Source organism: Providencia manganoxydans (assembly GCF_016618195.1).
Classification (GTDB): Bacteria; Pseudomonadota; Gammaproteobacteria; order Enterobacterales; family Enterobacteriaceae; genus Providencia; species Providencia manganoxydans.
In genome coordinates this window covers 576,713-807,398 of sequence record NZ_CP067099.1, presented here as the reverse complement: position 1 = coordinate 807,398, position 230,686 = coordinate 576,713, and the positions used below count along the sequence as shown (strand labels likewise).

Below are 230,686 nucleotides of genomic sequence, written 5' to 3'. Positions count from 1 at the left end.
GGTTATAGTAATCAGGGTTTAATGGGTTATGCGTGGTGACATTTTTTTGCTCAAGTTCATATGCGGCAAGACTTAGCATTAAATCGCCTGATTGGTTTTGGTATTTCAGCCCTAATTCTGTTTGTTTTGATTCAGTGGGAATAAAGGAGTGACCTTCAGCATCGGTTCCTAAAACAGGATCAAAACTGTCAGAAATGCTGATCCACGGTGAAAAACCACTTTCGAAAGCATAGGTGAGCCCAATACGTTGACTCCATGCTGATGTATCATTTTTTTGTGTTGTTTTTGTGAGGTTATTATCGGTATCTAAATACGACCAATCGTAACGACCGCTGAGGATCAAATCCCATTGCTGCCAACTGAGTTGATCTTGTAAATAAATACCATAACGATCAAAACGTTGAGTTGTTGATGTGCGAGAGACTGGATAAGGTTGAAACTCAGGATGATGTGGTTTTATCCATGGATCAAAACTTACCGTTTGTGACCCCCACCAATCTTTATCAAGTTTTCCTGTTTGATAATCAAAACCAGAAAGTAATTCATGATTTACTGAGCCTAACGTTAATTTATAAACCAATTGGTTATCAGCCACTAACGTTTTAGATTTACTTGGTGAATCTTGATACACCGCTGTTAGTAAGCGGTCTCCCGCTAGAAATCCACGAGTAAAATCGCGTTTAATATGCGTATCAACATCCGAATAGCGCATATTCTGTTTGAACGTAAAGGAAGGTGTGATCTGGTAGTCAACGAGTGAAGTGATAGACCATTGGGTTCGCTCTGATTTCTCATGCTGAGGATCACTGTAGTTTTGAGTCAAATCTAACTTGCCGTTCGAGTTAGGCAGTAAACCTATCCCTTGAGCAGGCAATGTATTGTAGTGTCCCATATGAGGGTCACGTTGATATTGACTTAAAACGGTCCAACTGAACTCGTCACTAGGCTGCCAAGTGATGGAAGGTGCCAGTAAGTAACGGGATTGCTTAGATGAATTAACTTGTGAATCGCTAGAGAGTGCCAATCCATTTATTCTATACAATAATGTTTCGTCATCATTCAATGCATCGGTTGAATCAAACCTAACCGCATTATTATCAAAATTGCCTTTTTGAAATTGAATTTGATGGGAGCCTTGAGCGATTGGTCGACGAGACTGCATGTTGATCACACCACCTGCACCTCCTTGACCATAAAGAGCAGATGATGGGCCATGAACCGCTTCAATACTATTTAACGTCCACGAGTCAATTTGCGGCCCCCAAATTCCACTATTACCAATGACCCGTAAACCATCTAAATAATAATCGGCGTCAAACCCACGCATTTTTGAAAAATCGATACCGCTACCAAATGCCCCATATTTTTCACTGGTCACCCCTGCGCTATAACGTAAAGCCTGACTCAGAGATTCTGATGGTAATGTATCCATTTGCTCACGTTTGATCACCGAAACAAATTGAGGTGTCTCTAATAATGAAGCTGAGCTTTTGGTTGCCGTGGATTGTGTCTTAGTGGCATACCCTCTTGGTTCGGTATCGCTATTTTCTGTCGCAGTGACTACTAATACATCAGCTGTTGAACTGGCATTAACCGTACTTGAACAAATTAACGCAGAAGAAATCATTAAACCAATGGTTGTCTGTATGTAGCGTTGGGAAGTGAAATTATCCATACAATATAAGCCAATGAAGTAAAGATGAAATTTTAATGGCGCTAGCATAGATCGTCGACCGACCACCGGTCAACTTAATTAATAATCATTTGCATTTAAAAAGACAAATTTATCATCAATATAGCAATGAAGGATATAGTTAACTATTTGATATTTAGCAAAATATGTCTTCATAAAAAGAAGACATAAAAATTAGCTAAATAATATTCTCGAAGAGATATCTGACAAATTTAACTAAGAAGTAGACGGAAACGCTGATAAAGGATCTCACCTAAATTATGCTGATTGTATTCCGTAGTATTTGATAAGTTATCAACAGCAGCATGCATAGCATGATAGAGCATTGTGGCCATTAGCTCTGGAGGCAAAGCCGGCCATTGTTGTGTTTTTTCACCGAAAGCCAGAATAGCTTTAATTTGCTCAACAGCTCTGGTTTCATGATCATTGCCACGCCCGTGATATTCATCGTGAAAAAGCATGTCATGAATATTTTGCTTTTCAACATAGTATGTAACGCTGTTTTCACACCACGATTTCAATTTCGCGTAGGCACTGTCTTGTTTGTCCAGTTCAGCTTGAATATGCCCTAAATACCAATCCATATAACGGGTACGTAACGCTTCCATAATGTCGTTTTTAGATTGAAAATAGTGATAAAAAGTCCCTTTTGCAACATCAGCAGACAAGACAATCTCACTGACTGTGGTACTCACAAATCCTTTAGAAAGAAACAGTTTCTCCGCTGCATTCATCAGGTCATCTAACCGTTCTTCTGCGGGTTTTGTTCTTGGCTTTTTAGGTTGTATTGTCATGATATTTCTCTTAATGCTATGTAGCGAACAGCGGAGGTAAAAAGCCATCATAGCATTTAATGTAAACATACTTAAATCTATACTCTGAATAGATGAAATCGCAAACTATTTTTCCCTCTAAAAGTTAGATTTTAAAAGGTATTTTACCCCTTGCTACATGCACCCTAAATTTATTAAATAGCGATACAATTCTGCTTGATCAAATTTTGGTTGCTCAATACCACTTCCCTGCAAAAATTGCTCTGTATTATCGCTCATAAAATGGTATGTATATTGATATAATTCAATCAAGCTCTTATCGTTATATATAGGTTTTTCAAACACTGCCAACATGCTGTAAAGTAATGAGTTAGAGTCATTTATGCACATTTCGCACCACTGACTTAATGGTAATCGTTCGAATTGATAATTAAAGTAATTTTCTAAAAGGATAAAAAAATCATAATTAAAATAGATATAAATTAAATGTAACTAGCGCTAACCATTACTGTGTGAGGATTATTGATATACCGACTAAATTGTGTTGATAATGATGAGTCTTTAACATTAGGCTTTGACCATTGAATATTAGTCAATCCTGATTTTTTAAACGCATTATTAAGAACTTCATAAGACCAATACCAACCATTAATAATATGTGGCGTATTATACAGAAGATGCAATTGAAACGTTGAGCCATCTTGATAAGGGGAATCGCTTACTATTTTAAACCCATATGGCACATAATAATCAGAGATGATCGAATATTTCGGATTTAATGGTAATGTTAATAACCGTCCACCTGGGCGAATTAGCTTAACCATATTATTAACCATACTTTGCAATTTTTCACGGCTGCCCGCATAAGGAAGAACATAGACACCTAACACTAAATCAAATTGCTGTTCTAAGTTATCTAATGTTGATACATATTCAATACCGAGAGGATTGATTAATTCTTTGTTTCTCGCATATTCCAACATCCCATTCGCTATATCATAACCTACAACACGTTTGGCTCCCCGTTTTTTCAATAAACATGCGTAATATCCAGAGCCACAACCGAAATCTAAAACACTCATTCCAGATATATCACCAAGCATTTTTAATACAGAAGGAATCTCTATTTCTTTCCTGAATGGTAAAATATCCATATTGTCATAAATAGGAGCTAAAAGATCAAATTGTGACATATCGTTGTTTATCACTCATATCATGTTTATTATATTAATGATAATTTAATCTTTAAAAAAACAAATAGAAATAATAAAAAAAATCAATTATAAATATAATTTAAACATAAGCTATATCTCAATAAATATATTAATGATACTCATAAAATTTTAAATATATACTCTAAATAATTCGAGATGCAGTTAGCCGACAAGTGAAGATAGGCGGGGAGCATAGATAAACTCTGTGACTCAACTCACTGAGTGTAGTCAACAATCCTGCAACTTGAAGTATAACGAGTATATAGCATCTAAACTTTATTGAAATAACATAAGAGAGGAAATATAAAGGTGCCAACTATCTTCAGGCACCTTTATAATTTATTCATCCAACATTAATAGTTGTTGAACTAATGAAATGCAGGTTAAAAAACGGCTATCGTAATCAGGCGACTCAACACGAACAAATTCAACATTGTTCTTATGTAACATTTCAATTAACAATGATTGAAACTCTTGGCGATCCTTATTGCTACCTAAGCTGCGTAGGCCATCTGCAACCCATGGCGTGTTATTTTCCAAAACGATCACTAAATCGAAACGGTATTCGTCGATCAGTGCCTGTACAAATGGATGCTCTTTCCCTTCATAACGCTTACAAAAGGCTTGAGTGGTAATAAAATCCGTATCAATAAAAGCCACTTTATTGGCGTATTTAACCGCAAAATCAATATATTGGGCATGGCCTAATGCAATTTTGTCATAGTCCGAATATTGCAATGCCATCTCATTTCCGCCTAAATGGGAAAAAACGTAATCGCGCCCAAACTCCCATGCACTGGTAGTATTAAAAATGTTGGCTAGCTTATTGACTAAGGTTGATTTGCCGCTTGACTCTCCCCCCAGTATTGCAACTTTACGAACAAAGAACGGCTTCACTTCAGTAGGAATATAGTCCCAATAACGGAATGGTGCTTGGCGAATTTGATTACCACTAATATTCATAAAGGTACGTTCAGGATCAATTAGAATAGTTTCTATTCCCAAATGCTCTTTATAACGAGGGGCATCATTGGTTTCGCTAGAATAGATATAGCTTGGATGAATATTGTTCTTGTTTAAGAACGCTTTCATACCATCACTCCATACTTGCCAACCATGTGGATATGGCTCTATACCTTGCTCATCAAAGGAATGAATATGAATATTTTTTTGGTATTTAAATGTCTGTAATAACCAACGCAGACGATCACTCACCGTAGGCTGTTGTGACATTGAACTGTTCATAAACAGATCTTTATCGCGTGGCTCGTCATGACAGAGAATAACGTGTAGTTCATCCACTTGGCTACAGGCGCGCTGGATCAAATAGATATGCCCTGTATGCAAGGGATAAAATTTACCAAATACGACACCGATAGTTTTCTGTTTATTTGGGTACTCTAATCCAAGAAAACGGTGCAAAGCGGCAATTTTTTGCGCACTAGGACTTTTAATTTTATCGTTAATTAGCTGGCTCAGATAACCTTTGGTCATGTCAGAGGCATCAGCAACTTGTTGGAGCGTATAGCCAGCCTGCTTAATTGCATTCTTCAGATAATCAAATTCAGCCATCTATTTTCCTTTACTCATAGAGTTCATCCATTACACTTAGCGCATCTGCAAGTTTTTTTACTCCGTATACTTTCATATCAGGTGGAGATTTTTTAGGCATATTAGCATGCGGTACAATTGCACGTTTAAAACCATGCTTTGCCGCTTCAGAAATACGTTCTTGCCCACTAGGTACGGGACGGATTTCACCAGCTAAGCCAACTTCACCAAAAACCACCAAATCTCTTGGTAATGGACGATCACGAAAACTGGAAACTAACGAGAGGAGTAACGCAAGATCCGCGCTGGTTTCAGTCACTTTAACCCCTCCGACGACGTTAACAAACACATCTTGATCCGACATTTGCAAGCCACCGTGACGATGTAAAACAGCCAATAAAATTGCTAGTCTGTTTTGCTCTAAGCCAACGGCAACACGACGTGGATTAGACATCATCGAGTGATCAACCAAGGCTTGGATCTCCACCAGCAATGGTCGAGTCCCTTCCCATACCACCATGACTGAACTACCAGATGTAATTTCATCACCACGGCTTAAAAAAATTGCCGATGGGTTATTCACCTCTTTCAGGCCTTGTTCCGTCATGGCAAATACCCCTAATTCATTAACTGCGCCAAAACGGTTTTTGTGGCTGCGCAATGTCCGAAAACGGTTATCGGCATCACCATCTAACATGATTGAGCAGTCAATACAGTGTTCGAGTACTTTAGGGCCTGCCAAAGAGCCATCTTTGGTCACATGACCCACCATAATAATAGCTACCCCACGGGTTTTTGCGAAACGAGTCAAATAAGCGGCAGTTTCTCGAACCTGAGCAACACTACCCGGTGAAGATTGAATATCTGCCATGTGCATGACTTGTATTGAGTCGATCACCATCAATTTTGGCTGCTCTTGCTCCGCAGTAAGGCATATTTGCTCAATACTGGTCTCTGACAGCATATTCAATGAATCAGTCGGTAGACCAAGACGATGCGCACGCATTGCAACTTGCTGTAGGGATTCTTCCCCTGTCACATAGAGGGTTTTCATTTCACGAGACAACAAACACATCGTTTGCAGCAATAGTGTACTTTTCCCCGCGCCGGGGTTACCACCGATAAGAATGGCACTTCCTGGTACCACCCCGCCCCCTAGTACGCGGTCAAATTCTTTAAAACCCGTTGAAAAACGTGGTAGCTCTTCAAGACTGATGTCTGATAATTTTTGGACGCGACTCACGCCAGCCGCATTGCCTGCATACCCAGTTAATCGATCATTACGTGAAGAGGAGCTACTTGAGGCAAGGCGCACTTCTGTAATGGTGTTCCATGCATGGCAGGCACTACATTGCCCTTGCCAACGCGGGTAATCTGCCCCACATTCATTACATACAAATGCCCTTTTTGCACCTTTTGCCACAATATCGCTCCTTATTGCTCTGTTACCAACATATTCACTAAATTAACTCAGACTAACCAACAAACATCAATGTTTTAATTATCATTGCGCAAAAAAACTCCACCATGTGTAATATTCTAAATAGTTCGTGTTGTGGCTAGGCGGCAAACGAGCTAGTCCCTAGAAGCATACACAAGTATGTGACTAGTGCGAGTGAACGCAGTCAACAACACCACGGCGCGAAATATGACGAATATTAGCGTTCTTCGTGTTTTAGGCTGCCATGTGTAATATTCTAAATAGTTCGTGTTGTGGCTAGGCGGCAAACGCGCTAGTCCCTAGGAGCATACACAAGTATGTGACTAGGGCTAGTGAGTGCAGCCAACAACGCCACGGCACGAAATATGACGAATATTAGCGTTCTTCGTGTTTTAGGCCACCACTAAGCACACACATCACTCCCATGAGATCGGCGTGACGGATAGCCACCTTCGCTCTAGCATACACCTTCGGTTTTGCATGATAGGCAATACCCAGCCCAGCCTTACGCAGCATTTTTAAATCGTTAGCCCCATCGCCAATCGCTACGGTTTGTTCTAGTGGGATTTCCAGCTTTTCTGCCAATTTCACTAAAGTTTGTGCTTTATATTTGGCATCCACTATCGGTCCTTTAACTTTACCGGTAAGTTTGCCGTCTTTGATTTCAAGTTGGTTGGCAACAGCAGCCGCTAATTTCAATTGTTGACGTAAATTATCAGCAAAGAAGGTAAAGCCGCCCGATGCTATAGCGACATGCCAATCCATCGCTTGCAGTTTTCTGACTAGGCTAGTTAAACCAGGCATCAATGGTAGTGTGTCCATGACTTGTTGGAGGATCATCACATCAGCGCCTTTTAGCAGCGCCACTCGTGCTTTCAGGCTTTCAGTAAAATCGAGTTCACCTTGCATCGCACGCTCGGTAACCTCAGAAACCTGCTCGCCAACGCCATACAAACGTGCTATTTCATCAATACATTCGATCTGGATTGCGGTGGAGTCCATATCCATTAACAAGATCCCCGGTGAACGCAAGCGCGGGATCTGACCTAATGGCACAACATCCAATAAACTTTCATCTGCCAATTTTTTAATTCGAGGTGTGATGCTACCTGCGATGCGAACCACTTGATAATCATCAATTCGCCATGATGAAACGATGACTATTGCTATGCCTAAGCGTTGTTGAAAATCACTGATACGTGCTTTATCTAAACCGCGACCATACAATAACCAACCGCTATCTCCTGCGCGGTAATCTAAAGGCATCACTTCTTCCCCGCTCAGCGATAATGGCAACCCCGGCCATTTGTGAATTTCATCGGGTAAATAGCAATAGGTCAAACTCGTTGACATGAAAATTTGCTCCTGTAATCGACTCAATGTTTTATAATAAAATTATGCCTAAAACTATCCTATCTTCATAAGCTCTGGCACCATGATGCCAGAGAATAGTCAAAGAGCACTTAATGATTTCTATGAAACTAACCTTCAAGCTTCACAAAACAGTCATAATTGTTATCTGTGTGGCATTAATTGCCTTATTAATGCATGGTATTTCCTATTTAGGAAACAGCCAAAACCAAAACCGCGTTGAGCAATACAAACAGCTAACCCGTGTTTTAGCCGAGCAAGTGGCTTTCAGCTTATCCGATTATATCGTTTCAGGCAGCAAAGATTTTAATCGCGAACGCATTATCGCTAATTTGAATAACATTACGAAAGACCAATATATTTTGGATGCAAGTATTTACTCCGCTAGTGGCACATTGATTGCTAGTGCAGGGGAAGCAGTCCCTGTGCGTGAGAGACTGGCCATTGATAACAATCAATCAATTCACCCCTTCCAATACCAGTTAGTGGTGCCTGTTCCGGGAAAAGAAGAACCTAAAGGTTACCTACGTCTAACCATTGATACAGAGCTATTAACCACTGAAATTCAGCAGGCTGATAATAGCACCAACGTTTTACGTTTCTTTATTTTGTTGGCGACCTGCATTGGTATCGTATTAGCAAACACCTTATTCCGCGCCAAGAAAAAGAAAGGAAAAAACATGCCTCCGCAATTGGTGGTCAATGAAGACAATACCAACGAAGAAGAAAGTACGGCGAGTAGCCAACTAAGAAAACCGAACTCAGAGAAGAAAAAAGCGGAGCAGCGTCCTCATCGCCCTAAAAAACGTAGAGCGAAAAATCAGACTAATAAACCAAAAGTACCAGAACAAAAGGGCTGAGCAATGTCTCAGCCACCTTATTAAATCGATGTGGTATCAAATACAATTGGCGCGATCAACTCGACTCGCCCATCAATTAACATCGTTTCAGGGGGAGCGGGAAATGGCGCTGCACGGTTGATCGTCGCAATCGCTTCCTTATCTAAGATTTTAGTGCCAGATGAATTAATTAAACTGGCACTTACCACTTCACCTTGACTATCGACAGTAATTTTAACCTGAGAAACCCCAGTTGAGCGGAAACGTAAGGCTGCTCTTGGATAGCGCTTCGCTTTAGCTAAACGCTGATGAACCTCACTTTGCCAGCCATGGTGACCACTGATTGCCGCAGAAGCATGGCTCGAAAAATTAGCACTATTATGAGACTCACGACCTGCCGCTGGCACTGAAGTCACCGCCGATTCTTGTGTATTTACGGGAGCTTCTTCTACGACTTTTTTAATCTGTGCCGGTTTCTTTTTGGGTGGGCGTTTTTTTTCACTTACCTTAGTTAAGCTACCGTTATCAACTAATGGTGTTTCCGGTAGTTTTTCCGTTTTTTCAATCACATCTGGCAAAATCTCTTCACGAGTTGCCATTTGCTGTTTAGGGGCATGGTTAACTTCAGGCTCTGAGTGCTGCTCAAGTTGATAAACCCCCAGTTGTAGAGATATTGCAGGCGGTAAAACCCCTGTTTTTGGCAGGTTTGTCGTAAACCAACCAATAAGCATGACTGCAATTGTTCCATGGAAAAGAAGACTTAAAAACAAACCGCCCAACGGACGTAAAACCGGGCGCTCAATCTTGCCCGCAATACTGCTCATATTTTGCCTCACGACTTTATTTTTTGCAGATTATAGGCATAATACGAACGAAAATGATATTCATTATTATTAACCCTTTGTCAAATTTTCAATCAAACGATTGATTTTTAAAAGTATTATTACAATAAGCAATTTAAATTCATCATTGAATGTGTGATGCACATTCGTAACTTTTTTGGCACCAGCGAAAATGACGATCGATAAATCCCTTGCCCGCAAAATCAGTGGGGCATATCAGTCAACTTATAGCCAGCTTGTCCGCTTTTTCCGCAATCGGCTAGGTAATAGCAATGATGCTGATGATTTATCACAGGATGTGTTTACACTATGGCTTAACAGAAAAGAACAATCTCCGATCAAAGAGAGTCGTGCTTATTTGTTCAAAATCGCCAATCATGTCTTAATTGACCATTGGCGTCGTAACCAACGTCAGGCAAAATCAACCGTCGAGGTTGATGAAACCTTGATGGACCAAAATCTAACCGATACACAAGCAGATCCTAGTGAGATACTAGAGCAGCAACAACGTATTCAATGGTTAAGTGATGCGATAGAAAGCTTACCCCCTAGGCGACGAGAGGCTTTTTTGTTATATCGGTTCGATGGCTTATCACAAAGCGAGATCGCAGAGCGCATGGAAATTTCTATTAGTATGGTAGAAAAACACATTGCAGCTGCTTTAGTCCACTGTAAAAAGCATCTTGATAATCAGAGCAATAAAAATTAATGACTCACACATCGATACACGAGCCAGATGATCTAGACACAATTGATGAACAAGCTGCACTGTGGTTTACGCGCAATCACAGTCAACAGCTGACCTCAGAGCAAGTGGAGCAGTTTCAACTGTGGCTAGCCACATCACCAGAGCACGCTAAATCCTATGAGGCAATTGCGGGTGTTTGGCGTGAATTCGATGCGATGCCTAGGCCGGCAACTAATATAAACAAACCGAAAAAAGGCCTGTTTTTTCGGCTTTGGCGACCATTGGGAAATACCCTTGCCGCCTTGTTTATTGCCGCGGTGCTATTTCTACCCTATAGCCATCTTCCATCCATGCTATTGAATAATATGACTCTTGTCGCTAATGAAGCACCAAAAGAAGTCATATTATCCGATGGTTCCTCGCTATTTCTCAATCGCCAAACACGCATCCGTGTCGCTTATGAAACCGAAGTTCGTCAAATCTATTTAGACAGCGGCAGCGCCTATTTCAAAGTTAAATCTAATCCCTATCGCCCATTTGTGATCCTAGCGGATGAAAGACGTATTCAGGTGATTGGTACGGAGTTTGAAGTTGATAAAGCGCACCAACAAATTGCCGTTAGTGTTAACAAAGGCATTGTTAGCCTACAAACAGGAAAACAGCAGCCAACCATTTATTTATTTGCTGGTGATAATGCCGTCAGCTTAGCCGCCAATAGCCCAGCTAAGGTGAGTAAAGTAACACCGTTCGATATTGCCAGATGGCGCTTTGGTGAGCTGAGTTTCACTGATAAGCCCTTATTTGAAGTACTTGCACAACTGAAAACCTATTCCCCTATCAACGTTGAGCTTTCCCCTCCAACACTCGCACAAAGTAAGATTTCAGGGCGCATCAATTTACACCAACCCGATCAATTCTTCCAAGCGCTCCCGATGCTATTACCTGTCCAAGTCGTTTATCAAGACAAAAATAACGTATTGATTATTCAAAATAAAAAAAATAAATGAAAATTATTTCGATTTGTAGGTGAGGATAATTCTCATTTAACCCTCTTCCTAAGCAGTTGTTATTGATTTAGCAATTTTTCAGCACACGATTTGTGCCGCTTAGGAATAAGGGATACTCATGTCAATTCGATTCACACACCAACGGCTTAAGCCTCTTGCATTATTGGTTGCAGCCAGTACTGCAATAGTTTGCCAATCAGCAATAGCGCAAGAGGTTACATTTACACTACCAGAACAACCACTTGCGACTTCTGTCGCGCAAATCAGTCAGCAAGGACAAATTCAATTACTCTATAATAAAAACCAACTTAATGGATTACGTGCACCAGCACTATCAGGTAACTACACCGCACAAACCGCATTACAAAGAGTACTTATCGGTAGTGGATTAGAACTGATCAATGAAAATGGTGTATTAGTCATTCGTCCACAAAACCTCAATCAAGGCACATTAGTGCTACCCGAGACCCAAGTTTCAGGTGTGGTACAAAACCATCCTGCTACTGATGTGATGTCTGCACCTCAATATGTAACTTCTGAAGAGATCAGCCAACGCAATACGGGTGATGGCAATATCACTGATTTAATGAAAACCAACCCAGCCGTTCAGTTTGCTAATAACGACAGCAACTCCATGAACCAAGGAGAAATAAAACCTTCTCGTATCTCAATTCATGGTTCTAGCAGTTACCAAAATGCTTACCGTCTTGATGGCGTGAGTTTTAATAATGACTTTGATCCCGCAGACAATGGCCTTGGTGAAACTGCCACACGGTTAAGCAGTAGCGATCAGGGGATTTATATCGACAGTCGTCTAATCGACAGCATGGCAGTGTATGACAATAACATACCTGTTGAGTTTGGTGGCTTTACTGGAGGGACTGTTGAGGTCAATAGCCGTCGCTGGCAAGGTGAAAATAGCGCCCATGCCTATTATCGATTAACGCGTTCGGGTTGGAATAATTTGTTCCACGATCCCTCTCTCGGTATCAACACCTCTAAAAATGACACAGCGAACCCTGCTCGTTTCCAAAATCGCTATGATAAAGATGATTTCGGCGGCTGGTTTGAATTAGGTGTCAGTGAAAAATCAGGTATTGTCTTCTCCGCATCTCGCCGTAGCTCTACGATCCCAATGACAGTGACTGGAGGTGACTCTGTCATCTTTGATGAAAACAACCAAGTACAAATGGTTGATTTTGCATCAGGTGAAAAAAAACAGCACCGTACATCTGATAATTACTTCCTGAAATACTCGCTCGATCTTACCGACAAAAGCACGTTAGATCTTTCTGCTAATTATGCATCTTATGATAGCCGTCTATTTTCTGCTTCTGTGATGAATTCAGGCTATGGCTCAACCCATGATGGGCTAGGGTTTACCGCGGTCTTTAAACATCAATTTGATATTGGTCAATTAGAGTTAACCGCCAATACTCAAGAGCTAAAAGATGAGCGTACAGATGACCAAAAATATTCACTCACTGTGCGTGCGATTGATTATCAAACTTGGCAAACCGCAGAGAGTAGTAGTGGTGGTTTAGGGGATTTAACCTCAAAACAAAAAAGCCATGGTTTAAAGAGTGTGATGCGTTTCAATACCATTGAAGATGGTTTAGGGCTCACTCATAAACCGACATTAGGCGCTGAGCTTAATTTCACCAAAGGAACTTACAAGCGCGATAAAGATTACTTCCGTTATACCTATACAGGTAGCGTAGATAATAACGCCACCTACAGTGGTTACCTCAGTAATGTCACCCGCTTCCAAGCGGGAGAACACTCCGCTGACTATACCAATTACGCGTTCTTCCTTGATGACAACATTCAATTTGGCAAACTAACGTTGCGTCCGGGGGTTCGGGTTGATCGAGATGACTTTGTAAACCGTACTAACATAGCACCTCGTTTATCGGGTAACTATGACGTCTTTGGTGATGGAAAAACCCAAATTATTGCGGGGGCTAACCGTTACTACGGCCGCTCTATGCTGACCTATGCGTTATATGGCGCACAAAATGATGGCATGCAAATATGTAATAGCTATGGTGAGTTTGATCCCTGCTCTCTTGATCCTAACAAAAACGATTGGGATAACAAAAAAGATTACGAAGGTATTGATTCACTAAAAACCCCATATAACGATGAGCTGACTGTTGCACTGCAACAAGAGGTGCTGTCGACAACATGGCGCTTGCAATATGTACATCGTGAAGGCTATGACGAGGTCAGAACCCGCACCAAATATGACACTCGTGATGCTGATAAACGCAGCATTCGCTCATTTGATAACGGTGGACGCAGCTCACATGATACCGTGACGCTTTCTGTCAACAATAGCCAACCGTGGGAATGGGCAGAAGCTTCTCATGTGATGACCGCATCACTCACATGGCAACAAAGCGAAAGTAATACCCCCAAAGATTCAGGCTATAACGCATTCGATCCAGCGAATAAGGTTAATCTCAATAAAGTGTGGTATGACGGTAAAGTTATCGACGCATCCAAATTACCTTCAACCAGTTTTAATTCCCCCTTTAAATTCAATTTAGAGTTGACCAGTGTTTGGGATGATTACGATCTGACTTGGTACAACCGCCTGCAATGGTGGGGAGCGCGTAACCAAGCCGTCCGCTATGACAATGCTTATGCCTTTGATCCTGAATATGGGCAAGTTCGCAAATACACCAAGCAACATTTCACCAGTAAATACACATGGGATACGCGCCTCGGCTGGAAACCAGACTTTGCCTATGGTTTTGGTTTCTCCGTTGAAGTGAACAACATCCTAAATAATAAAAATATTGCTGACCGTTTTGTGTTTGAAGACAGAGTGTTGAAATCTTATGACCCCGGTCGCCAGTTCTGGCTACAGGTTAACTATGACCTTTAAACACCCTCTATAAATTTTAGTTAGCAATGTGAGCTATTAAAACGTCATGAAGACATTAAAACAATTTTTCTACTTAGTTAAACCATTTTGGGGGCAGCGTTCTGCCCTTCTCTGCTGGCTATTACTTGCCGCTTCACTGGGGCTGACACTCTCTTCAGTGTGGTTCAACGTGAAAATGAACATGTGGAATGGCGACTTCTATAACGCCCTGCAAAAACTGGATGGACAGGCACTCTATGGCCTACTGCAATATTTTGTCGTGTTAGTGAGTGGTTTGATCTTAGTGGTCGTTATGGGGAACTACCTCAAACAAATGTTAATCATCCGTTGGCGTAAAGGTATGACTGAACAGGTACTTAGCCGCTGGTTATCGCCCAATAGCAAACACTATATGTTACGCCTAACCTCACAAGAGCCTGATAACCCAGACCAACGTATTGCAGAAGATATTCGCTTACTGATTGAATCAACACTGAATTTGTTAGTCACCTTCTTACATTCCATGCTGACACTGGTGTCATTTGCCACCATTCTATGGACCCTTTCAGGTAGCTTGTCCTTTCAATTTGCGGATAGCGACTGGACAATTCCCGGTTATATGTTTTGGGCTTGTATCATTTACACCATTATTGGTATTGCGCTCACTCAATGGATTGGTTTCCCACTACGCCGTTTAAATATGGATAAGCAGCGTCGCGAGGCCGATTACCGTAGCACGCTGATCAATTGCCGCCAGCACGGTGATGCCATCGCAGGTCAGCGAGGCGAAAGCCAAGACAAAAAAGAGTTGATGCATCGATTTGGTGAAATTGTTGGCAACTGGAATCGATTGATCCGTTGTGAACGAAACTTGTCCTTCTATACCGTTGGCTACCAACAAGTGACCGCGCTGGCCCCTGTCTTACTTGCGCTGCCTAAATTCCTTGCTGGTGAAATTATGTTAGGTGGATTAATGCAACTTCGCCAAGCCTTTAGCAGCGTTGCCACCTCACTAGGTTGGTTTATCTTTGCTTACAAGGAGATAGCGGCTTGGCAAGCTACAATTTCGCGACTGTATAATTTTGTGATCTTATTGGAAAACGATAAAGCTGCACAAGTTAGCATTACTGAGCAGCAGCCAGCTCTTAATGCAACGCTTTCCGTTTCAACGGCAGATAATCGCACCTTATTTGAACCGCTAACACTAACCGCTGCACAAGGGCAGTTGACTATTATTTCAGGCCGCTCAGGCATTGGTAAATCAACATTGCTGCGTACCTTAAGCGGCCACTGGCCATTCTTTACTGGCAACATTGAGCGGACAAACCATCTTATGTGGATCCCGCAACGGCTTTATTTACCCGTTAGCCGCCTAGAAAGTTTGCTCGCTTACCCAAAAGATAGCTCCCAATTTACAGAAGCCGACTTTAAACATGTGTTAAGCCAAGTTGGACTAGAAAAGCTACATCACCAGCTTAGCTTAGAAACGGATTGGCACAATCGACTCTCTGGCGGTGAACAGCAACGCATCATGTTTGCGCGTTTATTACTAAATCGCCCACCGCTGATGTTATTGGACGAAACCACTTCAGCGCTCGATGAAAATAGTGCCCTTGAAATGTTGCAACTGCTCAAAGCTCAACTCCCTGACAGCGCAATTGTATTGGTTAGCCATCAACGTTTTTTATGGCCATTAGCCGATCAGCAATTCCCATTAATTGAACCTCATAGGAACATCTGATTATGTTTCGTCAAATCACATTGACCGCCTTGATTGGCTTACTACTTAGTGGTTGTGCCAACCATGCCACTCACCGAGAAAATAAGCAGGCTCAGTTACCTGTTCGTAGCGATCTACAACATTATCAACTGGATAATGGGTTACAGGTTTATTTACTACAACGTAATCAACCGGGTGTAGAACTGCGTTTATTAGTCAAAAGTGGCTCACTACAAGAAAATGAACAACAGCTTGGATTAGCGCATTTTACTGAACATATGGCATTTAAAGGCACTAAGCACTTCCCCGGCACCACGGGTTTTAAACAACTGGAACAGCAAGGGCTAAAATTAGGCAGCCATGTCAATGCCATCACGAGTCTCAATTCAACACTGTATAAACTTTCACTGCCGAAAGCGACACCCGCACAAGTTTCAACAGGTTTACAAGTGATTGCTGATTGGGCAGCGAATATGACATTCGATCAGGAAGCATTTGAAACCGAACGCCCAGTGATTATTGAAGAGTGGCGCTTACGCCAAGGAATGGGCTATCGTATTAACGATAGCCTTGAACAGTTACGTTATCATGGCAGCCGCTATGCACAACGTAACCCGATTGGCTCATTAGATATTGTTCGTCAAGCACCGATCGAACAAGCTAAAAACTATTATCAAACATGGTATCAACCACAGCGCATGGCTTTATTAGTCATTGGTGATTTCAATAACAGTAAAGTACGTAACGACATCAATACATTGTTTGCGTTACCTCAACCTACTGTACCTTCTCAAGATAGCCCTGAGTGGAAGCAATTTGCCCATTCTACTCAGATGTTAATTCAACCTGTATTTGATAAAGAGCAGGGGGCGCGTTTTATTCAATTCGCACTACAAAAAGATGTGACTGCACCACTAAACACGCACCAAGGGCAATATGAAGACCTAATGGATAGCTTATGGCTAGCTATTTTGAATCAACGTTTTTCAGTGTTAGTTGATAATGGTGTTTTGCCTGCGATTAGCATCAATGAACAAGGATCAATGCTAGATAACCAGCGCCTCCAGCAGTTAATGATTATTCATCCTAAAGGTAGTGACTATACAGCTGCCACTGAAGTGCTATTTACTGAGTTACAACGTTTAGCAACAGAGCCCGTCACCCAAGAAGAACTGAATAGCGCACGTCAAGCAATGTTGAAAAAATTGAGTCAACAAGCCGCTTCAGAGCAGCGCTATACGAATGAATATTTAGCGGGACAACTCACTACGGCGCTTGAATACGATATGCCAATGTGGAATAAACGCCAACAGCTTGATAAAAGCTATCAAATGATAAACTCGGCCAAGCCACAAGATCTACAACAGCATGTTGCCAATTTACTTACTATCGCATCCCCTCGCTTGGCATTGATTGGCCCTGATACTGACGCAGCCACCTTTAATCGTTCAGCCTTCGAGCAGCAATGGCAAAGTATTCGTCACAGTTCTCCGGGACCATTCACATTGCGCTCGCAAGCAATCACCTTGCAATTACCCAATGTCATCAAAGGATCAATTAGCCAACAAACACCACTCCCTATTGCAAAAACAGAACGCTGGCAGTTAAGCAATGGCATCCAAGTGATTGTCAAAGCAGATAAAAATCTTAAAGATGATATTCAATTCAATTTACAACTTGCAGGTGGCCGTTCACTTGAAACAGTTCAAACAGCAGGATTAACCGATTGGGCGCTGAAACTGCCTGAAAGCAGTGGTTATGGTAAATACAGTGCTCGCGATCTCGCTTTGCTGGCGAAACAAAATCAAATCTCGATCCGCCCCTATAGTGAATTGCTGACACATGGTTTTCGCGGTAAAGCCCCCGTTGATAATTTAGAAATTGCATTGCAATTATTGCATCTGAAACTCACTTCACCACAATTTAGCGGTGAAAAACTTGAGCAGCAAAAACAATCATTTGCATTGAACTTAGCCAAAACGCCAGTTGAACGAACATTCCTAGATAATATTAATAAGGAAAGCTATCAGCATGGTGAATTATTAACTATTGACCCACAGGGTGGCTGGAAACACTTTACGGCAGGGCAACTCCAACAAGCAAACCGTCAGCTACTCACCTCAACGGCAGATATGACCTTAGTGATCACCGGTGCTGTCAATAGCAAACAGCTTAAGGCACAGCTAGAGCAGTGGGTTGCCTCGATCCCAGCCGATAATCGCCAGCTCGCATGGCATGATCAAGGGATCATGCCGAAGATGTCGAGTTTCAATAAACGTTATCCAATAAGTAGCAGTGATAAAAGCATGGTAAGCATTCAGTTTGCCGCTCCTGCACAGTGGACACAACAAGATCAATTGGCGATGCAATTGCTAGATACCGTAGTGAGTCAGCGCTTACGCAGTGAATTACGCGAAAAAGCCAGCGGCATCTATGCGCTTGGTTTTTCTCAAATGTTAGCCAAAAAACCACAGCCTTACTATTTTGCGCGACTCAATTTTACCACGTCTCCGGAACGTGCTGATGAGATGGCGCTAATTGCGCAAAAAACCCTTCAACAGCTACAAGCGTCGGGTATTAGTCATAAAGAACTTACTGAGGCCAAAAATATTTGGTTGACTGAAAATAAACAAGTGACGGATAGCTCAGGTTATTGGACAGAGGCTCTGGCACAGATTGCGTCTGATGATCAGCAGTATCAACGTTTAAACCAAGAAACTACGATAATTCATCAGTTGCAGATAGAAGATATTAACCGTATTGCTCATCAATATTTAGGGCAAAACACAAAAGTGTTTATGATGACACCTTAGTTAACTCAAGAAATCAACCAACGGAAGATTAATATTCAATCTGTTGGTTGATTTTAAACACGCTTTTCTAGGCTCTTGAGTAAAAAAACTATTATTGACTAATTTATCGTTAATTTTTTATTTATCCAAATTATAAATCTCTTGTATAAATGAGAAAATATTTCTTTAATACTAGTTTGTTCTATGGGTTTTACTTCCTGAAATTTCGGAAATAAATTTTTCGGCTCTGAAGTATCATACTGATAGCTCTCTTTCAATTCTCTACGTCTATCGTTAGCACATTGTTCAATAACTTCAATAAATTTTTCCTCAATATTTCCATCAATATATTTTGAAACTTTTCTTTTTAATTCACATTGATGAGATTCTATGAATTCAATTGATTGAAATTTGAAACTATCTATAATTGCTGCTTTAAACTCATATAGCTTACGTGGGGTAATTTCTTGTAAGCCAGAAACTGACCTTACCGCACTCCAAATCCTGCTTATTGGAGAATAGTTTTCCTTTATAACCACATAATATCTATCTAAATATTTATTAATAATTTCATCTATCTTTTTACAAACCACCTCATTATCATATTTTTTCAGTATTGATTTAGCCTCAACCATTTCCTTTTCAAACATTTCAGGAGTTTTACTTGACATCACCTCATTAAATCTCGCCTGAATTTTAGCCTCAATTTTACTTAATGATTTCAATGAGATAGTATTAAAAGCTATTTTACATAAAATCGCTTCCTCTATCGAGTGATAAAAGCGAATGCGTTTGAATGTAGGTTCAGGTTCTATTTCATGTAAAGTTGATTGATTTAATTGGCTTTCTGTAAGTAAACACTCACTGATAACTTTATTTATTTTCTCACGCACGGTTTGACTTTTCATTTCAGAAACCTGAAATTTAAGATCATCCATGCTTTTTTTGAAAACTTCATAATCGACACTGTTTTTTACCCGTCTAATTTTCTCTTCAATTTTACCCAATGATTTTTCTGAAATATTATCATTATTATTTTTTCTTTTAATTGATTCAAACAATGTATCATTGGTCTTTATATGATTAAACATAATTACCTTCCCTTTAAATAATCGTAATAGAAGTAATTTCAAAAGAGATAACTTATCTATCATTAACAATATATAAAAGGAAAGATAATACTAGCAAATATCGCTACAACATTATTTACACATAAACCTAATATTAGTTAAAACTATGATTTATTAATAGGAAAGAAAAAAATAAGAATAACTACAGTAGAAACAAAACGAAGTTTATGTTAAGATAATTAGTTAGGCTCATAGTAGACGATAAATAACGTCTGACATGAGCCTAAAATAAGTTTTTAAATCATTGGCTTACCATCTCGATACAGTAAGCACATATTATCGGTATGCTTCTGTGCCACCACCGTTGCAGTAATAATGCTGTGAGTGACATCATCAATAATATTATCGACAATACAATCAAAACTAATGGTTGTATCATCTAATATTGGTGCACCAGTGTGTAATGTATTCCATTCACCTAAGCTAAAACGTTGCTCGCCTTTATGCGTTTTGCTGGCAAATTGCATTGCTTGTTCATGCTGTGTTTCTGACAACACATTAACTGCAATCCCTTCACCAATGCTAATTTGCGGATGTGCACTCGCCGTTTTTCCTACACAAATCAAGAAACGAGGGGGATCAACACTCACTGAACAAAATGACGATGCGGTTAGCCCATTACGCTGCTCATCAGATTTCACTGAAATCACCGCAACAGGTAGCGCTAGCTTACGCATACCGAGTTTGAAATCATCAGCAGTTAACATACATCTTTCTCCCCGTTAAATGGCAATCTCAAACCTTTTGCCTCTAATCGTGGTAATACTTCTTGGCAGAAATATGGCAGCTCTTTTGCATAGTTCACAAATGCTAATGTTGAACCTGCAAATCCTGCTTTAGACAAACGTTCAATACCATCAGCGACATCATCAGGCGTTCCGACCAAAGGATATCCCCCATGTCCCGCAGAAAAACGATTACGAATAAAATTGAGTTTATCTTTCGGGAAGGACTCGGCATTTTCAAACATTAAACGAATAACATTATCAACGGCTCCCCAATCAGCATGTTCTTGTGAATACCATTCATGAAACTCCTCTGCTTCCTTACGGTTTTCACGGCATACCACATAAGAAAAAGTTAAAATATTCAACGCAGTCTCTCTTTTGATTTGCTCCGCTTGCTGTTTCAGCTCTGCAATTTCTTTTTCCGAACTTTCTAGGGTAATTGTGGAAGTGAAAAGGAAATCAGCATTACGGATCGCAAATTTACGCCCTTGAGCGGAGCCTGCCGCATTTAAAATCGGCACGTTTTTATTTAGAGGATGTGGGTAGCCGTAGGTATTTTTCAAATTAAAGAATTCACGATGCCAATCAAACGGTTTTTCTTCTTTCCATAGCGCTTTGATCACATCAACCCATTCTTGGCCATAGGCATAGCGGCTTTCATGATCATAAGGCAGTTCCCCGCCTAATGCTTCATACTCAGGACGGTTCCAACCACAAACCACATTGAGGCCCGCTCGGCCATGACCAATGTTATCCATAGTTGCGATCTGTTTTGCCACAACGACAGGGTGATTAAACGAAGTATGAACTGTACTAAAAACACTAATATGTTGTGTTCTAGCAAGTAGTGCTGAAGCCCAAGTAATAGTTTCTAAAACATTACCATGAAAGTTGGTTTCACCGCCGTAACCTATCCATCTTGCTATTGGCAGAAGAAATTCGATGCCAGCAGCATCGGCGATCTCCGCCATTTGTAAATTATTTTCCCATGAATTATCCCATCGTTCGGGGATTTTTGTGACCGCCATCCCCCCTGAACAGTTTGCTGCAAATAGACCAAGCTTAAATTTATTATCGTTAAACATCTGATTTGATATTGTTTTTTTCATTATTTCATCTCACAGTTATAGTTTGCTTACCACATTACAACAGCAAAATACTTCAAACTTAAATAGTTTAATGTTAAAGTATTTAATATTAAAGTATTTGACTATTGGTTATAAATCAATCAAAAAATAAGATTCAGGACACAAAAGTCGCTTTAAAATTTAATTCAATTAAAATTCAATTAGTTAAATATTGAAAAAAGATTTATGACCAATAAGGAGTTTTAAAGGAATGAGCAATCAAGAAAACGAATCGAGAAATGATACTTCTGATGTGAAACTTTGGTTACGTATGTTGTCTTGCGTCAAGTTAATCGAAACAGATCTACGTAAAAAGTTAAGGGAAAATTTTGAATTTACCCTGCCACGATTCGATTTATTGTCGCAATTACAGCGCTATCCGGAAGGGATCAAAATGAAAGAGCTTTCTCGTTTGATGTTAGTTACCGATGGCAATATCACCAGCCTCGTTGATGGCTTAGAGAAAATGGGATTAGCAGAAAGGATCCTTAATGATCAGGATCGTCGTTCAAACTATATAAAAATAACACCACAAGGCAATGAATTATTTGAATTAATTTCAATTGAACATAAAAAATGGCTAGATGGATTATTAAAAAATATCAATCCACAGGATAAGACATTGCTTTATGATTTGTTAAGCACATTGAAAAATAGCCTAACAAAAGAGTGAAATATATTCTTGAAAAATAAAGAGGATATTATGAGTATGACAACATTTGGTGAATTAAAACTATATTATTTACGCTATGGAGATACTGTTCAAATTCAACATAAAGAACAAGCCAATTGTTTTATACTGCATATACCTCTTCGCAGTGATGCGGCATTGTTTGATGGAACTGCCTATTTTGACCAAAACAATGAACATATTGTATTGATTAATCAAAATAATTCTAGTCAACTCATATGGGATCATCGAGAAGAAACACTGCTAATTTTTATTCCTTATTCACTTTTAGAACGAACACTTGTGAGCCAACTTGGCCATCTGATTGATACCCCCATAGTATTTGAAACGGCGCTTTCTAGCTATAATGCCAGTACTTGGCGCCATCTCGCGAAATATTTACTCAGCTGTATTTCTGATCACGAAGTATTACGACAGCAAAAGTACGTTGTGAGCCAATTGGAAAAGCTCATTGTCAGTTCTATCCTGTCAACATTTCCTCATAATCACAGCGCAGGCAACAACCAAAGGATCAGCAATGTTTGTCCTAGACATGTAAAAAAAGCACAAGATTTTCTGCATATTCATGCTCATGAAAATATTACGATGGAGCAGCTTGCTCTGGTCGCAGGTGTCAGCTCACGCAGCTTATACAGTGGCTTTCGCCATTTTTTAAATGTCAGCCCAATGCAATACCTTAAAACATTAAGATTAGATAAAGTTCGTTCAGAGCTTTTATCTGGAGATGTTAATAATATCACTGGAATTGCTTTACGTTGGGGATTTGCTCATATGGGGCGCTTTAGTGCTGAATATAAAGCTCGATTTGGTGAAACTCCAAGCCAAAGCTTGAAAGGCACCCTGTTTAATCATCCACGATAAGTGGTTAAAACTATTCAATTTAATGTTTCATATTTTAAGATTATCAATTGACAATCAACATACTTAGTGTGATTAATGATATTGATATCTAAAAGAGTTGAAGAGACATTACATTATGAGTGATATAATTATCCGCAGAGCAACCATTGACGATGTTCCTGCCCTGACACAAATGCACACCGACTATGCTGCTTATGCGAATACGCTACAGCTTCCTTACCCATCAACAAAAATTTGGGAAACTCGACTAAGCTCTAATGATCCTCTGGTCACTCATTTTATTGCAACTCTTGATGATGAAGTGGTTGGCATTCTAAGCGTTTATCAACCAAGTCAGATCCGCCGTCGCCATACAGCTACCTTTGGCGTGACGGTGAGTCATCACCATCAGGGTAAAGGTATTGGCTCTAAATTAATGGCAGTGATGGTCGATTACTGTGACAACTGGCTCAATGTGCGCCGTATCGAGCTCGAAGTCTATGCCCTCAATGACAATGGCCTTGGACTATATAAGAAATTTGGATTTGAACAAGAAGGCATTATGCGTGATTATGCTTTCCGTGATGGCGAATACGTTGACGCTATTGTGATGAGCCGAATCAATAAAAAACGCGGCTAGTACTGTAAAAATGCCGTACATAATTTGTACGGCACCTAAGAATCAACAAAATTATTGCTCTAACAATAATTATTTATCGCCTAACAAAACTGAGTCCAGAGCGATTTCGATCATTTCGTTAAAAGTGGTTTGGCGTTCATCTGAAGTGGTTTGCTCACCAGTCTTGATATGATCAGACACCGTACAGATAGTCAGTGCGCGTGCACCAAACTCCGCAGCGACACCATAAATACCCGCAGCTTCCATCTCAACACCAAGGATGCCGTATTTTTCCATCACTTTGAACATATCAGGATCCGGTGAATAGAACAGATCGGCAGAGAACAAGTTACCTACACGTACATTCACATTTTTCGCTTTTGCAGCCTCAACCGCATTGTGAACCAATTCATAATCAGCAATTGCTGCAAAATCATGATCTTTAAAACGTTGACGGTTAACTTTCGAGTCAGTACATGCCCCCATCCCAATCACGACATCACGTAACTTAACATCATCCATTACCGCGCCACATGAACCAACACGGATAATCACTTTCACGCCAAAGTCAGTGATCAGCTCTTTTGCATAAATAGAGCAAGATGGGATCCCCATACCATGTCCCATAACAGAGATTTTACGGCCTTTATAAGTCCCAGTGAAACCTAGCATGCCACGTACATTGTTCACCTGACGAACGTCATCAAGAAAAGTTTCTGCAATATATTTTGCACGTAATGGATCACCTGGCATCAAAACGACGTCAGCAAAATCACCCATTTCTGCATTAATATGAGGAGTAGCCATTATCATTATTCCTTATAAATCATTTAATTAAATGGTTTAGCGTAACTGTCCGATATAGTAGCCAGTCACTCTACTGGCTGTCTACGGCAAATGCCCAATTTTTATTAAGGGGTTAAATAAATAAGGCAGTTTCCTGCCTTATTTCAGTCATATTTGATGATGAGTATCATCACTTACAGCATTGATTTACCGTACTCCATTGGCGATAGATCGAAGTATTTCGCTACCGTTTGTCCAATATCAGCAAAGGTTTCACGATGGCCTAAAGAGCCAGGTTTGACTTTTGGTCCATAAATTAAAACAGGAATGTGCTCACGAGTATGGTCAGTACCTTCCCATGTTGGGTCACAACCATGGTCTGCCGTTAAGATCAAAATGTCATCATCTTCAACTAATTCCATTAGTTCAGGTAGACGGCGATCAAATAGCTCTAACGCACCTGCATAGCCAGCAACATCACGGCGGTGGCCATAAGCAGAGTCAAAGTCAACAAAGTTAGTGAAGACAATGGTTTTGTCGCCCGCTAATTTCATTTCTTTTACTGTTGCATCAAATAGCGCATCAATGCCAGTCGCTTTCACTTTTTTAGTAATGCCAACATGCGCGTAGATATCCGCAATTTTACCAATAGAAACGACTTCACCTTGTTTTTCTTCCACTAATTTTTGCAGCATGGTTGGTGCTGGTGGTTCAACAGCAAGGTCATGTCGGTTACCGGTACGTTCAAAATTACCCGCTTTATCGCCAATAAATGGACGAGCAATAACACGACCAATGTTATAGCCCCCATTGGTGAGTTCTTCACGAGCGATCTCGCATAACTCATACAATTTATCTAAGCCATAGGTTTCTTCATGGCAAGCAATCTGGAATACCGAGTCAGCCGAGGTATAGAAAATTGGCTTACCCGTTTTCATGTGTTCTTCACCCAGTTGATCGAGGATTACTGTACCTGAAGAATGGCAGTTACCTAAATAGCCAGGGAGATTTGCACGTTTCACAATAATATCGAGCAGCTCTTGTGGGAAGCTGTTTTCATGATCAGCGAAATAACCCCAATCAAATAAAACAGGAACACCCGCGATTTCCCAGTGACCAGACGGCGTATCTTTACCAGAGGAAAGCTCACTTGCATAAGCATAAGCGCCGATGATCTCTGAATTAGGGTCAAGGCCCGCAGGAAATTTACCACAAGACTCTTCAGCCGCTTTACCCAGCCCTAGCTTGGTTAAGTTAGGTAAATGCAAAGGACCTTTACGGCCTTTATCTGCTTCACCGCGCGCACAAGCATCTGCAATGTGGCCTAATGTGTTTGAGCCTTCATCATTAAATTTGTGCGCATCACCCGCAGCACCAATCCCGAAAGAGTCCAACACCATAATAAATGTACGTTTCATAACTTCTCTCCTGCGTCATCATTCCCAATCGTTGGGAAGAGCCACTGATAAAACTAATTTGTTAATTATTCGCTAATTTGGCGATAAACCATTGGCGTCGTTTCTGGTGCTTTATCACTAATCACCATAGCAGCTCGTACTTCTTTCGCCGCCTCTTCCCACGCTTTTTCACTATTAGCATGAATAATAGCAAGTGGTGTTTGGCTATCAACTGTTGCACCCAGTGCCGCGATATCGCTTAAACCAACGCTATAATCAATCGGATCTGTTGCTTTGCGACGCCCACCGCCCAATGTCACCACGGACATACCCAGTGCTCTGGTATCCATAGCGCTAACAATGCCTGATTTCTCTGCATATACCGCTTTGTTCAATACGGCGGTAGGTAGATATTTGCTATAATTCTCAACGAAATCACTTGGGCCTTTTTGTGCAGCAACCATGCGTCCAAAGACTTCCGCGGCTTTACCATTATCCAACACCGCTTGTAGTTTCTGACGTGCTTCATCTCTACTGGCAGCCAAAGTACCGGATACGAGCATTTCAACACATAATGCCATAGTCACTTCATACAAACGTGGATTACGATATTCACCCGTTAAAAATTGTACCGCTTCACGTACCTCAACCGCATTACCTGCACTAGAAGCCAGTACTTCATTCATATCCGTCAGTAAAGCCGTAGTTTTACAACCCGCACCATTCGCTACTTTAACGATTGACTCGGCAAGTTGCTCTGATTTTTCATAAGTTGGCATAAATGCACCTGAGCCAACTTTGACATCCATAACTAATGCATCAAGGCCTTCAGCCAATTTTTTACCTAAAATAGATGCCGTAATTAATGGAATTGAATCTACAGTCGCTGTGATATCACGTGTCGCATAAAAACGTTTATCAGCCGGTGCGAGTGAGTTAGTTTGACCAATAATTGCCACACCAACATCACTAATGATGTCACGGAAACGTTCATCATTAGGAAAAATATCAAAATTAGGGATTGCTTCGAGCTTATCTAGCGTTCCCCCTGTATGACCTAGCCCACGCCCTGAAATCATGGGCACGTAACCACCACATGCTGCTACCATTGGGCCTAACATCAGTGAAGTCACATCACCAACACCACCCGTAGAATGCTTATCAACTAACGGGCCATTGAGGTTTAGTGATTTCCAATTTAATACAGTGCCTGAATCACGCATTGCTAACGTTAGTGCAACACGTTCATCCATTGTCATATCGTTGAAATAAATGGTCATTGCCAAAGCAGCTATCTGACCTTCTGAAACGGAATTGTCACGAACGCCATTAATAAAGAAACGAATTTCTTCTTCACTCAGTACTTTACCATCACGTTTTTTACGGATAATTTCTTGTGCCAGAAACACGGTATGCTCCTTAACTCAAACAGGATTTAGGTAATTGCTTAAATTAATAGCTACTACTTGATTTTTTTGTTTCGAAACCAAGTGTATTCAGCAAGTTAGCTAGCAAACTAGATGCACCAAAACGAAAATGGCGCGAGTCTGCCCAGCCTTTACCTAAAATACGATCTGCTAATGCTAAGTATTGAGCGGCTTCTTCTGCCGTACGAACACCACCAGCAGGTTTAAAGCCCACTGTTTTTGCAACGCCCATATCATGGATAACTTGCATCATGATCTCAGCACTTTCGAGAGTCGCATTAACCGGTACTTTACCTGTTGATGTTTTGATAAAATCCGCACCCGCTTTAATAGAAATTTCAGACGCTTTACGGATAAGAGCAGGATCTTTAAGTTCACCTGTTTCAATGATCACTTTCAATAATACATTCGCTTGTGCGCATGCATCTTTACAGGCTTTCACTAAATCAAAACCAATTTTTTCATTCCCTGCCATCAAAGCTCTATAAGGGAAAACCACATCGACTTCATCTGCACCATAAGCAATAGCAGCACGAGTTTCAGCCAATGCAATATCAATATCATCATTACCATGTGGGAAATTGGTAACTGTAGCAATGCGTACTTCTGGAGTACCTTGCTCACGTAAAGTCTTACGTGCAATCGGGATAAAACGAGGGTAAATACAGATGGCAGCAGTTTGGCCCGCAGGGCTTTTTGCTTGATGACACAACGCGATCACTTTTTCATCCGTATCGTCGTCATTTAGGGTAGTTAAATCCATCAGGTTCAGTGCGCGTTGCGCAGCTGCGGTTAAATCAGTCATAAAAACTCTCCAACGTTGTGAATTCTGTCAGAACAACACGTTCTTTGTTGGCGAGCGGGCTTGGTTCCTTAAAGATGCTACTCGAAAACCCGAATGTAGCAGCTGAATTCCTTCTCACCGCACAATGCCCTAGAGTGCATCCACTCTGAGAACTAGCAGTCCATAGCAGCTTACTTATACCTATTTGACCATAGAACTAGGCTATTTTGTGTGCTACAAATCACATTAATTGCCTGAACGTTACATTGTTAAATAAAAATTTGTGAACATTATCGCAATTATACGCTATTTCATTTCATTTTTATTCTCTCTAATGGCTTTTCTTTTTCATTTTATGCCATTAAGAGTAGTTCAAAAATGCTGATGTGGGCGTAAAAGTAGAAAGAATATAACTGAATATATGAACTGAAAAGGGCAAATGCCCTTTTCAGATTATAGACTTATTAGATTTCACGTTGCAGTGCTGTTGACTATGTCTGCTCGACCTTAGTCACATACTGAATGTGACTAAGGTCTTATTCGCTGGTCGCCTACCTGCATCTCGAATTATTTAGAGTATAGATAGACTAGATAATTGCTAGGGTTAAGAAGAAACCAGCAATAGTTGCACTCATTAAGTTAGAGAGAGTACCTGCCAAAACAGCTTTCATGCCAAGACGAGCAACATCACTACGACGATTAGGCGCCATGCCACCTAAACCACCGAGCAAAATCGCCACAGAAGACAAGTTAGCAAAGCCACACAGTGCAAATGAAATAATCGCTTTAGTGTGATCAGACAGGACTTGTTTACCTGCTGCCAACACATCAGCATCTGGTTTCATATATTCGCCAAAGTTCATAAAGGCAACAAATTCGTTAACAACGACTTTTTGCCCAATAAATGAACCCGCAATATTGGCTTCACTCCATGGCACACCAATCAAGTAAGCAATTGGGGCAAACACCCAACCAAGAATTAACTCAAGAGAAAGCTGTGGATAATCAAACCAGTTACCGATCCCACCAAGAATGCCGTTGATCAGGGCAATTAACGCAATAAATGCTAATAACATCGCCCCTACGTTTAGCGCCAACTGCATACCAGAAGCTGCACCTGATGCCGCGGCATCAATAATATTCGCGGGACGTTCATCTTCTGCAACCAAATCAGTTGCATTAACATTATCACGAGCTTCTTCAGTTTCAGGAACTAATAGCTTAGCAAACAACAATCCACCCGGAGCCGCCATAAACGACGCCGCAATCAGGTATTCCATTGGTACGCCCATTTGTGCGTAACCTGCCAATACCGAGCCCGCAACGGAGGCTAAACCACCACACATCACCGCAAACAATTCCGAGTTTGTCATCGTTGAAATGTATGGACGCACCACTAATGGCGCTTCTGTTTGACCAACAAAGATATTGGCTGTGGCAGATAGTGATTCAGTTCTTGATGTACCCAGTATTTTTTGTAAGCCACCGCCCAATACTTTAATAACCAATTGCATAATGCCTAGGTAGTAAAGTACCGCGATTAAAGAAGAGAAGAAAACAATGATTGGCAGTACACGTAATGCGAAAATAAATCCACCGCCGCCAAACAATTCAAACATTTTGTCAGAAACAAGGCCGCCAAAAATAAAGCTCATACCATCTTGACCATAGCTGATTACCTTAGAAACGCCATCAGACATCCCCTGTAATACGCTACGACCCGCTGGAACATAAAGAACAAAAGCGCCGATCACGACTTGAATGATAAAAGCTCCGCCAACAGTGCGGAGTTTAATCGCTCGACGATTGCTGGAAAATAGCACGGCGATAGCTATCAGCACCGCCATCCCGACCAGACTCATAATGAGTTGCATGGAAGTATCCCTGTTCACTTAATTATAGATTGATGTAGATAAAGAAACGTACCCGTTTCCTTGACTCTTTGTGCGATGATTATACCTAGTCCACCCCAATAACCCGCAACCTTCGTCACAAATACGCAGTGCAAAAAGTAACAAAAATTCAGTTCTTGTGATTAAGGTCACATTCTATTATCAGTTTAATCTGGAAAGCACAAAAGGACGTAACAAATAGGTGAAAAACTGGATGGATTAAGGAAAGGAAACCACATCAATTAATAGCCATTGGCAATAAATTTAAAGTGGCTTTAACGATGTATACTCTCAATCATTCGAGTTGCAGGTAGGCGACCAGCAAAAATAGATGGGGAGCATAGATAAACTCAGTGACTCAATGAACATCGCCTAGCCCTCCCCCTGCAACTTGGAATATGATGAGTCTAGCTTAAATAATGATAGACTATTTATATACAGTTGCTCGGCAATTTCATCTGGGCTTTCGTGCCGCAGTTCACATAACGATTTAAAAATTATTTGAATACGTTCAGGGCGATTCGGTTCACCTTGAAACCCTGATACTGGCATATCAGGCGCGTCAGTTTCAAAAACTAAAGACGTTAAAGGCAATTGAGCTATCGCTTGACGGGTTTTATTCGCTCGCTCATAAGTAATGGTTCCGCCTACACCAATAAAATAGCCTAATTTAATAAAGGCTTGAGCTTGCGATAAACTCCCTGCGAAGCCATGAACGACACCACATGCAGGCACTAAATAGCGGCGTAAAATCGCCACTAGCTGGTCATGGCTTTTACGCGAATGTAAAATCACAGGTAAATCAAAACGCTTTGCTAACTTGAGTTGTTCAATCAATATTTTCTGTTGCAGCTCAAATAAGGGATCCTGCATATACAGATCAAGACCAATCTCACCGATAGCAACGCATTTAGTACTATGCTGGGTGAGATAAAACAATAGTGATTCAAAATGCTGTTCTTGAAACCGATTTAAGTACAGTGGATGAAACCCCATCGCAGCATGTAGTTGAGAATAGCTATGTGCTAATTGCCAAACTCGCTCAAAATTATCCACACCAACCGTCGGAATAATAATATCAGAGATCCCTGCCGAGCTGGCTGATGCAAGGCTTTCATCCATCGCATCAATAAAAGGTGGAAAGTCAAAATGACAATGTGTATCAACGAATAGTCTAGTCATTTTTTTCGTTGGCCTGTTTAGCTTCCTCTTCATTGGCTGCCAGTATCGCACCTGTCATAAGTGCTTGCGCTGTATCCGTCATTTTCTTCGCGTGGCTTTGAGCCAGCAATTCCCCTGAGTGCTTCGCCTCAAACAAGGCTTCTGCATAGTCCTCTTGGATTTGCATCTCTTCATGCGCTGCATTTTCAAAACTAAAGCGATTTAATGAGTCATTATCCATGGCGAAATTATGCCCCAAAGCAGCGATAAAATAACGACCGCAACGGCGCCCTGTATGATAATCCTGATTAAGCGATGATAAGCGACTTCCCAATGCACTGCTCTTTAACGGTGTTGGTGGGTAGATTTCAAAAATCTGCAAATTATCTGGCGGATTTTCAATAAACTCTTGGGTGCGACGATAACTTTTCAAATGCACTTTTAGCATAGCCGCCATACGTTGCAAACCATACTTTTCCCCTTCTAACCAACGGGTCATTCTTTTAACCCATTCAGGAGTGAAATACATTTGAGAAGGTACAGTGCGGATCACTACAATAGTTTCAGCGCCACGACGGTATGCCTCTTCCACAGGAATTGCAGCACTGATCCCGCCATCATGGTATAACGTTCCATTAAACTCAACACCTGTACGATAAAAGCCAGGAATTGCGCTGGAAGCTCTTATAATATCTAACCATGTATCTTCTGTTGGTTGCAAAAACTCAGCTTCAAAATCATCACTACGACTCGCTCCCATATAAAATTCACGGCCCGCATTGATTAATTCAAGACCTGAATGCATCTGTAAAGGGAACTCTTTTGATGTGCTCTCGACTAACCAATCTAGATCAATAAGATGACCGCCACGGATAAAACGTAGTGGATTAAAGAAAAGAGGGCTGGTCGTATAGCGAGTGATTACGCGTCGTGCATAACCATGTTGCCCGCAGATATACGCTGAAAGATTCTGCGCACCAGCAGAAGTACCGATCATGATATCGAATGGATTAAAGCCTGACTTTAAAAACTCATCCAGTACCCCCGCAGTAAAAATACCACGTTGGCCACCACCTTCGCAGATAAGCGCAGTTTTACCTTTATTGAGTTCATCAAAAAAAGCTAGAGGTTCAATACTACCGAGTGTGACCGCTATATGTTTACCCATACAATTCCCCTGACAATGATTTCTGTCTAGTGGGCCTCACTTAGCGATATAGCCATCAATAGACACGATTGCCATAAATCAATCAGCAAAAACTGAACCTCTTTGAGATAGAGGCTCAGTTTTATTGCTTACAACTAATATAATCTGGTCAATAACTTAATTTAACCGCATTTAAATTATTATATTAATTCGCAACAACTAAACCGTTTTGTACTGATTTCACACCATTAACCATTGAGACAACCTGAACGACCTTGTCTACTTGGCTGTCTGATTTAACAAAACCAGAGAGATAAACCACACCTTTAACGGTTTTTACTGAAATCGAGTTACTGTCAATACCACTGGTTGTCAGTAGCTTACTTTTTACTTGAGCTGTAATAGAGGAATCATCGATATAATTATCGGTACTTTTCACACCGCTCGATACCGCTTCACTCGTATCTTTACCGGCAATGTCTGCGGTCTTCACGGCGCTGTCCCAAGTATCAGAAGCTTGCTCTTTCAAAGGAGCACTGCAAGCAAATAAAGAACCACTTAACCCAATAACCAATAAAGAACGTAAAAGTACTGAATTTTTCATCTTAACCTTCCTTTTTACTGCTGTTTTAAAGATTAGAGTATGACGAATACAGATAACCCATGCTAATAGATAACTCTATTCGTCATACTTCAAGCCGCAGCACCTTGCATTAAGGTAGGATGACAAGATCCTCTCACGACAATCACAGATTTTCTATGTGCCTAATGAGTTGTTCGTTTGTCTTCTCGCTGCATTTCGAATTATTTATAGTATATAGACTATGAGAAAAGCCTCATGAAATAAAGCGTTCTCACGTAAAAGCCAGAGCAATCTGCAAACTTTAGACAAAAAAACAGGAGAGTATTCGAAAATCGATGACAATTAGGAGAAAACCCACTATTAAAATAGATTTTTCAATAGTGGGTGACTTAAAGAAATTAGTGTTCTCTAGTTTTACGGAATTTTACATCAGGGTAGCGTTCACTCGTTAAATTCAAGTTAACCATGGTTGGCGCAATATAAGACAAGTTATCACCACCATCCAATGCAAGGTTTTGTTCATTCTTACGTTTGAACTCTTCGAATTTCTTCACGTCATCACATTCTACCCAACGCGCCGTTGAAACGTTAACCGCTTCATAAATAGCTTCAACGTTGTATTCACTCTTCAAGCGAGCGACCACCACGTCAAACTGAAGCACACCAACTGCGCCAACAATCAAATCATTATTGGTTAACGGGCGGAAAACCTGTACAGCACCTTCTTCTGATAACTGTACTAACCCTTTCAGTAATTGTTTTTGCTTCAGTGGATCGCGTAAACGAATACGACGGAATAGCTCAGGCGCAAAGTTAGGAATACCCGTAAATTTCAGATCTTCGCCTTGCGTAAAAGTATCACCAATTTGAATAGTACCGTGATTATGTAATCCAATAATATCGCCCGCAAAAGCATTTTCAACATGTGAACGATCACCCGCCATAAAGGTCAGAGCATCAGAAATCACCACATCTTTTTTGGTGCGAACTTGGCGCAATTTCATGCCTTTTTCATAAGTGCCTGAAACAATACGCATGAAGGCCACACGGTCACGGTGTTTAGGATCCATATTGGCCTGAATTTTGAAGACGAAACCTGTAAATTTCTCTTCTGTTGCTTCAACTTCACGTATATCCGTTTTACGTGGTTGTGGTGCTGGAGCCCATTGCACTAACCCATCAAGCATATGGTCAACGCCAAAGTTACCTAATGCGGTACCGAAAAAGACTGGCGTCAATTCACCTTCTAAAAAGGCATCATGATCAAACTCATGAGAAGCCCCTTTGACCAGTTCTAATTCATCACGTAATTGAGCTGCAAGGTCACCACCAACCGTTTTATCCAATTCAGGATTATCTAAACCTTTAATGATACGTACTTCTTGGATGGTATGGCCTTGGCCTGTTTGATAAAGGATTGTCTCATCACGCAATAAGTGATAAACCCCTTTAAATAGCTTACCACAACCAATTGGCCATGTGATTGGACAACAAGCAATATTAAGCTCATTTTCCACTTCATCCATCAACTCCATTGGGTCACGAATATCACGGTCAAGTTTATTCATAAAGGTTAGAATAGGTGTATCACGTAAGCGGGTGACTTCCATCAATTTACGTGTACGATCCTCAACCCCTTTACCTGAGTCAATCACCATCAAGCAGCAGTCAACTGCGGTTAATGTCCGGTAAGTATCTTCCGAGAAGTCTTCGTGCCCTGGGGTATCGAGCAAGTTAACTAAGCAATCATGATAAGGGAATTGCATCACTGACGTTGTAATCGAAATACCACGTTGCTTCTCCATTTCCATCCAGTCTGATTTTGCATGTTGGTTAGAGCCACGACCTTTTACTGTTCCCGCACGCTGAATCGCTTGTCCGAACAATAATACTTTTTCAGTGATGGTGGTTTTACCTGCGTCAGGGTGAGAGATGATTGCAAACGTCCTGCGCGCGTTAACTTCATGTAGAAAATTCTGATCTGCCATTTAACCGTTCTTTTTTGTCTGAATACAGATTTGTACATGCATTAGGAGAGGCAATAGGTGGCTCTTAGCTCAGCAAATCCGTTTTGTTAATCGAAATTGGCGGCCATTTTCTCAGATCTTGGGGTTATAAACAATCAAAGCATCACATTATCAACCTAGAGCCAAGAAAATTATCTAGGTTGATAAGATGTTTTTTTAACCTTGGAGCAAAAGAGATATTTTTAATGCGGTTCAAAAGATTATTTTGCAGTAATCAAATCGGCTATCGCTTGACCTAACTGCTGAGTACTTGCATTACCGCCCATATCACGAGTTAAATGGTCACGTTGTTTAATCACCGTTTCAACTGCGTTCATAATGGTATCGTGCATCTCAGTATGGCCAAGATGCTGCATCATCATTGCGGCAGCCCAGATAGTACCAATTGGGTTAGCAATATTTTTTCCCGCTATATCAGGGGCTGACCCATGAACAGGTTCGAACATAGATGGAAATTGCTTTTCTGGATTGATATTTGCCGAAGGTGCAATCGCTATTGTGCCAGTGCAAGCAGGCCCTAAATCAGACAAAATATCCCCAAATAAATTAGATCCTACAATGACATCATAAAATTCAGGCATTCGAACTAAATTAGCCGCAAAAATATCAATGTGGAATTGATCAACTTTAACATCTGGATATTGCTTTGCCATAGCAGCGAAACGACTATCCCAATAAGGCATTGAATGGAAAAGACCGTTTGATTTCGTCGCTGAACTTAAATGCTTTTTCTCTCTGGATTGTGCTAACTCAAATGCATATTTTAAAATACGATCCGTACCTTTGCGTGTAAAAATACTTTGCTGGGAAACGACTTCATCATCAGTCCCTTCATACTGAATACCACCAATTGCAGAGTATTCGCCTTCAACGTTCTCACGTACAACATAAAAATCAATATCACCGGGTTTCTTGTCCGCTAAAGGTGATTTGATCCCTTCAAATAAACGCACAGGACGCAAATTGACATATTGATTAAATGCACGGCGGATGGGTAATAATAACCCCCATAGCGAGATATGATCAGGTACACCAGGAAAGCCAACAGCACCTAAAAAGATCGCATCAAATTTTTTTAACTGCTCTAAACCATCTTCAGGCATCATTCGGCCGGTGCGATGGTAAGTTTCACAAGACCAATCAAAGTGCGTAAAGTTAAATTTTACTTGATATTTAGATGCCGCAGCCTCTAATACTTTTAATCCTTCAGGGATAACTTCTGTTCCAATCCCATCACCCGGTATAACAGCAATATTAAATTGTGACATGTTACGGCTCTCCCACAACAGTGATTTTTATCAGTAAGATCTCCAGTTTATGAGTTGCTGTGATAAAGTATAGCGACAAAGTGTAATCTTTAGGTTTACAAACTATGAACAAGCTACCCGCATTAGAAGACATTAAGGTTTTTATTACTGTCGCGCGCTTAATGAGTTTTTCGCGTGCTGCGGAGTTGCTGCTTGTTTCCCCCGCTTATGTTTCAAAGCGAATTAAACTTCTCGAAGAAAATCTCGGACAAACCCTATTATTACGTAGCGCTCGTACCATAAGTTTGACCCATGAAGGCAGAATAGTGCTGAAAAGTGGTGAGCAGCTATTGTTAGAACTCGATAACATGCACAATGCTTTGAAAGCATGCCGTGAAGAAATTCGAGGTGAATTAAGGGTCAGTTGTAGTACAGGTTTTGGTAGCGCTTATTTAAATCCTTTTATTTTGGCATTACGCGCCAATTATCCGCAATTAGGTATTGATCTGACATTAACCGATAGATCTGTCGATATTATTAGTGAAAATATCGATCTTGATATCTATATTGGTGGCACTATTCCTGATCACTATATCGCTAAGCGGATCGCTAAAAATAGACGTATTCTCTGTGCAGCCCCTGTTTATTTAGCACAAAATGGCTACCCTACTCACCCACAAGAGCTTGAGAAAAAACACTTTTGCATCACAATTAAAGAACGCAATCAAGCACCTGCGCAATGGAAATTACAGCACCAAACTGAAAGCATGATGATTGCGCCAAATAGCAAATTAATGGTCAATAACGGTGATGTGGCTAAGCAATGGTGCCTTGGTGGTGAAGGCATTTTACTTCGTTCGTTATGGAGTGTTTTACCCGAGCTGGAAACAGGAAAATTGACGCGAGTACTCACTAAATGGCATCAACCCGCAGATGTATATGCTGTTTATTCAAGAACAACCCGTAATAATGCAAATTTACGCGTGTTTATTGAAAATCTAGAGCAATACTTATCAAAACATTTACCGCATCAATTTCAGGATGAATAAACAATAGGTGGATATGAGTCGATGACAGAAACGCAAACATTTGGACAACGTTTGCTGGCCTTATTGAAACAAAAAAAAATGAGCCAGTTAAAAGCTGCTGAAGCACTTGGAATATCTCGAACAGCAGTCAACAAATGGACAAAAGGAGGCATGATTGATGAAAGCAACCTTGAAAGTTTAGCCCAATTGCTAAATGTTGATAAGATTTGGCTCAAATATGGCGAATATGCCAATCATTCATCAGCAGCATTCCCTTCTTCGGTTATCCGCAATATTAATGAAGTTCATTTACAAGAATCTACTGAAATTGTCACTTGGGAATGGGATTTGCTCACCGGTGAACTTAATTACTCAGATAACGTAGAAGATGTCTACGGGATCAAAATTACCACTAACGATGATTTTTGGGCATTAATGAACCAAGAATCCAAAGAAAAATTGATTAATGGCTACTCAAAAATCATTCGTGAAGGTGGCGCTCATGAAATGGATTTTAAAATCGCATGGGATGATGGGTATCGCTGGATCACATCACGAGCAACTGGTGTAAAAGGGCCTAATGGTAAGGTCACCAAGCTCGTTGGGATCAGTTTGGACAATACTGAGCGTAAAAATACAGAGCTTCGACTCAGTAAAATCAAATGCTATTTTAATGTACTTCTCGCCCATTTTAATCACCTTGTGGTATTTACCGATAAGGCGTGCGAAATTTTAACTAGTAATCTAGAAAGTCAATCTATTGATATTGATTATTTAGAACTACAACGACTTCTTTATCAGCTCGCAATTAACCATAAAGAATGGTTAGAAAAGGTATATCAGACAGGTCATGGCCATATACATTTTCAAGATCAAGAGATCAGTGCGTCATACCATCTAAACGATGAAAACCAACCATTTTTAATGTTTCAACTTAAATAAACTCAAACAGCCCCATAGGGGCTGTCAGATCCGCAATACCCAATAATGGTTAAAGATCTAATACTAACCGTTTCGTTTTAGCACGTGAAACACATAACATCATGGTTTTTTGCTCTGCGCGTTCATCATCATCTAAATAGTGATCACGATGATCTGCTTCACCTTCTAAAATAGCTGTTTCACAGGTACCACAGACACCATTACGGCATAAGCACTCTACCTGAATACGTTTATCTGCTTCGATTGCCTGTAAAATTGACATATCTTCGCCAATATTCAAGCTAAAACCTGAGCGTTGGAAATGAACCTCAAATGCATTTCCCTCATTTGCCACTTCACCGAAGTTTTCAAAATGTACCCGTTCTTTTCCTAAGTGAGTATTACCATGCTCAATGACAGCATTGATCAGCAATTCAGGCCCACAGACATACACATGACTATTTTCAGGTTGCTCTTTAATCAATTGTTCAACGGATAAACGCTGCCCTTTCGCATTATCATACAGATATAAGTGCTCCCCAATTTGCTGCTGAAGTTGTTCAACAAATGCTGCGCTGTTTTGATCACGGAAACAATAATGAAGTTCAAAATTCATCCCTGTTTGTTCCAATTCATACAGATATGACATAAATGGGGTAATACCAATTCCACCGGCAATAAGAATATGCTTACAGGAATCGTCATGCTCCAATGAAAAATAGTTTTCTGCTGGAGACAAATAAACGACATCCCCTTCTGCGAGCTGCTCATGCATATAAGCAGAACCACCTTTAGAGTTTTCATCTCGCAATACAGAGATACGATAATGATCACTGTTACTTGGATCACTAATTAGCGAGTAAGCACGTTGTAGCCCCATTTCTTCATTCATATGCACCGTCACATGACTCCCTGCACTAAATGGATCCAGCACCGTATCTTTCGCAATGAATTCAAACATTTTAATAGTAGGGCTAACTTGCTCTATGCGGCTCACATGAACAGCTATTTTTTGTTGGTTCATAACAATTCCTTCTTTGAATCCGTTATTACTTAAGCAACATCAATGCACAGATATTTCACACTGAGGTAATCTTCAATTCCATATCGCGAACCTTCTTTACCTAAGCCAGATTGCTTAACCCCACCAAATGGTGCAACCTCATTTGAAATCATGCCTGTATTGACCCCAACCATGCCGCTTTGTAATTTCTCCGCGACACGATATACACGTCTAATGTCTTTAGAAAAAAAGTAAGCGGCTAAACCATAAATGGTGTTATTTGCACGCTTAATGACTTCTTCCTCATCATAAAAACGGATCAACGTTGCAATTGGCCCAAAAATTTCTTCATGAACGATATCCATAGAATCATCAACATCCACCAACACTTTTGGGTTGATAAAATTGCCTTGTTCAACAATTTCATGACCAAGTACCAACTGGCGAGCCCCTTTTGCTAACGCATCTTTAACTAATTCCGCCATTCCACTGATAGCACGCGCTGTAATCATCGGGCCAATATCTGTTTCTTCATCAAGACCGTTACCTACACGTAGCTTTGCCACTTTATCAGCGAATTTCTCTAAAAATTGCTCATAAATATCATTATGAATATAAAAACGATTCACACAAACACAGGTTTGCCCACCGTTACGAAATTTAGCTTGAATTGCACTATCCACCGCTTTATCGATATCGGCATCTTCAAACACAATAAATGGGGCATTGCCACCAAGCTCCAAGGAGGTTTTTTTGATCGTCGATGCACACTGCGCATACAACTGTCGACCCACTTGCGTAGATCCCGTAAACGAAAACTTACTGATTAATTCATGTTTGGTCAGCAGTTCGCCTAACACTCTAGACTCACCAGTTACTATGTTAAATACCCCAGCAGGGATCCCCGCCTGTTCGGCTAGTGCAGCCAGTCCTAAGGCAGTAAAAGGCGTTTCGGACGCTGGCTTTATGATCATGCTACAGCCCGCAGCCAGTGCTGGAGCGGCTTTACGTGTGATCATCGCAGCAGGAAAATTCCATGGGGTAATCGCACTACAAACACCAATAGGCTGTTTAATTGTTGAAATACGATTGCTAGTTACCGTCTGAGGGATCGTTTCCCCATAAACACGTTTACCTTCTTCCGCAAACCACTCAATAAAGGATGCAGCATAGCGGATTTCACCTTTGGCCTCTTGTAATGGCTTGCCTTGCTCTAATGTCATCAGTAGGCCAAGATCATCAATGTTGTCTTCAATTAAGGTAAACCAACGACGTAAGATAATAGAACGAGCTTTTGCAGTTAATTTTCCCCATCCCTCCATGGCTTGATGTGCTTTGATAATTGCATCATTCACTTGCTCAATCGAGAGACAGGGAACCGTTCCCAACACAGATTGATCGACAGGATTAGTGACTGAAATGGTTTTTGCATTATCAACCCATTGACCATTGATATAGCAGGACTGGCGAAATAATGACGAATTAATCAGTTGTTTCATAAGTGGTTTCTCCATAGTGCTGGGGCTGTCGACCTTTTAAAAATCATTCATAAAGGTCACCAGCCCTTAACGGTTACGCAGTATGAGCGCCCGCCAGTAATTTATGAAAGTGCGCCACACCGTGCTCACTGATCCCACTTCGTTGCCTGTCAGCCATGATCCGCCCTTGCCCACGATAACCTCGTGAACGTAGTCCTTTTTGTACACTTTCAACTAAGCGCAGATCTTCAGGGCGAAAAACAGTCCGATACCATTCCACTAAGTTTTTCTGATACTCAGTCAATTCTTCATTGAGGAAATAGATATCATAATGCTGCAAAGTTTCACCTGCACTGGTAGGAAACTCGTAGATGACAGTCATAAAATCACCACCTGGAGGCATGTTAAACATGGTGCTAGGCCAGATCCAAAATCCGAAGAAACGCGGATCAAGCACCGACTCATCAAATTGATATGATGATTCCGATGGCTTAGCCTTACCAATCTGTACAGTCCAGTTCTCATTCAATTGGTGTTCATACACATTCACATCGACCGAGCTGGCAAAACTGACGTGGTTAGTTGGGCAGTGATAACATTCGATATAGTTATCAACGATCGTTTTCCAGTTAGCGGGAGTCTGACTAACAAAGCGAGCAGCTAATTTCAAATCACGGATCACAGAACAAGCTTCTTCCATTTTGGCCGCTAAACCAGGTAATTGCTCTTCAATCGGTTGAGGCTCACCTTGCGTCAAGTTAATGTAGATAAATCCTGCATGTTCAATAACATGGAAACTGCTCAGCGACATTGCTTCTGCGTCAAAATTATTGACGTTCTCACAGTTAGTTGCATGAGCTAACTGACCATCGAGTTTGAATGCCCACGCATGATAAGGGCAAGTAATTACATTCTTCATTTTGCCGCTTTCACCACTAATTAGCTGGTGCCCACGATGTGGGCATACGTTATAAAAGCCCCGCAAAACGTCATCTCTGCCTCGGACAATGACCAGACTCTCTCCAATCAATTGGCGAGTGATATAAGCATTTTTCTCTTTAACTTCACTACAATGGGCAACACATACCCAAGAGTTAGCAAAGATATTTTCTTTTTCAAATTCAAATACATCATCAGATGTGTAATAGCGTGCAGGGATCGTCCATGCGTTATCAATATCAAGGTGATCATTAATTGAAATGACTTTGTTTGCATTGCTCATCATTGCCCTCACTTATGTAAACTTATAGTTAACATTGTTTTTAAGAATGTTAATCCAGATCTCAATAATGATCAAATGAAAAGTTAACAAAAATAGCACATAACAAATTTAATCAATAAAAATCAAACGTATAAATACATAACCAAACCAATTAATGTTAATTGATGGTTAATTAATTGTTGACTGCGTAATGTTTGCATGGATATTCTCTGTAAACCAAAAGTAGCATTTCCTGCAAACCAACTCTCATTAAAAGACATAAAAATAAGTGAGCAACTGGAGAAGAGGTATGATGAATAATAAGAAATCAGTATTTTACGTATCGCTCGCCTTTAGTTTGGCATTAATTAGCTTAGGCGCTTTTATACCTGACAAACTCGAAGCATTTTCAAATTACTCTCTGGGTTTTATCTATAACAATTTAGGCTGGTTTATACTCGGAGCCGTTTTTATCTTTTTTAGCTTTTGTATGTACCTCGGTTTCTCCAAGTTTGGTCATATTCGACTTGGTAATGATGCCGATCGCCCTGAGTACAACACCGCCACATGGGTCGGTATGCTATTTAGCGCCTCTATTGGGATCAGTTTAGTCTTTTGGGGAGTCGCTGAACCCGTGTCTTACTACATTAGCCCTCCCGTCGGTACTGGTTACACTGAACAAGCAGCCAAAACTGCCATGCAATATGTCTATTTGCACTGGGGTGTATCTGCTTGGGCATGCTATGCGCTAGTCGGTGTATCATTAGCTTTTTTCCAATTCAGAAAAAAACTACCTTCATCACTGAGCTCAGTGTTCTACCCCCTGATTGGCGATCGCATCAAAGGATCCATTGGTAAATGGATTGATGTGCTCGTTGTTCTATCGATTGTTATAGGCATCGCCACATCACTTGGCTTTGGTACTCTACAAGTTAATACGGGTATGAATTATCTCTGGGGAATGCCGATTAGTATTTGGATCCAAGCCGCCATTATTGCCATCGTGACAGTCATTTATATCGCTTCAACCATTTCGGGACTACAAGGTGCAATCAAGCATCTATCAAACCTGAATATGCTATTAGCCTTTGCATTGATGGGCTTTATTCTGTTTGCTGGACCAACACAAACTATCTTAAAGGTCCTTTTTCAGGGTATCGGTGATTATGTACAAAACTTTGTCAGCATGTCATTCCGTACAGAACCATATAATGATGGCGCGTGGATTGCCAACTGGACACTATTTTATTTCGGATGGTGGATCGCATGGGCGCCATTAGTGGGAAGTTTTGTTGCTAGGATCTCTAAAGGCCGTACGATCAAAGAATTTATGATTGGTGCTGTATTCATCCCTGTACTCGGCTCATTTACTTGGTTTGCCGTAATGGGAGGCTCTGCCATCCATTTGATTCAAAATATGGGACAAAAGGCACTCGCTGAAGCCGTTAAAACCGATGTGACATCCGCATTTTTTAAATTTTTAGATTACTTCCCTGCCAGTACTTTTATGTGCATATTGGCGATGGTACTGGTCATGGTATTTTTCATTACTTCAGCCAATTCCGCAGTATTTGTGCTGGGAATGGTCAGTGAAAATGGTAACCCAAACCCAACTCATACGACGAAAACCATTTGGGGTGTGGTCATTGCCGCCATCGCTATCGTATTAATCATCACGGGCGGCTTATCCGGTTTACAATCTGCGCTTGTCGCCACTGCAATCCCTCTTTCTATTTTGATGCTAATAATGTGTTACTCAACCTATAAAGGATTAAATGAAGAAATTAGTCTTGAAAAAGCAGAAAAAAAATACCGAAAGAAGCTTAAAATAACCGCTGGGAAACCGATTTTGCCCGCGACAGAAAAACTACCTGAGTAATTAATAATCATATTAAAATAATTAAGCCACTGTATAATACGGTGGCTTTTTATTAAAAATAACTAAAACTAATAATAAAAAATAAGCATTATTAAAATAATTTTAAATCCACCTATAGAAATAAAATCAAAAACATTATTTCAATCATCAAAAACAACTCACGACGTGGTTAATAGCAAGTAAGTTATTAGTCTATAATACATTCTATAATTTAATTGTTTTTATATTTTATTATTATCTAATTAATGAACTGGAAATATAAAACTCAAGTTTATTATTTAATATAATTCATCAGGTTAATTATAGGTATAATAAAATCATGCCAACAAACAAATCAACGCCTTATATTTTCTTAAGTGAAGAAATTGCCGCTATTTTACAAGAAAAATCCTATCAATTAGCATTAAAAGGGGGACCGCAAGAAACTGGTAATCAAAAATTAGCAGAGGATATCGCCACAGAGCTCTTCGAGTTATTTAATGATAATGATAAGAAGTTAATTAATGATTATATTTCAGGAAAAATTACTCACTTAGTTTTTGATGGTTTCCTTAATACGGATATTGATGGCAATCCCATAAAACTACCTCAGGAAAATCAATTTCCTACGCTTGAAGAGCTTGAAGCTGATATTGAAGTTTTAAAATTAGCCTCCCAAGAACAAATCATATTAGCCTTACTCAATGAAACAACTTTTGCCTTTGACTCTGAAAATGAAGGTAAAATTGTGCGCGTTGTTGCAAACTTTCGTGGAGGTGGCACCCAAAAACTTGCCAATGAAGCACCCGATGGTAGCTCTCACTCAGGTAAAGCCGTCGTTCCCCATACTGAAGATCCTTATTACTCATCAACAAAAGTCGAGCAAGGGCATTCACCATCACCTTCATCATTGATCCTTACAGCAAGGTGGAATCCATTATCAGAAACAACAAAGCTAGCACCAATTGAACGAGTGTTAAGCCAGTTATCCAAAGAAGAAATCGTTGCTTTAGCGGGTAAAAACTTTAATTTTCGTGCCGCAAAAACGGCAAGTGAAGGTAAAAGTGTCGGTGGAACCCATGTTTCAATACTAGATTTAAATGACAAAGGAAGGCTTGCAGCAAACTATAATTTAGAACGTTTTTCCGTTGATCCCGCTGCGTCAGAATTTATAAAAGACACCTATGCTAAATTTAGTCAACTTGCTGCTGAGATTAAATTTGACGAAATAAACCTACAACCAAATAGAACACTTGTGATTAATAACCCTCTCAACTTCCATTGCAGGGATACAGTTAAAGATAATCGACGAGTGCTTGTACGTGTATTTGGTTATCGGAAAAATGTGGATTATCTTCCTATTAATCAAGATCCCTTAATTGTTAAAGGATAAATAAACTCAGCCACAGCATATTACTGGCTGTGGCTACTTATAATAAAATCATTCATCTTTAAACAAGGTTAATGCCAAAATCAAGGCATCCTCACGCCCTTCCTTTGCAGGATAATAATCTTTGCGTACCGTCACTTGATGAAACCCTAACTTATCATACAGATGTAATGCAGCTGCATTAGACTCACGCACTTCAAGCCACAACGTTAAAACATTTTTACTAGAGAGATCATCGATTAAATGCTCCATAAGAACACGTCCATAACCCTTCCCTTGGTAATCAGGATGTATCGCAATATTAAATAACGTTGCTTCATCAAGGATACATTGTGTTATAGCAAACCCAACAATCTGATTATCAACAGAAATTTTAATATTATGATATTTTTCCCCCTGATTTCCATAGAAAACACGTTCAGACCAAGGAAAATCATGGCTTAATTTCTCAATTAAGAATGCGGTGGCAAGATCAGACTGCTTTAGTGCTGAAATTTTCGTCATATTGATAAATCTGCTTCCATAGTGCCTGTTTAGCGTTATTGCTGGCTATCAGCTCATCTAATACAGGAGATATAAAGGTTGTTTTTATACTTTCAAGATGAGATTGGCTGCCTAAGACCCAACAATTGATCGTTATTGGTGTTGGGAGCATCGACAATTGTTCCGAATTAATACAAACCACATCCGTAGGATCCACTTTCATGGCCAAAAAAATATCTTTCAGCAGACGATGGTTTAAATCTAGGCTCTCATCAGTAATAATAATCAACTTAGCCGAATCTGGAATTCTTACACCACGTTCACCGCGCAATACAGCAGGGTTTCTCACTACCCATTGAGTGATACCCATTTGATTTAAAAGCCTGTCACGTCGTGCCATTCATTTATTTCCAGTCGCTATGTTAAGTAAGGTATCTTATCAAAGGGGACTAATAGCGCCAACATAGCAATGCTATTTCCCTGTTTTCTGATAAAGTGTGCGCAAAATAATTGGGTTTGCATACCTATTGCAAGTAATTTGTTGCTGCTGGATATGTCAAAACGCTGCAACCTGAAGTATCAAAAGTATGACAAGTAAGGAGATTTTTAATTATGTCACTACTAACCCCCGCTAGTGAAGTTATCCAGCGCCATCTTGAGCACTTTACAGAACGTCATGTAGTCTTGGCAGGTGATATTCAAGATGAACTCGCCGCGACTTTAGAAGCTGCAAGTGTTCGTGTTATCACTAACCAATACCATCGCTGGAAAAGCCTAAGTAGCTTAATGGGAACAAATGCGCAATTTGCTGCAATTGCTGACGCTGATTTTATCCGCCCTTGCAATACGCTGATCTATTTCTGGCCAAAAAACAAACAAGAAGCCTGCTTTCAGCTCGACGATCTGTGCACTCACCTCACAGCGGGTAGCCAAATTTTCGTGGTCGGTGAAAACCGTAGTGGTGTCAAAAGCGCAGAATCCATCATGGAAGGCATTGCAACACTGCAAAAAATTGATTCAGCTAGACGTTGTGGTCTGTATTATGGTGAACTAGAACAGCCAACTCAGTTCGATATTACGCACTGGTGGCGCCGCTATGAAGCTGAGAATGTACAAATTCATGCTCTTCCTGGCGTATTCAGCCATAATGAATTGGACATTGGCAGCGATTTACTTCTTTCTACTCTTAATGAACCTGTAATGGGTAATGTTCTTGATATTGCCTGTGGCAATGGCGTATTAGCGGCAGTGATTGGAAAAAATAACCCTGATGCCACCTTAACGCTCAGTGATGTGAGTGCTGCTGCGCTGATGTCTTCTACCGCAACATTGCAAGCTAACCAATTAACAGGAAAGGTCATTGCTAGCGATGTCTACTCTAACATCAATGACCAATTTGACTGGATCATCTCCAATCCCCCATTCCATGATGGTCTTAATACCAGTTACAGCGCAGTAGAAAATATGATTTATCAGGCGCCTAAGTACCTAAAAAGAGGAGGTAAATTCCGTATCGTCGCAAATGCGTTCTTACCTTACCCTGACATGCTTGATAAGGCCTTTGGTAGCCATGAGTTGTTAGCTAAAACAGGTAAATTTAAAGTTTATCAAGCGACCAAACGTTAATTACCAATAAATATAATATTACAGTCGGGCAAACGTCTTATATTTGGCGGCAGTGACGGAGCTTTTAAAATAAATTAGGCAAATCAACCCGTTGATTTTCAGCTAATAACACGAAGCAGGGAAACTCTACGTTATACTGCTTCGTCGTCAATCTCAGGCCAACCAGAAGTGTTGGCCTTTTTTACTTGAAATATCTCGCGAACAGTAAAAAAATTATTGACGTCTGAATAAATTAGCCTAAAATCCGCAGCGTGCTATCAACATAAGATAGAGTCTGATATTGCGAGGGTGGCGGAATTGGTAGACGCGCTAGCTTCAGGTGTTAGTGTCCTTCGGACGTGGGGGTTCAAGTCCCCCCTTTCGCACCATGCAGGCCTTGTTTTTAAATAGACCGATAGTTCTTTTAATAATTAACAGTATTTGCGAGGGTGGCGGAATTGGTAGACGCGCTAGCTTCAGGTGTTAGTGCCCTTCGGGCGTGGGGGTTCAAGTCCCCCCTTTCGCACCACTGTTAACTTATCTCATTCCCTTCACTTTTAAGCATTATGTTGCAACACCAATGCGACCAAACTACAGAGAAGAGCAATAACAGCAGGAACAATCAGCAAACGCCGAGAGCCGCGACTGAATAACATAGCGGCAGTCATCAGCATGGTAATAATGGTGATAATTTTTAGGCTGTTCATCCCTATATTGCTGAGTAGATAAATCACGCTCAACAAAATAACGGCGAAAACACCCCATAATCCCGCAGTAAAGCGGCGCAGATCAGTGCTTTTGGTTACGCTATTTGGCATCGCTACCTCAACAATTTAAATGATAATGATTATCAATCATATCTTGTTTTTAGCAAAAAACAATGTTTTTTGTTAAGAAAGCGACGCTATTTGTCATCAAAATGGATAAATAAAATGGATATCCTCTGGCTCTAACGCAAATAGCTCAGGATCAGGCTTATCAATCAATTTACATCCCATATATTGATAGAAATGTACTGTGTTTTCAGAGGGCGTTGCAGAAATATAAAGCCCTTCAGCTTTCTTCTCTTTTGCCAGCTGACAACATCGCTTAAAAAGCATCCCACCTAACCCTTCGCCACGATAGTGCTTGCTAACATGTAAAAATGATAATTGCAGTAAGTTATGAGCTTCCCCACGCCAAATATTATCAAGACTGGCCGCAGCAATTAATGTGTTCTCATCAAATACTCCAATAAATACCGCACCATTGTCATAACTCTCAAGCAGATGTGGGGTATAAGCCTCAGGCTCACCTTCTGGCCAGCCTTTCATGTCAAAACGCTGTGCTGATAGAACTAGCTGCCCTTTTTCATGTAGATATAAATGTTCAATTAATTCAGTTCTATCTATCGACCAAACAGATGGGATTTCATCCCTTTGTAACTCACGTATTTTTCTCATTTTCCAAACTCATTTGCTCTTTACGACTCTCAGCGACACCTTCTAGGGCATGATATGCAACAGCACAAAATAATGAATTTAGTCGCTTCATATCACCCAATAAACTGACATGTAAGTTACTAGTATCTAAACTTTGCATGTTTTGTTCATGTAGTCTTTCCACATGTGCATAGGCAAAACGCTGATTGATCAAACGAAAACGATGCTTAGCACGACGTAAACGTTTTGCATTATCAATATCAGCTGAGACAAACACTGACATCCCTAAATTTAAATTAGCCTGTAATCGTTCAAGTAATGACAGCAATTCTTTAAAGCCCTCATTCGAAAATGAACGACGATTATCAATTGATTTTTTCACCAATTCAGAAGTCATGCGATGAATAATCGTTGAAGATTGCTGAAGGTTAAAAGCCGTATCAATAATTTCAGCCCAACGCCTTGAATCTTCTTCGCTTAGCTCACTTTGCTGCAATTGAGCCAAATAAAGCTTAATACTACTATGCAGCATATCGACTTCTTCTTCTAAGCGGCTAATTTCTCTTTTTTGTTCTTTATTACCATTAAGCACATCTCTAAAACGCTGCAACATTAGCTCCAGCACATCTCCCATCCTCAGCGTTTCTCGCACTGCATTCGCAATCGCCAACGATGGAGTTTCTAAAGCACTTTTATCTAGATAACGAGGGGCTATTTGCTGTTCAGCAGAAGGTGAAATGGGGATCAATCGATTACAGAATTTAGCCATTGGCCCGACAAAAGGCAACATCACTAGGCAACGAATGAGATTATAAAAAACATGGAAATAGATAACCACTTCAGCCGCATTAAAACCATACTCACCAATCCATTGTGCGATCGGTTTTACCCATGGTAATACCACCACACAACCAATCAGTTTAAATAACAAGCTCCCCAACACGACTTGGCGAGAAATTTCATTCTGCCCGCGGCTGCTCATCATAGCGAGTAAGCCACTACCAATATTAGAACCAATCACAATACTTAAACTAATATAAAGTGGTACTAAGCCTGTCGCACTTAGCGTTGCGGTTAACAATACCGCAGCTAAACTTGAATAGCTGATCATGGCAAATAGTGCACCTACCAACAATGCTAATACTACATCGCCACTTAATGACGTAAAAATGGCTTTTACAGCATCCGCATGAGTAATCGGTTCTGCCGATGCCACAATCAGTTGTAAGGCTAATAAAATTAGGCCTAGACCGATTCCTACGCGACCAATTTGCCCTGTACGATTCTTTTTTTGGCTTAAAAATGTTGCCACCCCAATCAGGATCAGCAATGGAGATAGCCATGAAAGATCGAATGTCAAAATTCGGGCCATTAATGCAGTACCGACATCAGCGCCAAGCATAATGACCATGGCTGGCGTTAATGAAATTAACCCTTGAGAGACAAAAGAAATGACCAGCAATGCTGTTGCATTACTACTTTGAACGAGTGCGGTGACCCCGACGCCGGAGAGAAATGCGCTTGATTTACGACTTACACTTTTTCCTAAAATACGCCTTAAGTCAGCACCAAAAACTCGCATGATGCCAGTACGGACAATATGTGTTCCCCAAACCAGCAATGCGACCGATGATAAAAGATGTAAAAGGGGCAACATTGAAATTTGAATCCTATATATTTATATTTTTAAATAAAACAATCAGTTATTGAAATTTAGAGATTTTTTATGACCAGCTAAAAACGGTCATAATACGGTTCAATAGATGAAATCATTAGATGTTTAAGAATGAGGCGACTAATACAAAAACACTTCATTATACATTATTTTCTTTATTTTTCAAAAAGTTAAAGTTCAAAGTGTTATTAGAAGCGATAATCTGATTAATGATAAGGCAACACGAACAAATAAAACTTCAACGCCAAATAATTTTTATACATGAATCGACTAATTAACGCAAAGTTCATAATGTAATTTAGCATTAATATGAAGGATGATAGTTGGAAGGGAAAATAAAAAATCCTCTACAACATCCTGTCGCAGAGGATTTAACTTACAAGGTTGGTTTATTGTTTCAATCCCATGGCATCACGCATGGTAAAGAACAAATCAGTTTGGTCAGTCAGACCCATAACGTTGGCTGCATGTGGACCATAAGCCGCAACGCGCAGTTGTGCACCTGTATGCTCCTGTGAATCATCTTCTTCAGAGTTACCGTAGTTCACAACCATCACAGAACCATCTTTCGTGATCAGCGCTTGTGTCAAACCCGTTGATTTAGTGCCTTCTGGAATAATTTGGCTAGAGTGCGCATGGTCAGCGGTCACGATAACTAAAGTGTCACCATGTTTTTTTGCAAACTCTAAGCCAACTTGCACCGCTTCATCCAATGCGACGGTTTCACCAATTTGACCACATGGGTTCGCTTTATGATCTTGTTTATCGATAGAAGCACTTTCAACTTGTAAGAAGAAGCCATTTGGATTGGTTTTTAATAAATCAATGGCCTTCTCTGTCATTTGAGCCAATGTCGGTGCATTAGGATCTAATTTAGAATTCGGCTTACATTCAAGTGGTGGGTTATTAATATTACCGTAATGTGTTGCTTTAGGTCCTTCCCAAGCCACCGCCATATTCCCCTCATGGAATAAACCTAACACTGGCTTGTCTTGGTTAGCTACAGTGACGGCTTCCAGTGATTTTGCATCACGAACAATGTTAAAACCACGTTCTTTCGCTTGCTCTTCTAACGTTTTACCTTGGTAATCGCCAGCCTTCGCCACTTGCTTGAAGCTCTTCGCGCCACCACCTAATGTAACATCGGCGCGCGTCACGAGTAGCTGCTCAGAGATAGAGCCACGCCCACCATTTTCTAAGGCATTCGTCGCACACTTTTCTGACGTTTCTTCAGGACCATAACATTTACGGGCTGTAACATGGGAAAATTGAGCAGCAGGTGTCGCATCTTGAATTTCTGACGTGGTTACGTTCCCCGTCGCTTTACCATTACGTTTAGCCAGCTCAATTAAGGTATCGTGATCTTTATCGAAAACATCAACACCAAGCGCGCCATTATAGGTTTTCACACCTGATGACCACGCCGTTGCTGACGCAGCAGAATCCGTTACATAGTCTGGTTTCTTGGTTTTTTTGTTTAATGCGTAATGGGTATACTGACCCGTAATCGGTAGTGCATCAATGCCTTTAAAGAAGCCACCAGCACCTTCAGCATAATTGCGTGCAACCGTAATTTCAGAGTCTCCCATCCCATCACCGATAAACAGGATCACGTTCTTAGCTTGTCCATTGTGCAAAGCGGCTTTCATGATATCAGTTTGTTCTTGTGCTAAACGACGAGCACCACCAAATTGGGTTATATCACCTTGTGCCGCGCGATTTTCTGAAACTGCATCGTTTGGTGTTGCTGCATTTGCTGGCAGAGTACCACTTAAAAGCATTGTACTCACAGCAACAGCTAAAATCGATTTCATGCAATGACCTGTCATAATCATTTCCTTGCCAATAAAAGAAGTTTAAATATTAAGTTGCTTCGAATAATGATTGGCATGCTAAGCTAGCTAGATGACAGTTGGATGAAGGTTTTATGTCGAAAAAAAGATGATTGTCATTAATATGCAAAAAGGCAGTCACCAATGAACTGCCTTTTAGTGTTTTGAAGCATGAAAAATAGCGAATTACTTAGCGATATTACCGCTTAAATAGCGAGTTCCTTCATACAGTGTTTCACACCAAGAAACATAATCATGTCCACTCGGTAATTCAGTTGCTTCAACTTGATAGCCTTTATGTTTTAATACATCCAATAACCGATAATGATTCTGGATGATCCCTCCCCAGCTACCCCGTTGCTCAAACAACCCCGCCTCTAAATAGAAACGTAACGGTCTCTTTGACATCTGTTCTATTTCGCGGATCAACCATTCTGGATCTTTCCCTTTAGGCGCCCACCAATATGAACCAGACATACTAATCACATTACCAAATAGCTCAGGGTGAGTTAATGCATTCCATGTTGCCCCTAGACCACCATAGCTCGATCCTGCAATGATCGTTGATTCAGCTGGCGCATTGATCCCTTTTGCCCGCAATAATGGCATGAGCTCCTTGGCAAGCATTTCAGGAAAGTCACTGTTTGGAGGCAGTTCATTATTTCTATGCTCAGAACTAATACTGTCTAGAAACACCACATACATAGGCGGTATTTTGCCTTCTAGCATCCACTTATCAAAAAAGTCTGCCATTTTGTAAGTATTAAGATAAGTTTGTCCATCCAGTAGTACCAGTACTGAAGGTTGTTTCATCACGACAGCAGGGCGGTATATTGAAATTTTTCTATTATTATTCAATATATTGCTTTGAAATGAAAATGACTCTAATTGACCATTAAGCTGATGACGCTCAATTTTGGCAAAATCACACTGACGTTTTTCTGGCGCTAAAGACAATAAAGAAAACCGATTATAACGATCATTAAAAAATGAAGGAACAGCATAAGTATTAAAGGGATCTGCTTGCGCCGTGACTAAAATCGCTTTACGTTGCGCCAGCCCACCTTCAGCAATCTTTGGAACATCAGGTGCTATTTTATATTGCGACAACGTATCATTTGGCACAATGAAACTACGATACCAGATATCCTTATTCGGCACTCTCGCCATCGTTTCATGATTACCCGAGGGCGCCCCCAATATATAGGCATTCGACTGCGCACCTCGCCATAAAAAAGTCACTCTCTTTTGCCCTTTCTTGTAATCTTCAATCAAGGGAGTGCCCTGCAATTTGATCTCCTGCCAAAAAGCATCAGTGGTTTTATCTTGCTGATGTGCATCAAGTAAGGCTTGTAACTTAGGGCTATCAATCTTGTGTTCAGCTTCAATCGCTAAAGGCTGATAATCCGCTAAATTAAATTTGAGATGCCATGGCTGCTCTGGTACACCTTGTAATTTGAGGTAATATTGACCTTTTTTTGGGGCAATATAAGAAATAGCGTGCGTTTCAGACTGCGGCCAACCCTGTAAAAGAACACGAATTGGTACCTTACTGCTTTTCAGTAAAATCGCTTCAGCGATCCCATCACCTTCTTGGCGAACAACCTGTTTATCCGAAATTTCAACTAACAAACAGCTATGACCTTCACTATCATGCACGCCCTCAATAGAAGAGGACAGCTCATCTAAACGAATACACTCTGCAACAGCTGACATAGCAACCGATGAAAGCAAAATACAGCCGATTAACGGTAAAGATTTCACATCATTTTCCATTGAAAATTTATTTAATGGAAAATATTACTATCAAATTAATATTTCAAACTCAATGATTAACAAAATGTTTTTCCATAAATTGGTGAATCAACTGTAAAGCGCTCAATAAACGATGTCTTTGCTCGGAAGTTAACCGTAAATAACGCCTTGTGGCAGGGATCCTGCTAACCATTTCAGATGCAGTAAAAGGCTCAATTTCACAATGCCATACACCATGTTTAATGTTTAAATGGCAATAATTAAAATCTAACTCTTCGAGCGTACTGGTAATGATTGGGTATTGCTTTAGTAAGCTCACTAACGATTGTCCTTGCTCATCCTTCGATACAAAATCAATATGTTTTTTACGTAAATTACCACTTGTTTTCACGGTGACTTGTGCATTGATAGCTTGGCGACAATTTCCCGTTACCGAAAATCGACTAAACACAATAAATGCCATAAACAGTGTTTTAACTCTTTCCGTGACACAGATCGTTAATTCATCTTGTGGGCGGATAAGGAGCTCCCCAGGAGCTCCCCATTCACACTGATAAGGCAAAATATCACGCTCCACTTTATTTAGCGTTAAGCCTTGCTGGTACCCTGTTGGCAGACGCTTTTGCGTTAAGCGTCGCCAGAAAGAATATTTAGGCGAGGTTGCGTAATGGCTCAATTTTACCTCCATTTAACTCTTCCTCTGTAAATGTGTTTGATAACACCTGCTCAACCGGAACGGGTTTGAATGGATTAACCTTTTGCACAAAGAGCGTCCAAATTAATGCATAGCTGGCAGTTAGTCCTAACATAATAATAAATGGAATATAAACATCCGATTTATTCATTCCTGGAGGGGTGATATACACAATGGCTAAAATAATCCCTACACTCGAAATAATTTGTGGGATAGGAAAAAATGGCGAACGATACGCACGATGTAAGTCAGGACGACGTATACGTAATAATATGACTGAAACAGTGACTAACAGATAAGCCGTGCCCCAAGAACATACAGCAGCCAATACCAATGGCATGATGCGATCTAAATCACCTTGGATAGCAAACGTGTGCAGACAAGGGATCATTACTGCAACAAGGATCCCAAAGACTGGCGTTTTAAAACGTGGGTGCAAGTAAGCAAATATACGAGGTAACGCACCATCCAGCGCCATCCCATAAAGGATCCGCGGAACCGCTGCCATTAATGTATTAATCGTTGCTCCACCAGCAAGCAATAGCGCAATACCAATCCAATATTTACCAATATCACCAAAAACTTGGCTAGCAAAAGCAGGGATAGCCATCGGTGTTTCTAGCAGGCTAACATTATTTGTCGGATCAACAATGACGTTTTCGACTTGATTTGTCATCGCTGCGCCAAATAAAAACATACAAAATGCGACACCGCACAGCCCTGTTGCCATCGCACGCGGAATAACTTTAGCTGAGTTTTTAATTTCAGGCGCCATTGGCGTGACCAACTCACAGCCAACAAACATGAACATCGCCATACCAACAAAACTCAAAACAAGAGTCGGATCAGAAATATTCAAACCTTGACCAAACCATCCATCAACAGAAGTGTGGAAAGGGATCAATAATCCACCAATACTGAAAATAACTAAGGTGCTCCACATCGCAAAGGTAAGCACGACTTCAACTTTACTGAAAGCTTCAATCCCTAAAGCATTGAGTAGACCAAATGTGATCACCAAGCCTACCCCAACCATCCAAGAGGTATTACTGGTTTCCATTACGGTATTTAAGCTTTCAAAATTAACTAATGCCATGATCCCCGACAAAATCGTTTCTGCCGTTCCCGCAAATACATGCACAATTAAATAAGCTGACAACGCTCCGGTTATCGCCCAGAAGCGCCCCATACCACATGAAATATAATCATAAACCGAGCCTGATGTTGGTAAAATAGCCGCCGCTTCGGAGAACGTCGTCAATTGAGCCTGCATCATGATAAAGCTCAGTAATACGGCTAAAGCAAACGTATCGCCACCAATGCCAAAACCACTCGTCACCGTCAAAATAACAGGACTTGCCATAATCACGCCCACAGAACTCGCTAAAGTTGTTGGAAAACCAACTTTCCCCTTCTCAATGTGAGACGTTAATTTTGAGGACATATTCATTTTGCTTCCCTCTCTTTCTGGAACACAGTCGTGATTGTGAATTTTTTGTAAAAATAAAATGACTGCATTGCCACTATAAAAATAAGCACAAACATGTCGCTATCGTCCTAAAGGACGATACCTATCGGGGGAGGAAAAGAGAAAGGAGTTGGCGAAAAGTACCGAATTAATTAATCAAAAAAAAGATAAAGCATGGAATATCAATAGATAACACTTTATCACTTCATTAATATATTAATAAAAACACAACGAAATATACCGATAGATGCATTTAGCCTATTGGCTCCTTGCCAGTGAAGTTCAAATATTGCAACCAAGCTCACGTTATTAACATGTTTATTTTATGTTAACGAAAAATAATTGCATGATAATAATTAGGCTCTCTATGGAAGGGAATATGATGAAAACACCACCTTTGTGCTACCACCAGCGAACATTAATTAACTGTTGTTTAAACACAATCGCCCATATTATTCCTGTTTCAGCATCCGTTTACTACTTAGTGGATGATTTTTGGCAACCTGATAATCATGTTTTATATGGGATCAGCTCTAGCATGCATCAAGATTACTTACAGCACTTTTATCAATTAGATCCGCTGCATCCTGATAAATTCCGAGGCGATGACTTACGTCTAGTTAGAATGGCGCCTGATATGAAACAGCAGAGCCAAGAGTTTTATAATGATTTTATGCGTCCCAATAATATTACTGATATGGCTGAGATTTTTATTCGCCGTAAAAATAAAATCATTGCAGGTATCTCCGTACTGCGTGATAAGCCGTTTCAGCAACAAGAAGTGATGCGATTGAATGCTATTTTACCTATTGCAGAGCTAATGACCTTTGACATACTGCCTGATTCACTGGTCTCTTACACACCTAAAGAGCAAGAAATCATTCACTTAGTACGTGAGGGAGCAAGTAATAAACGTATCGCACTGCTACTTGGCGTTTCATTGTCTACCGTGAAAACGCACTTACGCAATATATTCACTAAAGCGAATGTCAGTAACCGAACCGAGCTTGTTTCATCCGGTTTTATTATTCGCCAAGAAAAGATGATGTGAGTACTCAGCGACTCACATCATTAAAATACTATAGACCGCCACCCGCATCGATAATAGCGCCAGTCACATAAGATGACGTATCACTCAGTAACCATGTGATCACATCAGCGATCTCTTCGGGCTTTCCCCCTCTTTTCATTGGCACAACCTGTGCAACGCGGTCGACACGCTCAGGCTCACCACCATCTGCATGGATCTCTGTGTAAATCACACCGGGTCGCACAGCATTGACACGAATGCCTAATTCAGCCAATTCAATTGAAAGGCCCTTTGTGATTGTATCTACTGCACCTTTGGAAGCCGCATAGTCAACATACTCCCCAGCCGATCCTGTACGCGAAGCGATAGAAGATACATTAACAATTGCCTTTCCTTGGAAGCTATCAAAGTGGCGCGCACTTTTAATAAACTCTCGACTACAAATCAGTAGCCCTGTCACATTCGTTGCTAATACCTGATTAATACGTTCTGCTGTAAGGTGTTCCGTCGTACTATGCTGAAATAAAATACCTGCATTATTCACTAAGTAATCTAAATCGCCATACTGTTCGCGAATGGTAGCAAACATCTGCGTAATTTCGCTTTCATCCGCAATATTCGCTTGGATAGCAACAGCTTTACCACCAGTCGCAGTTATCTGATTAACCACCTCATCAGCAGCAACTTTATTATTTTTATAGTTAATAATCACCTGCATTCCTAAGCCAGCAAGCTGTATTGCCGTCGCTCTGCCAATCCCTCTGCTTCCACCTGTAATTAATACATTCTTCATTAAAAACTCCTTATAAGCGATGAGCTTCCACAGTAGGCAGTTATTTATTGTTATTCAATTGTTAATTTTATTTTGAGATTAAATGTGAATAAAAAAAGCCCAGCATTTGCTGGGCAACCACTATAAAATCAATACGTTAATACTAATAACGGATCATGACTGACTTCAACTCTGTGTAATGCTCAATAAAAGCACTACCAAACTCACGCCCGATCCCAGAAGATTTGATGCCGCCAAATGGAACTGCGGGGTCAAGGAACGTATGCATATTTACCCATACTGTTCCTGCTTCAATACGAGAAATCATACGCATCGCTTTACTTAAATCATTAGTCCAAAGGCTTGCTGCAAGACCAAAAGGTGTACTGTTCATTTGCTTAATGAGCTCTTCTTCATCATCGTAACTTAAGAAGGTTCCGACGGGCCCAAATGTTTCTTCTGTCATTAATGCATCATTTGGACTGTTAGCTCGAATGATTGTAGGCGGAACGAAGTAACCAGCACCGGCGATAGGCTGACCACCATAAATAATTTCATTGCCTTCTTTACGTGCTTTATCAAATAGCCCTAAAATTTTGTCGTAATGAGCCTTATTAGCTAAAGGCCCCATCTCAGTGGTTTCATCCAATGGAGAACCAATTTTAAATGTAGAAAGACGCTGTTTCAGCTGAGCTAAAACCTCATCAATCAGCGATGATGGAATATAAAAACGCTCTGCTGCTGCACAAATTTGCCCTTGATTCAAATAGCCTGCTTCAATAATACCATCAACAATTTTTTCAACTGGCAGATCAGCTAAGAAAGCAGCACCATTTTTACCTCCCAGCTCAAGGGTTACGCGTGTTAATTTACCTTCCATCGCCGCACGGCCTACCGCAAGGCCCGTCGGTACAGAGCCTGTAAAAGTCACTTTTGAGCAAAGAGGATGACTAATTAATGCAGGGCCAACTTCACGCCCACCACCATTAATAATATTAATAACGCCATCAGGGATACCCGCTTCCTTCGCTAATTCGACAACTCTTAGCATCGTCAGCGGTGTAAATTCACTTGGTTTGAGAACAATAGTACAACCACAAGTCAGTGCTGCCGCCAACTTCCATATGGAAATCATAATCGAAAAGTTCCAAGGAATAATCCCTGCAACTACGCCAACGGGTTCACGCTGAGTGAAGGCTGAATACTGTTCACCTTTAAAAGAAGGTAGAGAAACATTCAGTGTCTCACCACTGATTTTTGTTGCCCAGCCAGCAAAATAGCGTAAAAACTGCGCAGCGGAGCCAACTTCAAGGAAACGCGATAGTTGAATAGTTTTACCTGAACACAAAGTTTCTAACTGCGCCAGTTCCTCTAAATGCTTTTCAAGCAAATCAGCTAAACGATTGAGGCAATTCCCTCTTTCCATAGGTGTAGTTTGCGTCCACGCCCCATGAAAAGCACCGTAGGCGGCTTCCATCGCTGCATCGACTTCAGCCTTCGTACCTTCTTTCACTTTAGCAATAACTTGTTCAGTGGCCGGGTTAACGACTTCAAAATAAGCCTCTCCCTTACCGGAAACAGGCTGACCGTTAATAAAATGTGCATGTTGGCGCTGTAAGAAGGCGCTGACTTCCGGCAATAAGGCTAATTGACTCATCGTTATCACTCCACTTTTAAAAGTTAATTACGCGTTTACACAAGCAAGATAATGCTTAACAAAACGCTCAGCGGTGATCTCCCACAGGACTTCAGTGCCTTTCGCAGCAAACCAAGTGTCACCTTTATGATATTCAACAGTTTGACCTGTTTTGACATCCGTTAATTTCACTGAACCTTCATGAACAGTCGCCATTTCATCGAATGGGTAAACCATTTTAAATTTGCCTTTAGTACAAGCAAAGATACCACATGTTAGGTTATCAGTTGGCTCACCGTGGATCATCGCAACACTTGCTTGCGGGTCACCCTCAACAACCACAGAACCTAAATTAGTTACACTACCAATATTGAGTAGTTCAGGAAGTGGTTTGTTTAACAGTAATGGACTAATCATGATTTTACCCTTCTATATATTATATAAATGATACAAAACTGTTGCTCTAGCGGCGCCCTTGCCAATAGCCCGAGGTTTGATGCCAAATTTTAGCCAGTGATACAATCACATTACGCATGCTATCTTTACCTGCGATATTGGCATGAGGAATCGAACTCATTAAATCATAACGGTGTGAGCCTTCTGCCATTCCTTCTGCCAATACCTTACACACAATATGGCTTGGCGTTACACCGAAACCTGAATAACCTTGTACAAAGAAGATATTGTTATGTCCCGGCAATGAACCTATTTGAGGGAACAGGTTGGCACTACATGCCATCGGACCTCCCCAAGCCAATTCAATTTTCACATCCTTCAAATAAGGGAAAATTTTCAGCATTAGGTTACGGTTCCACGCTTTTAAATCAGATGGAATGTATTCAAGAAAATGGGTTGAGCTACCGAACAATAAACGGTTTTCTTTGGTCACTCGGTAATAGTCAATAACTGGACGAATATCACTGTATGCGCCACGGATCGGACTAATACGCTCAATCATTTCGTCAGATAACTCTTCCGTCATCAGCTGATAAGCATAGGTATTAATCGTTTTTGGGTAGATGGTTGGCTCTAAGCCGTTCAAAAATGAGTCACATGCCCAGAGCATTTTTTTCGCACGAACAGAACCCATAGCTGTGCGTACCGTTACGGTATCGCCATATTCCACATTAAGAACTTGGCTATTTTCAAAAATTTTAACACCATAATCAGTGACCGCTTTTGCTTCACCTAATAACAAGTTCAGAGAATGAACATGCCCCCCTCCCATGTGTTTTATGCCACAGGTATAAGCATCTGAACCAATGATCTGTTTTAGATCAGAACCCGTATAAAACTCAATTTCTTCGTCTGGTGACACTGATTTAAAATCCGTCAACCAACCCCGCAAGGTTTTTTCTTGACGTTTATTACTCCCTAAATAGGCATAGCCATGACAAAAATCAGCATCAATATTATATTTCGCAATACGTTCACGAATAATCCCTGCGCCCATATTACTAATTTTAAATATTGTCTCTAACCCTTCTGAGCCAACGTGCTTTTTGATCACATCAAGGTCATGACCGATCCCTGCCATCACCTGCCCACCATTTCGGCCTGAACCACCATAGCCAATATGACGGCCTTCAATGATCGCAATATTTGTGATCCCTTTTTCACATAGTTCAAGCGCGGTATTCACACCGGAAAAGCCACCACCGATGATCACAACATCAACATCAAGATCTTCTTTCAGTGTAGGGAAACGAAGATCATACTTCTTGGTCGCTGCGTAATAGGTTAATGATTCAACTTGGTTATTCATATTGGATACCCTGTTAGTATCTTGTCATAACCACGATTATCTTAACCCAACATTAACATTTACATAGCCCTTTAGGGACATTTGAAACATTGATTTAACATTTGTGATGTGAGTAGAATATTTTGATATAAACAATAAATATTCAAAATACAAATAAACTCAATTTTATCAATCAATTAAAAAAATAAATAATGTTAATGATATGAATAAAAATCCATTCTTAACATAAATGATTACGGCTTGAAGTGTGACGAGCGTGACCCATTAATAAGTTAAATAATTCACCTTGAGAATTGATATCTAATTTCTGATAGATATTTTTCCGATGATTTTTCACTGTACCTAAACTAATAAATAATGATTGAGCAATCTGTGGTGAGCCTTTCCCTTCAAGGATCAATTCCACCACCTCACACTCTCTTGGCGTCAGACCAAATCGTGTTTGCATGTCTGCCAACCGGTAATGGCTAGAGACTTCACTCGGGGAAATTTCTTTGTGCAGTTTCGCCATACTGCGAATAATTTCAAAAGCTTCTTTTAATGGAGCCTGCGTTCTTTTCTCTGATAGAAATGGCTCGTCTTCATTACCAAAAAAGATCCCTAACTGCCTATCACTGGTAATTTCTAGCAAGAGTGCTGCCTCATCACACCAACCTGTTTTGCGATAAAAATTGAGATAATAATCAGTATGATAAAAACCTTTAGGCGCAAGCTCTCTTAATGTTAATACCTGCGAACCCGTTCCCTTTTGCAATGCCTGATAAAACGGATCCATTAAATAAGCGCCACGCTGATAAATACGATTTACACTATCACTATTGCGTTTTTCAACTTTAGATAAGAAGCGTGGGGGGGCATTTTTTTCAAAGGAATAAACAATCGCGTTATCAAACACAATAAAAGAAGATAACCACGTCAACAAATTAGGATAAAACTGGTTAGTCGCAACAGAATCAATCACATCAGGTAGTTTATCCAGATAGTTTTCCATTCTGCCTCCAATATTATCAACTTATTAATAAACCCAATTTTGCTGTACCAGAGAATCACCTGCCAAATACTTATAAAGACCACATTATCTCATGCAACTCAAATCAATTGTTATTAATATGTTAATTAAATCACATTATCGTCCGAAAGTATTAATAATATGTTAATAGAGACTAAATAAAAGCACATTAAAAAAGGGAGCTTATTAACACATAAACTCCCTTAAATGACTTACTTAGCAGCCGCTTTTAGCTTTGTATAGCGGCGGATCAAACGCCATTTTAATTTGATGGTTGTTGCGTGAGACCAAACAACATCCCAATAGCCACTTTCAATAAATTTCTGAGCCATCTCACGCTGAATTTCAGGCGACTTAATTGCAAGTATGGCTTGAATGACCCCCAACCCTTCTTTACCCACTTGCCACAAACAAGCAGGCGCTTGCTTAACTTGCTCCGGGTAACGTTTGTAAATCGCCAATAACATATCAATAATCTTCAAATACGTATTGATCTTACGTACTGAACGCTCATCACCTTGTAATGAGTGAGAAACCGACTGGTTATGGATCAAATAATCGTAATACTGTTCATTGATAAACTGTACTTTCTTTGCCACCAGTAATAGCTCTGTTGTCCAAGGGATATCCTGATGATGCAGCTTTGGTTCAAATGAAAAATTATGCTGACGGATCAATTCTAAACGATAGAGATTTAACCAAGTGACATGCAAAAATTTGCGTGAACTTAACCCCATTTCTAACCACTCAGGACCACTAATCACACCAGTTGAAGGCACTTTATTCGGTGGAAAAATAGCTTTTGGGGCATCACCATTGGTATAAATATAAGTTCCATTACAGGTAGCCACATCTAAGTCACCTGCTAGTGCAATTTCCAATAAGCGGCCATACATTTTAGGGCTGATTTCATCATCAATATCAGGAAAAGTAATATATTGACCTGTGGCTTGCGCCATCCCTGTATTACGAGCCACTGAAACGCCCTGATTTTCCTGTGTTAGTAATTTAAAATGGCTAAATTTGTCTTGGTATTGACGGATGACCTCTTCACTATTGTCTTTAGAGCCATCGTTGACCACGATAAGCTCCCAGTGGCTGAGGTTTTGTGCTAATAAGCTATCAAAAAAATGAGGAAGAAATTTTTCACCATTATAAACGGCAACCACAATACTCAAAACAGGATGGGAAGACATGTATTAACCTTATAAAATCCTATATTAACCAGCCACTTAGGCTAGCCACTTGATACTCTACATATTTCATACAGCGACTTAATCATATTTGAAATCATTGAGAGTATATTAATTATCTTTTTGAAATTACCGACCAAACAATTTCATCTCAAGGTAAAATTAAATTATTAGAGAAAAAATAAATACTTTGGTTCCATTATCACAGATCAATATTCACACTTTATTACACCATAAGTGTAATTTTTACTTAAATCAGACTTATTCCCTCTTTTACCAATGAGCTAATTATCGCAATATCGACCTAACAAACATTAAATGTACGTTAACTCAGATAATAAGGGAAAAACTGTGGCCGGAACAAGCTTACTCGCTTTACTTGATGATATCGCCGCCGTATTGGATGACATATCGGTTATGACCAAAATGGCCGCGAAAAAAACCTCTGGGGTACTTGGCGATGACCTAGCGCTAAACGCACAACAAGTCACTGGTGTCAGAGCAGAACGAGAAATCCCTGTCGTATGGGCGGTCGCTAAAGGCTCGTTTATCAACAAATTGATATTAGTACCACTTGCACTATTGATTAGCGCTTTTATCCCTTGGGCAGTAACACCACTATTGATGATTGGCGGCGCTTACCTTTGCTTTGAAGGTGCTGAAAAATTGATGCATAAATACCTTCATGCCCCCCAAGAACATAGCGAAAAGAAAGAACAAGAAGCCACCATGTCACCGGAAGAAATAGCCTCTTTCGAAAAAAATAAAATCAAAGGAGCCATACGAACTGACTTTGTACTATCTGCCGAAATCATTGCTATCACACTAGGTATTGTTTCTTCTACAACACTAATTAACCAGCTAGCAATTCTTTCTATCATAGCCATAGTGATGACTGTTGGGGTGTATGGAATTGTGGCAGGGATCGTTAAAATCGATGATCTTGGCTTTTATTTACAGAAAAAAACCTCAAAATTCCTCAGTAAATTAGGCAAAAGCTTAATTTATGCGACACCGTACTTAATGAAAACATTATCAGTAGTTGGAACTGCTGCGATGTTTATGGTTGGGGGTGGTATACTAACTCACGGTATTACATTCATCTATCAGTGGATTGAAGAAATTGCCTTAGCCGCATTACTAACCCCAGCTATCGGCTCGATTATGCACCTCGTTATACCTTCAATCGCTAACCTTATTTTTGGACTTATTTTTGGTATTGTACTGGTACTATTGATAACGCTAATAAAACAAATTAAATCACGTTTAACAACTTGAAGTATGGCGAGTATTTGGGAAGGAACTGGGTATGCCGACATTCCATCGTCGATTTTCTATAATTAGTCAAATCATTGGATTAATGTTACTTATTGCAGTGCTTGGTATCATTGGAATGACGATTTCAAATCGCATCATCATTGGTGTACAAGGTAATGCTCATGCCATTAATAAGTCAGGCTCCCTTCGCATGCAAAGCTATCGGCTACTCTCTTTAGTACCTTTAAATGACGATTCAAAGCAATATCTTTCAGAGCTCGAGAGCGACTTATCGAGCCCTGAATTAACGCAAGTTGCTAAAGCTGAGGCGCTCACCACCAAACTAGGTGAACTAGATGATTTTTGGCAGACCACCTTGCGTCCCTCATTACTAAATGCAAATACATCTAATGACGCTCGTTATGAAGTTATCGCCTTCGTTAATAAACTTGATGAGCTTGTTCATGATATTGATGAAAAAACTGAACGAAAAATTGCTTATGTCGCAATGACACAAATGATTTTTATTGTTTTAGTATTTCTATTATTAATGGCTACCATTTGGCATCTGCGACGTAAAATTTATTACCCATGGATGAAGTTACTCTCAATGGTTCATGCCATCGGCCAAAAAGATTTTAGTCAACGCTATCCAAGTAATAATCAACAAGATGAATTGAATGCTCTTGGTTTAACCTTAAACCAAATGTCCGATGAGCTAGCGCAAAGCTATCACCGACTAGAATCAAGGGTTGCCGAAAAAACAGCAGACCTACGTAATAAGAACCGAGTGCTTTCCTATCTATATCAGTCAAACCAAACTCTGCACTCTACTGAACCACTAGATTTAAGATTACAAAAAGTACTTAATGAACTGCAAAGCATTACACGACTAACAAGTGTCAATTTAAAACTCTATGAAGACAGTAATGAAGAATATTTTCATGAAATTCATAGCATAACTGAAATTTGTGAGGAACCAATAACTTCACTGTCGTGGGAACTTTCTGACAATATTCACCGATACGGTGTCATTATTGGTGAGATGAGAGAAGATCAACAATTATCTGAAGAAGAAAATAACCTAGTATTGATGTTAGCGAAGCAAATATCAGGAATGCTCGCAATGGAGTACCAAATAGAGCAACAGCAGCAGCTCCTGATTATGGATGAGCGCTCAGCTATCGCTAGAGAGCTACATGATTCTATCGCTCAATCACTCTCTTGCCTAAAAATGCAGATCAGCTACTTGCAAATGCAGCCTCAGCCATTACCTGAAAAACATCAGCAACTACTAGGGGAAATGCGAGGGGAAATTAATACAGCATACAGCCAACTCAGAGAGCTACTAACAACCTTCAGATTAAAATTAACCGAACCAGGGCTACTTCCATCACTAAAAAGTACTATCGATGAGTTTAGTCAAAAAATGGGCTTCGAAATTTTATTACACTACCATCTACCCGCGAAAAGTATTTCACCACATCAATCCATTCATATTTTACAGATTATCAGAGAGGCGCTTAGCAATATATTAAAACATGCGCATGCAAATTGGGCACAAGTCACTCTCCAACAAAATTCCAACACCGTAACAATAATTATTGAAGATAATGGTGAAGGAATAGGCTCTACACCTGAAAAACAAAACCATTATGGGTTAATTATAATGAGGGAAAGAGCACTTAGCTTAAATGGTGAGTGCAATATTATTCCAAGAGAGCAAGGTGGAACAAAGGTTGAAGTTACGTTCTCCTTAGCTATAACTTAATGTATAGATTCATTATTTTTTAGAGCAGAGTAATTCATGGAAAATACAAATATAACAAATGAAAAATCAACAATTTTACTGATTGATGACCATCCAATGCTAAGAAATGGTGTTAAACAACTGATTAGCCTTGAACCATCATTACTCGTCATTGGTGAAGCAGGAGATGGCGCGGCAGGTATCAAGATCGCAGAAGAACAGGATCCAGATCTTATCCTTCTAGATCTAAATATGCCCGGTATGAATGGTTTTGAAACTTTAGACGAACTAAGAAAGCGCGAGCTATCAGGCCGCATTATACTTTTCACTGTCTCTAATTACGGTGAAGATCTTGTCAATGCACTTAAACGTGGCGCTGATGGCTATTTATTGAAAGATATGGAACCAGAGGAGCTTATTACTGCGCTTAAAGAAGCTGCTAGCGGTAAAATGGTAGTAAGTCCTGCTTTAACCTCAGTGCTTGCTGAATCACTAAAAGCGACACGACCACAGACAGGCAATAACCTACTGTCTTTAACGCCAAGAGAAGCTGATATTTTAGAACTCATCTCCCAAGGGCTTGCAAACAAAATGATCGCTCGAAAATTGGATATTGCGGAAAGTACAGTCAAAGTCCATGTGAAGCATTTATTGAAGAAATTGAATCTTAAATCACGAGTTGAAGCAGCGGTATGGGTACTTCAGCAAAAATAACAATTGGCTAACTCACAGCTATCATTTTGAATAGCTGTGAGTAATTACATTACTCAATTATAAAGCTCAAACCTACAAGTAATTCGAATAAAACTGTAATATGATCCCACAAATTAGATAGATGATGAAAGATAAGACCCCATGGAACAAGATATTATTTTAGTTGATGAGTTGGATACACCTGTAGGTATCATGCCGAAACTCTTAGCACACCAGCTTGGTAAGCTACACCGCGCTTTCTCAGTGTTTATTTTTAATAGCAAAGGTGAATTACTGATCCAACAACGCGCAGCTCATAAATATCACTCAGCTGGACAATGGGCTAATAGCTGTTGTAGTCACCCTGCCCCAAATGAAGATACCATGGTTGCAGCTAAGCGTAGGCTGATGGAAGAGCTGGGCTTCACTACCCAACTTTCACATGTTGGTCATTTTCTTTATCATGCTCAAGTCAACGGCGGCTTAACTGAGCATGAATACGATCATCTATTCATCGGTAACTATGACGGTACCATTATACCAAATCCCGATGAAGTATCTGCGATCCGTTGGCTGCATCCTTCAGCTTTACAGAAAGAGATAAAACAAAATCCCGAACAATTTACACCTTGGTTTAAATTAATTATCAATAAATATCCACAACTCAAATTTAATTGATTTTTTTAGTGGCAATTTCTATCCCAATTAGTAATTAATTGGTTAATTACTGATAAATCTGTTGATAAGCTTCTATCCGCCTCAATAAATCCAACCTTATCTCTAATCCTAGAATAAAGATTTAAAGCAGAGGATGACAGCCTTAACATTTTATTTTTTTGAACTCTAAGATCAATCGCTTGAGCTGCATAAAGCAACAAAATAGATAATAAATCAAAACTATATAAAATTTGTGCTAATAATCTATCCGCCGATAAAGGCGCATTAGTTGCGATATCCTCAACACCACCAGAAACCGGTAAATAATCTAAGGAAACTGGATAGGCTAATAGTTTAATTTGTGTTCCAAGTGAGACTGCGGTTTTTTCTAATGCTGCAAGACCATGTACTGTTTTATCTGCCCAGAGATAGCGACTTAAATGTGTGAGACTAGGATCACTAAATTTGATAATTTGCTGAACTTGAGATAATCCGTTATGCGCCAATGCGAGTTGTAGATTTTCAAGCGCTAAAACCCAAGGTAACGTTTCGAAATTTGCACTAGGAACAACGCTATCACTATAATCAGCTTCATCTATATTATCGAGCAAAACACATGGGTTATCATCTGAGCTATTTAATTGAATATATAGCTGAGAATAAGCTTCATCATAGTATTTACGTAAAGCAGCCAGTATATAAACACCACAACGAAAACTTAAGGGATCTTGTAATTCACGGGAAGGATCTGATAACTCAAGTGATGAACCAGATGTAAGCTGACGCAATTTATCCCCCATAGCATTAACTTCATCATATGGTCGTACAGATAACACTAATTCATTAAATGGTGAGAGATTTCCATTCAATGACTGTAAGGTGAGGCTATAGGCTATTTCATTAATATCTAAATAACGTGCCATTTTTGCAAGCGCAAGAGAAGCTATCGCAGCTGAGTAAGCGTTCGAAGACAGAATGGATAAAGCATCTTTTGCCCACGGTTTAATGAGCGGCACTTTTGCATCACTTAATGCATCTATCGCAATACATTGCTTCCCTTTATAAATAACATTTCCTTCGCCGATCATTGCTAAACCAACATGACTAATAATAGTAATATCAGCCTCACCAACTGATCCAACAACTGGAATTACAGGGATTATATCTAAATTCAAAAATGCAATGTAACTGTTGATTATAGCTGGTTGGATACCACTATGAGCAGATAATAGATTATTTAATCGAATTGCAATTAAAGCTCGAACAATATTTTTTTCTATACTAGCACCAACACCAACTGAATGGGCGCGTAATAAATTAATATTAAACTGTACTGATTTTTCTATGACTTCATTGGTTAATTTACCATTAAGGTCAATCCACTCTTGGTCCTTATTTAATCCAACCCCAACAGTAAGACCATATATTTTTATACCTTGCAATGCAGCTTTAATGAGTATGCTATGAGCTAATTTAACTTTTTCCATAGCGAAAGGATCAACACAAACTTTCTCGCCATTAGCTATTGATTCAACAATCGAAGGAGTTAATGAATTTCCATTGAGCTTTATCATAAATATTCTTTTAATGAATGAGAGTAATATACAATTACCTCAAAAATAAATATTTATATATTCCAATTAAAATCAGCTGACTCAATCTTTATATCTTAACTAAAATAAATTAGCTGAATAATTAGCTGCATAAAGTATAAATTATCATCCAAAAGCAAAAAAGCCACCCATTGGGTGGCTTCTTCACTAATTTAATGTCTGGCAGTTCCCTACTCTCACATGGGGAGACCCCACACTACCATCGGCGCTACGGCGTTTCACTGCTGAGTTCGGCATGGGGTCAGGTGGGACCACCGCGCTATTGCCGCCAGACAAATTCTGTTTCGTTCCCGTTTGCAGTTATCTCAACGCAAACCAGAACCTCAATCTCAAACAAGCTGCGTGTCCCTCACCTTTCGGCTTCTCACTACGCAAAAACAACTCAATCTCTCTAAAACACCTTCGGTGTTGTCAGGTTAAGCCTCACGGTTCATTAGTACTGGTTAGCTCAACGTATCGCTACGCTTACACACCCAGCCTATCAACGTCTTAGTCTTAAACGTTCCTTTAGGACCCTTAAAGAGTCAGGGAAGACTCATCTCAAGGCAAGTTTCCCGCTTAGATGCTTTCAGCGGTTATCTCTTCCGCACTTAGCTACCGGGCAATGCCATTGGCATGACAACCCGAACACCAGTGGTGCGTCCACTCCGGTCCTCTCGTACTAGGAGCAGCCCCTTTCAATCTTCCAACGCCCACGGCAGATAGGGACCGAACTGTCTCACGACGTTCTAAACCCAGCTCGCGTACCACTTTAAATGGCGAACAGCCATACCCTTGGGACCTACTTCAGCCCCAGGATGTGATGAGCCGACATCGAGGTGCCAAACACCGCCGTCGATATGAACTCTTGGGCGGTATCAGCCTGTTATCCCCGGAGTACCTTTTATCCGTTGAGCGATGGCCCTTCCATTCAGAACCACCGGATCACTAAGACCTACTTTCGTACCTGCTCGAGCCGTCACTCTCGCAGTCAAGCTGGCTTATGCCTTTGCACTAACCGCATGATGTCCGACCATGCTTAGCCAACCTTCGTGCTCCTCCGTTACTCTTTGGGAGGAGACCGCCCCAGTCAAACTACCCACCAGACACTGTCCGCACCCCGGATTACGGGGCAACGTTAGAACATCAAACATTAAAGGGTGGTATTTCAAGGTTGGCTCCATGCAGACTGGCGTCCACACTTCAAAGCCTCCCACCTATCCTACACATCAAGGCTCAATGTTCAGTGTCAAGCTATAGTAAAGGTTCACGGGGTCTTTCCGTCTTGCCGCGGGTACACTGCATCTTCACAGCGAGTTCAATTTCACTGAGTCTCGGGTGGAGACAGCCTGGCCATCATTACGCCATTCGTGCAGGTCGGAACTTACCCGACAAGGAATTTCGCTACCTTAGGACCGTTATAGTTACGGCCGCCGTTTACTGGGGCTTCGATCAAGAGCTTCTCCTTACGGATAACCCCATCAATTAACCTTCCAGCACCGGGCAGGCGTCACACCGTATACGTCCACTTTCGTGTTTGCACAGTGCTGTGTTTTTAATAAACAGTTGCAGCCAGCTGGTATCTGCGACTGGCTTCAGCTCCATGGGTAAACCACTTCACCTAGCGCCAGCGTGCCTTCTCCCGAAGTTACGGCACCATTTTGCCTAGTTCCTTCACCCGAGTTCTCTCAAGCGCCTGAGTATTCTCTACCTGACCACCTGTGTCGGTTTGGGGTACGATTAATGATAATCTAGAGCTTAGAGGCTTTTCCTGGAAGCGGGGCATGAGCTACTTCATCACCGTAGTGACTCGTCATCAGACCTCAGCATGTAGTGAACCGGATTTGCCTAATTCACCTGCCTACATCCTTAAACCGGGACAACCGTCGCCCGGATAGCCTAGCCTTCTCCGTCCCCCCATCGCAATTATCACCAGTACAGGAATATTAACCTGTTTCCCATCGACTACGCATTTCTGCCTCGCCTTAGGGGTCGACTCACCCTGCCCCGATTAACGTTGGACAGGAACCCTTGGTCTTCCGGCGTGCGGGTTTTTCACCCGCATTATCGTTACTTATGTCAGCATTCGCACTTCTGATACCTCCAGCATGCCTCACAGCACACCTTCGCAGGCTTACAGAACGCTCCCCTACCCAACAACATCTAAATGTCGCTGCCGCAGCTTCGGTGCATGGTTTAGCCCCGTTACATCTTCCGCGCAGGCCGACTCGACCAGTGAGCTATTACGCTTTCTTTAAATGATGGCTGCTTCTAAGCCAACATCCTGGCTGTCTGAGCCTTCCCACTTCGTTTCCCACTTAACCATGACTTTGGGACCTTAGCTGGCGGTCTGGGTTGTTTCCCTCTTCACGACGAACGTTAGCACCCGCCGTGTGTCTCCCGTGATAACATTCTTCGGTATTCGTAGTTTGCATCGAGTTGGTAAGTCGGGATGACCCCCTAGTCGAAACAGTGCTCTACCCCCGAAGATGAGTTCACGAGGCGCTACCTAAATAGCTTTCGGGGAGAACCAGCTATCTCCCGGTTTGATTGGCCTTTCACCCCCAGCCACAAGTCATCCGCTAATTTTTCAACATTAGTCGGTTCGGTCCTCCAGTTAGTGTTACCCAACCTTCAACCTGCCCATGGCTAGATCACCGGGTTTCGGGTCTATACCCTGCAACTCATTCGCCCAGTTAAGACTCGGTTTCCCTACGGCTCCCCTATACGGTTAACCTTGCTACAGAATATAAGTCGCTGACCCATTATACAAAAGGTACGCAGTCACACCCGAAGGTGCTCCCACTGCTTGTACGTACACGGTTTCAGGTTCTATTTCACTCCCCTCGCCGGGGTTCTTTTCGCCTTTCCCTCACGGTACTGGTTCACTATCGGTCAATCAGGAGTATTTAGCCTTGGAGGATGGTCCCCCCATATTCAGACAGGATAACACGTGTCCCGCCCTACTCGTCGAGTTCACAACACCAACACCTTCGGATACGGGGCTATCACCCTTTACTGCCGGACTTTCCAGACCGTTCTCCTGATGCTGATGCTGATTAAGACTCTGGGCTGCTCCCCGTTCGCTCGCCGCTACTAGGGGAATCTCGGTTGATTTCTTTTCCTCGGGGTACTGAGATGTTTCAGTTCCCCCGGTTCGCTTCGTTTGACTATGTATTCATCAAACGATAGTGCAACGGATTGCACTGGGTTTCCCCATTCGGAAATCGTCGGGTATAACGGTTCATATCACCTTACCGACGCTTATCGCAGATTAGCACGTCCTTCATCGCCTCTGATTGCCTAGGCATCCACCGTGTACGCTTAGTCGCTTAACCTCACAACCCGAAGGTGTCTTTTCTGTCAGTCGACACGAAACCCGACGGTTTCTGCCTGTTGACGACATCTTCAAGTTGAGATTTTTGAGAGACTCTCACATTGTTTAAGCGATAAACAATGTGCGTTGTTTTCAATTTTCAGCTTGTTCCAGATTGTTAAAGAGCATAATTGTTAAACCCACTACACTGTAATGGGCTTAATCATTATTGGGGTATCGCCTTTCACTCGATGACCGGCGCATTGGCGTCCCCTAGGGGATTCGAACCCCTGTTACCGCCGTGAAAGGGCGGTGTCCTAGGCCTCTAGACGAAGGGGACATCAGTCTCTGCTTCGCAGACGCGCTTGCTGCTCTACTTTCTATCAGACAATCTGTGTGAGCACTTCACAAAAACACTTCAATGGTAAGGAGGTGATCCAACCGCAGGTTCCCCTACGGTTACCTTGTTACGACTTCACCCCAGTCATGAATCACAAAGTGGTAAGCGCCCTCCCGAAGGTTAAGCTACCTACTTCTTTTGCAACCCACTCCCATGGTGTGACGGGCGGTGTGTACAAGGCCCGGGAACGTATTCACCGTAGCATTCTGATCTACGATTACTAGCGATTCCGACTTCATGGAGTCGAGTTGCAGACTCCAATCCGGACTACGACGTACTTTATGAGTTCCGCTTGCTCTCGCGAGGTCGCTTCTCTTTGTATACGCCATTGTAGCACGTGTGTAGCCCTACTCGTAAGGGCCATGATGACTTGACGTCATCCCCACCTTCCTCCGGTTTATCACCGGCAGTCTCCTTTGAGTTCCCGACCGAATCGCTGGCAACAAAGGATAAGGGTTGCGCTCGTTGCGGGACTTAACCCAACATTTCACAACACGAGCTGACGACAGCCATGCAGCACCTGTCTCAGAGTTCCCGAAGGCACCAAAGCATCTCTGCTAAGTTCTCTGGATGTCAAGAGTAGGTAAGGTTCTTCGCGTTGCATCGAATTAAACCACATGCTCCACCGCTTGTGCGGGCCCCCGTCAATTCATTTGAGTTTTAACCTTGCGGCCGTACTCCCCAGGCGGTCGATTTAACGCGTTAGCTCCGGAAGCCACACCTCAAGGGCACAACCTCCAAATCGACATCGTTTACAGCGTGGACTACCAGGGTATCTAATCCTGTTTGCTCCCCACGCTTTCGCACCTGAGCGTCAGTCTTTGTCCAGGGGGCCGCCTTCGCCACCGGTATTCCTCCACATCTCTACGCATTTCACCGCTACACATGGAATTCTACCCCCCTCTACAAGACTCTAGCTGACCAGTCTTAGATGCCATTCCCAGGTTAAGCCCGGGGATTTCACATCTAACTTAATCAACCGCCTGCGTGCGCTTTACGCCCAGTAATTCCGATTAACGCTTGCACCCTCCGTATTACCGCGGCTGCTGGCACGGAGTTAGCCGGTGCTTCTTCTGTCGGTAACGTCAATCGTTGATGATATTAGCATCAACGCCTTCCTCCCGACTGAAAGTACTTTACAACCCTAGGGCCTTCTTCATACACGCGGCATGGCTGCATCAGGCTTGCGCCCATTGTGCAATATTCCCCACTGCTGCCTCCCGTAGGAGTCTGGGCCGTGTCTCAGTCCCAGTGTGGCTGATCATCCTCTCAGACCAGCTAGGGATCGTCGCCTAGGTGAGCCATTACCCCACCTACTAGCTAATCCCATATGGGTTCATCCGATAGCGCAAGGACCGAAGTTCCCCTGCTTTGCTCCTAAGAGATTATGCGGTATTAGCCACCGTTTCCAGTAGTTATCCCCCTCTATCGGGCAGATCCCCATACATTACTCACCCGTCCGCCGCTCGTCAGCGAGAAGCAAGCTTCCCCTGTTACCGCTCGACTTGCATGTGTTAGGCCTGCCGCCAGCGTTCAATCTGAGCCATGATCAAACTCTTCAATTAAAAGTGTTTGATGCTCAAAGAATGTTTTACTGTCGCCTGATTTCCGAAGAAACCAGATTACCTATTAGTTCATATGTATATGAATTAACGTGTTAGTCACTCTTCAAGACTTTAAAATCAAATATTTTTTTGATAGTGTCTTGTGAGTGCCCACACAGATTGTCTGATAAATTGTTAAAGAGCGTTGCGACTTTATCTTTCGATATTAACCGTTTAGGTTGTTGTCGCGAGGTGTCGTATACTACGTTTTTCTATCAGAAAGTCAAGTAATTATTTTTAACTTTTTCTTTCTTTTTCACCTCTGTCATCACTAGGTTTCTTTTCTAACCTTACCACCGGAGCGGTTTGTCGTGACAACGGATGCGCATTATAGGGAGTCGAAAAAATCTATCAAGTGTTTTTTTAACTTTTTATCTTAACTGCTGAAACATTAAACAAATCGATTAAATACACTTCTTATCGTTGAAAATTAATACTACAAATCCTCAAACTCTCTAGCAAACAAACTCACTTTATCCCAGTCTGTGTACTCAATCTCTGTTTTTGGATCTGTAGGCCCATCCGTCATCTTCATAATAAAGCGGATCATTGTCTTATCAAACCACCCATATTGTGGATACATCAGTGCCCCAGCAAAAACCGACTTCAAATTTGGTTGCCAAGGACTTTTTTCTAGAAACTTACGTGTGTATGCGTTTGTTTCAGGAGTGTTTTTACCTTCTTTTCTAGCCGTTAAATTAACAGCAAAGAAAGCCGTCTTCATTGAATTCAACTGATTTTGGTGTGTCGTAACAAACCGTAAGAGGGCTTTATTAAAATGGCCATAGCGTATGGATGCTCCAACCAATATCTTCTCATAAGCAATAACATTAATATTCTTTTCGTTATTTAAATCACGGATATCACACTGGCGACCCAAGCTGCGTAGCTGCTCCGCAATTTTTAATATAATTTTCTTAGTTTGCCCATCCGTGCTTGAATGCAGAAGTAAATAACTCATTTTTAATCCTATTACCTAATCACGCCAAAATGTTGGTGTAAACAAAACTAATAATGTAAACACTTCAAGACGACCGAACAGCATCGTCACGACGAGTATCCATTTTCCTACAGGGTTCATCGTTGTAAAGTTATCAGCGACGGTTCCAAGCCCTGGACCTAAGTTATTAAGAGTGGTTGCAATAGCAGAAAAAGCAGAGAACTCATCAACGCCCGTTGCGATTAATAACAATAAACTGACGACAAAAACTAACGCATATGCCGAAAAGAACCCCCATACCGCTTCTATAATTCTTTCAGGTAACGCCCTTTGTCCTAACTTGATGGTATAAACGGCATTTGGATGGACAAGCCTTTTTAACTCACGCGATCCCTGTAAAAATAGCAATAAAATACGAATAACTTTTAAGCCACCGCCAGTTGACCCCGCACAACCACCAACAAATGCCGCACACAATAGCAACATAGGTAAAAAAAGCGGCCATCCAGCAAAGCTGTCAGTCGTAAACCCTGCGGTCGTTGCCATTGATACTACTTGGAAAAAAGCTTGATCTAACGTTTGCCCAAACGAGCCATAAACAGAATGGTAGAGCAAAACTAATGTACATATCGTTACTAAAACGAATTGAAAGCTAATAAAAGTTCTAAATTCAGGATCACGCCAGTAAATTCCTAAACTACGTCCCGTCAGTACCGCAAAGTGCAACCCAAAATTACAGCCTGAAATAATTAAAAAAACAGCGATTATCGTATTTATGGCTGGACTATTAAAATAACCGATACTGGCATCATGGGTTGAGAACCCCCCGATAGCGATGGTTGAAAAGCTATGAGAAATGGCATCAAAGACATCCATTCCTGCAATCCAAAGTGCAATTGCACAGATAATTGTTAGTAAAACATATATAAGCCAAAGTGTTTTCGCCGTTTCGGCAATTCTTGGGCGCATTTTATTATCTTTGAGAGGTCCAGGCATCTCAGCCCGATAAAGCTGCATTCCCCCAACCCCCAATAAAGGGAGGATGGCGACAGCAAGCACAATGATCCCCATACCACCTAGCCACTGTAGCATCTGCCGATAAAATAAAATGGCTTTTGGAAGCGTATCTAAACCCGTTAGTGTCGTCGCACCTGTTGTTGTTAACCCTGAAAATGATTCAAAGAAAGCATCCGTAACTGAAAGATTAGGTTTTTCAGAGAAAATAAATGGTAATGCCCCAACGCTTCCCAATACAGTCCAAAACAATACCACGATCAAAAAGCCTTCCTTCGCTTTCAACTCATGTTTACTGTTTCGGGTTGGGATCCATAAAATCAGACCAATGATAAGTGCAACAACAAAAGTCTGGCTGAATGCTCGCCCTGCACCATCACGATAAATCAACGCGACAATACCAGGAACGACCATGGTAAAAGAAAAAATAATGACGAGCAGCCCGACGATGCGGGTTATTGCACGAAAATGCATTCGGCAGGTTCCTTGCTAACCAATTGACTATTCAGTTTCTGTTATGAGTTCCAGCGCGCCGCGACTCATATCACGTAATTTATCATTGACTTCTCGTTCTAGGGTAGCAGGAATTGAAATACGCAAAGATACAACCTCATTGTATTCACTATGTAAAACTACCCCTCCAATCTGTGTGATGAGCTGTTCAATCGAATTAATTAATGAGTAATCACAAACTAACTGAAAAATTTTTTGTGGTACTTTAGTTTGTGTCGGCAATAGCTTAAGCGCTTGCTGGGCACCATTACCATAGGCTTTAACTAATCCACCTGTTCCAAGTTTTATTCCACCAAAATAACGCACAACCACACACGTGATTTCTCCCAACTGGCTCCCAAGTAGCTGAGCCATTATCGGTTTACCTGCCGTTCCGGTAGGTTCCCCATCATCAGAAAAACCTAATTGTTGTGAATCATCAGGACGGCCCGCGACAAAAGCCCAGCAATGGTGCCGGGCATCTGGATATTGAGCCTTAATCGATTGAATGTAATCTTTTGCTGCATCAATACCTTCAGTATGTGCAAGGTAGGTAATAAAACGACTTTTTTTAATTTCTTCTACGTAAGAAATTGATTCAGCCGGTATTAAATAGGGTTTCATTACGGTAGTTGCAGGTCTCTTGTCATATTTTCAATCCGATTATGGTGAATGATGATGTTATCTTCAATACGAATACCACCATAAGGTTTGAATTGCTCAATTTTTTCCCAGTTAAAATATTGGCTAAATTCACCTGAACGCCAAGAAGCTAATAGAGACTCAATAAAGTAAAGTCCTGGCTCAATGGTCATTACCATTCCTGGCTCTAATACACGCGTACAGCGTAGGAAAGGATACATTTTTGGTGCAGCAAGCAAAGTACCATTCTCATCTTGCATAAAACCCGCAGCATCATGAACCTGTAAACCAAGTGGGTGCCCTAAACCATGAGGGAGAAATGGAGTAGTTAGCCCTTTTTCAACCATAGTTTCTTCGCTAACACCTTTAATTATTGAATGGTTTTTCAATAGCTTGGCTATTCTATGATGCATATCAACATGATAATCGGTATAACGAACACCTGCTTTGATTGTATCTATCAATGCAAGCTGCTCTTTATTAAGATCCGCAACTAATGCTGCAAAATCACTTTTATTTTTAGCTGCGTAAGTACGAGTTATATCCGCTGCATAACCATTATATTCAGCACCTGCATCAATCAAAAAGCTTCTAATTTCATTCGGAACTTGCTGTTGTAATTTAGTGTAGTGTAGTACCGCCGCATTTTCATTGAGCGCAACAATATTACCGTAAGGAACATCTGTATCGCGATGGCCTGTTGCTTGCAAATAGCTAATATTAATATCAAATTCACTCATACCAGCCTGAAATGCTTCAAATGCAGATAAATGACCATTAACTGCCATTTTTTGCGCTTCACGCATGCAATACATTTCATAATCGGTCTTATAGGAACGGTGAAAGTGATAAAAATCAATGACAGGTTTTGGATTGATATTCTGTTGGCGGATCCCCAATGATTCCGCTCTAGCTTTTGAAGAGCCAATATAAGCGACATTATCTTTAACTAAGTAGTTAAGAAGCTCATTGATATCATCAGCATTTTTCAGATGGATCAGCTCAACATCTTTAGTCCAAAAACTCGTTGGTAATGGTTCAACGCTGTGCCAATAGTCTACAGGCGAATAAAACCATAACTTAGGCTTATTTACGCCATCGACTAATAACCATGAGTGCGGTACATCGGTGACAGGAACCCATGCTTTAAAATGAGGGTTCACCTTAAATGGATAATCACTATCATCGAGAAATATACGTATAGGTTCACCCGAATGAATCAATATGGCGTCTAGCTTGCTGCGTTGTAAGACTTGCTGAGTTTTAGTTTGCAAAGTTTTAATATGTTCAGCGTAGAGTGCAGTCAGTTTTTCCATTTCATTCAACCTTTCAGCTTTATAAGAAAATCCAAGCTTAGCACGTTCTTTAATTTACTGGTATGCAGTCTGAGCAATCAATAAGTTAACGCATTGATTATAAGTATAAATCCTATTTCACAACGACTCTATTTCTCTTATTTGCTGTGATCACCATTCCAGTTTTGTTATTGATTATTTGCATTTCCTTAACATTCTAGTCACACTAAATCCATCTGGTCGTACCAGATGATTAAATCATCATAAGGAGAACGGCATGCTTTATCAAAGTGAAACGATCTATGTTCAATGGTTGAAAACAGGTATTGCAGAACTCGTTTTTAACTCGCCTGGGCCAATAAATAAGTTGGATACTCATACCGTTGCTTCACTTGATGAAGCAGTTTCTGTTCTTGAACAACAATCTGATTTATTAGGAGTTATCTTAAGATCTGATAAACCCGCTTTCATTGTAGGCGCTGATATCAAAGAGTTTTTATCATTATTCGAAGCACCTGCTGAAACGCTAAGTGAGTGGTTAGGTTACGCTAATCATATCTTTAATCGCATTGAGGATTTACCTGTACCTACTCTTAGTGCCATTAATGGCTATGCGCTAGGTGGTGGTTGTGAGTGCATCCTTTCTACTGACCTTCGTATTGCGACACCAGATCTACGGGTAGGCCTACCCGAAACGAAATTAGGGATTATGCCTGGCTTTGGTGGCTCTGTTCGCCTTCCTCGATTAATCGGTTTAGATAGTGCTCTTGAGATTATTACTGCGGGTAAAGATGTAGGTGCCGCTGAAGCATTAAAATTAGGTTTAGTAGATGCGGTCGTTGAAACTGAAAAATTACCACAAGCGGCGCTTGAACTGATTGAATCCGCAATTTCAGGAGCCATTAACTGGCAACAAAGGCGTCAACCTAAGTTACAACCATTGCAGCTTAGCCCTATCGAACAAACAATGAGCTTCAATGTTGCTAAAGGTATGGTTTACAAAGTGGCAGGTAAACACTATCCAGCACCGATGGCTGCGGTTAACACAATTGAAAAAGCCGCAAACTGCGCCAGAGATGAAGCTTTAAAATATGAAACCGCTAGCTTTGTTCCTCTCGCACATAGCGATGTCGCCCGTTCTTTAGTTAGCATTTTTCTTAATGACCAACAAGTTAAAGCGACAAGTAAACAACTTTCTCGCCATGTTGATGCACCTCAGCATGCTGCCGTTCTTGGCGCAGGGATAATGGGTGGTGGGATAGCTTACCAATCCGCAAGTAAAGGCATCCCTGTTCTAATGAAAGACATCAATGAAAAATCGTTAGATTTAGGTATTGATGAAGCCCATAAATTATTAAATGCACAGTTTGAAAGAGGAAAAATAAACGCCTCTAAAATGGCAAAAACCCTTGCCTCTATCCACCCTTCACTTTCATATGCAGGCATTGAAAACGCACAGATTATTGTAGAAGCAGTTGTAGAAAATCCGAAAATTAAAGCGGCGGTCTTATCTGAGGTTGAACCTTTAGTCAGCGCTGAAACTGTATTAGCCTCTAATACATCTACAATTCCTATCACTGAATTAGCCAAGGCACTAAAACGACCTGAAAATTTTTGTGGGATGCACTTCTTTAACCCAGTTCATCGCATGCCATTAGTTGAAATTATTCGTGGCGAGAAAACATCCGATGAGACAATAGCGAAGGTCGTTACCTATGCCAGCAAAATGGGTAAAACACCGATAGTTGTCAATGACTGCCCAGGCTTTTTTGTTAATAGAGTCCTGTTTCCTTACTTTGCAGGTTTCAACTTATTACTCCAAGACGGCGCTGACTTTAAAGAAATCGATAAAGTTATGGAGAAAGAATTCGGATGGCCAATGGGTCCTGCATATCTGCTTGATGTCGTTGGTATTGATACCGCTTTCCATGCTGAACAAGTCATGGCATTAGGTTTCCCTGAACGTATGAGTAAAACACGCAAAAATGCCATTGATGTCATGTTTGAAGAAAAACGCTTTGGTCAGAAAAATGGCAAAGGTTTTTATCAATACGAAAAAGATAAAAAAGGTAAACCAAAGAAAATTGATGCTCCCGAGACAAATGAGCTTTTAGCACCAATCAGTAGTGAGAAAAGGTCATTTACAAAAGAAGAGATCATTGCCCGTATGATGATCCCTATGATTAACGAAGTTGTTCGTTGCTTAGAAGAAGGCATTATTCAAAGCCCTGCTGATGCAGATATTGCTTTAGTTTATGGTCTTGGCTTCCCTCCTTTCCGTGGAGGTGCGTTCCGCTATTTAGATACTCTTGGCACGGCAGCTTACGCTAAAACAGCGGAAGCTTACGCTGATTTAAGTCCCTTGTATCAAATTCCTGCGGGTCTTAAAGAAAAGTCGCAGACCAATGCGAGTTATTATGCACAACCTCCTGTTGTGGCAATCGATATTCAAAAAGTTGCGAGAGGCTAAAAGTATGGAAAATGTCGTTATTATCGATGGAATACGTACACCAATGGGGCGTTCAAAAGGTGGTGTATTTCGCCAAGTCCGAGCGGAAGACCTCTCTGCACATCTGATGAATGCAATTTTTGAACGTAACCCAAATGCCAGTAAAAAAGAATTGGATGACATCATTTGGGGATGTGTGCAACAAACGCTTGAACAAGGGTTTAATGTCGCTAAGAATGCAGCATTACTTACTGATATTCCTCATACTGTACCAGCTGTAACAGTTAACCGCCTATGCGGTTCGTCTATGCAGGCTATTCATGATGCAAGCCGGCTAATCATGACAGGCGATGCCAGTTCGGTCTTAATTGGTGGAGTCGAACATATGGGTCATGTTCCAATGACTCATGGTATTGATTTTAACCCTAAGCTCACGCTACGAGTGGCTAAAGCAGCAGGCGCTATGGGGTTAACTGCTGAAATGCTAGCTAAAATGTATAAAATAAGCCGTGAAGAGCAAGACGCATTTGCACTTCGCTCTCATCAAAGAGCAGCTCAGGCAACCAAAAATGGTTCATTTAAGCATGAAATATCCCCTATTGCTGGGCACGATAGTAGCGGGAACCTGTTTGCTGTCGATTACGATGAAGTTATTCGCTTTGATGCTAGTTTAGAAGGATTAGCATCATTAAGACCCGCTTTTGATCCCGTAAGTGGTACTGTAACCGCAGGTAATTCATCAGCTCTTTCTGATGGCGCATCAGCAATGCTGATCACCAGTGAAAATTATGCGAGAAACAAAGGCATAAAGCCAAGAGCACGGATTCGTTCCATGGCAGTTGTAGGCTGTGATCCGTCCACTATGGGATTCGGGCCAGTTCCTGCAACTGAATTAGCGCTCAAACGGGCGGGGTTATCATTAGCAGATATCGATGTTATTGAGTTAAATGAAGCTTTCGCGGCGCAGTCTATTGCGTGTTTAAAAGGCCTGAAATTGCCAGAAAATCAAATTGATGAAAAAGTGAACCTTAACGGTGGTGCTATCGCACTAGGCCACCCTTTAGGGTGCTCAGGAGCGAGGATCACCACCGCTTTACTGAATCAATTAGAGCAGAAGGATAAACAATTCGGTCTAGCAACTATGTGCATTGGGTTTGGGCAAGGGATAGCAACTATCATCGAGCGCATATAATACCCAATACTCTGAATGGCTCAAGGCGCAACAGAGCTAGCTAACTATAATAGTTAAGCATAGGTAACTAAAATTAATAGATACAGCTAGCGACGTTGCAACTTGATGTATGGAGAGTGTATCCACTATTTGCCGTAGTGTTGTTGTATGTTGTCAACATTCCCGCCTAGTCAGGGGCGGGCTTTTTAGTTTAAGGAGCAGCAGCAAACTTCTAGACTAATGCTCACTTTGCTATGTAATCAATACTAAATAAACTCGTAAGCATCACCAAACAGCTGCTCTGGCTTTGCACCACGCTCAGCGCAAAAACGTTCTCTTGCGATTTTAGCCATCTCAAAACGACCCGCGATATAAATATCATAAGCAGATAAATCACCAAAATCGTCTAAAACAGCACTGAGTACTGTGCCTGAGCGTCCTCTCCAAGAGCCATCAGGCTGCTCAACAATAGGAACGATTTTCAGATTAGCATAGCGTTCACTTAAGGCTTGGAGTTCACCTAAATCATATAGATGCTCTAACTGGCGTCCACCCCAATAGAAAGTGATATCACGGGAAGGATTTTCCATTAAAGCAGCGAGTAATACTGAGTGCGTGTAAGAGAATCCGGTTCCGCCTGCAACTAAGATCATCGGATTTTGGCTATTTTCTCTAAACCATGCTTTGCCATGAGGTATATCAATATCAATACGGCGCTGATCTAAAATCCTATCCATAACAGCCATTGCATAAAGATTAATTTCAGAAGCACCAATGTGAAGCTCAATTGTTTCGTTATTTGCAGGTGTTGAGGCCATAGAGAACGGGCGTTTATCTCGCTCATCCATTATGACCATAAGATATTGACCTGCTTTAAAATGAAAGGGCCCATCTGGCAACAAAATAACCCGATAAACGGTATCAGTGATAGATTCAACAGATGTGACTTTGCAGCTCAAAGTTGCCATGGCTCCCCTCTTATTTTCCAAAAATATTCAATTGTTCCCAAATATCATCTACACGTGACTTCACTGCTTCATCCATCACAATTGGCCGTCCCCATTCCCGATTTGTTTCTCCAGGCCATTTATTCGTTGCATCTAGCCCCATTTTTGAACCTAAACCTGATACTGGTGAAGCAAAATCAAGATAATCTATTGGCGTATTTTCCATCATAACAGTATCACGAGCAGGATCCATGCGTGTTGTTATTGCCCATATCACATCTTTCCAATCTCGAGCATTGATATCATCATCACAAACAATGACAAATTTTGTATACATAAACTGTCGAAGATATGACCAAACCCCCATCATTACCCTTTTGGCATGGCCTGCATATTGTTTTTTCATTGTGACAACAGCTAGGCGATATGAACAACCTTCTGGCGGTAAGTAAAAATCAACGATCTCAGGGAACTGTTTTTGTAAAATTGGCACTAGCACTTCATTTAATGCTTCGCCGAGCACTGCGGGTTCATCAGGCGGGCGCCCTGTATAGGTCGAATGATAAATAGCATCGCGACGTTGAGTTACATGAGTAACAGTAAATACAGGGAAACTATCAATTTCATTATAATAACCAGTATGGTCACCATATGGCCCTTCTGGCGCCAGCTCCCCTTGCTCAATATAGCCTTCAAGAATGATCTCAGCACCAGCCGGTACTTCAAGATCATTAGAAATACATTTCACAACTTCAGTTTTATTGCCACGTAATAAACCAGCAAATGCATATTCAGATAGGGTATCTGGTACAGGCGTCACTGCACCTAAAATAGTTGCAGGATCTGCCCCTAATGCAACTGCAACGGGGAATCGTTCACCTGGGTGCTGTTGGCACCACTCTTGAAAATCAAGCGCCCCACCACGGTGTGAAAGCCAACGCATGATAAGTTTGTTTTTACCCAAAACTTGTTGTCGGTAGATCCCCAAATTTTGGCGTTCTTTGTTTGGCCCTCGAGTGACCGTTAAACCCCAAGTAATTAAAGGAGCTGCATCTTCTGGCCAGCAATGCATGACTGGGATTTTTGTTAAATCGACATCGTCACCCGCCCAAATTTGTTCTTGGCAAGGTGCTGAACTCAGCCTTTTTGCAGGCATATTCAACACTTGCTTAAATTTAGGTAATTTATCAAATAGGTCACGGAACCCTTTCGGAGGATCCGGTTCTTTTAGAAAAGCCAGCAATTTGCCAACATCATGCAATGCTTTAATATCTTCTTGCCCCATTCCCATAGCAACTCGTTTGGTTGTGCCAAATAAGTTACACAGAACAGGCATGTTATAGCCTTTGGGATTTTCAAATAATAAGGCCGGCCCTCCTGCTCTAAGAGTACGATCGGCTATTTCCGTCATTTCGAGGTAAGGATCAACCTCCATCGTAATACGTTTTAATTCGCCTTGCTTTTCTAGCTGGGCAATGAAGTCTCTTAGGTCACGGTATTTCATTGTCATCTTTTACTATTACAGAGGGAGTCTCATTATAAGACGTCCGGCCAAGGTTACAAGTTACCCATAAAAACTATGTATAATCAATATGTTTATTATTTATGACTGATTACTTTATTGGCAATCAAATGGAACCAGCCCTTTTAATGATAAAGTATCAAATTGTTCTGGGAAGGATTGATTATGTTTAAATAATTTAAACCCATCACCTTTACCACTGAAATATTCTAAAGTGTTACCTTTGATTTGTAGGCCACTTCCTTCTCTGAGAGCAACCACTGTCTCATGTGGGTTAATCACACAGAACTCTTGTAATCTTTCGTCGCGTGTTTCTCCCATGTGGCCTGAAATATGAGCATCAATATAGTGAGGGTTAATTTGGAGTGGGAACAAACCCAAAGATGGCATAATAGCCGCATTACTGACAGGCATGTCATTAGTTGTGCGGATACTAGGCGTTGCAACATTACAACCAGCGCTCCAGCCAATATAAGGCACATTACGCTCTCTCACCGCACGCTGAATTGCCACAATCAGACCATTTTCATGTAAACACTTGTTTAACCACCAAGTGTTTCCACCACTGACTAATATACATTCCGCCTGCTCAATCGCTTCTACTGGGCTAGAGAAATGTTCAATGGATGTAACTTTAATACCTAAAGCCTCACTTAATTGCTCAGCTCTTTCATCATGAGAGCCACGTAAAACAGCATAAGGGACAAGCACCGCTGATTTAATATTTTTACGCTCAATCACTTTATGAATACGAGGTAATGCATAGCTCAGCCAAACAGGGTTATTTGGAAGCTTACCATTACTTAATAAAAAAATTTCCATGCACTCTCCTAGATAACGAGTTGTTATATTACAGTTAACAACAATCGATTGTACTTAAGTTAAGATATCTTTATGATTATGAATGATATTCTTACTTAATCGATTAGTCACATTTTTATCCGCTAATTTGTTATGATGAGCATAATTTTGTTGTGCTGGATTAGAAAAATGGAAAAGTGGTATCTGTTATATTGTAAACGCGGCCAAATCGATAGGGCTATGGAGCACCTGAATAGACAAGATGTTATCTGCATGACACCAATGGCAGATATTGAAAAAGTCATTCGAGGAAAACGCACCATAGTCAAGGAGCCTCTATTTCCTAATTATTTATTTGTCAAATTTGATCATAATGCGATCCATACAACCACGATACAATCAACACGTGGGGTTAGCCACTTTGTTCGTTTTGGACAATTACCCGCCATTGTGCCTGATGAGCTTATTGAGTTATTACAGCAAACTGAGCTTTCCCATCTTATTGCCCCAGAAACTCCTATCCATGGTGATAGCGTTCTAATTACTGAAGGGATCTTTGCAGGTATTCAAGCCATATACGACGAACCCAATGGCGAAACACGATCAATCCTCTTACTTAATATCTTGAATAAGAGTGTCACCAAGGTTCTTGATAATACCCAATTCAAAAAACTACCTCAGTAAAAACAAAAAAACCCACAATCATGTGGGTTTTAATCAATTGGCTATATTTTACTGCTCATCGTGCTCTTCTTCGTCATTTTCCGGTTTACGTCGGCCTTTACCAACATAGAAATTGGAAAGAAGAACGCCAAGCTCAAATAGCAAATACATTGGAACTGCAAGTAACGTTTGAGATAGCACGTCTGGTGGCGTCAAAAACATCCCAATAATAAAAGCACCGACTAAAATGTATGGGCGTTTGCGCTTTAATGATTCAGGTGTTGTAACACCAGTCCAACATAATAGAATAATGGCTATAGGCACTTCAAATGCTGCACCAAATGCCATAAATAGCGTCATCACAAAACTCAGATATTTACTAATATCAGGAATAAAATTAACGCTATCAGGAGTAGTTTTGACAAAGAAACCAAATGCTAATGGGAAAACCACAAAATAGGCGAATGCCATTCCCAAATAGAAAAGGAAACTACTAGAAACCAATAAAGGCAGCATCAATCTACGTTCATGTTTATATAACGCAGGCGCGATAAATGCCCAAATTTGATAAAGGATCACAGGTATCGAAAGAAATACCGATACCATCATCGTTAGCTTAATTGGGGTAAAGAATGTGGATGCCACGTCGGTTGCACTCATTTGAGAGCCAACAGGCAGCTTATCAATCAAAGGAGCAGCAACTAGCCGATAAATATCATTTGAAAAGTAAGCCAGAGCAGCAAATACAATTAAAACCGTGATCAAACAGTTTAGTAGCCGCTTCCTTAATTCAATTAGGTGGCTAATAAGTGGTTGAGTATCATTTACAGCCATGTTCTATTTTTCGCTTTCTATCTGATTAGGGTTTTTCTTTGCGTCAACATTGTCTTCTGGACTGCTTTCACCTTTGGTAGATGCAGGCTCCTCAACAACTTCCGCCATTTTGGCTGCATATTCAGGATCAGGATCTGACTCTTGTGTTTGTGAAACTGTTGTTTGCGCATCTTTAACCGCACTGTCATAGTTGTCAGTTAATTCTTTGGCTTTCTGCAATTCACTTTCCACACTATCAGTCGTTGCTTGATAGCCCGATTTTAAAGACTGGGCAGCTTGACGGAGTTCATCCATCGATTGTTTTAGCTCAGGAGAAAGCGTTTCCATACCAGCTTTCTCCTCAACTTTTTTCAACGTCTCTTGCAGTTCTTGTAATTTCAGCTCTTGTGACAATTCATTTTGCACATTAGCAGCTAATGAGCGCATAGCACGGATCCAACCAGCAACAGTTCTTACTGCTACTGGTAGACGCTCAGGGCCCAGTACAACAAGGCCTATAACTGCAACAAGCAGCAGTTCACTGAAACCTATGTCAAACACGGTTTAACCCTGCTCTTTGTTTTTGCTCTCAACTGGACTATCTTTCTTTTCGGTAGCCTGTTGCTCTGTAATATTTTTGGTTGCAAAATCAGCATCTTGTTTCTCTTGCTCTTCTTTTGCAGACTTAGCAGCTTCATCATCATTCATCGCTTTTTTAAAGCCTTTCAATGACTCGCCTAAATCCGAACCCAGAGAACGCAGTTTTTTGGTGCCGAAAATTAAAATAATAAGTAGAGCAATAATGATAAGTTGCCAAGGGCTACCAAAAGCAGCCGTTGCAATAGTTGATTCCATTGTTTATACCTCTGTAAAAGTGGGATCAATAGTTATTAATCCCATTATATACAACCTAGCAGCAATACGGAAATATTCACAGGCTTATAAACTTGTCGCAAAACAAGGTTTACTTAATTTTTCCCTGATTTACACCAGCCAATAACCCATGACAACGCCCCCGCAGACATAAATGCTATCGCCATCCTTATAGAGTCCGAAATAAAGAATAAACTGCCACAAAGGATAAATGTTGCACCAATTCCTAATAGGTATTGCGATTTGCGTTGTTTGCTACGCTGATCCTTCAATTGTTCAGCGAGTTGCTCAATATTTGATTGCAAAAACTTATGTTGACGTAAAGCACCATAAATTAAATCAGGGATTTCAGGCATTTTTTCAGCCCAATAAGGTGCTTTTTCTTTTAACGCTTTGGTAATTGCAGGAAGTCCAACTTGGCTATGTATCCAGTCTTCTAAGAAAGGTTTAGCTGTCTTCCATAAATCCAGTTGTGGGTATAATTGACGACCTAAACCTTCTACGTAAAGTAACGTTTTTTGCAACAATACCAATTGAGGCTGAACTTCCATATTAAATCGACGAGCGGTGTTAAAGAGATTCAGCAACACATGCCCAAACGATATTTCTGCCAGTGGCTTTTCAAAAATAGGCTCACAAACAGTTCTAATCGCAAACTCAAAGTCTTCAACATTAGTATCAGCAGGCACCCAACCTGAATCAACATGCAGCTCAGCAACTTTACGATAGTCACGATTAAAAAAGGCAATAAAGTTTTCCGCAAGATAACGCTTATCTTCTTTATTTAATGACCCGACAATACCACAGTCGATGCCAATATAAAGTGGATCTTCAGGGTGCTCATAACTAACAAAAATATTTCCTGGATGCATATCAGCATGGAAAAAGCTGTCACGAAAAACTTGAGTAAAGAAGACTTTAACGCCCCTTTCTGCCAAGATCTTCATGTTAGTCCCTTGTGCTTTTAGAGCAGTAATATCAGAGACTGGAATACCATAAATACGCTCCATCACCATGACATTTTCACGACAATAATCCGCATATACTTCAGGTATATATAACATTGAGCTATTTTCAAAATTACGCCGTAATTGGATCGCATTCGCTGATTCACGCAAAAGATTTAATTCATCAATTAACGTTTTTTCGTATTCACGAACCACTTCTTTAGGGCGTAAACGACGTCCATCCGGTAATAATGGCACCCAATTAGCGATACGATACATCAATTTCACATCAGCTTTGATAATAGGCAAAATATCAGGGCGAATGACTTTTAAAACGATTTCTTTGCCATTTTCTTTAAGTTTTGCCGTGTGAACCTGAGCAATAGAGGCTGATGCTAATGCTTTTTCATCGAAATCATCAAACCATTGTTCTAATGGTCCGCCGAGCGATTCTTCAATATATTGACGTGCTAATTTACCATCGAAACTAGCGACTTTGTCTTGTAATAGTGAAAGTTGGTCAGCGATAGCCGGTGGGAAGAGATCACGACGAGTAGAGAGCATTTGACCGAACTTAATCCATACAGGGCCAAGCTCCTGTAAAGCCAAACGTAAGCGTTCGCCAAGCTCTTTACCTTGATGCTGATTTTTAATCCAAAAAAAACCAAAACGCCCAATACGCAGTGGTAAGGTTAACTTAATTTTGGGGATTAATTCATCTAAGCCATACGAGAGGAATACCCGAATAATAAAGTAGAGACGTTTTATTTCACCGGGCGTCATTCTTCTCCTCCAACTTGCTCAATCGTTTTTCCAATTCATCAAGTGAATCAGAGACTTGTTCAATTTCATCGCTAAAATAAGCAAGTTCGAGTGGATTTGGAGCCATTTTCCACTCTTCAAGTAGCGTGTCTTTTATATAGGTTTTTTGCTGGGCAACTAGGCGAGAGACAAGACCTGCACCTTTTCTAAACACTTGACTGAGACCTTGAGCTGCTACATCCCCTAAATACGGAGACAAATAATGAGCAGGATCCCAGATGGCCATATCCAGTAATGAAGACCAGTGTTGTACAACCTGCATATCTCCCTCAATAACAATGTCACCACTGTTGATTAATTGAGAAAGTTGCTGCTTATCTTTAAGCTTAATTAGTGTAAATAGCGATGTTTTGATCGTGCAATCCGCAGGTTCATGCCATTGGCTTAATACATCAACATGGTTATCTGTAAAAATCAGCGTCAGCGTTTTATTAAACTCTTTTAAGTCAATAGACATGACTTTACCAGCTAAGCGAACTCGAGCTGGTTTTAAGACCGCCTCTTTGAATAACATGTGATTCAAAGACGTTTCCATAAAGGCGGTCATTAAAGAATATAATACTGTATTTTGGCTTTCTGCCTGTGCTGATGTGGCTTCCATCTTAGAATTTAAACCCTTTATGCAATGCAACGATACCGCCAGTCATATTGGTGTAAGAAACTTGTTCTAATCCTGCGTTCTCCATCATTGACTTAAGTGTCTCTTGGTCAGGATGCATACGGATTGACTCTGCAAGATAACGATAACTATCAGGATCGCCGACAATCGCCTGCCCAATACGAGGAAGAACATGGAATGAATAAGCATCATAAGCTTTATTCAAAGGCTCAATGATAGGCTTAGAGAATTCAAGAACCAGCAAACGCCCACCTGGTTTTAACACTCGATACATAGAACGCAACGCTTTGTCTTTATCAGTCACGTTACGCAAACCAAATGAGATAGTGATGCAATCAAAATAATTATCAGGGAATGGTAATTCTTCAGCATTAGCCTGAACATAGCTTACGTTGCCTACGATACCAAGGTCACGTAATTTTTCACGACCCATTTTTAGCATCGAGTCGTTGATGTCTGCGAGAACAACCTCACCTTTTTCACCGACAAGACGCGAAAATTTTGCCGTTAAGTCACCCGTTCCACCAGCAAGATCAAGTACACGTTGGTTACGACGTACACCACTCGCTTCGATAGTAAAACGTTTCCAGACACGATGAATACCAAAAGACATTAAATCATTCATCAAGTCATATTTTGATGCCACAGAGTGAAAAACATTTGCCACTAGGCCAACTTTATCTTCTTTGCCTACTGTGCGGAAACCAAAATCAATGGTTTCTTTTGATGGTTCTGTCATTTCTATTATGCCTGTTTATAATTCAAAACTTTTGTACGAAGTGTAACAGCCTTTGCAGTAAAACCCTATTAAGAAGTCTAAGATTCCGCACAATATGGCTTATCTGATTTATCCACCAATTGAGGTGAAATAGGTTGCTTAACCTCAACGCCCATTTCTTTAAAGCTTTCAGCTTGGCTGATTAAATTCCCTCGCCCTTCCGCTAAACGTTTCATTGCTGATTGATAAGCATGATCGGCTTTATCAAGGCTGGTTCCTAATAACTGCATATCCTCGACAAACAGACGAAGCTTGTCATACATTTTAGCGGCTTTCGCCGCAATTTCTTGCGCATTTTGCCCTTGTCGCTCATAACGCCATAAATTATTAATCGTTCGTACCGCAACAAGCAAAGTTGATGGGCAAACTAACATGATATTCTGTTTTATTCCTTCATCGAGTAGCTCGGGCGATTCTTTTAAAGCAAGTAAATAAGCAGGTTCAATAGGGATAAACATAAGCACATAATCAAGTGAACGTACGCCCGGTAGCTGATGATAGTCTTTACGGCTCAATATTCGCATATGATTACGAATCGACGCGATGTGATTTTTAATGGCATTTGCTTGCTCATCAGGGTCATCACTGTTGAAATAGTTCTCATAAGCAACTAAAGACATTTTAGCATCAACCACAACGTCTTTCCCTTCGGGTAAACGAATAATCACATCTGGCTGGTAGCGGCTATTATAGCCAGTGTTAATGCTAACTTGGGTTTCAAACTCACTACCTTTACGCAAACCCGACGCTTCTAAGATACGAGCAAGGATGGTCTCCCCCCAATTTCCTTGTATCTTATTATCACCTTTTAACGCGCGGGTTAAGTTGACCGTTTCTTTGGTCATTTGATTGTTTAATTGCTGTAATTGACGAATTTCATAGGCCAGAGTGTGCCGTTCTTTCGCTTCTTCACCAAAACTTTGCTGAACTTGCTGACGAAAACCTTCAAGTTGCTCTCGAAATGGCGACAACATCGCGAGTAAACTTTTCTGCTGCTGCTCTGAAGCACGACGCTCACTTTGCTCAAAAATACGGTTAGCAAGATTTTCAAATTGTGTAGTTAAGCGTTGCTCACTATTTTGTAATAAGCGCTGTTTTTCTTCATTTGCTAATTGGTTTTGTTCGAAACGTGTGGTGATTTCCCGCAGCTCAGCTTCTTGCTCTCGATTGATATCTCTTAATGTTCTTAGTTCTTGATCAAGCCGCTCATACTCATTTTTCCATTCGGAAAGATGGGTGTTTTTTTCGTCACTTGCCGCTAGTTGACGATGAAGTTGTTGCAGATCTTGTTCTTTTTGGCTCAATTTTTGTGCAATAGACAACCAGACAGCCAAGCCGCCGACTAAAATACCACCAAGGGCGCCAATCACCCCATATAAAAGAGAGGTATCCACAGTTAAATCCTTACATTATGAGATCCAATGTAAAGTAATCGGATACTGTATATCTGTCCAGAAGTAATTTACATCACAAAAAAACTGCGAACGTCTTCGCAACTTATCCCATCCATTGTGCTAACCAACGCAATCCAAATGCCCCAGGAGCGAGTATGCCAAACGCCCAAATCATGGCTGAAACAATATTTGCGGCTTGGAAATAGCGTTTAGGCATTTTACAGATACCAGCAACCAGAGGAACAACTGCTCTAAATGGCCCAAAGAAGCGCCCTAAAAATACGCTCCATACCCCCCAACGATTAAAGAAGTGTTGACCACGGTCGATCATTTGAGGTTTACGAGAAATAGGCCACATCTTGCGAACATTGTCTTTATAATGGAAGCCAAACCAGTATGAGAGCCAGTCGCCAAAAAATGCCCCTAAGGTTGCAGCCAACCAAACTGGCCAAAATAAAATACCACTTTCACCGATTAGCGCACCAAGCCCTAATAGAATAACTGTTGCAGGAAGCAGCAAAGAGAGAAAAGCTAAAGACTCACCAAAAGCGAGGAAGAAAATGATTGGCAGTGCCCATATTTCATGAGCACGAGTAAAATCAGTGACCACCGCGACAATTTCATTCAATGTCATACGCTTTCCTCCTTAACAATTGATTGGCTTAATACTTTAACTCATATGAAATAAACCAATCCTATACTAATTACTCGAGGAAATAACTCTGTAATTGTTCTCTTCCAGTATTATCCAAACCTAAGTCAACCTTTAACCACTGATCGATACTACCATAATGGCTATTTATACTATTTATCGCTGTCATGAGAAACTCTTCACGCACGGAATAAACATATTCAAACTTTTTCACCACACTTTCACTCATTCTCTGTGCATGCTCTTTTAATAAGTATTCACGAAATGGGGCTAAGGTTTCATTGGTCAGTAAATAGTCATCCATCACAGTATTTAGATCGGCACCAAGCGCGAAAAGAACCAATGCAGAGCCTACACCCGTTCTATCTTTGCCCACGGCGCAATGCTGAACAATTCCCCCTTTTTCAGGATGTTTTAACATATCAACTAATTGGTGATAAGCAGGGTTATTTAAAGGCAGTAGTTCATACAAACGCCCCATAAAAACTTTTGGATCAAATTGTTCCAACATTTCTGGCGTGAGTTTATCTAAATCAGCACTGACTTCATCAGCCATAGGGTTCGCGGGGGCATTAACATAATGAGCGCCATCCCAGATCAAATCTGGTTTGGATTTGATTTCTGCCACATCACGATAATCCAATATTTGATAGAGATTTTGTGCTTGTAGAATAGCGAGATCGCTTTCAGTTAGGCGGTCAAGTGCCCCTGAACGGAAGAGGATCCCCGCTTTAATTTTGTTACCATTCGCCAGTTTTTTTCCGCCAAGATCACGAAAGTTAATTCCACCTTTCAAAGGTAATACTGAAGGGTGTAAGTAAGGTGTGTTTGTCATAATTATCAGTACCTATAATATTGATTGCTATGAAAACCATAACAGATTATGGCTTAAATAAAATAGGAAAAAATACCTGCATTTCAGCAGGTATCAATAAAATGACTTACACAAAGAAAATCAAAGAAAGAGAGAGGAATAACTAAGCCCGCCTACGTTTTATCCACAACCGAGTGAAAGTAACGCAAACGAGCCAATAATAAGGGACTACAGTAGTCGACGAGCCGCTTCAACTACAATGCTAAGAACATTACCTTCGGTTTTTTTCAAAAGTGCTTCGTCTGGAATTTCTTGTTGTGTGCGGTTAACGATTACACCCGCAACCATACCTGCGCGTAGGCCTTGGCTAGAGCACATGGTGAGCAATGTTGCTGATTCCATTTCATAGTTCATCACGCCCATGTCTTGCCACTCTTTCATCGAGCCTCTGAAATGGCGCATAACGCGGCCGGTATAGGTATCATAGCGCTCTTGACCTGGGTAGAAAGTATCTGATGATGCCGTCACACCTACATGCACTGTTGCGCCAGCCTCTTTGGCCGCATCGTAAAGGGCATTCGTACAAGTAAAGTCAGCAACTGCTGGGTATTCTAGCGGAGCAAAGTGCTGGCTAGCGCCATCTAAACGCACCGCCGCAGTTGTCACTAATACATCACCGACATTGATATTTTCTTGGATAGCACCGGTGGTACCAATACGTAAGAAAGTACGGATCCCTAATTGTGCCAACTCTTCCACAGCAATAGAGGTTGAAGGACCACCAATACCGGTTGAGCACACAATCACCGCTTTACCATCAAGCTCACCACGCCAAGAGGTAAACTCACGCAAAGAAGCTAGATGTACTGGGTTATCCATCAGGCGTGCAATTTTTTCTACACGTTTAGGATCACCGGGAACAATAGCAACAGTAGCACCCTGTAGGTCACTCTTTTTCAAGCCTAAGTGGAATACATCAGACATATCAAACTCCTTTACACAATGGCATCATTGAATTTATACGTTATAAGTAATATAGCGGTAAACCCTAAACCATTTAGTGACTTTGGTCACTTTTAATGAAAAACAAAACAATAACGTTTCACCAAGAAGAGATTTAGATCACAATAAATGTTAATCCTCATTCAATTATGCAATCAGTATAGACGATATGAAAAAAACTAATAAAAAAGCACCATTCAAACTACGAATGGTGCTTTTGATTATTGGCAAAATAAAAGATAGCTAACTATCAGAGAACTACATCAAGGATCAGAACGCCCACCAGACCGATTGCCCACGCTATCGTTGTTGGGATAGACCAGACCATCATCTGTTGTTTAACGTCCTTAATACCCATCATTCTATTCACAACCCAGTAAAGGCTGTCATTAAAATAACCAAAGAACAGTGACCCCATTGTGGCAGCTTGCGCAGCAACCAGTAGGTTAATGTCTGGAATTTGGCTAATAATTGGCGCTGAAATAGAAGCCGCAGTGATCATCGCTACCGTGCCTGAACCTTGAATTAAGCGAACTAAGGTCGCAATAATAAACGGGATCAGCACTGGAGTGATTGGCAAACTCGCTACATGCTCTGCTAAAATATTCCCTGTACCGCTGTCGCGTAATACTGCACCTAATGCACCACCAGCACCTGTTACCAGCAAGATGATCCCCGCTGATTGCAAGCCTTCTTCCATACGGTCGATGACTTCTTCTTTCGTTGCTGTTGGCATCAATGTATACACTGCAATTAACACACTAATTGAAAGTGCAATAATCGGAGCACCAAGGAATTCAAACGTTTGGAAATACCAGTTACTTTCCATTCCTTGGAAGGTTGCTGTTTTCAGTAATAAACCATTCACTGCATTAATAAAAATCAGCAGGATTGGTGTAACAATAGGTAGTACGGATAAGAATAAGCTTGGCAATGGTTTGTTCGCTTTCTCTTCCATATAGCGATCATGAATTTCTTTCAGATCAGCATTGCCACTTTCATCTGGCATGAATTCAGGGTATTTAACCGCTAACCACTTCGCATACAATACGATACCAATCACACAAGGGAGTGCGAGTGTCATACCCGTTAAGATCATTGCACCAATATCAACGCCGAAAATCCCTGCAACGCCCAGAGGCCCCGGTGTTGGCGGAACAGTATGGTGAGTAACGACCAGACCACCCGCGAGTGCAACCCCTAAGGTTAATAGGTTACGTTTACCGTTTTTTGCCAGTGCTTTCGCCAATGGATAGAGAATAACGAAAGCCGAATCAACGAAAATGGGAATACTCACGATATAACCGGTGATCGCCAGCGCCCATTCTTCACGTTTTTTACCTAACCAACGGATAAAGCTATATGCTATCTGTTCAGCGGCACCCGAGACTTCCAGTACCCTTCCCATCATGACCCCTAGGCCGATAACAATACCGATACTGCCAAGTGTAGTACCAAACCCTTTTGTAATAACAGTGACGGTTTCTGCTGCGGTCAATCCACCTGAAATACCGGCAATTGCTGCTGCAATCAACATGGCAAGTAACGCATGAATACGCGTTCGTAATACCAAGAAAATCAGGACAAATATGGCCACCGCGAGGCCAATAATAGGAATATAGGACATCGCTTATCCCCTATTGCTGTGAGCCATGGTGAGTGATGAATGAACGAATGGCATCCGCAAACGAACCATCAGCACGGAAACCCAGACCTAATGCACGGCTAATATCAAATTTACCCGGCCAGCTGGCAACAATACGATTGATCGCTTCGTCTGGTTCAAAGCGGATCAGATCAACCGCTTTCTGACCTGCAACATCGCGTAGTGCGTCGATCATGCCTTGAACAGTAACAGTGATCCCCGGTAAATTAACGGTGCGAGATAAACCAAATTTTTCAGCCGGAATGCTTGCTGCATGAATAAAGTTATTCACTACTGTTTCTGGGCTAGATAACCACAGTGCTAAATCAGGGGAGACAGGGCACACGCTTTCGATGCCATTGAGTGGCTCACGAATAATTCCACTAGCAAATGAAGAAGCCGCCTTATTAGGCACGCCTGGACGGATACTGATAGTTGGTAAACGCATCACTCGACCATCCACAAAACCTTTACGTGAGTAGTCGTTTACCATCAGTTCACACATTGCTTTCTGTGCACCATAAGAGGATTGTGGATTGACTACACACAGATCTGTGATCACATCAGGCAATTCACCACCAAATACCGCTAATGAACTGGTGAAAATAAATTTGATAGCCGGATTTTTCTCACGTGCCACTTCAAGTAGTTGACGTGTTGCTTCAAAGTTCACTTTCATGCCTAAGTCAAAGTCACTTTCAGCATGGCTACTCACGATTGCAGCAAGGTGATAAATAATATCGGTTTGTGCATCAATCAGTTTATCTGCCGCGCCTGCTTGAGTGAGATCCGCCGCCACACAGGTCACTCGCGCATCTTCAACCGGTGATGTAGGACATTGAATATCAGCTAAAACAAGTTGATCAAATTGCAAACCCTGGCTGTTTTTAAGTAAAGCAGCGGCTAGCTGCTGACCTAAGAAGCCAGCGCCACCAGTGATGATAACTTTCATTGTTATTCTCCTTGAAATAGCTTTTTGTAGCTATTTATCATTAGGTAAGATGATTTATGTTTTTATTAAATGAAGTTTTATGTTCTGTTCTGTTATCTGCTGCACGGCATCAGCTGGTAGATGATCATCACAAATGATGTCGTGCAATTGATTAAGCGGGCAAACACGGAACATGCCATATTTACCAAATTTGCTGCTATCCGAAACCAATACGCAGCGCCGAGCGACATCCAACAATGTTTGCTTTATTTGCACTTTCTCTTCATGTGGAGTTGAAACTCCATGCAATAAATCCCAAGAGCTAGTACTCATAAATGCCACATCAACATTTAAGGTTTGCAGCATCATTGATGCGGTATTCCCCACACAAGAATGGTTACGTTTATCCACTTGCCCTCCTGTGTGGTACAAATTGAGCTGAGATTTATCCATTAAATACTGCATAATGGAGAAATCATTGGTCACAATTGTTAAGTTAAAACGCTCACCTAACACACGTGCTATCTCAAATGTTGTGGTACCTGCATCGAGGTAAACAACTTGTCCATCCTCAACCAATGATGAGGCAAATTGGCCTATTTCACGTTTGCTGCGATGGTGTAAACGCGCTTTTTCACTCCAAGGTAGCTCTTGGCGTAATGCATCGTTTAATCGTACTCCCCCACTTATCGCAACCACTTTCCCTTCTTCTTCTAACGTGCGAATGTCACGTCTTACCGTCATATGCGATACATTCATCAGTTCTACTAAGTCACTGATAGATACTGTTTGGTATTCATGAACGTAACGATAAATAAAATCACGGCGCTCTGAAGGGATCATAGACTCTCCTGTTTACGGTTGTGCTTTCTTTAACCAGCCCAAACCATCTTCTGTACGACCCGCAGGGTGGTATTCACAACCGAGCCAACCTTGATATCCCATCTGATCTAATTGATTAAAAATCCATGGGTAATTGACTTCACCGCTATCAGGTTCGTGGCGATATGGTACTGAAGCTATCTGAATATGACTAAATTTACCCCATAAACGCTCAATTGTTTTCAATAAATCACCTTCCATGATTTGGCAGTGATAGAGATCTAATTGAATAAACACATTTTCACGATTAATTTCAGGTAATAAAGCTTCAGCTTGTTTCTGCGTGGTCAGAAAGTAGCCGGGCATATCTCGCGTATTGATCGGTTCAATCAATACACGAATTCCGTGCTCAGCCATCACATCTGCCGCCTGTTGAATATTTTTAATAAAACAGGCGCGCTGCTCTTCTAGTGTAAATTTTGCATCTAGCTTACCGGCCATCGCATGTACTTGTTTACAGCCGAGAGCTTTGGCATATTTCAGTGCCGTTTGCACGCCTTCTGCAAATTCATTTTCACGTCCTGGGATAGATGCCATGCCGCGTTCACCGGCAGCCCAATCACCCGCAGGCATATTAAATAACACTTGAGTTAAGCCGTTCTTTTTTAGCTGTTCTGCAATAGCTTCAGGTTGTTCTTCATAAGGGAAAAGATACTCAACCCCTGAAAATCCAGCCTGTGCCGCTCTCTCGAAACGCTGAATAAAAGGAACTTCGTTAAACATCATGCTGAGGTTTGCTGCAAATTTCGCCATTTTTAATGCCTCATTTTTTTGGATAACGGTTTTCTAGTTCACTAACCTGCTCAGCAGTCAATGTGGTAAAACCTTGCTGGCGCAACGTAATATATAAACGAGCTGTATCTTCTAACTCTTCCGCATTGAAGAAAGCTTGCCTTAAGGTCTTCCCGCCAACCACTGGACCATGATTGGAAAGCAGTACCGCATTATGGTTAGGTGCTAATTTCTCAATTTCTTCACCAATACGGTCATCTCCCGGTGGTAAATATTCAATCAGTGGTAGTTTGCCAACTCGCATCACGTAATAAGGCGTGATTGGTGGTAAGCAATTACGGTTATCTAATCCTGATAGGCAAGATAGCGCCGTTAACCAAGGTGAATGCAAATGCACTACCGCTTGGCAATCAGGACGTTGCCGATACATCGCCATGTGCATTGACACTTCTTTCGTTGGCTTATCACCATCGATCCAATTGCCTTCTGGATCTAACTTACTCAATCTTTCAGGATCTAAATCACCAAAGCTTGAATTAGTGGGTGTCACAATAATATTGCCATCGGGAAGTTTGGCACTGATGTTTCCAGCCCCACCACTGCTATAGCCACGGTTAAACATCGATTTAGCCCAATCAGCTAACTCTTGGCGCAGCGCCTTCTCTTCACTCATCAAACATCTCCTGTGCGTACTGGAAGAAATTCTCTTGCCCAAAATTACCTGACTTGAGTGCCAACCAATAACCGCTAGTTAAATCTTCTACCCATGGAACCCCTGGTGCGATAGGCGCTCCAATACTTAATTGTTCAGTACCTAGGCTTTGCACGACTTTGCCTGATGTCTCACCACCAGCAATAATGAAAGTGTTATAGCCCTGTGCTTGTAATAACTTAACTACTTCACCAAAGATATTTTCTACCGCTGTACTTGCTGCTTCAGCGCCATAATTTTCTTGGATTTTTTTCAATATCTCAGGGGGTTGTGTGGCATATAACAATGGTGCTAAACCTGTTGTTTTCTGCGCTTGCACCCAAGTGACAAGCTGTTGTGCATAGTGTGGATTCTCAATACATTCGCCCACATCAAGCACTTTTGCAGGTGCAATTTGTTGGTAACACTGAACTTGCTTATTCGTCATCACAGAACAACTGCCTGACAAAATAATTGTTTTACGACCTTGTTTAGAGGGTTTCGCGCCACGCTGACTTCCTGCGCCCCATTCACAACCTGTATCAACATTTGCCAGTGCTGCGCCAAGGCCAGATCCGCCTGTTAGTAATGGCATTTCTTTTACTGCTTCGGCGATAGGTAATAAGTCATTCATGGTTAATGAATCAACCACAACATAGCTTGCCCCTTGTTCAGCCAAGGTGAGTAAACGCTGTTTAATCACAGCACTACCTTGCTGGATGTCTTGCAATGCAATCAGCCCTGCTTTACCTTCAGACTGTTTTTCCATCACTCGCATCAAGTTAGCATCCGTCATGGGTGTCACTGGATGATGCTGCATACCACTTTCATTTAACAATTGGCCATTAACAAACAGATGTCCATGAACAACTGTTCGGCCATTAATTGGCAGTGCAGGGCATATCAAAGCCTGTTGCGCATTTAATTGTTTCATCAACGCATCAGTCACTGGGCCAATATTCCCCTTTTCAGTCGAATCAAAAGTGGAGCAATATTTAAAGAAAATTTGCTGACACTGAGCTTGCTCTTTTAACCAACGGCAAGCGTTTAATGAGGCATTGATCGCTTCATCAACAGGACAAGAACGACTTTTCAGGCTGATAACAATTGCATCAACATCCTGTGGTACTACGGTATTTGCATCAGGTTCATTGAGTAACTGAACCACTTTCCAACCGTTTTGTACCATAAAACCAGCGATATCGGTCGCTCCGGTAAAGTCATCGGCGATCACACCTAGTTTTACTGTCATACCATTTTCTCCGGTAAAGAAATGCCTTTGAAAGTTTTGATTACTGCACTGTCATCTTGAAGGCCATAACCTTCATTACTGGCAGAAATAAACATTTGATGAGCTGTTGCTGCAATAGGCAGTGGGAAATTGAGTGCTTTGCCTGTTTCCATCACCAACCCTAAATCTTTTACAAAAATATCAACGGATGATTTCGGGGTATAATCACCATCAAGCACGTGTTGCATACGATTTTCAAACATCCATGAATTGCCAGCTGCATGAGTGACAATGTCATACATCATATCAAGGTCGATACCCGCTTTGGCTGCGAGTGCCATGCTCTCTGCTGCAACGGCAATATGCACACCTGCTAGTAGTTGGTGAATGGTTTTTACCGTTGAGCCAAGACCGACCTCATCACCTACTCGATATAAACGCTCTGAAATGGCTGAAAAAACCGCTTGTAACTGTTCAAATAGATGAGATGGACCCGAAGCCATAATGGTCAATTGGCCTTGTTCAGCTTTTAAAGCTCCACCTGAAATTGGTGCGTCCATTAATGGTAGTTGGTATTGTTGCAAGCGCTGAGCGATCTGTTTTGTTTGCACAGCAGATAATGTGCTATGCAAGACAATAATCGTCCCTGCATTCAGTTGTTCGACTAAAGGAGCATCACCGCCAAACAGTATCGACTCAACTTGTTTACCATTGACCACTACAAGCAATAGCGCTTGGAGTTGCGGTGCATATTCAGCCGCATTTTGCCCTACCGCAACGGCACCTGCTTGTTTTAAGATTTGGCAGGCATCTTGGCTAAGATCGAAGCCATAAGTTGGGATCTGATTTCTTATTAATGATTTTGCGATCCCCATTCCCATTGAGCCAAGTCCAATGACTCCAACATTGCTAATGACATTTTCCATAACAACCCCTGATGTTGTTAATCTTTGTTATTGGTGTGAATTTTCACACAATAAAATTCACAAACACATGATGACCATCACATTATGAATAATATAAAAAATAAACAATTAAAACCCAACCACCTGATAAATAATCAATTATAATTTTTCACAATTCACAAAACCTTTCACACTACAGTGTGATAAAAAATGTGATATGACCCAAATTGATACTTTTGTGATAATTTGTGAAGGAAACTTATCAATGATTACATTCAGTTGTTAGCAATCGCACCATTTTTGATTGACGCACCGTATAAATTCGCCAAAATAGCCGATTAATTAATTTTTAGTGGTTTTAGCGCGATAGCAAGGAGTAAAAATGGGTCTGTTCGATCAACTGGTCACTATGGTTGCAGGGGATAAAATGAGTCAGTTTCAATCTGTTGTTGAATGGATTGATAAGCAAGGCGGGTTAGCCGGAGTGGCTGATAAATTTAATCAACAAGGCTTAGGTGACATCATTCAGTCATGGATCGGTAATAGCGAAAACTTGCCTGTTAGCGTTAATCAGCTTATTCAAGTGTTTGGTAATTTAGATATTCAGCAACTCGCACAAAAAGTTGGGTTTGATCCACAAGAAACGGCTGAGCTGATTGCTAAATATTTACCAAAACTGGTCAGTAATGCGACCCCAGAAGGCGTGATCCCAGAAAATGTCGATTTAACGGCAGTTGGCATGAACATGCTAAAAGAAAAACTGTTTGGTTAATCATCATTAAAAAAAACAGCAGGTTAGCGTTTGCTTAACCTGCTGTTTTCTTCTTTACTAATAAACTGTTAACTAGCTTTGATATTCATTTCTCAGCTTTTTCGCTGCTTCAACCATGTTGGCTAATGATTGACGAGTCTCTGTCCAACCACGTGTTTTCAAACCACAGTCTGGGTTCACCCATAAACGTTCTACCGGCACACGATTTGCTGCTTTTCTCAATAGCGCGACAATCCATTCGACATTCGGTACGTTTGGTGAGTGAATATCGTAAACACCCGGCCCAATCTCATTAGGATAGTCGAAGTCTTCGAATGCATCTAGAAGATCCATATCTGAACGCGAAGTTTCAATGGTGATCACGTCTGCGTCGAGTGCTGCAATCGAATCCATGATGTCATTGAACTCGCAATAGCACATATGCGTGTGGATCTGTGTATCATCTTCTGCAATCGCTGCGCTGAGTTTAAAGGCATCAACCGCCCAATTTAAGTATTCAGCCCACTCATCTTTACGCAGTGGCAGCCCTTCACGCAGTGCTGGCTCATCAATTTGAATAATCCCAATACCTGCTTTTTGTAAGTCGTCCACTTCATCACGTAACGCTAACGCAATTTGCTTCGCAATCGTTTCACGGCTAACGTCTTCACGTGGGAACGACCAGCAGAGGATCGTGACAGGCCCTGTCAACATGCCTTTGACCGGCTTTTCTGTCAAAGATTGAGCGTACTTAGCCCACTCAACCGTAATGGCTTCAGGACGACTAATATCACCAATGATGACAGGCGGTTTTACGCAACGTGATCCATAGCTTTGTACCCAGCCGTTTTGAGTAAATACATAACCGTCAAAATGTTCACCGAAGTATTCCACCATGTCGTTACGTTCTGCTTCACCATGCACCAAAACGTCGATATCAAGCAGCTCTTGCTCTTTAATCGCTTGCTTAATGTGCTCGCTGATATTGGTACGATAATGCGTTTTGTCAACATTGCCTTTTTTGAAGTCAAGACGCAGTGTTCTAATATCACTGGTTTGTGGGAACGAACCAATCGTTGTTGTTGGCCACAGCGGTAAATTGAAACGTTCACGTTGGCGCTGTGCTCTTACTGGGTATGCGCTATTACGCTCTGCATCGCCTTCACGGATCGCTTGTAAACGCTTAGCTACCTCAGCATTGTTAACTCGCGTCGATGTTTTACGTGCACGAATTGGCGCACTGTATTGTTCTAACTCAGCTATATGCTGTTCTGTTGGCTGATTAAGTGCTTTGCTCAATAGGGCTAATTCAGCACATTTTTGTAGTGCAAATGCAAACCAACTTTTAACCTCTGCATCCAAACGAGTTTCATCATTGAGATCAATTGGGCTATGCAGCAACGAGCAAGATGAACCGATCCATAATGTACGCTGACCTAATAACGGTTTTACACGCGCAAATTTTTCACCTAAATCGGCTTTCCAAACGTTACGGCCGTTGATAATGCCTAATGATAATACCCACTCTTGAGGTAACGCATTGTGTAAGTTGGCAATATCATCACGCCCTGCAACCACGTCTACATGCAAACCCTGTACTGGCAATTGCTTGATCACGTCTAAATGGTGGCTGATACCATCAAAATAGGTGGTTAAGAGTAGCTTAGTTTTTCCTGTAAGGGCTTGATAAGCCGTTTTGTACGCCTGTTGCCATTCGGTAGGCAAATCTAGAACTAGTGCAGGTTCATCGATTTGCACCCATTCAACGCCTTTTTGCGCTAAACGTGAAAGAATTTCTTGATATACAGGTAATAACTCATTCAGCAAAGATAAACGATCGAATGATTCACCTTTAACTTTACCTAGCCACAGATAAGTAATTGGGCCAATTACGACAGGTTTGATGTTATGACCCAAAGCAAGCGCTTCATCGACCTCATCAAATAACTGTGTCCATGACAAACTGAATTTTTGCCCTTTTTGAAATTCAGGCACGATGTAGTGATAATTAGTATTAAACCACTTGGTCATTTCCCCCGCTGCCGCTGGCTTACCGGTTGGTGCACGACCGCGAGCCACACGAAACAGTGTATCTAAATCAATTGAGCCATCTTCATTTTGATGACGTGGAGGTACGTTCCCCAGCAGCAAGCTTGTGGTGAGTACTTGGTCATACCAAGCAAAATCGCCAACAGGTAACAGGTCTACGCCCTGCTCTTTTTGTTGCTGCCAATGGCGAGCACGTAATTCACGCCCAGTCTCTAGAAGTGCGGCTTGGTCAATCTTGCCTGCCCAATAATCTTCTTGTGCGCGTTTTAGTTCTCTTTTCAGACCGACACGAGGAAAACCAAGTGTATGATTTATAACAGACATATTGACCCCTTAAAATATTTAGCCGTCTAGATGTTTACACATCTATAATCAACAGGTACTGTATAAAGCACAAGCGCAAATTATTCATTGTCATCTTGAAGGTTTCTCATGATCGAATTAAAACATTTAAAAACGCTGCAAGCGCTCAACCAACACGGCTCATTAGCCGCCGCTGCAACGTACTTACATCAGACTCAGTCTGCTTTGTCACATCAATTTAGTGACTTAGAACACCGCCTTGGCTTTAAGTTATTTGTTCGTAAAAGCCAACCGCTGCGTTTTACGCCACAAGGGGAAGTATTATTACAACTCGCACAGCAAGTGCTACCGCTGGTGAAAGATGCGATCCGTATTTGTAATGAACCCGGAGTTTCAACGTTGCGTATTGCAATTGAATGCCATAGTTGTATTCAGTGGCTGACACCTGCATTGCAGCAATTTAGGCAAACTTGGCCACAAGTTTCTGTTGATTTTAAATCGGGGGTAACCTTCGACCCACAGCCTGAGTTACTGTCAAGAGAGCTGGATATTGTGCTGACATCCGATATTTTGGCTGACAAAGAAATTCACTACACACCGCTATTTGATTATGAAGTGAAGCTGATTGTGGCGAATGATCATCCATTAGCAAGAAAGCCAATTATTGAGCCGCACGATCTCGCTGATGACACTTTGCTAATTTACCCAGTACAGCGTAATCGTTTTGATGTATGGCGACATTTCCTCCAACCCGCTGGCGTTTCACCAAATATTAAAACCGTCGATAACACGCTGATCTTAATTCAAATGGTCGCGGCAAAAATGGGCATTGCTGCATTGCCTCATTGGGCGGTAGATTCATTCGAGAGGCAAGGCTTGATCACAACAAAAACGCTAGGAAGTGGTTTATGGAGCCGGTTATACGCTGCCTGCCGTGAAGGTGAGCAACGCCAACCAGCTATTGACGCTTTTACTAAAACAGCGGCTAGTCACGCTGTGGAGAACTTGTCTTATGTGAAGGCGGTAAAAGTATCCAACGCTTATGCACCCACAGAGAAGCAACAATTAGGCTCGCTCCAATGGTAAAACTCAGCCAATCTGGATGTTGTTGCCAAATAGCGAAATTTACCAGTAACCCTGCTGGAACCATCATGTTATTCATAATAGCAAGGGTTCCGGCATCCACTTTGGTTGCACCGTAATTCCACATAAAATAACCAATACCTGAGGCAACAACCCCCAGCCATAATAAAACCCACCATTGTGCATGAGTTGTGGGTATCATCGTTTTATTACCAAAGAGCAGCCACCCAGTGAGCGCCACTAGCGTTGCGCCAATATAAAACCATGAGAAAGCTTGATGCTGTGGGATCGGATGAACTTCCATCAAACGCTTATAACCTACCTGACCAACCGCAAAGAAAATATTTGCCAACTGCACAAACACAAGCCCTAGCCAGAAAGATTCGCTCAAGTGATCATAACGAATGATTGCTGCACCAATAACTGCCAACAAAGAACTAAACAAATAGCCCTTTCGTAGCCGTTGACGTTCCAATAAATCATAAATCAATGTTACATAAAGGGGGGTTAACACCGTAAATAAGAGGAATTCTGCAACACTAAGGTATTTATAAGCTTGGAAAACAAAGAAATACATAATACCTAGTTGGCATGCACCTACTAACATATACAGTGCTATGATTTTGGCACTAAAACCGCGCCAACGTAAAAATGGCAGAAAAACGAATGCGGCAAATGCAACCCGTATTAAAACAGATAACCAGCTGTCTACTCGCCCAGCAAGAAATTCCCCAATCAGACTAAAAGACGCTGCCCAAAGCAGCGTCGTAATTACCAATAACCACATGATGATATCGTTCTCAAATAGAGCTTGTTTATCTTTAAAGGTGAGTTTTTATTCAAATTAAAAACATTTTAAATAAGGCGAGAGGTTCGCCACCTAGTGACTAGAGAAGAGCCTCTCAACATCGTATCAAATAAGTAAAACGTTCTTTAATCGAACTCGTAGGGCAACACTCAAACCATAAAGAGTTAGCCAATTAATCAGTCTGTTTTTTAATCTCTTATATGATCAGTAAAGATAAACAGGCGCTAATGTTCCTTATCTATCAAAACCGCTTCTAATAAGTCGAGATCAACCAGTAACGATTGCAATGTTTCATTACTGATCTTGCGTGTTGCACGTAAATGATATAATTCACCGCGTTCAGCACGTAATGCCGTTAATCGAAAACGTCGTTCAAGATCTTCAATCAATAAGTTATGGTCGATTTCATCTTGCCCCGCCGTACGCCGACGTAAGTAACCCGTAACCCTAGAAGCCACCTCACTGATATCTTCAGGATCCAACTTTTCATCAACATCAGCAGATAAACGCTCTTCCATCTTATTTAAACTAACAATCGCAACTTCAGCCATTGCAGCTTTTGCCATACGAATTTCATTGATGTCAGCTTCTTTATCACCGACTTTAAAATTATGCAGTAGCAGCGGTAACGCTATCACACCAGCAAAGATTGAAAATAAGATCACCCCTGCGGCAATAAATACCAGTTGATAACGCGCAGGGAATGGTGAGCCGTCACTTAAAAACAACGGAACAGAGAGCACACCAGCTAAGGTGATCGCACCACGTACCCCGGCAAAGGAAGCTAGCCATAATTCACGCACAGTATAGTTGGCAAACTGTAATGGTTTTTTCTTTAAGAATAGGCGACTAAACCTTTTCATTAACCATAACCAGCAAAAACGTAAAATCAGTAAAGCAAAATAAATAACCGCAACCGCAGCAAATAGCATCCATGTTTCAACACTAGGATCCAGTTCTGCTTGGATCACTGAAGTCTGCCAAATTCCCGGCAGCTGCAAGCCTAGCATGATAAATACCAGACCATTAAATACGAACTCTAGCATTGACCAAACGCTGTCCGCACGTAACCGCATCGCCAGTGGCGCATTACGGATCACACCTGATTTGGTAATTGTCATCCCTGCTGCTACCGCAGCTAAAATGCCTGAAAAACCAATATGCTCTGCAATCATGTAGGATGCGAACGGTAGCAATAACATAAAGACGATCTGTGTTGCGGGATCATCACCGCTCCAGCGGCTCATTAGACGTAAAGACTTACTGTATACCCATGTCACCACGACACCCGCTAATAAGCCCCCCACAGCCACTTTGAAGAATTCGATAGTCACCCCTGAAACGGAGAACACCATGGTTCCCATCGCAATAGCGACCGCGAATTTTAAAGCCACAAGGCCGGAAGCATCGTTCATCAATGCTTCCCCTTCTAGCACACTCATCATGCGCTTAGGTATACGCCCCTTACCGACAATGGAAGAGAGTGCTACCGCATCGGTTGGTGAGAGTACCGCCGCAAGTGCAAAAGCAGCAATTAAAGGGATCCCCGGCATCAGCCAATATATTAGGTAACCGATCCCCACAACGGTGACCAATACCAGTACTAACACAAGGATGAATATCTCTCGACCATTCTGGAAAAATTCACGTGTTGGTGTTTTCCAACCATCAACAAATAGTAGAGGTGGGATCAGTAACACCATAAATAATTCAGGGTCAAATGTGACATGCAAGCCGAACTGAGGCCATGCAAGCAAGGCACCTATCGCGATTTGAATTAAGGGTAATGGAACACGAACTGGGAGGACTTTTGTCACTACACCAGAAACAGAAACTGCCAAGATCAAGATAAGAATAGTAAAGAAAATTTCCATGTTGCCCTTACTGATTAGCTAAACGAACCAAAACCCAAATATGGCCCATCGCAACAGAATATTTGGTAACTCGTTAGGCCATAAAATTTTTCAGTAGCCAGCAACTCGTGAAAACCCGCAGGTTTTACTTGATTCACCGCCTTATACCTACACTCGTGATACTTCAAGTTGCAGCGTTTTTCGTTAAGGCATCGTGACTGTATTCATTCGCGCCAGTTACATACTACTGTATGCTCCTCGCGACTCATTCATTAGTCGCCTAGCTGCACCTCGAATTATTTAGAGTATATTCTATCGTTAACTGATGCTTAGTCGGGAAAATTATTCAAACTTTAAGATTAATCGCGATAATACATTAGAGGGCGGTCATCATGACCGCCATAACAGATTAAACGGTGCTATATTGCCAGATCAGCAGCATAAAACGCCACCAAAAGCACTGCGATAACCACAGTTCCAATGTTTAGCTTACGCCATTCCCCTGCAAAAATACGCCCAATCACAAGTGCTGCAAAGCCCAACATAATACCTGTAACAATATTACAAGTAAGAACGATAAACACGGCACATAATAAACCAGACATTGAATCAACAAAGTCATCAAAATCTAACTTAGACACGTTACTTAGCATCAATAACCCCACATACATCAAAGCCGGTGCTGTTGCATATGCGGGAACCAAATACGATAGCGGAGATAAAAAGAGGATGAAAAGGAACAGAACGCCAACCACGACAGCAGTTAAACCTGTACGCCCCCCAGCGGCAGTACCTGCTGCTGATTCAATGTACACTGCGGCTGGAGATGCACCGATAGCCCCTGCGAAAATGCTACTGACGGAGTCGGCAGTTAAAGCCTTACCACCATCAATGATCTGACCGTCTTTATCTAGCAAATTGGCTTGACCAGCAACCGCACGAATGGTACCTGTCGCATCAAATACCGCAGTCATCACAAGTGCCAATAGACTTGGCAATACCACTGGTTGTAAAGCCCCCATGATATCCATATTAAAAATCAGCGATAAGCCATCTTCTCCCAGAGACGGTAGCTTAAAGAAGCCTTGGTATTTGACCGCAGGATCAAAAATCAAGCCAATGATTGAAATCGCAATAATGACTAACAACACACCACCCGGTACACGGCGTTTTTCTAAACCAAAAATCACAGCTAGACCAGCGAGAGCCATCAATACAGGGAAAGACGTAAAATCACCAAGTGCAACAGGTAAGCCTGCATTCGGGTTTTTAACCACTAAACCAACACCATTTGCTGCAATGAGTAGTAAAAACAAGCCAATACCAATACCTGTACCATGCGCAATTCCCATTGGCATATTACGTAGGATCCAACTACGGATCCCCGTGACAGAAATAATGGTAAATAAGCATCCCATTAAGAACACTGCGCCTAAAGCGACTGGAATACTAATTTGTTGTCCTAATACCAAGCTAAAAGCGGTAAATGCAGTCAATGAAATCGCACAGCCAATCGCCATAGGTAAATTAGCCCATAGCCCCATCAGCAGTGAGCCAAAACCAGCAACTAAACAAGTCGCAATAAACACGGCGGTAGGAGGAAAACCTGCTTGTCCTAACATTCCGGGAACAACAATGACGGAATAGACCATTGCCAAGAAGGTGGTTAAACCCGCAATGATTTCACGGCGAACGGAGGAGCCGCGCGCTGAAATTTTAAAATATTTATCCAATTTACAATTGGTTGAAGCCTGTTGGCCAGACATGGAGATACCCCTGCTAAACATGACTAAACGCGACCACACCCACTGACGAAAACGATTACCTTTTTAAAAAACAGAACGATCCATTAAGACATGACCTCAGTGAATGGTTCGTGACGCAATCGTTTGGCTTTATTGATACGGGATGGCGGATAATGAAGCGTGCAATTATCAATCGAAATAGGCGTGATGATCAAGTGTTTTCGAGTTAAGTCGAGTGATAGTCCAAATTACCTATAACTTAAGTTAAATTACCACTCTTGTTTCTAAAAATCCGCTTGGAATATCTCCATCTACTTAAAACTCCCCTAAGCACGGCTAATCGCCAAATGAATGGAACACGAGAAGAATACAGCAGTAGATGAGGAGTAACGAATGAATATAATCACGATGCCTTGACGAACGGTGCGATAACATGAAGCATAGCAGCATATGCCGAGTTGCAGCTAAGCGACAAGCGAAGATAGTCGGGGGAGCATAGATAATCGCGAGCGTCGCGTAGTCTCTTATGTCTTAACAAAAAGCCCTGCAACTTGCAGGATGACGAGTATATTCAAAAAAGTCATACATGACAGAGAATTAAGTGCTTAAATATAGCCATATTTAAGTTCTAAAATAGATTTCATACCCCATTTAAGTGTAGTTAATAAATATTTTGTTATAATTAAAGACGTTTTTCGTAAAGAATGATAAATATTCGATTTTAATTATTAAAAAATCAGTTTTATGAATGACATTTATTAGAAAGCATTTTTCTTTGTTAGCCTATACTCTAGCCATGATAAATTAAATTAAAATTAACTTTAAATTCATAATATTAAAATTTTCCATTGTTGAGCTTTAATTTAATTTCACTAAGATAGAATCCAATTTCAGCAAAAACTATCAATCGCGAATATATATTCACTGTAGAAATAATGCAAAAATTATCATTACCTAAGAACTTGTCATTCATTTTATTTGTTGGTTTTCTAATTATCTACCTTTTGCCTGGTATTTATGGGCATACCCCGTGGAAACAAGATGAAAACTACAGCTTTGGTATTATTCAAACCATGTTTGAAACCGGTAACTGGCTAGTCCCCACCAATGCGGGTGAACCCTTTATGGAGAAGCCTCCTCTTTATTACTGGGTTGCTACCATAACCTCTCATCTATTGTCTGGATTTATGCCACTTTATGATGCAGCGCGTAGTGCAAGTTTGCTGTTTATGGTCGTTAATTTTTCCTTCTTTATCTTACTTGCTCGTCGTGCCTTTAATACCAATGATTTCAATGACAAACGTATTTGGATTGCTTTTGCTTTGTATGTCTGCGCTCCCGGTATCTTACGGCACAGCCACGATATGTTCACCGATGTGGCGTTAATTACAGGAGCAACTATTGGTTTATATGGTATTCAAGGGCTGATACGCCAAGAAAAAATCATTATGTCTGCACTATGGCTAATGATTGGCACCGTAATCACAATGTTATCAAAAGGCTTGTTTGTACCTGGTGTGCTATGGCTCAGTCTACTACTTGCACCCATCTTCCTGCCTCAATGTCGTCAAAAAATGTTCTGGTTACCGGCAATTATTGCTGGGTTAGTTGCTCTTTTATTGATTTTGCCTTGGCCTATTTTATTATACCGCCAGCACCCCGACCTCTTTATCACATGGATTTGGGAAAACAATATTGGTCGCTTCTTAGGTTTTTCCGTTGAAAAACTAGGAGCTAAAGCAAATTTAACCCGTATCCCTTCCGCTGTTGCTTTTTTTGCTCTGCCATCAGGGATACTGGCCGTTCTTTACTTTTTTAGAAATCCATTAAAACGCTTACACAATCCCAATATTTACTTGGTCACCATGTTTCCTTTGTTAGGGATCTTACTTTTACAAATTTCTGCTAGTGGACGTGCACTTTACCTACTCCCTTTTATTGCATCGCTGGCGATACTGGGTACGCATACCCTGTTACGCCTACCTGAAAAAATCTTGCGCATCTTTTCCCATTTTTCAGCCATGTTATGGTCCCTATTGATTATCTTTTTGTGGGCCTGCTACTTCGTAGCTTTAGCAGATAAAGCATCAACATGGCTAGCCCCATTTGGCAGATGGCTCCCCATGAGCTACCAAATGTCATTTTCAATATGGGGATTTATCGGCGCACTTCTCTTAACTACCGTGTGGTTTTCAAGAAGTCTCTTTGTGAGCCCACAGATTGCATTACGCGCTATACAAAACTGGGCGCTCGGTATGTGTATTATGTGGGGAGTGATCTTAAGCTTATTTGTAGGCTGGATTGATTATAGTAAAGGTTTTGAAACTGTATTTGTTGACTTAAACCAGCAACTAAAAGGCAACTATAAAGCTGATGATTGCATGGCTTCCGATAACATTGGTGAATCAGAAGCGCCAATGCTGTATTACTACACAAAAATCTTACATCAACGACAAGATCGTTTCGAAAAGCCTGAACAATGCCGTTGGTTAATCGTCTTATCAAAACAGATTAACCCACCACCATCAGGTATGACGCTATTTTGGACCAATCATCGTCCTGATGAATTTACAGAGAATTTGGTCGTCTATAAGGCAATCGAATAAGTGGAGATTGGGTGTAATTATTGACACCCAATTAATGACGATTAAGCTTCTTGAGCGACCTGTGCACTATATTTACGGCGGGTAAACCATAAAAAAAGTGCGGCAATTACGATAAGTAATAAAGGTAAACCCGATGGGGAAATCGATGTCGCCACTCCTGCTAATAGTGGCCCCGATAAGTTACCAACACCCCATAACATGGCTGCTGCCGCATTAGCTATAATGAGGTCATTACCACTAAAGTATTGCCCTATTTGAACCAAAGCAATGGTATAAATTGCTCCTGCGGTTGCCCCTAATACAAACAGCAATACCCAAATTAAATAAGTATGGGTGATCAGCAGTGGTAGCATACAACTGGCAAATAATGTGGCGACGCCACAAATACGATACAGCTTTTCACGGTTCATATGATCAGCTAACCAGCCGAATGGCATTTGCATAATTGCATCACCCGCTAAAATAGCGCTGATCATCATTGCTGCGATAGCTTCCGTATGCCCCATTCCCATCCCATAAATCGGGAACATAGATAAAATCGTGCCATCAAAAAAAGCAAAAAATAAGATACCGGCGCATATACCTGGGGCAACTTTAACAAACTGAATAATTGAAAAATTCGATTCTCTAGCGGTTGCAGAAATACGATCGCCTATTTTTTGATCCATGATTAAAAACAGAGCAACAGAGATCACATGCAGCAAAGTGCAAATTAATAATGGAGACTTATCTTCAACACCATAATAAGCAATAAAAGAAGGGCCTAATAACTGACTAACCGTAAAAACGGTTGTATAGATAGCAAGAATGCGACCGCGCCGGTTTTCAGGGGATAGCTCATTTATCCATGTTTCACCTAAGCAAATTAATACTCCACTTGCTAACCCTGTGATCAAACGCAAAGGAAACAATAACCATAATGGCAATGAGCTCAACAAAGGTAACAGGCTAATTGCAGAAACTACGGTTGCAATCAGCATGGCTTGTCGTTTTCCACACCAATACACGATGCGTTGGACAACAGGTGCAATTAAAAACATCCCTAGTGCAGGGGCGGCAGAAATAATGCCAATATATAGCTCACTAATGCCATAATTATTTAAGCGTAAAGCCACCATTGGAATGCTTAATCCAATCACGATACCAATGACGGCAATACTGGTTGTAATGGTAAAAATAGCAAAAGAAGGGCTATAGCGAAAATGCGGTAAACACTGATTATCAGAGCTCATTGTGATGTCAATTGTTTTCTAGCGAAAACATCCATTTTTAGTCTATTTAATAGGTAAAAAACCTATGATTGTTTTTGATAACCATAGGTCATAGATATTGAAACGGTGATTATAGCATATTTTATATTTTTATAGGATAAAGAAATAGCGATATAACAAGGTAATCCCTGAAATTAAAATAATAATATTAATAATTTTTAAAAAAGCTTCTCGCGATATTTTTAGCGTTATATGCCGCCCTGCCCAAATACCAAGTAGCATTGCAGGAGAAAAAGCTAAGGCCATTAATAAAATATCAGTATTAACATACACTCCCATAACCAAAAATATAATGACTCGCGTTAAAGTACTAAAACCAATTAATGTCATTTGTGTAATGCGAAAGCGTTGCTTATCGGCAATACGACTGGATAGATACATGGCATAAATAAAGCCACCGCTACCAAATAATGCACTAAACACCCCACCCACTAAACTAAAAGGGATCACTAGCACTTTCGAAAAATGTGATTGACCTTTTTTTGAGAAAAATGAATGCAGTACATAAAAGATAACAAAAATACCTAACAGTAAAACCAAGATATCAGGACGTGTTTTTAGCAAGATAGCGGCGCCAATCAAGCTACCAACCACCATAAGTGGAATAATCCATTTTATTTCCTGATAATCTGCATTTTTACCATCTTTTATTAGATTAAGCAGCGCTGCTGTTAAATCGATCAGCGCCAATATCGGGACAATCATATTTAATGGCAAATACATTGCTAATACTGGTGTTGCAATCAATGCAGAACCAAAGCCAGCCATCCCAAAAACTAAATAAGCACATAATAACGTGATAAAACAAATCATCATTTCTAAAGAAAAGAAATCAAATGGCATAGTGAAACCCTATAAGAGAGATTTTTATCCACTATAAATTCTTCTAGAAAAATAAAATAGCCTCATCATTATTTTTCATGAACTATTTAAGTTAACGATTAAATAAGGTACTTAAGGTAATTTATTTTCATTTCCAAAAGATTATTTTATCAACAATACCTTTCTGGCATAAAATGGCTATTATGTTAGAATTTACAGCATAGTTTCACTTTCAGGGACAGCAAATCGTGGACAAAAAAATTAATATTAAAATTGGACAAAAAGTACGTTTATTGAGACAAGCAAGAAGTCTGTCATTAAATGAACTCTCCCGCTTATCAGGGATCTCAAAAGCGGCACTGTCAAAACTAGAATCAGGGGATTCTAACCCGCGAATTGATACCTTAGAAGCCATTGCGATCGCACTACGTTTTCCTCTTAGTGACCTCTTCACTCTCCAGCACGAAGCTTACCCCTATTTAGTGAAATCAACACCAATGCAAGGCGACTATACGCAACAATTCAAGTTTCGTATTAATATGGGCAATATTTCAGAAATCTGGCAACTCAATATGAAACGCGGTGCTGTCATTAACAGCCCTGCTCATATGAGCGGTACCCATGAACACATTATGTTGCATACCGGCTCATTAATGTTGCGTTTAAAAAACGAACAAACTGTCTTGTTAGAAGAAGGCGATTTTTATGCCTTTAGCTGCGATTTCCCCCATTCCTACTTATGTATGGAGGGGGAACTGAATGCAACCGTCGTGATGACCTATTCACACCTTAGTGATGGTATCTAATCATTAATGTGCTTTGCATCATAGCTAATACGTAGAGTACCTTTTTTGAATTTCATTGATTTAATTGCAAATTGGCAGATTTTCCCCAGTGAATCTACATGCGTTCCTCCACATGGTACTTCGTCGCCTTCGCTCACACTACATAAGCGCAGATCTCCTCGTTGTTCTATGGATACACGGTGATCACCCAATAAGCTTTCATTCACTAACTGCTCGATTTGCTGATCATTTAATTGTTCAAGTGGGATCGCATCATCGCTAATGGCACTAAATTCAACGCGTGATTCATCTGGAAAGTGATGGCCTTTTTGTCCTTTCCAACCAAAACGTGCCATTTCCCAACTTAATAAGTGCCCCATTGTATGCAACGCCGCATAATGTTGACGCTTTTCTTGATCAATTTTAGCAGTTACAGATACACCTGCCTTCAGCTCTTCAGCGACATAAGCCACAACCAAACCATTCAAATGTTTCTTAATACGAACGGGTTGTTCATTAATCCAAGCCGTATCTGCGGGCTGCCCTCCACCTTGAGGATGAAAAATATTATCAGTAAGCGCAACCCATTGACCTTCGTCATCTTGTCCCTGTTCTAGTATGGTTGTTTGGATTTCACAAAGATAAGTTTCAGTAAGATAAAGATTGTTTTGCATGAATAATCTACCTCGCAATGGTGACTTAATAGTACGGTGATGTTTAGCTTGTTATATCACCATTGTTCGCTTTAGGAAACACCAATCATTTAAAAACGAACAAATGTACTTTGATTGTGTCATTTACCCACAAAAAAATTCAACCTACAGGGTGAGTGTAGGTTGAATATGTATACTCTAAATAATTCGAGGTGCAGCTAGGCGACAAGTGAACGAATCGCTAGGAGCATAGAAAACGATGTGACTGGCGTGAGTGAACGTAGTCAACAACGCTGCAACTTGAAGTATAACGAGTATAAATACTTTGAATAATTCAAGACGCTGCTAGATGGCAGATGAATAAACCGATGGCAGCATAATCATCACGTATTTAACAAAAAGCACTTCAAATTGAAGTCTAACCTACCTATTGTAGGTAGTTTTGCATTGTCTCAAATAACCGCAGATCGTCGCTAAAACGAACCTCTCTAACGTCTTCTAATTTCTCAACTTGATTAATCATTTGCGACAAACGTTCATCTTTTTGTACCAACAACCATATGCGGCTTTCATCTTTATCTTTAATTGGCATACAGAGGATACCGTCAACGTTAAATGCTCGACGAGCAAATAAGCCACAAATATGTGACATAACGCCTGGATGGTTACGGACAATAAGTTCCAAAGCAATAGGGTGATGTTCAAAAACCATAATTACGCTCCGATCATATCAATGTTAGCTGCACCTGGGGGAACCATTGGGTAAACTTTTTGGTTCACATCGATCAGGGCATGAATTAAGCAAGGACCTTTCGTGTTCATAATGGCTTCAAGCGCCATTTCAGGATCGGCTTCGGTATTAAGATCGCAGGTTTGCAAACCAAACCCCGCCGCTATCTTAATAAAGTCAGTTTGATATGGATAAGCAGCTGCATAAATGCGGTTGTCAAAAAACAGCTCTTGCTGCTGATAAACCATGCCTAGCGCTTGGTTATTCATCAAAACAATTTTAATATTCAATTGATGTTCAACTGCGGTAGCAAGCTCTTGAATATTCATCATTAAACTGCCATCACCTGAAAAACAAACGATCGTCTTATCTGGATTAGCTAAAGCCGCTCCAATTGCTGCGGGTAAGCCAAAGCCCATCGTGCCTAAACCGCCAGAAGTCAGCCATTGGCGTGGACGTGACAATGGATAAACCTGTGCAGCCCACATTTGGTGCTGCCCAACATCCGTAGTCACTATCGCTTCTTCACCCGCCGCTCTTGCCGCCGCTAAGACTAAGCCATAGTGAGTTAATGGATTATCTGCCTCACTTAAATTTAATGGATAGTTCTGCTTCAATTCATTAACACGAGTTATCCATTCTTCACGTTGATTTCGTTCAACCAATGGCAACAATAACTCAAGAATTTGTCCTGCATCCGCATTTATCGCAATATCAGGGCGTTTGATTTTACTGATTTCCGCCTTATCAATATCAACGTGAATGATCTTCGCATTAGGGCAAAATTTTTCTGCTCGACCAATTGCGCGATCATCAAAACGTGCACCAATAACAATGAGTAAATCAGATTCTTCCATCACCATATTAGTACTACGAGCGGCGTGCATACCTAACATGCCTAAATAAAGCGGATGGCGCATAGGAAGCGTCCCCAGCGCCATAAGTGTCATGGTGGTTGGCAATGAGGCTTTTTCAGCAAAAGCAACCGCTGTTTCAGTCGATTCAGAACTAATCACCCCACCGCCAAAATAGAGAACAGGTCGCTTGGACTGATTAATCATTTCGGCTGCTTGCAGGACTTTTTCCATATCAAAACTAGGCGCTTTATCTTTTGCCTGAATTTCAGGTAATGCTTCAAGCTCAATGGTTGCTGTTTGTACATCTTTAGGGATATCAATCCAAACCGGCCCCGGACGTCCTGATTCTGCAATACGAAATGCATCGCAAATGACTTTTGGCAACTCATTGATATCACGAACTAAATAGTTATGTTTAGTGACTGGAATCGAAATACCATAGGTATCGACTTCCTGAAATGCATCCGTCCCAATCATTGAAGAGGGTACTTGCCCTGTTATACAAACCAATGGGATAGAATCGAGCTTAGCATCAGCAATAGCGGTCACAAGGTTAGTTGCTCCCGGACCACTGGAAGAGATACATACCGCAGCTTTACCCGTGGTACGCGCAATGCCTTGGGCAATAAAACCGGCACCTTGCTCGTGGCGAGCAAGAATATGGCGGATTTGTTTACTTTTCCCTAAAGCATCGTAAAAAGGCAGTGCTGCTCCACCGGGGATCCCCGATACAATGGTGATACCCTGTTTTTCCAACAGGTGAACTATCAGTTCAGCGCCTGTAAAACAGGTTTTGTTTGATGATGTTGCGCCCGACTTGCTCATAATTTTTATCCTTCACACTAGGCGGCGGATCCGAGCGGTTGGTCATAAAAAAACCCCGCTCGGTTCGCGCCGGCGGGGTTCTAAATCTGCGTTGATTTGTACCCGTTACGGCGCTAAGCCCACGACCACCACCACACGCACGACCACCGCAGCACGTGGCGCGGTAAGTAGTAGGTTTGAATGATGAAGAGTCATGTTCACGGGTTAATCCTATTAATCAATTCTGAGTTTAAATTATTAATCATTATTCTGTGTAAGTGCTTTTAAGAAAACACATCTAATTCATAATAACAATCATTTTTTCCAATTTTATATACCGCGAATGTAAAACGCGATCAATATCACATTAAATAAACACAAACGATTTATCTAATAATCTTCAATTATGAAATATTATTATCTAGTTAAAAATAGTATTTCTTCCTCCTTGACTTCAAGTCAACTTGAAGTTGTAAGATGCCAAACATCCAACGCCATCCACAATTGAAATGTAGCGGCAATATCAATTTATTTTCTTTATTTTAGAGGGTGTTATGCCAAAAAATGTTTGGTGGTTAACAATTGCATTAGCACTATTTACCACGGGAAATGCCATTGTGCTTTCTACTGCCGTTGTCATTGGTGAAGCGCTTTCGTCAGATCCGAGTTATTCGACAATACCGTTATTGAGTCAATATATTGGTCTGATTATGGCGACGATCCCCATTGCCTATTTCATGCAGAAATATTCTAGAAAATTTGGCTTTATCTTTGGCAATATTGCTGGAATGATTGGCGCGATTTTATCCATCTTAGGAATTATTTATCACAACTTAATTCTTTTCTCGATTGGCTTATTTTTTACTGGGGTCGCCATTGGTACGGCAAAACAATTTCGTTTTGCTGCACTTGAAGAAGCGCCTCAATATTTGCATGCTAAAGCAGTTGGTTTAGTTATGAGTGGCGGTATTGCCGCCGCTTTAATTGGGCCAACACTTGCCGTAACAGCGCAGCGCTTTTTTTCCGCGTATCCATTTGCGGGTCCGTTTAGCGTATTAGTGGTTATCTACCTAATCGCCTTTGTGCTATTGCTCAATATCCCATTAAAGAAAACATCTCTGCACCAACAGGATAACACTGACCAAAAGCGTAGCTATCAACAACTGTACTCACAGCCAATACTCAAATTAATTGCTGTTGTCAGTGCTGCTGGTTATGCATTAGTCGTATTTACTTTTGCTTCTATTCCACTTTCCATGAAACAACATGGTTTTTCATTTGCGTTGATCGCAATTGTATTTCAGTGCCATGTGCTGAGTATGTTTGCTCCTTCATTTTTTACAGGGCATCTAGTGCAAAAAATCGGTGCGAAAAAGATCCTCTCTTTGGGCATTTTATTACTGATGTTATCTGCCACAATGAATCTTCTTGGCACTGATTTTTATAATTATCTACTGTCAGGTATTTGTGTTGGCCTTGCATGGAATTTAATTTTAATTAGCACTACCAGCCTATTACCTCATAGCTATCAAGCTCATGAACGAGGCAAAGTGCAAGGTATGACAGATTTCCTGATTTACTCTTTTGGCGCAATAGGCAGCCTTGGCGCAGGAGTATTATTCTTCTCACTTGGCTGGCAACTTATGAATATCGTAACGGTTATCGCAGCTCTGATGATCTTTGTAACCTATCTATCATTAAAAAAATATCTTCCACATTAGAGGTAGGCATATCACCTACCACAATGTTCTTAAATACTGTTTTTTAAATCATTGCTCTTTAACAATCGAGTTTTACGTTGATAGTGTTTTCTTAATCATAAAAATAAAAGCATCAAGACTTTCTTGCCAGTTAAATTCGGGATCCATTAATTCACGACCGATTGTTCCATCAGCTGTAGTCATTAGCCAAGATGCAGTATTCTCAGGGTGTAGCTGGAGGTCTATTTCCCCCTTGTTTCGCCCCTCAATGATTAATGCTGTCAGCTTATCCCGCAGTTTTTTATCGTTTTCAACAAAAATACGGTTAATCTCAGGATTGCGACTAGCTTCAGCGAAAATTTCGATACTAATTCGCGCATAGTCAGGATCGTTATATAGCTCGATCAATCTTGTCATCATTAAGATCACGGATCCAATAGATGAACTAGCTTCTTCAACTGAATTTAAGATCTGCTCAAAATAAAGCTGATCTTCTATGGCAATAGCTTCGATAATGGCATATTTGGTTGGGTAATAATGAAATAAATTCCCAGGGCTCATTCCAGCGGCTTTACATATTTCAGCAGTTGATGTTGCATGAAAGCCTTTTTCAATAAAGCAGCTAATCGCAGCATCAATAATTTGTTTTTTCTTTGCTTTTTGCCTTTCGGTCTGAGCCGACATAGATTTCTCCCAAAAACACTGGACATAAAAAACTAGACTGATTACTCTATCTATAATTAGTTAATCGTGACAAGGCCAACCTATGCTAATTGAAAAGCAAAATTTTAGCTTAGACTTACTCAATATCGAGCCTTTATCTAGTGAGTCAATCTTAGCATCATCGGCGCTCTTTTTTCAGTCCTTTAAAAGCAAATTTGTGATGTTAAAAAAATCAGAAAATACAACTTTGCAAGCGCTGATCGATGACATCTGGAAAATCCAATTTACTGATAAATCAGAAAGGCAATTTATAGTGAAATATCAAAACAACGTCGTCGCTGCTTTTGGTATCTCTCTTTCTGGACAATCAGAAAAGTTGCCACGAATGCCCATCAATGACGTCATTAGAATGGTGAAAAAATATGGTTTATTGACATTTTTAAAAGCACAATGGGTGTATTCATTACTTAAATACACACCTGAAAATGATGAGGCTCATATTGCCTATATTGGGGTTGATACACGGTTCCAAGGGAAAGGCATCGGGAAATTTATCCTAGCTTGGATAAATCACTATGCCAAGCTCAATACACCAGCAAAAAGAGTTTCATTGTATGTGGCTGAATCTAATCTTGGGGCTAAAAGACTCTACGAGCAGGTAGGATTTCAAGAAGATGAATATGAAAAATCAGCCATCACAAAATTTGCTATGGGTATTAACGGCTGGTTTTATATGAACTGTAATCTTTAAAGATTTTACTATCTACAGCTAACCCTATGAATCAAAAAACTATGGGCACATTTAGCTTGAATTTAATAATGTTATCCGCTGCGTTACAAAAATAGCGTGAGTTATATTAATTACTCTCCCTACAAAAGAGAATTATTATTTATCAATTTAGCAATAAAGTTACAGCTAATGCTGGAATTAGAATATTAAAAGAAAAATTTCTCGATAAATAGCTAAATACAGTAAATGCCGATGTAATCACTATTTTTCATAGTAGAAATCACTTTATTGCTCAACAACAATCGGCATTGTAGTTTGTTTAATCTTTATTTATTTAAAACCGACTAAATGGAGGCTATGCTTATAATCTAACAAGCAGGAAAATCATTATGTATAACAAATTATCCATCTCATCTAACAACAGATATACTCAATTCCAGTCTACTGTCGTTTCCGATATTATTGTTTGGATAGAAGAAAATCTTACCAACCGATTATTATTAGATGATATTGCACAGCATGCTGGGTATACAAAATGGCACTTACAGCGGGTATTCCGTAAAGTTGTAGGTATACCCTTAGGGGAATATATTCGTCGTAGAAGGATCAGTGAAGCAGCAAAAGACCTACGAACAACAGACATGCAAGTAATTGATATAGCATTAAAATACCAATTCGATTCACAGCAATCATTCGCAAAAAGATTTAGAGCGTATTTAGGAACGTCACCTTCTTTATACCGTCTTGCTGATATTTGTGATAATGACCTTCCGCTGTTAGAACCACAGGTAGCTTAATCAGCTAATATGAAAAAATATCGAAATTTAAAATATAACCGTATAACCCTCTAATAAGCTCCACATCTTAAGCGATTGGAGCTTTATTTTTTGGTAAAAAACAAAAATACCCGCTTTATATTTCGTTACACTATTAATTAAATCAATCTTAATAAAGTCTTAAGGTTTATATTCATAAATAAAGTTATTATTGAAGTAATGCCTAGAGTTATTTTTATATTTAACACCAGCTCAAAATTAAATATTAAATTAATCGATAAAAAATATCATAAATTGATTAATCAATTTAAATGTCACTTATATTTTCACTTCTAAAATTGTTTTTCCAAAGTTAAATCTTTGCTTAATATAAAACAAAAAACCCCGATAAACGGGGCTTTTTCAGAATAGCTCTTAATAGCCACTCTTAGAACGGAATATCGTCATCGAAATCCATTGGTGGTTCACTACTTTGTGGAGCTGGAGCTTGTGAACGTGCTGGAGCCCCGCCGCCACTGAATTGCTGAGCTGCTGCTGGTTGCTGAGGTTGGCCCCAACCACCTTGACCACCTTGACTTTGGCCTGATGAATCACCGCCACGGCCACCTAACATTTGCATTGAACCGCCAATATTAACAACCACTTCTGTGGTGTAACGATCTTGACCACTTTGATCTTGCCACTTACGTGTTTGCAAAGAACCTTCAATGTAAACTTGTGAGCCTTTTTTCAGGTATTCGCCTGCAACTTCAGCTAATTTTCCGAAAATCACTACACGGTGCCATTCGGTTTTTTCACGCATTTCACCGGTTTGCTTATCGCGCCAGCTTTCAGAAGTTGCCAGAGTTAGGTTTGCCACAGCACCGCCGTTAGGCATGTAACGGATTTCAGGATCTTGCCCCAAGTTACCGATAAGAATTACTTTATTTACGCCTCTGCTGGCCATTTAATTACTCCTGATGCATTAAATTTAATCTCTGTATTAATCGTGAAGTTTAGCACGACCTATCCTCTATTGCATACGCATTACTGATGAAAATAACAGTGGGTTAATCAAAATGCGAGCCGCTTTGTAATTATATTCGCCATCTTTCGAGTTGACCGCGTTCATTCACTACTCATCACATTTATCTATGTTCCTAGCGCCCTATTCCATACCACCTAGCTACACCTTGAATTATTTAAGTTGTATCATTTTAATAATATACTGTATATCCATTCAGTTTAAGTTGTGCGATAATGATCCACTTATGATTGTTCACTATCAAATCATCCGGGAAGTGGTAAATGGATAATATCGAAGTACGCGGTGCCCGCACTCATAATCTGAAAAACATCAATCTCATCATCCCCCGAGACAAGCTGATAGTTATTACTGGGTTGTCTGGTTCTGGGAAATCTTCATTAGCCTTTGACACGCTGTATGCAGAAGGCCAACGGCGTTATGTTGAGTCTCTATCAGCCTATGCAAGGCAATTTCTTTCTTTGATGGAAAAACCTGATGTTGACCATATCGAAGGTCTATCACCAGCAATTTCGATTGAGCAAAAATCAACCTCCCACAACCCGAGATCAACAGTAGGAACAATCACTGAGATCCACGATTATCTACGTTTGTTATTTGCCCGAGTGGGTGAGCCTCGCTGCCCAGATCATGACATCCCATTAGCGGCACAAACCGTCAGCCAAATGGTCGACAACGTGTTAGCTCAACCGGCAGAGCGCCGAATGATGTTACTTGCACCTGTGGTGAAAGATCGTAAAGGTGAACACGTAAAATTATTAGATAATCTCGCCACACAGGGCTATATCCGTGCACGTATCGATGGTGAGGTGTGCGACCTCTCCGATCCGCCAACGCTTGAACTACAAAAGAAGCATACTATTGAAGTCGTTATTGATCGCTTTAAGATCCGTGATGATATTGCTCAGCGTTTGGCTGAGTCATTTGAAACCGCGTTAGAGTTATCCGGCGGTACCGCAATTGTTGCAGATATGGATGACCCTAAAGCTGAAGAATTAATTTTCTCGGCTAACTTCGCTTGCCCAGTCTGTGGTTATAGCATGGTTGAATTAGAGCCGCGCCTGTTCTCATTTAATAACCCAGCAGGCGCCTGCCCAAGCTGTGATGGTCTTGGTGTGCAACAATTCTTTGATCCCGAAAGAGTGATCCAAAATACCGAGATTTCATTAGCCGGTGGCGCGATCCGTGGTTGGGATCGTCGTAATTTTTATTACTTCCAGATGCTACAGTCTCTTGCTGAACATTATAAATTTGATGTTGAAGCACCTTATGATTCACTCAGCCCAGCGATTCAAAAAATTATTCTCTATGGGTCTGGGAAAGAAAGCATTGAGTTTAAATATCGTAACGATCGCGGCGATATCACAGTGCGTCACCATCCTTTTGAAGGCGTACTCAATAATATGGAGCGTCGTTATAAAGAAACGGAATCAACCGCAGTTCGCGAAGAATTAGCAAAATATATTAGCAATCGTCCTTGCGTGACATGTCACGGTACACGTTTACGTAAAGAGGCACGCTTTGTTTTCGTTGAAAATACGACACTACCAGAAATCGCCGACTACAGCATTGGTCACGCAATGGCGTTTTTCCAAAATCTCAAGCTAAGTGGGCAACGTGCGCAAATCGCAGAAAAAGTCCTAAAAGAGATTGGTGATCGACTGAAATTCTTAGTTAACGTGGGTCTCAACTACTTAACCCTATCACGTTCAGCAGATACTTTATCTGGAGGTGAGGCTCAACGTATCCGTCTTGCTAGCCAAATCGGTGCTGGTTTAGTTGGAGTCATGTATGTGCTGGATGAACCATCAATCGGTCTACATCAACGGGATAACGACCGTTTATTAGAAACCTTAATCCATCTACGCAACTTAGGTAATACCGTCATCGTGGTTGAACACGATGAAGATGCAATCCGTGCCGCAGATCATATTATTGATATTGGTCCCGGTGCGGGGGTACATGGCGGACAAATCGTCGCTCAAGGCACATTAGAAGATATTGTCTCTAACCCTGAATCATTGACTGGTAAATTCCTGAGTGGTGAACGCCGCATTGAGATCCCCGAAAAACGTATCCCAGTCAATAAAGACAAGATGCTGACCGTATTTGGCGCCAAAGGTAATAACCTGAAAAATGTGACCTTAAAACTACCAGTTGGTTTATTTACCTGTATCACAGGTGTTTCAGGTTCAGGGAAATCAACATTAATCAACGATACCTTGTTCCCAATCGCACAACGTCAATTGAATGGTGCTACCACAATCACACCAGCACCTTACTTGGATGTTGAAGGTTTAGAGCATTTCGATAAAGTGATTGATATTGACCAAAGTCCAATTGGTCGTACGCCACGTTCCAACCCTGCAACTTATACAGGTGTATTTACACCAATTCGTGAGCTATTTGCTGGCGTACCTGAATCACGAACCCGTGGTTATAATCCAGGACGTTTTAGTTTTAACGTCAAAGGCGGGCGCTGTGAAGCATGCCAAGGTGATGGGGTGATCAAAGTTGAAATGCACTTCTTACCTGATGTCTATGTGCCTTGTGATCAATGTAAAGGTAAGCGTTATAATCGCGAAACTTTAGAAATCAAATATAAGGGCAAAAGCATTCATGAAGTCCTTGATATGACGATCGAAGAGGCACGTGATTTCTTTGATGCCGTACCTGCACTCGCTCGTAAACTGCAAACCTTAATGGATGTTGGGCTGTCTTATATTCGCTTAGGACAATCAGCGACTACACTCTCAGGTGGTGAAGCGCAACGCGTTAAATTAGCACGTGAGCTATCAAAACGTGGAACTGGGCAAACTATTTATATTCTTGATGAACCAACCACAGGGCTGCATTTCGCTGATATTCAACAGTTACTTACCGTCTTGCACCAACTGCGTGATCAAGGTAACACCATTGTGGTTATTGAACACAACTTAGATGTGATCAAGACAGCCGACTGGATTGTTGATTTAGGCCCTGAAGGAGGAAGCGGTGGCGGAGAAATTCTGATTTCAGGAACTCCAGAAGAAGTCGCTGAATGTGAAAAATCACATACAGCGCGTTTCTTAAAGCCTATCTTAACGCGTGGTTATTAGTAATAATAACCAGTCTTCCGGATTGAGATAATAAAAAACGCAGGCTAAGCCTGCGTTTTTCTATCAATCAATTATCTACTGATTATTTATTCGCTTACCGCTGCAAAAGCTTCAACAATACGCTGAACATTATGGCGATTAACACCAGCCATGCATACACGACCCGTGCCAACTAAATAAACAGCAAATTCATCTTTTAGACGAGCAACTTGTTCTCTTGAAAAACCGGTGTAGCTGAACATACCGCGTTGTTTCAATAAGTGGTCAAAATTCTTTTCAGGTAGCGCCTTTTTCAGCTCGTTCACTAACACGGTACGCATTTCCAAAATACGTACACGCATTTCTTCTACTTCTTGTAACCATTGTGCTTTTTGCTCAGCATCTGTCAGCACTTGAGCCACAATTTTAGCCCCATTAGATGGAGGGCTAGAATATAAACGGCGTACACCCGCTTTCAATTGCCCTAATACACGGTCGCGTTCATCTTCATTTTCACAGATCACTGACAGGCCACCTGCTCGCTCACCATAAATACCAAAGATTTTAGAGAATGAGTTGCTAACAAATACGGGTAATCCTGCTTTGACCATTGTTCTGATCGCATAAGCATCTTCATCGATCCCTTCTGCAAAACCTTGATATGCGATATCTAAGAATGGGATCAATTTTTGGGCTTTAGCGACTTTAGTCACTTCATCCCATTGTTCTGGAGTCAAATCAGACCCCGTTGGATTATGGCAGCAAGGGTGCATCAAAATAATGCTTTGTTCTGGCAGCTGCTTAAATGTTGCTAGCATTTCCTCAAATTTTACCCCTTTGGTTTTTTCATCAAAGTAAGGGTAGTAGTGCACTTTTGTTCCTGCACCAGAGAAAATTGATGCATGGTTTTCCCATGTTGGGTCGCTACACCATACTTCTGATTTGGGGAAATAGTGATGAAGGAAATCAGCGCCGAGTTTTAATGCACCAGAACCACCGATAGTTTGTACGGTTGCGATACGCTCTTGTGCAATTAAAGGACAATCCGCACCAAATAGCAGTTTTTGGATCTCTAAACGATAATCCTTCAAACCTTCCATTGGTAAATAGAGTGACGCGCTAGCAGGACGTTTATTGATTTCTGATTTTGCATGCCCAACCGTTTTTAGCTCTGGGGTTTTGCCTTCACCATCATAATATAGGCCAATGCTTAGATTGATTTTGTTATCACGGCTATCTTTATTAAACTCATCCATCAGCGATAAAATCGGATCGCCAGGGTAAGAATCAACATGTTTGTACACAGGTATCTCCCTAACTTCTTCTATTATATTGATTTGTTATACTTCAAGTTATTACACCTTTAGTTAAGGTATAATGACCGCGTTCAATCGCTATTTATCAAACTCTTTGTATGCCCTAGCAACTCATTCTCTGTCACTTAGCTGCATCTTGAATTATTTATATTATTTTGTATTTTGAACATAACCCTTTGTTAGCTATTCGTCTAGATATTCCATAACGACACGTGAGGTTAATTTTGTAAGTAGCTCATAATTAATTATGCCTGTATATGCGGCAATTTCTTCAACAGGCAGAGCTTTACCCCATAAAATCACCTCATCTCCAACTTTATCGTTGGCATTTGGCCCTAAATCGACGGTGATCATATCCATGGAAACTCGTCCAACAATTGGCACTTTTCGACCATTAATCAGTACTGGTGTTCCCGATGGAGCGCTCCTTGGATAGCCATCTCCATAGCCAATTGCAACCACACCAAGCTGGGTATCACGCTCACTGCACCATGTTGCGCCGTAGCCAACACACTGCCCTGCGGCATGTTTTCTAACCGCAATTAAGGTTGATTTAAGTGTCATCACGCTTTGCAAACCAAACTGTTCTGCAGATTTTCCCTCTTGAGGGGAGGCACCATACATGATGATCCCCGGCCTTACCCAGTCGTAGTGAGCTTCTGGCCATAATAAGATCCCTGCGGATGCCGCAATTGATTTTTCACCTGCTTTATTGGCAATAAATTGTTTAAAACAGTGAATTTGCTGGGTTGTTGTTGGCAGCTCAGGCTCATCCGCCTGACAAAAGTGGCTAACAATATTAATGGGGAGTTTAACATTTTTGCAGCACTGTAAGCGTTGATAAAAGGCTTCTGCATCTTGGGGGAGTACACCTAAACGATGCATACCTGTATCAAGTTTCATCCATACCTTGATAGGCTTAGAAAGCGAGCTACTTTCTAGCATTTCAAGCTGCTCAACACAATGTATTACAGTATCGATTTGTTGCTCAACTAAATAAGTCAAATCAGCGCGTTCAAAAAAACCTTCCAATAATACGATCGGTGACTTAATTCCTTGTTCTCTTAATGCGATAGCTTCCTTAAGGCGGGCAACACCAAAGCCATCGACTAAATCTTCAACCGTACTACCTACTTCGGTTAATCCATGACCATAAGCGTTTGCTTTAACAATTGCAATGAGACGGCTGTGTGGCGCAAGTTCTCTTACTCGATGCAAATTGTGTCGCAGAGCGCGGCGGTTAATTAATGCGGTTGCCGCTTTCATATTTCCTCTTTTATTTATGTTCTATACGCTAATCAATATCAAAATTGACTCAGTAAGTTAGCGCTAAATGGTTCAAGTCACAGTGAGGTGAGTCTCAAGGAGACTATCGTATGCATGTACTGATAAAGACTCTAAATAATTCGAGTTGTAGCAAGGCGGCAAATAAAGCGAATCCCTAAGAGCATACAAAAGTATGTGGCTAGGGTTACGTATGAAACCAACACCGCTACAACTTGAAGTATGACGAGTATTTATTCATCGTCGTATGCAGGCCCTGCATAATTATCAAACCGCGACCATTGACCATTAAATGTCAGTCGAACCGTACCAATTGGACCATTACGTTGCTTACCTAAAATAATTTCAGCAACCCCTTTCAATTCACTGTTATCGTGATAAACCTCATCACGATAAATAAACATAATAAGGTCAGCATCCTGCTCGATAGATCCTGATTCACGTAAGTCAGAGTTCACAGGGCGTTTATCTGCACGCTGCTCTAAGCTGCGGTTAAGCTGTGACAAAGCAACGACTGGAACATTCAATTCTTTTGCCAATGCTTTCAATGAACGTGAAATTTCTGCAATTTCTAACGTACGGTTATCAGATAAAGCCGGTACTCTCATCAACTGCAAGTAGTCAATCATAATAAGACTTAGGCCACCATGCTCACGATAAATACGTCGGGCACGGGAACGCACTTCTGTAGGGGTCAACCCCGAAGAGTCATCAATATACATGTTACGTTTTTCAGAAAGGATCCCCATGGTGCTCGAAATACGCGCCCAATCCTCATCATCTAACTGACCAGTACGAATACGAGTTTGGTCTACACGAGATAAAGACGCTAACATACGCATCATGATTTGGTTACCGGGCATCTCCAAACTGAAAATAAGAACGGGTTTTTCTTCTGTCATGGCCGCGTTTTCACACAAGTTCATCGCAAAGGTGGTTTTCCCCATTGATGGACGAGCCGCAACAATAATTAAGTCCGAGCCTTGCAGACCAGCGGTTTTCTTATCGAGATCTTGATAGCCAGTCGATACCCCAGTCACCCCATCATGAGGCTGTTGGTAGAGCTTCTCGATTTTTTCGATAGTTTCGGCCAAAATGGCTTCAATATCTTTTGGCCCTTCGTCTTTATTTGCACGCGATTCGGCAATTTGGAAGACTTTTGTTTCCGCAAAATCGAGCAGATCCTCACTACTTCGCCCCTGCGGATCATATCCTGCATCGGCAATTTCATTGGCGACAGAGATCATATCACGCACAACTGCACGTTCACGGACGATATCTGCATAAGCGTTGATGTTTGCCGCACTTGGCGTATTTTTAGATAATTCAGCGAGATAAGCAAACCCGCCAACACCATCTAATTCACCTTGCTGCTCAAGAGATTCAGATAATGTGATCAAATCGATAGGTTTGCCTTGCTCAAGTAAAGTCTGCATTTGAGCAAAAATAGTGCGGTGTGGACGGCTATAAAAATCGGCATGGGTCACACGCTCAGAAACGGTATCCCAGCGTTCGTTATCCAACATCAACCCCCCCAATACAGACTGTTCCGCTTCGATAGAATGAGGTGGAAGCTTTAAGCCTTCCATCTGCGGATCGCGCGGTGCACTGTTCTTGTTTTCTGAAGGGTATTTTTTAGCCATACTTTATGATCCACATCTATTATTAACTAGCGCATTAGTATACGCCAAACTTGTTATTGAAGGGGGTCTTTCTTTGACTTTAGTTAGCTGAATTTTTAGATCCTATTTATTTGCTGTACAACCCTACATTCATATCACCAAAACATAGCGTTATTGTCGAGTCATTGATATGGTGGATATACTCATTATGCTTCAAGTTGTGGTGCTTTTCGTTAAGGTATAACTAGTCACCTACTTATGTAGGCTCTCAACGATTCATTCACTTGTCATCTAACCACACCTTGAAATATTTAGAGTATAAAACAGACTGTTTCTATCGGAGATGATCATGGTAAAACGTATTGAATTTGTACAACACGGTGGCCCTGAAGTTTTAAATTACACCGATTTTGACCTAAAAGAACCCGCCGATAACGAAATTCAGATAGAAAACCATGCCATAGGGATTAACTATATTGATACCTATGTGCGTAGTGGTTTATACCCTGTAGCCAGTTTACCTTCAGGCTTAGGAACTGAAGCCGCAGGTGTTGTTGTAAGAACTGGCTCTCAGGTGACAGGCTTTCGGCCTGGAGATCGCGTTATGTACGCTCAAGGGCCGTTGGGAGCATATAGTGAAGTGCATAATGTGCCGCAACATGCTGTCGCTCACCTTCCTGATGGAATTTCATTCCAGCAAGCCGCAGCTTGTGGCCTAAAAGGGATGACCGTTTACTATCTCCTAAACCAAACTTATCAAATTAAACGCGATGAAATTTTCCTATTTCACGCAGCAGCAGGCGGTGTGGGCTTAATTGCTTGTCAATGGGCGAAAGCTCTCGGCGCAAAAATGATAGGTACTGTTGGTAGCAACGAGAAAGCTCAGCGCGCAAAAGCCGCTGGTGCATGGGAAGTCATTAATTATCAGACTGAAGATATTGCTGAGCGCGTTAAGGAACTAACCCAAGGCGAGAAAGTTAACGTCGTTTATGACTCTGTTGGTCAATCTACTTGGATTGCTTCACTGGACTCATTAAAACGTCGCGGTTTGATGGTGAGTTTTGGTAATGCCTCTGGCCCTGTAACTGGGGTTAATTTAGGTATTCTAAATCAAAAAGGCGGCCTGTACGTCACTCGCCCATCATTGGGTGTATATGTTTCCGATCGCGCGGAGCTGGATCAAGCAAGCAAGGCACTATTTGATATGATTTTAAGCGGCAAACTTAATGTCGATGTGCCAGAGCAACAAATATTCGCACTTAAAGATGTGCAAACCGCTCACCGCACACTGGAATCACGAAAAACACAAGGCTCTAGCCTACTAATACCGTAATCAGCAATGTGGGTGTCAACAACCTTATTGGCACCCAATTAACACTATTCCCCGCGAGTCACTAGCGCAAGAGCGTGCTCAACCACGGCTAAATCTGCCCCTTTCTTATGTGCATTTTCACTCAAATAACGCCGCCATTGACGAGCGCCGGGGATCCCTTGAAATATGCCTAACATATGACGAGTGATATGCCCAAGATAGGCTCCTTGCGATAATTCTTTCTCTATATAAGGAAACATTTGTCGCACTGCTTCAACAGCATCAACGACAGGTAATTGATTATCAAATAATTGATTATCTACAGCAGTTAAAATCGATGGATTTTGATAAGCTTCACGACCCACCATCACGCCATCAAGGTACTGCAAATGTTCTTGTGCTTCCTCAAGCGTTTTAATGCCACCATTAATAGCCATGGTTAAATGTGGGAAATCGCGTTTCAGTTGATAAACGCGTGGATAATCTAGCGGTGGAATTTCACGATTTTCTTTCGGGCTAAGGCCGGATAGCCATGCTTTGCGTGCATGGATAATAAACATTTCACATCCGCCTTTAATTGAAACCGTATCAATAAAATCACACAGAAATTGATAGCTATCTTGCTCATCAATACCAATACGTGTTTTCACCGTAACGGGGATCGAAACCACATCTTGCATCGCTTTGATACAATCTGCGACTAATTGAGCATCAGCCATTAAACAAGCACCAAAGCGACCATTTTGTACACGATCAGACGGGCAGCCTACATTCAGATTGATTTCATTGTAGCCACGTTGTTCAGCTAATTTCGCGCATTGTGCTAATGCAATGGGATCACTTCCCCCCAATTGCAATGCAACTGGTTGTTCTTGCTCACTAAAGGCAAGATAGTCCCCTTTACCATAAATAATCGCGCCAGTCGTTACCATCTCTGTATACAGCAAAGTATTTTTGCTGAGTAAGCGATGAAAATATCGACAATGACGGTCGGTCCAGTCCAACATAGGCGCAACCGAGAAGCGATTAAGATTACGGTAACCTTGCGCTGTAGTATGTTCAATACTGATTGAGTTTGGTGTTTGTTGTTGCATACTAATCTTTTGAGTTTTATTGATTTTTAGCTCTTTAGAAATAAAAAACGTAATCCAAGAACCAATTCAGTTGAGTATTGTAGCATAGACTTTGTGTCATCGTGACCATTCGTACTTTAATGACTATTTTGTATCATGTTAACTGGAGATTAAAGCAATCAAATGATTAGATTAAGCATTTATCGATTAATACACATACCTTAAATCAGGTAAATTAACGAGTAAGTGAACAATTACTTCATCCAAAATAATAAACAAGAGAGAAAATTCTTATCATATGAGTAATTTGAAGAAAATAACAACTATATAATATAGATACAATTCATATTTAATGTACATATTTAAGCATATATCTACGCTATAGAAATAAATTAAATTCTTATCTGAAGAGAACTTTGAAACAAAACCTTTCATAGCATTTTAATATATTTCTATTTTAGTGAATTCTGACCATAAATTATTACCCGTATACCAAGTATTCTTTTTCTAACTCAATAAATACACGTTAAAAATGTATTTCTATTTTCATTTAAAATCAACAATATAATAGAATAAAATTTCGTAATGAACTATAAAAATGGTTATTAATACATTTTTCATGATAGGTTTTCGCTTTTGTTTCGGACATTATCAATAGGTTACAATGGATTATCATTCGATGATATTATAATTCACATCAGGACAAGTTAATTATCCAATTACTACATAACGTATATGAGCAAAATTATGAGTACTAATAGATATAATGAAAATAACATTAATTATCTGATTGGTTGCTTTATTAGAAAAGCAAGGCGAGCAAGAGGAATGAGTGGTAAAGAGTTCTCACAAAAATTGAATATCAGCCATCAACAACTCTCTCGTTATGAAAGAGGTCTGACTAGCTTCACCCTTTGTAAACTTATCTTATTTCTAAGAGCTTTAGAAAAAAATATTAATGATTTACTCACCGAAATTCATTGGAATGAAAATAAAGACATATTACTTAATGTAGATTATCAGTAATCTCAAAAACCTTTTTATATTAAATTATATCTTTCTTAGTTTCTATATTTTTTATAGGTGCTTATTTCATCTATAAAAAATGTATATCTAAAATAAACAATAGGAGAAGTTGATGTTTAAGTTTTATCAAAACGCGCAAGTCGAAAAGAAATCACTAGTTCAAAAGTTAAAAGCACTCCATACGGCTAAAAACCAACGAGGCATGACATTACTTGAAATCATTATCGTCTTGGGGATCGTTGGTACTATTGCTGCTGGCGTTGTTGTACTGGCACAACGTGCATTTGATAGCCGTGCAATTTCAGAAGTTGTAAATAACACCAATACATTACGTGTTGCAATGAAAGATGCATACCAGCGTGCTCCTGGTTATCCAGTATCCAAAGGAACGTCAGGTGATTATGATATTGTGAGCATTAAAGATGCCACTAACTCAACAGAAGCTATAGCACGCCTCGTTCAGCTAGGAAAAGTAACAACTGATGAAGCTCTTAATGGAATTTCTAATGACTTTATTAACATTGGTGCAGGGAAAACAGCTGCAAACCAAGGTGCTGAACCTGGTACCGGCGAAACCCCAGCAAAAGGTAAGAGTGGTTATAAAGGATTCGTAGTTGAACTCAACGGACTAAACCAAGAACAATGCCGTAGCATTCTGATCCAAGTAGGTAACCTATGGGATTACGCAGCTGTCGGAGCTTCAGCACCTTCAGGGGTATATACTGTCAAAACAGTTGTTGATATGACAGTCGCACCAACCGGTCCAGTTCTTCGTTCTTTAGGTACTAATGGTAATGTCGATCTAACCCCAGATGCAGTTGCGGCTGTATGTGTGGATGCACCAACTAACTCGGTAATTTTAGGTACTCGTTAATCATTAATCTTTAGTATCTAAGATTAATTTAAGATGAATATCTTATATTTGGGTATTCATCTTATCACAGGATTATTTTATGAAGTTAAATCGTGGATTCACACTTCTAGAAATGATAATTGTTATTTCTATTATCGGTCTTGTCATGCTCGCCGCTGCTCATTATTTAAAAAAAATGGCAGACGAAAAAAAACGCCAAATAACAACTGATGGCATTGTATCTGAGATGTTCAATTTTAATCATTTTGTACAGAGTCATTATATTGAAATAGAAAACAATGAAACAGGAGAGTTAAATCAGATACTCAACCCGCTATACGATAAAAATAACAATTCGATTTATAGCAAAAGAAATACTAACAATGTAAATGCAAATATAAGTAAAGAGAATTATTTAAATTGGGCTTCTGAAAATAATCAAGAACAAGATAGAAATTATTTTATTGATAAAAGATGTATAAAAAATACAACAGAAATATCCTCGGGTATGAGTATGACTCAGGATTTTTTAAAATGCACATTGGATAGTAGTATAAAAACGAGTGAGTTTTCTCTAGAGCGTGTTGATATGATTGGTAATGCAAACAATAGAGACATAACTCGAATAGATTATTTTTTAACCTATACTCCGTTTGATGGGCAAAAAGAAGCGGCGGAATTCGAAACATACACAAGTAATTTTATTAATTCTTTCAATCAGAAAGCACTTGCATACGATCAAGCCAGTATCATCGAAAGAAACACAAAATCGCCCGCAGACTGGGAATTAATGAAAATAACGGGAACAGATGTAGCCTTACAGTTAGGTGAATCCATCACCCAGCTTGATCAGTTTAAAAAGAATAAAACATATGGTATCCGATTTAGCTTTTATATGAATGAAGGCGTTTATCTAAAATCTGATGGTTCCGTTAGTGCCGAAAAATTGTGTTGGAGTGAAAAAACTAAAGCACTCGGCCCTTGTTTAAAGCCATACAATACAGCTGATGATCAAAAAAATAAATTAGTACTCGTCAGCGGCGCCCTCGATAAAAATGAACAAGCGCCAGGACTATGCTGGAGTAAAAACGAGAACAAAATTGTTAGCTGCCTTGGTATGAAGAAAGAGAGTTCACTGGATGATCCTAGCTTATATTTAACTGAATTTTCCGAAGATGGAACTGAGAAAGCAGGAACATTAATAGCAAAAGTGATCACCGAAAATCAGTATTTAAATAAATCAAAACAAACAGGGAAATATGAGTATGTGGATGAATATCGTACACCTGTAGAAGTTGTTTATTTAGATTTTACGGGTCAACGCCCCCCCGTTGAAACAAGTTATGAGGCTGACCCATTTGGAGATGAGGACAATATTGTTTTTAAACAACAAGAATGCCCTATTCACCCGAAAGACAAAAGTAAAAAGTTATATCCAAGACTAGCAGCATCAATCTCTTCGATTGTCGCAATTCAAGACAGTAGTGGAAAGTTTGAAGGCGTAGATTTAAGTACACCATCTCAATCAAGAAAAAACACAAGATTAGAGAATCAAGGTGTAATGGGTAATATCATTATCCAAGTCAATAAAAATAATGAAAATTGGGTTATCTCTGCATCAACATCAGCGAGTAATGGTAAAGACATTAATAATTACATCAGCCCAAAGTCATTATCCATTATTGCAATGATGTGGTGTAGCTCTATGCCTCAAGATGATTAATATATATTTTATATGAGAACAATATGAACAAGAAGATAATAGGCTGCTTTATTATTTTATCGTGGATCCCACTAGGAAATACTGAAGAATTGCTAACAATAGAAAACCCTAAATCAAGCCTGTTTTCTAAAAATGACACTATAAATTTAAATGAACCTAAAGATAAGAAATTACTATTTAGTAATGAAAATACAAAACCAGTAAAAGTGACACCTGATCTTTTTCTTAAAGAAAACAACCTCCTCAGCCAACAAATAGAGATATGGGCTGAACCTAAAGGGTACAAGCTATTATGGAAGGCTCAGCGTGACTATCTTATTTTTAAAGATATATATATACATGGCAAAGATAATATAGAAGTACTTAGCCACCTAGGTGATCTTCTCGCCTCTCAAAATTATAATTTAAACATAAAATTTTATAAAAGAAATAACGTACTCGTTGTTGATGAGAATTAAAAAATGAATAAATCACTAATTTTATTTTGCATCGTATTGCTACAGGGATGTAGCTCATTTTATACTGAGAAATATAGCAAAAATAATTTATTTCAGTTTGATGATAAAATTAAAGGTATCAATCAGGCAAAGCAAAAACCATTTTCTCAATATGATGAACCCTATTTAGGTGAGGAAGTTAACTATACACCGGAACAAAAGCGTGTACTAGAGCAACCAGTCAATATCGATAGTTTTTCACCGGTAGACATTAGTGTCGTCCTTAATATGCTAGCAGAACAAACAGGGCTAACCTATAAGCTATTAACAGAAATTAATAGTGATGGTAATACAGAACAAAATGTGAGTTATAATGATGATATGTACTCTAACAACACTCAAGATACACATCGAATAAAATTCGATGGAAAATTATCAGAGTTTATCTCTTACATCTCAAATCTTTACGATATCAACATAGAGTTAAATAATGAAAATATATTGCAAGCTAGCAAATATAAAAATTACGCTATAAAATTAGATTTTTATGGTCAAGATAGCCAATATGAAACGAGCTTAAATGTCAGTTCCAATGAAGGTACTTCTGGTTCAGGATTTTCAGGTAGCTCTACGACTAAGTTCACCTCCTCATTTTGGAGTGATATTGAAAAACTTGCTTCAAACAATATATCAAGTGGAATTTATACAATATTTAAGGATGCTTCGATATTAACATTCACAGGAAAAAACTCAGAATATCGAACACTAAAATCAATTGTTGATGAATATCAAAAATCAAATGCAAAACAGTTTGTAGTTAGTTACAAAATATATATTCTAGATAAAACAAAAGTTGATAGAATAGGCACTGAACTAGGTTTTCAATTTAGTAAAAGTGGTACAACAATTGGTATTAATAATGGGATCCTCGATAAACTAGCAGGAGATATTAATATATCATCTGATTTTAGTGGTGGAGATAATCCTAAGTTCAAGTTAGGCGCTCAGCTTGATGCAATATATTCTTTAACAGGAAAGGAAATTTTACAAAGTGGAACCTTTATCACTAAAAATAACATCCCTATTCCATTAAATATGACAAGTTCACATCATTATGTTTCTGGAAGAGCAAAAACAATCAATAATAATTCTGAATCTATCGATACACAAATTACTACCGATAAAGTCACTGTAGGAACGAGTTTTATTATAACACCAAGAATTATGTCTGATGGGAACATCGAAATAGTTAGTGGCTTTACAAAAAGTACGTTAGATAGTATGAAATCATTTGGAGATAAAAGTGATGAAGTTATGCTTCCCGCAGTATCTTCAGTGGAGATGTTTAACACCTCTCTGATGCGACCAGGTAGCATTAGTGTTGTTAGTGAGTTTGATGTGAATGAAATGGGTGATGATTCACAACTTGGTGTTTTTTCATTCCTTGTAAATAGTAATAACAAAAACAATACCACAGTCATGATCATTGGTATTGATTATTATAACAGTAAACCAGGCTATTATGAATAATATAACCCTGAATACTCTTTTAGCTAATAACCTATTTATAAATAACACATGGGTTGATAAAAGCAAAATAAGTAATGTATGCCCTTCACAAAAAAATAAATTTAAAGTGAAGTGTAAAAACTCCGATAATTACTGTTTAGTGACGTCAGGTATTAAACGCTATCAAATACTAGCTATCTATATTCAAGAAATTTATGGCGATGGGATTTATTATTGTCAAACAGATGATAAAAATTCTGAACTATTTTATTTTTTAATAATAAAAAATGGTAATGTAGCATGTGAAACAGACTGTATTATCAATAGAGAGATGCTGGATTTTTTACTTTCTGGTATTGATAGTTCTGCGTATAAAAATCTAATGGTAGTTGAACTTACAAAAACTCACTTTTCAAAAATAATCGATGAGTATGAGTTAATAAAGAGGATCTTTTCCAAAAAAAGGAAGCAATTATCAATTTTGATATCAGGGCTTTTTTTGATTTTTTCTCTTATATCTCTTTTTATCGCTGATTATCTTTTAAATGGATGATGATATGAACGAAATCATTAATAATTGGAAAGACTCAGTAAAAATAAAAAGGATATTAATTATTGCTATGGTCATTATTGTCATTGCAATATCCCTTTGTTCTTACTTTTACTATAGTCATCATCAAGAGCAAGAGAAAATAAAAATAGCCAAAGAGCTCAAAATAAAGCAGGAGCAAGCTGGAAAAAAAGCCATTGAAAATTTTTATGAAAAGGCATTTGAAGGCGGAAGCATTGATAAATTAGTTGTATTATTAAACGAAATCAATCGTAGTCGAGTGAACATTGAACGTTCTGGTTTTACTGAATATGCATATCAATGTAACCAATCAGCTTGTAATTTTAATTATAAGCTACGGCAAGGAGCATTATTTTCTGTACAGGAAAAGATTTTTTACAAAGATCGCTACAAACCTTCTTTTTCAGCGGATGAATTATCCTATAACGAAGTACTATCAAAATTAGATGGTAATAAAATAAAAAACAAATTTAATAATGAAGAGAAAATAACACCTCCTTCATGCAGTAATGTATTAAATTTTATTTATTCATATAATAGTTTACAAGATGATCCAAATGAAAAGATAATTATTACCTCATTGCCAACGTCATCAGTTAGCTCTCAAGAGGATACATACCCCAATTATCAATATAGTTATGGCTTTATGGTCGGAAATATCAGCCTAACGCACAGTGATAATGCATTTAAAATGAAAACATTTTGGGAAAGAAAACCCTATAAAGATTATTTTTTGTTTGATAGCTTTCGGAAAACTTCAGAAATTAACAATATAATTCAATTAAATGGTAAATTCATATGCAAAAAATAACTAAAACATTAGTTCTAACATTGATGATTTTCAATTCGACGCTCACAGCCTCTGAAGAGCTGAGTAACGCGGAACTAGAAGAAATCTATACCGCTAATGAAGATAATTCTGAAGGTAATCAAGTCTCCTTGGATCAAGAACAACTTTTAACTTATTTAGAAGATTCAATGGAATTTGAGACACAAAAGCTTAAATTAAAGAATCAGTTGGAAATAGAAAAATTAAAAAGTGAAATAGCTAAACTAAAAGATGATAATAAAAATTCAGATTCTCGATTTGAATCTGAAAGTATTGATTATTATGATAACAATTCATATGAAAGTGAAAAAAACATACCTCAAAAAGAGACAAAACCAACACTTCTCCTCTCTTCAGATGTCGGAGGCATAACCACATTTGGTGTATCAGTGAATGGTAAATTAACATTCGTAAGACTCAATAAGGAATTCAAAGATAACTCAGGGAAAAAATATTATGTAAGAAGTCAAAATGGAAAATATGTTATACTAGGTAAATAAAGTGAAATCGATAAATCTAATTGATCACAGAGATGAGGATATGCCATTTTTTGACATGTCAGGATTTTACTTCTCTATTTTTGAGAATAACCTGATTTTAGCCAAAAAAGAAGACTCAACATATTTACTCTCTTACGATTTTGATATAAATAACTTTTATGACATACGTGAGAAGATTAATTATATAAGCTATAAAAATAAGATTGAAATTTCTGGGGTTTTACTTTTAGATGAGCCTATTTATTTCCAGATTATTGAGCGCGATTCACTACAAATAAAAGCTAAAAAAATCGCAAAATCAAGTAAAGTTCAACTTGAATTGGAGCAGCTTCTCACTCAAGCTACTGCTGCTGGAGCAAGTGATTTACATATCACACGAGGTGATATTCTATCGCAAATAGAATTTAGAATTAATGGTGAGCTGCGTCTGCACTCTCAAATGCGCTCCAAACAGTGTGATGAACTTGTTTTTGTACTTTATAATGTTGAAGCTACAACAAAAGAGACCACATGGAATAGGCAAATTCCACAAAGTGCTAATATTTTATATACATTAAATAAGAAAAAATACCGTTTTCGCTATGCCCACTTCCCTATATTTGGTGAGTCAGCAGATTGCTATCATTGTGTATTACGTATTATTTCAGCCGATATTGATAAAGTTGTTAATCCAAGTTTAGATAAAACAGGCTTTTCGCCTGAAGAAATTTCTGATGTCAAAAAAATACTCAGCAATCCATATGGTGTTTATTTTATCGCAGGTACAACCGGTTCAGGAAAATCAACAACGCTGAAGACGGTCATGGAGTGGTTACAAATTAATCGATATGATGATAAAGGTTGTTTTCTAACTGTTGAAGATCCTGTCGAATATTATATATATGGCGCAAAACAAAGCTCAGTGCTTGACGTTAATGGCGGGGGATTTCATGCCGCGATTAAATCTGCATTACGTAGAGATCCAGATGTATTAATGATTGGTGAAATTCGTGATACCGTTTCATCAAACGCACTAGCTGGTGCCGTTGAGAGTGGACATTATTGTTTTACGACAGTGCATGCAGGTAGCATAGTCACTCTACTTCAGCGCCTTAGTGCTCTAGGTATTACAGGCGATAAGCTTTCTACTCCCGGTTTTATTGCCGGCTTGCAATGTCAAAAGCTCATGCCACTAGTGTGCCCTAAGTGTTGTAATACAAAAATAGTTCCTATTCTAAATAGAGACGTTTCTATTCATATTAAAAATAATGATGGTTGTGAATACTGCAATTACACTGGCATCAAAGGTAGGAAATTAATTGCCGAATATATGCTACCAAAACAAGATGAATTAATTGCCATTTCAAAAAGTAATTGGCTTGAAGCTTATATTTTGTGGAGAAAGAAACGCCTTACTCATCCAGGAATGAGCGAAGGGTTTTCTATTAAAGAAAAAACGATGGCATTTGTGATAAAAGGCTATATATGTTACGAGTGGTTTACTCATGAATTTGGTGAGCTAAGCACTGAAGATATGGAGGTAATTTTTGAGAAAATTCAGTAAAAAACAGCGTTTATATATGTATAAATTCTGTGCCGATATGATACAAGCTAATCTACCTCTTTATGATTCAATACTTAAGCTTAAAGAAGAAGGTCTTGCTATTTTAGGTAAGAGTTTTGTAAAAAAAATTGATGCGTTATTAAATCGCATGACATCTGGCGAATCAATTAGCTATGCTTTTGAGCCATACATACCTAAAGAAGAATTAAGTTTAATTTATTCATCTGAAAAATCGGGTGCCTTAGCGGAAGGTTTTGAAGGCCTAATAGATATAATAACCTACAAAGATATGCTCAGCGCTAAAATAAAAAAAGCATTAGCATTTCCTATCATTATGATATGCCTATCATTAGTGGTTATTGCAGGTTATTCAGTTAAAGTTTTCCCTGCATTTGAAAAAGTACTCCCATCAAATCGATGGCCGGGTGTGACAAGCTCTCTTTATAACTTCGGATTATCCTTAGTCGATGGGTTATGGATTAATATTTTAATTTCCGCTGTTGTTGTTTATTTTTTAATTAATTTCCTTTTAGCTAATGTTAAAGGAAAAATAAGAGATGATATACTGGATAGGGTTATTCCGTTCTCTATATATAAAAAAGTTAATGCCGCTGTATTAATGACAAGCATCGCATCTATGCTACAAAACAGAATCCCCATCCAAGAAGCATTGAATATTATTTCATTAAATGCAAATAAGTGGCTCTTATATCATGTCACAATCATGAGCAAGAATATGTCTACAGGCTTAAATTATGGTGACGCCTTAAATACAGGGATATTTGATAAACAAGTATTATTAAATATAAGTTTATATTCATCGTTACCCTCATTCTATGATGTTCTTAACTCCGTATCAGAAATAACAAAAAAGAATATTCTAATGAAAATAGAAGGTTTAGCCAATGGATTAAAAAGTTTTTCTACACTGGTACTAGGTGGATGCGTTATTTGGGTCTTTATTGCATTATTTTCATTATCTGATCAACTTTCTAAAATGTCTGCTATGTAGATATATAATGGTAAATTTATGGATTCTTTCTTAGCTTGGTATTACCCAATTTTATTTTTAATTATAGGTGCTTGTATTGGTAGTTTTATCAATGTTGTGATCTATAGATATCCTATAATAATGTTACAGGATAAAAATAAACCGGAAAAAATCTCGTTATTTTATCCCGCTTCTCACTGTACTAGTTGCAATAAAAAAATATTAAAAACTGATAATATTCCTATTATTAGCTGGTTATTAAGAAAAGGTGAATGCCGCCACTGTGGCTCTACATATTCAATCAAATATTTAATCACTGAGGCTGTTTTCAGTGTTGTTTACCTATCTGTTTTTATACTTTTCTATCCTCAGTATGGTATAAATTCAACTATATGTATTTTAGTCATTTTTAGTTATTTATATTGCATTTTTTTCATTGACCTAAAGCATTTTTTAATTCCGGATATAATGACAATACCTCTAATTATTTTGGGGTTTATTTCTGCATGGTATAATTTCATACCTATCACAATCATGGAATCAGTGATTGGCTCAATTGTTATATTTACTATTATTTTTATAACAGGTTTTTTATTTAAATATTTCCGTGGTATTGATGCTATAGGATTCGGAGACTATAAACTATTTGCTGTTGGCGGTGCATGGTGTGGTATTTTCCATATTCAATATCTCATTATTTTTTCTTCTATTTTTGGTATTATTTTCTATATCATTAATAAAAAAGCCAATATATGCTCTACTAAAAACATTAGTTACCTAGACGATATCATCGAAATAAAAGATAAAGTTATTCCGTTTGGCCCATCAATTTGCTTGTCAATCATACTGAATGTTCTAATTATTTTTTATCTTCCTTATAAGGTTTAATATGAAAATACCTACATTTTTTTTTAAGTTTATATTGTTATGTCTTATGGCTACAAGTCATTATACCTATGCTGAGGCAAGCCAATACGTTAGTGTTTTAATAAAAAATGAACTAGATGACAATATTACCCTTGAAAAGAGATTGATGTGGGATAGAGTGGGAAGCTTACCTGCCGGGGTTATTTATGCAGATAATGAAAACCGCTTTCATTCTAAAGGTCTAGCATTACGCGGAACAGGTGGTATTTATGTCCATAAGATAGAAGATGATTTATATTTAGACATGGTCTTCGATCAATACCACTATGGATATTTTGAATATCAAGTTTGTTTATCAAACAAAGCTAGGACTAACTTTCATAGTGATAAAACCTCAATAGCAACTTATAATAAAAATAATCCGACAGGCAAGTTAGACTGTAAATCCGACTCGAGTAATAGTAGCAGCTATCAAGACAAAAAAGTTGAATATGGTGACATTGTCGTCAAAATTCATATTGTTCCTAAAAAAGTAGGTGCATTTAAAGCTTATAATGCAAAAGAGGTCACTGTTACTGTTGATTATGGTAAATGTAAAGGACGTCAAGCTTTCCAATCAGCCACCTTTTCACAAACTCAAAGAGTCAACTCGAAAGATGCAGTATATGCTCTCTATGATGATTGTTTGTACTATAGTTACTGCCCACAAGACTCTAAATTATGTCAATTTAAAAATGAAAATAATGATTTTGAAGGTACTTTTTATCCAATTAAATCAGATAGCGATATTACCAATTTATTCTCTAGGAAAAATTCTATCATTCATCAAAACAGACTCTTATCTTATGATAAAAAGGCAATGGATCGTGGTTTTTCTCAGAAAAAGGTAAATAGTAATCTATTCAAAATAGGGAAAAAGATCTCTGCAACTCAGTTAAAACAATTAATGGATGATACTGACCGAGATTATTGCAACTATATTGCAGCTAAAGATAAAAATAAAGTTTGCCATAATCCAACCTATGCAATGCAACCTAGAATAGCAAATCAATTAAAATACTTAGATAAAAAGTATTTGGATAAATATGTTTGCTATATACATACAACAACCTATCCAAATATAGGCTCAAATATCTGTGAGCTAGCGCCAAACTTTACGATTGTTAATGGTAAGATTGAAAGTCGTCAATAGAGAAATATATTACCTATAAAATTTAGACAATAAGGCGGCTGTTCGCGCTACAGACGCTTTATTTAAATCGTGGCCAAATCACTTCACAATACAACATTGTGGAGTGTTAATCAGCACTCATTCGCCGTACCGAAATCTCACCGAAAGTCATAAAAATCAATACATTACCTGAAACCCCACGATACACACCTTGTTGCTGATTTAATTCACAAGCCAAAGCAGCATATTGCCATGCTTCAATTTCATCAATTTCACAAATTGCTTCAGTTAAAGGCTCATAACCATGGCGCTCACCAAATTCCTGCACTGCCAGAGCATCTCGAATAAGCGGCTCTTCAATTGAGCTATTTGCCCACCCCCACATCCAGCTACCTTGGTTTTGATCATAAGTACCAGTTATTTGTACAGGCGCTGTAACCACTATATTGTCTGGGGCTTGAAATATGATTGTCCCCTGCTCTTGATCAACAGACCAATTCGCTTCATCAAGTTTCCAGTTATCGCAATGAAATTGATTTTTATATTGTAAAGAATTCATGCTGCGCTCGATTAATGCAGCATAAGGCATATTTTCTAGTTGTTGATCCATGATCATTACCTTAATTATCGAATATTCTTTAATGCATCGACCACCAGCTGCCAAAATTTAGCATGATCGAGTTTAACTGCAACTTGAGTATGGCAATCATCGGGTGCAGGATGACGAAAATCAGCGACTGTCATGCCTAATGTTAATGTCCCTGTTAGTTCAATATCTACCGGTACACGCTGCGTCGTCATTACCGTTGGGTCAATAACATAAGCAACAGCGCAGGGATCATGTACTGGAGGAGCATCGAAACCTTGAGCCTGTTTATACATCCTGCCAAAAAACGCTAATAATTCGATCACAAATTGAGAGCAATCCGTTCCCACTTCGGTGATATTCGCGACAATATCGGGGGTTGCTAATGCTTGGTGAGTTAAGTCGAGTCCAACCATCGTTAATGGCCATTTTTCATTGAAAACAATATGTGCCGCTTCAGGGTCAATCTTAATATTAAATTCCGCGACAGCGCTCCAATTACCGACATGATACCCGCCCCCCATCAAAACTACTTCTTTGACCCTTTCGACAATACGGGGCTCAAGCCTTGCCGCAAGCGCAATATTAGTCAATGCACCTGTTGGTACTAAGGTAATGGTTTTAGGTGGATGTGACATGATAAGTTTAATAATTAACTCGACAGCATGGCAACTTTCCAACATCAATGTCGGCTCAGGCAGTTTTGGGCCATCTAAACCAGAATCGCCGTGAATATCTGGAGCCACCTCTATTTCACGCACTAATGGCCGAGAAGCTCCCGCAGCAAAAGGGATACCTTGGATTTTCGCCATTTCAGCCACAGCTAGCGCATTATGGGTTACTTTTTCCAGAGTCTGATTACCCGCTACTGTGGTAACCGCTAGTAAGTCAATTTCAGGATTACCGTAGGCCAAGAGAAGTGCGATTGCATCATCATGCCCCGGATCGCAATCAAGAATAATTTTTTTTGCCATACACCCTACCTTTAAGCATAAATAACAGGTCCATTATTTTTAGTGTATAGATAAATTATTGGTAACGCATTGTTAGCCATCTCAAAGTTATACTTTTCAATGGCACTAATAAAGGCGTAAGTGATGTCTTTTATCAAGAAGTATTGCCCACAACCTATTTTATGCTGTAGGCAATTTCTAACGATTATTTTAAAACATGCGCATAAACACGCTTTTGTCCATCTTCTGTTTTTGGAAGATAGACCCCTTGTAACTCAGGCGCAAAACCGGGGAGTAAATTGATCCCTGCTTCTAAAGCTTGGAAATAACGCAATACTGGCCCTTCCCACACTTCACCGGGAACTACGCATAATACACCCGGAGGATAGGGTAACGCACCTTCGGCAGCAATACGGCCTTCTAACTCGGATAATGGTAACAACTCCACATTGCCACGAATAAACTCAAGGTGAGCTTGCTGCGGATTCATTTTCACCGTAGGAAAATGCTGCCTGCGAAACATCTCTTTTTGTAGCTGTTTAATATTATATTCAACGCTTAATTGATGCATTTCCTGACATAAGCGACGCAGAGTATAACCTTGATAATGCTGTTGATAGCGTTGATAAACTGACGGCAATACATCCTCTAATAATGCATCTTCATCTAGAAACTGTTCAAAACGAATCAAATGCATCACCAATAAATCAAGCTTTTCTTGGCTTTCTGCGGGGGTCAGTAAAAATAGAATTGAATTCAAATCGCATTTTTCAGGGATCACGCCATGTTCGCGCAAAAAATGCGCCAATATAGTGGCAGGAACACCAAAAGCTTCATACTCACCAGTTTGAGCATCAATACCTGGCGTGGTGAGCATTAATTTACATGGATCCACAAAATATTGATTTTCTGCATAACCATCAAATGCATGCCAACGCTGTTTAGGTATGAAATTAAAAAAGCGCTGATCAGAGGCTATTTGCTCTGTTGGATAGGTTTGCCATGGCTTATCATCCACTAGTTCAGGTATAAATGGCCTGAAATAGTTACAGTGGTTAATAATCGCTTTTCTCACCTCAATCCCTTGCTTAACGCACTCCATCCACATCATTTCACCCGCATCCCCTTGATGTATACGAGCATTGACATCAAGAGAAGCAAACAACGGATAAAATGGGCTGGTTGATGCATGCATCATAAATGCATTATTGAGCTTTTTATGGGACACAAAACGCGGTTGCCCCTTTATATGATTATCTTTCTTATGAATTTGTGATGCTTGAGAGAACCCTGCTAACTGTTTATGTACCGACTGAGTCACCATAATGCCAGGATCATTTTCATTCAGTTCCAATAATAATGGTGAACATTGACGCATCATTGGAATGAATTGCTCATAACCGACCCATGCTGAATCAAATAAAATGTAGTCACAAAGGTGACCGATTTTATCGACTACTTGCTTTGCATTATATACAGTGCCATCGTAAGTCCCCAATTGGATCACCGCCAAGCGGAATGGGCGCGCAGTAGCACTCTTTTCTGGCATTACATCATCAATGAGTCCACGCAAATAGCTTTCTTCAAAGCAGTGTGCATCAATTCCACCGATAAAACCAAACGGGTTACGAGCGGTCTCTAAATATACAGGTGTTGCCCCCGCCTGAATTAAGGCGCCATGGTGGTTAGATTTATGATTATTACGATCAAACAGTACCAAATCACCCGGTGTTAATAAGGCATTAAGTACCACCTTATTGGATGAGGAAGTCCCATTTAGTACAAAATAGGTTTTGTCTGCATTGAATACTTTTGCAGCAAATTTTTGTGCTTCTTTTGCTGCACCTTCGTGAATTAATAAATCTCCCATCGCCACATCAGCATTACATAAATCAGTGCGAAACAAATTTTCCCCATAAAACTGATAAAACTGTTCGCCCGTTGGGTGGCGACGGAAAAATTGCCCGCCTTGATGGCCAGGACAAGCAAAAGTAACGTTATGACCTGCGGCATAATCCATCATTCGTGCAAAAAATGGAGGTAATAATTGTTCAAGATAGCGCGTTGCGGCATCAAATAATTGGCGACTATTTTCTGTACGCTCAGCAGGTGCCGGCGGTAAAATTCCCGTTAAATAGGGAGGAATTTTAATATCATTAGGGAGCTGTTTATCACTAATGATAAACAGTGGAATACTGAGTTTGCTATCAGCAACTCTTTTCCACAGCCCTTGATTGGCATCCTGTTCGGATAGCACAACAGCAGCAATATTGTTTAACTGTGCATCGCGAATATCTACCCATTGGAAATCCCCCGAAAAGTAGATTGCGACCCCCTGACTACATGCCACATTAATTTTTTGCATAACAGTCTGGCTCTTGGTTAGCTGAGGAAAAGAGGCCGACAATATACTGGATAGAAACTAAGATTGGAATGCTCAGTACGCTTAGAAATAATTAGACGTACTATAAAGCAGATGATCTTTTATAACCCGCTGGTTAATCGCATAAAAATATTTAGGCGTGCACTGAAAGAAAACAGAATTAAACATGAAAAATGTTACATCAAGTAAAATCACCGACCAACATTGAGATTTTAATCAGAATATTAGTCGGCAATTTTATCAGGAATGGGACGTTAGTTGTTTTTTTCCATGTACAGTGTTTGCGAAGGAAACGCAAAGTCAGCGCCATGCTGTTTAACAATATCAATTATCTTCAAATAAACACCTTGTTGTGCTGCTAACCATTCCGCCCAAACGGTTGTTTTAGTGAAACAATACACCATGATATTTAAGGATGAATCAGCAAATTCATCAAAGTAAACCAATAAGGTTTGCCCTGTATCAATGCTAGGGTCTTGCTGCAACATAGTGCGAATATCGCTAACAATGACGCCTATCTTATCAGCATCCTCATAACGCAGGCCTATCGCGGTTTTGATCCGACGGTTGGTCATACGACCAGGGTTTTCCACACTTATTGATGAAAATACAGAGTTTGGAATATACAGAGGTCGATGATCAAAAGTGATAATTTTCGTGATCCGCCAACCAATCTCTACCACTGTCCCTTCAATATTTCTATCGGGAGAACTCACCCAATCACCAATATTAAAAGGTCTATCAAAATACAGCATGATCCCTGAGAAGAAGTTACTCAGTATATCTTTACCTGCCATACCGATAGCAATACCACCTATACCACCAAAAGCCATTAATCCTGACAGGCTCATTCCAAAATGTTCACCAAATAGTAAGATGATCACGACGAATGTTGCCGTTTTAAATACCCTTGCAATGATACGTGCTGATGTTGGATCGCTGCCTTTCTTTATTTGCGCTTTTTCAAGCCGGTTAGCCAGTTGAAATAACTTGCGCATCAGAATAACGGCAATTAATGCAACTGTTATAAAATTAACCAATGGTGTTGAAATAAAGGTCAAATCAAAGTCGGTCGCTGCCATATCAACATACTGCGCCGCAACCACAACTATCCCGCATAATACGGCGGTTTGAATAACATGAATCAAAATGCTTTTACGTTTATGTTTGTGTTTATGCCTTTTACTGAGCATCTCGAAAACAATAAAAATGGCTAAAAATACTGTAATGATCGTAATCCCGATCGCATATTTTTCGAGTAATGTGTCAATCATACTTTACTGCCCTCAACAGCCATACTTTACATTTTTCGATGGTATTTGTTACATTGCGAACTATTTAAAACGTTACTAAGATAACAACTTTAGAGTTTATTTTCTTGATAATTATCAGTCACTTTTTTAGAGCATCTAATCCAGAGCAGATAATATGTTTAGCCCAAATCAAAAACAGATTAAAAATGTACTAGAGCTAAGCTTACAACAAAAATACCTTTATTTTGTTGGTAAAGTTGCCGATTGGCAGGAAGTTTGGACTTTGTGTGATGTCAATGAGCTAGTAACGTTCAAAGATGATCATCATCGATTGTTGTTTCCAGTTTGGCCAGCAAAAGCCTATGTTGAGCGTAATTTAGAGGGGAAATGGTCACATTTTGCAGCAAAACAGCTGGATTTAACCTATTTAATGACGGAAATGTTACCTGATATGCATGAAGCGAATATAACAATTGCAATTATGATGGATCCACAGTGCCAAACCTATGTTATCACTGAAGCAAACCCTCTTTTGCAAGACTTAATTGAGGAATGCAAACAATACCAGTAAAAGCACAGGTCCAGACAGTACCTGTGCTGGTGACAAGATTATTTTTCAACCCCTGTTGTCACGGTAAACTGCCGCTTTTCTCCTGCCTCTAACCAAATGAGAGTTTGATTATTTTTTGCAGCTAAAAAACCTTCCGGTCGACACGTTGCAGGTAAAACAAATGCACCTACTTTTTGATCACCATTATACAGGATCCAGCGAGTCGCATAATTGAGCTCTGAAGCACTGAAACGCGTTACAAACGAAGTTCCTTCAGGCGATGTCATACGAAATTCAGGGTGTTGGGTGTATTGAGCTAAATTATCGATAAAGAACACAATTTCGGGATCACAAAGGCTCGGCTGATTGAGCTGCTCCAATGTGATTTTACCTGATTGAATAGCCTGATTAAACTCTAGCCACTGTGGTGTTGGATGAACATGCCCAGGAATAGATTCACGTAACATAATGGCGGTGTCAGGCACATTTTGACTCAGTTGTGCATCATCAACATAGGCGTAATTCATATGACACATGTATTGCAGCGGCATAGGGACGGATGCTAAGTTAGTTACTGACATTTGAATATCAAATAGCGCGCTATCCGTAGTTAATTTTACACTTGGTTCTGCAAGATAATGGTGACCAAATCCCATGACATATTCATATTTACCACAAACTTGTAAGCTGTTTGCTGATAACGATAACCATGCACTATCCATCGCTGCACAAGGCATTTCACCATGTAATGGATGATTATCCTCTGGCGATGGACAGCCATTACTAATTAAACCTGAATGGAAAGCAAAACACCCATAGGTTTCTACTACCGTTTTTACTGGTTTAGGCTCTGAAAACATATTATCCATTTTCAGATTTTGCCCACAGAACTCCGCATCCCAAATCATTTGCCCTAGAAATGGTAAAACGGTCAGATAGCCCTGTGAATTTTCAATTCTTAAACCTTCAACACCCGAAGCATATCGAAAGGCATGTGCCGTAAAATGGTTATTTTTAATGATCAGTGTTGGTCTATCCGTAAATAAGCTTTTGTGAAGTGGAATTAGCGTATTCATTTTCATACTCACGGTTAATTAATCGATAAAGCAGGTTAGCCTGCCTGAGGTTGTTGACTAAGCGGGATAAAAGCATGTTTTCCCGCTCCGTGTTATAAAAGAGTTATTCAGCATTCTTTGTTTTGAAACGGCGCTCACCAACAAAGTAAATACCAACATAGATAAAACAGAACATAGAAACGAGGAAAGAAAGTTGCAGTGAATGGAGTGCGTCGGCAACATAACCTTGCACGGCAGGAACAAACGCCGCTCCCACAATTGCCATAACGATCACCGCACCCGCCATTTCAGTGTGTTCATTATCAACTGTATCTAAAGTACCCGCATATATTGTTGCCCAACACGGTCCAAATAAAATACTCACTAATACAGCTGCATAAACCGCGGTAAAACTAGGAATGAAGGCGACATAAGCTAAGAAAAGAGCACCGATTACAGAATAGATAATCAACACTTTTTCGGCATTAAAGCGAGTCATTAAGATATTGGCGATAAACTTACCAATAAAGAAACAAGCGAAGCTATATACCATAAAGTTAGAGGCGTCACGTTCGTTAATATCGCCCATTTCAAGTGCTAAACGGATAGTGAATGACCATACCGCGACTTGCATTCCCACATATAAGAACTGAGCAATAATTCCTTTTCTGAAGCGGCTATTTTTTGCTAGATATTTCAGAGTATCTAATGCTGATGGGCGCTTATGATCTTTAGTTTCTGCTACTTTACATTTAGGAAATTTAGTCAGTAAAAATAGGATCATCACCACAACCAACACCATGATCATATAACGATACGGTTCTAGTGTATTTTCAAGCATCGCTAAACGGAATTGATGCACTTGGTCGGGATTCATGTTTGCCATCTGAGCTTGCAAACTTTCGCCTTCCGAAAATACAAGATATTTGCCAAGTAAGATGCCGCCAGCAGCACCAATAGGATAAAAGGTTTGGCTAATATTTAAGCGCAATGTTGCATATTGTTTTGGCCCAATCATCGAGCTATAAGTATTTGCCGCAGTTTCAAGAAAACTTAAACCGATAGCAATCGCAAAAATTGCAGCTAAAAACATGGTATAAGTTGCCATATGTGATGCAGGGAAAAACATTGAGCAGCCCGCAATATATAAAATTAAACCAATCATAATTGTATATTTATAACTGGTTTTTTTGATCACGAGAGAAGCCGGAATAGCAATTAAAAAATAACCGCCATAGAAGGCACTTTGCACTAATGCAGAAGCAAAGTTACTTAATTCAAAAACGCTTTTAAACTGTGTGATTAAAATATCATTAAGTGCCGCAGCACATCCCCAGAGTGGAAATAAGCACGACAGTAGGATAAATTGGAATATAGGAGTCCGACTCAGATAACCATCAGGTAACTGAGTAATATTTTTGATGTTCATTACGTAACCCTTCTTTTTATTATTAATATACTCGTCATATTTCAAGCTACAGTGTTGCTAACTTCACTCACGACGCTAATCACATACTTATATATGCCCTAGCCTCATTCATTTGTTACCTAGCTATACCTCAAATTATTTAGAGTAGATCCGTTTTATTGCGGCTCTACGGCCGCATTAATAACGAGGGATATTGGTTTTTTATTAACTATTCAGCTGCACAAACTCGGTAAATTGCTCAATACTTGGGTAAGAAGATTGAGTGCCTTTGCCCGTTACACTAAATGCAGAAAATAGTACGGCTTTTTTCAATGCATCAGCAATATTGCCTGTATGGACATAGTAATGAGAGAAACAACCAATAAAGGCATCCCCTGCACCACTCGTATCTATCGCATTCACTTTAATAGCAGGGATCAGTAATTCGCTATCACGAGTCATCCATAGCGCCCCTTTTTCACCTAATGTAACGATGAGATTCTTCAATCCTTTATCCAATAATGATTGAGCTGCACGACGGATATTATCCATGGTATCGACTGGCATATTGGTTAAAATTTCTAACTCGGTTTCATTGGGAACAAAGAAATCACAGCGGCAAGCAAAATCGAGATCTAATGTCCGTTGTGCTGGCGCTGGGTTAAGCAATACAGGGATATTATGCTTATTACCAAAAGCAATTGCGTGATAAACCGTTTCTAATTGCACTTCCAACTGCAATACGATCAATTTGCATTTTTTTAGATCTTCCGCAGCGCGTTCAATATCTTCAGGTGATAAGAATTTATTAGCGCCTTTCACGATCAAAATACTATTTGCAGAATTAGGATTTACAAAGATCGGTGCAACACCACTGGATGTGCAAGGTACTTTCTCAACATAACGGGTATTGATGCCATACGATTCGAGATTACGGATCGTATTATCTGCAAAAATATCATCTCCTACTTTTGTTAGCATTATCACTTTTGAATTTAGCTTTGCAGCGGCAACAGCTTGATTGGCTCCTTTACCGCCACAACCAATCTTAAATGATGGGGCTTCCAAGGTCTCCCCTTCTTTTGGCATTTGATCGGTGTAAGTGATCAAATCGACCATATTTGAACCTATAACTGCTATATCCATAATGTCCCTCGTGTTAAATAAATCACATAATGATATGATTATAACATTATCATGTTGCATAAATATCATTTGTGATTAAGATCTCGAATAACGAATGACCAAGTGTTATATCCGCCACATTTTTTCATTCATTGTTATGAAACCCATATTTGATCTTTATAGGAAACATTTAAATGAAAAACTTAGCACAATTTATCGATCACACTTTATTAGCAGCCAATGCTACCGTAAATGACATCAAACAGCTTTGCGCCGAAGCCGCTGAATATCACTTTGCTTCCGTATGTGTTAACACAGGCTATGTTCCTTTAGCTAGCGAGTGTCTCAAAAATAGCGATGTTATGGTCTGTTGTGTGGTAGGCTTTCCTCTCGGTGCCTGCTTAACAGAAGCAAAAGCGTTTGAAGCAGCTGAAGCCGTACGTCGTGGCGCAAATGAAGTTGATATGGTGATCAATGTGGGGATGCTAAAAAGTGGTGACCTAGACTTTGTTCGCCAAGACATCGCGACCGTTTTAGCCGCGTGTGGCAATGCAACACTAAAAGTCATTTTAGAAACTTGCTTGCTAACTGATGAAGAAATTATTCAAGTTTGTGAAATTTGCCGCACATTGAACGTTGGTTTTGTGAAAACCTCAACAGGTTTCAGTACAATGGGGGCGACTGAACACCATGTTGCATTAATGCGTAAAGTGGTTGGTGAGGAAATTGGAGTTAAAGCCTCTGGTGGTGTTCGCGACCGTGAAACAGCAGAGAGAATGATCAAAGCCGGAGCCAACCGCGTTGGTGCTAGCGCGAGTGTCGCGATTGTCTCGGGCGAAAATGTAACCTCAAGTGGGTACTAAACGATGGGGCGCGGCCAGCCCGCGCCAATTAAAAAAGGATTGCTCGGTGATAGAAACTAAACAAAAAGAACGCCTTCGTCGATTGAGCGAATGTATTAAACGCTCAGGAAGAATTCATCTTAAAGAAGCAGCGAGAATACTTGAAGTCTCTGAAATGACGATTCGCCGTGACTTAAATGCAGATACTGAAGGCCCTATCCCTATGTCCCTTCTTGGTGGCTATATTGTTTCTGTTACCCAACCATCCTCACCGCAGCAAAACGATCCACAAGCCAACATTTTTACCCCCGATCAAACTGAAGAGTTGTATATCCCTAATTTAGCAGCAAGTATGGTATCCGAAGACGATGTGATCTTTTTTGATAATGGCATCGAGATGGCAACACTGATTTCCCTGATCCCTGAAGAAATCAATTTCACGGGTATTTGTTACTCCCATAACGTTTTTCTTGCACTCAGTCAGAAAAAAAATGCTACGGCATTATTATGCGGTGGGGAATATCACCCTAAGAGCGACTCTTTTTATAATCCAACCCAACCTTCAATTCTCGATTCAATAAACCCTAAAAAAGCCTTTATTTCCGCAGCGGGTATTCATAGTAGCTATGGTGTTACCTGCTACAACTTAGATGATCTACCAATGAAAAAGAAAGCGATGGAAAAGTCGATTCGTAAAATTTTACTCGCAAAATACAATCAATTTGACGAGGTAGCGACTGCAAATATGGGGGCTCTCTCCCAATTTGATATCATCATCACTAATCGGCAGCTCTCAGATGAATACGAGACCTATTGCCGCAATGGGTTTGTGAAAGTTATATACTAGCTTCAATATGTCGATTTTTTATAAAACTTTCGACATATTATGACGACGTGTCGATTGAGTCGACATAACCTCAGAACATGTACATTTTTTTATAATTTTTCGACATATCATGACGACGTGTCGATTGAGTCGACATAACCTCAGAATATGTACATTTTTTTATAATTTTTCGACATATCATGACGACGTGTCAATTGAGTCGACATAACCTCAGAACATGTACATTTTTTATAATTTTTCGACATATCATGACGACGTGTCGATTGAGTCGACATCACCTCAAAACATGTACATTTTTTCACGATTTTTCGACATATCATGATGACGTGTCGATTGAGTCGACATAACCTCAAAACATGTACATTTTTTCACGATTTTTCGACATATTTAAAGTGAGAGCACCAATTTTAGTTTATACTCTATGACAAACGACAATAATAGAGATATGACAATGAATTGGGATCCTGTACTACCCCATAACAATTTACCTCAACTTCCTCCACAACAAGATGTTGAAACAAAAGTTGTTTTGAAAGCCTGTGTTGAAGCAAGAACAGCACTAGAAGGGCTAAAACAAGCGGGTGAATTATTACCTAATCAAAATTTATTAATTAATCTTATTCCGATACTTGAAGCGAAAGATAGCTCTGAAATAGAAAATATCGTAACAACGACAGATAAGCTTTTTCAGTATATCAATGAAGATAGTCATGCAGATCCAATGACTAAGGAAGCTTTGCGCTATCGAACTGCACTCTATGAAGGCTATAAAGAATTAGAAAATCGACCATTATGTGCAAATACGGCATTGAAAGTCTGTAATACCATTAAAAATACTCAGATGGAAGTTAGAAAGCTGCCTGGAACCGCACTAAAAAATCAAAAGACGGGGGAAATTATTTACACACCGCCACTAGGGGAGCAGAAAATTACAGAGCTTCTCAGTAATTGGGAAAAATTTATCCACCAAGAAGATGATTTAGATCCTTTAGTTAAACTAGCCCTCACTCATTATCAATTTGAAGCTATTCACCCGTATACAGATGGCAATGGGCGTACAGGAAGGATCTTAAATATATTATTTTTAATCGAAAAAGGCTTGATTACTATCCCTGTCCTCTATTTAAGCCGCTATATTATTAAAAATAGAAATGAGTATTACTCTTTGCTGTTAAACGTTACCAAAGAAAATGACTGGCAGTCATGGATCCTCTATATGCTCTCTGCCGTTGAACATACATCAAAATGGACAATGGAAAAAATCAATGCCATTCGTGATTTAATGGAACTGACATCTTCATATATTAAAACACATCATAATGATGTTTATAGCTATGAATTATTACAGTGCATTTTCGAACAACCTTACTGCCGGATCAAAAATTTAGTTGATAAAAAAATCGCACAACGACAAACTGCATCAGAGTATCTAAAAAAGCTTTGTGATATTAATGTATTACATGAAATGCAGGTTGGAAGGGAAAAATTATTCGTTAACTATAGATTGATGAGTTTAATGAGTGACGATCAACATCAATTTGAACCCTATCCCAACCAAAGCGAATAAGTAAAAAACCACCTAGCCTGAGCTTTAGGTGGTTTAATTTTAAATTTTAATCGTCAAATAGTCGGCGGCTATTTCGGTATTTGGGAAAATAGCCTGGCACTCAGCCAGTAACATAGGTACGTCCTCTGCACTATAACGGCCACTAATATGCGTTGCGATAAACCGTTTCACTCCAGCATCACGTGCTAACTGCGCAGCTTGCCCAGTCGTACTATGTCCACGCTCATTGGCTTTTTCATGAAACGCATTTTCTAACGTTGTTTCATGCACCATTACATCAGCATTTTGAGCCAGTAATCGCGCCTGCTCCGTTGGCTCAGTATCACCAAAAATAGCAATCACTTTTCCTGCTCTCGGCTCACCTAAATAATCAATCCCATTAACCGTCCGTCCATCATCTAGTGTGATAGTTTCACCTTCTTTCAGTGCCTGCATCCATGGCCCTCGAGGAATATTATCCTTCGCTAATTTTTCAGTATCTAACGAGCCAAGTTTGGGATGTTCTTCGATACGATACCCATAGCACTCAACACGATGATCCAATGGATATACCGTCACAATTAGCTGACCATCATCAAACAACTGTCCCGCTTCTATTTCAATAATTTCCAATGGATAAGTTAAGTAAGAGGCACTCAACGTTAATACCGTTTCCACGTACTGTTTGAGCCCTTTTGGTCCATATAATGTTAATAAATCAGTCGATCCCCCCATTGATCGACTACATAACAACCCCGGTAAACCAAAAATATGATCACCATGTAAATGGGTAATAAAAATTTTCTCGATTCTCGGCGCCTTAAATACGCTATTAAGGATCCGATGTTGAGTACCTTCACCACAGTCAAATAACCAGTAGGTTTTGCGGATCCCTGTAAGATTTAACAGCATACTAGTCACATTACGCTCTTTTGTTGGTACGCCAGCACTCGTTCCTAGGAAAGTTAACTCCATATTTCAACCCTTATATAATTAATTGTTTTTATTATATTTAATGATTTCAATCTATTCCAAATAATTCAAATTTACCAGCATCACTTTTTGCAAGATTTTTTCAAAAAATCATAACTACATATCAAACCGTATAAGCCACTATTATTTTTCCAATAACTCATTGTTTTTGATCCTTTCCCACTCTAACCCAAAGCGCGCCAAATATTTACGTAATCGATCGGCATCATTAGGCTGTTTTTTCTGCTGACGAGAAACCGCAAACAGAGTTCGCCCAGCCTCTGAAAGGCTCGCTGAATGTCGGCAAACCTCAAGAACGGTTGCCAACTGTTGCTGCTCAAATAAATCAATTTCACCAATTTCTGCTGGTAGAGACTGAGTCATTGTCCTTTTACTGAGCCATTGTGATTGCAAACGTATGATCTCCTCATCAACGATCGCTTTTGTGATCCGCCCATGTTCAGCAAACGTTGCCATACGACTAATTGATGTCCCTAATTCACGGAAGTTTCCACGCCACAATGCATTTTTCGAACAGGCAAATCGAACATATACCTGACGAGCCTCACTATCGAAACGAATTTGACTCTGCATCTCTTGACTAAATTTTGCTAATTCATAATCGATATTCGGCTCAATATCTTCACGTCTTTCAGCCAAACTCGGCAAAGTAAAGGTCCACATATTAATCCGTGCATACAGATCTTCTCGAAATCTGCCTTCTTCAACCCATTGCGCAAGGTTACGATGAGTCCCTGTGATCAATTGAAAATCACTTTTTACTTCTTCATCCGAGCCGTAAGGGAAAAAGCTTTTTTCTTCAATCGCTTTAAGCAGCATCGCTTGTTCGTCCAAACCAAGCTCCGCAATTTCATCTAAAAACAAAATACCGCCATCGGCCTCTTTCAATAAGCCATGGCGTGAATTAATGGCTCCTGTGAAAGCCCCTTTAATGTGTCCAAACAGAGTCGACATCGCATTATCGCCACGTAAAGTGGCACAGTTAACTTCAACAAACCGACCTTTGACTTGATGACGGCTTTCACGTAATTGATAAATTCGGCGAGCTAAAAAAGACTTACCGGCTCCAGTTGGACCATTTAACAAAATAGGCGCTTTTGAGCGTAATGCAACACGCTCCATCTGCTCAATCATGACATTAAACTTGGCATTACGCGTTGCAATACCTGACTTAAGAAAGGAAATCTGGGCTTGCTGTTCTTTTTGAAAGCGACTGGTGATGTGAGTATAACGACTGAGGTCAAGATCTATCACTGTATAAATACCAGCAGGATCCTTTTCCCTCCCTGTTTGAGAAGGTGATGTTTGCAATAACTTAGCAGGTAAATAATGCGCTTCAGTTAATAAAAACCAGCAAATCTGCACCACATGGGTTCCAGTGGTAATATGCACCAAATATTCTTCATTTTCGGTATCAAAACAATAATTACTCGAAAAATCGAGCAATGAGGTATACACCTCTTCAAAATCCCAAGGGTCAGCAATATTCACTTCTCTCAACACCACCTCAGTCTTTGGTGATGCTTGCTCAATATCCTCTTTGACACGATGGGCCATGCTATAATCATTTATCTGATGAATTAATTCAAAACGATGAATATCTAAATCAGGTTGCTGACATAAACCAACAGTGGGACGCCATTTTGTCCAGCGATTGGCCTTTTTACCTCGCCTGTCTAGGACAGTACCTAATACACCAATGACCACTTTACGTTTATTGCCCATAAATACCTTATATAAATTTATAAGTTTATATATAAAAAGATAAAAAATAACATAAGACATTTACTTGAAAAATAACACCCTAAAAACAAAAAAATAAATTATCCATTTAATATCATATAGATAAAAATATTTTCAGCGGATTTTTCATAATTGGCACGCTTATAGCAATACTTATTTCACCCACTATCAGATATGACTAAACCGAGAATGCAGTCAGTAAAGATAGCGTGGCAACTAAAAATTAAAAACTAAGGAATAAATAATGATAAGCAGTAGCTTTAACGAATTCATTTTAGAAAATAGCGCTCCCGTAAAAATGTGGACTAATGGCGTTCCAGTTGATCCAAAAGCAGTATCGCAACTCCAAAATACAGCCAAAATGCCATTTATTTTTAAACACCTTGCGGTGATGCCAGATGTCCATGTTGGAAAAGGCTCAACGATTGGTAGCGTGATCCCAACTAAGGGAGCCATTATTCCTGCGGCCGTTGGTGTCGATATAGGATGTGGAATGATTGCCGTACGAACGTCATTAACTGCATCTGATCTGCCAGACAGCCTACAAAGCATTCGTTTTGCCATTGAAGCTGCGGTGCCGCATGGGCGTACAACTCATCGACATGGACGCGATAAAGGAGCATGGCATCGAGCGCCTGAGATAGTTGATCAACATTGGGCTGCTCTAGATGAACAGTTTAAACGTATCTGTGATAAGTACCCAAAACTACGTGGAACCAATCATTACAACCATTTAGGGACATTGGGGACCGGTAACCATTTCATTGAACTTTGTTTAGATGAACAAGATAGGGTATGGGTGATGCTACATAGCGGATCACGTGGTGTCGGTAATGCGATAGGTAACCTGTTTATTTCATTAGCTCAACAGGATATGCAGCAACATATCGCTAACTTACCTGATCGCGATTTGGCCTACTTTGAGGAAGGTAGCCGACACTTCAATGACTACATGGAAGCCGTTGGCTGGGCACAAGATTTTGCTCGTCATAACCGTGAAGTGATGATGCACCGAGTACTTGAAGCGCTATCTAAACAGATTGCTAAACCTTTTACCACGCAACAAGAAGCGGTTAATTGCCATCATAACTATGTGCAGAAAGAACAACATTTTGGTGAAGAAATTTTGGTGACACGTAAAGGTGCGGTATCGGCGAAAAAAGGACAAATGGGGATCATTCCAGGCTCAATGGGAGCCAAAAGTTTCATCGTTCGTGGTCTAGGAAATGAAGAAAGCTTCTGCTCATGTAGCCATGGTGCAGGCCGTGTGATGAGTCGTACTGAAGCCAAAAAACGTTATTCAGTATCCGATCAGAAAATAGCCACTGCCCATGTTGAGTGCCGAAAAGATAGTGATGTGATTGATGAAATTCCAATGGCCTATAAAGATATTGATGCCGTAATGGCCGCACAATCATCATTGGTAGAAATTGTACATACGCTACGCCAAGTGGTGTGTGTAAAAGGATAGGAGAACAGCATGGAAAGCCAATGCGTGATGGTATCATCACAGATGCAAAAACGGATCCGAGAGGCTTTAGTAAAAATAGAAATAGAACATCAAGTAAAAGTACTTTTTGCTTGTGAATCAGGAAGTCGCGGATGGGGATTTTCCTCGCGTGATAGTGATTATGATGTGCGATTTATCTACGTTCATTCATTGGATTGGTATTTAACCCTCGATAGCAAACGTGATGTTATTGAAAAACCCATTGATAACGAATTAGATATAGCAGGTTGGGAGCTATCTAAGGCATTGAGGTTAATGCGTAATTCTAACCCTGCATTAATTGAATGGCTACATTCCCCCATTGTTTACCGAAAAGATGAGCTATTCTTTGAACAATTGGAGCAATTAGCATCAAAATTCTATTCATCATTGAAAGCGCGCTATCACTATCTATCTATAGCAAAGCGTAACTTACATACTGACTTTAAAAATGAGCAAGTAAAGCTTAAAAAGTATTTTTATATATTGAGAGCGATATTAGCGTTACGGTGGATTGAGCAATCAAACGATATGCCACCTATGGCATTTTCGCAACTAGTTGCAGCAACAGTAACCGATCATACAGTGTTAGCAGAAATCGACGAGCTATTAGTAATCAAACAAAATGCTAATGAAAGCCAATATGGTTCCCGCCGACCTGCAATTGATCGATTAATAAGTGAAACGATTGCAAGTGCTGAAACACTTAATCTACCTGAGCCCTATAGCCGTGATAGCCGCTTATTAGATGAGTTTTTGAAAAGTACAATCTTAATAAATAAAATTGCATAATAAAGTGTGGTACGGTCGAATACCTTACCACACTTTAAATGATGACTTTTATCCCCTATGGCCTGAAATAGATAAAAATGACTCGCACCCAACGTTTGCTGACCTTATTACAAATTTTAAAAGAGAGCCGTTATCCAGTAACAGCGGATACGCTTGCATCAAAATTACAGATAAGTGTCAGATCCATTTATCGTGATATTGACTCATTGCGTTGTCAGGGAGCAGAAATTGTGGGGGAAGCTGGAATTGGCTACCAATTAAAATCGGGGTTATTACTGCCTCCATTAATGTTCGATGATAATGAATTAGAAGCCCTGATCCTTGGCTTACGCTGGGTTGAAAACAATGCCGATGAAGAACTTAAATTAGCTGCAATGCGCGCCGTAAATAAAATTAATTCTGTGGTCAAACAAGGCGCTCAAACTGTTATTCACCAAACAACATTATTTGCACCAAGTACCCAAACTACATCTATTGATAATGTGATAGCCAAAGATCTACGTCGTAGTTTACGTAAAGAAACCAAGGCTAAAATTGAATATCAAGATGAACAAGGTAAACACAGCAATAGAATCATTTGGCCTATTGCTATTGGCTATATGCGAGAAACTCAGGTGCTCGCAGCATGGTGTGAATTACGCCAAAGCTATCGCCATTTTCGATTAGATCGGATCCAATCCTATTCAGCCCTTGATGACAAATTACCGTACCCAAAACATTATTTATTTGAACAGTGGCGAAAAGACGTTTTATGCATGACTACTGACAAAATCTGACAACAGCTTTCCTTATGATTACACCTCAACTTAATCATAAGGAAAAGATCATGAGCTCACTAACACTGTACACCAATTCAATGTCGCGCGGTAATACGGTTGATCTACTATTTAAGCTACTCAACGTACCGTACCAGCGTATTGAACTCGACTATGGTGAGGAAATGCACACTAAAGAATATCTTGCAATTAATCCAATGGGAAAAGTGCCTGCATTAGTCGATGGCGATAAAATTATTACCGAAACTGCCGCTATCTGTGTCTATTTAGCCGATAAATTTATTGAGAAAGGTTTGGCTCCCGCATTAGGAGCACCTGAACGCGCTGATTATTACCGTTGGTTCTTTTTCACTGCGGGTCCAATTGAAGCTGCATTTACTGCTCATGCTATGGGCTTAGAATTAGATGCCGAACAACAAAAAATGTCAGGTTTTGGTTCATTAGAACGAGTAATGGATTGTTTAGAGACTGGGATCGCCAACGCTGCTCCTTATATTTGTGGAAAACAGCTCACTGCGGTTGATGCATATATCGGCTCATTTTTACTGTTCTTAGAAAAAATTAATTTCCTTAAACCTACTGCCGTAATACACAATTACTTACAGGCTCTCAAATCACACAAAGCCTTTATAGAAAGAATGTGACCATGATCAGTTACGGCCATCAAACTCGATGGCCTTACAATATTTAACGCCAATTTGGGTTTTTGATAATAGAGAACCGCCCCGCTCCCATCAATGCCAAAGCAATAGAGCCAACAAAAAAGTAAACGATACTTTCTATTGCCCACGCACCTGTTTTTTCAAGTACAAAAGTTTTATCTAAACCGACCATCAACCATGCAACCACCATAGTGAAAGCAACCAAAAGTGCCGATGGTCGTGTTAAAATACCCAGAATAATCAAAATAGGCGCGACCACTTCACCTAAGATGGTCCCATACGCAATAAATTCAGGTAAACCGTAAGCAGCTAACATGGCTTTAACACCGCTAGCTCCCGTTAATAATTTACTCATGCCATGGAACAACATGAGCCCACCAATAGTAATGCGCAATAATAACTTTCCAGCATCGTCATGCGCCAACAACCGATTAAAGAAACCTAACACCATATACCCCCTAACTAAAATATTTCTTGTTATTTATTATGGATAGCAGCGAAAAAAATGAGGATCATATTTATTCGTAATTGTTATACCAGTATCATTTTTATCTGCAACTGTGACTAATACTTTAGTGGTATAACGCAAAGTTTCTTACAGTGATTTGAATATAAGGCAATAAAGACAAACATAACAAATCTATTTACGACCACCTTAAAAAGACCATCACTTATGGCGATAAAAATAATGAATTCTAAATCTATTATCCCTTTTGTATATAAATACCATCAGTATTTTATGTATGAGAGTAAACATTAATTAACCATATCTATTAATTAATATAAAAAGGGATGAAATTGATTTAATTTATCTATATAAAGTGATAACCATACAAAATCGTTGCTATTTAGTTAGTAACATGTAAATTTATTATCTAAAAATGATGAATTGGTGTATTTAATTCATAAAAATAGTATCTCCTTAATACGAGACATCAATATGAAAAAAGAAAATAGTATTCATCACTCTAGTCATTCATACATACACCAACTCAAATTATCTGAGATAATAAGTTATTTGCAATCAATAGATGTCCCTTTCTCATATAGATCGAAAGTTTTATATAATAAATTTAAGCTATTAAAGCTAACTGAGGTCGCCCCAATACAGGTATATAACGAATTTTTACGATTAATCGCTTATGAAACCAAAGACTTACAATGGTGCGCTAAAGCTGGACTTTCCTCTTGTAATCATAACTACTCTCCTATTGGAGAGATTTTTATGTCTGCAAAGACATTATATGATGCCTTAATTGAATTGAATAAATATACCGATTTATTTCAAGGTAAAACTAACACAAATATTATCATAGAAAATCATAAAGCTTTTGTTAACTATGAAGTCAGTATACTTAAGCCTGATTTTTATAGATTTGATATTGAGTATAGTCTGTTTCGTTTAGTGAGCCAATTACGTGAGCGATTGGGGGAAAACTGGGTACCTGATTCATTTCATTTTCAATATGCACTCACTAAAAAAGACAAAGAAAATTTAAAAAAAATAATTCCGACTCATTATGAAGACAATGCTAAATTCAATGCGATTTCATTCAGTGAACATTGGCTTCATGATAATTTTAACCAAAAAGAGTATGATGAAACCTTTATTTTTTTCTTAAAAAACCATTTGGACAGACTCAAACACTCAACAAGTATGCCTGCATCAATGAGTACACGAGTTCAAGACATTGTTCATCAATATATTTTATCTGAGAAAGATATTTCACTCTCTTGTATAGCCTCTAAATTATATATCTCACCGAGAACGCTTCAGAGGAAACTGGCAAAAGAGAACATCAATTTTTCAGATATTCTCGATAAAATTCGTTGTGATATTTCAATTAACAAACTCGTTGAAGAAAACATCAGAATTGATAGCCTAGCTGAATTGCTAGGCTATACCGACAGTGCCGCATTTTCAAAAGCCTTCAAACGCTGGACTGGTTCACCACCGCTACAATACATTAAAAAAAATAGTCATCACAAAGCATAAAGGCTATGTTCATCTAACCTTTTGTTAATTTTTTTCATGTACGCTCCAATAGGAATACTAAACCATTGTTGATCCGTGTAACCAATAGCAAACCCTGTATTCCGCATTGATTCCATATCCAGTATCAAGATAATCGCCACATCCACTGCTCGTTCCCTGAAACCTAATAAATAGACATTATCTCTAATTTTTAAATAACTTGCTTGGTCACAATCACAATCACCATGACGCACACCACCATAGATATGGTAAGCATACCACTGACTATTAATATAGATATGTTCTACTGCGGTCGTATCACTATATTCATTTAAAATATGTAATCCTATCAAATCACGAGTTTCTGTTGGTAACAGCGTATTTGAATGGTTACCAATAATCCTACCAATATGGTAGTTTTGTTCAAAACGAGGTGATGTTTTTTTGCTCGGTTGATATTGAGAAACAAATAAAACAACATTGTTATTATTCAAATCTAAGATCAGAACTGTGTGAGCAAAATCCACATTACCTTTTGATAACTCAATCAAAAAAACACCTTGCGCAGCTTCAGTTAAATCACTGATTTGCCTATTTTTGTTATCAAAATAATCACTAAGAAATATACTATTCGTCTTGATCCTATCATTTTCATCAATACAAAAATAAAAACTCTCATTATTTAAAAAAAGATTGAATTCAATATTTATAATCTCATTACTTCTTTTCAACCTATTTTTCTTTAACTCATTAGTAAAGGTATCAAATGATATATCATGAATTAGTTGCTCAGTCATATTATCACCTATTATATGAATTAAAATGAATGAATATTTATTTCTAAAAAAGACTTATTATTCATTAGTTTTCTAACTGGAAGTGTCTCTATGATATAATTATCTATATTAGCATTGTTTAATTTCATCATCAGTTCATCATGTATAATATCAATATAGACCTCGCTGCTACTTTTACTCTTAACATATTTTGTTGTAATTCTAATACTTGGTGATACGTTATTCTTTAATAAGTTATCAAGATGATTTTTGGCATGATTAAAGCTATCATACAAGTCTAAATTAAGTTGAAAACATGCATAACTAATAGGCTCATCTGAAGTGGAGTTTTTGTTCTTAACAAAACCATCGATTTCAATTAAAAAATCATCAGTAGCCATACCATCACAATACGTGACATTAATATTACAGTTAATCGCAAGTGTATTATCTGTATATTTAGCAATTTCTTGCTTTATCAATTCGACTGCGGTTTGGTAAGCAATATCGCTACGTAAATAAACATTCAATAAAAATATATCATCCATCAGATAATCAAGCTCGATAATTGAATGATTGATTTTTTGAAATACAACTTCAATTTGTTCCTCTAAAGTACTGCTCACATAATAAGAATTAATAGCATCATCTACAACTTCCAAGGCTTCCGTACCGGTAATATAAAGAAGTTTTTCATATATTAAAGAACGACTTACATCCATTTTCATAGTGTTAAAAGGTAAACATAAAACATCTGTTTTTTTACATGGAAAAATAAATTCGATCGCGACCAATGCATTATCAAACAATAGTTTAGGAAGCTTAATAATAGTACCTACAGGTTTTTTCTCTCCATATCCTTTAGATATTTTTCGACCAACCTCATGAAATTGATTAATTGCATAAATAGGTTCAACTTCGCCACTTTTAACTGCAATAGTATGTTTCAACATATCAGCATAGCTGATACCCATTTTATTTAAAATGTCATTAACCTCTATAATAATACTATTTAATTGTGAGTCAAAATTTCCTGTATAACAAGATGAATGCCATCCGACAATAATACAGTCATTTGTTTTTAATATATTCATGGTTAAACACCTTATTAATAGATGGGAGTAATACTAGAACGATTTTTTTAGTATCGAGAATTTAATTGTTTATAAACCTAATTTGATAGCCTGATAATTAATAAGGTTTTCTTGTAAATCTTTTAATGCTTCTGGAATACGTTGCTGTTGAATAAATGAAATAAAAGGATCAATAACATGCGTTTTTATTCCACTTAACCCTTCCAATGCAGCCAACGCACAAAAAGGAACATAGTGCTCTGAATAGCCACCTTCATGAACAACCACGACTTTCCCGTGACAAATATCCTCTGCTATAGCCACAATGCTTTCCATCATTTCTCTAAAACTTTGGCTATGAAGTTGCATATGGCCTAAAGGATCAAAAGTGCTTGCATCATATCCACTACCAACAATAATGATATCAGGTTTATAAGTGGTTAGAGCAGGAAGCACTATTGTTCTTAGTGCATATAAATATTCATCGTGCCCACATCCAGGTAATAAAGGAATATTAATATTAAAACCTAATCCTTCCCGACTACCTTGTTCTTCAACTCCCCCCGAATTAATTGGGAAACAATTATCTTGATGCATTGATATTGTGAGAACTTTATTATCATCATAAAAAATGGCTTGAGTGCCATTTCCATGGTGAACATCCCAATCTAATATGGCAACTTTGTTTGCCCCTAAACATTCCAAGGCATATTTAGCCGCAATGCTGCTATTTGCGAGATACGTGGCTCCCATCGCTTTATCAGGTAAAGCATGATGTCCCGCAGGAACACAAACAGCATAAGCTCTATTTAATGAACCTTGCATAACATGATGAACCGCAGCTTTTGCTTGTCCAGCTGATAATAATGCAATTTGATAACTTCCAGGACCGAAAGCAGCTTGTAAGCCGAGTTCTCCTCCCTCATTTTCACTCAACTCAATAAAATTATTTAAATACTCTTCTGTGTGCACTCGAGCTGCGTCATTATAAGTAATTGGTACGCCACTACTGGTAAATAAATGATCTTTCATACCACTAATATCAATTAATGATTTAAATCGACGCACACAACTTGCAGAACTAGCACCAAATTCATTAGTTGCAAAAGGTTGCAGCCAATTCATTTGATTGTGTCCTAAAGGCGACGATTTATGGCTACGGCCCCATAAACAATATTCATGATAAAAAAAGCCCGTTTTAATTGCTGGATTTTTAATCGTACAAAGCATAATCCCTCCTCTAAAAAATAGTGAAATTCAAGACTTTTTAACGGTATAAAAGCGGCTTACCGCTCGTAAACCACTTTTCCATTACAAATAGTTGTCACTACTTTTGTTTTTCCTATTTGATCGGGAGGGATGGTAAATATGTCGTGACTCAGTATTTGTATATCGGCAAATTTACCAATTTCGATAGAGCCAAGCTCATCTTCTAAATGTTCTTGAATAGCGCCATTTATCGTATACATACGAATAGCATCTTCAATATTGCAAGCTAATTCAGCTTGATAAACTTTATTGTTTTTTGCTCTGCGCGTAACTGTAAATTCAAGCCCTTCTAACCAATTAAACGGGAAACAACAGGCATCTGATCCCGCCGCCACAGTAACTCCTTCATTAATATATGACTGCCAATCAAATAACTTAGCATTGTATTCATCAGGAATGAGCTGTTTAATACCGTCGATAATGCTATAACCGGCAACAGGTTGACAGGAAAGCAAAATATTATTTTTCGCCATTATTTTTGCATTATTTATAGTGAGATCATCACCATGAATAATAAAATGGCGCAGATCTTTATTAGGCATTATTTTTTCTGCATAAGAAAAAGCATCGATCGCGGCATCAATCGTTTTCCCCCCTATAGCATGGATCCCAACCTGCCAGCCTAAGCAATGCAATTCAATTATTGTTTTTTTGAGCTCTGCTATTTGTTGTTCAATATTATTACCTGAAAATGTTAATTCACCATGATAGCCATTACAGGCAGTTCTAATACAGGGTGAACTATCGCCAAACAATTTGATGGTATCAATTTTTAACCATGATTTATCAAGGCCAACAGGAAACTCAAATTCTTCAATGCCAGCTATAATATGCTCAAAACTATGGATCCCATCTTTAGCCGCAAAAAGATCGACGCTGACTCGAGCCAATAATTTATTTTCATCATGGAGTTCCTTATATAATTGAATAATTCGACTACTCCATGCGCCATGAAATAAATGCTCACCACCAGGTCCTAAAATATCGGTATAGCTAGTGATCCCATTTTGTAATAAATGTCTTTGAACCAATAAAATATACTTTTTAAGCTCTTCATCGGATAACTGGGGGAGATGTTTACCAACAAGATTCATTGCTCCCCATTCAAAAATAATTCCATTCAAATCACCTTGATCGTCTAAACCTACTCGCCCTACTTCCCTTGGCAAATTGGTCAGATTCATTTCAAGCTTATCAATAACACTCTGATTTACAATTAAATTATGCAAGCTAAAATCACTAAAACTTGCCATTTTTTCTGGTATTCGATCAGTTAAATATGATTTACTAAGACTAAAGCTTTGGTTATTTTCATCACTGAGCTCAAATTGGCATCCAATGCCGTATATCCAATCCCTATTTTTTTCGGTGCATAAATGAGCATCTAGCTGCTTATCAAAATCACATTTTGTTTTACTTTCAAATAGATTTAAAAAGTCTCCTGAAATCAACATACCTGTATGCGTAGCATGGATATGCGCATCATGAACTGCGGGTAAAACTAGTTTATTATCTGCATCAATAACACGAGTTTGATGGCCTATTTTTCGTTTAATTGCCTCATTACTACCGACAGCTACAATCCTGCCTTTTAGAATAGCGATAGCTTCTGCAAATGAAAAATCTTTATCCACCGTAGCAACTTTTGCATTAATAATTACTAAATCAACTCCCTGACTCATTATTTATCACCTTAGGTTGGAATATAATTCAATGGATAATTCAACGAGTTAAGCGAAATAATATGAGCGCCAGCAGGTATGTTGATCATCTTATTGACGTCAGAAAGATTTCCCCAACCTTTCCCTGTGGTGGTTTTATTATCAAGGTCATAAACAAATACAAAAGATAGGTCGATAAGTAGCTCTCGCCAAGTCACCACATAAATTGAATCATCAAATTTATAGTAACTAACTCGATCGCAGCCCCCATCCCCCTTTCTTATTCCGTTAATCACGTTATAACAATACCAGTGTGAATTAATATAAATATGCTCATAAACGGTAGGTATTGAAGTCGAGTAACAATATAACGATCGGCTCCCGATTAAATCTTTTGTAATATGAGGATATTGGCTGTGTTCAACTTGATGATTCCCCGTTAATACAATCGCTGGCGTAAAATACTGTTGATAATTCGAGGCTAATTTTAGTGGTATAGGGGCATTTTGGTCAGGCGTACTCGCTGGTTGATAACGTGTCAACACAAACAGTGCCTTATTGGTTTTAAAATCTATCGCTATTGATGCAGTGATCTCTGTATTTTCAGTAAATAAAAGATCGACAAAAAACAAGTTATCACGAACTTCAATCAACTCATAATTAGCGATAGAAGGAATTGAAACCTCAGGGTGATGATACCCTTCTATCGTGCAAGTCTCCTGTTCAAAGAACATTTCGATAATCGAATCTTCAGTTTTAAATTCAATACCTGTCAGCTCCAATTTCTGGCTTTGAGGTAATCGATTATGTGCAAGTTCTCCGTAACTAATTTCATAGGCAAGCTTAGCCGTTTCAGGAAAGACTTCATTGACCATTTCTTCTGACAGTTGCCAAAGTTTTTTCCCAAATTCCGTATCTAAAACCCATGGAATGACCCCTGTTCCTTGGCGAGTATCGCCATTAACTTGAGAGTAATTACAATGCTCTAAGAAAATCCCGCCTTTATTAGCAAATTCAGGATGGCAAAGTGCCATGATTTGGGTTGCTACCCCCGCCTGCAATGATTTCACAGGGACTTTGTCAGTGTCTTGTTTCTCCGCCAATTCATTAAAATCATCATGTTGTAAATGCAAATGAAGATTGGTATCCAGCACAATACCAGGAGCTACAGCAAATGCGCGGACATTATAGTCTTTCCAGCGCCGATCAAATTCAAACGCAAATAACACATTCGCTGATTTAGACTGACCATAAGCTGTCCAGCGGCTATATTCACGATGATTGAAATTAGGATCGACTAAATCAACATTGCTTAGGCGGTGCGCCCCCGATGTCATCATTACAATTCGCGCGCCTTTTAATAAACAAGCAGTCAGCCGATTAATTAAAACAAAATGCCCTAAATGATTAACACCAAATTGTTGTTCAAATCCATCGACTGTATATTTAAAATCCGTCGCCATAATTCCGGCATTACCAAGTACACCATCTAACTTAGTACTTTCTAATTGCAACTCCTTAGTAAAACGACGGATATCTGCCAGTGAAGCTAAATCAAGTAATCGAATTTCAAATAAACTTGAGTCAAATTGTGAAATTAATTCTTCATAAAGTGTTTGTTTCTTTTCTTCTGTTCGTACAGTCAGTATAACGCAGCCATCATGACTTAGTATTGCTTTAGCAGATTCCTTTCCTAAACCAATGTTAGCTCCCGTAATTAAATATTTTTTGTCTTTAAGTGAGATACCATTTAATACTTCTTGCCATGTCGTATGAACATGATAATTATTTAAATTTTCTTTCATTAGTATTAGGCCTTATTTATTTTTACTTGATTTAAATATAATTTTCATAATGATGGCCATAGAGATTATCAGCATTATAAGATTGAATAGAAACATTGAAGAAAAGCTAACTCTTTCGATAAACATACCACTAAGCATTGGTCCTAATGCTATTCCTAAGCCTAATGATAATGAAACAAGGTTCATCGTATTTCCATCAACTTCATACTCTGCTGCAATACTCATTGTAAAAGGTAAAATCAATGTCCAGATATATTTAAATGCATAACAACTAACAATAACCAGTAAAACATTAATATTCATGTACATTGCCAAAACAGAAGCAATTAAGAATATAAAGCAAGTTACAATAACAAAATTCACTTTTTTACTGAACAAAATAGATGTCCCTGCACCTAATATCCCAACCATACTGGATGAACCTAGGACATTATAAACAACGGATAGCTCTACATTTAATGATGTTAAATACCCACCAATAAATGTCCATACACCAGCAACTACAAGGTTAAATAGAAAAATACCTGCGAGGCATAAGTACATATCTTTTCTTATTGCATAAGAACGAGGTTCAATTCCTTGCTGTGATTGTGATTTTTCCTTGAAGATATTTTCTTCTTTCATACGCCAAATTGAATCAATACCTTTTGTTAATGGCAATACACAAACTAGCAGTATCGATACAAAAAGATAAACAGAAAATATGCCATATTCACCAAGAAATAAAGGAAGTATAAACAGCCCCAAACTACCTAAAATAATCTGACTAAACAAAGAGATACTAAATGCTCGGTACGAATTTGGTAACAATGCCATACTTGAATTGGTAATAATAAAAATTGTAGAGCCTGATATTGCGGCTAAAATCCTTACTGCTATATATAAATTAAAATGATCTTTAATTAGAAAACCAGAAATTATATTCAATATTGCTGTCAAGTAAATCATCGCAACAAATATATGATACCAATTAATCTTAGTTTTTAACCAGAAGAAAGCCAATATATTCGCTGTCATACCTGTTAATATTTCAATCATATAAATAAAGCCCACCTTTTCAGGCGAAAATCCAAGTTCTTTATCCATCTGTATAGATATTAAAGGCGCCCATAAAAACATCATAGGTATAAATACACCACCAATTATAGGTGCTAAATATATTTTCCATGTTACTAATGGTAATCTGTGTGACTTTATAGATCCGACTGATTCGCTCATATAAAACCCTTGGTTAATTTTTATTTTCATTAATATATATATGAATTTTTTCTTTATTTAATAGCTGAAGATGACATTTTTTTGTCCTTATGCGACACATTGGAAAACATTGACAGTCAATCACATAAAAAAAGAACATATTATTTTATTATCTTAGCTCTATTAATTGTTTCTCATTGACATTTATAAATAACAAAAAAAATTAAATTCATTTAAAAAACAAAGAATAGAAATAATATTTAAGCATAAAGTCTATACATAATCATCTAAACAGAACAAAAATCCACTTTATCTTATTAAAGCAAGTATAATGACTAACTTTCAATACATTTATCAACTAACCGCATTTATCATACTAAAATAGACATTTTCAGATTGCTTAATTTCTGACAAAAAATATAACTATTATGGGAATAATATTTTATTAAGTTATTGCCCACCTCCTATATATATAAAATAAAAATTAATTAACTCAAGAGATATTGAGGAATAAAGAATGGCTAATTCAATGAGCAAGCATACTAAAAAGCTATTAGCATTAGAGATATTTTCGATATTAACTGCATCCTGCTATATTCCAAAAATCAATGCAGAACCTTTTTTTGAAGATTCAACATTAAAAGGTGGTATTTATTATTGGCAAAGAGATCGCTCAAGAAAAGACACTACAACCAATAAATACTCAGATAACTTAAAGCATTCTTCAGCGAATGTTGCCTTAGATTTTTCATCTGGATATATTCAAGATTTTATTGGTTTCGATTTCACAGGTTTTTACGCGTTTGAGCTTTCTAATGCTGGCCCTGCGGCCCCAAATGAAATTGGTCTTAGCGATGCAAAAACGGTTTGGGATGAAAAATGGAAAGGTGACCGTAGTGGATTTACATTCACCAAAGCAGCAACCAAATTAAAAGCCGGACCATTTTGGGCTAATGTAGGTTATATACAACCCGCAGGGCAAACATTGCTGGCACCTAACTGGAGTTTTTTGCCTGGCACATATCGAGGAGCTGAATTAGGTGCTGAGTTTGATGCTGACTCAAATGGTAAATTTAACATTTCCTACATGTGGACAGATGAGTATAAAGCACCATGGTATACCACAATGTATGATTTCCGTATGGCTGATGGCTCAACCCCAATTGATTACCTGCATTCATTAGGCGTCAAATATGACGCTAAAAATAAATTGGTATTAGAAGCCGCAGTGGGCGAAGCGCCAGATTATATGGAACAGTACTTTGGTAAATTGTCTTATGCCTTCCCTCTCGCTGAACGAGATCTCAGACTGTCCTATCAGTTTTATGGTGCAAATGACAAAGACAATAGCGGCGGGGTCAACGATGTATATGATGGCTTTGCATGGTTACAAGCCTTAACTCTCGGTTATACTTATGACTCATTTGATTTTCGTCTAGAAGGAACCATGATCCATTCACCGGGTCGGATGGGCTACTTTTTACAACGTTTAACTAATCATTATGGCTCTTCTAATGGTCGGTTAGATATTTGGTGGGATGGCCGCTCAGACTTTAACGCCGATGGTGAAAAAGCCTTATTTGCTGGTGTAACGTACGATTTAACCAATTGGGATCTTGCTGGTTGGAAAGTCGGAACATCATATATTCATGGTTGGGATGCAAAACCGAATACAAATATTACCTCTAGTGTAGATCCAAATAAACGTCTCACTGAAAGTGCATGGAATTTTGATATTATGTATACCATCCAATCAGGAAAAGCGAAAGACACAACATTTAAACTGCACTATACACGCTATGATAACCATTCCAATATTCCAAGTTGGGGTGGTGGTTATAATAATGTCTTCCAAGATGAAAAAGATATTAAATTTGCTGTGATAGCTCCGTTTACTATTTTTTAACTTAAAATTATTTAGTCCATAAATAAAATTAAAACGGGAGCGATGGAATTTCTCCCGTTTACTTATTCATCATAGAACTATCGGCGACATTGATTAACAGTAACTAATGTTAACTCTGTCAGAGCTGTATAAAATGGGCTATCAACAACACGATTAAATTGTGTTGCAAATAACGGTAACCAAGTCCCTAAATGTGCATCAAGTAACTCAATTAATGCCTTTTCTCGTATTTCTGAAGCAAGAACGGCAGCTTGAAATAACATTAATCCTATGTGATCTGAGGGTTCAGGATAATTAGTCTGTAATTTTAATCTTTCTCGTTTTAAAAACTCACTTAGTGCAACTGTTGATGATCCATGCAGCACACCTTCAGGATCTAAATACACCGATCCCCAAGGAGGAGCCGGTAAACTATTAGGACCAATAAATAACTCTACCCACTGAGTATTTAATTGTTCAAAATTGATTTCTAGTGCACTTTTAATTTGTTGACTCAATGAGTTACCTATTTTACAAGGCCACTGCTCTGCAAAATTTTCCGTCTTAAAAAAATTCAGTGCACTATGACTTGTTTCATCACTTGGTGCAAATAAATAACAAGTCCCTAGTAGGTTAAAAGCCGCAGCATAATGCGAAAAATGGATCATAAGAAACGTCTAAACCTTTTAAAGCCACTATTAATGTTAAATATGAATATAATAAAAACAGTAACGCAGCATAAACTCCCCTACAATAGCGCCACAGCATCCCAATACTAAAAATTTCTGACGACTCACAGTAGCTACATTACCTAGATGAGTTTTAGTTCGAAGGAACACGCTATATCCAAGCACAAATACTGCAACTATTGCTATCCCCCAACCGACTAGCCGTAATGAAGCGATATCTTGATAAGCCTCAATGGAGGAAATCGGAAACGTAATTGATTCATTATTATACGAAGTATCGGCCAGATAACGTTCATAATAAGGTTGATATAACAGTCTAATAAATAAACTGGCACTAATAACGGCACACAGACCCCACCCCCATTGGTAAGGTAAATGTTTAACGACATTCTCTTGCTTATACTTTAGCAACAAATTAACTAATAAATAATATCCAGCCGCCCCCAGTGTGAATGTAGCGCCATAAAACATTAGATAAGTATTATCACTCATCCATACTAGCATTGATGTATAACGATAAATCGATGCCATTGCATAAACATCACATAGCCCAGCGACAGCTGCTAAACTCAATAATGGATAAGAGAACTCTTTCTTAAACCATGCCCATAAAAATGCCAATCCTAAAAAGGTAAAGTAAGTCGCAGTCAATACCACTTCCCGACTGAGCCAAGACGAGAAAATATTCAACAACGAGTTTGGTGCATTAAGTGGCACACCTAAATGAGTAATTGAAGAAATCAATCCTATTCCAGCAAAAACACAACCAACAAAAAGGTAACCAAGTAAAAATGAACGACTAATCCCCCGCTCGAATAAACCCGCTAATTTTTTAGCGGAGAGAACTAACATTAAAGTTAGACCAATAGAGGTTTGCATCAAAAACGTAAACAGTAATAATGGCCATTCATTCATTTTTTCTCTCCTTGAGATGTCATAGTATGACGCCCTGCACCTTGATGTGGGTGGATAACCAAATTTGGATGAGTAATCGATGAATCAGGTAACCCTTTTACATCGGCTAGTGAGCCATAGCGTTTTCTTAATTCGTCGATAGGACCAAATTGAATAGCACCTAAAGGGCAGGTTGCCACACAAACAGGAGATTCACCTTTTAGTTGTAAATCAATGCAAAAATCGCATTTAGACATTTGCTGAGTTTCTGGGTTCATCTGTGGTGCACCATAAGGACATGACCACGCACAAGTGCCACAACCAACACATTTGTCTGTATTAACTAGCACAATGCCATCACCTTCGCGTTTATGCATTGCCGTTGTTGGGCAGTTTTTAACACACATTGGGTCTTTACAATGGTTACATGAAATCGATAAGGTGTAAGCGAAGACATTATTTATCAGCCCACCCTTCCCGTTTTCAATAAACTCCCCCCCAGTGACTTCATAGACACGACGAAACTTGCGACCGACCTCAAGATTGTTTTTATCTTTACAAGAAACCTGACAGGCTTTGCAGCCAGAGCAACGTGCCGAGTCAATATAAAATCCTAACTGTCGATCACTAACCGCTGGCCGAATTTCAAACTTACTCATACTTTGCTTACCTCCACCAGTAAGGTTTGATGCGCATTACCATGTGCCATTGCAGTGCTGCGCGCAGAGGTTAATACGTTGGCACATCCACCTTGGTCAATGCCTTTCTCATCAGGCATCCACCATGCTCCCGCTTGTAAAGCGACAACTCCAGGCATGATCCTCTGCGTGATCTTAACGGGGACCATCGTCGTGCCACGGTCATTACTCACAGTAACTCGCTCACCATCAGCAATACCGCGTTGCTTAGCATCAATTGGGTTTATCCACAGCTCTTGTCGCTGAACTTCCTGTAGCCATGGATTTGCAAACTGGGTAGAGTTAGCACGATTTCGCCCTTTCCAAGTGATCAATTGCAAAGGGTAGCGAAGCGTTAAGCTATCTTCAGGGCCTTCAATCGCTGGGACATAATGTGATAAAGCAGGTATATCTCGATTGTTGCGGTCATATAACCGTTTAGAGAAAATTTCAATTTTCCCTGATGGCGTTTCAAATGGATGTGCTTCGATATCTTGAATATTTTTTTCGAAAGCAACATGACCTGTATGTGGCTTATGTTTTAATAAATGACGACGTTTAACTAACAGCTCATCAAATGTTGGGATACCATCTTCAGGGCGTTTTACATGCGCATCGTTCACTAAATATTCTATCCACTGTTTTTCGGTGCGCCCTTCACTAAATTGTTCACCAACCCCTAATTTATCAGCAACATCACACAACCAATCGTAGTCACTACGTCGCTCAAACTCAGGCTCGATCACTTTTTCGGATAAAATAATGTAATCACCCGGTCCCCAAGTTCCACCAATATTCCAACGCTCTAAAAAACTGGTTTCAGGTAATAACAAATCAGCGTACTTAGCACTTGGCGTGAGATAAAGATCGCTACAAACAATAAATTCGACTTTATTTTCATCTTCCAGTACTTGTGCTGCATGCAAAATATCAGGGTTCTGATTAGTCATATAATTTCCCGCAAGCGAGAAAATCATTTTAATTTCAGTATCCAATTTTTCTGCATTTTTTAAACCATTATCAGGTGTAACAAGTGCTGCATTTTCACAAGCTTGCACCCAATTCGTGATATTAATTTTCGCTTTCACTTGATTTTCAAATAAGCTAGGCCCTGCAATCGTTTTTCGTAAATCAGGTGTTACCGCCATTCCATATCCAGCGGCCCAACCTCCACGAACACCAACATTACCTGTTATCGTCGCAAGTAAAGTTGCACCTCGCGCAGAACGCTCACCACAAATATGACGCTGAGGCCCCCAACCTTGCATTAAGGCTGCTGGTTTGGTCGATGCATATTCTCTCGCTAACTGTTTGATAGTTTCTGCGGGGACTTTGGTTATCGGCTCTGCCCATTCAGGTGTCTTAGCAATACTATCTTTTTTACCCATTAAGTAAGCAACTAATGATTCGTTTTCAGCAACACCTTCTGGCATCTGATGTTCATCAAATCCAAGGGTATACTTATCAATAAACGCTTGGTCATGTAAATTTTCGCTGATAATCACATACATCATTGCATCCATCAGCGCATTATCTGTCGTAGGTAAAATGGGGATCCATTGATCTGCCAAAGATGAAGCCGTATCTGAATAACGTGGATCAACGACAATAAATTTAGTGCCGTTTTTCTTCATTTTTTGAAAATAATGGTTAGTATGACCAAAAATAGTCTCGTTTGGATTATGTCCCCATAAAATAACTAGCGGGGTATCTTCTAATGTATCGAGGGTACTACCACTGGCTGAGGTGCCATAAGTATAGGGTGTCACCGCCATCGTATTGCCATTGCTGACTGAATGGTAGTTTTCCAGAAATCCCCCCGTTAAATTAAACAAACGGCGTAGCATGTTAGCGCCTGAAAAAATACCTCCGGTTACCCCTGTACTTAGGCTCACAAAACGCGAAGCTGGGCCATATTGATCAGTGATACGTTGCCATTCACTCGCAATTAAACTGGTGGCCTCTTGCCAACTTATTCGTTCAAAGCGGCCTCCACCTCGCTTGCCAACCCGTTTCATTGGATATTTTAAGCGGTTTGGGTGATAGACAAATTTGCGATAGCTTCGCCCACGAACGCAAGCTCGCATAATAGGCATCTCTTCATCAAGATCCGCATCAGGCCGTGTACTAATACGTGTAACAACGCCTTCTTTAACATGCGCTCTGATATCACACTTACCACCACAGTCAAAACTACTGCAAGTCGAAACGACCCGTTCATTATCCTGAGTTGAGATGTTTTTTGTTGGAATAACTGACGGGTCTGTAGGAAGAGAGGCGACTGACTTAGATGCTAAGAAAGGAACAGCCATTAGTGCAGAGCTGCCTTGGATAAACCGGCGACGACTTAACGGGCCAATCAGTTGCTCATCCGACTGATTGTGCTTACTTTCCATAATAACTCTACCTCAAAGATACATTAGGTTGCCATGTCATAGTAAACATTTATTGAGTTGCCAACTTTCGAAAAATAGACAATGATATTTGAATCTCAGCCAATAAGGGTGACTATGCGAAATATCCCACTTAAAAGCGTCGATGACGTAAAGCGCGATGTGTTAGCGATCGGCACTGACTACCTCCCAAATGTCCTGCTCAATTCACACGTTCATCGACGTGCTCAATTTTTATACGGCGCGACAGGTCTCATTGAGGTGAGTACCGCTGACGGTGAGTGGGTTATCCCACCAGATAGTGGTGTTTGGATCCCTGAAAATACTGCACATGAAACACGTATGTTGAATGTAAGTACACGCAGCCTATATATCGAGCCTACCGCTGCCCCACGGCAAAATCAGAAATGCGAGGTATTGCGAGTATCTCCATTATTACGTCAGCTATTACTCGAATCTGTTGATATGCCAATAGAATATGATCTTAATGGGCGAGATGGTGTGTTGATCCAGCTGACGTTACATGAAATCGCCCGTGCTGCCCCCCTACCTTTTTATGCACCGATTCCCCGAGATGCAAACTTAGCTAAACTATGCCGAGAGTTCCTAAAATCACCGAAAATCACATCATTACCCCATGAATGGGCTGAAAAATTACATAAAAGTGAACGCTCTTTTAGTCGTTTTTTTGGGGCTCAAACTGGCTTGTCATTTTCAGATTGGCGCCAACAGGCTTGTTTACTTAGTGCTATCACGCATATTTCAGCTGGGAAATCGATCACTGAAGTCGCTTTTGACTTGGGATATAACAGCGTCGGATCGTTTTCAACCATGTTTAAAAAGTGGTTAGGGCAAACACCATCCAGTTTTATCCAACGTATCGCTCAATAGAAAAATCGGTTGAACCGTAAGCCAAACACCATGTAAGGAAAAGGACAAAAAGCGTCGACCTATCTAGGTATCATTCAAGGTGACGAGTCGATAACGGATGTTTACGGTCAACCAAAGTTGTTACATTTTTTGAAACTGGCTACTCATAAGTAGCGATCAACCATGCAGAGCCATGATAATTTCCAGCGACTGCATTTTCTCCTTTTATATGGCTGGCAATACTGATTATATTTTGTTCATTAAATTCAACCTGTAAAGATTGCCCTGTTTGCCCTGAAGCCTCATCTGTCAAGGTTAACTGGCTGTAAATAACATCACTATCATTCTCATCACTGACTAGAGGTAAGCGTTTCTGCGGATCGCTATCTTTTGCATAATCCAAACGTAAACGAACTTTTGTTCCAGAGGTAAATCGACAAGTGTAAATCACTTTTTCAGTCACTAAGCTGTCATAATTTATACTATTGAGCCCACCATGACTGAGACTCACCGTCTCTGTTTGCCCTGTACTAGCCATAGTTGAACATCTAGAACGAATATGTATTTGCGATGATGCCAAACGTAATGGTGTCGTTGTTTCATTTATTGGCCAATCATCATAAGGAGGAGCCTCACCTTTAGCGGTGAAAGCACGCACATAACCGGCTAAATCCATGGCTCCAATAACCAACTGACTATCAATAATTTTTTCATTTATATAAAATGTGATGCCTAAGGGAAAATAAGTGGTAAAGGCTGATGTTGAAAAAATTTCCTGCCCAAAGCCATTGGAACAAAGACCTGCATCACCTTTAACCCAATCCGTAAATTTTGTATCGATTGTCATCAGCAAATTACTGTGGATTTGGTAAGCCGCTTTTCCTTCAATAGTTATCCCTGACTTGGGTGGATAGATAAAAAGCCGATGGAAAGCATTTTGAGCAGGAATAGGTTTACTGGTATTTCCCCACACTCTCCCATGGCATTTTACCACCCCCGACACTTCCACTTCCGGCCCCGTATGACCAACATTGATAATATTGCCGATGCGATAATATTTGTCCCCATTAGATCCGATAACGGGTGTTTCTACTAATTGACTATCTCTCTCTAATCTAATGGTGTAACCAGTAGAAGGATCTTGAATTTGCCCTGCATAATCTGCGATGGCAATTGGAGATATCAACATTGATAGCAATAGCAATACCCTATTCCAACCTTTGTCAGCAACACCATTATCATGATGAAATTTTAAATCAAACATAGTTGAACTCCTTATTATTCATAAGTCATCAAAATCGTCATGGATGATGTGAACTGGCCATCTGATAATTGCTCTGCCGGTATAGTTCCTACTAACTGTGCTTGTAAATCAGCTCGGTATTCAGTTGCCGTAATTTGTACAGGATGAATGACTTGAACAGAATTAACATCAAACGGACGTACAACTCCTTGAGTAATTTCCTTGAAATGGATCCCTAATCCCTTGATTGTTGTCGCTAGCAATAATTGCCCATTATGCATTAATGTATTACTTCCATTCGTATTCAACGTAATAGCAAGTTTTTTATTGAAATCACATCCCGAAATATAAATAGGAAATTCTCTATCAATGGTATTTCCATCAAGATTATCTGAATTAACAGTGCCAAAATCGATCACAAGTGGGGAACTATTATTTTCACTGCGAATATCACAAACAGGCGTTATCATCGTTGCATTTACCTCAACCAAAATATCAGATACGGCAGATGAGGCGAATAAAAGTAATATTGTGGTGATGATTGAATATCGTTTCATTATTGATACTCCACTGTAAATGTCGCCGTTCCTTTAAAATCGCCCACTTTAATATCACCTATTTCAGGTTTACGAACAAAGACGCCAAAATTAAGTTGCTGTCGATTTTCGGCCACTGAAACAACACCAACATCTATCGGAGAATTCCAAATAATAGGTTGTTCATTTTTATCAACTTCAATAATGCCTAATAACGCGCCACTGGTACCTTGTGTACGTAAATAATCGTTTCCTTCAATATTAATAAGTTGGCTACTCTGCCAAGTCATACGAATGGTTTTATTTAAATCGGCATCACTGCATTTTTCTATCTCAATAAAAAAAGGCATCACATCACTAGCCCCAAACTGATTAATATACTGCCAACGTAAATTATCTAACTTTATTTGTTTATTGACTGAGTCTGCTGAGATTTGGCAATGAGTACGAATAAGCTCCCCTTTAAATTGTACATCTAATTGATTACTGGCTAATGTATTAGGAGGATTTAAAAATAGTACTGATAAAAAAAATGTCTTATTCATAGCTAACCTCCAACCTTAATAGATGCTGCTCTTCACCAAGAATAGGAAGTATTATTTTATTATTACCATTACGTAAGCTGATCGGAAAATGTTGTATGACTTGCTCTTTCTTAACATCATAAAATGCTAATATTGCAGGGGTATTCGCCGTATTACTGAGAAGATCCTTGGTACGAAAAACAGTACCAGCACCACATCCTGTCAGAAATACGGCTTTGTTAGTCATTAAATTACAAGGAGCATTAAAAATAGCGGCATTAACACGTATCCATCCTTGTAGCGACTGCTCATATTTAAATGCTTCACTGGGTGTATTTGGCACAGTGCTCTTCGCGTGCGCTAAATAGCTTGTTATTCCACCGATAACCAATAGCAATAACAAACCTGCTTTTTGCTTGCTCATTACCTGACTCCACCTTGATATGGAAATAGGCTCTAAATAATACGAGAGGTCGCTTGGGTAACGACGAACATCGCTACCATCACAATTCACCTGTCACTGCACAAAGCTCGCCAGTACAACGAAATGCCAGTGTCGGCTTCCCACCATAATCATTGATATAAGTTATGTAAGGCGTAGATAATATTTTTGATTCTATGTTATGAGTTGATTTTGGTGGCACCATCACCGGAGTGAATTTGCTTTGTTCTGACTGCGGTTTACTATTACCAATACCAATAATAGTTAAATTAAAAGGGGTCACATTATTCAATAAATACCCTTTAGCTGTTTTGGTTAATGTCACTTTATGTGCCCATTTTGTGTCTGACTCCGCTAATATATTTTTGGGCCGATAAAATAATTTGACACGTGACAGCAAAGCAATTTGCAACGTATTACCTTCCGTAGATTTGGGTGGAACTTCACGTAGGTTAAAATAAAATACAGACTCTCTATCTTTAGGAAGCTGTCCTAACATTGGCGTGACACTTAATCGAACTAAACTGTCACTATTTGGCTCAATCCGCTGTAAAGGTGGCGTGGCTAAAATAGCACCTTGAGTGAGTTTATTTCCTTGTAAATCTTCAATCCAACTTTGCGCTAAATACGCTTCTTCAGGGTTATCATTGCTAATACGAATATTAATAGATCGCTCATTACCAGGAAATACAATACGAGTACGATCTAAGGTGACCGCACCATAAGCATTCATTACTATAATCACTGAGAATAACGCAACACAAATAAATAATTTACGACCTAAATATAAATTCAACATAACGTTCCCCATAAATATGATTTATTTATCTTTAGAGTGAGAAATAGATGAGATGGCTATTTTTGATGTGCAAGGCAACAGCAACATATTAGATGAAGCAGTAAGATTTTCAGGTAATGTTAACTGACACTGTTGTTTATTATTCCAATATATAAATAGGTTTTCCTGAGCAGAGACGCCCACTAACCAAGTCACGCCATCCTCACCCACAATACCTAATTCACGATTATCAACATTACGCACACTGGCCCCAAAAGGCGGATTTTTGCCATTATCCAAAGACAAAACAGCGAATAATTTTTCCCCTTTCATTACCGATAAACTACGATAACCAATAGCACCTTTTGTCAGCGTAATATCGGTTGTTGAATCTAAGGTTTCTAAATTGTCAGGCAACTTACTTGTATTAATAGACGCGGTGGATTTGCGATAACTATTAATATTAGGAATAACAGCTAGCCCAAAGTGGTTAGTTTTAATCACCCCGCTATCCAACGGCACATCGCTAACCCCTGGAGTTTCAATCATCAAACGTGTATCACCATGCGCTGAACGATGGAACGCAACGCCTTTAGACGTAGCAGTGATCCCACTATTAATGGATGCACCAATACTACGATATTGGTGAGGAACATAACTGGCATTTGCAGAGACATTTGCCTGTGACATATCTTTAGAATAGAAACCGCTAAAACTTGCCTGATTATCTATCTCTTGCCCATGGTTATACCCCATGTTTAAACTGTAATTATCAGTTCCGCTATAACCGTTATAGCCCATGTTGTGGTTATAACGGTTATTACCCGATGAACGTGAATAAAGTTCTGAGAAAGTAATACTATGCCCCGTATAAAGTGGCAGAGTGAGATATAAATTTACCGAATCATCTTCAAAACCGTTGTCACGTTCGGTTCGAGTCGCCGATAGAGATAAATTCGCATTGTACTGAGATAATTGAGGAATAAGGATATTAGTGCTTGCATATAACCCGTATTGGGTTTGTGAGTCATTCCGCCAATAGGTGCTATATTGGTAATTTAATGCAATATTAAAATCATCAAAATACTTATTTAAGTAGATTTGATAATTCTCTTTTTGCGAACGCGGAATAATTCCTGTGCGGTCTTGATCCATAAATTGGGTTAATGTTCGATATTCTTTATCAGCAAAACGATAGCCAGCAAAAGTAATATCCGTTTTTAAATCCTCAAGAGACTTTGCATAATTCAGCCTATAAGAGCGCCCTTGTAAACGTTCCTCTGAAAAATCAGCAAATGACTGTGTCATATCCAACGAAATGGCTCCGATGGTTGAGAGATCTCGTCCAATTCCTACCGCAATGGTCTGATAATATCCGTTTAACTGAGTTCCCCCATATAATGACCATGCATTCGATACCCCATAAGAAAACTCTCCACCAATAACAGGTTTACCAGTCATGTGGCGACCATCGTAACGAGTTTTCCCCCCCACTAGTTTGTAAACAACGCGGCCGGGCCGAGTTAAGTAAGGAAGTGAAGCAGTACTAACACTAAATTTTTTCTCTTCGCCATCTTCTTCACGAACAGTAACATCCAATACCCCTCGAATACCGCTATCTAACGTCTGAATACGGAAAGGCCCCGGTGGAACTGCTGTTTCAGAGATAACGCGATCTTGGCTGCGAACAATCACTGTCGCATTAGTATTCGCAATACCAATAATTTCAGGTGCATAGCCTACGAGTTTAGGCGGCAACATGCGATCATCACTTTCTAATGAAACCCCACTGTACTGCCATGCTTCGAAAACGTCTGAGTAAAAATAGTTTTCACCCACCGTCAAAATAGACGCAGCATCTTTCAATGAAGTGAATGCATACAATCGACTAAAATCAAATTGATGAGTCTCTTGCGGATGGTAACCACCACGCTGTTTTTGATAGGTTGCGTTATAATCACCACGAAAACGCCATGCACCTATATTTACCCCTGTAGTCCCATTAGTTGATAGATAAACGCGCTTAATTCCTCCTTTTTCCTTTGTTCCTGAGGCATTAGCATTGTAATCAATAAATGCCCCATTCAGCCCATCCTCCCATAACGCGGGAGGTGTCCAATAAGGATCGCGATACTCCATCCACATTTGAGGGATCGTCACATTCAACGATAGCGTTGACAGTTCAATTTTCGTTTGCACCCCCGTTAAAGCTGAAAAATCGAGGCATTGACCATCATGTGAGGTTGTTACTTTTTTTTCAGAGGAACTTTTTAGCCCAAACATATGTAGCATATTGATAGGGATACACACACTTTGCGATTGTGGCTTATGTGTTGGTTTTTTTGCGTATACAGAGATATCTCGTGGAGCCCCCAATCGCTGCCCATTAACAAATACGGTTAATACGTAATCCCCTGGAGGAACATATCCTGCAACGGAAAACTGGCTCATATCAATATTTTGAATATCTTTTGCATCTAATACATCAGTATTGAATTCAGAAGCGCTAGCAGCCCATGTCGTCAAGCCGAGCGTCAATAAAACAGCCTGTCTTACTTTGCTATGTTTGAACATCATGCTCTACTCCATCCCAAATGCGACAAAAGGACTCCTCTCAAAACTAAATTTGCAGGATCCTTCATTTCTGTTTATTGATAGTCGATGAAAAACCGAATCAATCCTTGATAGTTACCAGCCTGAATCGGTTTCCCTGTCAGTTCTAATTGCAAAAAATAACGTAAAAAAAGCGTTTTTCCTGATTTACCTTGACGTAATACACTGCTGGATAAGAGATAGTTTTGATTAGGTATTAATATTTGTTGTTGATCATTCAATACCGCAATACCTAATCCACGCGATGGCCCCTGCAAGACAAATGCATTAATATTTTCTGCACTTTGCCCGTCAAAGCGAATGAACCAAGTTTTACTGTCAATCGAAGAATACACACTGCCGCAATCACGTAATTCAATGATAAAAGGCTGGTTATAACGTTCACGATGACTTGGAGTAGCCAACATCGTTAACGTTAAAGGAGAAAAATTAATTGTCTGGTAACGATCTTGCATTACAATTGAACAAGGCGCCGCAATCACATTTCCCATCAATTTTGTCATACCATTAAAAGTAAAACTCTTTGCATTCACAATGCCATGCGAAACAAAATAGGCCATTATTGATAGCATTATTAACCGTGTTATTTGGTGACCAATCTGTTTGTATACACTCACAGCTTTCCTCCACACACATTAATGATCCCGCCAGCTATCGACTGGCGGGCTACTATCAATTACTGATATGTAATACGGAAATTGGACGTTGCATTAAATTGCCCTTCAACAACAGGCTTAGTAACATCAACGGCTTTAGCAAGTGCTTTGAATTTTAAAGTGTTATTACCTTTTTTATTTATCATCTGTGATAAAACATCTTTAGCTGTACCAAAGGTAAAACCATCAATCCCCACCCCAACGTTATTGGTATTACCCGCGGAGGTTGAAAGTAGCGTATTGGCTGCATCTGCATAGCTTTGTCCAGTAAAAACCAATTCCATTGATTTCACTGCCATTGGTTTATCATCGGTGCCTTTATCAAAATCAGTAAAGTCACAGCCAGTGAATTCAATTTTAAAATCCACTTCCGCAGCTCGGCCATTCTCTAATCCTCGACGAGATAATTGCCCAAAATCAATAGTTTGCTTCAAAGAAGATTGCGCGATATTACAAGGTGAAGTAACAACTGTACCAATAAAATCTAGGGTACCTGCGTTTTCTGCTAATACGTTGAAAGAAATAACAGATGTAGCAATTACAACCACTTGCGTGAATTTAACTAGTTTCATGTGTTTTACCTTTCAAATAAATAATTACATTGAAATAGATACACTATTAAATACTTTTAATGGCGTAAGCTTGGTATTTCATTAATAGTTCAAATTATCACTACAAAAAATCATCCCTGATTGAACTGTCTAAAGACTCCTCAATACGCAATAAGAATTTACGTATAAAATAAATAATTGCTGATACTTTATTAGCGATATAGTTTTATTTCTGCTATTTCCGTTGAGTAATTAGCCATTACTTTGAAAAAGAAATCTGCCCAATCCATATCCAACACTTTTAATAAAACATCTAATGTTTCAATATTAATACTCGTCTCCCCTCTCTCATAACGCGATATTTGCTGCTGGCTGACATGTAGCATTTTACCAAGTTGAATACCTGTTAGGGATTTACTTCGTCTCGCCGACCTTAAAAAATCACCAATTTCTTGTCGTAATAAAATTCTATTTTTAATCATATTAAAAAACCAATAGTCAGTTAATTGAATATTTATAGCGAACTATCATTTCGATATTGAAATGATTACTATCTATCACTAATAATTAAACTAAGAAATGGATTTATTTATAATAAATAAAAATACATCTTTAATAGAATATAGATTTAACATTTAAAGCTGTAAATACGTTTATATCGATCGAATAACAACACATTAATAGTCAAAAACTATTGAATATATTAAAACCGATCGTCAATTACAATGAATAACATTTTAGCTATATTAAACATCAATAGATTAACTTATATAGCTGACATTGAAATAATTTTAAGTTGAACTAAATAACATACTTACATCATATGTAAAAATAAAAATAGCTATAAATACGTTTCAGAAAACAAGAATTAAATCAAAAAATAATATTACTAAATAGAGTTTGAAAATAAACTCTATATTTACATGTAAAAAACAAAACAACACAATTACCGAGTTTATATCATATAGAATAATTACAATTTCAATCCATATTGAAATATTATGGAGAGGGAATGTAAATAAAAAGCATTAACAATATAAAATATATCAGCATTAATAATTTAAAATAAAAATATATAATAAATCGCTGAGACTACCCTATATTTTAATATCCAACTTATGCAACTATTATCTTTTTTCTGCATTTTTCCAATCAATTCCCACTTTATAAGCGCAAAATCCATTATGATGGTAGGAAAAAGGAGCCAATAATGACAACTCAATTTTATAGCTATCAGCCCATGCAAGGTCATGGACTACCTCATGATCCTATTCCTGCATTAATTGGCCCACGGCCCATTGGCTGGATTTCCACCTGTGATACAGAGGGGAGAACTAACCTCGCACCTTATAGTTTCTTTAACATATTTAACTATTCTCCACCGATATTGGTGTTCTCTAGTGTTGGTAAAAAAGACACGGTAGCTAACGCTATCGCTACTGGTGAATTTGTCTACAACCTTGCGACTAAAGAACTAGGGGAACATGTCAACACCAGCAGTGCTGCGTTACAACACGGAGAAAGTGAGTTTACTCTGACGGGGCTTGCAACATTGCCATCAACATTAATTACGCCACCGCGTATTGCACAAACACCTGTCTCTATGGAATGTATCGTCACACAATATCAGCAATTAAAACGCGCTGATGGCAACCTTCTCGATACTTGGATGGTTATGGGGGAAGTGGTAATGGTGCACATTGATGAAAATGCACTTGAACAAGGTCTTTATACTACAGCTCGCCAACAGCCATTACTACGAGCAGGTGGACCCGCTGATTATTTTTGGATAGAAGAACAGCAGCGACTGCAAATGTATCGCCCTAAGTAAACTCATAACATAAGAGAGAACATTGCCTATTTTCTCTCTTATGGTTATCTATCTTAGTCACTATCACTTTTCATATCGACAAATCAGCTGCTCCTCAGAGCTAGGATAAGAGAAATGTTGAGTGATCAAATCAAACTGTGCTTCTGAGGTTTTAAATGGGTTGTCCCCTACTTGATTACGCACAGCTAATCGCCTTTTACATTCATTTGAATCGACTTCCAATATATGAAATACATACGCGACGTTAGCCAAATCAGCTAACGATTTTAACCAACTTCGTTGCGCTGGTGTATTTGCAGGGAAATCCATCACTACGGTATTGCCTGCCTGTACTAGCTTCACGATATGAGCTTCTAGCACATTTTTAATTAAACGACTTTTTTCAATATAATGTGAAAGGTCGGTAATTTGCTGCGAAAATAATGTTGATAGCCATTCATCTTCACTGATCAAAATAGTTCTAGGTCTCTGAGCGAGCTTGTTAGCTAATGTCGATTTACCGGATGCTATTTTTCCACACAGAAAGTGTAAGCGTGTGTCTGGTGCAGATTTCAGTAAATAAGCTAAGATCTCACAGGTATCTTCAGCATCTAACTTAGAAACAAAATCAATCAGTTGCTGTTTTTTTATTGTTGAATTTAATGTATCGCACATAACTATTCCTTGCTGATATTTGATGATTTTAACTACCAGACAAGGACAAAAAAACCCGCCTATCTGGCAGGTTTAGCACACAGCTCATTCCCCACCACTAAGTGATGGTAATAATGATTTGATGAACTGTGGTCGTGAACATGTATTAATCCTCAAAATGACTAATAATTAACATATCAATTAATGAATTATTATCAAGCAATAGATTTTCGAGGGTGCTACGTTTTAATCAAAAATTGAAAATGGGGCTATCATTGCTGAGCCAATAGCACCAAGTGCGAGTTCGAAAATATTGCTCCCATGTTCTATTGCATCCCAAGCGGTCCAGCCTTCCTTATCTGGTTGTACTTGCTCCATGAGCGAGTAAATCAAATGCAAATTGATAGGAAACATACGAACATTTTTATCTGCTCGCATATCGTTAATATCATCTACCAAAACAACCCCCCAACCAAAAGGACTACTTGCGTCACCAAAAAACTTCTGACCAACCCAATGACCAAAAATATCAACACGGTAACCTTTTTGCTCATTATCACTGGAGTGCTTGTGCGCAATGTCCCAAAAACTTTGGATTTGCTGTGGGTTGAAATTTTCAGCTGGCAATAATTTCAAACGATATTGATGAGGTTTCGGTTGGTTATAAGCAAGGGCATATTTCCAGTGAGCAGGGATAAAATCACCTGATTTTGCGAACCCCTCACCTGTTTTTATTCGTAACGGTAACCAGCCATATTCACTCTGTTGGTTACCCTGTTCGCTACGCCGTATCCAGTTACCTTGCTCATCTTGCCTGAAGCCTTTGCTCTCATTGTCATGAGAGATAAACAGTGCTTCTTCCCATATTTCATCAAGTTCACTTTCAGAAAATTGATAGTCATCCATGCCAATTCCTTCATCTATCTACAACATAAAAAACGGCCAGATGTGATTTCTGGCCGTTGTTTTTGTTAGTGTTTCTTACTCTTATGGTGATTTAACGTTTCTTCTTTAAGATCTAACTCATCACGTAAGCGGTGATATACCCGCTCATTGATATTTTTGCCTTTGCGCATCACATACAGTGCATCACGTTTCGCTTGTAATGCAGAACGTGACATTTCACGCTCCATATCAATCATTCTATGTAGATCATAGACATCGGACTCTGTTTCATCAGTATTGTCTAAACGTCTACCATAGATTTCTAACAATTGTGCACCGACTTCTGTACGCATGGCTATTTCATCCATATCTTCTGATGGATGGTTCATCAATTCACGCAAATGAGACATTGCAGCTTCATTCAGTGCCATACGAGCACGGATCTCATCATTATCATAAGGTAAATCCTGAACTAAGCCTTTCGTTAAGATCGGTAATGCAATACTCGCAATCAGTAATGAACACAGAATCACGCCCATTGCTAAGAAAATAGCCACATCACGATTTGGGAATAGCGTGTTATCAGGCATCAGCAATGGTAACGTCAAAATACCTGCTAATGTAATTGCTCCGCGCACCCCAGCGGTTGCCATAACTGCCATCATACGAATATGCAATACATCCGCTTCTTTGCCACGACGACGTTTGTGGAACACCGTTAATGTCATCGATATCCATACCCAGCTAAAGCGCAAGATAGCTAGAGCGACTGTGATAACAATAACATAAACCAACAGCATCCATGGATGGCTTGCACCCGCAGCTTCTGCAACTTGTGGCATGTTATTCCACATCCCAGGTAACTGCTCGCCAAGTAAGATAAAAATCATGCCGTTAAGCGCGGTCTGTACAGTATCCCACACCGCTTTACTTTGCATGCGAGTAGCTGCTTGCATACGGCCTGCTATTTTTTCATAGTGCATTGCAATACCGGCAACCACCGCAGCTAAAATACCAGAAACATGTAGATGCTCTGCCAGCAAATAGGCACTAAATGGCATCAATAGGCTGATCATGATTTGAATAGCAGGCTCTTCACCCGTACGCTTTACCAAAAATTGGTTTAGCCAACCGATAACCCATGCCACTAATAAACCAATTAAAATCCCACCAAATGCAACAAGTACAAATTGCCCAGCCGCAGAAGCAAGGGAAAATGTTCCCGTTAAAGCAGCGGTTACAGCAAAGCTAAAACAGACTAGACCCGTCGCATCATTAAGGAGTGATTCACCTTCTAGGATATGTGCCATACGAGAAGGTAATGGTGAATTCACTGTCATTGCCGAAACAGAAACGGGATCCGTAGGTGATAGAATAGCTGCCAATGCGAAAGCAACTGCCAGAGAAATTGCAGGGATCAACCAATGAATAAAAAAGCCCATTCCAATAACTGTCACCACAACCAAACCAATGGCAAGTGACATAATAGGTTTTATTTCCTGAAATAAAGCTTCTTTAGGAATACGCCAGCCATCTAAAAACAATAATGGTGGAATGAATAAAAATAGGAATAAATGCGGCTCAAACTCAACCGTAAAACCAAACAGTGATAGCCCTGCACCCAGTGCTATCTGAATAATAGGTAAAGGAATAATATCCCTAAGCAGCCGCGAGACAAACACGCTCACAATAACGGCAAGTAAAAAAACTAATACAAGGGTCACAACTGACATGGATTTGCTCCAATATTAAGCTAAGCAGAAGTTATCAGTAGTGAAGTAAATAGATAAATTGAATCGATGTAAAGTATCTATTTACTAGAAAACTAAAAAACAGAACTTTCATAAAACTTTGATTACTATCATTCTGTTACAGAATATTACAGTAACAATAAAATTCTACTCCTATATATATTATCATAATGATAATTAAGCATTTATTACGATTAGTATAAATAAATTATTCACTACTAATTTGATTAGTCATTTTTCGTTATTTTTTATTTCCACTGTACTATGCCGTTCAATCAACTCTTGTAATACCTGCTTTAGCATTTTACTTTTACGTGTACCTAGAGGAGCCAAAACCAATTGCTCATGTTGTTCTGCTTCTTTTAATAGCCCTTCCACAAGTAACATACCACTTGAAGTCATACTTACTAGCGTTACTCGACGATCACTGCCTGTATGGTTATTGTGCCGAATAACATGCCCTTGTTGCTCTAATCTCTGCAATACACGGGTGATCGTTGGCTGCTTGCTGACGGTTTTTTGGGATAACTCAGTGATCCCCATTGAGCCATTATCAGCCAATGTCGAAAGCACCCGCCATTCAAGCACCGACAAACCATTAGCTTCAACAACAGCATGAAACTCGGATGAAACAAGCATCCATGCCTGCCCCAATAGGGCAGGCAAGTAATTATCAACAAATACTTTAGAGTCTGGCATCGGTTCCTCTTGCCTAATATACTCGCCATACTTCAAGCTGCGGGGCTTTTGGTTAAGATATGGTGACTACGCTCAGCTAGTCGAGCCACATAGCCTATCTACATTCCCCGACTATCTTTGCTTGTCACCTATCTGCATCTCGAATTATTTTAGGATATAGAACGTATTATTTCATTCGATATTAAAAGGTTAGCAGATAGAAAACGACTCTTTAATACCATTTGTTTAAAACTTTCCTGAAAGCAGAGAGCCGAATCCATCAACGCGAGTATCTAATCCTAACTTTTTCAGCATCATATAGGTTGTTGCAACGGATGATGACAATACAGGCAACCCTACGCGATCTTCAATTAATTGCACTGATGGTAATGAAGGCATTTGCACACAAGCTGAAGCCACAATCACATCAACGTTAGTATTTAACTTTTTCGTGATTTCCACTGGTGCTAATGGATCTTGTCGGCCTACATCCAAGTTGTCCGGTATTTCCAAAGAAATACTGTCCACCACCTCGATGCCTTCATTTTCGATATAATCAATGACTAACTGAGTCAGTGGCTTCATATAAGGGGTTAAGATAGAGACGCGCTTGGCCCCAACTGCATGCAACCCATCAACAAGCGCTCCGGCACTTGTCACAACGGGAGCCATATGGCCATTATCAATCGTGCATTGATGTAGGCGTTTCTCAGAAACGCGATGATAGCCCTTCCCCATACTCATAATAGCGACTAAACAGGCATAGCCTAATACATCAACGGCTGCGTCAGACAGTTCGATAGCACAACGATCGCTATCTGCATCCATTTTTTCCAATTCTTCTTTAGTCACTTTTTTCATGCGCATACGGCTTGAATGAAATGTAAACCGTTCCGGAAACAGTGCCTCACGAGCTCGTAAAATAGCAGGGATTTCCGTTTCCATAGTGGTATTCGAAGAGGGCACTATTTGCCCGATACGATACGAACGCACATGACTCATAGCCCTTTCTCCTGTGAAATTTCATCCTGATCACCAAATTGATTTAACTCATCAATATCTTGCCCGTTATGATGGAAACGTGCTGCTGTCAGTGGACGACGATTAACCTGTAAATCAAAAATATCAAAGCGATTATAGTGACCTGTAATATCATGCATTTGTCTTGGCTGAATGCAGCGATTCAAATCAATGTCCGCATAGACGATCCCCTCTTTATCAATTAAAGGTTCACCTATCACACGGCCATCTGGCCCAATGATCCCTGAAAATGCACTATTAGGTCGCGCGAGTAATTCTCTAGATTGCGGGTGAGATGCTGCCATTGCTTCAACTATTTCCTCAGAAACAGTCGAACAAGAAATAATGGTAAACACCTTACCTTCAAAGCAATGCGCTGACGCACGTAATCTAATGGCTTCTGCCATGTCATAATCTTTAGGAGCGACAGGTAACGCAATATAACTTGCGATATGCACTAGCTCGCCCTGAGCAAGTAATGAGAAACGCGCTAATGTATTGGTGTTTTCACCACAAGCAAGTGCACCTAAAGGCCCAATGCTGGTTTGGTGTACTTTTAATGATGAAGCATCACCATTTGCCCACGTTAGCTTTTCTGCCCACGTTGGGACTAACTTACGGTGACGGCCTAATATTTTGCCTTCATCCGAAATGGTGACTAATGTGTTGTAAAGCGTTGCAATACCATTTGGATTACGTTCATTCACCCCGACAACCACATTGATATGGTGGCGAGCAGCTGCTTGGGCAACCTTACGAATTTCAGGCCCAGGAACTTCAATCGCAGACTTACAAAGTTTTTCGAACCAAGGACTACCTTCAATAGGGTTCATCACCCAGCTCCAATAAGGGTAGCCTGAGATAAACACTTCAGGAAATGCGACTAATTTTGCGCCATTATCCGCAGCTTCTTCGATTAATTTACACACTTTATCAACAGTGGCATCGGTATTGAGGAAAACAGGGGCGGCTTGTACCGCCGCAGCTTTAAATTGAGGTAAATTTAACATCTTCTGCTCTCCTTGGCTTTATACTGCTACAACAGGATGGCGCAACTCACCAATCTTCTCGACATAGGCTTCAATAACATCACCAGGCCATACCCATTCTTGAGGAGAACGCCCTGCACCGACGCCTTCAGGGGTACCCGTCGCAATAATATCGCCCGGTTCAAGCGTGATCCCTTTACTAATATCAGCAATCAGAGCATTTACGTTAAATAGCATATGTCGAGTATTTGAATCCTGTTTAGTCACACCATTCACTTTCAAACTCAAATTTAAGCTATGTGGATCTGGAATTTCATCTGCGGTGACAATACAAGGTCCAAATGGTGCATAGGTATCTTGTCCTTTAGAATAAATCCACTGACCTGCACGACGGCAGTCACGAGCACTCATATCTATCATTAAGCTATAACCAAAGACGTAATCTAACGCATCGGCTTCTGAAACCCTTTTTGCACGGGTTCCCATAATTACCGCCAGTTCCACTTCCCAATCTAACTGTTGAGTGATCTTTGCGTTATGTTCAATCGCATCATCTGGACCAATCACCGTGGTCGGTGGCTTAGAAAAAATAACGGGCTCTTTTGGTAATTCTTTCGATGTATCGAGTGTACGGCTAGACTCGGCGACGTGTTCTACATAGTTCAAACCAATACCAAAAATGTTTTTTCTTGGGCGAGGAATTGGTGCCAAAATTTTGACGTTCTGAACGGGCCAAGCAGTACCCGCAGGAAAATGGCCTTGGTATGCTTCTAATAAATCGGTTCCAGAGCGAACCCCTTGAGGGCCTAGGTCGATAAAATCCAACATATTATCAGGTAGATACTGACCTTGCTCTTCTGCCAATCGAGCGAGATCGACCACTTGATTACCAACAATTGCCCCTAAACGTGCAGCCGCGGTGATATCTGAACGGTAAGTAATAAGACGCATAATTCTTCTCCTTTGTCAGGTTCACCTGACTTAAATCTTCACGTAAATAATTAATATAATTTAATAACTAACTAATAATTTTTTGATGACCATCGTTTTCAGCTAGGGCTTCTTCATAGTACAGCCCAAGTGAGTTCATGACAGGTAAGTCGTTGAAACAAAACAGGCAAGCATCATCATTCTGTGAAGTGTTTACATGTTCATGGAACATCCACGACGGAACACAAAAAATGTCACGTTCTTGCCAATTAAAACGTTGCCCATTAATGACTGAATAACCTTTACCTTTAGCAACCTGATAGATAAAACTGCCTGTATGGCGATGTGCTTTCCCAACAAACCCAGGACGTAACAATTGCATACTGGCACCAATGGTTGGCATCACAGGTCCACCTGTTAATGGGTTGGTGTAGTGCATTAAAATGTCATCAAAAGGTGAGCCATCTGCGGCTTTTGCTGCTCGCTGTAATGCTTCATATGTCGGCCCCCATTGATATTTAAATAATGGTGAATATGGTTTATCCCAACCAATGTGGTGTGGCCGCAGTGCCGTACCTCCCCACATACCTACTGGGTAATCAATTGGGTGAGTTTGTACCTGATGTAAATCAGGATGCACTTTATAAAAACCGGCTTCCATTGCATTAACTAATGGGATATCTAAGCCATCCTGCCAAATACACGGCAAACCATCTTCAGCAACACCATGCTCATGCCATGTCCCATTAGGCGTTAATACAAAATCATTGGCTTCTAACATCATTTTTTGCCCTTCAACGATGGTATAGGCGCCCCGCCCTTCCATGATGAAACGTAATGCAGATGAAGAATGAGCATGCGCCGAGGCGGCTTCACCGGGGTGCATAACCTGCAAACCTGAATAGAGCCAGCCAACTGCGGCCGCAACATCTTGTCGACCTGGATTATTTAAATAAATGACCCGACGCCCCGCTTTTTCTGGGGTAACCAACTCAACCGAGCGTAGTACGTGCTCACGTAAATCATGGTAGCGCCATAACACAGGAACTGATGAAGACTGCGGCTGCCAAGGCTCTATTTTGTTCGCAACCGTCCATAATGCGCCGGTTTTCAAATCAGCTAATTGTTTGTAATACTCAACCAGCTCTGGAGTATCAGCAACATCAGCACGCCCTGCTATATTTTCTCTATATTGATCATGCGATTGGGTACCCATTGTTTCCTCCTAATAGCCATTACATTTAGCGATTTTTTGCTTGTTGTATCAGTTGTTGGCGCCCGTATTCATAAGGTGCTGGCCAACTCACCGTGTTCCAACCAAATCGAGCACACTCATGTAGTAACCAAGCAGGATCAGCCAGTAATGGGCGGGATAGCGCACACAGATCAGCGCGCCCTGAAGCAATAATACTGTTGACCTGATCAGCATCAGTAATCGCGCCAACAGCAATAACCGGCACATCACCTTCATTGCGAACACGATCGGCCATCGGTGTTTGATACATACGTCCATAGACTGGCTGCTGTAGTGGAGAGACTTCCCCAGAAGAGCAATCAACAATGTCAGCACCAGCCTGATACATGGCTTGGCCTATGAGAACTGCCTCATCAACTGTTGTACCACCATCAACCCAGTCAGTAGTAGAAATACGTACAGAAAGAGGTTTATCCTCTGGCCATACTTGACGAACAGCACTCACGACAGCGAGAGGGAAACGTAGACGGTTTTCGAGCGTACCGCCAAAATTGTCGGTGCGGTGATTTGCCAATGGTGAGATAAAGCTTGATAGCAAATAACCATGCGCAGCTTGCAACTCTAGCCAATCAAAGCCTGCTTCATCGGCACGTTTTGCAGCTGCGACGAATTGGTCAATGATCTCCGCCATCTGAGACTCTGTTAATTCACTAGGTACCTGTGAAATATTCACTAAATAAGGCAATGCAGATGCGCTGACTAAAGGCCAGTTCCCAGATTTCAATGGATGGTTTTCTTGTTCCCAACCACGCTGCGTGGAACCACGACGTCCCGCGTGCCCTAGTTGAATACCAATTTTGGCATCCGTTTTTTGATGTACAAACTGTGTTACCGATCGCCAAGCATCCACTTGTTGAGAATTCCAAATACCGGGGCAACCTTCAGTGACTCGTGCTTGAGGAGAGATCGCGGTCATTTCTGTCATGATCAGGCTAGCACCACCTAATGCACGGCTACCGATATGTACCAAATGAAAATCACTGACTAAGCCATCCGTTGCGCAATACAGTAACGTTGGTGAAGCAATAACTCGGTTCTTCAACTCAACACCACGCAAACGGTATGGCGTTAGCATTGGTGGTATCTGCTGCGCAGCAGGAGCTAAATCCACACCTGATTTTGCTGCAAACCAGTTTTCGTAATTTTGTAGCCACTGCGAGTCACGAACACGTAAATTTTCATGAGAGATGCGTTGAGAGCGTGTCAGTAATGAATAAGCAAATTGCTCTGGCTCAAGGTTTTCATAACGACTCACATTTTCAAACCATTCTGTTGAGTTACGTGCAGCGTTTTGAATTTTTAGTACTTCCACACTCCGTACTTTTTGATAGTGCTCTAATCCTTTGCGCAAATCACCACCAGTTGCCTTCAGGCTTTCAGTAAGCTCAATGGCATCTTCAAGTGCTAATTTAGTTCCTGAGCCAATGGAAAAATGTGCGGTGTGAGCAGCATCTCCCATGAGCACAACGGGAACATCTTTCCCATCGGTTGGTGTTGTCCAATGTACCCAATTTTCACAGATCACCCGAGGGAAGCGGATCCAAATCGCTGCTCCACGTAAATGAGCCGCATTGGCTATCAATTTCTCACCCTCTAACCATGGTGCAAAAAGCTTTTCGCAATAGGCAATACCATCCTCTTGCGACATTTGATCGATGCCAGCTTTGAGCCAAGTTTCTTCTGTTGTTTCAACAATAAATGTCGATAAGCCTTCTTGGAACTGGTAAGCATGGACTTGAAACCAACCATGTTCATTTTCTGCGAAAAGGAAGGTAAATGCGTCGAAGATCTTCTTAGTACCTAACCAAACAAACCGACAACGACGCTGATCAATGTCAGGTTTGAACACATTTTCATAACGTGTACGCACCGCGCTATTGATCCCATCAGAGGCAATAATAAGATCGGCGTTATATTGTCGAGCAATTTCTTGATCGTCGGTCACCTGAGTTTCAAAAACGAGCTCAACCCCAACGTCTAAACAGCGGTCTTGTAAGATATTGAGTAATTTTTTACGCCCGATCCCAATGAACCCATGACCACCACTCCGATTACATTCACCTTTAAAGTGGATATCAATATCATCCCAATGACTAAACTCAGCAGAAATAGTTTCAGCTGAAACTGGATCTGCTTTGCGCAAATTGCTGAGCGTAGCATCAGAAAAAACCACGCCCCAACCAAACGTGTCATATGGACGATTGCGCTCCACAATGACCACACGATTTTGTGGGTTTTGTAATTTCATCAGCAACCCGAAGTAAAGCCCTGCTGGTCCACCACCGATACAAACGATATTCATACAGTTTCTCCTTTGTTGCGTCGTGCCATCACACAGGTTGCTGCTGGGTTAAGGCGTGATATAGCTCATCAGGGATTGCTATGGCCTGATGCGTTTCTAAAGACGTCGTGACATAAGTTTGAGTGACTTGCATACGCAACTCCCCTACATTACTGGTACAGACCTGACGCAACGTAATTGATTTGCGTCCAATGCGCTCAACCTGCAACTCCAGTTGAACATCATCGCCCATCCGACTAATCGCTTTGAATTCAGCCTCTAAATGTACGGTAGGTAGGCCAAAACGCTGATCAAGAATGTAACCCGCAAAACCTTGAGGAAGCAGTTCGTCCACCCAACGCTCTAATAGGTTGTTAAACATAATGAAATACTGTGGGTAAAATACGATCCCCGCAGGATCGCATTCAGAAAATAGAATCTTATGTGGTCGAGTAAATTTCAGTAGGCTCATTATGTTTTCCTTATTCCATCGCCAAACGCTGGCGGCATTTGCGCAATTCGTTGCCATGTTCATCAGCCAGAGCAGCTTCACGCAGTTCTCGCAAATCAGCAGGAACCAATTGAGCGCCATAACTATCGACAATATCCATTAATATCTGGAAGTTACGTAAGCCTCGCGCATGAGTATCGCTATAACCTTTCACCACCCGCTGACACTGGGCAATTTCAGTCGCTAAAGCCGGATTAGTTTGCGCGGCTTTTAAAACTGCCGATAACCACTGCTCAATACGCTGAGTTTCTAATTGATAGCGCAATGTTGTACGACGCCCACGTCGCCAAGCTGCGAGTAGATATAACTGTAAGAATCCCCCCAGTGAACTGGTAGTGATTGTGCGTCCCTTTTGTGTAAACTTGCGAAGCGCTTTGTGTATCCAATGTGGTCGCATTAACCACTTACCTAAATTTTTGGGAAGGGTTTCGCAAATCTCTTCAATACGTGGATGCATAAATTCATTGATATCGAGCAGTTGGTTATCATTAGCGCGTACTTCATTACGTACGCGTTGAAAACGGCTGTGTCGAATTTTTAAATCGGCAACACGAATGGTGTCCTCGTATGACATCCACAGTGCTAAATGGCGCACTAATGCACGCTGCAAGCGTTCATCATTGCCGCCTTGTTGGCTAAACAATTTGATTAAACGATCTAAATAAAGAGAGGCATATGCGGGATCTTGGTAATCAATTAAACGGCGTACTCCCTCCCTAGCTAAATAGTGAGTGTGTTGAGGGAACTCATGTTCAATACGTGCCAATAATTGGACAACTTGCTTATTTTTCGGGTTAAAAGGTGCCGATTCTGCACTTTGTGGTTTATGAGCTTCCTCGGGGTGAGCCGCCATTTCAGCGCCAAGAGAGAAAGCACGTAAGCTTGGCTTAACACCAACACCACCACGCACAATGGTTTCTTCAAATTGCGCACGACTAAACGGAAGGACTCCAGCACCAAATAATGCGCCAAATAATACTGCACTGATCACACTGCCACTTTCCTGTGCAGCTTTCTCCATATCGAAATGGATGAATTGGCGCGCTGCAAGACTCGCATGACGGATCAATGCTTGACTATCAACACGCCCATCACCCATGGCGGATTTTTCAGCGATAGAGTAGACACGGTGTGTTGAACTAATCAGTGTGGTACGCTCTGGTGTCACAAAACCACGCTGTACTGCTCTGCCAGCTTCCATCAATTCTGATGCAAGCACAACATCCACATCGCCGGGCATTGGCATGAGTGCGAGTACAGGTTTTGGCGTGAGAGGGTTCTCTGCACCAGGGAATAATTCAACATAATAAATAGTTGCGCCAGTACGTTGCGCAACCCCTGGAACCGAAGTGGTTTGCGCAAAGTAACCATTTTCTTCACCTAGATTGACTATCCAATCAGCGAGCACGCCACCACCTTCGCCGCCCATCGCTAAAATCGCTATTTTAATGGGTTGTAATGCAACCATGTGTTTCTCCTTAGAAGCTCAGTTGCTCACGACGACGTGTGTCACGACGTTGCAAATAGCCAATAAACCAGCCGCGAACACGATGACGTAATTTGTCCCAGCCATTTGGATTAGTGATAATCTGTGCTTTGAAAAAAGAAGGACAAAGAACTGCGGCATGGGAAACTTCACCGCAAAGGCCACAACCAACACAGCTGTCCATCACTGTTGCCACCGGATCTGTACGTAATGGGTCTGGGTTTGGCTTAATCGATAAAGAGGGGCAACCAGATAAGCGAATACATGAGTGATCCCCTGTGCATGTATCTGGATCTACACCGAAACGCTCGCGAACCACGCGTTTACCCGCTGCAACATCACTACGCACTTTTTTCTTTTCACGACGCTGTTTATTCAACATACATTCGCTTTGCGCAATCAGCACTTTAGGGCCTTTTTCTTGAGTTGTTAGTGCTTCGCGTAATGTATTAGTCATGGTTTTTAAGTCATAAGTACGCTTAATGGTTTTGACCCATTTAACACCGACGCCTTTTACGGCTTTTTCTATCTCATGACCTGTGCTGCGCGTTGGATTCAATGCTGTTGATGACAAAATATCTTGCCCACCAGTCGCAGAGGTATAACTGTTATCGATGACGATAGTTAAATTGTCGCTACGGTTAAACACGCTATTAGCAATCCCGCTGGTTAAACCGTTATGCCAAAAACCCCCATCCCCCATTACTGATATGGCTCGCTTATCCGCTTGAGCATTTAGCGCAGCCGCTCCTGCGCCACCTAGGCCATAGCCCATAGTGGTATTTCCTAAGTTGAAAGGCGGTAGAATAGAAAATAGATGACAGCCAATATCCGCACTAACGTGGTGTTCACCTAACTCACGTTCGACTAATTTCATTGCGGTAAAAATTGGTCGCTCGGGACAACCGGTACAAAACCCTGGTGGGCGCGAATGGACGGTTTCATCCAAAGTGGGTTCCGCTGCGTTGATATATTCAGGCTCTTCAGCAGCATCTGTCTGTGGGGCGGCTACCGTAATTGTAGGTATACGGATTTGTTTTGCGGCAGCTTTTACTTGCGGTTCAATCTTGCCATATCTTTCTAAAAAAGAACGAATACCAGCTAAAACGGTGGCTGTATTGTACTCACCTGCCATGGGTAACATGTCTTTGCCATGTAACCCAATGTCGATATTGCGTTGACGTAAAATGTTAGCCACATTTTGTTCAACAAAATTCGGTTGTCCTTCTTCAAGAACTAAAATTGACTTTTTATTACGACAAAAACGTTCAAATTCATCGTCAATAAGCGGGTAAGCTACGTTCATCACATACAATGGAATTTTGCTATTACCAAATACATCCGCTAGACCAATTTGGTTTAATGCACGGATCAAGGTGTTATAGCAGCCACCTTGTAAAGCAATGCCAACATCATCGCTATCTTCAGCAAAAAATTCATTCAATTGACGCTCTTGAATAAATTTCACAGCCGCAGGCCAGCGAGCTTCTATTTTTTCTTTTTCATGCAGGAAACTTGCCGGAGGTAATACAATACGGCTGACATCGCGAGTTGGATTTTCTAATGCATCTTTTACGGTAAATTTAGGATGCTGATTATCGGAACAAATAAATTGCCCATGAACATGGCAAGACCGAATACGCATCTGCAACATAACGGGTGTATTGCTCGCTTCAGAAAGATCGAATCCATCTTTTACAGCTTGAACAATTGACGGTAAATTAGGACGCGGATCAAGTAACCACATCTGTGATTTCATTGCAAACGCATGACTACGTTCCTGCATAATCGAGGAGCCTTCGCCATAATCTTCACCGACGATGATCAAGGCTCCACCCAGTACACCACCTGAAGCCAAGTTAGCCAGTGCATCAGAAGCAACGTTAGTACCTACTGTTGCTTTAAATGTCACAGCACCTCGTAGTGGATAATTGACCGATGCCGCAAGTGTTGCAGCAGCAGTCGCTTCACTGGCACTATTCTCAAAACGGATACCATAATCAGATAAAATATCTTGTGCATCAGCAAGCACATCCATTAAATGCGAGATAGGCGCACCTTGATAGCCTGCCACATAAGAAACACCGGATTCTAATAAAGCTTTGGTGACTGCGAGGATCCCCTCACCACTAAAAACTTCACCTTCCCCTTGCCGTAATTTCTGCACTTCTTGTACAAACGATCGCTCAGCCATTTTAACCTCACAATGAACGTCAGAACGTTGTTATCATTTTTGCGTTTCTTTCTTGTATCTTTTTTGTTACCAAAAGGTCAATGCATGATTAATCATGTATATTAGATTTCTGCAAAGAGTGGATAAGCCCTGCATTGATTGGACAAAAACCAGTAAAAACAATAAGGAAATACGATTTATATCGAGGAAGGAAAATAGAAGAGAACAATAGGACTATGAATAAACGATTAGCTCACTTAGTCAAAAACACCACTAATAACCATAGTTAAGCTAGTGTTATAGTGTAATAATCTAAAATAAATGAATAAACATCATTATTAATTTAACGTTAGCTTATAAAGGCAACAGAATATAAGAATAAATATGATTTATCATGAATATTTCACCATTATATAATTCAAATAGCTTTATTTTTTATACTGATAACACCATCACATTAACTAATATTGGGGGATTTTTTTGCATTTTATGGATAGTTTTTGCACACAACTACCTATGTCTACCACATCATTCGTGCTATGTTCGAGACACAATAGTTACAAGTATTTTAATAAAATGTTAACAAAACGAGCTCTATTTCGCATTGTCATTCCTTGAAAAAGGCTTATGGATAAATAAAAAAAGAATGGATCAGGCACTGCGTAAATAAAGCCTCTATTCTGAATAATTCAAGGTGCAGCTAGGCGACAAGTGAATGAGTCGCTAGGAGCATACATCAGTATGTGATGAGCAGCGAATGAGCGTAGTCAACACACTGCAACTTGAAGTATGACGAATATATAACAATAAATAGCCTGACGAATTTATTTGGAGGTCCTACGATGTTGAGCAACTCGTGGTCCCAATCATCTGCACCCCAGATTGAAAATCAGCTCTGTTCAACAGAGCGTTTGCTATTTACTTCGGCTGATCCTGAAGAGATCAAATCTATGGTTGGCCGAGTGATGAAACCACACCAGTTTAATTTACTTAACCCACATCAACGCCTAGATGCTCGCATGCACTATATCCCAATGGGAGATATTTCATTGAGCCGCCTGCGTTATGGTGCTGATGTACGGATTGCCCCAGGCCAACTAGAAGATTTTTTTCTGGTACAAATGCCACTTTCCGGAAGCGCAGTGATTGAAAGTGGCGGAAAGCGATTAGAATCAACACCTCATATGGCATCATTACTCAGCCCAGAAGAATCAACGAGTATGTGTTGGAATAGCGATAACGACCAGTTCATGTTACGTATTTCACGTTCATTATTAGAGCGCTCACTCGTTGGACAACTCGGACATACTTTAGATAAGCCTTTAGTATTTGAATTAGGGTTTGAATGGCAATCTTGTATTGCATGGCGAACCCTAATGAATTATTTGATTGAATGCGCTACAGGCACTCCCGATCTTTTACAACATAAATTGATTATCTCTCAAGTTGAACAATTAGTATCTGTCACTTTGTTATCAACTCAATCCCATAATTATACGGAAGATCCCGGAACTCGACGTGCCACGATCCGTCCAAGGCATGTTAGGCGTGTGCAGGAGTACTTAGAAGCCCATGCTCACGAGCCAATTACGGTAGAACAGCTCGCACATATCGCAGGTGTTAGCCTTCGCAGTTTATATGCAGGGTTTAAAGAATTTCTAGATATCAGTCCTATGCAATATTTACGTGACTTACGAATGGAACGCGTACGTTCTGAATTACTTTCTGGCGAAGCAGTCAGTGTTGCTGGTGTCGCGCTACGGTGGGGTTTTGCACATATGGGGCGTTTCAGCGCTGAATATAAGCAACGCTACGGTGAAACGCCAAGCCAAAGCATAAAAAAGACTTAATTGTTGCACCTCAATAAAGGCTTCTCTTTATTACGTAAGAAAAGCCTTCATCCTTTGCTATTACATGAGACTATACCCTAAATAATTTAAGGTGCAGCTAGGCGACAAGTGAATGACTCACAGAGAGCCTACATATAGTAGATGACTAGTACGAATGAACGTAATCAACAACGCTACAATTTGAAATATCACGAGTATAGCCCAGTAATCACCTTACTGGGCTACGTCATATTAGAAAGGAATCGAGGCCTTTAAGTAAAGCTGTGAGCCTTCAGGACGATTTCTCACTTCGAAATCTTTTTCCCATTTAGCCGTAAATAGCCAGCCTTGCTGGTTAGCATAACGAATGGATGGGCCAATCGAATAAGCACGAGCCTTACCTTGTGCTGAATTAGGACCACTATCATCCGTTGTTTGTAGGAAAGCATAGCCCCCCACACCAGCAACCCAGCCATTTCCAAAACCCCAGCCCAGTGCATAATCAGCATGAAATGCCTGACCTGAACGCGTTTTTGTCTCATCATTACGGAAGTTAAAATCATACATCATCTTTAAGTCCGCATTTACACCTACGGGTGGAATATAGCTAATTGCCCAAACAGGTTGAATGGTCCAATAGTTTTTACCTAAGCTAGATGGGTCAGTTTTACTGTATTTACCTGTTGGTGTAAAAGTATCTAATCCAATAACATAATGTAAATCAGCGGATGGGTGATAACCTAACCCTGCCCCCACCGTAATATCACCAAGGCCACGACTGGTTTCTTTATGGCCCGCCGCTTTTGCCGTAACATCCAGTAATGGAATAACCGTATGAACAACAAAGTCACCGTTCAATATTTTTTGATCAGTTACCCAAATCAAACGTGGTGCTAATACATTCACGTTCACGCTAAAACCTGGGATAGGTACTTTATTTCCTTTATTATCTCTGACGCTGTCATAGTGTGCATTCCCCGCGTACATCAATACATGCAGCCCCGGTGGAGGCAATGCCCCTGACATAAAGTTTTCTAATCCATCCGGATAGATACCTAATCCACCGCCTTCAGTTGCCATCGCACCGAACGAAAGTGCACCTAAACATGAACCTGCTACCAACTTACTGATCATTCTTTTATTCATCATTTATCCTGCCATAGTGGTTGCGGTAATTGCTGTGTTTGTCTTTGCTTGTTATGGTGTACATTCCGTTGCACTTATAGTTACTTCCTACGTTTTACTGCTAATTTTTGTGCAACAAGATAGCCAGATCCCCCACCTAAACCGGGGCCTGGATGTGTTGATGCGCCAATGTGGAAGAGATTTTTGACTGCTGTTTGATGTGTTTTCGTTTGTCCTGTGGCAGCAAATGGGCGTAACCAGAAAAACTGATCAGGAGAACAGGTTCCTGAATAGGGGTCGCCGCCAACAAGGTTACAATTATAATTTTCAAGATCAGCCGGAGAGATTGCAGTTCGGCCTACAATCAATGATGAGACTCCGGGCATGACTAGCTCTAGACGTTGTTGAATACGATCGGCAACAGCTTCTCGCACTTCATCGTTCCAAGTACCATCTGCGGGTATATTAATGAGCCCCGCAGCATCACCTTTTAATTGCCGAGGCAGCTCTTGCATCTGGATCCATAAGATCCAACCACCTTCTGGTGCACGGCTAGGATCAAGCGCCGTTGGTTGGCCAATACCGAAAGTCGGTTTATCCGGCAAATAACCGTTGTTTGCTTGCGTCACAGACAAGCAAACTTGTTCCATACTTTCCGTAAAGTGTACCAGTGGAACATGCAATAATTCAGGATTGCACCATGGTGGTGGGGCACTCAAGGCAAAGTGAATTTGCATGCCTGCTCGCCCATAGCGATACCCTTTTGCTTTTTGCCTCACTTGCTGTGGCACATCGTCAAGCAAACTGCCGTATAGCTGTGTTGGAGTGACGTTGCACACCACGCTCTGTGTCGCCAACAACACTTGACCGTTAACTTTCACACCAGTTGCACGCCGTTGCTTTCCTGTGCCTTCAGTGATGATTTTTTCCACATTCATGGAGGTTTGTAATTGCCCACCATGCTGTTCAATAACGCGAGAAAATGCCTCGACAATGCGATAACTACCGCCTTTTACAACAGGCATTCCACCGGCAACCACCGCTGCAAAGGTTAATTTACCAATTAATGCCGAACTTGCTTCATCAGGTCCTAAACCTGTATGCAACACCCATGGCGCCATCAAGGCACGGCTAAAATCATGCTGTAACTCACGTTCAGACCAGCGCCTAAAGCTTTCGACCCCTGCTTTAGCAAAATCGAGTAGCCCATCGACACCGCGTTTACGCCATTCACTGAACAATAGCTTTAGCATGCTGCCGCTGTAAGGGTTCTGTCCGAGCAAGCCAAAAGTCAAAGAGGCATCTTCACTAAACAATTTTTCTGCCATTTGCCGGAAAACTTGCCCATCACCTTCTGCCACTTGATCTAACTGTTTTGCCGCTTCAGTAATATCGCGTTTTAATGCTATCGACTGCCCATTCGGTTGTACTAATCCAGTTGAATAGTCACATTGAGCAAATTCTAGCCCTTGCTGTTTTAAGTAAGGTTCGAGTTCTTGGTAGCCAGGACTACCAACAAATAACGAATACCAACAAGAAAGCACATCGTGGGTGTATCCCTCATAGAGATTTTCGGTGCGAATACAACCACCCAATCTATCATTGCGCTCTAACACTAAGACCGATTTTCCACGTACCGCCAATAAGGCGGCACACATTAAGGAGTTCATACCACTCCCTACGACAATCACTTGGGGGTTAGATTGCATCGCCATACATCACCCCACCAATGCAAGAACACGCAATGGGCTACCAGAACCCCCTTCAATTTTTAATGGCGCAGCAACGATAACAACCCCCGTTGCTGGCAATTGATCGAGATTTTTCAAGCACTGTAGGCCATACTTATTATTACCATGCATCAACGTATGACATGGGTAAGGGATCGGCCAGCTATAGGATTGGCCTGCGTCGGTATTAATAGTTTCAACACCAAATCCTTTCACATCACGTTGATGAATTAACCATTCGACGGCTTCTTGTGAAGGACCCGGTGTATGTGCTCCATCTTCACGCATATTGACGTAAGCTTCTGGGTTATCGGCTTTTTTAGACCAATCTGTTCTCAATAGTACCCATGCCGCTGCGGGAATTTTCCCGTGTTGAGCCTCCCACTTTTGTAAAAAATCAACGGTTAATACCCAATCGGCGTTTTCCGCCACCTCTTTACTGGCATCAACCACTACAGCAGGGGCAATAAAATGCTGTAATGGAATAGTGTCGACGGTGTTGTTCGCCTGATCTTTGCCACTAATCCAATGAATGGGAGCATCAAAGTGGGTTCCTGTATGCTCCCCACAACTAAAGTTGTTCCAATACCATGCAGGGCCGTTCTCATCGTAGCGAGAGATTTGCTCCATGCTAAATGACCATACCTGACCAAACTGTTCAGGTAGCTGCAATGCCGGAAATGACGGTGACAATGTTTGAGTCAGATCGACAATGCAAATTTGGCCTTTTTGTAACTGTGTCGCGAATGACATTAAGGTTTGCTGGTTCATAGTGTCTCCTGCGCTTATTGCGCGTCATGTAGGGCAGTAAAGCTACCGCCGTGGAAAACTAAAGGTTTACCTGCCTCGCTACCAATGCGACGCACATGACCAACCATTAATAAGTGGTCACCGATATGATCTTGTTTGTGGTTTTCACACACGAGTGTGGCAATAGCTCCTCGTAATGCAGGCATACCTTCTGGCGTGATGTGCACAGCAACATTTTCAAACTTGTTGGTGATCCGTGGGTTAGCAAAGCGTAATGCAAGCTCTTGGTGATCTTTACCCAGTATATTGATGGTGAAGTGCGTACAATCACGGAAGACATCTAAATTGGGTGAATGATTAACTAAGCTCCATAAAACCAAAGGAGGATCGAGGGATAGCGAAGCAAATGAGTTGATAGTCAACCCAACATCGCGGCCATCGGCAGTACGCGTCGTGACAATCGCAACCCCTGTTGGGTAGCATCCCAACAGGTTACGCAATACTTTCGATTCAAACTCGGTATGTCCCCATTCGCTCTCACGCATTGTTATATCCTCTGCAATCATCGACATACATCTACCCTCTCTTGTTATGACGCTCGCGCATCTTCCGTCATTAATGATTGAATGTAGGCATCACAAGCGTGCCCATCTTTCCACCAAGGAAATAGCACTGGAGGATAGTTAAACGCATTTGCGATTGTGTGTGATAAGGCTGGCAGCTGTTGTGCTGCTCCCAATAAATTGAGGATATGTGGCTCTGGTGGGGCTAACAGAGAGTTAGTCCATTCAACCACATGACGCCCATATTTCCAGAATTGCTCAAAGGTGTCGTTCATCCATTGAGCAGTAAATGGCTTGTCACCATGGGCGAGGATCGCATCATAGTAGACTTTGCACGCTTTAGTGGCGTTGTTTGACCCTTGTCCTGTTAGAGGATCATTGGTTACCAATGCATCCCCTAAACCAAACACTTGTTTGCCTGAAGGCAGTGTCAGTACTGGCTTACGAACGGTAGGTGCAAATCGACCAGCTAATATCCCGTTATCATCCGTTAACTCAATATGACGGCAACGTTCAGCCTCCCACGGTAGATAGGTATCAAGGATTTTTTTACTGTATGCTAAATGCTCTTGTGGTGTTCTTGCTTCATTCCACTGATCCATTGGCCCGCCGGGGATCCCTTCAAACACCATGATATGGCAGGCACCCGTGGTGGTCAGTGATGGAAACACAAAGTATTCACCAACACCGGGGATCAAATTAAAAGAAACTTGTGAGAATTCAGGTGTTGGGGTCATACCATGTACATAGGTTAACGCCAATGCACGCTGCGGTTTATCATAAGGAGAACGTGTTGCATCACGTTCTAATAATTTAACAATTTCCCCTTTTCCGCCCGCCAGCACAACCAAATCATGGGTCTCAGCTAATTTTTCTAACTCAGCGACCCCCACATCCTCAATGCGTAAATTACCGCCACGTGCCGCAAACAGCTCCATCCAATATGGCATTTTGATCCGCTGATCGACCGCCTGTGCGTAATTATCGAGACGCGAACGCCATGTAATTGCTTTCTCACCACATTTTTCTGGATTTGGTATCGTAAAACCAATACCTTCTACAGGCGGGCACTCTTCTTCCCAAAAGTTAATGCCAAGGTCACGCTCAAATTGCAGTGAGATATCAAACATGCATTGGCTTGACATCACGCGGCCATTCTTAACATCATCGGGTGTTCTGTTTGTCGCAACGGTCACTTGATAACCTTTATCTAATAGGCCAAGAGCCAATGGCATCCCCGCCTGACCACCACCTACGATCGCTATACTACGCATAGTTATTTCCTCAATACTGTTTTACAAAATGAAGGCTACCGAGGGTTACTCAGCAAGACGTGGAATTGCGGGTTTGGCTTGTTCTGGGCCCATAGTGGAGTAACCACCATCAACCGCGTAATCAGCACCAGTGACAAAACTGGCAAGGTCAGACAATAAGAAAGCCACCACTTGAGCGACCTCTTCAGGATCACCTACACGTTTTAGTAAGTGATAATCGGCAGCAACGCGGTCTGTTTTTTGACGATCGCCCCCAGTGATTTCATCCATCACACGAGACCATGTCCAACCGGGAGAAACTGAATTCACTCGAATACCATCTGCCGCATAATCCATCGCTTGGCTGCGAGTCACTTCGAGCATGGTGGCTTTGGAGGCAGGGTAGAGCCAACGTCCTGTTTGTGCGACGGAAGAAGAGATACTGGTAAAGTTAACAATCGCCCCTTTACCTGCTTGTACAAAATGAGGTTGAGCGAATTGTGCCGCCATGACTGCACTCACAACATTAATATTTAAAGCGGTGAGCCAATCCTGTCTTGTGGATGACTGGCCTTCATCAAGATAAGTTGCGGCCAGATTGACTAAAAAATCCAGTTGACCGTATTTTTGTGCAACACGATCAATTCCCAATTTCAGCTGCTGATCATCAGTAATATCAACAGCCAAAAAATCAATATTTGGCTCTGATTGAGCAACTTTTTCACCATTGGTTTGGTCAATATCAAAAATCGTGACCTTAACACCATAAGAACTCAATACTTTGGCAACAGTCGCCCCGATCTTAGTTGCACCACCCGTGACAATGGCTATTTTGCTATTCAAACCTTTCATTTGCTGTGCCCTCTTTGCGCTCATTCGCTCACAATAAATTCACAATTAATTAACATGAGGCATGATTACGTAAAAAAGAGAAAAAGCTGTAGCCGCTGTATGCAATGATTATCCATACAGCGCGATAATTTTAGATTTAAAACGATGATATTATTGGATAAATATCCAATTTAAGCACTGGATATCCAATTTACGAAAACTGTGATTGATGAAGGGAAATGGCGACCATCAAAAAAAGAGCACCATTGCCATTAACAATAGTGCTCTTAATGAGGAGCTTAATTTATTTCTTTTTAATTAATAATGGTAATAATAATGCAGCCGATAACAAGGTTGCCATGATCATGGCCATAAAGAAGCCATTCCAGCCTGTGCTCTCAATGATCTTAGCCAATGGATAGCCCGCTAATGCCGCCCCTAAATAGCCAAATAACCCAACAAACCCTGTTGCCGCTCCAGCTGAATCTTTATGGGAGGCTTCCGCGGCGGCCATACCAATCAACATTTGTGGACCAAAAATAAAGAATCCAACAAAGAAGAAGCATACGGATATCAACAAATAGCCCATTTCAGGAAATAGCCATAAGAAAGCAGCAACAACACCAATGCCAATCATAAAAATGATGTTCATTGGCGTTCGATTTCCTTTAAAGAAAAAATCCGATCCCCAGCCTGCAACTAAGGTGCCAATAAACCCTCCAATTTCTAAGAAAGAAAGTGCAGAGTTCGCCTTAATCAAATCATATCCATATTCTTCAACTAAATATAAATTAGTCCAATCATTTAATCCAATACGCACAATGTAAACAAGAATATAGGAAGCCGCTAATAACCAAACATATTTATTGGTAAAAATATATTGTACTAATATCGGCCAAAGTTTTAATTTCCGGCTAGAAGCTTCTTGTTGTAATTCGAGTTGGTCATTACGCCAATGCCCAACTGTGGGTAGCCCCATCGTAGATGGCTTATCACGTAAGCGTAAGCAAACAAATAGTCCGATCACAATGGCTATTACCCCTGGAATATACATACCATAGCGCCAACCATAATGTACCGCCAAACCACCTGCTAATAATGGAATAATCGCCCCACCCACGTTATGTGAGGTATTACAAATAGACCACCACAGGCCACGCTCATTACGTGAATACCATGAAGTTAATGATTTAGAGCATGGCGGCCATCCCCAACCTTGGAAAAAAGCATTTAATATCCAAAAGAAGGCAAATAACCACAAACTTGAACTCATGCCAAAAAAGATATTAATAAAACCAGTAATGATTAGGCCAACCCCCATGAAAAAACGAGGGTTTGATGCATCACTCATAATACCCGAAGCAAAACGCGATACACCATAAACTAAATAGAATGCAGTGGTTAGAATACCAACATCAGAAATACTAATTCCCAGATCCTTGATCATTTCTGGCATCACGTAATTAAAGCTCTTACGCGTAAAATAGTATGTGGCATATCCTGCATATAGCGCGATCATAATGTGAATGCGCCAATAGCGGTACAAGTCATCAATCTCTTTTTTATCGGTTATCGGCTCTTGGTCAGGCAATGTTTTGATCCATCGAAACATAACATTCTCCTTAATAATAATTTTTATTTTTTGAGTGTTATTTGTATTGATGCAATACATCTAAGGCTTGTTGATGGAGTTCAGGCGTCCCTGCTGCAACAACAGTTTTACCTGAATGCATAGTTAAAGGTTTGCCTTCCCAATCCGTAATTTTTCCGCCCGCACCTTCGATAACAGGTACCAGTGCGCAATAATCCACCTCTCTCATCCCCCCGCTATCAATACTTAAATCGATACGTCCGGTTGCGAGACAAGCATAGGAGTAACAAGCTGCGCCATAGACGCGCCACTTAGTTTTAGGAATGATGTGTTCATAACCAGCACGATGTTCAGGTAGGACAGGTTCAGTATTACTGGAAGACATCAGAGCAAGCTCTAATTGAGTACATTTGCGCGTTTCAATTGGTAGACCATTTAACGTTGAAGGATGACCTTTTATACCAATCCAACGTTCTAAAACCGCGGGGTGTTCGATGATCCCCAGAACAGGCACACCATGGTGGCAAAGCGAAATTAAAGTACCGTAAATCGGGATCCCCGCAATAAATTGCCGAGTACCATCAATTGGATCAATTACCCATGTAAATTCAGATCCCCCTAACTGAAAACCGTACTCTTCACCTAAAATATTATGATCTGGATGAAATGTTTCAATGATTTGACGAATTTCCCGCTCAACGTACTGGTCGATCTCAGTTACTGGGCTTTCGTCATCTTTAGTATCAAAATAAATATGTTCGTAAAGCTTATTTTTTCGATGCTCAGTCAGAATGTAACGAGCTCTATCCGCCGCAATCTGAGCCGCCTGTAAAAAAATACGATAATCCATACTCGCCTCTCTTTTGTTTATTGTTCTTCGTAACAACCGTCTTAGCGATCGAGAAATACTCACTGCCTGATTGTTTTTGTTGTGTTTTTATTGCATTGATTGTTGCTGACAATAACTCATTTACTTTTATTGTGAAATTATTGTTACATTTTTGTTTCAGATTATAGCCTGCGGGATTTTGCTAAGATGATCTTGATGAGTTTCAATAGAAATGGTGCGCAATTCGGCATAACAGCAAAAAAATGCTATTCAAATATCGAAAAATCAGAGAGAGCGAGTCAGTATTAACCGAAAGAACAGAAATAGAGCCATTAAAAAGCGAGACTCGAAAGGCTCGCTAAGATATTAGAAGGGTGTAATCTAAAACTAGGGTCGTTCCAAAATACGAGCACCGGGTCCCTTTCGTCCTAAAACATCATCAGGGTTGCGTAATGGACAGTCACTCAATGATAAGCAACCACAGCCAATACAGTGATCCAGCTCATTTCGCAAACGCGTTAACTGACGAATTCGTTTATCTAAAGAGACTTTCCATTGTGTCGACATTTCCTTCCATTGCTCTGACGTTAATTTGCTATTAGCGGGAAATTTACCTAATGCATCTTGAATTTCTTTTAGTGGGATCCCCGTACTTTGCGCCACTTTGATAATGGCAATATAACGCAAAACGACCGACGGAAAACGCCGCTGATTACCTTGTGTTCTGGTACTTTGAATGAGCCCTTTTGATTCGTAAAAATGCACCGTTGAAACAGGTACACCCGAGCGTTTCGCAACCTCACCAACCGTTAATGCCCTTGTATAATCAATCTTTATTTCGCCACTGCCACGTCTTTTTGTCGCTTTTGTGTCTTTCTCTACCATTTTTAACCACCTACACTTGACCTCAACTTAACTTAAGGTTTTATAGTGCCAGCCTCTGAGTTTGTCAATTCAGTTTATTCCACATTATTTTCCTGCATGAGGTGGTGACAGCGCTTATTAAATGTCATGCAGGCTAACTTAATTTTTAAAGGGGATGGGCTATGCCGTTGATCATTGCCAGAATTTTAGAGAGCAACACACTATGGTTTATCGCTCGATTATTGTTACTGGTTTTATTTATTTCGTCAGGTTTAGCAAAAATTTTTGATTACCAAAACAGCCTGATAGAAATGCGGGCTGCGGGTTTACACCCAGATTGGTTTTTTGCGATTGCATCTGCATTTGTCATGTTAGCCAGCTCAATTTTAGTACTGCTTAATCGCCTACTGTGGCTTGCTACTGGAGCTCTCGCTGTTTTTCTATTTCTTACCATCATTATTGTTCATACATTTTGGCTTTACAGTGGCCCAGAAGCCCAAATTGCCCTGTTTTGGGCTATTGAACATGTCTCCGTTATCGGTGGACTCATGGCTCTCGCCATTGCAGGGCATTTCCGTGATCTTTATTACGCTGTTAAAGCACAGAAAAAGTAGGTACTAATAATGAATAAAACCACCCTTATTACATTAGGTGCGCTGATCATCGCTGCTGGTGGAGGTATAGCTGTTTACACTTCTTACGCACAAGATGGTGAAAAACAACAAGCTGCATATCAATATCCGCCAGTAAAAGTCGCCTTAGCACCTGTTACTCAAGACAGTGCGCCGCGTACATTTTATGGTGTAGGTGAGCTAGAAGCAGGCAGCCAAGTCTTTGTTGCCGCAGAAACTAGCGGACGTATCACCAAAATTGATTTTGAATCTGGGCAGCAAGTCAAAAAAGGCCAATTGTTAGTCCAACTTAATGATGCTGTTGAACAAGCTGATTTAGCTCGTTATCAAGCACAGTTGCGCAATGCTGCACGTCTCTATAATCGAACTCAAACGTTAGCAGCTAAAAATTTAGTTGCGCAAGCACAAGTTGATAGCACTCTAGCAGAACGTGATATTGCCCAAGGGCTGATCCGTCAGACTCAAGCGTTGATTGCGCAAAAAGCCATTCGTGCCCCTTTTGATGGCACTATAGGTATTCGTCAAGTACATGAAGGACAATACCTGAGTCCCGGTGAGGCAATTGCCAGTTTAGTTGATACTAAGACATTGAAACTCAATTTTTCCCTTGATGAACAAGCGTCTCCCGAATTGCATATCGAGCAAATTGTTGATATTCATGTTGACGCCTACCCAGAAAAAACCTTTCCAGCACGCATCAGTGCTATCGATCCTCTCGTCGGCAAGTCGCGCACCATACAATTGCAAGCCACCCTTGAAAATAGTGATGGAGCGTTAAAAGCAGGTATGTATGCCAATGTTAATGTGGTACGCCAAGCTGCCAGCCAAGTTCTGACAATACCTGAAACCGCCGTCACCTATACCGCTTATGGCGATACGGTATTCGTGGTAGAAGGCAATAACGATGCAATGACCGTCAAACAAGTGTCAGTGAAAACAGGTCAGCGTTGGAATGGAAAAATTGAGATTGAACAAGGCTTGAAGGCGGAAGATAAGGTCGTTACCTCTGGACAATTGCGCCTTAATAATGGCTCCGCAATTACCCCAGTCGCACAAGATACGTTAACTGAAACACCGGTTAATCCTCATCAAGGCTCCTAAGGAGGCGCAATGAAATTTACAGATATTTTTGTTCGCCGCCCTGTGTTAGCACTGGTAGTGAGTTCACTCATCGTATTGATGGGGCTATTTGCCTTAAGTAAGCTGCCTATTCGCCAGTATCCACAACTGGAAAGCTCCACGATTACTATCACAACCCAATACCCCGGCGCATCAGCCAATCTTATGCAGGGTTTTGTGACTCAACCTATTGCGCAAGCTGTTTCATCGGTTGAAGGCGTGGATTATTTATCGTCATCATCGGTACAAGGTAGTAGCTTAGTCACCGTAAGAATGGAGCTCAATCGTGATTCAACCCAAGCACTTGCGCAAGTCATGGCAAAGGTTAATCAGGTACGCTACAAGTTACCAAAAGAAGCTTATGATCCTGTTATTGAACTCTCTTCCGGCGAATCAACGGCTGTCGCTTATATTGGGTTTTCCAGTACCACACTGTCTATCCCTGCATTAACCGATTATTTATCTCGTGTTGTTGAACCTATGTATTCATCCATAGATGGGGTTGCAAAAGTTCAAGTATTCGGTGGACAGCAACTCGCGATGCGCTTGTGGTTAGATGCCGATAAATTAGCAGGCAGAGGCCTATCAGCGGCAGATGTCGCTCAAGCCGTAAGACAAAATAACTACCAAGCCGCCCCGGGTAAGGTGAAAGGCGAATATGTTATTTCTAACGTCTATGTGAATACTGACCTCACCAATGTGGCCGAATTCCAAGACCTCGTGATCCGTAATGATGGTAACGGGTTGGTTCGTTTACGTGATGTAGGAACAATTGAATTGGGAGCCGCATCCACTGAAACGAGTGGTTTGATGAATGGTGAACCGGCTATTTATTTAGGCTTATTTGCAACACCAACAGGAAACCCGTTAGTGATTGTTGACGGCATGAAACAGTTAATGCCAGATATTATCAAAACTCTGCCACCTAACGTGAAAGTTGAGATGGCATTTGAGACGTCGCGCTTTATCAAAGCTTCTATCGATCAGGTCTTTCACACCCTTATCGAAGCATTACTCATTGTTATCGCAGTTATTTATCTATGCCTAGGTTCCATCCGCAGTGTGATTATTCCTATATTGGCTATCCCATTATCCATGCTAGGTGCTGCCGCCTTGATGATGGCATTTGGCTTCAGTATCAATCTACTCACTTTGCTCGCCATGGTATTAGCGATTGGCTTAGTTGTGGATGATGCGATTGTGGTGGTTGAGAACGTGCACCGTCATATTGAAGAGGGAAAATCCCCCGTACTCGCTGCATTAATTGGCGCTAGGGAAGTTGCAGGCCCCGTTATTGCCATGACGATTACTTTAGCGGCTGTTTATGCGCCTATTGGTCTGATGTCTGGCTTAACAGGCGCTTTATTTAAAGAATTCGCTTTAACCTTAGCCGGTTCAGTTATCGTTTCTGGTGTTGTTGCTTTAACATTATCACCAGTAATGAGTTCATTTATGTTGAATTCAAAACAGAATGAAGGCCGTATGGCGCACATGGCTGAACGATTTTTTAATTTCCTTGCGCACTACTATACAAAAGGGTTGAATTTTTCACTGAAGCATCGCTGGATCACGGGTATTGTCGCGATTACCGTGTTTGTTAGCTTGCCAGTATTATACCAATCAGCGCCCCGTGAACTCGCCCCAGTTGAAGACCAATCCGCCGTTTTAACTGCGATCAAATCACCACAACATGCCAATCTTGAGTATGTTGAACGTTTTTCTCGCAAGCTACACGACGTAATGATGGAGTTACCTGAAACGGAAAGTACTTGGATCATTAATGGTACTGATGGTATTTCAGCCAGTTTTGGGGGAACTAACTTAACCTCATGGGAAGAACGTGAGCGGCCTGCCTCAGCCATACAATCTGACTTGCAGGGGAAGGTCGGGGATGTTGAAGGTAATAGCATTTTTGTTTTCCAATTACCTGCTCTACCTGGCTCTACAGGTGGTTTACCGATACAGATGGTACTTAGGAGCCCACAAGATTATCCAGTACTGTATAAAACAATGGAAGAGATAAAGCAGCAAGCACGTGAAAGTGGCTTATTTATGGTGGTTGATAGTGACCTCGATTACAACAACCCTGTGGTTGAAGTCAAAATTAACCGTTCCAAAGCGAATAGCCTTGGAATTAGTATGCAAGATATTGGTGAGTCGCTGACATTGCTGGTTGGGGAAAATTACATTAACCGCTTTGGTATGGATGGACGCTCTTATGACGTGATCCCACAAAGTGTACGTAGCCAACGCCTCACACCTGATGCGCTCTCTCGCCACTATGTTAAAGCCCAAGATGGCAGCATGATCCCGCTCTCAACAGTCGTTGATATCAATACGCAAATTGAGCCCAATAAATTGACGCAATTTAATCAACAAAATGCGGCTATTTTCCAAGCTATCCCCGCTCCGGGAGTCACTTTAGGTCAAGCAGTCGCTTATTTAGATGATATCGCCAATGAATTACCAGCAGGCTTCAGTCACGACTGGCAATCAGATTCGCGCCAATATAAACAAGAAGGAAACACCCTCGCCTTTGCGTTTATGGCGGCGCTGATCATCATTTATCTGGTTCTTGCTGCACAGTATGAAAGCTTAGTGGATCCCTTAATTATTTTGATCACAGTCCCGCTTTCAATTTGTGGCGCGCTGATCCCACTCGCATTTGGCTACGCCACACTCAATATCTATACCCAAATAGGGTTAGTGACACTGATCGGATTGATCAGTAAGCACGGTATTTTAATGGTGGAGTTTGCGAATGAATTACAAGCACATGAAGGTCTTGATAGACGCCAAGCTATTCTAAAAGCGGCGCAAATTCGTTTACGACCAATCTTAATGACCACCGCAGCCATGGTGATTGGCTTAGTTCCACTACTATTTGCAACAGGTGCTGGTGCCAATAGCCGTTTTGGATTAGGTCTAGTAATTGTAACAGGTATGTTAGTCGGCACGCTGTTCACACTGTTTGTTCTACCTACGATTTATTCACTATTGGCACGTAACCACAGTGCAACCGCATTAACACCTAGACGCTATGAACTTGCTGAAGCAGATCGTCTATTGAAAGAAGATGAGGAGAAGGCATTATGAATCATCGCATAACAGATCGTCATTCAAAAAATAACCGATCCACTAATGATGTCCCTATCAGTAACATGAACAATAGCTTCGCGATGCTAATGATTTACCATGGCGTTACCGATAGCATAGTCAAACCTGAAGCGGAGAGTAGCGTACCTCAATCATATAAAATGAGGAAATAACTCGCCAAAATAGCCGTTTTAATCAACCAGTATGGTAAGCACTATTTTAGCCGACAAAGCACTCGATGATTAAAACTGATCAGTCAAGTCTGAAGCCTCAATTACACGAAAACAAGCACTAAGTATGATTGAGCTTCAGATTCCATAAGTAAGCATGTCTACAAAACCCAACAATTCGAACATACAAAGTAGAAACTTAGATACAGCCCTACAAAAATTCAGCTGAGGAAAACCTGAACAACTTTTCGATTTACTATATTATAATAGTATGAAAATCGAAAAGGAGGTTTTATGACTACTGCAATTAAGAAAGAAAAGATTGCTACTCGCTCCTCCGATAAGCATCTAAAGCTTTCAATCAATAATGAAGGGTCGAAAGTCACCCGGTTAAAAAACATTTTTAATGATATGCTGGATGTTGCTAGTACCAGTGAAGTTGTTTTAAAAAATAATAATCTGTCACAAACTGATGATGATTACGCTATAGATGCAATCATTGAGCTGATCCGTCATAAATACGAAAATTCACCATCCAAAGAGAAACAACGTCTATTAAGACGAGCCAAAAGTAAATCGATGTTTTTAGCTAGACTCAATCAAGATGGTGGCTACTTAAGTTCAGCAGAAACAGCTGAATCATTAGGTATCACAAAAACGATTGTTAGGAATTGGAAAGAGCAAGGGAATTTATTCGCAATTAAGCTTGATAATGAGTTCGTTTACCCAATTTTTCAATTTACAGATGAAGAGCACATTTCCAATAAAGGTGTGCTTAAAGGGCTTCCTGAGTTACTCAAACTGATTAATACATTTAGTGACCGGATGCAGTACTCTTTTTTATGGAAAAAAGGCATGTAGAGCTCAATGGCTTTAAGCCAACTAAAGAAAGTTATACTGTCATTGATGTGCTAAAAACAAATCCAAACTCAGAAGTCATGGAAGAGCTTTATCGCCTAGCGAGATTACATGGATCTCAAGATCCAGCCTAGTACACCTTAAAATTAATCTTCTTCAACCGATACACCTAACTCAAAAACAAGGATGTCCGCTACTTCTTTACCATTACTGAAGTCCCAATCAGTAAACTTAGATTGTTGAGATATTTTCACTATCCCTTTGCCTGAAGGATCACCGTGCCATAAAACAAAACATGGCTCAGTGGTTACATTCGATGGATATTCCATTCCATCAAAGCCCGCATGATGTACGACACGAGCGAGATATTGGATATCTTGTCGTACAGATGTTGTCAGGTCATGAAGAGTTAGACTTATTTTACGTATCAAATCAGAGCTCCGTAATATAGTCAGATCTCTTTCTGTTGTTACAATCCCCATATAATAACCATCAAGATCAGATTCAATTAGGCTCTTATTTTGAAAAACTTCTTTCATCGCTGTTTCAGGGGATGTTGCTAGGTACATAGCCCCAGTTTTTCCATCAACCAAATTAAAACGACAATCAGAACCAGCTTGGTTAAAAAAGACATTACTACCACCATGACTCTCAGATTGAAGTCGGTAATAATCTGAATCAGCTGGTAATGTATGACTACATTCTTTCAGCGTCTCAGGAGCAATTTGCTTAATTTTAGCAACCACTGCTGAATCAGACTTTTGCGAGCTAGCACTCTTAGATTTATTGGCGGTTTTATTTTGTTGCTTCTGGCGGTTTCCCCCTAATTTTGATGTCAGAATCAATTATTCCTTTTATTATTAAATTAAATATATTTAGCATAAGATGGTTCTCTCATTGCTGATAAGTTTAAATACACTGTGCTTGCCCAGAGTATTGTATGGTTGCAATTTCATACTAAATTGCGGCCTATATCATAGCCAAATTTGGCTAAATATTAATGTGATATAAAAAATTTAATTTAAAAAATTAGCGATGTATTCATATTTTGTCGCCACGAATAAAATCCACAAAATAAGACTGACATTTAATGATCAAATGTCATGATTTTTGCTTAAATCATTGTCCCTAAATCAAATAAAATACTATTGAAATAATATTAGGCTTATAACTTTATATTTAATATGAGGTTAGAAAACCAACGGAATAGAAAAATGAAAGCAACGTTGTTTATAGAAAATTCAATTTAGACGATCAAAAATCACCACAAAATCTTACTCTATACCATCCGAGAATAGGATTTATGGCTATCCTGTTACTGTAAAAAGCTTTGCGAATAAAGCTAGAAAAAATGCTTGCGAGAAATTGCTCATCAATGGTAACACATTCATTCAACATGATGTGGATACTCAATATCGATGAGCAATTCCCTATCACTCCCAGCCGATTAAGCTATTTACGGCCTTCATAAAGGGCAAACACTAAATTACCTTCATGAATAATCGTAGGGTTTCCGGGTAAAGCAGACAAAATATTATCTTGAGAGCCTTCAACAACCACGGCGACATCTTGATAATTATGCTGTTCTAGCAACGTTGGTAACTGATCTAAACGATAGAAACGATTTGCCGCATCAGGGTATTTTATTCCATAAGCTAACTCGCCCGTTTGGTGCAGCATCGTAATATCGCTACGCTTTAACACCCAAGCAAGTGCTGTTCCTAGCCCTACATTGTTGGTCAGCAAATAAGTTTTATCGGACAGCTGGGGACGATACTTTTCAATCAATTTTTGTGGGGTGTTATTACTTTCTACCTTAGCAGGAAGCACATGACCCACGACAAGACTCACAGCCAAAGTACAAGCGGCTGCCACTGACCAAAAACGACGGCGATAGGAAACAATACCAATCACGCCCCAAAACAAAAATGCGCCAGCAGCAAGCAATCTTTTATTCTCTTCATCTACTGCATACACATTTAATTGAGAAAAATGAGGTGCAAAAAACAGTGCTATGGTGACAACTAAACCAATAATGATATTAATTATCGCATTGAAGTGGATCGCCGCAACTCGTTTTTGTTGTAGAATTTTATCGATATAGGCTGCCATTAAAACGGCTAACGGCGCAAGACATGGCAAGATATAAGTTAATAGCTTACCTTTTGTAATACTGAAAAAGAGAAAAGGGATGATAAACCACATCAAGAAATAGATATGCAGACCTTTTTCTTTAATACTATTAATCAATGAAGCGACTAGATAACCTAACCATGGTAGTACAGCCGCAATCAGTATAGGAATATAAAACCAGAAAGGTGAACGGTTTTGCGCATTATCCGACATAAAGCGTTGAACATGTTCCACCCAGAAAAAATAATTCCAATAATCAGGCTCGCGACCTGCAATCACAAGCGCCCACGGCAGACAAACCACAAACATAGTGAAAAGAGAGACAAAAGAAAAAAAGAAAATCTCTTTAAATTGCTTGTAGTAAATTGAACTCACCAAGATCACTAAGCTAGGGATGACTAATACTAAGAAACCTTTAGTCATTAAACCGAGTCCACCAGCCACTCCTAACAGAATAAAGGCCAGTAGTTTTTGCGAAAAAACTCGTGTGGTCAGCCCCCATTGATAAAAGAAAATCGACATAGTAATAAATGCCGTCAATATTGGGTCAAGCACATTGTAAGTACCAATGGTTAGTACCATCAGCATAGAGAGGTAAATTAAAACAGCATTAAAGGCAAGATCGGCTTTTTTCCAAGCCATCTTTGCCGATAGGTAGACAAACACCCCACTGGTGAGGGTACTAAACACCACCCCAAGTCTCACTGAGACATTATTTTCACCAAACAGCATTTGGAAAAATGCATTTACCCAATAGCCAAAAATAGGTTTTTCAAAATAACGAATATCAAGAAGCTCAGGTACACTCCAATTGTAGCTTAAAATCAACTCACGACTGATTTCTGCATAGCGTAGCTCATCTGGTTGCCAGAGAAGCCGTCCATTGAGGGGAATAAAATAAGTTAGTAATACAAACCCAAATAACAGGCACCACTTAAGGTAGGCAATTTTATTATTTGCCATATTCATTTTTTCTCAACCATTCTTGTAATAAATATTTAATAATTAGATATAGGCCTAAATACGATTTTCGAGTAAAAGCGTGACATGTCACGCGATAACCATTTAGCATTAATATGGCTTAACTCACTATTATCAATAGTGCGAGTAAACCTCACATAAACAAAGAAATAATTAAATTATGATTCTTAAACAATCAATAAATAAAGATAAAATAGAGAGTTAGCAAGGCTCTACTGCTCTCGCTAATTTAAGACTGGAGCCTAAGAGAATAGTTCAACGTTTAAAATAAAATAGATCAACCAATCAAAATATGATTATCAATCATTTCTCTTTTGTAAATTCACCAAACGAATAGTCAGCTGGGTTATATTAAAATTTCTAATAAAAAGCAGCTATTGAGCATGAAAATTTCCCAATAGCTGCCAGTATTAAAAATATTATTTCGCTGCGCTTAAAGCTTGCTCTAAATCTGCCAAAATATCATCGATATGTTCAATGCCTATCGAAAGACGGATCATATCACGAGAAACCCCCGCCTTCGCGAGCTCCTCATCATTGAGCTGTCGATGCGTGGTTGAAGCTGGGTGACATGCAAGTGACTTTGCATCACCAATATTCACTAATCTTACAATCAGTTTTAGCCCATCAATAAAACGAGCACCTGCTTCTTGCCCGCCTTTAATACCGAATGACATGATCCCCGCAGGTTTACCCTGCATATATTTCTGCGCTAGTGCATGTTCAGGATGACTTGGTAGCCCTGCATATTTAACCCAAGCAACCTGAGGGTGTTTTTCCAAATACTGAGCTACTTTTTGGGCATTTTCAGTATGACGTTCCATGCGCAAAGCAAGCGTTTCAAGCCCTTGTAAGATCAAGAACGCGTTAAAGGGTGATAATGCTGCACCAGTACCGCGTAATGGAGCAACACGACAGCGTGCAATAAAGGCTGCTGCCCCAAAATGTTCTGTATAACTGACACCGTGGTAAGCGATATCAGGTTCAATTAGCAATGAGAAACGCTCTGCATGTTCCGTCCAAGGAAATTTTCCAGAATCCACAACCATACCGCCAATTGATGTACCATGACCGCCTATATACTTTGTTAATGAGTGCACTACAATATCTGCACCATGCTCAAATGGGCGGCACAGATAAGGTGTTGCAACTGTATTATCGACAATTAAAGGGACACCATGACGATGCGCTATTTCAGCTAATGCCGCGATATCAACAATGAAACCTGCTGGGTTAGTGATAGATTCACAAAAAACCGCTTTGGTTTTATCATCAATTAATGCTTCTAGCGCGGCCAGATCATCATGCTCAGCAAAACGTGTTTCAATACCAAAACGAGGCAATGCGTGCGCCATCAAGTTATAGGTTCCGCCATATAATTTAGCGACCGAAACAATGTTATCCCCTGCCTGAGCAATGGTTTGAATTGCATAAGTGATCGCCGCCATACCAGATGCCACGGCGAGCCCTGCAACTCCCCCTTCTAAAGCTGCAACGCGTTGTTCTAAAACATCGTTAGTTGGGTTCATGATCCGAGAGTAAATATTGCCAGCAACTTTCAAATCAAATAAATCAGCGCCATGTTGGGTGTCATCAAATGCATAAGACGTTGTTTGATAAATAGGGACTGCCACTGCTTTTGTGGTTGGATCGGGTGAGTAGCCTGCGTGAATCGATAATGTTTCTAACTTCATTTGTTATCCTTATTATACTGCCGCTAATTTATCGCAATTCCCACTTTATGGGACTCCATGATTAACGACTATTTTGTTATATAAATAGATATTACCTAACACTTTTCAGCAGACAACCCATCATCACTTGAAATTATTTCATACAGGTTAATATCTTAGTGATCAGCCATCACACGGCATGAACACGAGGTTATTCACTATTTTTAACGTTATTTCTTATAACGTTAAACCATAAAAAAAAGCTCACCATAAAACTAAAGTGAGCTTTTTCTATCAATGTATCGGTTAACGATAGTTTATTGTAACGCGCCGTATATCACTGAAGTAATAGAGGCCAATCCACAAATAAAGGTGAAAATTTGAGCCGCGATTGAAGTGCTATACTTTTTCATTGCAGGTACGATTTGCATTGATACAACAGGCAAAATAAATAAGATGGCAGCAATCATTGGGGCTCCCATCGTTTCGATCATCCCTAAAATGCTTGGGTTTTTGATAGTCACTAACCATGTTGTTAATACAATAAAAAGCATTGAAGCCGTTTCAATTTTCTTAATAGAAAAAGAAGAACGTGATTTAATTAAACCAACTAAACCTTCATGAGCCCCTAGGAAGTGACCAAAGTAACTTGAAACAATCGCCGCGAACGCCACAATTGGCCCTAAGTAAGAGAGGATTGGTGATGGGTTGATATTGGCAATATGCGATAACACGCTAATGTTCTCTTTTTTCGCGACTTCTAACTCGGTAGGATTTAAAGATAACACGACAGAAAAAACGAAAAACATGACAAAACCGGTTAGCATTAGCGCTGCGCCCCCGGTGATCATATCCGTTTTAACTACCGCTTTATCGCCAAACTGTAAGCGTTGGTCTTTGGTAAATTGGCTGATGATCGGGCTATGGTTAAATGAGAATACAATCAATGGGATAGCCATCCATACTACGACTGGCATCGCGCTCCAATCAGGAGCGACTTCTAACATTGATGTGTTCCACTCAGGGATCAAATACAGTGACAGCGCAAGTAAAATAAATACCAACGGATAAACCATCATTGAAGTGACACGTAGCATTAAATCACGGCCAAACAGCACACCGGCAGTCATCGCACCAATCAGCACACCAGAAAGTAACCAACGCGGGAGCGGCTCCATACCAATCTGATTCACTAGAAATGAATCGACGGTATTCGTGATACCAACACCATAGATTAATACGATTGGGTAAATGGCAAAGAAATAAGCAAACGTAATGATATTTGCGCCAACTTTACCAAAATGCTCTTCTACCGTGTCAGTAATGTCTGCATGAGGGTTTTTAGCGGATAAAACAAAACGTGCCAATCCTTTATGAGCAAGCCAAATCATTGGCGTTGCAATGATCGCAAGAATAACTAACGGCCAAAAGCCACCAGCACCTGCTTTAATCGGTAAAAAAAGTACTCCAGCTCCAACCGCTGTACCAAATAGGGATAAAACCCACGTAAAATCTTTATAAGTCCATTTATTAACTGGTTTGTCTGTCGCGTTCATAAAATTATCATTAATTGTTCATATAAAAAAGATGTGCGGATTTTGCATCAATTGATATCAAGTACCTAGCTTATTTTTGTGGTTTTGTCTGGCTTTTTGGCACAGATCGCAAAAAAGCGCTTAATAATGAGAAATGAAATTAATGGTGAAATAAAAGACCGTAATTTGTTTAAACAAACCACACTTAAAATTAACAAATTTTTGATTAATAGCGTTATTAACTATTCGTATTTAAATAAAAAATGGCTGAGAGTTCACCTTCTCAGCCATTTTTAATGATATTCTAAATAAGTCGAGATGCAGGTAGGCGACAAACGAAGATAGTCGAACTACATAGGTAAACGATGTAATTCGACTAAATAAGTGTAATCAACACCACTGCACCTTGATGTATGACGAGTCTATCTAATTAAAGATATACAGGAACCAATATTTCAGTCGCAACGATCACCACAACTAAACCGACAAGAACGGGTATTGATGTCCGCTTCACGACTTCAAACGGTGAAATTTTCGCCATCCCCGATACCGCAACCACGACACCAGACACCGGCGATAATGTGCGACCTAAATTAGAGGCTTGCAGCATTGGGATCACTAAATAAGCAGGGTTTACCCCCATTTGTTTCGCTAAATGAGGGATCAACTCAACAAATGCATAGAAAGGTGCATTACCCGAACCTGTTGTCATTGCGGCTAACATCGTAATAATCACCAATGCAATCATCATTACAATTGCCCCTGAACCAAAAGATTGAGCAAGATCGATCAGACCTTTAATAAAGCCAATAGTGCTTAAACCTTGAGCAAACACACCCGCAGCAACTAATAGCATTACCACGCTGGCGAAAGCATCAGCCATACCTTTATAGCAAGCATCTAGCCCCGAATAGACATGCTTGGCACTAAAG

Annotated in this window: 196 protein-coding genes, 3 tRNA genes and 3 rRNA genes (2 of these 202 cut by a window edge); 64 read left to right on the top strand and 138 right to left on the bottom strand. The window is 40.1% G+C overall.

The window, feature by feature from the left end:
- The 6 genes from JI723_RS03490 to serB form a co-directional block, all read right to left on the bottom strand.
- A protein-coding gene (locus JI723_RS03490) for a TonB-dependent siderophore receptor (RefSeq protein ID WP_337979781.1) crosses the window boundary here: on the bottom strand, window positions 1-1,675 show its 5' portion. The gene continues 476 nt to the left of window position 1, outside the view; only the first 1,675 of its 2,151 coding nucleotides appear in the window; it begins with the start codon at window positions 1,673-1,675; its stop codon lies off the left edge, out of view.
- Between the two features lie 230 nt (window positions 1,676-1,905).
- Window positions 1,906-2,487, bottom strand: coding sequence for a TetR/AcrR family transcriptional regulator (locus JI723_RS03485; protein WP_070926933.1), 582 nt, complete (start codon window positions 2,485-2,487; stop codon window positions 1,906-1,908).
- 461 nt (window positions 2,488-2,948) lie between these two features.
- The gene (locus JI723_RS03480) at window positions 2,949-3,659 is read right to left on the bottom strand and encodes a class I SAM-dependent methyltransferase (RefSeq protein ID WP_319067031.1); all 711 of its coding nucleotides are present in this window, start codon (window positions 3,657-3,659) and stop codon (window positions 2,949-2,951) included.
- Window positions 3,660-4,019: 360 nt separating this feature from the next.
- Window positions 4,020-5,252, bottom strand: a complete 1,233-nt coding sequence (gene nadR / locus JI723_RS03475; RefSeq protein WP_070926938.1) for a multifunctional transcriptional regulator/nicotinamide-nucleotide adenylyltransferase/ribosylnicotinamide kinase NadR — start codon at window positions 5,250-5,252, stop codon at window positions 4,020-4,022.
- A gap of 10 nt (window positions 5,253-5,262) precedes the next feature.
- Complete coding sequence (gene radA / locus JI723_RS03470; RefSeq protein WP_070926940.1) at window positions 5,263-6,654, bottom strand: DNA repair protein RadA; 1,392 nt, start codon at window positions 6,652-6,654, stop codon at window positions 5,263-5,265.
- Window positions 6,655-7,047: 393 nt separating this feature from the next.
- Window positions 7,048-8,025 (bottom strand): phosphoserine phosphatase, encoded by a 978-nt coding sequence (gene serB, locus JI723_RS03465; RefSeq protein ID WP_070926942.1) that lies wholly within the window; start codon window positions 8,023-8,025, stop codon window positions 7,048-7,050.
- Window positions 8,026-8,138: 113 nt separating this feature from the next.
- Here serB and JI723_RS03460 point away from each other — a divergent pair, with 113 nt between their 5' ends.
- Window positions 8,139-8,903: an AhpA/YtjB family protein gene (locus JI723_RS03460; RefSeq protein WP_272580432.1), complete on the top strand. Its 765-nt coding sequence runs from the start codon at window positions 8,139-8,141 to the stop codon at window positions 8,901-8,903.
- A 20-nt stretch (window positions 8,904-8,923) separates the two neighbouring features.
- Here the strand turns inward: JI723_RS03460 and JI723_RS03455 are convergent, their stop codons facing one another.
- Complete coding sequence (locus JI723_RS03455; protein WP_140182562.1) at window positions 8,924-9,706, bottom strand: energy transducer TonB; 783 nt, start codon at window positions 9,704-9,706, stop codon at window positions 8,924-8,926.
- A gap of 190 nt (window positions 9,707-9,896) precedes the next feature.
- On the opposite strand from JI723_RS03455, the gene JI723_RS03450 reads away from it, so the two are divergent.
- From JI723_RS03450 to JI723_RS03430, 5 genes are all read left to right on the top strand, one after another.
- Window positions 9,897-10,433: an RNA polymerase sigma factor gene (locus JI723_RS03450; RefSeq protein WP_070926946.1), complete on the top strand. Its 537-nt coding sequence runs from the start codon at window positions 9,897-9,899 to the stop codon at window positions 10,431-10,433.
- Window positions 10,433-11,419, top strand: coding sequence for a FecR family protein (locus JI723_RS03445; RefSeq protein ID WP_272580434.1), 987 nt, complete (start codon window positions 10,433-10,435; stop codon window positions 11,417-11,419). Before JI723_RS03450 ends, JI723_RS03445 begins: the two co-directional genes overlap by 1 nt.
- Window positions 11,420-11,537: 118 nt before the next feature.
- On the top strand, window positions 11,538-14,312 hold the full coding sequence (locus tag JI723_RS03440) for a secretin and TonB N-terminal domain-containing protein (protein WP_337979780.1): 2,775 nt from the start codon (window positions 11,538-11,540) through the stop codon (window positions 14,310-14,312).
- A 46-nt stretch (window positions 14,313-14,358) separates the two neighbouring features.
- Window positions 14,359-16,032, top strand: coding sequence for an ABC transporter ATP-binding protein/permease (locus JI723_RS03435; RefSeq protein WP_070926948.1), 1,674 nt, complete (start codon window positions 14,359-14,361; stop codon window positions 16,030-16,032).
- Window positions 16,033-16,034: 2 nt separating this feature from the next.
- A complete protein-coding gene (locus JI723_RS03430; protein ID WP_337979779.1) occupies window positions 16,035-18,824 on the top strand; it encodes a M16 family metallopeptidase in 2,790 nt (929 codons plus the stop codon).
- Window positions 18,825-18,922: 98 nt separating this feature from the next.
- Here the strand turns inward: JI723_RS03430 and JI723_RS03425 are convergent, their stop codons facing one another.
- The 3 genes from JI723_RS03425 to JI723_RS03415 form a co-directional block, all read right to left on the bottom strand.
- Window positions 18,923-19,894: a hypothetical protein gene (locus tag JI723_RS03425; protein WP_337979778.1), complete on the bottom strand. Its 972-nt coding sequence runs from the start codon at window positions 19,892-19,894 to the stop codon at window positions 18,923-18,925.
- A gap of 275 nt (window positions 19,895-20,169) precedes the next feature.
- Window positions 20,170-20,640, bottom strand: coding sequence for a flavin reductase family protein (locus JI723_RS03420; RefSeq protein WP_337979777.1), 471 nt, complete (start codon window positions 20,638-20,640; stop codon window positions 20,170-20,172).
- On the bottom strand, window positions 20,634-21,770 hold the full coding sequence (locus JI723_RS03415) for an LLM class flavin-dependent oxidoreductase (protein ID WP_272580439.1): 1,137 nt from the start codon (window positions 21,768-21,770) through the stop codon (window positions 20,634-20,636). Before JI723_RS03415 ends, JI723_RS03420 begins: the two co-directional genes overlap by 7 nt.
- A 229-nt stretch (window positions 21,771-21,999) precedes the next feature.
- Between JI723_RS03415 and JI723_RS03410 the strand changes: the two genes are divergently transcribed.
- The 3 genes from JI723_RS03410 to JI723_RS03400 all read left to right on the top strand — a co-directional run bounded on the left by JI723_RS03410 (window position 22,000) and on the right by JI723_RS03400 (window position 23,959).
- The gene (locus JI723_RS03410; protein ID WP_272580440.1) at window positions 22,000-22,461 is read left to right on the top strand and encodes a MarR family winged helix-turn-helix transcriptional regulator; all 462 of its coding nucleotides are present in this window, start codon (window positions 22,000-22,002) and stop codon (window positions 22,459-22,461) included.
- Window positions 22,462-22,491: 30 nt separating this feature from the next.
- On the top strand, window positions 22,492-23,340 hold the full coding sequence (locus tag JI723_RS03405) for a helix-turn-helix transcriptional regulator (RefSeq protein WP_272580441.1): 849 nt from the start codon (window positions 22,492-22,494) through the stop codon (window positions 23,338-23,340).
- A gap of 115 nt (window positions 23,341-23,455) precedes the next feature.
- A complete protein-coding gene (locus JI723_RS03400) occupies window positions 23,456-23,959 on the top strand; it encodes a GNAT family N-acetyltransferase (protein ID WP_070926966.1) in 504 nt (167 codons plus the stop codon).
- A gap of 69 nt (window positions 23,960-24,028) precedes the next feature.
- On the opposite strand, the gene deoD is transcribed toward JI723_RS03400, so the two are convergent.
- The 10 genes from deoD to JI723_RS03350 form a co-directional block, all read right to left on the bottom strand.
- Entirely contained in the window at window positions 24,029-24,745 is a 717-nt protein-coding gene (deoD, locus tag JI723_RS03395) for a purine-nucleoside phosphorylase (RefSeq protein ID WP_070926968.1), read from the bottom strand.
- Window positions 24,746-24,918: 173 nt separating this feature from the next.
- Window positions 24,919-26,142, bottom strand: a complete 1,224-nt coding sequence (gene deoB, locus JI723_RS03390; protein WP_070926970.1) for a phosphopentomutase — start codon at window positions 26,140-26,142, stop codon at window positions 24,919-24,921.
- Between the two features lie 65 nt (window positions 26,143-26,207).
- Entirely contained in the window at window positions 26,208-27,530 is a 1,323-nt protein-coding gene (deoA, locus tag JI723_RS03385; protein ID WP_319067050.1) for a thymidine phosphorylase, read from the bottom strand.
- 43 nt (window positions 27,531-27,573) lie between these two features.
- On the bottom strand, window positions 27,574-28,353 hold the full coding sequence (deoC, locus tag JI723_RS03380; protein WP_070926974.1) for a deoxyribose-phosphate aldolase: 780 nt from the start codon (window positions 28,351-28,353) through the stop codon (window positions 27,574-27,576).
- Window positions 28,354-28,919: 566 nt separating this feature from the next.
- Window positions 28,920-30,194 carry a NupC/NupG family nucleoside CNT transporter gene (locus JI723_RS03375; RefSeq protein WP_272580458.1) on the bottom strand — a complete coding sequence of 425 codons (1,275 nt, stop codon included), beginning with the start codon at window positions 30,192-30,194 and terminating at the stop codon, window positions 28,920-28,922.
- A 402-nt stretch (window positions 30,195-30,596) separates the two neighbouring features.
- Window positions 30,597-31,406 (bottom strand): TatD family hydrolase, encoded by an 810-nt coding sequence (locus tag JI723_RS03370; protein ID WP_337979776.1) that lies wholly within the window; start codon window positions 31,404-31,406, stop codon window positions 30,597-30,599.
- Window positions 31,399-32,553 (bottom strand): patatin-like phospholipase family protein, encoded by a 1,155-nt coding sequence (locus tag JI723_RS03365; protein ID WP_272580444.1) that lies wholly within the window; start codon window positions 32,551-32,553, stop codon window positions 31,399-31,401. Before JI723_RS03365 ends, JI723_RS03370 begins: the two co-directional genes overlap by 8 nt.
- A gap of 184 nt (window positions 32,554-32,737) precedes the next feature.
- Window positions 32,738-33,136 (bottom strand): BON domain-containing protein, encoded by a 399-nt coding sequence (locus JI723_RS03360; RefSeq protein ID WP_070926980.1) that lies wholly within the window; start codon window positions 33,134-33,136, stop codon window positions 32,738-32,740.
- A 377-nt stretch (window positions 33,137-33,513) separates the two neighbouring features.
- Entirely contained in the window at window positions 33,514-35,103 is a 1,590-nt protein-coding gene (gene prfC / locus JI723_RS03355) for a peptide chain release factor 3 (RefSeq protein WP_337979775.1), read from the bottom strand.
- A 239-nt stretch (window positions 35,104-35,342) separates the two neighbouring features.
- Complete coding sequence (locus tag JI723_RS03350; RefSeq protein WP_070926983.1) at window positions 35,343-36,410, bottom strand: tartrate dehydrogenase; 1,068 nt, start codon at window positions 36,408-36,410, stop codon at window positions 35,343-35,345.
- A gap of 104 nt (window positions 36,411-36,514) precedes the next feature.
- On the opposite strand from JI723_RS03350, the gene JI723_RS03345 reads away from it, so the two are divergent.
- Both JI723_RS03345 and JI723_RS03340 read left to right on the top strand, forming a co-directional pair.
- Window positions 36,515-37,438 carry a LysR substrate-binding domain-containing protein gene (locus JI723_RS03345; RefSeq protein ID WP_140182537.1) on the top strand — a complete coding sequence of 308 codons (924 nt, stop codon included), beginning with the start codon at window positions 36,515-36,517 and terminating at the stop codon, window positions 37,436-37,438.
- A 21-nt stretch (window positions 37,439-37,459) separates the two neighbouring features.
- Window positions 37,460-38,359 (top strand): helix-turn-helix domain-containing protein, encoded by a 900-nt coding sequence (locus tag JI723_RS03340; RefSeq protein ID WP_070926985.1) that lies wholly within the window; start codon window positions 37,460-37,462, stop codon window positions 38,357-38,359.
- 49 nt (window positions 38,360-38,408) lie between these two features.
- On the opposite strand, the gene JI723_RS03335 is transcribed toward JI723_RS03340, so the two are convergent.
- From JI723_RS03335 to JI723_RS03325, 3 genes are all read right to left on the bottom strand, one after another.
- Entirely contained in the window at window positions 38,409-39,362 is a 954-nt protein-coding gene (locus tag JI723_RS03335; protein WP_337979774.1) for a PDR/VanB family oxidoreductase, read from the bottom strand.
- A gap of 29 nt (window positions 39,363-39,391) precedes the next feature.
- Window positions 39,392-40,840, bottom strand: coding sequence for an NAD-dependent succinate-semialdehyde dehydrogenase (locus JI723_RS03330; protein WP_337979773.1), 1,449 nt, complete (start codon window positions 40,838-40,840; stop codon window positions 39,392-39,394).
- Window positions 40,841-40,913: 73 nt separating this feature from the next.
- Window positions 40,914-42,041: an aromatic ring-hydroxylating oxygenase subunit alpha gene (locus JI723_RS03325; RefSeq protein ID WP_140182568.1), complete on the bottom strand. Its 1,128-nt coding sequence runs from the start codon at window positions 42,039-42,041 to the stop codon at window positions 40,914-40,916.
- Window positions 42,042-42,330: 289 nt separating this feature from the next.
- Here JI723_RS03325 and JI723_RS03320 point away from each other — a divergent pair, with 289 nt between their 5' ends.
- Both JI723_RS03320 and JI723_RS03315 read left to right on the top strand, forming a co-directional pair.
- A complete protein-coding gene (locus JI723_RS03320) occupies window positions 42,331-43,899 on the top strand; it encodes a BCCT family transporter (protein ID WP_272580446.1) in 1,569 nt (522 codons plus the stop codon).
- Window positions 43,900-44,218: 319 nt separating this feature from the next.
- The gene (locus tag JI723_RS03315) at window positions 44,219-45,271 is read left to right on the top strand and encodes a hypothetical protein (protein ID WP_272580447.1); all 1,053 of its coding nucleotides are present in this window, start codon (window positions 44,219-44,221) and stop codon (window positions 45,269-45,271) included.
- A gap of 48 nt (window positions 45,272-45,319) precedes the next feature.
- Here the strand turns inward: JI723_RS03315 and rimI are convergent, their stop codons facing one another.
- Entirely contained in the window at window positions 45,320-45,772 is a 453-nt protein-coding gene (gene rimI / locus JI723_RS03310; RefSeq protein WP_070926993.1) for a ribosomal protein S18-alanine N-acetyltransferase, read from the bottom strand.
- Window positions 45,741-46,151: a DNA polymerase III subunit psi gene (locus JI723_RS03305; protein ID WP_272580448.1), complete on the bottom strand. Its 411-nt coding sequence runs from the start codon at window positions 46,149-46,151 to the stop codon at window positions 45,741-45,743. Before JI723_RS03305 ends, rimI begins: the two co-directional genes overlap by 32 nt.
- A 212-nt stretch (window positions 46,152-46,363) precedes the next feature.
- Between JI723_RS03305 and rsmC the strand changes: the two genes are divergently transcribed.
- The 3 genes from rsmC to JI723_RS03290 all read left to right on the top strand — a co-directional run bounded on the left by rsmC (window position 46,364) and on the right by JI723_RS03290 (window position 47,885).
- The gene (gene rsmC, locus JI723_RS03300) at window positions 46,364-47,377 is read left to right on the top strand and encodes a 16S rRNA (guanine(1207)-N(2))-methyltransferase RsmC (RefSeq protein ID WP_319067062.1); all 1,014 of its coding nucleotides are present in this window, start codon (window positions 46,364-46,366) and stop codon (window positions 47,375-47,377) included.
- 282 nt (window positions 47,378-47,659) lie between these two features.
- Window positions 47,660-47,745 (top strand) — tRNA-Leu (locus tag JI723_RS03295).
- 54 nt (window positions 47,746-47,799) lie between these two features.
- Window positions 47,800-47,885, top strand: a tRNA-Leu gene (locus JI723_RS03290).
- 28 nt (window positions 47,886-47,913) lie between these two features.
- On the opposite strand, the gene JI723_RS03285 is transcribed toward JI723_RS03290, so the two are convergent.
- From JI723_RS03285 to JI723_RS03255, 7 genes are all read right to left on the bottom strand, one after another.
- Entirely contained in the window at window positions 47,914-48,174 is a 261-nt protein-coding gene (locus JI723_RS03285; RefSeq protein ID WP_272580450.1) for a DUF1435 family protein, read from the bottom strand.
- Between the two features lie 96 nt (window positions 48,175-48,270).
- Window positions 48,271-48,798 (bottom strand): GNAT family N-acetyltransferase, encoded by a 528-nt coding sequence (locus JI723_RS03280; RefSeq protein ID WP_070926999.1) that lies wholly within the window; start codon window positions 48,796-48,798, stop codon window positions 48,271-48,273.
- Entirely contained in the window at window positions 48,782-50,434 is a 1,653-nt protein-coding gene (locus tag JI723_RS03275; protein ID WP_272580451.1) for a Na/Pi cotransporter family protein, read from the bottom strand. Before JI723_RS03275 ends, JI723_RS03280 begins: the two co-directional genes overlap by 17 nt.
- Before the next feature lie 407 nt (window positions 50,435-50,841).
- Complete coding sequence (gene phoA / locus JI723_RS03270) at window positions 50,842-52,281, bottom strand: alkaline phosphatase (protein WP_140182525.1); 1,440 nt, start codon at window positions 52,279-52,281, stop codon at window positions 50,842-50,844.
- Between the two features lie 189 nt (window positions 52,282-52,470).
- On the bottom strand, window positions 52,471-54,048 hold the full coding sequence (locus tag JI723_RS03265; protein WP_337979772.1) for an alpha/beta hydrolase-fold protein: 1,578 nt from the start codon (window positions 54,046-54,048) through the stop codon (window positions 52,471-52,473).
- A gap of 61 nt (window positions 54,049-54,109) precedes the next feature.
- Complete coding sequence (locus tag JI723_RS03260) at window positions 54,110-54,727, bottom strand: DUF3156 family protein (RefSeq protein WP_081335918.1); 618 nt, start codon at window positions 54,725-54,727, stop codon at window positions 54,110-54,112.
- A complete protein-coding gene (locus JI723_RS03255; RefSeq protein WP_272580453.1) occupies window positions 54,690-56,183 on the bottom strand; it encodes an APC family permease in 1,494 nt (497 codons plus the stop codon). The genes JI723_RS03260 and JI723_RS03255 overlap by 38 nt, the downstream gene beginning before the upstream one ends.
- 397 nt (window positions 56,184-56,580) lie before the next feature.
- Between JI723_RS03255 and JI723_RS03250 the strand changes: the two genes are divergently transcribed.
- Window positions 56,581-57,252 carry a LuxR C-terminal-related transcriptional regulator gene (locus tag JI723_RS03250; RefSeq protein WP_337979771.1) on the top strand — a complete coding sequence of 224 codons (672 nt, stop codon included), beginning with the start codon at window positions 56,581-56,583 and terminating at the stop codon, window positions 57,250-57,252.
- Between the two features lie 28 nt (window positions 57,253-57,280).
- Here the strand turns inward: JI723_RS03250 and JI723_RS03245 are convergent, their stop codons facing one another.
- From JI723_RS03245 to JI723_RS03220, 6 genes are all read right to left on the bottom strand, one after another.
- Window positions 57,281-58,024 (bottom strand): SDR family oxidoreductase, encoded by a 744-nt coding sequence (locus JI723_RS03245; protein WP_140182518.1) that lies wholly within the window; start codon window positions 58,022-58,024, stop codon window positions 57,281-57,283.
- A 142-nt stretch (window positions 58,025-58,166) separates the two neighbouring features.
- Entirely contained in the window at window positions 58,167-59,660 is a 1,494-nt protein-coding gene (locus JI723_RS03240) for an aldehyde dehydrogenase family protein (RefSeq protein WP_319067070.1), read from the bottom strand.
- A gap of 27 nt (window positions 59,661-59,687) precedes the next feature.
- Entirely contained in the window at window positions 59,688-60,056 is a 369-nt protein-coding gene (locus JI723_RS03235; RefSeq protein ID WP_070927014.1) for a cupin domain-containing protein, read from the bottom strand.
- 46 nt (window positions 60,057-60,102) lie between these two features.
- Window positions 60,103-61,404, bottom strand: a complete 1,302-nt coding sequence (locus JI723_RS03230; protein ID WP_140182516.1) for an NAD(P)/FAD-dependent oxidoreductase — start codon at window positions 61,402-61,404, stop codon at window positions 60,103-60,105.
- Between the two features lie 220 nt (window positions 61,405-61,624).
- On the bottom strand, window positions 61,625-62,395 hold the full coding sequence (locus JI723_RS03225; protein WP_070927017.1) for a helix-turn-helix transcriptional regulator: 771 nt from the start codon (window positions 62,393-62,395) through the stop codon (window positions 61,625-61,627).
- A gap of 230 nt (window positions 62,396-62,625) precedes the next feature.
- Window positions 62,626-63,609, bottom strand: coding sequence for a glycosyltransferase (locus tag JI723_RS03220; protein ID WP_070927019.1), 984 nt, complete (start codon window positions 63,607-63,609; stop codon window positions 62,626-62,628).
- A gap of 348 nt (window positions 63,610-63,957) precedes the next feature.
- Between JI723_RS03220 and JI723_RS03215 the strand changes: the two genes are divergently transcribed.
- The 4 genes from JI723_RS03215 to idi all read left to right on the top strand — a co-directional run bounded on the left by JI723_RS03215 (window position 63,958) and on the right by idi (window position 67,984).
- A complete protein-coding gene (locus JI723_RS03215) occupies window positions 63,958-64,884 on the top strand; it encodes a DUF808 domain-containing protein (RefSeq protein WP_070927021.1) in 927 nt (308 codons plus the stop codon).
- 31 nt (window positions 64,885-64,915) lie between these two features.
- Window positions 64,916-66,634, top strand: a complete 1,719-nt coding sequence (narX, locus tag JI723_RS03210) for a nitrate/nitrite two-component system sensor histidine kinase NarX (protein WP_272580454.1) — start codon at window positions 64,916-64,918, stop codon at window positions 66,632-66,634.
- 36 nt (window positions 66,635-66,670) lie between these two features.
- The gene (gene narL, locus JI723_RS03205; RefSeq protein ID WP_070927025.1) at window positions 66,671-67,327 is read left to right on the top strand and encodes a two-component system response regulator NarL; all 657 of its coding nucleotides are present in this window, start codon (window positions 66,671-66,673) and stop codon (window positions 67,325-67,327) included.
- Between the two features lie 141 nt (window positions 67,328-67,468).
- Window positions 67,469-67,984: an isopentenyl-diphosphate Delta-isomerase gene (gene idi / locus JI723_RS03200; protein ID WP_272580455.1), complete on the top strand. Its 516-nt coding sequence runs from the start codon at window positions 67,469-67,471 to the stop codon at window positions 67,982-67,984.
- Between the two features lie 5 nt (window positions 67,985-67,989).
- Here idi and JI723_RS03195 read toward each other — a convergent pair whose 3' ends face one another.
- The 9 genes from JI723_RS03195 to pepQ form a co-directional block, all read right to left on the bottom strand.
- A complete protein-coding gene (locus JI723_RS03195; RefSeq protein WP_319067076.1) occupies window positions 67,990-69,537 on the bottom strand; it encodes an HAL/PAL/TAL family ammonia-lyase in 1,548 nt (515 codons plus the stop codon).
- A gap of 196 nt (window positions 69,538-69,733) precedes the next feature.
- Window positions 69,734-69,849, bottom strand: a 5S ribosomal RNA gene (gene rrf / locus JI723_RS03190).
- Between the two features lie 139 nt (window positions 69,850-69,988).
- Window positions 69,989-72,893, bottom strand: a 23S ribosomal RNA gene (locus tag JI723_RS03185).
- Between the two features lie 242 nt (window positions 72,894-73,135).
- A tRNA-Glu gene (locus tag JI723_RS03180) sits at window positions 73,136-73,211 on the bottom strand.
- 85 nt (window positions 73,212-73,296) lie between these two features.
- Window positions 73,297-74,836, bottom strand: a 16S ribosomal RNA gene (locus JI723_RS03175).
- The 16S, 23S and 5S rRNA genes sit together here with 1 tRNA gene alongside, the layout of an rRNA operon.
- 475 nt (window positions 74,837-75,311) lie before the next feature.
- The gene (hemG, locus tag JI723_RS03170) at window positions 75,312-75,836 is read right to left on the bottom strand and encodes a menaquinone-dependent protoporphyrinogen IX dehydrogenase (RefSeq protein WP_070927654.1); all 525 of its coding nucleotides are present in this window, start codon (window positions 75,834-75,836) and stop codon (window positions 75,312-75,314) included.
- A gap of 15 nt (window positions 75,837-75,851) precedes the next feature.
- The gene (gene trkH, locus JI723_RS03165; RefSeq protein ID WP_272581077.1) at window positions 75,852-77,303 is read right to left on the bottom strand and encodes a Trk system potassium transporter TrkH; all 1,452 of its coding nucleotides are present in this window, start codon (window positions 77,301-77,303) and stop codon (window positions 75,852-75,854) included.
- Between the two features lie 27 nt (window positions 77,304-77,330).
- A complete protein-coding gene (locus tag JI723_RS03160; RefSeq protein WP_070927650.1) occupies window positions 77,331-77,945 on the bottom strand; it encodes an IMPACT family protein in 615 nt (204 codons plus the stop codon).
- Window positions 77,945-79,279 carry a Xaa-Pro dipeptidase gene (gene pepQ / locus JI723_RS03155; protein WP_070927648.1) on the bottom strand — a complete coding sequence of 445 codons (1,335 nt, stop codon included), beginning with the start codon at window positions 79,277-79,279 and terminating at the stop codon, window positions 77,945-77,947. Before pepQ ends, JI723_RS03160 begins: the two co-directional genes overlap by 1 nt.
- Window positions 79,280-79,535: 256 nt before the next feature.
- Between pepQ and fadB the strand changes: the two genes are divergently transcribed.
- The gene (gene fadB / locus JI723_RS03150; protein ID WP_337979770.1) at window positions 79,536-81,728 is read left to right on the top strand and encodes a fatty acid oxidation complex subunit alpha FadB; all 2,193 of its coding nucleotides are present in this window, start codon (window positions 79,536-79,538) and stop codon (window positions 81,726-81,728) included.
- A gap of 4 nt (window positions 81,729-81,732) precedes the next feature.
- Window positions 81,733-82,899 carry an acetyl-CoA C-acyltransferase FadA gene (fadA, locus tag JI723_RS03145; RefSeq protein ID WP_070927642.1) on the top strand — a complete coding sequence of 389 codons (1,167 nt, stop codon included), beginning with the start codon at window positions 81,733-81,735 and terminating at the stop codon, window positions 82,897-82,899.
- Window positions 82,900-83,144: 245 nt separating this feature from the next.
- On the opposite strand, the gene fre is transcribed toward fadA, so the two are convergent.
- The 3 genes from fre to pepE form a co-directional block, all read right to left on the bottom strand.
- Window positions 83,145-83,846 carry an NAD(P)H-flavin reductase gene (fre, locus tag JI723_RS03140; protein ID WP_070927640.1) on the bottom strand — a complete coding sequence of 234 codons (702 nt, stop codon included), beginning with the start codon at window positions 83,844-83,846 and terminating at the stop codon, window positions 83,145-83,147.
- Window positions 83,847-83,856: 10 nt separating this feature from the next.
- Window positions 83,857-85,329: a 4-hydroxy-3-polyprenylbenzoate decarboxylase gene (gene ubiD, locus JI723_RS03135; RefSeq protein WP_140179052.1), complete on the bottom strand. Its 1,473-nt coding sequence runs from the start codon at window positions 85,327-85,329 to the stop codon at window positions 83,857-83,859.
- A gap of 114 nt (window positions 85,330-85,443) precedes the next feature.
- Entirely contained in the window at window positions 85,444-86,169 is a 726-nt protein-coding gene (pepE, locus tag JI723_RS03130; RefSeq protein WP_070927638.1) for a dipeptidase PepE, read from the bottom strand.
- 168 nt (window positions 86,170-86,337) lie between these two features.
- Between pepE and rfaH the strand changes: the two genes are divergently transcribed.
- Window positions 86,338-86,832, top strand: coding sequence for a transcription/translation regulatory transformer protein RfaH (gene rfaH, locus JI723_RS03125; RefSeq protein ID WP_070927636.1), 495 nt, complete (start codon window positions 86,338-86,340; stop codon window positions 86,830-86,832).
- Window positions 86,833-86,880: 48 nt separating this feature from the next.
- On the opposite strand, the gene tatC is transcribed toward rfaH, so the two are convergent.
- The 17 genes from tatC to ltnD form a co-directional block, all read right to left on the bottom strand.
- Window positions 86,881-87,645, bottom strand: a complete 765-nt coding sequence (gene tatC, locus JI723_RS03120; protein ID WP_070927634.1) for a Sec-independent protein translocase subunit TatC — start codon at window positions 87,643-87,645, stop codon at window positions 86,881-86,883.
- Window positions 87,646-87,648: 3 nt separating this feature from the next.
- Window positions 87,649-88,185: a Sec-independent protein translocase protein TatB gene (gene tatB / locus JI723_RS03115; protein ID WP_140179046.1), complete on the bottom strand. Its 537-nt coding sequence runs from the start codon at window positions 88,183-88,185 to the stop codon at window positions 87,649-87,651.
- Window positions 88,186-88,188: 3 nt separating this feature from the next.
- Window positions 88,189-88,479, bottom strand: a complete 291-nt coding sequence (gene tatA / locus JI723_RS03110) for a twin-arginine translocase TatA/TatE family subunit (protein WP_272581081.1) — start codon at window positions 88,477-88,479, stop codon at window positions 88,189-88,191.
- A 113-nt stretch (window positions 88,480-88,592) separates the two neighbouring features.
- Window positions 88,593-90,227 (bottom strand): ubiquinone biosynthesis regulatory protein kinase UbiB, encoded by a 1,635-nt coding sequence (gene ubiB / locus JI723_RS03105; RefSeq protein WP_070927628.1) that lies wholly within the window; start codon window positions 90,225-90,227, stop codon window positions 88,593-88,595.
- Window positions 90,214-90,867 (bottom strand): ubiquinone biosynthesis accessory factor UbiJ, encoded by a 654-nt coding sequence (locus JI723_RS03100; protein ID WP_070927626.1) that lies wholly within the window; start codon window positions 90,865-90,867, stop codon window positions 90,214-90,216. Before JI723_RS03100 ends, ubiB begins: the two co-directional genes overlap by 14 nt.
- A 1-nt stretch (window position 90,868) precedes the next feature.
- Window positions 90,869-91,624 (bottom strand): bifunctional demethylmenaquinone methyltransferase/2-methoxy-6-polyprenyl-1,4-benzoquinol methylase UbiE, encoded by a 756-nt coding sequence (gene ubiE, locus JI723_RS03095; protein ID WP_272581082.1) that lies wholly within the window; start codon window positions 91,622-91,624, stop codon window positions 90,869-90,871.
- Window positions 91,625-91,701: 77 nt separating this feature from the next.
- Entirely contained in the window at window positions 91,702-93,057 is a 1,356-nt protein-coding gene (gene rmuC / locus JI723_RS03090; protein WP_319068404.1) for a DNA recombination protein RmuC, read from the bottom strand.
- Window positions 93,058-93,160: 103 nt separating this feature from the next.
- Window positions 93,161-93,691 carry a DedA family protein gene (locus JI723_RS03085; RefSeq protein ID WP_070927618.1) on the bottom strand — a complete coding sequence of 177 codons (531 nt, stop codon included), beginning with the start codon at window positions 93,689-93,691 and terminating at the stop codon, window positions 93,161-93,163.
- Between the two features lie 70 nt (window positions 93,692-93,761).
- Complete coding sequence (locus JI723_RS03080; RefSeq protein ID WP_272581083.1) at window positions 93,762-94,544, bottom strand: tyrosine-protein phosphatase; 783 nt, start codon at window positions 94,542-94,544, stop codon at window positions 93,762-93,764.
- Window positions 94,545-94,751: 207 nt separating this feature from the next.
- Window positions 94,752-95,507: a uridine phosphorylase gene (gene udp / locus JI723_RS03075; RefSeq protein ID WP_070927613.1), complete on the bottom strand. Its 756-nt coding sequence runs from the start codon at window positions 95,505-95,507 to the stop codon at window positions 94,752-94,754.
- A gap of 268 nt (window positions 95,508-95,775) precedes the next feature.
- Complete coding sequence (locus JI723_RS03070; protein ID WP_272581085.1) at window positions 95,776-97,152, bottom strand: GntP family permease; 1,377 nt, start codon at window positions 97,150-97,152, stop codon at window positions 95,776-95,778.
- A gap of 10 nt (window positions 97,153-97,162) precedes the next feature.
- Window positions 97,163-98,122, bottom strand: coding sequence for a D-erythronate dehydrogenase (gene denD / locus JI723_RS03065; RefSeq protein WP_070927609.1), 960 nt, complete (start codon window positions 98,120-98,122; stop codon window positions 97,163-97,165).
- A gap of 54 nt (window positions 98,123-98,176) precedes the next feature.
- Window positions 98,177-98,944: a DeoR/GlpR family DNA-binding transcription regulator gene (locus JI723_RS03060; protein ID WP_070927607.1), complete on the bottom strand. Its 768-nt coding sequence runs from the start codon at window positions 98,942-98,944 to the stop codon at window positions 98,177-98,179.
- Window positions 98,945-98,956: 12 nt separating this feature from the next.
- Window positions 98,957-99,736 carry a 2-oxo-tetronate isomerase gene (gene otnI, locus JI723_RS03055; protein WP_070927605.1) on the bottom strand — a complete coding sequence of 260 codons (780 nt, stop codon included), beginning with the start codon at window positions 99,734-99,736 and terminating at the stop codon, window positions 98,957-98,959.
- A 10-nt stretch (window positions 99,737-99,746) separates the two neighbouring features.
- A complete protein-coding gene (otnC, locus tag JI723_RS03050) occupies window positions 99,747-100,388 on the bottom strand; it encodes a 3-oxo-tetronate 4-phosphate decarboxylase (protein WP_070927603.1) in 642 nt (213 codons plus the stop codon).
- Complete coding sequence (gene otnK, locus JI723_RS03045; protein WP_272581087.1) at window positions 100,381-101,658, bottom strand: 3-oxo-tetronate kinase; 1,278 nt, start codon at window positions 101,656-101,658, stop codon at window positions 100,381-100,383. Before otnK ends, otnC begins: the two co-directional genes overlap by 8 nt.
- Window positions 101,655-102,563, bottom strand: a complete 909-nt coding sequence (ltnD, locus tag JI723_RS03040; RefSeq protein ID WP_272581088.1) for an L-threonate dehydrogenase — start codon at window positions 102,561-102,563, stop codon at window positions 101,655-101,657. Before ltnD ends, otnK begins: the two co-directional genes overlap by 4 nt.
- 361 nt (window positions 102,564-102,924) lie before the next feature.
- Between ltnD and JI723_RS03035 the strand changes: the two genes are divergently transcribed.
- Complete coding sequence (locus tag JI723_RS03035; RefSeq protein WP_318708174.1) at window positions 102,925-103,314, top strand: YidB family protein; 390 nt, start codon at window positions 102,925-102,927, stop codon at window positions 103,312-103,314.
- A gap of 72 nt (window positions 103,315-103,386) precedes the next feature.
- Here JI723_RS03035 and metE read toward each other — a convergent pair whose 3' ends face one another.
- Window positions 103,387-105,666: a 5-methyltetrahydropteroyltriglutamate--homocysteine S-methyltransferase gene (gene metE, locus JI723_RS03030; protein ID WP_272581090.1), complete on the bottom strand. Its 2,280-nt coding sequence runs from the start codon at window positions 105,664-105,666 to the stop codon at window positions 103,387-103,389.
- Window positions 105,667-105,774: 108 nt separating this feature from the next.
- Here metE and metR point away from each other — a divergent pair, with 108 nt between their 5' ends.
- Window positions 105,775-106,731 (top strand): HTH-type transcriptional regulator MetR, encoded by a 957-nt coding sequence (metR, locus tag JI723_RS03025; RefSeq protein ID WP_070927595.1) that lies wholly within the window; start codon window positions 105,775-105,777, stop codon window positions 106,729-106,731.
- On the opposite strand, the gene JI723_RS03020 is transcribed toward metR, so the two are convergent.
- From JI723_RS03020 to JI723_RS03010, 3 genes are all read right to left on the bottom strand, one after another.
- Window positions 106,631-107,515: a carboxylate/amino acid/amine transporter gene (locus tag JI723_RS03020; protein ID WP_272581091.1), complete on the bottom strand. Its 885-nt coding sequence runs from the start codon at window positions 107,513-107,515 to the stop codon at window positions 106,631-106,633. The two genes, metR and JI723_RS03020, sit on opposite strands and share 101 nt — an antisense overlap.
- A gap of 245 nt (window positions 107,516-107,760) precedes the next feature.
- A complete protein-coding gene (locus tag JI723_RS03015; RefSeq protein WP_140179026.1) occupies window positions 107,761-109,410 on the bottom strand; it encodes a Na+/H+ antiporter in 1,650 nt (549 codons plus the stop codon).
- Window positions 109,411-109,808: 398 nt separating this feature from the next.
- Entirely contained in the window at window positions 109,809-111,161 is a 1,353-nt protein-coding gene (locus JI723_RS03010; protein WP_404826950.1) for an NCS2 family permease, read from the bottom strand.
- A gap of 908 nt (window positions 111,162-112,069) precedes the next feature.
- On the opposite strand from JI723_RS03010, the gene JI723_RS03005 reads away from it, so the two are divergent.
- Window positions 112,070-113,740 carry an ArnT family glycosyltransferase gene (locus JI723_RS03005; protein ID WP_337979769.1) on the top strand — a complete coding sequence of 557 codons (1,671 nt, stop codon included), beginning with the start codon at window positions 112,070-112,072 and terminating at the stop codon, window positions 113,738-113,740.
- A gap of 41 nt (window positions 113,741-113,781) precedes the next feature.
- On the opposite strand, the gene JI723_RS03000 is transcribed toward JI723_RS03005, so the two are convergent.
- Together JI723_RS03000 and JI723_RS02995 are read right to left on the bottom strand one after the other, a co-directional pair.
- Window positions 113,782-114,972, bottom strand: a complete 1,191-nt coding sequence (locus tag JI723_RS03000) for an MFS transporter (protein ID WP_337979768.1) — start codon at window positions 114,970-114,972, stop codon at window positions 113,782-113,784.
- A 129-nt stretch (window positions 114,973-115,101) separates the two neighbouring features.
- Window positions 115,102-115,854, bottom strand: a complete 753-nt coding sequence (locus JI723_RS02995; RefSeq protein ID WP_272581094.1) for a sulfite exporter TauE/SafE family protein — start codon at window positions 115,852-115,854, stop codon at window positions 115,102-115,104.
- 227 nt (window positions 115,855-116,081) lie between these two features.
- On the opposite strand from JI723_RS02995, the gene JI723_RS02990 reads away from it, so the two are divergent.
- Window positions 116,082-116,639 carry a helix-turn-helix domain-containing protein gene (locus JI723_RS02990; RefSeq protein WP_140179019.1) on the top strand — a complete coding sequence of 186 codons (558 nt, stop codon included), beginning with the start codon at window positions 116,082-116,084 and terminating at the stop codon, window positions 116,637-116,639.
- Here JI723_RS02990 and JI723_RS02985 read toward each other — a convergent pair.
- From JI723_RS02985 to ivbL, 4 genes are all read right to left on the bottom strand, one after another.
- Window positions 116,636-117,292: an alanyl-tRNA editing protein gene (locus tag JI723_RS02985; RefSeq protein ID WP_070927585.1), complete on the bottom strand. Its 657-nt coding sequence runs from the start codon at window positions 117,290-117,292 to the stop codon at window positions 116,636-116,638. The genes JI723_RS02990 and JI723_RS02985 overlap by 4 nt on opposite strands.
- Window positions 117,293-117,698: 406 nt before the next feature.
- Window positions 117,699-117,983: an acetolactate synthase small subunit gene (gene ilvN / locus JI723_RS02980; protein ID WP_070927583.1), complete on the bottom strand. Its 285-nt coding sequence runs from the start codon at window positions 117,981-117,983 to the stop codon at window positions 117,699-117,701.
- Between the two features lie 2 nt (window positions 117,984-117,985).
- Window positions 117,986-119,683, bottom strand: a complete 1,698-nt coding sequence (ilvB, locus tag JI723_RS02975; RefSeq protein WP_272581096.1) for an acetolactate synthase large subunit — start codon at window positions 119,681-119,683, stop codon at window positions 117,986-117,988.
- 105 nt (window positions 119,684-119,788) lie between these two features.
- Entirely contained in the window at window positions 119,789-119,878 is a 90-nt protein-coding gene (gene ivbL / locus JI723_RS02970; RefSeq protein ID WP_154598840.1) for an ilvB operon leader peptide IvbL, read from the bottom strand.
- A 338-nt stretch (window positions 119,879-120,216) separates the two neighbouring features.
- Here ivbL and JI723_RS02965 point away from each other — a divergent pair, with 338 nt between their 5' ends.
- Complete coding sequence (locus JI723_RS02965; RefSeq protein ID WP_272581097.1) at window positions 120,217-121,383, top strand: MFS transporter; 1,167 nt, start codon at window positions 120,217-120,219, stop codon at window positions 121,381-121,383.
- Between the two features lie 72 nt (window positions 121,384-121,455).
- Here the strand turns inward: JI723_RS02965 and JI723_RS02960 are convergent, their stop codons facing one another.
- Entirely contained in the window at window positions 121,456-122,046 is a 591-nt protein-coding gene (locus JI723_RS02960) for a TetR/AcrR family transcriptional regulator (protein WP_272581098.1), read from the bottom strand.
- An 82-nt stretch (window positions 122,047-122,128) separates the two neighbouring features.
- Between JI723_RS02960 and JI723_RS02955 the strand changes: the two genes are divergently transcribed.
- Window positions 122,129-122,776 carry a GNAT family N-acetyltransferase gene (locus tag JI723_RS02955; protein WP_272581099.1) on the top strand — a complete coding sequence of 216 codons (648 nt, stop codon included), beginning with the start codon at window positions 122,129-122,131 and terminating at the stop codon, window positions 122,774-122,776.
- 368 nt (window positions 122,777-123,144) lie between these two features.
- Window positions 123,145-123,552 (top strand): helix-turn-helix domain-containing protein, encoded by a 408-nt coding sequence (locus JI723_RS02950; RefSeq protein WP_070927573.1) that lies wholly within the window; start codon window positions 123,145-123,147, stop codon window positions 123,550-123,552.
- A 406-nt stretch (window positions 123,553-123,958) separates the two neighbouring features.
- Here the strand turns inward: JI723_RS02950 and JI723_RS02945 are convergent, their stop codons facing one another.
- Window positions 123,959-124,477 (bottom strand): single-stranded DNA-binding protein, encoded by a 519-nt coding sequence (locus tag JI723_RS02945; RefSeq protein ID WP_140179013.1) that lies wholly within the window; start codon window positions 124,475-124,477, stop codon window positions 123,959-123,961.
- 341 nt (window positions 124,478-124,818) lie between these two features.
- On the opposite strand from JI723_RS02945, the gene uvrA reads away from it, so the two are divergent.
- Window positions 124,819-127,653 carry an excinuclease ABC subunit UvrA gene (gene uvrA / locus JI723_RS02940; protein WP_070927203.1) on the top strand — a complete coding sequence of 945 codons (2,835 nt, stop codon included), beginning with the start codon at window positions 124,819-124,821 and terminating at the stop codon, window positions 127,651-127,653.
- A gap of 86 nt (window positions 127,654-127,739) precedes the next feature.
- Here uvrA and JI723_RS02935 read toward each other — a convergent pair whose 3' ends face one another.
- From JI723_RS02935 to dnaB, 3 genes are all read right to left on the bottom strand, one after another.
- Entirely contained in the window at window positions 127,740-128,936 is a 1,197-nt protein-coding gene (locus tag JI723_RS02935; protein ID WP_070927205.1) for an amino acid aminotransferase, read from the bottom strand.
- A 195-nt stretch (window positions 128,937-129,131) separates the two neighbouring features.
- Complete coding sequence (alr, locus tag JI723_RS02930; RefSeq protein WP_272581100.1) at window positions 129,132-130,214, bottom strand: alanine racemase; 1,083 nt, start codon at window positions 130,212-130,214, stop codon at window positions 129,132-129,134.
- Between the two features lie 251 nt (window positions 130,215-130,465).
- Complete coding sequence (gene dnaB, locus JI723_RS02925) at window positions 130,466-131,875, bottom strand: replicative DNA helicase (RefSeq protein WP_070927209.1); 1,410 nt, start codon at window positions 131,873-131,875, stop codon at window positions 130,466-130,468.
- A gap of 328 nt (window positions 131,876-132,203) precedes the next feature.
- Between dnaB and JI723_RS02920 the strand changes: the two genes are divergently transcribed.
- Window positions 132,204-133,187: a quinone oxidoreductase gene (locus JI723_RS02920; protein ID WP_337979767.1), complete on the top strand. Its 984-nt coding sequence runs from the start codon at window positions 132,204-132,206 to the stop codon at window positions 133,185-133,187.
- A 44-nt stretch (window positions 133,188-133,231) separates the two neighbouring features.
- On the opposite strand, the gene dusA is transcribed toward JI723_RS02920, so the two are convergent.
- Entirely contained in the window at window positions 133,232-134,173 is a 942-nt protein-coding gene (dusA, locus tag JI723_RS02915; protein WP_233445739.1) for a tRNA dihydrouridine(20/20a) synthase DusA, read from the bottom strand.
- A gap of 813 nt (window positions 134,174-134,986) precedes the next feature.
- On the opposite strand from dusA, the gene JI723_RS02910 reads away from it, so the two are divergent.
- The 12 genes from JI723_RS02910 to JI723_RS02855 all read left to right on the top strand — a co-directional run bounded on the left by JI723_RS02910 (window position 134,987) and on the right by JI723_RS02855 (window position 146,280).
- Window positions 134,987-135,265 (top strand): helix-turn-helix domain-containing protein, encoded by a 279-nt coding sequence (locus tag JI723_RS02910; protein ID WP_070927215.1) that lies wholly within the window; start codon window positions 134,987-134,989, stop codon window positions 135,263-135,265.
- A gap of 112 nt (window positions 135,266-135,377) precedes the next feature.
- The gene (locus JI723_RS02905) at window positions 135,378-136,139 is read left to right on the top strand and encodes a prepilin-type N-terminal cleavage/methylation domain-containing protein (protein ID WP_272581102.1); all 762 of its coding nucleotides are present in this window, start codon (window positions 135,378-135,380) and stop codon (window positions 136,137-136,139) included.
- A 79-nt stretch (window positions 136,140-136,218) separates the two neighbouring features.
- Window positions 136,219-137,841: a type II secretion system protein gene (locus tag JI723_RS02900; RefSeq protein WP_337979766.1), complete on the top strand. Its 1,623-nt coding sequence runs from the start codon at window positions 136,219-136,221 to the stop codon at window positions 137,839-137,841.
- A gap of 23 nt (window positions 137,842-137,864) precedes the next feature.
- On the top strand, window positions 137,865-138,299 hold the full coding sequence (locus JI723_RS02895) for a TcpQ domain-containing protein (RefSeq protein ID WP_272581104.1): 435 nt from the start codon (window positions 137,865-137,867) through the stop codon (window positions 138,297-138,299).
- Window positions 138,300-138,302: 3 nt separating this feature from the next.
- Window positions 138,303-139,808, top strand: a complete 1,506-nt coding sequence (locus JI723_RS02890) for a type II and III secretion system protein (RefSeq protein WP_319068361.1) — start codon at window positions 138,303-138,305, stop codon at window positions 139,806-139,808.
- Complete coding sequence (locus JI723_RS02885) at window positions 139,801-140,340, top strand: hypothetical protein (protein ID WP_337979765.1); 540 nt, start codon at window positions 139,801-139,803, stop codon at window positions 140,338-140,340. The genes JI723_RS02890 and JI723_RS02885 overlap by 8 nt, the downstream gene beginning before the upstream one ends.
- Before the next feature lie 4 nt (window positions 140,341-140,344).
- A complete protein-coding gene (locus JI723_RS02880) occupies window positions 140,345-141,169 on the top strand; it encodes a hypothetical protein (protein ID WP_319068358.1) in 825 nt (274 codons plus the stop codon).
- Window positions 141,157-141,687 (top strand): hypothetical protein, encoded by a 531-nt coding sequence (locus JI723_RS02875; protein WP_319068356.1) that lies wholly within the window; start codon window positions 141,157-141,159, stop codon window positions 141,685-141,687. The genes JI723_RS02880 and JI723_RS02875 overlap by 13 nt, the downstream gene beginning before the upstream one ends.
- Window positions 141,688-141,895: 208 nt before the next feature.
- Window positions 141,896-143,230, top strand: a complete 1,335-nt coding sequence (locus JI723_RS02870) for an ATPase, T2SS/T4P/T4SS family (protein WP_140179070.1) — start codon at window positions 141,896-141,898, stop codon at window positions 143,228-143,230.
- On the top strand, window positions 143,214-144,242 hold the full coding sequence (locus tag JI723_RS02865) for a type II secretion system F family protein (protein WP_272581109.1): 1,029 nt from the start codon (window positions 143,214-143,216) through the stop codon (window positions 144,240-144,242). Before JI723_RS02870 ends, JI723_RS02865 begins: the two co-directional genes overlap by 17 nt.
- 18 nt (window positions 144,243-144,260) lie before the next feature.
- The gene (locus JI723_RS02860) at window positions 144,261-145,109 is read left to right on the top strand and encodes a prepilin peptidase (RefSeq protein WP_140178905.1); all 849 of its coding nucleotides are present in this window, start codon (window positions 144,261-144,263) and stop codon (window positions 145,107-145,109) included.
- A gap of 1 nt (window position 145,110) precedes the next feature.
- A complete protein-coding gene (locus JI723_RS02855) occupies window positions 145,111-146,280 on the top strand; it encodes a hypothetical protein (RefSeq protein WP_272581111.1) in 1,170 nt (389 codons plus the stop codon).
- A gap of 106 nt (window positions 146,281-146,386) precedes the next feature.
- Here JI723_RS02855 and JI723_RS02850 read toward each other — a convergent pair whose 3' ends face one another.
- From JI723_RS02850 to JI723_RS02835, 4 genes are all read right to left on the bottom strand, one after another.
- The gene (locus JI723_RS02850; RefSeq protein WP_272581112.1) at window positions 146,387-146,869 is read right to left on the bottom strand and encodes a DUF6882 domain-containing protein; all 483 of its coding nucleotides are present in this window, start codon (window positions 146,867-146,869) and stop codon (window positions 146,387-146,389) included.
- Between the two features lie 14 nt (window positions 146,870-146,883).
- Window positions 146,884-147,819, bottom strand: coding sequence for a uridine-preferring nucleoside hydrolase UriH (gene uriH / locus JI723_RS02845; RefSeq protein WP_140178899.1), 936 nt, complete (start codon window positions 147,817-147,819; stop codon window positions 146,884-146,886).
- A gap of 184 nt (window positions 147,820-148,003) precedes the next feature.
- Window positions 148,004-150,163, bottom strand: coding sequence for an ornithine decarboxylase (locus JI723_RS02840; RefSeq protein WP_140178896.1), 2,160 nt, complete (start codon window positions 150,161-150,163; stop codon window positions 148,004-148,006).
- A gap of 272 nt (window positions 150,164-150,435) precedes the next feature.
- Window positions 150,436-151,455, bottom strand: coding sequence for a mechanosensitive ion channel family protein (locus tag JI723_RS02835; RefSeq protein WP_070927242.1), 1,020 nt, complete (start codon window positions 151,453-151,455; stop codon window positions 150,436-150,438).
- Window positions 151,456-151,609: 154 nt separating this feature from the next.
- On the opposite strand from JI723_RS02835, the gene JI723_RS02830 reads away from it, so the two are divergent.
- Window positions 151,610-152,005 (top strand): DUF2750 domain-containing protein, encoded by a 396-nt coding sequence (locus tag JI723_RS02830; protein ID WP_070927244.1) that lies wholly within the window; start codon window positions 151,610-151,612, stop codon window positions 152,003-152,005.
- A 38-nt stretch (window positions 152,006-152,043) separates the two neighbouring features.
- On the opposite strand, the gene JI723_RS02825 is transcribed toward JI723_RS02830, so the two are convergent.
- The 3 genes from JI723_RS02825 to rbsK form a co-directional block, all read right to left on the bottom strand.
- A complete protein-coding gene (locus tag JI723_RS02825; protein ID WP_337979764.1) occupies window positions 152,044-153,060 on the bottom strand; it encodes an aldose 1-epimerase family protein in 1,017 nt (338 codons plus the stop codon).
- Between the two features lie 103 nt (window positions 153,061-153,163).
- On the bottom strand, window positions 153,164-154,468 hold the full coding sequence (fucP, locus tag JI723_RS02820) for an L-fucose:H+ symporter permease (protein WP_070927246.1): 1,305 nt from the start codon (window positions 154,466-154,468) through the stop codon (window positions 153,164-153,166).
- Window positions 154,469-154,672: 204 nt separating this feature from the next.
- Entirely contained in the window at window positions 154,673-155,593 is a 921-nt protein-coding gene (gene rbsK, locus JI723_RS02815) for a ribokinase (RefSeq protein ID WP_070927248.1), read from the bottom strand.
- A 173-nt stretch (window positions 155,594-155,766) separates the two neighbouring features.
- On the opposite strand from rbsK, the gene deoC (JI723_RS02810) reads away from it, so the two are divergent.
- From deoC (JI723_RS02810) to fic, 3 genes are all read left to right on the top strand, one after another.
- On the top strand, window positions 155,767-156,435 hold the full coding sequence (gene deoC, locus JI723_RS02810; protein WP_140178890.1) for a deoxyribose-phosphate aldolase: 669 nt from the start codon (window positions 155,767-155,769) through the stop codon (window positions 156,433-156,435).
- Window positions 156,436-156,481: 46 nt separating this feature from the next.
- Entirely contained in the window at window positions 156,482-157,261 is a 780-nt protein-coding gene (gene deoR / locus JI723_RS02805; protein ID WP_070927304.1) for a DNA-binding transcriptional repressor DeoR, read from the top strand.
- 451 nt (window positions 157,262-157,712) lie between these two features.
- Complete coding sequence (gene fic, locus JI723_RS02800; protein ID WP_319068417.1) at window positions 157,713-158,828, top strand: protein adenylyltransferase Fic; 1,116 nt, start codon at window positions 157,713-157,715, stop codon at window positions 158,826-158,828.
- 39 nt (window positions 158,829-158,867) lie between these two features.
- Here the strand turns inward: fic and rnz are convergent, their stop codons facing one another.
- Together rnz and rtcR are read right to left on the bottom strand one after the other, a co-directional pair.
- The gene (gene rnz / locus JI723_RS02795) at window positions 158,868-159,782 is read right to left on the bottom strand and encodes a ribonuclease Z (RefSeq protein WP_272581116.1); all 915 of its coding nucleotides are present in this window, start codon (window positions 159,780-159,782) and stop codon (window positions 158,868-158,870) included.
- Window positions 159,783-159,923: 141 nt separating this feature from the next.
- Window positions 159,924-161,525: an RNA repair transcriptional activator RtcR gene (gene rtcR / locus JI723_RS02790; RefSeq protein ID WP_272581117.1), complete on the bottom strand. Its 1,602-nt coding sequence runs from the start codon at window positions 161,523-161,525 to the stop codon at window positions 159,924-159,926.
- Window positions 161,526-161,787: 262 nt separating this feature from the next.
- Here rtcR and JI723_RS02785 point away from each other — a divergent pair, with 262 nt between their 5' ends.
- The 4 genes from JI723_RS02785 to JI723_RS02770 all read left to right on the top strand — a co-directional run bounded on the left by JI723_RS02785 (window position 161,788) and on the right by JI723_RS02770 (window position 165,244).
- Window positions 161,788-163,014 carry an RtcB family protein gene (locus tag JI723_RS02785; RefSeq protein ID WP_272581118.1) on the top strand — a complete coding sequence of 409 codons (1,227 nt, stop codon included), beginning with the start codon at window positions 161,788-161,790 and terminating at the stop codon, window positions 163,012-163,014.
- Between the two features lie 9 nt (window positions 163,015-163,023).
- On the top strand, window positions 163,024-163,824 hold the full coding sequence (locus JI723_RS02780) for a nucleotidyltransferase domain-containing protein (protein WP_272581119.1): 801 nt from the start codon (window positions 163,024-163,026) through the stop codon (window positions 163,822-163,824).
- Window positions 163,825-163,901: 77 nt separating this feature from the next.
- Window positions 163,902-164,600 carry a helix-turn-helix transcriptional regulator gene (locus tag JI723_RS02775; RefSeq protein ID WP_272581120.1) on the top strand — a complete coding sequence of 233 codons (699 nt, stop codon included), beginning with the start codon at window positions 163,902-163,904 and terminating at the stop codon, window positions 164,598-164,600.
- A gap of 50 nt (window positions 164,601-164,650) precedes the next feature.
- Window positions 164,651-165,244 (top strand): glutathione S-transferase family protein, encoded by a 594-nt coding sequence (locus JI723_RS02770; RefSeq protein ID WP_272581121.1) that lies wholly within the window; start codon window positions 164,651-164,653, stop codon window positions 165,242-165,244.
- Between the two features lie 43 nt (window positions 165,245-165,287).
- Here the strand turns inward: JI723_RS02770 and JI723_RS02765 are convergent, their stop codons facing one another.
- Window positions 165,288-165,710, bottom strand: a complete 423-nt coding sequence (locus tag JI723_RS02765) for a DoxX family protein (RefSeq protein WP_272581178.1) — start codon at window positions 165,708-165,710, stop codon at window positions 165,288-165,290.
- A 492-nt stretch (window positions 165,711-166,202) separates the two neighbouring features.
- On the opposite strand from JI723_RS02765, the gene JI723_RS02760 reads away from it, so the two are divergent.
- Window positions 166,203-167,258 (top strand): AraC family transcriptional regulator, encoded by a 1,056-nt coding sequence (locus JI723_RS02760; protein ID WP_272581122.1) that lies wholly within the window; start codon window positions 166,203-166,205, stop codon window positions 167,256-167,258.
- Here the strand turns inward: JI723_RS02760 and JI723_RS02755 are convergent.
- The 6 genes from JI723_RS02755 to JI723_RS02730 form a co-directional block, all read right to left on the bottom strand.
- Entirely contained in the window at window positions 167,246-168,034 is a 789-nt protein-coding gene (locus JI723_RS02755; RefSeq protein ID WP_272581123.1) for a MoaF C-terminal domain-containing protein, read from the bottom strand. The two genes, JI723_RS02760 and JI723_RS02755, sit on opposite strands and share 13 nt — an antisense overlap.
- A 20-nt stretch (window positions 168,035-168,054) precedes the next feature.
- Window positions 168,055-169,107, bottom strand: coding sequence for a RidA family protein (locus JI723_RS02750; RefSeq protein WP_319068340.1), 1,053 nt, complete (start codon window positions 169,105-169,107; stop codon window positions 168,055-168,057).
- Window positions 169,108-169,176: 69 nt separating this feature from the next.
- Entirely contained in the window at window positions 169,177-170,316 is a 1,140-nt protein-coding gene (locus JI723_RS02745; RefSeq protein WP_319068338.1) for a class II histone deacetylase, read from the bottom strand.
- 56 nt (window positions 170,317-170,372) lie between these two features.
- A complete protein-coding gene (locus tag JI723_RS02740) occupies window positions 170,373-172,037 on the bottom strand; it encodes an amidohydrolase (protein WP_337979763.1) in 1,665 nt (554 codons plus the stop codon).
- A gap of 11 nt (window positions 172,038-172,048) precedes the next feature.
- Window positions 172,049-173,821: an SDR family NAD(P)-dependent oxidoreductase gene (locus tag JI723_RS02735; RefSeq protein WP_337979762.1), complete on the bottom strand. Its 1,773-nt coding sequence runs from the start codon at window positions 173,819-173,821 to the stop codon at window positions 172,049-172,051.
- A 12-nt stretch (window positions 173,822-173,833) separates the two neighbouring features.
- Complete coding sequence (locus JI723_RS02730) at window positions 173,834-175,039, bottom strand: MFS transporter (protein WP_319068331.1); 1,206 nt, start codon at window positions 175,037-175,039, stop codon at window positions 173,834-173,836.
- A 496-nt stretch (window positions 175,040-175,535) separates the two neighbouring features.
- Between JI723_RS02730 and chiP the strand changes: the two genes are divergently transcribed.
- The gene (gene chiP / locus JI723_RS02725) at window positions 175,536-176,924 is read left to right on the top strand and encodes a chitoporin ChiP (RefSeq protein WP_319068328.1); all 1,389 of its coding nucleotides are present in this window, start codon (window positions 175,536-175,538) and stop codon (window positions 176,922-176,924) included.
- Window positions 176,925-177,001: 77 nt separating this feature from the next.
- On the opposite strand, the gene JI723_RS02720 is transcribed toward chiP, so the two are convergent.
- The 4 genes from JI723_RS02720 to JI723_RS02705 are packed head-to-tail and all read right to left on the bottom strand — an operon-like array spanning window position 177,002 to window position 181,559.
- Window positions 177,002-177,571 (bottom strand): molecular chaperone TorD family protein, encoded by a 570-nt coding sequence (locus JI723_RS02720; protein ID WP_272581130.1) that lies wholly within the window; start codon window positions 177,569-177,571, stop codon window positions 177,002-177,004.
- 36 nt (window positions 177,572-177,607) lie between these two features.
- Complete coding sequence (locus JI723_RS02715) at window positions 177,608-178,507, bottom strand: dimethyl sulfoxide reductase anchor subunit family protein (RefSeq protein WP_140178868.1); 900 nt, start codon at window positions 178,505-178,507, stop codon at window positions 177,608-177,610.
- Window positions 178,504-179,145, bottom strand: coding sequence for a DMSO/selenate family reductase complex B subunit (locus JI723_RS02710; protein WP_070927278.1), 642 nt, complete (start codon window positions 179,143-179,145; stop codon window positions 178,504-178,506). The genes JI723_RS02715 and JI723_RS02710 overlap by 4 nt, the downstream gene beginning before the upstream one ends.
- Window positions 179,142-181,559, bottom strand: coding sequence for a DMSO/selenate family reductase complex A subunit (locus JI723_RS02705; RefSeq protein ID WP_272581132.1), 2,418 nt, complete (start codon window positions 181,557-181,559; stop codon window positions 179,142-179,144). The genes JI723_RS02710 and JI723_RS02705 overlap by 4 nt, the downstream gene beginning before the upstream one ends.
- A 114-nt stretch (window positions 181,560-181,673) precedes the next feature.
- Between JI723_RS02705 and JI723_RS02700 the strand changes: the two genes are divergently transcribed.
- Entirely contained in the window at window positions 181,674-182,447 is a 774-nt protein-coding gene (locus tag JI723_RS02700; protein WP_140178863.1) for an AraC family transcriptional regulator, read from the top strand.
- Window positions 182,448-182,586: 139 nt separating this feature from the next.
- Here JI723_RS02700 and JI723_RS02695 read toward each other — a convergent pair whose 3' ends face one another.
- The 9 genes from JI723_RS02695 to JI723_RS02655 form a co-directional block, all read right to left on the bottom strand.
- Window positions 182,587-183,690, bottom strand: a complete 1,104-nt coding sequence (locus JI723_RS02695) for an adhesin (RefSeq protein ID WP_070927282.1) — start codon at window positions 183,688-183,690, stop codon at window positions 182,587-182,589.
- 14 nt (window positions 183,691-183,704) lie between these two features.
- Window positions 183,705-184,226, bottom strand: a complete 522-nt coding sequence (locus JI723_RS02690; RefSeq protein ID WP_272581133.1) for a fimbrial protein — start codon at window positions 184,224-184,226, stop codon at window positions 183,705-183,707.
- Window positions 184,226-184,750, bottom strand: coding sequence for a fimbrial protein (locus JI723_RS02685; RefSeq protein WP_319068320.1), 525 nt, complete (start codon window positions 184,748-184,750; stop codon window positions 184,226-184,228). Before JI723_RS02685 ends, JI723_RS02690 begins: the two co-directional genes overlap by 1 nt.
- Window positions 184,743-185,153: a fimbrial protein gene (locus JI723_RS02680; RefSeq protein ID WP_140178855.1), complete on the bottom strand. Its 411-nt coding sequence runs from the start codon at window positions 185,151-185,153 to the stop codon at window positions 184,743-184,745. Before JI723_RS02680 ends, JI723_RS02685 begins: the two co-directional genes overlap by 8 nt.
- A 79-nt stretch (window positions 185,154-185,232) precedes the next feature.
- Window positions 185,233-185,970, bottom strand: a complete 738-nt coding sequence (locus JI723_RS02675) for a fimbrial biogenesis chaperone (RefSeq protein WP_337979761.1) — start codon at window positions 185,968-185,970, stop codon at window positions 185,233-185,235.
- A 21-nt stretch (window positions 185,971-185,991) separates the two neighbouring features.
- Window positions 185,992-188,526, bottom strand: coding sequence for a fimbria/pilus outer membrane usher protein (locus JI723_RS02670; RefSeq protein WP_337979760.1), 2,535 nt, complete (start codon window positions 188,524-188,526; stop codon window positions 185,992-185,994).
- 71 nt (window positions 188,527-188,597) lie between these two features.
- Window positions 188,598-189,122, bottom strand: a complete 525-nt coding sequence (locus tag JI723_RS02665) for a fimbrial protein (RefSeq protein ID WP_306803484.1) — start codon at window positions 189,120-189,122, stop codon at window positions 188,598-188,600.
- Window positions 189,123-189,238: 116 nt separating this feature from the next.
- Window positions 189,239-189,790 (bottom strand): fimbrial protein, encoded by a 552-nt coding sequence (locus JI723_RS02660; protein ID WP_070927294.1) that lies wholly within the window; start codon window positions 189,788-189,790, stop codon window positions 189,239-189,241.
- Window positions 189,791-189,981: 191 nt separating this feature from the next.
- Window positions 189,982-190,251 (bottom strand): helix-turn-helix domain-containing protein, encoded by a 270-nt coding sequence (locus JI723_RS02655; RefSeq protein ID WP_337979759.1) that lies wholly within the window; start codon window positions 190,249-190,251, stop codon window positions 189,982-189,984.
- A 728-nt stretch (window positions 190,252-190,979) separates the two neighbouring features.
- Between JI723_RS02655 and JI723_RS02650 the strand changes: the two genes are divergently transcribed.
- The gene (locus JI723_RS02650) at window positions 190,980-191,600 is read left to right on the top strand and encodes a flavin reductase family protein (protein ID WP_140178847.1); all 621 of its coding nucleotides are present in this window, start codon (window positions 190,980-190,982) and stop codon (window positions 191,598-191,600) included.
- A 63-nt stretch (window positions 191,601-191,663) separates the two neighbouring features.
- On the opposite strand, the gene JI723_RS02645 is transcribed toward JI723_RS02650, so the two are convergent.
- From JI723_RS02645 to JI723_RS02590, 12 genes are all read right to left on the bottom strand, one after another.
- Complete coding sequence (locus tag JI723_RS02645; protein ID WP_272581137.1) at window positions 191,664-192,254, bottom strand: P-loop nucleotide/nucleoside kinase family protein; 591 nt, start codon at window positions 192,252-192,254, stop codon at window positions 191,664-191,666.
- A gap of 225 nt (window positions 192,255-192,479) precedes the next feature.
- On the bottom strand, window positions 192,480-193,139 hold the full coding sequence (locus JI723_RS02640; protein WP_272581138.1) for a hypothetical protein: 660 nt from the start codon (window positions 193,137-193,139) through the stop codon (window positions 192,480-192,482).
- A 65-nt stretch (window positions 193,140-193,204) separates the two neighbouring features.
- On the bottom strand, window positions 193,205-194,851 hold the full coding sequence (locus JI723_RS02635; RefSeq protein ID WP_070925685.1) for a Na+/H+ antiporter: 1,647 nt from the start codon (window positions 194,849-194,851) through the stop codon (window positions 193,205-193,207).
- Window positions 194,852-195,100: 249 nt separating this feature from the next.
- Window positions 195,101-195,568 (bottom strand): MarR family winged helix-turn-helix transcriptional regulator, encoded by a 468-nt coding sequence (locus JI723_RS02630; protein ID WP_272581139.1) that lies wholly within the window; start codon window positions 195,566-195,568, stop codon window positions 195,101-195,103.
- Between the two features lie 225 nt (window positions 195,569-195,793).
- Window positions 195,794-196,549 carry a maleate cis-trans isomerase family protein gene (locus tag JI723_RS02625; protein ID WP_337979758.1) on the bottom strand — a complete coding sequence of 252 codons (756 nt, stop codon included), beginning with the start codon at window positions 196,547-196,549 and terminating at the stop codon, window positions 195,794-195,796.
- Complete coding sequence (locus tag JI723_RS02620; RefSeq protein ID WP_337979757.1) at window positions 196,546-197,577, bottom strand: carbon-nitrogen hydrolase family protein; 1,032 nt, start codon at window positions 197,575-197,577, stop codon at window positions 196,546-196,548. The genes JI723_RS02625 and JI723_RS02620 overlap by 4 nt, the downstream gene beginning before the upstream one ends.
- A gap of 18 nt (window positions 197,578-197,595) precedes the next feature.
- Entirely contained in the window at window positions 197,596-198,507 is a 912-nt protein-coding gene (locus JI723_RS02615) for a fumarylacetoacetate hydrolase family protein (RefSeq protein ID WP_070925692.1), read from the bottom strand.
- Window positions 198,508-198,574: 67 nt separating this feature from the next.
- A complete protein-coding gene (locus JI723_RS02610; protein ID WP_319068305.1) occupies window positions 198,575-199,702 on the bottom strand; it encodes a cupin domain-containing protein in 1,128 nt (375 codons plus the stop codon).
- Between the two features lie 25 nt (window positions 199,703-199,727).
- Window positions 199,728-202,043, bottom strand: a complete 2,316-nt coding sequence (locus JI723_RS02605) for a bifunctional salicylyl-CoA 5-hydroxylase/oxidoreductase (protein WP_140178837.1) — start codon at window positions 202,041-202,043, stop codon at window positions 199,728-199,730.
- A 28-nt stretch (window positions 202,044-202,071) separates the two neighbouring features.
- Window positions 202,072-202,494, bottom strand: coding sequence for an acyl-CoA thioesterase (locus tag JI723_RS02600; protein ID WP_272581143.1), 423 nt, complete (start codon window positions 202,492-202,494; stop codon window positions 202,072-202,074).
- A 10-nt stretch (window positions 202,495-202,504) separates the two neighbouring features.
- On the bottom strand, window positions 202,505-204,001 hold the full coding sequence (locus JI723_RS02595; RefSeq protein ID WP_337979756.1) for an indolepyruvate oxidoreductase subunit beta family protein: 1,497 nt from the start codon (window positions 203,999-204,001) through the stop codon (window positions 202,505-202,507).
- Between the two features lie 10 nt (window positions 204,002-204,011).
- The gene (locus JI723_RS02590) at window positions 204,012-206,213 is read right to left on the bottom strand and encodes an indolepyruvate ferredoxin oxidoreductase subunit alpha (protein WP_272581145.1); all 2,202 of its coding nucleotides are present in this window, start codon (window positions 206,211-206,213) and stop codon (window positions 204,012-204,014) included.
- Between the two features lie 821 nt (window positions 206,214-207,034).
- Between JI723_RS02590 and JI723_RS02585 the strand changes: the two genes are divergently transcribed.
- Window positions 207,035-208,042 (top strand): AraC family transcriptional regulator, encoded by a 1,008-nt coding sequence (locus JI723_RS02585; RefSeq protein WP_070925702.1) that lies wholly within the window; start codon window positions 207,035-207,037, stop codon window positions 208,040-208,042.
- A gap of 231 nt (window positions 208,043-208,273) precedes the next feature.
- Here JI723_RS02585 and JI723_RS02580 read toward each other — a convergent pair whose 3' ends face one another.
- From JI723_RS02580 to soxR, 9 genes are all read right to left on the bottom strand, one after another.
- Window positions 208,274-209,167 (bottom strand): SphA family protein, encoded by an 894-nt coding sequence (locus JI723_RS02580; protein ID WP_337979755.1) that lies wholly within the window; start codon window positions 209,165-209,167, stop codon window positions 208,274-208,276.
- Window positions 209,168-209,247: 80 nt separating this feature from the next.
- Complete coding sequence (locus JI723_RS02575; protein WP_272581148.1) at window positions 209,248-210,861, bottom strand: phytoene desaturase family protein; 1,614 nt, start codon at window positions 210,859-210,861, stop codon at window positions 209,248-209,250.
- A 3-nt stretch (window positions 210,862-210,864) separates the two neighbouring features.
- Window positions 210,865-211,647 (bottom strand): cyclase family protein, encoded by a 783-nt coding sequence (locus JI723_RS02570; RefSeq protein WP_272581149.1) that lies wholly within the window; start codon window positions 211,645-211,647, stop codon window positions 210,865-210,867.
- Window positions 211,648-211,661: 14 nt separating this feature from the next.
- Entirely contained in the window at window positions 211,662-212,198 is a 537-nt protein-coding gene (locus JI723_RS02565; protein ID WP_272581150.1) for a flavin reductase family protein, read from the bottom strand.
- Between the two features lie 17 nt (window positions 212,199-212,215).
- Complete coding sequence (locus JI723_RS02560; RefSeq protein WP_140178825.1) at window positions 212,216-213,463, bottom strand: styrene monooxygenase/indole monooxygenase family protein; 1,248 nt, start codon at window positions 213,461-213,463, stop codon at window positions 212,216-212,218.
- Window positions 213,464-213,508: 45 nt separating this feature from the next.
- Complete coding sequence (locus tag JI723_RS02555) at window positions 213,509-214,294, bottom strand: SDR family oxidoreductase (protein ID WP_272581151.1); 786 nt, start codon at window positions 214,292-214,294, stop codon at window positions 213,509-213,511.
- 283 nt (window positions 214,295-214,577) lie between these two features.
- The gene (uhpC, locus tag JI723_RS02550; RefSeq protein ID WP_070925712.1) at window positions 214,578-215,885 is read right to left on the bottom strand and encodes an MFS transporter family glucose-6-phosphate receptor UhpC; all 1,308 of its coding nucleotides are present in this window, start codon (window positions 215,883-215,885) and stop codon (window positions 214,578-214,580) included.
- Window positions 215,886-215,922: 37 nt separating this feature from the next.
- Complete coding sequence (locus tag JI723_RS02545; protein WP_272581152.1) at window positions 215,923-216,714, bottom strand: inositol monophosphatase family protein; 792 nt, start codon at window positions 216,712-216,714, stop codon at window positions 215,923-215,925.
- Window positions 216,715-217,080: 366 nt separating this feature from the next.
- Window positions 217,081-217,578, bottom strand: a complete 498-nt coding sequence (gene soxR, locus JI723_RS02540) for a redox-sensitive transcriptional activator SoxR (protein WP_070925716.1) — start codon at window positions 217,576-217,578, stop codon at window positions 217,081-217,083.
- 161 nt (window positions 217,579-217,739) lie between these two features.
- Here soxR and JI723_RS02535 point away from each other — a divergent pair, with 161 nt between their 5' ends.
- The 6 genes from JI723_RS02535 to JI723_RS02510 all read left to right on the top strand — a co-directional run bounded on the left by JI723_RS02535 (window position 217,740) and on the right by JI723_RS02510 (window position 223,566).
- Complete coding sequence (locus JI723_RS02535; RefSeq protein ID WP_070925718.1) at window positions 217,740-218,171, top strand: DoxX family protein; 432 nt, start codon at window positions 217,740-217,742, stop codon at window positions 218,169-218,171.
- A gap of 9 nt (window positions 218,172-218,180) precedes the next feature.
- Window positions 218,181-219,290 (top strand): efflux RND transporter periplasmic adaptor subunit, encoded by a 1,110-nt coding sequence (locus JI723_RS02530; protein WP_272581153.1) that lies wholly within the window; start codon window positions 218,181-218,183, stop codon window positions 219,288-219,290.
- A gap of 9 nt (window positions 219,291-219,299) precedes the next feature.
- Window positions 219,300-222,404 carry a MexW/MexI family multidrug efflux RND transporter permease subunit gene (locus tag JI723_RS02525; RefSeq protein ID WP_272581154.1) on the top strand — a complete coding sequence of 1,035 codons (3,105 nt, stop codon included), beginning with the start codon at window positions 219,300-219,302 and terminating at the stop codon, window positions 222,402-222,404.
- The gene (locus JI723_RS02520) at window positions 222,401-222,577 is read left to right on the top strand and encodes a hypothetical protein (protein ID WP_175442468.1); all 177 of its coding nucleotides are present in this window, start codon (window positions 222,401-222,403) and stop codon (window positions 222,575-222,577) included. The genes JI723_RS02525 and JI723_RS02520 overlap by 4 nt, the downstream gene beginning before the upstream one ends.
- 291 nt (window positions 222,578-222,868) lie before the next feature.
- Window positions 222,869-223,435: a hypothetical protein gene (locus JI723_RS02515; protein WP_272581156.1), complete on the top strand. Its 567-nt coding sequence runs from the start codon at window positions 222,869-222,871 to the stop codon at window positions 223,433-223,435.
- A complete protein-coding gene (locus JI723_RS02510) occupies window positions 223,417-223,566 on the top strand; it encodes a hypothetical protein (protein WP_272581157.1) in 150 nt (49 codons plus the stop codon). Before JI723_RS02515 ends, JI723_RS02510 begins: the two co-directional genes overlap by 19 nt.
- Before the next feature lie 12 nt (window positions 223,567-223,578).
- Here JI723_RS02510 and JI723_RS02505 read toward each other — a convergent pair whose 3' ends face one another.
- From JI723_RS02505 to dcuC, 5 genes are all read right to left on the bottom strand, one after another.
- Window positions 223,579-224,277, bottom strand: a complete 699-nt coding sequence (locus JI723_RS02505) for an RES family NAD+ phosphorylase (protein ID WP_272581158.1) — start codon at window positions 224,275-224,277, stop codon at window positions 223,579-223,581.
- Between the two features lie 607 nt (window positions 224,278-224,884).
- Window positions 224,885-226,534, bottom strand: coding sequence for a lipid IV(A) 4-amino-4-deoxy-L-arabinosyltransferase (gene arnT / locus JI723_RS02500; RefSeq protein ID WP_306803482.1), 1,650 nt, complete (start codon window positions 226,532-226,534; stop codon window positions 224,885-224,887).
- Window positions 226,535-226,965: 431 nt separating this feature from the next.
- On the bottom strand, window positions 226,966-228,240 hold the full coding sequence (locus tag JI723_RS02495) for a bifunctional O-acetylhomoserine aminocarboxypropyltransferase/cysteine synthase (protein ID WP_070925730.1): 1,275 nt from the start codon (window positions 228,238-228,240) through the stop codon (window positions 226,966-226,968).
- Window positions 228,241-228,536: 296 nt separating this feature from the next.
- On the bottom strand, window positions 228,537-229,775 hold the full coding sequence (locus JI723_RS02490; protein ID WP_272581161.1) for an SLC5/6 family protein: 1,239 nt from the start codon (window positions 229,773-229,775) through the stop codon (window positions 228,537-228,539).
- 409 nt (window positions 229,776-230,184) lie between these two features.
- Window positions 230,185-230,686: the 3' end of an anaerobic C4-dicarboxylate transporter DcuC gene (dcuC, locus tag JI723_RS02485; protein WP_070925734.1), read on the bottom strand. Its footprint extends 857 nt past the window's final position; 502 of the gene's 1,359 nt are visible here — the last part of the coding sequence; its start codon lies off the right edge, out of view; its stop codon occupies window positions 230,185-230,187.

Excerpts from the sequence above, each read along its gene's own strand:
- JI723_RS02965 (WP_272581097.1), top strand. The coding sequence starts at position 120,217 with ATGCCAAAAAATGTTTGGTGGTTAACAATTGCATTAGCACTATTTACC.
- narL (WP_070927025.1), top strand. The coding sequence starts at position 66,671 with ATGGAAAATACAAATATAACAAATGAAAAATCAACAATTTTACTGATT.
- JI723_RS02715 (WP_140178868.1), bottom strand. The coding sequence starts at position 178,507 with ATGAATGAATGGCCATTATTACTGTTTACGTTTTTGATGCAAACCTCT.
- JI723_RS02695 (WP_070927282.1), bottom strand. The coding sequence starts at position 183,690 with ATGTTTGATTTAAAATTTCATCATGATAATGGTGTTGCTGACAAAGGT.
- JI723_RS03460 (WP_272580432.1), top strand. The coding sequence starts at position 8,139 with ATGATTTCTATGAAACTAACCTTCAAGCTTCACAAAACAGTCATAATT.
- JI723_RS02670 (WP_337979760.1), bottom strand. The coding sequence starts at position 188,526 with ATGATGTTCAAACATAGCAAAGTAAGACAGGCTGTTTTATTGACGCTC.
- JI723_RS03415 (WP_272580439.1), bottom strand. The coding sequence starts at position 21,770 with ATGAAAAAAACAATATCAAATCAGATGTTTAACGATAATAAATTTAAG.
- JI723_RS02605 (WP_140178837.1), bottom strand. The coding sequence starts at position 202,043 with ATGAATATCGTTTGTATCGGTGGTGGACCAGCAGGGCTTTACTTCGGG.
- JI723_RS02510 (WP_272581157.1), top strand. The coding sequence starts at position 223,417 with ATGGAAAAAAGGCATGTAGAGCTCAATGGCTTTAAGCCAACTAAAGAA.
- fic (WP_319068417.1), top strand. The coding sequence starts at position 157,713 with ATGAATTGGGATCCTGTACTACCCCATAACAATTTACCTCAACTTCCT.
- JI723_RS02665 (WP_306803484.1), bottom strand. The coding sequence starts at position 189,122 with ATGGCCTATTTTGTTTCGCATGGCATTGTGAATGCAAAGAGTTTTACT.
- JI723_RS02890 (WP_319068361.1), top strand. The coding sequence starts at position 138,303 with ATGAATAAATCACTAATTTTATTTTGCATCGTATTGCTACAGGGATGT.
- otnC (WP_070927603.1), bottom strand. The coding sequence starts at position 100,388 with ATGAGTGAAGAGAAGGCGCTGCGCCAAGAGTTAGCTGATTGGGCTAAA.
- fucP (WP_070927246.1), bottom strand. The coding sequence starts at position 154,468 with ATGAACATCAAAAATATTACTCAGTTACCTGATGGTTATCTGAGTCGG.
- JI723_RS03420 (WP_337979777.1), bottom strand. The coding sequence starts at position 20,640 with ATGTTAACTGCTGATGATTTCAAACTCGGTATGCGTAAGCTAGCGCTA.
- JI723_RS02910 (WP_070927215.1), top strand. The coding sequence starts at position 134,987 with ATGAGTACTAATAGATATAATGAAAATAACATTAATTATCTGATTGGT.
- JI723_RS03325 (WP_140182568.1), bottom strand. The coding sequence starts at position 42,041 with ATGAGCAATGCAAACAAAGTCATTTCAATTAATGATCACCTTGATATT.
- metE (WP_272581090.1), bottom strand. The coding sequence starts at position 105,666 with ATGTCTGTTATAAATCATACACTTGGTTTTCCTCGTGTCGGTCTGAAA.
- JI723_RS02905 (WP_272581102.1), top strand. The coding sequence starts at position 135,378 with ATGTTTAAGTTTTATCAAAACGCGCAAGTCGAAAAGAAATCACTAGTT.
- JI723_RS02575 (WP_272581148.1), bottom strand. The coding sequence starts at position 210,861 with ATGGCGATGCAATCTAACCCCCAAGTGATTGTCGTAGGGAGTGGTATG.
- JI723_RS03360 (WP_070926980.1), bottom strand. The coding sequence starts at position 33,136 with ATGAAAAATTCAGTACTTTTACGTTCTTTATTGGTTATTGGGTTAAGT.
- JI723_RS02495 (WP_070925730.1), bottom strand. The coding sequence starts at position 228,240 with ATGAAGTTAGAAACATTATCGATTCACGCAGGCTACTCACCCGATCCA.
- JI723_RS02880 (WP_319068358.1), top strand. The coding sequence starts at position 140,345 with ATGAACGAAATCATTAATAATTGGAAAGACTCAGTAAAAATAAAAAGG.
- fadB (WP_337979770.1), top strand. The coding sequence starts at position 79,536 with ATGCTTTATCAAAGTGAAACGATCTATGTTCAATGGTTGAAAACAGGT.
- nadR (WP_070926938.1), bottom strand. The coding sequence starts at position 5,252 with ATGGCTGAATTTGATTATCTGAAGAATGCAATTAAGCAGGCTGGCTAT.
- JI723_RS03245 (WP_140182518.1), bottom strand. The coding sequence starts at position 58,024 with ATGAAGAATGTATTAATTACAGGTGGAAGCAGAGGGATTGGCAGAGCG.
- JI723_RS02825 (WP_337979764.1), bottom strand. The coding sequence starts at position 153,060 with ATGAATACGCTAATTCCACTTCACAAAAGCTTATTTACGGATAGACCA.
- JI723_RS03085 (WP_070927618.1), bottom strand. The coding sequence starts at position 93,691 with ATGACATTGAATGAAATTGTCGCGGTGGTCACTGATTTTACTCGTGCT.
- udp (WP_070927613.1), bottom strand. The coding sequence starts at position 95,507 with ATGTCTGATGTATTCCACTTAGGCTTGAAAAAGAGTGACCTACAGGGT.
- JI723_RS02620 (WP_337979757.1), bottom strand. The coding sequence starts at position 197,577 with ATGTTAAATTTACCTCAATTTAAAGCTGCGGCGGTACAAGCCGCCCCT.
- JI723_RS02775 (WP_272581120.1), top strand. The coding sequence starts at position 163,902 with ATGACTCGCACCCAACGTTTGCTGACCTTATTACAAATTTTAAAAGAG.
- JI723_RS02850 (WP_272581112.1), bottom strand. The coding sequence starts at position 146,869 with ATGGATCAACAACTAGAAAATATGCCTTATGCTGCATTAATCGAGCGC.
- rnz (WP_272581116.1), bottom strand. The coding sequence starts at position 159,782 with ATGGAGTTAACTTTCCTAGGAACGAGTGCTGGCGTACCAACAAAAGAG.
- JI723_RS02735 (WP_337979762.1), bottom strand. The coding sequence starts at position 173,821 with ATGAAAGAAAATTTAAATAATTATCATGTTCATACGACATGGCAAGAA.
- otnK (WP_272581087.1), bottom strand. The coding sequence starts at position 101,658 with ATGACAGTAAAACTAGGTGTGATCGCCGATGACTTTACCGGAGCGACC.
- deoB (WP_070926970.1), bottom strand. The coding sequence starts at position 26,142 with ATGAAACGTACATTTATTATGGTGTTGGACTCTTTCGGGATTGGTGCT.
- JI723_RS03035 (WP_318708174.1), top strand. The coding sequence starts at position 102,925 with ATGGGTCTGTTCGATCAACTGGTCACTATGGTTGCAGGGGATAAAATG.
- JI723_RS03220 (WP_070927019.1), bottom strand. The coding sequence starts at position 63,609 with ATGTCTTCCCATCCTGTTTTGAGTATTGTGGTTGCCGTTTATAATGGT.
- JI723_RS03230 (WP_140182516.1), bottom strand. The coding sequence starts at position 61,404 with ATGAATAACCAAGTTGAATCATTAACCTATTACGCAGCGACCAAGAAG.
- JI723_RS02750 (WP_319068340.1), bottom strand. The coding sequence starts at position 169,107 with ATGAATATATTAAAAACAAATGACTGTATTATTGTCGGATGGCATTCA.
- JI723_RS03020 (WP_272581091.1), bottom strand. The coding sequence starts at position 107,515 with ATGTGGTTATTGGTAATTACGACGCTGCTTTGGGCAGCGTCTTTTAGT.
- ubiD (WP_140179052.1), bottom strand. The coding sequence starts at position 85,329 with ATGAAATACCGTGACCTAAGAGACTTCATTGCCCAGCTAGAAAAGCAA.
- JI723_RS03480 (WP_319067031.1), bottom strand. The coding sequence starts at position 3,659 with ATGTCACAATTTGATCTTTTAGCTCCTATTTATGACAATATGGATATT.
- pepQ (WP_070927648.1), bottom strand. The coding sequence starts at position 79,279 with ATGGAAAAACTGACTGCACTCTACGCTGAACATATTAAAACTTTGCAA.
- JI723_RS02490 (WP_272581161.1), bottom strand. The coding sequence starts at position 229,775 with ATGAACGCGACAGACAAACCAGTTAATAAATGGACTTATAAAGATTTT.
- JI723_RS02675 (WP_337979761.1), bottom strand. The coding sequence starts at position 185,970 with ATGTTGAATTTATATTTAGGTCGTAAATTATTTATTTGTGTTGCGTTA.
- JI723_RS02530 (WP_272581153.1), top strand. The coding sequence starts at position 218,181 with ATGAATAAAACCACCCTTATTACATTAGGTGCGCTGATCATCGCTGCT.
- denD (WP_070927609.1), bottom strand. The coding sequence starts at position 98,122 with ATGAAAGTTATCATCACTGGTGGCGCTGGCTTCTTAGGTCAGCAGCTA.
- JI723_RS03305 (WP_272580448.1), bottom strand. The coding sequence starts at position 46,151 with ATGGCACGACGTGACAGGCTTTTAAATCAAATGGGTATCACTCAATGG.
- dusA (WP_233445739.1), bottom strand. The coding sequence starts at position 134,173 with ATGTTGGACTGGACCGACCGTCATTGTCGATATTTTCATCGCTTACTC.
- JI723_RS02630 (WP_272581139.1), bottom strand. The coding sequence starts at position 195,568 with ATGCCAGACTCTAAAGTATTTGTTGATAATTACTTGCCTGCCCTATTG.
- JI723_RS02730 (WP_319068331.1), bottom strand. The coding sequence starts at position 175,039 with ATGAGCGAATCAGTCGGATCTATAAAGTCACACAGATTACCATTAGTA.
- JI723_RS03450 (WP_070926946.1), top strand. The coding sequence starts at position 9,897 with ATGACGATCGATAAATCCCTTGCCCGCAAAATCAGTGGGGCATATCAG.
- ltnD (WP_272581088.1), bottom strand. The coding sequence starts at position 102,563 with ATGGAAAATGTCATTAGCAATGTTGGAGTCATTGGACTTGGCTCAATG.
- JI723_RS02515 (WP_272581156.1), top strand. The coding sequence starts at position 222,869 with ATGACTACTGCAATTAAGAAAGAAAAGATTGCTACTCGCTCCTCCGAT.
- JI723_RS02780 (WP_272581119.1), top strand. The coding sequence starts at position 163,024 with ATGGAAAGCCAATGCGTGATGGTATCATCACAGATGCAAAAACGGATC.
- JI723_RS02830 (WP_070927244.1), top strand. The coding sequence starts at position 151,610 with ATGTTTAGCCCAAATCAAAAACAGATTAAAAATGTACTAGAGCTAAGC.
- deoD (WP_070926968.1), bottom strand. The coding sequence starts at position 24,745 with ATGGCTACTCCTCATATTAATGCAGAAATGGGTGATTTTGCTGACGTC.
- JI723_RS03340 (WP_070926985.1), top strand. The coding sequence starts at position 37,460 with ATGACAGAAACGCAAACATTTGGACAACGTTTGCTGGCCTTATTGAAA.
- JI723_RS02680 (WP_140178855.1), bottom strand. The coding sequence starts at position 185,153 with ATGAGCAAGCAAAAAGCAGGTTTGTTATTGCTATTGGTTATCGGTGGA.
- ilvB (WP_272581096.1), bottom strand. The coding sequence starts at position 119,683 with ATGAGCAAGTCGGGCGCAACATCATCAAACAAAACCTGTTTTACAGGC.
- fadA (WP_070927642.1), top strand. The coding sequence starts at position 81,733 with ATGGAAAATGTCGTTATTATCGATGGAATACGTACACCAATGGGGCGT.
- JI723_RS02875 (WP_319068356.1), top strand. The coding sequence starts at position 141,157 with ATGCAAAAAATAACTAAAACATTAGTTCTAACATTGATGATTTTCAAT.
- JI723_RS02985 (WP_070927585.1), bottom strand. The coding sequence starts at position 117,292 with ATGCAAAACAATCTTTATCTTACTGAAACTTATCTTTGTGAAATCCAA.
- JI723_RS02920 (WP_337979767.1), top strand. The coding sequence starts at position 132,204 with ATGGTAAAACGTATTGAATTTGTACAACACGGTGGCCCTGAAGTTTTA.
- JI723_RS02565 (WP_272581150.1), bottom strand. The coding sequence starts at position 212,198 with ATGTCGATGATTGCAGAGGATATAACAATGCGTGAGAGCGAATGGGGA.
- rsmC (WP_319067062.1), top strand. The coding sequence starts at position 46,364 with ATGTCACTACTAACCCCCGCTAGTGAAGTTATCCAGCGCCATCTTGAG.
- JI723_RS03425 (WP_337979778.1), bottom strand. The coding sequence starts at position 19,894 with ATGTTTAATCATATAAAGACCAATGATACATTGTTTGAATCAATTAAA.
- JI723_RS02615 (WP_070925692.1), bottom strand. The coding sequence starts at position 198,507 with ATGCGTCTTATTACTTACCGTTCAGATATCACCGCGGCTGCACGTTTA.
- serB (WP_070926942.1), bottom strand. The coding sequence starts at position 8,025 with ATGTCAACGAGTTTGACCTATTGCTATTTACCCGATGAAATTCACAAA.
- JI723_RS02590 (WP_272581145.1), bottom strand. The coding sequence starts at position 206,213 with ATGGCTGAGCGATCGTTTGTACAAGAAGTGCAGAAATTACGGCAAGGG.
- JI723_RS03410 (WP_272580440.1), top strand. The coding sequence starts at position 22,000 with ATGAGCAATCAAGAAAACGAATCGAGAAATGATACTTCTGATGTGAAA.
- JI723_RS02570 (WP_272581149.1), bottom strand. The coding sequence starts at position 211,647 with ATGAACCAGCAAACCTTAATGTCATTCGCGACACAGTTACAAAAAGGC.
- JI723_RS02785 (WP_272581118.1), top strand. The coding sequence starts at position 161,788 with ATGATAAGCAGTAGCTTTAACGAATTCATTTTAGAAAATAGCGCTCCC.
- JI723_RS02755 (WP_272581123.1), bottom strand. The coding sequence starts at position 168,034 with ATGACTGAGCAACTAATTCATGATATATCATTTGATACCTTTACTAAT.
- JI723_RS03370 (WP_337979776.1), bottom strand. The coding sequence starts at position 31,406 with ATGACTAGACTATTCGTTGATACACATTGTCATTTTGACTTTCCACCT.
- JI723_RS02860 (WP_140178905.1), top strand. The coding sequence starts at position 144,261 with ATGGATTCTTTCTTAGCTTGGTATTACCCAATTTTATTTTTAATTATA.
- tatA (WP_272581081.1), bottom strand. The coding sequence starts at position 88,479 with ATGGAATCAACTATTGCAACGGCTGCTTTTGGTAGCCCTTGGCAACTT.
- JI723_RS03160 (WP_070927650.1), bottom strand. The coding sequence starts at position 77,945 with ATGAAACCCTATTTAATACCGGCTGAATCAATTTCTTACGTAGAAGAA.
- JI723_RS02525 (WP_272581154.1), top strand. The coding sequence starts at position 219,300 with ATGAAATTTACAGATATTTTTGTTCGCCGCCCTGTGTTAGCACTGGTA.
- JI723_RS02700 (WP_140178863.1), top strand. The coding sequence starts at position 181,674 with ATGCGAAATATCCCACTTAAAAGCGTCGATGACGTAAAGCGCGATGTG.
- JI723_RS03405 (WP_272580441.1), top strand. The coding sequence starts at position 22,492 with ATGAGTATGACAACATTTGGTGAATTAAAACTATATTATTTACGCTAT.
- JI723_RS03485 (WP_070926933.1), bottom strand. The coding sequence starts at position 2,487 with ATGACAATACAACCTAAAAAGCCAAGAACAAAACCCGCAGAAGAACGG.
- JI723_RS03320 (WP_272580446.1), top strand. The coding sequence starts at position 42,331 with ATGATGAATAATAAGAAATCAGTATTTTACGTATCGCTCGCCTTTAGT.
- phoA (WP_140182525.1), bottom strand. The coding sequence starts at position 52,281 with ATGACAGGTCATTGCATGAAATCGATTTTAGCTGTTGCTGTGAGTACA.
- JI723_RS03240 (WP_319067070.1), bottom strand. The coding sequence starts at position 59,660 with ATGAGTCAATTAGCCTTATTGCCGGAAGTCAGCGCCTTCTTACAGCGC.
- JI723_RS03080 (WP_272581083.1), bottom strand. The coding sequence starts at position 94,544 with ATGACAAACACACCTTACTTACACCCTTCAGTATTACCTTTGAAAGGT.
- JI723_RS02950 (WP_070927573.1), top strand. The coding sequence starts at position 123,145 with ATGTATAACAAATTATCCATCTCATCTAACAACAGATATACTCAATTC.
- JI723_RS03435 (WP_070926948.1), top strand. The coding sequence starts at position 14,359 with ATGAAGACATTAAAACAATTTTTCTACTTAGTTAAACCATTTTGGGGG.
- deoC (WP_140178890.1), top strand. The coding sequence starts at position 155,767 with ATGAAAAACTTAGCACAATTTATCGATCACACTTTATTAGCAGCCAAT.
- JI723_RS02885 (WP_337979765.1), top strand. The coding sequence starts at position 139,801 with ATGAATAATATAACCCTGAATACTCTTTTAGCTAATAACCTATTTATA.
- JI723_RS03400 (WP_070926966.1), top strand. The coding sequence starts at position 23,456 with ATGAGTGATATAATTATCCGCAGAGCAACCATTGACGATGTTCCTGCC.
- hemG (WP_070927654.1), bottom strand. The coding sequence starts at position 75,836 with ATGAGTTATTTACTTCTGCATTCAAGCACGGATGGGCAAACTAAGAAA.
- JI723_RS02585 (WP_070925702.1), top strand. The coding sequence starts at position 207,035 with ATGTTGAGCAACTCGTGGTCCCAATCATCTGCACCCCAGATTGAAAAT.
- JI723_RS02740 (WP_337979763.1), bottom strand. The coding sequence starts at position 172,037 with ATGAGTCAGGGAGTTGATTTAGTAATTATTAATGCAAAAGTTGCTACG.
- JI723_RS03315 (WP_272580447.1), top strand. The coding sequence starts at position 44,219 with ATGCCAACAAACAAATCAACGCCTTATATTTTCTTAAGTGAAGAAATT.
- JI723_RS03430 (WP_337979779.1), top strand. The coding sequence starts at position 16,035 with ATGTTTCGTCAAATCACATTGACCGCCTTGATTGGCTTACTACTTAGT.
- uriH (WP_140178899.1), bottom strand. The coding sequence starts at position 147,819 with ATGGCAAAAAAAATTATTCTTGATTGCGATCCGGGGCATGATGATGCA.
- JI723_RS02655 (WP_337979759.1), bottom strand. The coding sequence starts at position 190,251 with ATGATTAAAAATAGAATTTTATTACGACAAGAAATTGGTGATTTTTTA.
- JI723_RS02770 (WP_272581121.1), top strand. The coding sequence starts at position 164,651 with ATGAGCTCACTAACACTGTACACCAATTCAATGTCGCGCGGTAATACG.
- JI723_RS03350 (WP_070926983.1), bottom strand. The coding sequence starts at position 36,410 with ATGTCACAATTTAATATTGCTGTTATACCGGGTGATGGGATTGGAACA.
- JI723_RS02685 (WP_319068320.1), bottom strand. The coding sequence starts at position 184,750 with ATGAATAAGACATTTTTTTTATCAGTACTATTTTTAAATCCTCCTAAT.
- ilvN (WP_070927583.1), bottom strand. The coding sequence starts at position 117,983 with ATGGTTTTTGAACATCACCCTATTGCTTTGGAACTTATTGTCCGTAAC.
- JI723_RS02835 (WP_070927242.1), bottom strand. The coding sequence starts at position 151,455 with ATGATTGACACATTACTCGAAAAATATGCGATCGGGATTACGATCATT.
- ivbL (WP_154598840.1), bottom strand. The coding sequence starts at position 119,878 with ATGACTCTTCATCATTCAAACCTACTACTTACCGCGCCACGTGCTGCG.
- JI723_RS03280 (WP_070926999.1), bottom strand. The coding sequence starts at position 48,798 with ATGAGAAAAATACGTGAGTTACAAAGGGATGAAATCCCATCTGTTTGG.
- JI723_RS02640 (WP_272581138.1), bottom strand. The coding sequence starts at position 193,139 with ATGGATGACTATCAATTTTCTGAAAGTGAACTTGATGAAATATGGGAA.
- JI723_RS02610 (WP_319068305.1), bottom strand. The coding sequence starts at position 199,702 with ATGGGTACCCAATCGCATGATCAATATAGAGAAAATATAGCAGGGCGT.
- JI723_RS03455 (WP_140182562.1), bottom strand. The coding sequence starts at position 9,706 with ATGAGCAGTATTGCGGGCAAGATTGAGCGCCCGGTTTTACGTCCGTTG.
- JI723_RS03005 (WP_337979769.1), top strand. The coding sequence starts at position 112,070 with ATGCAAAAATTATCATTACCTAAGAACTTGTCATTCATTTTATTTGTT.
- uvrA (WP_070927203.1), top strand. The coding sequence starts at position 124,819 with ATGGATAATATCGAAGTACGCGGTGCCCGCACTCATAATCTGAAAAAC.
- prfC (WP_337979775.1), bottom strand. The coding sequence starts at position 35,103 with ATGGCAGATCAGAATTTTCTACATGAAGTTAACGCGCGCAGGACGTTT.
- deoC (WP_070926974.1), bottom strand. The coding sequence starts at position 28,353 with ATGACTGATTTAACCGCAGCTGCGCAACGCGCACTGAACCTGATGGAT.
- JI723_RS03195 (WP_319067076.1), bottom strand. The coding sequence starts at position 69,537 with ATGATAAAGCTCAATGGAAATTCATTAACTCCTTCGATTGTTGAATCA.
- rfaH (WP_070927636.1), top strand. The coding sequence starts at position 86,338 with ATGGAAAAGTGGTATCTGTTATATTGTAAACGCGGCCAAATCGATAGG.
- chiP (WP_319068328.1), top strand. The coding sequence starts at position 175,536 with ATGGCTAATTCAATGAGCAAGCATACTAAAAAGCTATTAGCATTAGAG.
- JI723_RS03255 (WP_272580453.1), bottom strand. The coding sequence starts at position 56,183 with ATGAATATGTCCTCAAAATTAACGTCTCACATTGAGAAGGGGAAAGTT.
- JI723_RS02855 (WP_272581111.1), top strand. The coding sequence starts at position 145,111 with ATGAAAATACCTACATTTTTTTTTAAGTTTATATTGTTATGTCTTATG.
- idi (WP_272580455.1), top strand. The coding sequence starts at position 67,469 with ATGGAACAAGATATTATTTTAGTTGATGAGTTGGATACACCTGTAGGT.
- pepE (WP_070927638.1), bottom strand. The coding sequence starts at position 86,169 with ATGGAAATTTTTTTATTAAGTAATGGTAAGCTTCCAAATAACCCTGTT.
- JI723_RS03375 (WP_272580458.1), bottom strand. The coding sequence starts at position 30,194 with ATGAGTCTGGTCGGGATGGCGGTGCTGATAGCTATCGCCGTGCTATTT.
- alr (WP_272581100.1), bottom strand. The coding sequence starts at position 130,214 with ATGAAAGCGGCAACCGCATTAATTAACCGCCGCGCTCTGCGACACAAT.
- JI723_RS02560 (WP_140178825.1), bottom strand. The coding sequence starts at position 213,463 with ATGCGTAGTATAGCGATCGTAGGTGGTGGTCAGGCGGGGATGCCATTG.
- JI723_RS03260 (WP_081335918.1), bottom strand. The coding sequence starts at position 54,727 with ATGGAGGTAAAATTGAGCCATTACGCAACCTCGCCTAAATATTCTTTC.
- JI723_RS02595 (WP_337979756.1), bottom strand. The coding sequence starts at position 204,001 with ATGGTTGCATTACAACCCATTAAAATAGCGATTTTAGCGATGGGCGGC.
- JI723_RS02900 (WP_337979766.1), top strand. The coding sequence starts at position 136,219 with ATGAAGTTAAATCGTGGATTCACACTTCTAGAAATGATAATTGTTATT.
- JI723_RS02840 (WP_140178896.1), bottom strand. The coding sequence starts at position 150,163 with ATGCAAAAAATTAATGTGGCATGTAGTCAGGGGGTCGCAATCTACTTT.
- JI723_RS02660 (WP_070927294.1), bottom strand. The coding sequence starts at position 189,790 with ATGAAACTAGTTAAATTCACGCAAGTGGTTGTAATTGCTACATCTGTT.
- JI723_RS02580 (WP_337979755.1), bottom strand. The coding sequence starts at position 209,167 with ATGAATAAAAGAATGATCAGTAAGTTGGTAGCAGGTTCATGTTTAGGT.
- JI723_RS02625 (WP_337979758.1), bottom strand. The coding sequence starts at position 196,549 with ATGAGTCATGTGCGTTCGTATCGTATCGGGCAAATAGTGCCCTCTTCG.
- JI723_RS02555 (WP_272581151.1), bottom strand. The coding sequence starts at position 214,294 with ATGAAAGGTTTGAATAGCAAAATAGCCATTGTCACGGGTGGTGCAACT.
- JI723_RS03330 (WP_337979773.1), bottom strand. The coding sequence starts at position 40,840 with ATGAAACAACTGATTAATTCGTCATTATTTCGCCAGTCCTGCTATATC.
- JI723_RS02745 (WP_319068338.1), bottom strand. The coding sequence starts at position 170,316 with ATGCTTTGTACGATTAAAAATCCAGCAATTAAAACGGGCTTTTTTTAT.
- JI723_RS02635 (WP_070925685.1), bottom strand. The coding sequence starts at position 194,851 with ATGTCAGTTGTGACCCTTGTATTAGTTTTTTTACTTGCCGTTATTGTG.
- JI723_RS03440 (WP_337979780.1), top strand. The coding sequence starts at position 11,538 with ATGTCAATTCGATTCACACACCAACGGCTTAAGCCTCTTGCATTATTG.
- arnT (WP_306803482.1), bottom strand. The coding sequence starts at position 226,534 with ATGAATATGGCAAATAATAAAATTGCCTACCTTAAGTGGTGCCTGTTA.
- JI723_RS03000 (WP_337979768.1), bottom strand. The coding sequence starts at position 114,972 with ATGAGCTCTGATAATCAGTGTTTACCGCATTTTCGCTATAGCCCTTCT.
- JI723_RS03285 (WP_272580450.1), bottom strand. The coding sequence starts at position 48,174 with ATGCCAAATAGCGTAACCAAAAGCACTGATCTGCGCCGCTTTACTGCG.
- JI723_RS03070 (WP_272581085.1), bottom strand. The coding sequence starts at position 97,152 with ATGTCCTATATTCCTATTATTGGCCTCGCGGTGGCCATATTTGTCCTG.
- ubiB (WP_070927628.1), bottom strand. The coding sequence starts at position 90,227 with ATGACGCCCGGTGAAATAAAACGTCTCTACTTTATTATTCGGGTATTC.
- JI723_RS02995 (WP_272581094.1), bottom strand. The coding sequence starts at position 115,854 with ATGCCATTTGATTTCTTTTCTTTAGAAATGATGATTTGTTTTATCACG.
- JI723_RS02895 (WP_272581104.1), top strand. The coding sequence starts at position 137,865 with ATGAACAAGAAGATAATAGGCTGCTTTATTATTTTATCGTGGATCCCA.
- JI723_RS03015 (WP_140179026.1), bottom strand. The coding sequence starts at position 109,410 with ATGGAAATTTTCTTTACTATTCTTATCTTGATCTTGGCAGTTTCTGTT.
- uhpC (WP_070925712.1), bottom strand. The coding sequence starts at position 215,885 with ATGTTTCGATGGATCAAAACATTGCCTGACCAAGAGCCGATAACCGAT.
- otnI (WP_070927605.1), bottom strand. The coding sequence starts at position 99,736 with ATGGCGAAATTTGCAGCAAACCTCAGCATGATGTTTAACGAAGTTCCT.
- JI723_RS03445 (WP_272580434.1), top strand. The coding sequence starts at position 10,433 with ATGACTCACACATCGATACACGAGCCAGATGATCTAGACACAATTGAT.
- soxR (WP_070925716.1), bottom strand. The coding sequence starts at position 217,578 with ATGGTAGAGAAAGACACAAAAGCGACAAAAAGACGTGGCAGTGGCGAA.
- JI723_RS02945 (WP_140179013.1), bottom strand. The coding sequence starts at position 124,477 with ATGGCCAGCAGAGGCGTAAATAAAGTAATTCTTATCGGTAACTTGGGG.
- JI723_RS02645 (WP_272581137.1), bottom strand. The coding sequence starts at position 192,254 with ATGTGCGATACATTAAATTCAACAATAAAAAAACAGCAACTGATTGAT.
- JI723_RS02705 (WP_272581132.1), bottom strand. The coding sequence starts at position 181,559 with ATGGAAAGTAAGCACAATCAGTCGGATGAGCAACTGATTGGCCCGTTA.
- JI723_RS02720 (WP_272581130.1), bottom strand. The coding sequence starts at position 177,571 with ATGATCCATTTTTCGCATTATGCTGCGGCTTTTAACCTACTAGGGACT.
- ubiE (WP_272581082.1), bottom strand. The coding sequence starts at position 91,624 with ATGACAGAACCATCAAAAGAAACCATTGATTTTGGTTTCCGCACAGTA.
- JI723_RS03335 (WP_337979774.1), bottom strand. The coding sequence starts at position 39,362 with ATGAACCAACAAAAAATAGCTGTTCATGTGAGCCGCATAGAGCAAGTT.
- JI723_RS02955 (WP_272581099.1), top strand. The coding sequence starts at position 122,129 with ATGCTAATTGAAAAGCAAAATTTTAGCTTAGACTTACTCAATATCGAG.
- rimI (WP_070926993.1), bottom strand. The coding sequence starts at position 45,772 with ATGACGAAAATTTCAGCACTAAAGCAGTCTGATCTTGCCACCGCATTC.
- JI723_RS02545 (WP_272581152.1), bottom strand. The coding sequence starts at position 216,714 with ATGGATTATCGTATTTTTTTACAGGCGGCTCAGATTGCGGCGGATAGA.
- JI723_RS03250 (WP_337979771.1), top strand. The coding sequence starts at position 56,581 with ATGATGAAAACACCACCTTTGTGCTACCACCAGCGAACATTAATTAAC.
- JI723_RS03060 (WP_070927607.1), bottom strand. The coding sequence starts at position 98,944 with ATGATCCCTTCAGAGCGCCGTGATTTTATTTATCGTTACGTTCATGAA.
- tatC (WP_070927634.1), bottom strand. The coding sequence starts at position 87,645 with ATGGCTGTAAATGATACTCAACCACTTATTAGCCACCTAATTGAATTA.
- JI723_RS02520 (WP_175442468.1), top strand. The coding sequence starts at position 222,401 with ATGAATCATCGCATAACAGATCGTCATTCAAAAAATAACCGATCCACT.
- JI723_RS02960 (WP_272581098.1), bottom strand. The coding sequence starts at position 122,046 with ATGTCGGCTCAGACCGAAAGGCAAAAAGCAAAGAAAAAACAAATTATT.
- JI723_RS03225 (WP_070927017.1), bottom strand. The coding sequence starts at position 62,395 with ATGGAAAACTATCTGGATAAACTACCTGATGTGATTGATTCTGTTGCG.
- JI723_RS02710 (WP_070927278.1), bottom strand. The coding sequence starts at position 179,145 with ATGAGTAAGTTTGAAATTCGGCCAGCGGTTAGTGATCGACAGTTAGGA.
- JI723_RS02760 (WP_272581122.1), top strand. The coding sequence starts at position 166,203 with ATGAAAAAAGAAAATAGTATTCATCACTCTAGTCATTCATACATACAC.
- narX (WP_272580454.1), top strand. The coding sequence starts at position 64,916 with ATGCCGACATTCCATCGTCGATTTTCTATAATTAGTCAAATCATTGGA.
- JI723_RS03345 (WP_140182537.1), top strand. The coding sequence starts at position 36,515 with ATGAACAAGCTACCCGCATTAGAAGACATTAAGGTTTTTATTACTGTC.
- JI723_RS03235 (WP_070927014.1), bottom strand. The coding sequence starts at position 60,056 with ATGATTAGTCCATTACTGTTAAACAAACCACTTCCTGAACTACTCAAT.
- JI723_RS03365 (WP_272580444.1), bottom strand. The coding sequence starts at position 32,553 with ATGGGTAAACATATAGCGGTCACACTCGGTAGTATTGAACCTCTAGCT.
- JI723_RS02535 (WP_070925718.1), top strand. The coding sequence starts at position 217,740 with ATGCCGTTGATCATTGCCAGAATTTTAGAGAGCAACACACTATGGTTT.
- fre (WP_070927640.1), bottom strand. The coding sequence starts at position 83,846 with ATGGCAACTTTGAGCTGCAAAGTCACATCTGTTGAATCTATCACTGAT.
- metR (WP_070927595.1), top strand. The coding sequence starts at position 105,775 with ATGATCGAATTAAAACATTTAAAAACGCTGCAAGCGCTCAACCAACAC.
- trkH (WP_272581077.1), bottom strand. The coding sequence starts at position 77,303 with ATGCATTTTCGTGCAATAACCCGCATCGTCGGGCTGCTCGTCATTATT.
- rbsK (WP_070927248.1), bottom strand. The coding sequence starts at position 155,593 with ATGGATATAGCAGTTATAGGTTCAAATATGGTCGATTTGATCACTTAC.
- JI723_RS02690 (WP_272581133.1), bottom strand. The coding sequence starts at position 184,226 with ATGAAACGATATTCAATCATCACCACAATATTACTTTTATTCGCCTCA.
- rtcR (WP_272581117.1), bottom strand. The coding sequence starts at position 161,525 with ATGGGCAATAAACGTAAAGTGGTCATTGGTGTATTAGGTACTGTCCTA.
- JI723_RS02600 (WP_272581143.1), bottom strand. The coding sequence starts at position 202,494 with ATGAGCCTACTGAAATTTACTCGACCACATAAGATTCTATTTTCTGAA.
- JI723_RS03100 (WP_070927626.1), bottom strand. The coding sequence starts at position 90,867 with ATGGAAGCCACATCAGCACAGGCAGAAAGCCAAAATACAGTATTATAT.
- JI723_RS02650 (WP_140178847.1), top strand. The coding sequence starts at position 190,980 with ATGACAACTCAATTTTATAGCTATCAGCCCATGCAAGGTCATGGACTA.
- JI723_RS03275 (WP_272580451.1), bottom strand. The coding sequence starts at position 50,434 with ATGTTGCCCCTTTTACATCTTTTATCATCGGTCGCATTGCTGGTTTGG.
- dnaB (WP_070927209.1), bottom strand. The coding sequence starts at position 131,875 with ATGGCTAAAAAATACCCTTCAGAAAACAAGAACAGTGCACCGCGCGAT.